The 229230-nt window shown below is 66.4% G+C and carries 211 protein-coding genes, 3 pseudogenes and 2 riboswitches (2 of these 216 only partly in view); of the genes and pseudogenes, 71 read left to right on the top strand and 143 right to left on the bottom strand.

All coding sequences use genetic code 11. From position 1 onward, the window contains the following. Positions 1–206, bottom strand: the 5' end (the start) of a protein-coding gene (locus OHZ10_RS21645) for an MFS transporter (protein WP_059237604.1). 1006 nt of this gene lie to the left of the window's left edge; the window shows 206 of its 1212 coding nt (coding positions 1–206); its start codon is at positions 204–206; its stop codon lies off the left edge, out of view. A 70-nt stretch (positions 207–276) separates the two neighbouring features. On the opposite strand from OHZ10_RS21645, the gene OHZ10_RS21640 reads away from it, so the two are divergent. Then, entirely contained in the window at positions 277–1326 is a 1050-nt protein-coding gene (locus tag OHZ10_RS21640; RefSeq protein WP_059237605.1) for an AraC family transcriptional regulator, read from the top strand. 70 nt (positions 1327–1396) lie between these two features. Here the strand turns inward: OHZ10_RS21640 and OHZ10_RS21635 are convergent, their stop codons facing one another. Together OHZ10_RS21635 and OHZ10_RS21630 are read right to left on the bottom strand one after the other, a co-directional pair. Further along, positions 1397–1564: a hypothetical protein gene (locus tag OHZ10_RS21635; RefSeq protein WP_342705752.1), complete on the bottom strand. Its 168-nt coding sequence runs from the start codon at positions 1562–1564 to the stop codon at positions 1397–1399. 56 nt (positions 1565–1620) lie between these two features. Next, a complete protein-coding gene (locus OHZ10_RS21630) occupies positions 1621–3510 on the bottom strand; it encodes a DUF3857 and transglutaminase domain-containing protein (RefSeq protein ID WP_342705979.1) in 1890 nt (629 codons plus the stop codon). Positions 3511–3876: 366 nt separating this feature from the next. On the opposite strand from OHZ10_RS21630, the gene OHZ10_RS21625 reads away from it, so the two are divergent. The 3 genes from OHZ10_RS21625 to OHZ10_RS21615 all read left to right on the top strand — a co-directional run bounded on the left by OHZ10_RS21625 (position 3877) and on the right by OHZ10_RS21615 (position 4618). Next, positions 3877–4062 (top strand): hypothetical protein, encoded by a 186-nt coding sequence (locus tag OHZ10_RS21625; RefSeq protein WP_059237607.1) that lies wholly within the window; start codon positions 3877–3879, stop codon positions 4060–4062. Between the two features lie 76 nt (positions 4063–4138). Next, a complete protein-coding gene (locus tag OHZ10_RS21620; protein ID WP_059237608.1) occupies positions 4139–4414 on the top strand; it encodes a hypothetical protein in 276 nt (91 codons plus the stop codon). 45 nt (positions 4415–4459) lie between these two features. Then, complete coding sequence (locus OHZ10_RS21615; protein WP_174992876.1) at positions 4460–4618, top strand: hypothetical protein; 159 nt, start codon at positions 4460–4462, stop codon at positions 4616–4618. A gap of 118 nt (positions 4619–4736) precedes the next feature. Here OHZ10_RS21615 and OHZ10_RS21610 read toward each other — a convergent pair whose 3' ends face one another. The 14 genes and pseudogenes from OHZ10_RS21610 to OHZ10_RS21545 all read right to left on the bottom strand — a co-directional run bounded on the left by OHZ10_RS21610 (position 4737) and on the right by OHZ10_RS21545 (position 21536). Next, the gene (locus OHZ10_RS21610; protein ID WP_174992914.1) at positions 4737–5057 is read right to left on the bottom strand and encodes a DUF1840 domain-containing protein; all 321 of its coding nucleotides are present in this window, start codon (positions 5055–5057) and stop codon (positions 4737–4739) included. A gap of 308 nt (positions 5058–5365) precedes the next feature. Continuing rightward, entirely contained in the window at positions 5366–5842 is a 477-nt protein-coding gene (locus OHZ10_RS21605; protein WP_342705751.1) for a DUF3617 domain-containing protein, read from the bottom strand. A gap of 158 nt (positions 5843–6000) precedes the next feature. Then, positions 6001–7971: an APC family permease gene (locus OHZ10_RS21600; protein WP_059237610.1), complete on the bottom strand. Its 1971-nt coding sequence runs from the start codon at positions 7969–7971 to the stop codon at positions 6001–6003. Between the two features lie 183 nt (positions 7972–8154). Further along, a pseudogene (locus tag OHZ10_RS21595) lies at positions 8155–9162 on the bottom strand (glucokinase); the annotation flags it as partial. Between the two features lie 39 nt (positions 9163–9201). Next, positions 9202–10125, bottom strand: a complete 924-nt coding sequence (locus OHZ10_RS21590) for an aldo/keto reductase (protein WP_342705750.1) — start codon at positions 10123–10125, stop codon at positions 9202–9204. Between the two features lie 5 nt (positions 10126–10130). Further along, positions 10131–11549, bottom strand: coding sequence for a maltoporin (locus OHZ10_RS21585; protein WP_226196981.1), 1419 nt, complete (start codon positions 11547–11549; stop codon positions 10131–10133). A gap of 148 nt (positions 11550–11697) precedes the next feature. After that, complete coding sequence (locus OHZ10_RS21580; RefSeq protein WP_174992880.1) at positions 11698–12846, bottom strand: Gfo/Idh/MocA family protein; 1149 nt, start codon at positions 12844–12846, stop codon at positions 11698–11700. Beyond that, positions 12843–13652: a ThuA domain-containing protein gene (locus OHZ10_RS21575; protein ID WP_059237614.1), complete on the bottom strand. Its 810-nt coding sequence runs from the start codon at positions 13650–13652 to the stop codon at positions 12843–12845. The genes OHZ10_RS21580 and OHZ10_RS21575 overlap by 4 nt, the downstream gene beginning before the upstream one ends. 98 nt (positions 13653–13750) lie before the next feature. Continuing rightward, a complete protein-coding gene (locus tag OHZ10_RS21570) occupies positions 13751–14887 on the bottom strand; it encodes an ABC transporter ATP-binding protein (RefSeq protein ID WP_059237615.1) in 1137 nt (378 codons plus the stop codon). Positions 14888–14922: 35 nt separating this feature from the next. Then, entirely contained in the window at positions 14923–15753 is an 831-nt protein-coding gene (locus OHZ10_RS21565; protein WP_059237616.1) for a carbohydrate ABC transporter permease, read from the bottom strand. 1 nt (position 15754) lies between these two features. After that, the gene (locus OHZ10_RS21560; RefSeq protein ID WP_342705749.1) at positions 15755–16690 is read right to left on the bottom strand and encodes a sugar ABC transporter permease; all 936 of its coding nucleotides are present in this window, start codon (positions 16688–16690) and stop codon (positions 15755–15757) included. 89 nt (positions 16691–16779) lie between these two features. Then, positions 16780–18048 (bottom strand): ABC transporter substrate-binding protein, encoded by a 1269-nt coding sequence (locus OHZ10_RS21555; RefSeq protein ID WP_342705748.1) that lies wholly within the window; start codon positions 18046–18048, stop codon positions 16780–16782. A 157-nt stretch (positions 18049–18205) separates the two neighbouring features. Further along, positions 18206–20791: an ATP-binding protein gene (locus OHZ10_RS21550; protein ID WP_226196979.1), complete on the bottom strand. Its 2586-nt coding sequence runs from the start codon at positions 20789–20791 to the stop codon at positions 18206–18208. Between the two features lie 22 nt (positions 20792–20813). Beyond that, a complete protein-coding gene (locus OHZ10_RS21545) occupies positions 20814–21536 on the bottom strand; it encodes a winged helix-turn-helix domain-containing protein (RefSeq protein WP_059237619.1) in 723 nt (240 codons plus the stop codon). Between the two features lie 907 nt (positions 21537–22443). Between OHZ10_RS21545 and OHZ10_RS21540 the strand changes: the two genes are divergently transcribed. Continuing rightward, complete coding sequence (locus tag OHZ10_RS21540) at positions 22444–23307, top strand: crotonase/enoyl-CoA hydratase family protein (RefSeq protein ID WP_059237620.1); 864 nt, start codon at positions 22444–22446, stop codon at positions 23305–23307. 63 nt (positions 23308–23370) lie between these two features. Here the strand turns inward: OHZ10_RS21540 and pdeR are convergent, their stop codons facing one another. From pdeR to OHZ10_RS21520, 4 genes are all read right to left on the bottom strand, one after another. After that, positions 23371–25374 (bottom strand): cyclic di-GMP phosphodiesterase, encoded by a 2004-nt coding sequence (gene pdeR, locus OHZ10_RS21535; protein ID WP_059237621.1) that lies wholly within the window; start codon positions 25372–25374, stop codon positions 23371–23373. 561 nt (positions 25375–25935) lie between these two features. Then, entirely contained in the window at positions 25936–29580 is a 3645-nt protein-coding gene (locus OHZ10_RS21530) for a hydantoinase B/oxoprolinase family protein (RefSeq protein WP_059237622.1), read from the bottom strand. Between the two features lie 120 nt (positions 29581–29700). Next, entirely contained in the window at positions 29701–30999 is a 1299-nt protein-coding gene (locus tag OHZ10_RS21525; RefSeq protein WP_059237623.1) for an MFS transporter, read from the bottom strand. Between the two features lie 82 nt (positions 31000–31081). Further along, positions 31082–31855, bottom strand: a complete 774-nt coding sequence (locus tag OHZ10_RS21520; RefSeq protein ID WP_059237624.1) for a putative hydro-lyase — start codon at positions 31853–31855, stop codon at positions 31082–31084. Positions 31856–32061: 206 nt separating this feature from the next. Here OHZ10_RS21520 and OHZ10_RS21515 point away from each other — a divergent pair, with 206 nt between their 5' ends. Then, positions 32062–32994, top strand: coding sequence for a LysR family transcriptional regulator (locus OHZ10_RS21515; protein ID WP_059237625.1), 933 nt, complete (start codon positions 32062–32064; stop codon positions 32992–32994). Between the two features lie 142 nt (positions 32995–33136). On the opposite strand, the gene OHZ10_RS21510 is transcribed toward OHZ10_RS21515, so the two are convergent. From OHZ10_RS21510 to OHZ10_RS21420, 19 genes are all read right to left on the bottom strand, one after another. After that, the gene (locus OHZ10_RS21510) at positions 33137–33637 is read right to left on the bottom strand and encodes a hypothetical protein (RefSeq protein ID WP_342705746.1); all 501 of its coding nucleotides are present in this window, start codon (positions 33635–33637) and stop codon (positions 33137–33139) included. 387 nt (positions 33638–34024) lie between these two features. Next, the gene (locus tag OHZ10_RS21505; protein ID WP_342705745.1) at positions 34025–34588 is read right to left on the bottom strand and encodes a hypothetical protein; all 564 of its coding nucleotides are present in this window, start codon (positions 34586–34588) and stop codon (positions 34025–34027) included. A gap of 233 nt (positions 34589–34821) precedes the next feature. Continuing rightward, positions 34822–35574 (bottom strand): hypothetical protein, encoded by a 753-nt coding sequence (locus tag OHZ10_RS21500; protein ID WP_342705744.1) that lies wholly within the window; start codon positions 35572–35574, stop codon positions 34822–34824. Beyond that, complete coding sequence (locus OHZ10_RS21495; RefSeq protein ID WP_342705743.1) at positions 35559–36005, bottom strand: bacteriophage T4 gp5 trimerisation domain-containing protein; 447 nt, start codon at positions 36003–36005, stop codon at positions 35559–35561. Before OHZ10_RS21495 ends, OHZ10_RS21500 begins: the two co-directional genes overlap by 16 nt. Positions 36006–36049: 44 nt before the next feature. Continuing rightward, positions 36050–36874 (bottom strand): hypothetical protein, encoded by an 825-nt coding sequence (locus OHZ10_RS21490; RefSeq protein WP_342705742.1) that lies wholly within the window; start codon positions 36872–36874, stop codon positions 36050–36052. A gap of 50 nt (positions 36875–36924) precedes the next feature. Next, positions 36925–39615, bottom strand: a complete 2691-nt coding sequence (locus OHZ10_RS21485; RefSeq protein ID WP_342705741.1) for a glycoside hydrolase family protein — start codon at positions 39613–39615, stop codon at positions 36925–36927. A gap of 14 nt (positions 39616–39629) precedes the next feature. Continuing rightward, a complete protein-coding gene (locus tag OHZ10_RS21480; protein WP_342705740.1) occupies positions 39630–41717 on the bottom strand; it encodes a type VI secretion system Vgr family protein in 2088 nt (695 codons plus the stop codon). Positions 41718–41809: 92 nt separating this feature from the next. Next, a complete protein-coding gene (locus OHZ10_RS21475) occupies positions 41810–42328 on the bottom strand; it encodes an Hcp family type VI secretion system effector (protein WP_342705739.1) in 519 nt (172 codons plus the stop codon). Between the two features lie 432 nt (positions 42329–42760). Continuing rightward, complete coding sequence (locus OHZ10_RS21470) at positions 42761–44446, bottom strand: hypothetical protein (RefSeq protein WP_342705738.1); 1686 nt, start codon at positions 44444–44446, stop codon at positions 42761–42763. 184 nt (positions 44447–44630) lie between these two features. Further along, the gene (locus OHZ10_RS21465; protein WP_059237630.1) at positions 44631–44969 is read right to left on the bottom strand and encodes an antibiotic biosynthesis monooxygenase family protein; all 339 of its coding nucleotides are present in this window, start codon (positions 44967–44969) and stop codon (positions 44631–44633) included. A gap of 76 nt (positions 44970–45045) precedes the next feature. Beyond that, complete coding sequence (locus tag OHZ10_RS21460; protein ID WP_342705737.1) at positions 45046–46032, bottom strand: flagellin N-methylase; 987 nt, start codon at positions 46030–46032, stop codon at positions 45046–45048. Beyond that, on the bottom strand, positions 46026–46838 hold the full coding sequence (locus OHZ10_RS21455) for a MetQ/NlpA family lipoprotein (RefSeq protein ID WP_342705736.1): 813 nt from the start codon (positions 46836–46838) through the stop codon (positions 46026–46028). Before OHZ10_RS21455 ends, OHZ10_RS21460 begins: the two co-directional genes overlap by 7 nt. Then, complete coding sequence (locus tag OHZ10_RS21450) at positions 46835–47884, bottom strand: formylglycine-generating enzyme family protein (RefSeq protein ID WP_342705735.1); 1050 nt, start codon at positions 47882–47884, stop codon at positions 46835–46837. Before OHZ10_RS21450 ends, OHZ10_RS21455 begins: the two co-directional genes overlap by 4 nt. Before the next feature lie 16 nt (positions 47885–47900). Further along, the gene (locus tag OHZ10_RS21445; protein WP_256086760.1) at positions 47901–49865 is read right to left on the bottom strand and encodes an arylsulfatase; all 1965 of its coding nucleotides are present in this window, start codon (positions 49863–49865) and stop codon (positions 47901–47903) included. A gap of 136 nt (positions 49866–50001) precedes the next feature. Then, positions 50002–50721 carry an SDR family oxidoreductase gene (locus OHZ10_RS21440; protein ID WP_059237635.1) on the bottom strand — a complete coding sequence of 240 codons (720 nt, stop codon included), beginning with the start codon at positions 50719–50721 and terminating at the stop codon, positions 50002–50004. A 148-nt stretch (positions 50722–50869) separates the two neighbouring features. Continuing rightward, positions 50870–52177, bottom strand: coding sequence for an MFS transporter (locus OHZ10_RS21435; RefSeq protein WP_342705733.1), 1308 nt, complete (start codon positions 52175–52177; stop codon positions 50870–50872). Between the two features lie 169 nt (positions 52178–52346). Then, positions 52347–53240: a DMT family transporter gene (locus OHZ10_RS21430; protein ID WP_174992901.1), complete on the bottom strand. Its 894-nt coding sequence runs from the start codon at positions 53238–53240 to the stop codon at positions 52347–52349. Positions 53241–53310: 70 nt separating this feature from the next. After that, positions 53311–53433, bottom strand: coding sequence for a hypothetical protein (locus OHZ10_RS21425; RefSeq protein ID WP_342705732.1), 123 nt, complete (start codon positions 53431–53433; stop codon positions 53311–53313). A gap of 29 nt (positions 53434–53462) precedes the next feature. Beyond that, a complete protein-coding gene (locus OHZ10_RS21420) occupies positions 53463–54416 on the bottom strand; it encodes a LysR substrate-binding domain-containing protein (protein ID WP_174992902.1) in 954 nt (317 codons plus the stop codon). Between the two features lie 126 nt (positions 54417–54542). Between OHZ10_RS21420 and OHZ10_RS21415 the strand changes: the two genes are divergently transcribed. Further along, positions 54543–55562 (top strand): NAD(P)-dependent alcohol dehydrogenase, encoded by a 1020-nt coding sequence (locus OHZ10_RS21415; protein WP_342705731.1) that lies wholly within the window; start codon positions 54543–54545, stop codon positions 55560–55562. 47 nt (positions 55563–55609) lie between these two features. Here OHZ10_RS21415 and OHZ10_RS21410 read toward each other — a convergent pair whose 3' ends face one another. The 3 genes from OHZ10_RS21410 to OHZ10_RS21400 are packed head-to-tail and all read right to left on the bottom strand — an operon-like array spanning position 55610 to position 58810. Beyond that, positions 55610–56794, bottom strand: coding sequence for a porin (locus OHZ10_RS21410; RefSeq protein WP_174992904.1), 1185 nt, complete (start codon positions 56792–56794; stop codon positions 55610–55612). A 52-nt stretch (positions 56795–56846) separates the two neighbouring features. Continuing rightward, positions 56847–57635 (bottom strand): ABC transporter substrate-binding protein, encoded by a 789-nt coding sequence (locus OHZ10_RS21405; protein ID WP_059237640.1) that lies wholly within the window; start codon positions 57633–57635, stop codon positions 56847–56849. A 53-nt stretch (positions 57636–57688) separates the two neighbouring features. After that, positions 57689–58810: a M20 aminoacylase family protein gene (locus tag OHZ10_RS21400; protein ID WP_407045106.1), complete on the bottom strand. Its 1122-nt coding sequence runs from the start codon at positions 58808–58810 to the stop codon at positions 57689–57691. Between the two features lie 184 nt (positions 58811–58994). Here OHZ10_RS21400 and OHZ10_RS21395 point away from each other — a divergent pair, with 184 nt between their 5' ends. Then, positions 58995–59954 carry a LysR family transcriptional regulator gene (locus tag OHZ10_RS21395; protein WP_174992906.1) on the top strand — a complete coding sequence of 320 codons (960 nt, stop codon included), beginning with the start codon at positions 58995–58997 and terminating at the stop codon, positions 59952–59954. An 80-nt stretch (positions 59955–60034) separates the two neighbouring features. Here the strand turns inward: OHZ10_RS21395 and OHZ10_RS21390 are convergent, their stop codons facing one another. The 7 genes from OHZ10_RS21390 to OHZ10_RS21360 all read right to left on the bottom strand — a co-directional run bounded on the left by OHZ10_RS21390 (position 60035) and on the right by OHZ10_RS21360 (position 69068). Then, complete coding sequence (locus OHZ10_RS21390; RefSeq protein WP_342705729.1) at positions 60035–62350, bottom strand: TonB-dependent receptor; 2316 nt, start codon at positions 62348–62350, stop codon at positions 60035–60037. 192 nt (positions 62351–62542) lie between these two features. Next, complete coding sequence (locus OHZ10_RS21385) at positions 62543–64753, bottom strand: MFS transporter (RefSeq protein ID WP_342705728.1); 2211 nt, start codon at positions 64751–64753, stop codon at positions 62543–62545. 34 nt (positions 64754–64787) lie between these two features. After that, positions 64788–65198 carry an ExbD/TolR family protein gene (locus tag OHZ10_RS21380; RefSeq protein WP_049036336.1) on the bottom strand — a complete coding sequence of 137 codons (411 nt, stop codon included), beginning with the start codon at positions 65196–65198 and terminating at the stop codon, positions 64788–64790. Next, complete coding sequence (locus tag OHZ10_RS21375) at positions 65198–65914, bottom strand: MotA/TolQ/ExbB proton channel family protein (RefSeq protein ID WP_059237646.1); 717 nt, start codon at positions 65912–65914, stop codon at positions 65198–65200. The genes OHZ10_RS21380 and OHZ10_RS21375 overlap by 1 nt, the downstream gene beginning before the upstream one ends. A 41-nt stretch (positions 65915–65955) precedes the next feature. Beyond that, a complete protein-coding gene (locus OHZ10_RS21370) occupies positions 65956–66765 on the bottom strand; it encodes an energy transducer TonB (protein WP_342705727.1) in 810 nt (269 codons plus the stop codon). 33 nt (positions 66766–66798) lie between these two features. Then, complete coding sequence (locus OHZ10_RS21365) at positions 66799–67845, bottom strand: ABC transporter substrate-binding protein (protein ID WP_342705726.1); 1047 nt, start codon at positions 67843–67845, stop codon at positions 66799–66801. A gap of 50 nt (positions 67846–67895) precedes the next feature. After that, positions 67896–69068, bottom strand: coding sequence for an LLM class flavin-dependent oxidoreductase (locus tag OHZ10_RS21360; protein ID WP_174994726.1), 1173 nt, complete (start codon positions 69066–69068; stop codon positions 67896–67898). Positions 69069–69508: 440 nt separating this feature from the next. Here OHZ10_RS21360 and OHZ10_RS21355 point away from each other — a divergent pair, with 440 nt between their 5' ends. From OHZ10_RS21355 to OHZ10_RS21340, 4 genes are read left to right on the top strand one after another with little or no spacing between them, the layout of a single operon-like run. Then, on the top strand, positions 69509–70585 hold the full coding sequence (locus OHZ10_RS21355; RefSeq protein WP_256086773.1) for an ABC transporter substrate-binding protein: 1077 nt from the start codon (positions 69509–69511) through the stop codon (positions 70583–70585). A 31-nt stretch (positions 70586–70616) separates the two neighbouring features. Then, positions 70617–71723, top strand: a complete 1107-nt coding sequence (locus OHZ10_RS21350) for a PhnD/SsuA/transferrin family substrate-binding protein (RefSeq protein ID WP_256086774.1) — start codon at positions 70617–70619, stop codon at positions 71721–71723. Beyond that, the gene (locus OHZ10_RS21345; protein WP_342705725.1) at positions 71723–72538 is read left to right on the top strand and encodes an ABC transporter permease; all 816 of its coding nucleotides are present in this window, start codon (positions 71723–71725) and stop codon (positions 72536–72538) included. The genes OHZ10_RS21350 and OHZ10_RS21345 overlap by 1 nt, the downstream gene beginning before the upstream one ends. 22 nt (positions 72539–72560) lie before the next feature. After that, positions 72561–73349, top strand: a complete 789-nt coding sequence (locus OHZ10_RS21340; RefSeq protein ID WP_256086776.1) for an ABC transporter permease — start codon at positions 72561–72563, stop codon at positions 73347–73349. Here the strand turns inward: OHZ10_RS21340 and OHZ10_RS21335 are convergent. Both OHZ10_RS21335 and OHZ10_RS21330 read right to left on the bottom strand, forming a co-directional pair. Then, positions 73340–74458, bottom strand: a complete 1119-nt coding sequence (locus OHZ10_RS21335) for a sigma-54 interaction domain-containing protein (RefSeq protein WP_174994721.1) — start codon at positions 74456–74458, stop codon at positions 73340–73342. The genes OHZ10_RS21340 and OHZ10_RS21335 overlap by 10 nt on opposite strands. A gap of 120 nt (positions 74459–74578) precedes the next feature. Beyond that, positions 74579–75259, bottom strand: a complete 681-nt coding sequence (locus OHZ10_RS21330) for a class II aldolase/adducin family protein (RefSeq protein WP_059240815.1) — start codon at positions 75257–75259, stop codon at positions 74579–74581. Positions 75260–75632: 373 nt separating this feature from the next. On the opposite strand from OHZ10_RS21330, the gene OHZ10_RS21325 reads away from it, so the two are divergent. The 8 genes from OHZ10_RS21325 to OHZ10_RS21290 all read left to right on the top strand — a co-directional run bounded on the left by OHZ10_RS21325 (position 75633) and on the right by OHZ10_RS21290 (position 82573). Further along, positions 75633–76916 (top strand): lipase family protein, encoded by a 1284-nt coding sequence (locus tag OHZ10_RS21325; protein ID WP_342705724.1) that lies wholly within the window; start codon positions 75633–75635, stop codon positions 76914–76916. Between the two features lie 142 nt (positions 76917–77058). Further along, positions 77059–77349, top strand: a complete 291-nt coding sequence (locus OHZ10_RS21320; RefSeq protein WP_059237655.1) for a co-chaperone GroES — start codon at positions 77059–77061, stop codon at positions 77347–77349. Positions 77350–77361: 12 nt separating this feature from the next. Next, a complete protein-coding gene (gene groL / locus OHZ10_RS21315) occupies positions 77362–79002 on the top strand; it encodes a chaperonin GroEL (RefSeq protein WP_059237656.1) in 1641 nt (546 codons plus the stop codon). Between the two features lie 168 nt (positions 79003–79170). After that, entirely contained in the window at positions 79171–79785 is a 615-nt protein-coding gene (locus OHZ10_RS21310) for a LysE family translocator (RefSeq protein ID WP_059237657.1), read from the top strand. A gap of 547 nt (positions 79786–80332) precedes the next feature. Beyond that, positions 80333–80704 (top strand): DUF6697 family protein, encoded by a 372-nt coding sequence (locus tag OHZ10_RS21305; protein WP_059237658.1) that lies wholly within the window; start codon positions 80333–80335, stop codon positions 80702–80704. 54 nt (positions 80705–80758) lie between these two features. Beyond that, positions 80759–80977: a hypothetical protein gene (locus OHZ10_RS21300; protein ID WP_233464387.1), complete on the top strand. Its 219-nt coding sequence runs from the start codon at positions 80759–80761 to the stop codon at positions 80975–80977. A gap of 132 nt (positions 80978–81109) precedes the next feature. Next, positions 81110–81631: a PTS sugar transporter subunit IIA gene (locus OHZ10_RS21295; RefSeq protein WP_342705722.1), complete on the top strand. Its 522-nt coding sequence runs from the start codon at positions 81110–81112 to the stop codon at positions 81629–81631. A 48-nt stretch (positions 81632–81679) separates the two neighbouring features. Further along, positions 81680–82573 (top strand): acetylglutamate kinase, encoded by an 894-nt coding sequence (locus OHZ10_RS21290; RefSeq protein WP_342705721.1) that lies wholly within the window; start codon positions 81680–81682, stop codon positions 82571–82573. 60 nt (positions 82574–82633) lie between these two features. On the opposite strand, the gene OHZ10_RS21285 is transcribed toward OHZ10_RS21290, so the two are convergent. The 13 genes from OHZ10_RS21285 to OHZ10_RS21225 all read right to left on the bottom strand — a co-directional run bounded on the left by OHZ10_RS21285 (position 82634) and on the right by OHZ10_RS21225 (position 95763). After that, entirely contained in the window at positions 82634–84634 is a 2001-nt protein-coding gene (locus tag OHZ10_RS21285; protein WP_342705720.1) for a family 2A encapsulin nanocompartment cargo protein cysteine desulfurase, read from the bottom strand. After that, positions 84609–85541 (bottom strand): family 2A encapsulin nanocompartment shell protein, encoded by a 933-nt coding sequence (locus OHZ10_RS21280; protein WP_021156739.1) that lies wholly within the window; start codon positions 85539–85541, stop codon positions 84609–84611. The genes OHZ10_RS21285 and OHZ10_RS21280 overlap by 26 nt, the downstream gene beginning before the upstream one ends. A 137-nt stretch (positions 85542–85678) precedes the next feature. Continuing rightward, positions 85679–85900 carry a helix-turn-helix domain-containing protein gene (locus tag OHZ10_RS21275; RefSeq protein ID WP_059237663.1) on the bottom strand — a complete coding sequence of 74 codons (222 nt, stop codon included), beginning with the start codon at positions 85898–85900 and terminating at the stop codon, positions 85679–85681. Positions 85901–85908: 8 nt separating this feature from the next. Further along, a complete protein-coding gene (gene epsC / locus OHZ10_RS21270; RefSeq protein ID WP_174993396.1) occupies positions 85909–86847 on the bottom strand; it encodes a serine O-acetyltransferase EpsC in 939 nt (312 codons plus the stop codon). A 32-nt stretch (positions 86848–86879) separates the two neighbouring features. Continuing rightward, positions 86880–87350 carry a rhodanese-like domain-containing protein gene (locus OHZ10_RS21265; RefSeq protein ID WP_342705717.1) on the bottom strand — a complete coding sequence of 157 codons (471 nt, stop codon included), beginning with the start codon at positions 87348–87350 and terminating at the stop codon, positions 86880–86882. A gap of 355 nt (positions 87351–87705) precedes the next feature. Continuing rightward, positions 87706–89106: an amidase family protein gene (locus OHZ10_RS21260; RefSeq protein WP_342705716.1), complete on the bottom strand. Its 1401-nt coding sequence runs from the start codon at positions 89104–89106 to the stop codon at positions 87706–87708. A gap of 76 nt (positions 89107–89182) precedes the next feature. Then, positions 89183–89974 carry an alpha/beta fold hydrolase gene (locus tag OHZ10_RS21255; protein ID WP_059240816.1) on the bottom strand — a complete coding sequence of 264 codons (792 nt, stop codon included), beginning with the start codon at positions 89972–89974 and terminating at the stop codon, positions 89183–89185. An 88-nt stretch (positions 89975–90062) separates the two neighbouring features. Next, positions 90063–90389, bottom strand: coding sequence for a DUF4148 domain-containing protein (locus OHZ10_RS21250; protein ID WP_342705715.1), 327 nt, complete (start codon positions 90387–90389; stop codon positions 90063–90065). 279 nt (positions 90390–90668) lie between these two features. After that, positions 90669–91211, bottom strand: a complete 543-nt coding sequence (locus OHZ10_RS21245; RefSeq protein ID WP_342705714.1) for a cytochrome P460 family protein — start codon at positions 91209–91211, stop codon at positions 90669–90671. Continuing rightward, positions 91211–92254: an alpha/beta fold hydrolase gene (locus OHZ10_RS21240; protein ID WP_059237669.1), complete on the bottom strand. Its 1044-nt coding sequence runs from the start codon at positions 92252–92254 to the stop codon at positions 91211–91213. The genes OHZ10_RS21245 and OHZ10_RS21240 overlap by 1 nt, the downstream gene beginning before the upstream one ends. A 258-nt stretch (positions 92255–92512) precedes the next feature. After that, positions 92513–93892, bottom strand: a complete 1380-nt coding sequence (locus tag OHZ10_RS21235; RefSeq protein ID WP_059237670.1) for a tripartite tricarboxylate transporter permease — start codon at positions 93890–93892, stop codon at positions 92513–92515. Beyond that, positions 93892–94389 carry a hypothetical protein gene (locus OHZ10_RS21230; RefSeq protein ID WP_059237671.1) on the bottom strand — a complete coding sequence of 166 codons (498 nt, stop codon included), beginning with the start codon at positions 94387–94389 and terminating at the stop codon, positions 93892–93894. Before OHZ10_RS21230 ends, OHZ10_RS21235 begins: the two co-directional genes overlap by 1 nt. Before the next feature lie 87 nt (positions 94390–94476). After that, positions 94477–95763: a hydroxymethylglutaryl-CoA reductase, degradative gene (locus OHZ10_RS21225; protein ID WP_342705713.1), complete on the bottom strand. Its 1287-nt coding sequence runs from the start codon at positions 95761–95763 to the stop codon at positions 94477–94479. A 163-nt stretch (positions 95764–95926) separates the two neighbouring features. Here OHZ10_RS21225 and OHZ10_RS21220 point away from each other — a divergent pair, with 163 nt between their 5' ends. The 3 genes from OHZ10_RS21220 (at position 95927) to OHZ10_RS21210 (ending at position 98998) form a co-directional block, all read left to right on the top strand. Then, complete coding sequence (locus tag OHZ10_RS21220; RefSeq protein WP_059237673.1) at positions 95927–97312, top strand: PLP-dependent aminotransferase family protein; 1386 nt, start codon at positions 95927–95929, stop codon at positions 97310–97312. Positions 97313–97560: 248 nt separating this feature from the next. Next, entirely contained in the window at positions 97561–98601 is a 1041-nt protein-coding gene (locus OHZ10_RS21215) for an alpha/beta hydrolase (RefSeq protein WP_342705712.1), read from the top strand. 55 nt (positions 98602–98656) lie between these two features. Next, a complete protein-coding gene (locus tag OHZ10_RS21210) occupies positions 98657–98998 on the top strand; it encodes an NIPSNAP family protein (protein ID WP_059237675.1) in 342 nt (113 codons plus the stop codon). Between the two features lie 75 nt (positions 98999–99073). Here OHZ10_RS21210 and OHZ10_RS21205 read toward each other — a convergent pair whose 3' ends face one another. Together OHZ10_RS21205 and OHZ10_RS21200 are read right to left on the bottom strand one after the other, a co-directional pair. Further along, positions 99074–100351 (bottom strand): epoxide hydrolase family protein, encoded by a 1278-nt coding sequence (locus tag OHZ10_RS21205; RefSeq protein WP_174993390.1) that lies wholly within the window; start codon positions 100349–100351, stop codon positions 99074–99076. 202 nt (positions 100352–100553) lie between these two features. Continuing rightward, positions 100554–101258, bottom strand: a complete 705-nt coding sequence (locus OHZ10_RS21200) for an SDR family oxidoreductase (protein ID WP_256086785.1) — start codon at positions 101256–101258, stop codon at positions 100554–100556. Positions 101259–101392: 134 nt separating this feature from the next. On the opposite strand from OHZ10_RS21200, the gene gcvA reads away from it, so the two are divergent. Continuing rightward, a complete protein-coding gene (gcvA, locus tag OHZ10_RS21195) occupies positions 101393–102286 on the top strand; it encodes a transcriptional regulator GcvA (protein ID WP_256086786.1) in 894 nt (297 codons plus the stop codon). 34 nt (positions 102287–102320) lie between these two features. Here the strand turns inward: gcvA and OHZ10_RS21190 are convergent, their stop codons facing one another. The 9 genes from OHZ10_RS21190 to OHZ10_RS21150 form a co-directional block, all read right to left on the bottom strand. Further along, positions 102321–102911, bottom strand: coding sequence for a pyridoxamine 5'-phosphate oxidase family protein (locus OHZ10_RS21190; protein ID WP_059237678.1), 591 nt, complete (start codon positions 102909–102911; stop codon positions 102321–102323). 99 nt (positions 102912–103010) lie between these two features. Beyond that, entirely contained in the window at positions 103011–103202 is a 192-nt protein-coding gene (locus tag OHZ10_RS21185) for a hypothetical protein (protein WP_059237679.1), read from the bottom strand. Between the two features lie 12 nt (positions 103203–103214). After that, positions 103215–104414, bottom strand: coding sequence for a PLP-dependent aminotransferase family protein (locus OHZ10_RS21180; RefSeq protein ID WP_059237680.1), 1200 nt, complete (start codon positions 104412–104414; stop codon positions 103215–103217). Between the two features lie 228 nt (positions 104415–104642). Then, complete coding sequence (locus OHZ10_RS21175) at positions 104643–106118, bottom strand: NAD(P)/FAD-dependent oxidoreductase (RefSeq protein ID WP_342705711.1); 1476 nt, start codon at positions 106116–106118, stop codon at positions 104643–104645. Beyond that, positions 106105–106662 carry a pyridoxamine 5'-phosphate oxidase family protein gene (locus OHZ10_RS21170; RefSeq protein WP_342705710.1) on the bottom strand — a complete coding sequence of 186 codons (558 nt, stop codon included), beginning with the start codon at positions 106660–106662 and terminating at the stop codon, positions 106105–106107. The genes OHZ10_RS21175 and OHZ10_RS21170 overlap by 14 nt, the downstream gene beginning before the upstream one ends. 47 nt (positions 106663–106709) lie before the next feature. Then, a complete protein-coding gene (locus OHZ10_RS21165; protein WP_059237683.1) occupies positions 106710–107117 on the bottom strand; it encodes a hypothetical protein in 408 nt (135 codons plus the stop codon). Positions 107118–107949: 832 nt separating this feature from the next. Then, entirely contained in the window at positions 107950–108315 is a 366-nt protein-coding gene (locus OHZ10_RS21160; protein ID WP_342705709.1) for a hypothetical protein, read from the bottom strand. Beyond that, positions 108312–108593 (bottom strand): hypothetical protein, encoded by a 282-nt coding sequence (locus OHZ10_RS21155; RefSeq protein WP_342705708.1) that lies wholly within the window; start codon positions 108591–108593, stop codon positions 108312–108314. Before OHZ10_RS21155 ends, OHZ10_RS21160 begins: the two co-directional genes overlap by 4 nt. Before the next feature lie 11 nt (positions 108594–108604). Further along, entirely contained in the window at positions 108605–108856 is a 252-nt protein-coding gene (locus OHZ10_RS21150) for a DUF6402 family protein (RefSeq protein ID WP_342705978.1), read from the bottom strand. Between the two features lie 542 nt (positions 108857–109398). Here OHZ10_RS21150 and OHZ10_RS21145 point away from each other — a divergent pair. Beyond that, entirely contained in the window at positions 109399–109809 is a 411-nt protein-coding gene (locus tag OHZ10_RS21145; protein WP_342705707.1) for a GNAT family N-acetyltransferase, read from the top strand. Positions 109810–109821: 12 nt separating this feature from the next. On the opposite strand, the gene OHZ10_RS21140 is transcribed toward OHZ10_RS21145, so the two are convergent. Beyond that, a complete protein-coding gene (locus tag OHZ10_RS21140; protein ID WP_059240818.1) occupies positions 109822–110205 on the bottom strand; it encodes a hypothetical protein in 384 nt (127 codons plus the stop codon). A gap of 92 nt (positions 110206–110297) precedes the next feature. Continuing rightward, entirely contained in the window at positions 110298–112598 is a 2301-nt protein-coding gene (locus OHZ10_RS21135; protein WP_023475384.1) for an NADP-dependent malic enzyme, read from the bottom strand. 135 nt (positions 112599–112733) lie between these two features. On the opposite strand from OHZ10_RS21135, the gene OHZ10_RS21130 reads away from it, so the two are divergent. Beyond that, entirely contained in the window at positions 112734–113705 is a 972-nt protein-coding gene (locus tag OHZ10_RS21130) for a LysR substrate-binding domain-containing protein (RefSeq protein WP_342705706.1), read from the top strand. Between the two features lie 112 nt (positions 113706–113817). Here the strand turns inward: OHZ10_RS21130 and OHZ10_RS21125 are convergent, their stop codons facing one another. Beyond that, complete coding sequence (locus OHZ10_RS21125; protein WP_342705705.1) at positions 113818–114735, bottom strand: AraC family transcriptional regulator; 918 nt, start codon at positions 114733–114735, stop codon at positions 113818–113820. A gap of 252 nt (positions 114736–114987) precedes the next feature. On the opposite strand from OHZ10_RS21125, the gene OHZ10_RS21120 reads away from it, so the two are divergent. Next, positions 114988–115683: an alpha/beta hydrolase gene (locus OHZ10_RS21120; RefSeq protein ID WP_342705704.1), complete on the top strand. Its 696-nt coding sequence runs from the start codon at positions 114988–114990 to the stop codon at positions 115681–115683. A gap of 59 nt (positions 115684–115742) precedes the next feature. Here the strand turns inward: OHZ10_RS21120 and OHZ10_RS21115 are convergent, their stop codons facing one another. Further along, on the bottom strand, positions 115743–116474 hold the full coding sequence (locus OHZ10_RS21115) for a hypothetical protein (RefSeq protein ID WP_425394793.1): 732 nt from the start codon (positions 116472–116474) through the stop codon (positions 115743–115745). Positions 116475–116668: 194 nt separating this feature from the next. Between OHZ10_RS21115 and OHZ10_RS21110 the strand changes: the two genes are divergently transcribed. Next, entirely contained in the window at positions 116669–117238 is a 570-nt protein-coding gene (locus OHZ10_RS21110) for a YdeI/OmpD-associated family protein (RefSeq protein ID WP_256087276.1), read from the top strand. Between the two features lie 160 nt (positions 117239–117398). Here the strand turns inward: OHZ10_RS21110 and OHZ10_RS21105 are convergent, their stop codons facing one another. The 4 genes from OHZ10_RS21105 to OHZ10_RS21090 form a co-directional block, all read right to left on the bottom strand. Then, positions 117399–117773: a VOC family protein gene (locus OHZ10_RS21105; RefSeq protein ID WP_342705703.1), complete on the bottom strand. Its 375-nt coding sequence runs from the start codon at positions 117771–117773 to the stop codon at positions 117399–117401. Between the two features lie 295 nt (positions 117774–118068). Further along, on the bottom strand, positions 118069–118461 hold the full coding sequence (locus tag OHZ10_RS21100; protein ID WP_342705702.1) for a hypothetical protein: 393 nt from the start codon (positions 118459–118461) through the stop codon (positions 118069–118071). A gap of 229 nt (positions 118462–118690) precedes the next feature. After that, entirely contained in the window at positions 118691–119605 is a 915-nt protein-coding gene (locus tag OHZ10_RS21095) for an alpha/beta hydrolase (protein WP_342705701.1), read from the bottom strand. An 87-nt stretch (positions 119606–119692) separates the two neighbouring features. Beyond that, positions 119693–120559 carry a helix-turn-helix transcriptional regulator gene (locus tag OHZ10_RS21090; protein WP_342705700.1) on the bottom strand — a complete coding sequence of 289 codons (867 nt, stop codon included), beginning with the start codon at positions 120557–120559 and terminating at the stop codon, positions 119693–119695. Between the two features lie 257 nt (positions 120560–120816). Between OHZ10_RS21090 and OHZ10_RS21085 the strand changes: the two genes are divergently transcribed. Next, positions 120817–121275 (top strand): GNAT family N-acetyltransferase, encoded by a 459-nt coding sequence (locus OHZ10_RS21085; RefSeq protein ID WP_174993375.1) that lies wholly within the window; start codon positions 120817–120819, stop codon positions 121273–121275. Positions 121276–121584: 309 nt separating this feature from the next. Here the strand turns inward: OHZ10_RS21085 and OHZ10_RS21080 are convergent, their stop codons facing one another. Further along, positions 121585–122712, bottom strand: coding sequence for an aminotransferase class V-fold PLP-dependent enzyme (locus OHZ10_RS21080; RefSeq protein ID WP_340625364.1), 1128 nt, complete (start codon positions 122710–122712; stop codon positions 121585–121587). Positions 122713–122989: 277 nt separating this feature from the next. Here OHZ10_RS21080 and OHZ10_RS21075 point away from each other — a divergent pair, with 277 nt between their 5' ends. Further along, positions 122990–124171 (top strand): serine hydrolase domain-containing protein, encoded by a 1182-nt coding sequence (locus tag OHZ10_RS21075; protein ID WP_059240821.1) that lies wholly within the window; start codon positions 122990–122992, stop codon positions 124169–124171. Positions 124172–124268: 97 nt separating this feature from the next. On the opposite strand, the gene OHZ10_RS21070 is transcribed toward OHZ10_RS21075, so the two are convergent. The 4 genes from OHZ10_RS21070 to OHZ10_RS21055 form a co-directional block, all read right to left on the bottom strand. Beyond that, the gene (locus OHZ10_RS21070) at positions 124269–125441 is read right to left on the bottom strand and encodes an NAD(P)/FAD-dependent oxidoreductase (protein ID WP_059237695.1); all 1173 of its coding nucleotides are present in this window, start codon (positions 125439–125441) and stop codon (positions 124269–124271) included. A 164-nt stretch (positions 125442–125605) separates the two neighbouring features. Beyond that, positions 125606–126757: a branched-chain amino acid ABC transporter substrate-binding protein gene (locus OHZ10_RS21065; RefSeq protein WP_059237696.1), complete on the bottom strand. Its 1152-nt coding sequence runs from the start codon at positions 126755–126757 to the stop codon at positions 125606–125608. Positions 126758–127176: 419 nt separating this feature from the next. Then, complete coding sequence (locus tag OHZ10_RS21060) at positions 127177–127368, bottom strand: CsbD family protein (RefSeq protein WP_059237697.1); 192 nt, start codon at positions 127366–127368, stop codon at positions 127177–127179. A gap of 153 nt (positions 127369–127521) precedes the next feature. After that, the gene (locus tag OHZ10_RS21055) at positions 127522–129042 is read right to left on the bottom strand and encodes a PAS domain S-box protein (RefSeq protein WP_340625366.1); all 1521 of its coding nucleotides are present in this window, start codon (positions 129040–129042) and stop codon (positions 127522–127524) included. 370 nt (positions 129043–129412) lie between these two features. Between OHZ10_RS21055 and OHZ10_RS21050 the strand changes: the two genes are divergently transcribed. The 3 genes from OHZ10_RS21050 to OHZ10_RS21040 all read left to right on the top strand — a co-directional run bounded on the left by OHZ10_RS21050 (position 129413) and on the right by OHZ10_RS21040 (position 130249). Continuing rightward, on the top strand, positions 129413–129577 hold the full coding sequence (locus tag OHZ10_RS21050; RefSeq protein ID WP_174993373.1) for a hypothetical protein: 165 nt from the start codon (positions 129413–129415) through the stop codon (positions 129575–129577). A 57-nt stretch (positions 129578–129634) separates the two neighbouring features. Further along, positions 129635–129985 (top strand): BON domain-containing protein, encoded by a 351-nt coding sequence (locus tag OHZ10_RS21045; RefSeq protein ID WP_059237699.1) that lies wholly within the window; start codon positions 129635–129637, stop codon positions 129983–129985. A 66-nt stretch (positions 129986–130051) separates the two neighbouring features. Then, complete coding sequence (locus OHZ10_RS21040) at positions 130052–130249, top strand: CsbD family protein (protein WP_048251752.1); 198 nt, start codon at positions 130052–130054, stop codon at positions 130247–130249. 343 nt (positions 130250–130592) lie between these two features. On the opposite strand, the gene OHZ10_RS21035 is transcribed toward OHZ10_RS21040, so the two are convergent. Beyond that, positions 130593–131621 carry a DUF1338 domain-containing protein gene (locus tag OHZ10_RS21035; RefSeq protein ID WP_059237700.1) on the bottom strand — a complete coding sequence of 343 codons (1029 nt, stop codon included), beginning with the start codon at positions 131619–131621 and terminating at the stop codon, positions 130593–130595. 225 nt (positions 131622–131846) lie between these two features. On the opposite strand from OHZ10_RS21035, the gene OHZ10_RS21030 reads away from it, so the two are divergent. Then, a complete protein-coding gene (locus tag OHZ10_RS21030; protein ID WP_059237701.1) occupies positions 131847–132794 on the top strand; it encodes a LysR family transcriptional regulator in 948 nt (315 codons plus the stop codon). A 19-nt stretch (positions 132795–132813) separates the two neighbouring features. Here OHZ10_RS21030 and OHZ10_RS21025 read toward each other — a convergent pair whose 3' ends face one another. Then, positions 132814–133296, bottom strand: coding sequence for a hypothetical protein (locus OHZ10_RS21025; RefSeq protein ID WP_342705699.1), 483 nt, complete (start codon positions 133294–133296; stop codon positions 132814–132816). Between the two features lie 89 nt (positions 133297–133385). After that, entirely contained in the window at positions 133386–135515 is a 2130-nt protein-coding gene (locus tag OHZ10_RS21020) for a TonB-dependent receptor (protein ID WP_059237702.1), read from the bottom strand. Between OHZ10_RS21020 and OHZ10_RS21015 the strand changes: the two genes are divergently transcribed. Together OHZ10_RS21015 and OHZ10_RS21010 are read left to right on the top strand one after the other, a co-directional pair. Beyond that, positions 135505–135666 (top strand): hypothetical protein, encoded by a 162-nt coding sequence (locus OHZ10_RS21015; RefSeq protein WP_155627227.1) that lies wholly within the window; start codon positions 135505–135507, stop codon positions 135664–135666. The genes OHZ10_RS21020 and OHZ10_RS21015 overlap by 11 nt on opposite strands. Positions 135667–136447: 781 nt before the next feature. Next, entirely contained in the window at positions 136448–138076 is a 1629-nt protein-coding gene (locus OHZ10_RS21010) for an NADP-dependent glyceraldehyde-3-phosphate dehydrogenase (protein WP_059237703.1), read from the top strand. Between the two features lie 69 nt (positions 138077–138145). On the opposite strand, the gene OHZ10_RS21005 is transcribed toward OHZ10_RS21010, so the two are convergent. From OHZ10_RS21005 to OHZ10_RS20995, 3 genes are read right to left on the bottom strand one after another with little or no spacing between them, the layout of a single operon-like run. Further along, complete coding sequence (locus OHZ10_RS21005; RefSeq protein WP_174993370.1) at positions 138146–138724, bottom strand: hypothetical protein; 579 nt, start codon at positions 138722–138724, stop codon at positions 138146–138148. Next, complete coding sequence (locus tag OHZ10_RS21000) at positions 138721–139200, bottom strand: hypothetical protein (protein ID WP_342705697.1); 480 nt, start codon at positions 139198–139200, stop codon at positions 138721–138723. The genes OHZ10_RS21005 and OHZ10_RS21000 overlap by 4 nt, the downstream gene beginning before the upstream one ends. Before the next feature lie 33 nt (positions 139201–139233). After that, entirely contained in the window at positions 139234–139878 is a 645-nt protein-coding gene (locus tag OHZ10_RS20995; protein WP_342705696.1) for a LysE family translocator, read from the bottom strand. Positions 139879–140471: 593 nt separating this feature from the next. Between OHZ10_RS20995 and OHZ10_RS20990 the strand changes: the two genes are divergently transcribed. From OHZ10_RS20990 to OHZ10_RS20970, 5 genes are all read left to right on the top strand, one after another. Further along, on the top strand, positions 140472–140795 hold the full coding sequence (locus OHZ10_RS20990; RefSeq protein ID WP_059237706.1) for a hypothetical protein: 324 nt from the start codon (positions 140472–140474) through the stop codon (positions 140793–140795). Between the two features lie 88 nt (positions 140796–140883). After that, complete coding sequence (locus OHZ10_RS20985; RefSeq protein WP_174993367.1) at positions 140884–141120, top strand: hypothetical protein; 237 nt, start codon at positions 140884–140886, stop codon at positions 141118–141120. Positions 141121–141204: 84 nt separating this feature from the next. Next, entirely contained in the window at positions 141205–141690 is a 486-nt protein-coding gene (locus OHZ10_RS20980) for a hypothetical protein (protein ID WP_342705695.1), read from the top strand. Between the two features lie 242 nt (positions 141691–141932). Beyond that, a complete protein-coding gene (locus tag OHZ10_RS20975) occupies positions 141933–143402 on the top strand; it encodes a PepSY domain-containing protein (RefSeq protein WP_342705694.1) in 1470 nt (489 codons plus the stop codon). 41 nt (positions 143403–143443) lie between these two features. Further along, entirely contained in the window at positions 143444–145561 is a 2118-nt protein-coding gene (locus OHZ10_RS20970; protein WP_059237710.1) for a TonB-dependent receptor, read from the top strand. Between the two features lie 94 nt (positions 145562–145655). On the opposite strand, the gene OHZ10_RS20965 is transcribed toward OHZ10_RS20970, so the two are convergent. Further along, on the bottom strand, positions 145656–146900 hold the full coding sequence (locus OHZ10_RS20965) for an NADH:flavin oxidoreductase/NADH oxidase family protein (protein ID WP_174993363.1): 1245 nt from the start codon (positions 146898–146900) through the stop codon (positions 145656–145658). Positions 146901–146977: 77 nt separating this feature from the next. Here OHZ10_RS20965 and OHZ10_RS20960 point away from each other — a divergent pair, with 77 nt between their 5' ends. The 3 genes from OHZ10_RS20960 to OHZ10_RS20950 all read left to right on the top strand — a co-directional run bounded on the left by OHZ10_RS20960 (position 146978) and on the right by OHZ10_RS20950 (position 148716). After that, complete coding sequence (locus tag OHZ10_RS20960; protein WP_059237712.1) at positions 146978–147436, top strand: MerR family transcriptional regulator; 459 nt, start codon at positions 146978–146980, stop codon at positions 147434–147436. A 107-nt stretch (positions 147437–147543) separates the two neighbouring features. Further along, a complete protein-coding gene (locus OHZ10_RS20955) occupies positions 147544–148239 on the top strand; it encodes a hypothetical protein (RefSeq protein ID WP_342705693.1) in 696 nt (231 codons plus the stop codon). A gap of 156 nt (positions 148240–148395) precedes the next feature. After that, positions 148396–148716: a DUF1330 domain-containing protein gene (locus tag OHZ10_RS20950; protein ID WP_059240824.1), complete on the top strand. Its 321-nt coding sequence runs from the start codon at positions 148396–148398 to the stop codon at positions 148714–148716. A 28-nt stretch (positions 148717–148744) separates the two neighbouring features. On the opposite strand, the gene OHZ10_RS20945 is transcribed toward OHZ10_RS20950, so the two are convergent. Next, positions 148745–149581, bottom strand: a complete 837-nt coding sequence (locus OHZ10_RS20945; RefSeq protein ID WP_059237714.1) for an NAD-dependent epimerase/dehydratase family protein — start codon at positions 149579–149581, stop codon at positions 148745–148747. Between the two features lie 71 nt (positions 149582–149652). On the opposite strand from OHZ10_RS20945, the pseudogene OHZ10_RS20940 reads away from it, so the two are divergent. Next, positions 149653–150756: pseudogene (locus OHZ10_RS20940) on the top strand (LacI family DNA-binding transcriptional regulator). Positions 150757–150828: 72 nt separating this feature from the next. Here the strand turns inward: OHZ10_RS20940 and OHZ10_RS20935 are convergent. Beyond that, complete coding sequence (locus OHZ10_RS20935) at positions 150829–152121, bottom strand: MFS transporter (protein ID WP_059237716.1); 1293 nt, start codon at positions 152119–152121, stop codon at positions 150829–150831. 317 nt (positions 152122–152438) lie between these two features. Between OHZ10_RS20935 and OHZ10_RS20930 the strand changes: the two genes are divergently transcribed. Next, positions 152439–153908, top strand: coding sequence for a DNA-3-methyladenine glycosylase 2 family protein (locus OHZ10_RS20930; RefSeq protein ID WP_342705692.1), 1470 nt, complete (start codon positions 152439–152441; stop codon positions 153906–153908). Next, positions 153905–154438, top strand: coding sequence for a methylated-DNA--[protein]-cysteine S-methyltransferase (locus OHZ10_RS20925; RefSeq protein WP_342705691.1), 534 nt, complete (start codon positions 153905–153907; stop codon positions 154436–154438). The genes OHZ10_RS20930 and OHZ10_RS20925 overlap by 4 nt, the downstream gene beginning before the upstream one ends. Positions 154439–154451: 13 nt before the next feature. Here OHZ10_RS20925 and OHZ10_RS20920 read toward each other — a convergent pair whose 3' ends face one another. Then, positions 154452–155270, bottom strand: coding sequence for a helix-turn-helix transcriptional regulator (locus OHZ10_RS20920; protein ID WP_342705690.1), 819 nt, complete (start codon positions 155268–155270; stop codon positions 154452–154454). Positions 155271–155347: 77 nt separating this feature from the next. On the opposite strand from OHZ10_RS20920, the gene panB reads away from it, so the two are divergent. Beyond that, on the top strand, positions 155348–156196 hold the full coding sequence (gene panB, locus OHZ10_RS20915; RefSeq protein WP_342705689.1) for a 3-methyl-2-oxobutanoate hydroxymethyltransferase: 849 nt from the start codon (positions 155348–155350) through the stop codon (positions 156194–156196). 24 nt (positions 156197–156220) lie between these two features. On the opposite strand, the gene OHZ10_RS20910 is transcribed toward panB, so the two are convergent. After that, positions 156221–156712 (bottom strand): Lrp/AsnC family transcriptional regulator, encoded by a 492-nt coding sequence (locus OHZ10_RS20910; protein ID WP_059237721.1) that lies wholly within the window; start codon positions 156710–156712, stop codon positions 156221–156223. 155 nt (positions 156713–156867) lie between these two features. Here OHZ10_RS20910 and glmS point away from each other — a divergent pair, with 155 nt between their 5' ends. Beyond that, complete coding sequence (gene glmS, locus OHZ10_RS20905; protein WP_174993356.1) at positions 156868–158697, top strand: glutamine--fructose-6-phosphate transaminase (isomerizing); 1830 nt, start codon at positions 156868–156870, stop codon at positions 158695–158697. 57 nt (positions 158698–158754) lie between these two features. On the opposite strand, the gene OHZ10_RS20900 is transcribed toward glmS, so the two are convergent. The 14 genes from OHZ10_RS20900 to OHZ10_RS20835 all read right to left on the bottom strand — a co-directional run bounded on the left by OHZ10_RS20900 (position 158755) and on the right by OHZ10_RS20835 (position 172546). Continuing rightward, entirely contained in the window at positions 158755–159111 is a 357-nt protein-coding gene (locus OHZ10_RS20900) for a hypothetical protein (protein WP_155627230.1), read from the bottom strand. Between the two features lie 42 nt (positions 159112–159153). Beyond that, a riboswitch (SAM-I-IV-variant riboswitch) is annotated at positions 159154–159257 on the bottom strand. A gap of 174 nt (positions 159258–159431) precedes the next feature. Then, entirely contained in the window at positions 159432–160784 is a 1353-nt protein-coding gene (locus OHZ10_RS20895; protein ID WP_059240828.1) for a sensor histidine kinase, read from the bottom strand. A 48-nt stretch (positions 160785–160832) separates the two neighbouring features. Then, positions 160833–161507, bottom strand: a complete 675-nt coding sequence (locus OHZ10_RS20890; RefSeq protein WP_059237729.1) for a response regulator transcription factor — start codon at positions 161505–161507, stop codon at positions 160833–160835. A gap of 8 nt (positions 161508–161515) precedes the next feature. Then, the gene (locus OHZ10_RS20885) at positions 161516–162337 is read right to left on the bottom strand and encodes a MipA/OmpV family protein (RefSeq protein ID WP_425394792.1); all 822 of its coding nucleotides are present in this window, start codon (positions 162335–162337) and stop codon (positions 161516–161518) included. Between the two features lie 179 nt (positions 162338–162516). Continuing rightward, positions 162517–163605 carry a porin gene (locus OHZ10_RS20880; protein WP_059237730.1) on the bottom strand — a complete coding sequence of 363 codons (1089 nt, stop codon included), beginning with the start codon at positions 163603–163605 and terminating at the stop codon, positions 162517–162519. A 197-nt stretch (positions 163606–163802) separates the two neighbouring features. After that, positions 163803–164138 (bottom strand): Rieske (2Fe-2S) protein, encoded by a 336-nt coding sequence (locus tag OHZ10_RS20875; protein WP_059237731.1) that lies wholly within the window; start codon positions 164136–164138, stop codon positions 163803–163805. Positions 164139–164141: 3 nt separating this feature from the next. Next, positions 164142–164453 carry a YciI family protein gene (locus tag OHZ10_RS20870; RefSeq protein ID WP_059237732.1) on the bottom strand — a complete coding sequence of 104 codons (312 nt, stop codon included), beginning with the start codon at positions 164451–164453 and terminating at the stop codon, positions 164142–164144. A gap of 63 nt (positions 164454–164516) precedes the next feature. Beyond that, positions 164517–165584, bottom strand: a complete 1068-nt coding sequence (locus OHZ10_RS20865; RefSeq protein WP_174993352.1) for a maleylacetate reductase — start codon at positions 165582–165584, stop codon at positions 164517–164519. A gap of 7 nt (positions 165585–165591) precedes the next feature. After that, positions 165592–167058 carry an aldehyde dehydrogenase family protein gene (locus OHZ10_RS20860; protein WP_342705687.1) on the bottom strand — a complete coding sequence of 489 codons (1467 nt, stop codon included), beginning with the start codon at positions 167056–167058 and terminating at the stop codon, positions 165592–165594. Between the two features lie 56 nt (positions 167059–167114). After that, positions 167115–168134: a hydroxyquinol 1,2-dioxygenase gene (locus tag OHZ10_RS20855; protein ID WP_342705686.1), complete on the bottom strand. Its 1020-nt coding sequence runs from the start codon at positions 168132–168134 to the stop codon at positions 167115–167117. A gap of 37 nt (positions 168135–168171) precedes the next feature. Further along, positions 168172–168666 carry a hydroxyquinol 1,2-dioxygenase gene (locus OHZ10_RS20850; RefSeq protein WP_342705685.1) on the bottom strand — a complete coding sequence of 165 codons (495 nt, stop codon included), beginning with the start codon at positions 168664–168666 and terminating at the stop codon, positions 168172–168174. 115 nt (positions 168667–168781) lie between these two features. Then, a complete protein-coding gene (locus OHZ10_RS20845; RefSeq protein ID WP_059237737.1) occupies positions 168782–169711 on the bottom strand; it encodes a LysR family transcriptional regulator in 930 nt (309 codons plus the stop codon). Positions 169712–169927: 216 nt separating this feature from the next. Then, entirely contained in the window at positions 169928–171181 is a 1254-nt protein-coding gene (locus OHZ10_RS20840) for an MFS transporter (protein ID WP_059237738.1), read from the bottom strand. A 399-nt stretch (positions 171182–171580) separates the two neighbouring features. Beyond that, positions 171581–172546, bottom strand: a complete 966-nt coding sequence (locus OHZ10_RS20835; RefSeq protein ID WP_342705684.1) for an AraC family transcriptional regulator — start codon at positions 172544–172546, stop codon at positions 171581–171583. Between the two features lie 102 nt (positions 172547–172648). Here OHZ10_RS20835 and OHZ10_RS20830 point away from each other — a divergent pair, with 102 nt between their 5' ends. Next, the gene (locus OHZ10_RS20830) at positions 172649–173887 is read left to right on the top strand and encodes an MFS transporter (RefSeq protein WP_340625378.1); all 1239 of its coding nucleotides are present in this window, start codon (positions 172649–172651) and stop codon (positions 173885–173887) included. 76 nt (positions 173888–173963) lie between these two features. Here the strand turns inward: OHZ10_RS20830 and OHZ10_RS20825 are convergent, their stop codons facing one another. Then, positions 173964–174299, bottom strand: a complete 336-nt coding sequence (locus OHZ10_RS20825) for a winged helix-turn-helix transcriptional regulator (protein ID WP_059237741.1) — start codon at positions 174297–174299, stop codon at positions 173964–173966. A gap of 143 nt (positions 174300–174442) precedes the next feature. Between OHZ10_RS20825 and OHZ10_RS20820 the strand changes: the two genes are divergently transcribed. After that, positions 174443–175426: an NADPH:quinone reductase gene (locus OHZ10_RS20820; protein ID WP_342705682.1), complete on the top strand. Its 984-nt coding sequence runs from the start codon at positions 174443–174445 to the stop codon at positions 175424–175426. 108 nt (positions 175427–175534) lie between these two features. Here OHZ10_RS20820 and OHZ10_RS20815 read toward each other — a convergent pair whose 3' ends face one another. Continuing rightward, positions 175535–176494: a LysR substrate-binding domain-containing protein gene (locus tag OHZ10_RS20815; RefSeq protein WP_059237743.1), complete on the bottom strand. Its 960-nt coding sequence runs from the start codon at positions 176492–176494 to the stop codon at positions 175535–175537. 108 nt (positions 176495–176602) lie between these two features. On the opposite strand from OHZ10_RS20815, the gene metC reads away from it, so the two are divergent. The 7 genes from metC to OHZ10_RS20780 all read left to right on the top strand — a co-directional run bounded on the left by metC (position 176603) and on the right by OHZ10_RS20780 (position 183536). Then, positions 176603–177766, top strand: a complete 1164-nt coding sequence (metC, locus tag OHZ10_RS20810; RefSeq protein WP_342705681.1) for a cystathionine beta-lyase — start codon at positions 176603–176605, stop codon at positions 177764–177766. 42 nt (positions 177767–177808) lie between these two features. Further along, entirely contained in the window at positions 177809–178648 is an 840-nt protein-coding gene (locus tag OHZ10_RS20805) for an ABC transporter substrate-binding protein (protein ID WP_174993344.1), read from the top strand. Positions 178649–178651: 3 nt separating this feature from the next. Then, complete coding sequence (locus tag OHZ10_RS20800) at positions 178652–179302, top strand: amino acid ABC transporter permease (RefSeq protein WP_059237746.1); 651 nt, start codon at positions 178652–178654, stop codon at positions 179300–179302. A gap of 8 nt (positions 179303–179310) precedes the next feature. Then, positions 179311–180069, top strand: coding sequence for an amino acid ABC transporter ATP-binding protein (locus OHZ10_RS20795; protein ID WP_059240829.1), 759 nt, complete (start codon positions 179311–179313; stop codon positions 180067–180069). 84 nt (positions 180070–180153) lie between these two features. Then, on the top strand, positions 180154–181317 hold the full coding sequence (locus OHZ10_RS20790; protein ID WP_174993342.1) for an NAD(P)/FAD-dependent oxidoreductase: 1164 nt from the start codon (positions 180154–180156) through the stop codon (positions 181315–181317). 199 nt (positions 181318–181516) lie between these two features. Further along, positions 181517–183007 (top strand): aminotransferase class V-fold PLP-dependent enzyme, encoded by a 1491-nt coding sequence (locus OHZ10_RS20785; protein WP_059237748.1) that lies wholly within the window; start codon positions 181517–181519, stop codon positions 183005–183007. Between the two features lie 109 nt (positions 183008–183116). Next, on the top strand, positions 183117–183536 hold the full coding sequence (locus OHZ10_RS20780; RefSeq protein ID WP_342705680.1) for a hypothetical protein: 420 nt from the start codon (positions 183117–183119) through the stop codon (positions 183534–183536). Between the two features lie 39 nt (positions 183537–183575). Here the strand turns inward: OHZ10_RS20780 and OHZ10_RS20775 are convergent, their stop codons facing one another. Further along, on the bottom strand, positions 183576–184676 hold the full coding sequence (locus OHZ10_RS20775) for a DJ-1/PfpI family protein (RefSeq protein ID WP_342705679.1): 1101 nt from the start codon (positions 184674–184676) through the stop codon (positions 183576–183578). 88 nt (positions 184677–184764) lie between these two features. Between OHZ10_RS20775 and OHZ10_RS20770 the strand changes: the two genes are divergently transcribed. Both OHZ10_RS20770 and OHZ10_RS20765 read left to right on the top strand, forming a co-directional pair. Further along, positions 184765–185775, top strand: a complete 1011-nt coding sequence (locus OHZ10_RS20770) for a GlxA family transcriptional regulator (RefSeq protein WP_059237751.1) — start codon at positions 184765–184767, stop codon at positions 185773–185775. Positions 185776–186039: 264 nt separating this feature from the next. Beyond that, complete coding sequence (locus OHZ10_RS20765) at positions 186040–187572, top strand: amino acid permease (protein WP_059237752.1); 1533 nt, start codon at positions 186040–186042, stop codon at positions 187570–187572. 118 nt (positions 187573–187690) lie between these two features. Here the strand turns inward: OHZ10_RS20765 and glyA are convergent, their stop codons facing one another. The 3 genes from glyA to OHZ10_RS20750 form a co-directional block, all read right to left on the bottom strand. Further along, positions 187691–188938 carry a serine hydroxymethyltransferase gene (glyA, locus tag OHZ10_RS20760; RefSeq protein WP_342705678.1) on the bottom strand — a complete coding sequence of 416 codons (1248 nt, stop codon included), beginning with the start codon at positions 188936–188938 and terminating at the stop codon, positions 187691–187693. Between the two features lie 246 nt (positions 188939–189184). After that, positions 189185–189964: an SDR family NAD(P)-dependent oxidoreductase gene (locus OHZ10_RS20755; protein ID WP_059237754.1), complete on the bottom strand. Its 780-nt coding sequence runs from the start codon at positions 189962–189964 to the stop codon at positions 189185–189187. 33 nt (positions 189965–189997) lie between these two features. Next, positions 189998–191245: a D-arabinono-1,4-lactone oxidase gene (locus OHZ10_RS20750; RefSeq protein WP_174993336.1), complete on the bottom strand. Its 1248-nt coding sequence runs from the start codon at positions 191243–191245 to the stop codon at positions 189998–190000. 170 nt (positions 191246–191415) lie between these two features. On the opposite strand from OHZ10_RS20750, the gene OHZ10_RS20745 reads away from it, so the two are divergent. Continuing rightward, on the top strand, positions 191416–192423 hold the full coding sequence (locus OHZ10_RS20745; protein ID WP_059237756.1) for a helix-turn-helix domain-containing protein: 1008 nt from the start codon (positions 191416–191418) through the stop codon (positions 192421–192423). A 65-nt stretch (positions 192424–192488) separates the two neighbouring features. Here the strand turns inward: OHZ10_RS20745 and OHZ10_RS20740 are convergent, their stop codons facing one another. From OHZ10_RS20740 to OHZ10_RS20700, 9 genes are all read right to left on the bottom strand, one after another. Further along, the gene (locus OHZ10_RS20740) at positions 192489–192920 is read right to left on the bottom strand and encodes a hypothetical protein (protein ID WP_059237757.1); all 432 of its coding nucleotides are present in this window, start codon (positions 192918–192920) and stop codon (positions 192489–192491) included. A 43-nt stretch (positions 192921–192963) separates the two neighbouring features. Next, complete coding sequence (locus OHZ10_RS20735; protein WP_174993335.1) at positions 192964–194811, bottom strand: S10 family serine carboxypeptidase-like protein; 1848 nt, start codon at positions 194809–194811, stop codon at positions 192964–192966. 711 nt (positions 194812–195522) lie between these two features. After that, positions 195523–197337: an ExeM/NucH family extracellular endonuclease gene (locus tag OHZ10_RS20730; RefSeq protein WP_342705677.1), complete on the bottom strand. Its 1815-nt coding sequence runs from the start codon at positions 197335–197337 to the stop codon at positions 195523–195525. Positions 197338–197552: 215 nt separating this feature from the next. Further along, entirely contained in the window at positions 197553–198494 is a 942-nt protein-coding gene (locus OHZ10_RS20725; RefSeq protein WP_342705676.1) for a copper resistance D family protein, read from the bottom strand. Beyond that, positions 198491–198871, bottom strand: a complete 381-nt coding sequence (gene copC / locus OHZ10_RS20720) for a copper homeostasis periplasmic binding protein CopC (RefSeq protein WP_256086836.1) — start codon at positions 198869–198871, stop codon at positions 198491–198493. The genes OHZ10_RS20725 and copC overlap by 4 nt, the downstream gene beginning before the upstream one ends. 14 nt (positions 198872–198885) lie before the next feature. Further along, on the bottom strand, positions 198886–199233 hold the full coding sequence (locus OHZ10_RS20715) for a copper-binding protein (protein WP_059240831.1): 348 nt from the start codon (positions 199231–199233) through the stop codon (positions 198886–198888). Between the two features lie 68 nt (positions 199234–199301). Further along, positions 199302–200597, bottom strand: coding sequence for a copper oxidase (locus OHZ10_RS20710; protein WP_342705675.1), 1296 nt, complete (start codon positions 200595–200597; stop codon positions 199302–199304). A 1-nt stretch (position 200598) separates the two neighbouring features. Next, a complete protein-coding gene (locus OHZ10_RS20705) occupies positions 200599–202101 on the bottom strand; it encodes a TolC family protein (RefSeq protein ID WP_342705674.1) in 1503 nt (500 codons plus the stop codon). Beyond that, a complete protein-coding gene (locus tag OHZ10_RS20700) occupies positions 202098–202370 on the bottom strand; it encodes a hypothetical protein (protein ID WP_342705673.1) in 273 nt (90 codons plus the stop codon). The genes OHZ10_RS20705 and OHZ10_RS20700 overlap by 4 nt, the downstream gene beginning before the upstream one ends. A 275-nt stretch (positions 202371–202645) precedes the next feature. On the opposite strand from OHZ10_RS20700, the gene OHZ10_RS20695 reads away from it, so the two are divergent. From OHZ10_RS20695 to OHZ10_RS20680, 4 genes are all read left to right on the top strand, one after another. Beyond that, positions 202646–203026: a hypothetical protein gene (locus OHZ10_RS20695; protein ID WP_342705672.1), complete on the top strand. Its 381-nt coding sequence runs from the start codon at positions 202646–202648 to the stop codon at positions 203024–203026. A gap of 97 nt (positions 203027–203123) precedes the next feature. Continuing rightward, complete coding sequence (locus OHZ10_RS20690) at positions 203124–203795, top strand: heavy metal response regulator transcription factor (RefSeq protein ID WP_059237765.1); 672 nt, start codon at positions 203124–203126, stop codon at positions 203793–203795. After that, positions 203792–205210 carry a heavy metal sensor histidine kinase gene (locus OHZ10_RS20685; protein WP_342705671.1) on the top strand — a complete coding sequence of 473 codons (1419 nt, stop codon included), beginning with the start codon at positions 203792–203794 and terminating at the stop codon, positions 205208–205210. The genes OHZ10_RS20690 and OHZ10_RS20685 overlap by 4 nt, the downstream gene beginning before the upstream one ends. Before the next feature lie 150 nt (positions 205211–205360). Continuing rightward, positions 205361–205537, top strand: a riboswitch (yybP-ykoY riboswitch). Between the two features lie 73 nt (positions 205538–205610). Next, positions 205611–206621: a sodium:calcium antiporter gene (locus OHZ10_RS20680; RefSeq protein ID WP_342705670.1), complete on the top strand. Its 1011-nt coding sequence runs from the start codon at positions 205611–205613 to the stop codon at positions 206619–206621. A gap of 106 nt (positions 206622–206727) precedes the next feature. Here OHZ10_RS20680 and OHZ10_RS20675 read toward each other — a convergent pair whose 3' ends face one another. From OHZ10_RS20675 to OHZ10_RS20650, 6 genes are all read right to left on the bottom strand, one after another. Beyond that, on the bottom strand, positions 206728–207102 hold the full coding sequence (locus OHZ10_RS20675; RefSeq protein ID WP_059237768.1) for a copper-binding protein: 375 nt from the start codon (positions 207100–207102) through the stop codon (positions 206728–206730). Continuing rightward, positions 207099–210305, bottom strand: coding sequence for an efflux RND transporter permease subunit (locus tag OHZ10_RS20670; protein WP_342705669.1), 3207 nt, complete (start codon positions 210303–210305; stop codon positions 207099–207101). Before OHZ10_RS20670 ends, OHZ10_RS20675 begins: the two co-directional genes overlap by 4 nt. Further along, entirely contained in the window at positions 210302–211816 is a 1515-nt protein-coding gene (locus OHZ10_RS20665) for an efflux RND transporter periplasmic adaptor subunit (RefSeq protein ID WP_174993324.1), read from the bottom strand. The genes OHZ10_RS20670 and OHZ10_RS20665 overlap by 4 nt, the downstream gene beginning before the upstream one ends. A gap of 11 nt (positions 211817–211827) precedes the next feature. Further along, complete coding sequence (locus OHZ10_RS20660) at positions 211828–213120, bottom strand: TolC family protein (RefSeq protein ID WP_342705668.1); 1293 nt, start codon at positions 213118–213120, stop codon at positions 211828–211830. 91 nt (positions 213121–213211) lie between these two features. After that, the gene (locus OHZ10_RS20655) at positions 213212–213598 is read right to left on the bottom strand and encodes a hypothetical protein (protein ID WP_059237771.1); all 387 of its coding nucleotides are present in this window, start codon (positions 213596–213598) and stop codon (positions 213212–213214) included. An 86-nt stretch (positions 213599–213684) separates the two neighbouring features. Then, positions 213685–214317: a glutathione S-transferase C-terminal domain-containing protein gene (locus OHZ10_RS20650; protein ID WP_059237772.1), complete on the bottom strand. Its 633-nt coding sequence runs from the start codon at positions 214315–214317 to the stop codon at positions 213685–213687. A gap of 136 nt (positions 214318–214453) precedes the next feature. On the opposite strand from OHZ10_RS20650, the gene OHZ10_RS20645 reads away from it, so the two are divergent. The 4 genes and pseudogenes from OHZ10_RS20645 to OHZ10_RS20625 all read left to right on the top strand — a co-directional run bounded on the left by OHZ10_RS20645 (position 214454) and on the right by OHZ10_RS20625 (position 217680). Beyond that, a complete protein-coding gene (locus OHZ10_RS20645) occupies positions 214454–214849 on the top strand; it encodes a helix-turn-helix domain-containing protein (RefSeq protein ID WP_342705667.1) in 396 nt (131 codons plus the stop codon). 23 nt (positions 214850–214872) lie between these two features. Next, positions 214873–215241, top strand: coding sequence for a hypothetical protein (locus OHZ10_RS20640; protein WP_059237774.1), 369 nt, complete (start codon positions 214873–214875; stop codon positions 215239–215241). A gap of 14 nt (positions 215242–215255) precedes the next feature. Beyond that, a pseudogene (locus OHZ10_RS38645) lies at positions 215256–216119 on the top strand (XAC2610-related protein). A gap of 181 nt (positions 216120–216300) precedes the next feature. Beyond that, on the top strand, positions 216301–217680 hold the full coding sequence (locus tag OHZ10_RS20625; protein WP_256086844.1) for an MFS transporter: 1380 nt from the start codon (positions 216301–216303) through the stop codon (positions 217678–217680). A 57-nt stretch (positions 217681–217737) separates the two neighbouring features. Here OHZ10_RS20625 and OHZ10_RS20620 read toward each other — a convergent pair whose 3' ends face one another. The 4 genes from OHZ10_RS20620 to OHZ10_RS20605 form a co-directional block, all read right to left on the bottom strand. Continuing rightward, positions 217738–218814, bottom strand: coding sequence for a C45 family peptidase (locus OHZ10_RS20620; RefSeq protein WP_342705664.1), 1077 nt, complete (start codon positions 218812–218814; stop codon positions 217738–217740). A gap of 85 nt (positions 218815–218899) precedes the next feature. Continuing rightward, the gene (locus OHZ10_RS20615) at positions 218900–220480 is read right to left on the bottom strand and encodes a DUF3138 family protein (RefSeq protein WP_342705663.1); all 1581 of its coding nucleotides are present in this window, start codon (positions 220478–220480) and stop codon (positions 218900–218902) included. Positions 220481–220577: 97 nt separating this feature from the next. After that, positions 220578–221693, bottom strand: coding sequence for a polyamine ABC transporter substrate-binding protein (locus OHZ10_RS20610; RefSeq protein ID WP_059237778.1), 1116 nt, complete (start codon positions 221691–221693; stop codon positions 220578–220580). A gap of 212 nt (positions 221694–221905) precedes the next feature. Further along, a complete protein-coding gene (locus OHZ10_RS20605; protein WP_059237779.1) occupies positions 221906–223630 on the bottom strand; it encodes an amidohydrolase in 1725 nt (574 codons plus the stop codon). Positions 223631–223868: 238 nt separating this feature from the next. On the opposite strand from OHZ10_RS20605, the gene OHZ10_RS20600 reads away from it, so the two are divergent. Beyond that, positions 223869–224699 carry a helix-turn-helix transcriptional regulator gene (locus OHZ10_RS20600; protein ID WP_059237780.1) on the top strand — a complete coding sequence of 277 codons (831 nt, stop codon included), beginning with the start codon at positions 223869–223871 and terminating at the stop codon, positions 224697–224699. Positions 224700–224716: 17 nt separating this feature from the next. On the opposite strand, the gene OHZ10_RS20595 is transcribed toward OHZ10_RS20600, so the two are convergent. The 4 genes from OHZ10_RS20595 to OHZ10_RS20580 form a co-directional block, all read right to left on the bottom strand. Continuing rightward, the gene (locus OHZ10_RS20595; RefSeq protein ID WP_059237781.1) at positions 224717–225637 is read right to left on the bottom strand and encodes a LysR family transcriptional regulator; all 921 of its coding nucleotides are present in this window, start codon (positions 225635–225637) and stop codon (positions 224717–224719) included. Positions 225638–225768: 131 nt separating this feature from the next. Then, entirely contained in the window at positions 225769–226959 is a 1191-nt protein-coding gene (locus OHZ10_RS20590) for an MFS transporter (protein ID WP_342705662.1), read from the bottom strand. Positions 226960–227046: 87 nt separating this feature from the next. Further along, positions 227047–228507, bottom strand: coding sequence for an NAD(P)/FAD-dependent oxidoreductase (locus tag OHZ10_RS20585; protein ID WP_059237783.1), 1461 nt, complete (start codon positions 228505–228507; stop codon positions 227047–227049). Between the two features lie 84 nt (positions 228508–228591). Then, positions 228592–228936, bottom strand: a complete 345-nt coding sequence (locus tag OHZ10_RS20580) for a cupin domain-containing protein (protein WP_048249140.1) — start codon at positions 228934–228936, stop codon at positions 228592–228594. A gap of 196 nt (positions 228937–229132) precedes the next feature. On the opposite strand from OHZ10_RS20580, the gene OHZ10_RS20575 reads away from it, so the two are divergent. Continuing rightward, positions 229133–229230, top strand: partial view of a helix-turn-helix transcriptional regulator gene (locus OHZ10_RS20575; protein WP_059237784.1) — the beginning only. It continues 787 nt past the right edge of the window; 98 of the gene's 885 nt are visible here — the first part of the coding sequence; its start codon is at positions 229133–229135; its stop codon lies off the right edge, out of view.

Raw genomic sequence — 229230 nt, 5'->3', positions numbered from 1 at the left:
AGCGCGACCGTCGCGGTGGCCGTGACGGCTTGCCCGGCCACGCCTTCGGTCACGCCGAGGCTGTCGGCCATCGGCGTCAGCAGGCTCGCCGGCAGGAATTCGGCCGTGACGAGCCCGAACACGCCGAGCGCCATCGCGAATACCGCGCCCCAGGCCGGTTCGCGGGGGGCCGCCGTCGAGGCGGCCGAGGAGATTCCGGGATTCATGCGTGGTTCCGTGTCGGTTAGGGAAAGTACTGATGAGGGCGTATCGTAAGGAACCACGTCAGGACGGTCTATGACATACAATCCGTGCTTATTGATCGAACGTCCGAATCTCGATATGTCCGAGCCTCTTCTGCCCCCGATTCCCGATGTGCACGACCTCGTCAGCGAGCTGCTGCTGGGGATGCGCCTGAGCGGCGTGCAGTACCGCCGCATCCAGGTCGCGCGGCCGTTCGGGCTGAATTTCGGCCATGTGACGGGCCGCGCGCAGTTCCATTTCGTCGTGCGCGGGCCCGTGCTGCTGCGCGATGCGTCGGGCGAGACGATGCGGCTCGAGGCCGGCGACGCGATCCTGCTGCCGCACGGCCGCGTGCACGCGCTGGTGTCGGACGCGGATGCGCCGTGCCACGAACTCAACGGCTTCGAGGTCGCGAAGATCTGCGATACGGTCGCGTCGGTGGCATCGGCCGGTGCGTCGCCGGCCCGTTGCGCGACGACCGAGCCGGGCGCCGGCGATGCGCTGATCTTCAGCGCGTGCATGGAACTCGATCTCGGCGGCATGCAGCCGCTGGTCGGCACGATGCCCGAGTTCATGCATGTGGGCACGCTGCTCGCGCGCTACCCGGAAATCCGCCCGATGCTCGACGCGATGGAGCGCGAAGCATGCACGGCGCGCGCGGGCTTCGCGGGCATTCTCGCGCGGCTCGCGGATGTGGTCGCGGCGTTCATCGTGCGCGGCTGGGTCGAGTGCGGATGCGGCGACGCGACGGGCTGGGTGCAGGCGCTGCGCGAGCCGAAGCTCGGCCGCGCGATCGTCGCGCTGCATCGCGACCCCGGTCGCAACTGGAGCGTCGCGGAACTCGCGACCGAAGCGGGCGTGTCGCGCTCGGTGTTCGCCGAACGGTTTCTCGCGGCGACCGGGATGACGCCCGTGCGCTACCTGACCGAGCTGCGGATGCGGCTCGCCGCGCAGTGGATCGCGCGCGACCGCGAGACGATCGAAGCCGTCGCGTACCGGCTCGGCTACGGCTCGCTGGCCGCGTTCAGCCGTGCGTTCAAGCGCGTGGTCGGCAAGCCGCCGGGTGCGGTGCGCGCGGACGGCGAGGTGCGCGTCGAAGCATGATGCGTCGCGCGTGAGGCTCGCGACGGCCGCCAGGCGTCGCTCAAGTCACCGCCACGCACGATGGCAGCGCTCAGCCGCTGCGCGCTTCCAGCCGGTCGACCAGCGCCGTCGCGCACTGCACGGCAAGCGCCGCGCAGTGCTCCGCATCGACGACCGCGCCGCTCGCCACGGTGCCTTGCACGATCCGGCCCAGCACTTCCTTCGAGAGATCGGCGATCTCGTGATCCCGTTCCGTCATGATGTCCCTCCTGCGCGTCGACCGATCGCATCGATGCGCTCACTTCCCCTGCCCGTTCAGCGCCCTTTCGCCCGCACGACGATCTGCGCCTGCGTGTCGCGTTCGATGCGCTCGAGCGACACGCGCAGCGCCGTGAATTCGTCCGGCGTACACACCTGGCGGCCGAAATTCGCCGTCATCCGCCGCGTGACCTGCACGACACGCGCGGCGTCGTCGAAAACGTAATGCGACGTGAAGTCGACGAAGCGGTCGTGCACGGCCGTATCGGCCGGCAGGTCGGTCACCGCGACGTCGGCCGGCAGCGCGATCTCGCCGGTTTCGTCGAACGTGCCGCCGATGCAGCCCCACGGCTGCGTGCGCACGGGTTCGGCCAGCCAGCCTTCAACCTGCGTCGCGATGCCGCCCGTCAGGCTCGACAGCGCGGGTAACGCGGTCGTGCCGTCGGGCCACACGAAATGGTCGAGCGTGCCCGACATCGTCACATCGAATGGCCCGTCGGTCACGTGCCGGTCGCTGGTCGACAGTTGCGCGCGGCCGCGCAAGCCGCTTTGCCGCAGACGGTTGTTCGCGAGCTGCGCGATGAGGTCGGGCGTCGCGCGGCGAAACAGGTTGCGTTCGAGTTCGGCCGTCCAGCCGTCGTCCTCGATGTACGCATGAAAACGCGTGGCCCCCGGCCCGGCGGCATCGATCTCGACCCGCGCGATGCGCCCGCGCGGCTGCGTGGCCGGCGTGCGCGACAGTACGCCCGTGTCGACGAGCAGCGCGGGACGGTCCATCACGATCGGCGGCAGATAACCGAACGCGATGCCGGCCGTCGTCGTGTCCGCGTAGAGCGCGAGATCGGGCAGCCACGTGATCGCGTGATTGATCGCACCGCCGCCGTAGCCGGGCACCGACGGCAGCGTGTAGACGGACCCGAGATTGAGCAGCACCGGCTCGCTGCGGATGCCGACCGCCGCGAGCAGCGCGCCGAACAACGCGACATGATCCTTGCAGTCGCCGTAGCGGTTGCGCAGGATGTCCGTCACGCGATGCGGCGCGGCGGCCGTTTCACCGAGAAACAACCCGACGTAGCGGATGTTCGCCTGCACCCAGTCGTACAGGATGCGCGCCTTGTCGCGCGGATCGGCAACGCCCGCGGTGAGTGCGCGCGCCAGCCGCTCGACGGCCGGATCGTCCGCGGCCGGATCGACGGCCGCGTTGCGGTAGCGCGCGGCGAACGCCGCGTAGTCGGGCAGCGTCGACACGACGAGCCGGTCGCCGTAGGTCGGGTAGCCGACCGCGCCGCTCTCGATGCGGTCGTACGGGCCGTGCCGGTAGTCGAACGCGTAGCGCGTGCGGCCGTTCGCGGTGACCGGCGGCAGCGCGACGTAGCCGCGCGCATCCGCGTACAGCGGCATGTCGGCCGGCACGTCGAAGATCAGCCGCTGGCTGTCGACCGGCTCGCGCGACGGCTCGACCGTGTAGCCGAAGTAGCCGCGGTTGACCGGCTTCGTGCGGGTCTTGCGGAACGCCACGCGCGTGCTCGACCCGGCTTCGACGCCGAGAAATACGACGGTGCGCAACAGCCCGTCCTGGAACGTCGGCGCGCCGGCCGAGCGCGGCTCCTGCACGTCGCGGATGCCGCCCGCGTCGACCGGATGCGCGACACCGTCGCGGTCGATCGTCTCGGCGGCGAGCAGGTCCACCTTCTCGAGGTTCTTGTCGAACCACACGTAGCGCTGCGCGATTGCATCGATACCGTTCGCGTTGTTCGCGCGCAGCGTCGAATCGTCGTGCTCGTCGAGCGAACCGTCGTGCTGGATCACGAATTCGTGGACATCGCTGACGACGGTGACGGGCGCGTCGCTGCCCGTGTCGAGCGTATCGGCCACAGCCGCTCCCGCGCCAAATGCAACCGCGCAGATCAGCAGGCAGCCAGTCCATCGGGAAGAAAAATGCACCACGTCGAAGCTCTCCGCGCGTTCGCGGCTGGACGCCTGGGCCGCGCACCGGTGCGGGGACATGCCACACGTGACGCGCACATGACAGGCCCCGCGCCGCCTGCCCGTCGTGCGACCCAGTGTGGGTGACGTGCCGCCGAGCGTCAAGCCGTCCGGCCGGAAGCCGTCACGCGCCGCATCCGGCCGGACACGGCGACACTCCACGCCGCTCGGCCCCCGAATATCGCCGCCCGACAACCGCTTCCGCGTACGAGCGGCATTTGTATCATGTCGTGATATATAATTGATTCAGGAACATCCGGCGTACGACGTCGGCTGCGCAGGCAAAGCACAGCCGAACGCGACCCGCCGACATGGGAAGGAGACATCATGCTGATCAACAACGATTTCGAAATCGGGTACCTCGTGATCGCGTTCGCGCTGCTGGGCGTGATCCTGTTCGGCGCGCTGCTGACGGCGCTGCATCTCGAACGGTGGCACCCGAAACTGGTCGGCGCCGCACTCGGCGCGCTGCTCGGCATCGTGCTGATCGAAGCGATGCCGATGCTCACGTGACCACGCCCCGGCGCCCATTCGTCCGATCACGCACCACGCGGGGTCGGAACGGCCGGCGCCCGGCGCGGAGACCGTCATGGCGTCGCCGCTCTGCCTGACCTATCGCCAGTGCGCGATCCGCGCGGTTGCGCTCGTCGACCCGATGGCCGGCGAAGGGCTCGAGCTCGGCGCGCTGTACCAGCCGCTCGCCGTTGTGTACTGGCGCGATGCGCGCGGCTGCCACGAAACGCATCTGCTCGATCCGAAGCATCACGTGTTTCGCAACGACTCGGACGCGCTCCGGATTTCGATCGCGCTGGCCAAGCGCTTCATCGACACGCAGCTCGCCGGCGCCTGCACGCCCGCCGGCTGACGCCCGGTTGCGCATCCCTCGTCCCCCATCCTGCCCGGAGGCGACATGGAAAACGGTATCGTCCAGACCCTCGTGCTGCTCGCGGTCCTCGTGTTCGCGGTGCTGTTCTTCGCGGCCCAACGCGGCCGCGACCGCACGCGCGACAGACTGCTGCACAGGTCCGCGCGGCGCTCGTCGCGCTCGCATACGCATCATCATTCGTAATCGCGCCGGCGATCCCGCCACGCAAAAAAATCGGCCGACGGCACACGCGTCTTTCGACACGAAGCCGCCGGCCTTCCAGCGGAGGTCCGGTACCGCAGGCGGCACGCGCGCTGCGCGCCTACACGCCCCACATCACGTGCCGGCCCTGTTCGCGGGCCGCACGCATCATGTCCAGCAGCGGCCACGCGCGCTGCGCGAGCCCGCCCGCATGCGGCGACACGTCGTCGCGCAGCGCCTGCGTCGAATGCTCGTGTGCGCGTTCGCGCGCCGCATCGTCCCTGATGGCCTGTTCGAGCCGTGCGATCGCCTCAGGCAGTTCGTCGGTGGAAATCACGCCACGGACGTCGAGCCCCTTGCCGACCAGCCCGAGCAGATACTGCGCCAGATCGCGCAACATCACGATGTCGGGTGCGGCGGAAGAGCGAAACGTGATCAGCATCGTCATTTCCCCTTGTCGTGGCCGCGAACCGTACGGCGCATCGTGCCGCCGGTCGCGGCGAGGCCCCGTGGCCATCCCGCTGCGCGTGAGCGCCGCCCGTTCTTCTGAACCGGACGTTCGCCCCGCACGATGCGCGTCGCGCGGCCGGATTCGTGTGTGGCGTGGAGGCTGGATGACGCGAAGGCCTGCCTTGATTTTATATCACATTGTGATGTATTCAAGCATGCGGACCCTGAATGCCTGCAATCTTGCGGCAGGTTCACCGATGGGTACGGCACGCGCCATGCGATGCGCGCCGCTTCGCTCCGTTACTTGCAGTCGCCCACGCGCTTGCCGCGCCACGTCCACGCGAGCGTGTACGCGCCAGCCTGCGCATGCTGCCCGTGCAATTGCCCATTCAGGTCGTAGCTCGTCGGCGTGACGGCGCCCGTCACCGTGCCGTTGCCGCGCCCCTGTTCGTTCGCGCAGGACAGTGCGACCTTCAGCGTCGTGCCCGCGTAGTCCCAGTTCGTGATCGTGCAGCGGACGTTATCGCGCTGCAGGCGGGCGGCCATCGTCTTGCGCAGGTTCTTCGCGTCCGCGTCGCTCAGGCACTGGTCCGGCATCGGATCGGTGCCTTGCGGCAACGGCTTGCCGTTCAGCGTGTACTCGGTGTCGTCGTGCCAGATGCCCGGCGATACGGTCTGCGCAAGGGACGAGATGGCGAAGCCGGCGAGCACGGCGGCGGACAACGCGTGCGGGCCGTGGCGCAGGAAACGGGTGGCAGTCGTGGCGACGATCGTCATGAAGTCTCCCGGAAAGGATTTGTTGTTGATTCGAAGCGCGCGAATCTTATCAAATCTTTCCGGCGAAACCGGAGCATTGTTTCCTATTGCTTACGATCTGACGCGACACGTCAGATCGAATCGTTTTCATCGACCGGAGGAGCCGTTTCACGCGCCCGCTACCCGACGTTCATCGGCAACAACACCATCTGCTTGCCCTCGACGTGCAGGCGTGCCTGCAGCTCGACGGGCGTCTGGTTGTGCAGCCAGGCCGTGAGGAAATTCACGCGCCGGAAGATCAGCTTGCTCGCGAAGCACACGGCGTTCGGGTACTCGTCGAGCGTCGACGACGCGAGGTTCATGAACTCGACGACGGGGTTCGTGCCGAACGCGATCCGGTAGTCGGCCGCGATGCCGCTGCGACGGCAGTGCGCGACGTAGTAGTCCAGCGCTTCGGTGATCGAGTGACGCAGCCGTTCGAGATGTTCGTGCCCGTCGTATGCCTTCGCATCGACCTCGCCGACCGCGAGGAAGATCACGTTGCGGAAGTGCCCGGGAAACAGCCGGTTGACCCACAGCAGCGCGTGCATGCTCGCGCCGCGATGCTTGCCGACCAGCAGCACGGCCGTCGGTTGCGAAGGATCGGGCTTGCCCGGCGCGGTCGCCTCGTCGATTTCGGGCGGCTTGCCGGAGAACAACGCATCTTCCTTCGCGAGCTGCGCACGCGTATACGCATAGTGGCGGTTGATCATGAAGCACAGCGCGATCACCGCGCTCGTCACGAGCACCGTGAGCCAGCCGCCCGCCGTGAACTTCTCGATCAGCGTGATGACGAGCACGGTGGCCGTCACGCTCAGCCCGAGCGCCGACAGGAAGAAGTGCTTGAACCAGCCCTGCTGGCTGCGATGATGCCACCAGTACGTGCACAGCCCGAGCAGCGACATGCTGAACGTGAGGAACACGTTGATGCTGTACAGCACGACGAGCACGTCGACGTTGCCGTGCGTCCACAAGAGGATCAGCAGGCTCGACAGCCCGACGACGATGATGCCGTTCTGCCGCACGAGGCGCCCCGACAGGTCGCGGAAATGGCGCGGCACCCACGAATCCGACGCCATGTTCGACAGCACGGCCGGGCCGTCGAGGAAGCCCGTCTGCGCGCCGACCAGCAGCAGCCCGGCCTCGAACGCGAGCACGGCCGCGAGCAATGCGTGGCGCGCGAACGCCGAGCCGAGCCCAAGATGGTCGATCACGCTGCCGAACACGACTGCGTTGAGCGTCTCGCCGTCGACGGGCTTCGCGTGCCACAGCATGTACAGCAGGATGATGCCGCCGGCCGTGAACGCGAGCGACGTCGACATGTACCACATCGTCACCTTGCCGTTCGGCACGCGCGGATCGGCCAGCATGTTGACGTTGTTCGACACGGCCTCGAGGCCGGTATACGTGCCGCCGCCGAGCGAGAACGCGCGCATCAGCAACGCGAGCAGCACGAACAGGCCGAGCGACTGCGACATGCCGTGCGCTTCGTGCACCGCATCGGGCACCACCATCGCGAGGCTGCCGCCGTGCACGGCGACGCCGTACACGATCAGCCCGAAGTGCAGGATCACGAAGCCGATGAAGATCGGCAGCAGCACCATGATCGATTCGCGCATCCCGCGGAAATTGAGCCCCGTCATCATCAGGATCAGCACGATCTCGGTCGTGAGCTTGAACGCCTGCGCGCTGACCGGCAGCAGGCTGAAGAACGCATCGACACCGCTCGCGAGCGACGTCGCGACGGTCAGCACGTAGTCGACCAGCAGCGCCGCGCCCGATACCAGCCCCGGCTTCGACCCGAGCAGCGACGTCGCGACCCGGTAGCCGCCGCCGCCGGTCGGGAACAGCTCGATCACCTGGTTGTAGCCGAGCGCGATGATGAACACGGTCGCCGCCGTCGCGAGGGCGAGGAACAGCGCGAGCGCGTGGTGCTGGCCGAGCGCGAGAAACGCCTCCTCCGGGCCGTAGCACGACGACGACAGCCCGTCGGCGCCGAGCCCGACCCAGGCGAGCAGCGGCGTGACGGCGATCGCATGCCTCGTGCGCGGATCGAGCGGGTCGAGCGGCTTTCCGACGAGCAACTGCCACACCTTCTGGAATGCGGTCACGATTCCTCCGGAACGCACGACGCCTCGGCGACACTCCTCTAAAACTAAATGAGTTCCGGGACAACTTCCAGTCGGCGTATTCCATAGGGCGCGTCGTGCGAGGGGTTGCTTTCAACATGCCGACGCGTTGCAGACAGTCGCAATACAACCCTGCGAGCCGGACTCGCGTCAGCCGGCCTCGCCCAACGCGCGGGCGAGCAGGCGCGACACGCCGACGAAGGCCGGATGCGGCGCGGTGATCACGAAGGTCGGAATCTTCGCAAGATAACCGGCAAAGCGGCCCTTCGCCTCGAAGCGGGCTCGAAATGGCGATGCATCGAACAATACCCCGAGGCGCGGCACGACGCCCCCGCCGATATGGATGCCGCCGGTCGCGCCGAGCGTCAGCGCCAGATTGCCCGCGAACGTGCCGAGCATCCCGCAGAAGCAATCCAGGGTCGCCATGCAGCGTGCGTCGCCGGCGAGCGCGCGATCGATGATCGCGGCCGTATCGGCTGCGTCGGCCCGTGGCGCGTCGCAGCCATCGCGCGCAGCGAGCGCCGCGTGAATCACCGCGATGCCGGGCCCCGCGACCAGCCGCTCGAACGACACGTGCGGCCAGCGCGCCCGCGCGTACTGCAGCACGTCGGCCTCGCGTGCATCGGCGGGCGCGAACGACACATGCCCGCCCTCGCCGGACAACGGCACCCATCCATCGCCCGCGCGCACGAGCGCCGAGACGCCCAGCCCCGTTCCCGCGCCGAGCACGCCGATCGTACCCGCGGGCGCCGCGTGCCCGCCGCCGACCTGCCGCCGTTGTCCCGCTGGCAGATGCGGCACGGCCATCGCCAGCGCCGCGAAGTCGTTGAAGACATGCAGCGTGTTGAATCCGAGCGCGCGGCGCGTCGCGTCGATCGAGAAGCGCCAGTCATGATTGGTCATGCTGACCATGTCGCCGTCCACGGGATTGGCGATCGCGATCGCCGCGTTCCGCACCCGTGCGCCGCCCATGTCGCGCAGGAACGCGCGCACCGCATCGTCCATGCCGGCATGGGCGCTGCATCGATAGACGCGCACGTCGCCGATTCCGCCGAGCGCGGTCTCCAGCGCGAAGCGCGCATGCGTGCCGCCGATGTCCGCCAGCAAGCGGGGTTCGCCGGCGCGCACGCCGCGCGGCGCGACCGGGTCCCCGTTGAGGGTTGCTACGCTCATCCCATCTCCCGAATTGTCATCGTGTGTCGATCGCAATGGTCATGGCACCTCCACGCCGCGCGCCGCGTCCAGCAGTTCGAACCAGTGCTCGCGCCCGAGCGCGATGCCGGTCGCCGCTACCGCTTCGCGCAGCGCCGCGATCCGGCTCGACCCGACGATCGGCAGCGGCCGGCACGGCAGCGCGAGCAGCCACGCGAACAGCACCGTCGTCGCGGGTACGCCGAGCGCATCGCCGATCCGCGCCGCGCGCTCGCGCACCCGCGTCGCGGCAGGCGACGCCTCCGTCAGCAGCCGTCCGCCCGCGAGCGGCGACCACAGCATCGGGGGACAGCGCCAGCGCTGCGCCTGGTCGAACGTGCCGTCGTCGAGCGGCGCGAGATGCAGTAGCGAGCATTCGACCTGGTTCGTCGCGAGCGACATGCCGTGCGCCGCCATGCGGTCCTGCAGCAACGCAGCCTGCGCCGGCGTAAAGTTCGATACCCCGAACGCCCTCACCTTGCCGTCCCGCCGAAGCGCGGCGAAGGTCGCGGCGACTTCGTCGGCATCCATCAGCGGATCGGGACGATGCAGCAGCAACAGATCGAGCCGGTCGGTACGCAGCGCGCGCAGCGACTGCTCGACCGACGCGACGACATGCGCGGCGCGCGTGTCGTAGTGCTTGATGCCGTGCGCGGGCCGACGCGTGGACACGAGCCGGATCCCGCACTTCGTGATGATCTGCATCCGTTCGCGCAAGTGCGGCGCATCGGCCAGCACGTCGCCGAACAGGCCCTCGGCCATGTAGTCGCCATAGATGTCCGCATGGTCGAAGCTCGTCACGCCGAGTTCCAGCGCCGCCTCGATCAGCTCACGTCGCGCGCGGACCGACAACGCCCAGTCACCGATCCGCCACATCCCGAACACGATGCGCGAGAACGGCACGGCATCGGCCCCCATCGATATCGTCGTACAGCGTTCCGTCATCGCGCTCACCACCACCATTCGACTTGCGCGCCGACGGTCGAGCCCGTGCGCGACGTGCCGAAGATGCCCGTCGTCGACAGCGGATCGCCGGGCGCCGCCGCATCCTGCGCGGCCTGGTTCCAGCGCGCATACGTGTAGAACACGCGGAATTCCGGCCGCGACCAGAACGAGCGGTCCATCGCAAGCGTCAGCGCGACGCTCGCCTTCAGCAGCGTGCGCGTCGGGCCGCCGGACGGCGTTACGCGATCGTGCCCGAGGTCGCCCTGCAGCTTGATGTGCTGCGTGAACGCGTATACCGGCCGCACGCCCATCGATATCCAGGTCTGCGACCCGCCCGACGGCGCGATGTCGCGCTGGTAGATGCCGACCACCTGTCCGCTGAAGTCGCGCGTGGCCTGCCAGTCGAACGCGTCGAGTACGCGGACACTCTTGTAGCGGTTGTCGTTGGTCAGCGTTCCCGTGTAGCCCAGGCCCGTGCCCGGACCGACGCCGTACTGGAACGCGAGCTTGTTCTTGCCGCCGAGCAGGTTGGTCTGTATGTGCTGAACCGTGAACGACCAGCCGCCGTGCGCGTCCTGCAGCACGCCGCTCGTGTTCAGCACCGGCGCGCGGGCCGGGATGTACGACAGCCCGAACTGCAGTTCGCCGCCGGGGTTCGGGCGTACGCCCGACAGCTGCAGGTCGTGGCGCGTCGCGTAGTTGGGCTGGTCGATGTAATCCTCGCGGAACAACGCATAGCTGAGCTTCAGGCCGCCGCCGATCGGCACGTTCTCGATGCCCGCGCCGAGGCCGCTCGGGTTCCAGTAATAGAAGTCGTTCATGTGGACGTCGTTGCGCCGGTAGTAGATGCGCCCGAACCAGATCCGCATGTCGTCGAGCCCCGGAAGGTTCGTGAGCTGCACGTACGACTGCGGCAGGCGCACGCGGCCGTGATCGCCATTGAAGGTCGGCGCGCGATCGAGATCGTTGACGAGGCTCGCCATCCCCACCGCCGACAGCTGCATGCCGTTCGAGAACTTGTACAGCGTCTGGTCGATCTCCAGCTCGCTGTAAACCTGGCATTCGTTGCCGAGCCGGTATTTGCTCTGCGCACCCGGCAACTGGAAGCAGGCCTGCGAATGGCTGTCGCTGGTCCCGACACCGGCCCGCAGGTAGCCGTGAAACTGCGTCCACGGCGTCAGCTGGTTCCAGGCCGACGACGGCGTCGGCGTCGCCACGTTGGCGGGGCTCGTGTCGGCCGGTACGACGCCGGTGGCCTGCGAGAGGCCGCCCGGTGCGCTGTCCGCGGCGAGGGTCGTCGCCGGATCCGGCGCCGCGTGCAGCGCGGCCGATGCGACCGCGAGCGAGAAAGCGGCGGCGAGCCGCGTGAGCCTGAACGGGGTGCGTGCCGGGCCGCGCGCGACGCGGCCTGCTTCGTCGATCATGAACGTGTCTCCAAACGTTGTCAGTGCGTCGCGTGCGATGCGCGGCGTCATCGAATAGGTGTATGTGCTGCGTCGTCCGTCATGCTGCCGACGGGCCGGCGTGGCGGACGCTCCGCGCGCCGGCCCGGTACGAATCCAACCCGCGACGTCAGCCCGCGACGTCGAGGTCCACTACCGGCGACGCGTCGACGGCCGCCGGTCCCGGCGCGTGAATGCGGATAGGCTCGCCCGCGGCCGCGCTCGCATAGATCGCGTCGAGAATTTCCATCACGATCAGACCTTCTTCACCGGGGGCGGGATGCGGGACGTCGCACAGGATCGCTTCCGCGTAGTCGTACATCGCGGAATGCGCGCCCTCCGCGGGCGGATTCAGCCGCATGTCGAACTGCGCGCCGTTCTGCTCGATGAACACGTGCGCGTCGAACGTGTAGCCCTCGTTCAGGTTCTTCTGCAGCAGCCCCGCACGCGTGCCGAGCAGACGCGTTTCCATCAGCTCCGCTTCCTGGATGTTGGTCGCCCACGATGCCTCGAGCGCGAGCGTCGCGCCGTTGTCGAAACGGATCAGCGCGGCGGCGAGATCCTCGACGTCGAACGTCTTGCCCGCACGCGCCGCCAGTTCGCGCGCGATCGGATCGTAGGTGCTGCCCATCACCCACACGGGTTTCGGATAGCCCATCAGCCACAGCGCGAGATCGAGACGATGCACGCCGAGATCGATCAGCGGCCCGCCGCCCGCCAGCGCCTTCGTGCCGAACCAGCCGCCGAATCCGGGCATCCCGCGCCGGCGATGCCAGACCGTGCGCCCGAAATAGAAATCGCCGAACAGGCCGCTGTCGACCTGCGCCTTCAGCGCGCGCGACTGCGCGCTGAAGCGGTACGAGAAATTGATCATCAGCCGCTTGCCGGCGCGATGCGCGGCGATCAGCATGTCACGCCCCTCGTCCGCGTTCATCGCCATCGGTTTCTCGCACAGCACGTGGCAGCCGGCGTCGAACGCGGCGAGCGTCAGCTCGCGATGGAACTTGTTCGGCGTGCACACGCTGACGACGTCCAGTTTCTCCGCCGCGAACATCGCGTCGGCCGACGCGTAGCGCGCATCGATGCCGAGCGCGTCGCCGACCTTCGCGAGCCGCTTCGCATCGGGGTCGGCAATCGCAACCACGTCGACATCGGGATGCTCGCGCCAGCCTTCGATATGCTTGCGGCCGATCCCGAGCCCGATCACGCCCACGCGCAGGCGACGGCCGCGCGCAATCGCCGCCGCTTCCGGCAGTTCCACCTTGTAGTCGTCGTTCATGCGAGGTCTCCGGCGGTCTGCTGGATACCGACGTGCGCGAATTGCCCGCTCTTCTCGCTGAGCGTCTCGAGCGGCGGCGAGTTCGGGCAGCGGTCGGCCAGGTTCACGCGCGGCGCGGCCCACTGCACCGCGTTCGCGATCACACGCTGCACGTTGCGGTCGTGATAGGTCGGGTAGGCTTCGTGCCCGGGGCGGAAATAGAAGATCCGGCCGTGACCGCGCTCCCAGCAGCAGCCCGAACGGAACACCTCGCCGCCCTCGAACCACGAGATGAACACGGTGCTGTCCGGCTGCGGGATGTCGAAACGCTCGCCGTACATTTCCTCGTGCTGCAGCTCGAAGTACTCGCCGAGCCCGGCCGCGATCGGATGCGACGGCTCGACGACCCACAGCCGTTCCTTCTCCGCTGCCTCGCGCCACTTCAGCGAGCAGTTCGTGCCGAGCAGGCGGCGGAAGATCTTCGAGAAGTGCCCGGAATGCAGCACGATCAGGCCCATCCCTTCGAGCACGCGGCGCTGCACGCGCTCGACGATCTCGTCGGAGACTTTCGCGTGCGCCTTGTGCCCCCACCAGATCAGCACGTCGCACGCGGCAAGCCGCGCTTCGCTGAGGCCGTGCTCGGGCTCGTCGAGCGTCGCGGTGCCGATCTCGAGCGGCAATGCACCGTGGCCGAGCGCCGGCGTCTCGGCAAGCGCGCTGGCGATCACCCGGTGCAGGCCGTCGGGATAGATCGCGCGCACACCCGCGTTCTCCCGTTCGTGCTCGAACTCGTTCCATACGATCACTGAAAGTTTTTTATTTAGCATGACTATCCTTTATCGATGATTTGGCGCCAATTCGACAGCGGCCATGCGCCCTGACCGCCTGAAACCTGTGGCCGGATGTTCCGGGTGCCGCGCGCCGCTCAGGCGATCGCGAGCGCCGGTGCGGCAGGCTCGCGCGGCGTGCGTACCGCCGCGCGTCCGTCCGGATGAAACAGATGCGACGCGGCGGCCGGCAGATCGACGCGCAGGCGCTCGCCGACCCGCGCGCCGGCGGCATCGGTCTTCGCGACGATCGGCTGGTCGCACAGCGGCGTGTCGAGATACAGATAGGTGTGTTCGCCCATCTGCTCGACGTGCGCGACCTGACCCGCCACGGCGCCGGTACCGACCCGTACGTGTTCGGGGCGGATGCCGAGGGTCACGCCGGCGCCCGTCTCGAGGCCGTCGCCGGACACGTCGGCGCCGAGCGGATGGCCGCGGACCAGCACGCGAACCTCGCCGCTGCCGGCCGCCGCGACGCTTGCCGGCAGGAAGTTCATCGCGGGCGAGCCGATGAATCCGGCGACGAACTGGCTCGCCGGACGGTGATACAGGTCGAGCGGCGTGCCGATCTGCGCGACGCTGGCGATCCCGCTGCGCCCTTCGAGCGGCCGCAGCAGCACGATCTTGTCGGCGAGCGTCATCGCCTCGACCTGGTCGTGCGTCACGTAGATCATGCTGGTGCTGTCGAGGCTGCGGTGCAGCTTCGCGATCTCGACACGCGTCTTCACGCGCAGCGCCGCATCGAGGTTCGACAGCGGCTCGTCAAACAGGAACACTTTCGGCTTGCGGACGATCGCCCGGCCGATCGCGACGCGCTGCCGCTGGCCGCCGGACAGTGCGCCGGGCTTGCGTTCGAGCAGCTCGCCGAGGCGCAGCGATTCGGAAGCGAGCCGCACCCGCCGGTCGATCTCGTCTTTCGGCAAGCGCAGGTGACGCAGGCCGAAGGCCATGTTTTCGTAGACGGACATGTGCGGATAGAGCGCATAGCTCTGGAACACCATCGCGATGTCGCGCTGCGCGGGCGCAAACGTGTTGACGCAGCGGCCGTCGATCCATACGTCGCCCGCGCTCTGTTCCTCGAGACCGGCGACGATCCGCAGCAACGTGGACTTGCCGCAGCCCGACGGGCCGATGAAGACGCAGAACTCGCCCGGCTCGACCGTGAGATTCACGTCGCTGAGGATGGGGGTCGTGCCGAACTGCTTGCGAAGACCGCTCAACTTGATCTGACTCATGTTTTCCCTCTTGATCCTGTTCGGGCCGAGACGCGTCAACCCTTGACCGCACCGGCAGTCAGGCCGGAGACGATTTGCCGCTGAAACACCAGCACCAGCAGCACGAGCGGCACGGTGACGATGACCGACGCGGCCATGATGGTTCCCCACGGCAACTCGTAGCTGCTCGCGCCCGAGATCATCGTGATCGCGACGGGCACCGTGCGCTGGCTCGACGAGATCATGAAGGTCAGCGCGAACAGGAACTCGTTCCAGGCCGACACGAACGCGAGCAGCGACGTCGCGGCCAGTGCCGGCCGCAGCAGCGGCATGAAGATCCGGAAGATCAGCGTGAACACGCCGACGCCGTCGACGAGCGCCGCCTCCTCCAGCTCGCGCGGCAACTCGCGCATGAACGTGACGAGAATCCAGATCGTGAACGGCAGCGTGAAGATCAGGTCGGACAGTACGAGCGCGCCGAGGTGGTCGTACAGGCCAAGCGAGCGGACCAGCTCGAACAGGCCCGACAGGATCGCGACCTGCGGAAACATCGACACGCCGAGAATGCACATCATCAGCACGCCGCGCCCGCGGAACGACACGCGGCCGAGCGCATACGCGGCGAGCACCGACACGGCGAGCGACAGCGCGACCGCCCCGCCCGCGACGAGCGCCGAATTCAGCAGGTACGCGCCGAACGGCTGGTCGCGAAACAACTGGCGATAGTTGTCGAGCGACGGGCTCGCCGGGAACAGCGACGTGTCGAACAGCGCATCGCCATGCTTGATCGACGTACCGATCATGTAGACGAACGGGAACAGCGCGATCACCAGCACGAGCGCCGACAGCAGCCCGTGAATCGCGATATCGAGCGGATGCTTCTTCACGTCAAGCCTCCTGTATCCGGCGGCGGCTGACCGCCATGTAGCCGATGGTGAACAGCACGATCGTGACGAACAGCAACATCGCCGACGCCGACCCGAACCCGACCTGCTGGAAATCGATCAGCTGTTCGCGCACATAGATCGACATGCTTTTCGTGATCCGGCTGTTCGACGTCATCACATAGATCAGGTCGAACACGCGCAACGCGTCGAGCGAGCGGAAAATCATCGCGACCAGCACGCCCGGCAGGATCAGCGGCAGCGTCACCGAGCGGAACACGCGCCAGCGCGGCACGCCGTCGACACGCGCGGCCTCGTAGCAATCGCGCGGCACGGTCTGCAGCGCGGCGAGCATCAGCAGCGCCATGAACGGCGTGGTCTTCCACACATCGACGAGCACGATGGTCGGGAAGACGAGGCGCGCATCGGCGGTAAAAGCGAGCGGCTCCTGGATCGCGCCGATCGACATCAGCATCGCATTGACGATCCCGAACTGGTCGTTGAGCATCCAGCTCCAGATCTTCGCCGACACGACGGTCGGGATCGCCCACGGCACGAGCACGGCCGCGCGCAGCAGCGTCCGCAGCCGCGACGGCACGTCCAGCAGCAGCGCGACGCCGAGGCCGGTGGCCGTCTCGAGCACGACCGACACGACGGCGAACAGCACGGTATTGCCGACGGCCTGCCACCACGCCGGGTCGCGCAGCACGCCCGCTGCGCCGAGATAGTTGTCGAGGCCGACGAAATGACGCTGCGACAGGTCGGACAGTTGCGCGTCGGTCAGGCTGAACCACGCCGTGCGCAGCAACGGCCAGCCGGCAATGGCCGCCAGCGTGAGCAACGCGGGCGCCACCAGCAGCCACGCCTGGCGCCGGCGTGCGCGGGCAAGCCCGGCCCGGGCCCGCACGGGTGCCTGCACGAATGCAGGAGTGCTACTCATTTCGATGCTTCCGGTTCTCATTCGATGTCTCCTGTCAGGCCGGCGCCCTGCGGAAGCCGGCCCGATCGATCAATCGCGCGCCGCGGCGCTCAGTGCCAGCTGCCGCCCGGCGCGAGCCGGTTGAGCGTGGCGGCGAGCCGCGCGAGCGCGCCCGCCGCGGTGTCGCTACCGGCGAGCACGTCGTGCGCGGCATTCCAGAACTGGTTGCTGACCTGGTTGTACTTCGCGCCGGTCACGGTCGACGGCCGCGCGACCGCCGTGCTGAAGGTCGGCAGCAGATCGGCCATGAACGGGTTGGCCTGCAGGATGTCCTTGTCCCGGTAGAGCGCCGGCATCGTCGGGTTGTACGACCCCTGGATCGCCCGCAGCTTCTGCACGTCCGCGCTCGCCATGTACATCACGAGATCGGCGGCCAGTTTCGGGTTCGGCGAGTAGCGCGACACGGCGAGCTGCCATCCGCCCAGCGCGGCGGCCGGGCGGCCGTCGGCGCCGCCCTTCGGCAGCGGCGCGATGCCGACCTTGCCCTTGATAGGGCTGCCCGCGCGATTCGCGATCGCCCATGCGTACGGCCAGTTGCGCATGAACACCGCGTTGCCGGCCTGGAACACGCCGCGGGCTTCCTCCTCGCCGTAGTTCAGCACGGCCTTCGGGCTGATCGTGCCGACCCATTTCGCCGACTGCTCGAGCGCCTTGATCGCACCCGGGTTGTCGATCGTCACGCGGCCCTTGTCGTCGACCACCGTGCCGCCGTTGTAGCTGCTGACCCATTCGAGCGCATCGCAGGTCAGCCCTTCGTATGCGCGCCCTTGCCACACGTAGCCCCAGACCTTCTCGTTGCCGGCGGCGCGCTCGCCCGACTGGATCTTGCGCGCGGTGGCATCGAGTTCCTCCCACGTGGCGGGCACTTTCACGCGGTACTTGTCGAGCAGGTCCTTGCGGTAGTAAAGCAGCCCCGTATCGATGAACCACGGCATCGCGACCAGCTTGCCGTTCACCGTATCGTTCGCGACGATGCTCGGGAACGACTGGCTTTCCAGCCCCTTGCTGTACGGCTTCAGGTCGATCAGGTGGTTCGCGAGGATGCCCGGCCAGACCGTGTCGATCTGCATCACGTCGATCTTGTCGGAGCCGCCGCCGAGCAGTTGCTGATAGAGCGCCAGCGTTTCGCTCGAGTTATTGGGCATGCTGATGAACTCGACCTCGTTGCCGGTCTTCTCGGCCCACCGCTTCGCCGAGACCTGGCAAATGTCCTGGTCGACGCCGGCTGCGCCGCATGCGATCCGCAGCGTCGCCGCACCGGCACTGGCGGCCGTCATCGCGAGCGCCATCGTCAGCAAACCTGCCTTGAGCTTCATCATTCGGTGTCTCCAGTTTTTTTCGAATCGTTCGAATCGTGCGCCGCGGTGTCGCAAGCGCGTCGCCGGGTGCCGTGGGTCTATGAGACTCCAGTCCGGTTAATCGAAAATTTCGGAAACGCGCCGCGCCATTAACAATCGAAACAATCGCCGTCGCGCGTCAGCCCAGCAGCGCGGCGAGCGCCGCCAGATCGAACGGCTTCGGCACGAACGGCAGGTCGGCGCGCCAGTCGGGATGGGTCTGATGAATCTCGGGCGGCAAGCCCGAGGTGAGCGCGACGCGCTGCGCCGGCCAGCGCTCGGCGAGCCGCGCCGCGAACGCGATGCCGCTGCCGCCCGCGCCGAGCGAGATGTCCGACAGCACGAGCGTGACGGGGCCGTGCTCGGCCAGCCAGCGCAATGCCGCGTCGCCGGTCGCCACTGCGTCGGCCCGCGCGCCGAGCGCCGCGAACTGGCTGAGCGCCGTGTCGCGCACCTCCGGATCGTCGTCGACCACGAGCACACGGGCACCGGCCTGCCCGGTAACGGGCGCGGCCACCGTGACGGCCGGCGCGGCGCGCCGTTCGGGCGGCGCGCTCTCGGGCAGCCACAGCTCCACGCGCGTGCCCTGGCCGACCTCGCTGTGGATGCGCAGATCGCCGCCGCTCTGGCGCACGAAGCCGTAGACGCTGCTGAGCCCGAGCCCACTCCCCTCGCCGGCCGCCTTGGTCGTGAAAAACGGCTCGATTACCTTGTCGAGCAGCACCGGGGCGATCCCGCAACCCGTGTCGGTGACGCTCAGCACGATCGCGTGCGGCGCGGACGCACCGTCGGACGCCGGCGCGCGGCGCGCGGCCAGTGCCAGCGTCCCGCCGTCCGGCATCGCGGCGGCGCTGTTGAGCGCCAGGTTGAGGACGGCGTTCTCGAGCTGGCCGCGGTCGACGTTCACCCACATCGCGTCGGTGGCCGGCTCCAGCACGACGGCCACCCGCTGGCCCGCCGAGTATTCGACGAGATCGAGCATCTCCGCGAGCATCGCCCTGACCGACACGCGTTCGGCCTGCAGCGGCTGGCGCCGCGCGAACGCGAGCAGCCGCCGCGTGAGCCGCGACGCGCGTTCGGCCGCGCGGCGCGCCCGCTCGGCCATCGTCTGCGCATCCTGCTGGCCGTCGAGCCGCGGCAGCAGCAGTTCGAGGTTGCCGAGTATCGCGACCAGGAAGTTGTTGAAATCGTGCGCGACGCCGCCCGTCAACTGGCCGAGCACGTCCATCTTCTGCGCCTGACGCAACTCGGCCTCGACCGCACGCCGGCTCGTCAGGTCGCGGCAGACCGCCACCCAGCCGCCGTCCGGAAGCGGCTGGCAGTGGAATTCGAGGGTCCGCTGGTCGCGCAGGTGCAGTTCGGCCGACGCGGCGATGCGCGCGCCGTCGGATGTGCGGGTCGCGGTCTCGCGCGACACCTGGCGCCAGCGCGCGGGCTGATGCATGGCCTGCCGCAGCATCGCGAGCGACAGGCCCGCGTACAGCGTGCCCGGGTCGATCCCGAGCAGCGTCGCGAAGGTCGGATTCCACGCGATCAGGCTGCCGTGCGTGTCGTGAACCGACACCCCGTCGTTCATCGAGTTGAGCACCGACTCCTGCAGGCGGCGCTGCGACTCGAGCCCGTGGGTCAGTTGCTCCTTCTCGATCAGGTTGGTGCGGAACACCTCGAACGCGCGCGCCAGCTCGCCGATCTCGTCCGGCCGGTGCGTCGACGGCATCCGGTCGGACGTGATCCCTTTCGCGAGTCGCGCCATCACGCGCGTCATCGCCTGCAGCTTGTGCAGGATGCGGCTCGCATACGCGACGCCGAGCAACGCCACCACGACGCCCGCGACGGCCAGCAGCAACAGGCCCGACTGGCTGGAGACCGCGACCTTGCGCACCTTGTCGCTGCGCTCGCTGGCGATCTGCCGCAAGCGCTCGACGTAGCGCGCCGACTTGCCGCTCAGGTGATCCGCGTGGCCGCGCAGGAGCGTGACGAGATAACCCGTCTGCGCTTCGCTCGACAGAAACTCGCGGCGCACCGCGAACACGCTGCGCGCGCCGCCGTCGAGTTGCTGCAGCGCCTCGGCAAGCACCGGCTGGCGGCGGTCTTCGGCGCGTTCGCGCACGCGCAGCCACAGTGCCTCGTTGTCGCTTTCCGCGCTGCCGAGCTCCGCCGCGTTGGCCGCCTGCAGCGCACCGGCCGTACGGGCCCAGATCTCGAGCAGCGTCGGCGCCTGCTGCGCGATCACGCTCTTGTCGCGCGCGATGCCGTCGCCGATGCGGTCGTTCGCGAGGCGCAGGGCGCTCAACTCCTCCTTGAGCTGTCGCTGCCGGCCCGACACGATCAGCAGCCGGGCGAGATCCTGGTCGATCGCGTCGAGATCGTCGATCACCGCGAGCTGCTCGCCCGCCTTCGCGGCGGGGCCCGGCTGTTTGCCGAAGCCCGGCGACAGCCGCCGGATATCGCCGAGCAGGCCTCGCATCAGCTCGGTGTCGTTGTGCAGCAGGTCCGGCGAATCGGTCAGCATCATGCTCGGCGCGACCGCGGCGAGTTGTGCGACCTTGTCCGACAGCTCGAGCGCGCGGGCGATCTCGGGCACGACGTTCGCCTCGTATTCGTCGAGCGCGTTCTGGTTCGCGCGCATGCCGAGCACGCCGACCACCACGACCGCGAGCGTGATGCCGAACAGCAGCAGAAACGTCGCGGTCAGCTTGGCCCGGACACTCCAGGGCGGCAACATCCTCACCGTCGTGCGCATCGCATCACACGCGCACGACGGGCACCGCGAACACGTAGCCGATGCCACGCTGCGTGCGGATATAGGTGGGCTGCTCGGGGTTCGGCTCGATCTTGCGGCGCAGGCGCAGGATCAGCACGTCGATCGTCCGGTCGTACACGTCGATGCCGAAGCCGCGCGTATGTTCGAGCAACTGGTCGCGCGACCAGACTCGCGACGGCTGCTGCACCATCGCCGCGAGCAGCTCGAATTCGCCCTGCGTCAGCGCGCACGGGCCGCCGTTGTGCGTCAGCGTGCGCGCGGCCAGGTCCAGCGTCCAGCCGTCGAAGCAGTAGCGCGGGCCGCCGCCGTTCGACGCGGGGCGCGGCATCGACAGCTCGATCGTGCGCCGCAGCTGGGCGCGCACCCGCGCGATCAGCTCGCGCCCGGAGAACGGTTTCGTGACGAAATCGTCGGCCGCGGTCTCGAGGCCGAGCACCCGATCCGTCTCGTCGCCCAGGCCGCTGATCATGATGATCGATACGTCGGACCGGCGCCGCAGCTCGCGGGCGACCGTCAGGCCGTCCTCGCCGCGCAGCTTCAGGTCGAGAATCACGAGCGCGTGCGGCGCGGCCGCGAGCTGCTGCTGCATCCGGGCCGCGCTGTCGACGGCCGACACGTCGAATCCGGCCTCTTCCAGCACGCTCTTCAGCCAGACGCGCACTTCCGGATCGTCGTCCAGCACCAGGATCCGATGTTTTTCTGACATGGGTGTTCTCCTCCAAGCCGGTCGCGCGCGCCGATTCGGTCGGCCGCGCGGTGCAAGCTGGCATTTCTGTCGGTATGTGGCCGGACCGCGGCGGGATGACGCAGTCGGGCCGGAAGCGAATGGTGGCCGATCCGGGCCGATCCTGGCAAGTTCCCGTGAACGCGCATCGACATGAGGATGGGCGGGGCGCCGCGCGCGCCTTCGCGCGGCACAATCAGGACGCGCGCGGGATTCTAACGTCGAAAAATTTCGATGCAACCGCGCCGCGATCGGTGAATACCCTGCCCGAATTGCGGCCCGGACGGACGAGCCGACGGTACGGAATGCCACGCCGTTGCACCGGGTGCGCTGGCCGTACTGCGACCCGTGCCCGAACCCGATCGGGCCACCGGCACGTCACGCACGCCCGACGCATGCATCGATCCACGACGATTTCGCCAATCGATCTGCATGACGAACGAATTCGACGTCTCGTTGCCGATGCCCCGATCACGATCGCCCGCGCCGTGTGCAACGTCACGGTGCCGCGCCCCGCGATCGCGGCCATCCGGTTTCCGTTGCAGCGACGATCGTTCTGCATCGCCGTCGCTGCCGGCCGCCCCGAAATAGATTCACACGCGAAATACCTTCGCAGCCCGCCAAGTCACGCCCGTCCCGCGCCAAATCCGCCCGAAACCGGCTTCCCGCCTTGCACGCAGGTCGTGCACCGATGCATTCGCGTGTAACCGGCTTTCCCGCCGCCGCGTGATCGCCGACGGCGCGATCGGGTGACCCACTCAACACATCCGTCGAGTTTGTGCGCGCAACAATGGCGATGCCTCGCCCCCGGCGCCCTGCGGGCACCCCGATTCCCCGCAGGGCACCGGGCGCGGCGGTCTTCAAAAACCACATCTCACGAGGACATACCATGCAACTCCAATCCCATCCGGCGTGCCGCCCGTTTTACGAAGCCGGCGAACTGTCGCAACTGACTGCCTTTTACGAAGAGGGCCGTAATGTCATGTGGATGATGCTGCGATCGGAGCCGCGGCCGTGCTTTAACCAACAACTCGTTACCGACATCATCCATCTCGCGCGCGTCGCACGCGACTCGGGCCTCACGTTCGACTTCTGGGTGACGGGCTCGCTCGTCCCCGAGCTGTTCAACGTCGGCGGCGACCTGAGCTTCTTCGTCGACGCGATCCGCAGCGGCCGGCGTGACCAGTTGATGGCCTACGCGCGCTCGTGCATCGACGGCGTGTACGAGATCTACACGGGCTTCGGCACCGGGGCGATCTCGATCGCGATGGTCGAGGGCAGCGCGCTCGGCGGTGGTTTCGAGGCCGCGCTCGCGCATCACTACATGCTCGCGCAGAAGGGCGTGAAGCTCGGGTTCCCCGAGATCGCGTTCAACCTGTTCCCCGGCATGGGCGGCTATTCGCTCGTCGCACGCAAGGCCGATCGGGGCATTGCGGAGCAACTGATCGCGACCGGTGAAGCGCACGCCGCCGAGTGGTACGAGGATCGCGGCCTGGTCGACCAGACGTTCGACGCGGGTGACGCGTATCTCGCGACGCGCACCTTCATCGACGTGATGAAGCCGAAGCTGAACGGCGTGCGCGCGATGCTGCGCGCGCGCGAGCGGGTGTTCCAGCTGACGCGCTCCGAGCTGATGGACATCACGGAAGCATGGGTGCATGCGGCGTTCACGATCGAGCCGAAGGATCTCGCGTACATGGAACGCCTCGTGATGCTGCAGAACCGGCGCGTGTCGAAGCTGCGCACGGTGTAACGCGACGGGCGCCGCCGCTTGCGGGCGGCGCCCCTTCATGAACGACGCTCAGGCGAACGATGCTCAGGCGATCAGCCTGAGCTTCCTCGTCTCCGCGAGCCATGCCTCGAATGCCTGCGCCGGCATCGGCCGCGCGAAGTAGTAGCCCTGCGCGTGATCGACGTCGAGCTGCTTGAGGAAATCGGCTTCCGCATGCGTTTCGACGCCTTCGGCGATCACCGCGAAATTCAGCGCCTTCGCAAGCGACACGACCGAGCGCACCAGCGCCTGCGAGCGCGGATTGCGGTCGATGCCGGTGATGAAGGTGCGGTCGAGCTTGATCGCATCGAGCGGCAGGCGCGACAGCTGCGACAGCGACGAATAGCCGGTGCCGAAATCGTCGAGATGGATCTCCGCGCCGAGCTGGCGAAACTGCCGCATCAGCCCGATCGCCGATTCCTCGTCCTCGATGAAGCAGCTCTCGGTCAGCTCGATGTCGAGCAGGCCGGGCTTGAGCCCCGCACCGTCGAGAATCGACGCGAACTGGTGCACGATGTTCATGTCCTGCAACTGCCGCGCAGACACGTTCACTGCGATCCGGATGCCGAGCCCCTTCGCCTTCCACGCTGCGGCCTGCGCGGCCGCGGTACGCATCACCCAGCGCCCGAGCGGCGCGATCAGCCCCGACTCCTCCGCAAAGCGGATGAACTCGATCGGCGCGACGAGCCCGCGATCGGGCGACTGCCAGCGGATCAGCGCCTCGACGCCGTGCACGTCGCCCGTCGCGATATCGACGACCGGCTGGTAGTGCAGCACGAACTGCTCTTCCTCGAGCGCCTTGCGCAGGTTCGTGTCGAGCCACATGTACTTCGCGACCTTCTGGTTCATCTCCAGCGAGAACACGCGGTACGTATGCTTGCCTTCTTCCTTCGCGACGTACATCGCGGTGTCGGCGCTGCGGATCAGCGTCTCGAGCGAATCGCCGTGCTGCGGATGCATCGCAATGCCGATCGAGCAGCTCGTGTACACCTCCATCAGCCCGAGGTGGATCGGCGTGCGCAGCCGCTCGAGGATGATCTGCGCGGTCGCTTCGAGCAGCGGACGCGTGCCGTGCTCGAACAGCACGAGGAACTCGTCGCCGCCGAGCCGCGCGAGCGTCGCGCCGGACGGCAGGCAGCCGCTGATGATCGACGACACATCCTGCAGCAGGCGGTCGCCGGTGATGTGCCCGTAGTGATCGTTCACGCGCTTGAAGTTGTCGAGGTCGAGGAACAGGATGCCGACCTGGCCGCGCGTGTCGGGGCTCTCCGCGTCGATCGCCGCGCGGATCTGCTCGCTGATCGCATGGCGGTTCGGCAGCCCGGTGAGCACGTCGGTGTTCGCCAGCTCGGTGAGCCGCTGCTGCGCGGTGCGCTCCTCGGTGATGTCGATGCCCGAGCAGATCAGGAACTGCTCTTCGATGCCGCTGCCGCTCTGCACGAACTTGTTGCGGAACTGGAACAGACGCGGCCCGTTGACCGTATTGATGTAGCGCTCGACCGCGTACGACTGGTTGCTCGCGAAAAAGCCCGTGATGTTGGTGCGCGACTGCGCGCCCTGCTCGGGGCTCATGAACAGCTCGAAGGCGCTGCGGCCGATCACGTCGACCTCGCGCTTGCCCGTCACTTCCTCGCACAGGCGGTTGAAGCGCTGGACCATCCCGTTGCGGTCGAGGATCACGACGAGCGAATTCACTTCGGACACGACCTGCTCGGCGAACGCGAGCCCGTGCGCGAGATCGCCCGCGACGGACACCGTATCGGAATAGGCCGACGCCGTGCCGGCCCAGTCGGTCGTGTTGAGCTTCTTGCCGACGAGATGGAGGCTGACCGGATTGCCGAACAGCGCGATCTCGAGCACGAGATGCGACGTGACGCCCGTCAGCGCACGGATGCGCGCGGCCTGCTCGCCCGTCAGCGCGACGGCGACGTTGGTCAGGCCGCGCACGGCGGCCAGCTCGAGCGCATTGCTGTCGCTGCCGAGGCGCCAGCAGGGGCTGCGCGTACCGACGTGCGCCTCGAGCACCGCGCTATCGTTTTCGTCATCCATGGAGCGCCCCGATCCAGAAAAAACGCACAGTGTAGACGGAGGCGAGTTGGCCGACCGCCTCCCCGGGCCGCGCAGTGCGCGTTCCCGGCAGGGCAGCCGCGATTGCCGTGACAGCGGTCCTCGTCTCGTACTTGTTTCCAGCTAATGCGACCCGGCGTTCGCGCGTGATGCGCGCAGGTTCTGCCTAACGAATGATGAGAGCCATCTTATCAAATGACGATGAGGATTGGCACTCACATTTAGAGCAGAGTGTCAAGGAATCGGGACTCGATTGGCAAGCCGGATTTTTCATGATTGGCGGCGTGCGAAACATCGGTTGCGGCAGTGCGGAACGGGGCCGGCGAGATTGACCGAAAGCCCCGCCGGGCGGGCGTTTCCGGTCGGATCCGATATATCGGGATTCGACCGCTTCCGCACCGTTCCGGCAGGGTCGGATCGCTTTCCGGCGATCCGGTTTTCGGCCATTTTTGATTCCGTTTGCGCGTGAATGCGTGGTTTTATTCCCCAGTCCGTTGCAATGTTTTCAGCCCCCGGCGCGGGCATCCGCGCCGGGGGCTCGAATCAGCCGGCCACGCCGTAGCCGCCGCCGCCCGGCGTTTCGACGACGAACACGTCGCCCGGCGCCATCTGCGCGCGGCCGATATGGTCGAGCGCCTCGACCGTGCCGTCCGCCCGCTCGATCGTGTTGCGGCCGAGCGCGCCGGCGCCGCCGCCCGCCGCGCCGAACGGCGCATGGATCCGGTTGTTCGACAGGATCGACGCGGTCATCGGCTCGAGGAAGCGGATCCGCCGCACCGCGCCGTCGCCGCCGCGCCAGCGGCCGCCGCCGCCCGACCCGGCACGGATCCGGTGCGAATCGAGCCGCACCGGGTAGCGCCATTCGAGCACCTCCGGATCCGTCAGCCGCGAGTTCGTCATGTGCGTCTGCACCGCGCCGACGCCCGCAAAACCGTCGCCCGCGCCGCTGCCGCCCGCGATCGTCTCGTAGTACTGGACCTTCTCGTTACCGAATGTGAAGTTATTCATCGTTCCCTGGCTCGATGCGACGCAGCCGAGCGCGCCGTACAGCGCGTTGGTGATGGCGGACGACGTCTCGACGTTGCCCGACACGACGGCCGCCGGATACTCGGGGTTCAGCATCGAGCGGGCCGGCACGATCACCGTCAGCGGCTTCAGGCAGCCGGCGTTCAGCGGGATGTCGTCGCCGACCAGCGTGCGGAACACGTACAGCACGGCGGCCATGCAGACGGCCTTCGGCGCGTTGAAATTGTTGTCGAGCTGCGCGGACGTGCCGGTGAAATCGATTTCCGCACACCGCGCCGCGCGGTCGACGCGGATCGCGACGCGAATCTCCGCGCCGTTGTCGAGCGGGTAGCGGTACGCGCCGTCCTGCAGCGCGCCGATCACGCGCCGCACGGCTTCTTCGGCGTTGTCCTGCACGTGCCCCATGAACGCGAGCACGACGTCGCGGCCGAACTGCGCGACCATCCGGCGCAGCTCGTCGACGCCCTTCTGGTTCGCGGCGACCTGCGCGCGCAGGTCGGCCATGTTCTGCTCGACGTTGCGCGCCGGGTAGCGGCCCGACGCGAGCAGCGCGCGCGTGTCGGCGTCGCGCAGCACGCCGGCCGACACGAGCTGCCAGTTGTCGATCAGCACGCCTTCCTCGTCGATATGCGTCGAATCGGGCGGCATCGAGCCCGGCGTCGTCCCGCCGATGTCCGCATGGTGGCCGCGCGAGCCGACGTAGAACAGCGGCGTGTCCGAGCCGTCGGCAAAGACCGGCGTGATGACCGTCACGTCCGGCAGGTGCGTGCCGCCGTGATACGGGTCGTTCAGCATGAACACGTCGCCGTCGCGCATCCGGTCGCGGTTGCGCTCGATCACCGTGCGGATGCTCTCGCCCATCGAGCCGAGGTGCACGGGCATGTGCGGCGCGTTCGCGATCAGGTTGCCGTCGCCGTCGAAGATCGCGCACGAGAAGTCGAGCCGCTCCTTGATGTTCACCGAGTACGCGGTGTTCTGCAGCCGCAGCCCCATCTGCTCGGCGATCGACATGAACAGGTTGTTGAAGATCTCGAGCCGCACCGGGTCGGCATCGGTGCCGAGCGAGCGGCGCGTCGGCAGCGGCGTCGTGCGCGTCAGCACGAGGTTGCCCTGCGCGGTCATTTCAGCACGCCAGCCGGGCTCGACGACGGTCGTGCCGTTCTTCTCCGCGACGATCGCCGGGCCGTCGATCGCGTCGCCGGCGAGCAGCGTGTCGCGCACGTACAGCGCCGCGTCGTGCCATTGGCCGCCGGAATAGAAGCGCACCGCGGAATCGGCGCGCGGCGTCGCGCCCTCACCCGCCCCGCGCGGCGCCAGCGGCGCAATGTCGACCGGTGCGTCCGAGCGCCCGATCGCCTCGACCGACGCAAGTTCGGCGACGAGCGGCGTGCCGGGCATCAGGAACGCGTAGCGCTGCCGGTAGGCGGCCTCGAACGCCTGCTGCATCGCGTCGACGCTGCCGGCCGGCACGTCGAGTGCCGAATCGGTGCCCTGGTAGCGCAGGTGTACGCGCCGCTCGGTCGCGATCCGCTCCGGCGGCACGCCCTGTTCGAGCAGCGCGCCGACGGCTTCGTCGGCCAGCCGGTCGAGCGCCGCGTTCAGCGCCGGCAACGATGCGCCGGACAGCACGGCCTCGACCGCGCGCTCGCGCATCGCGGTCTGGTCGGCCAGGCCCATCCCGTACGCGGACAGCACGCCCGCGAGCGGATGCGCGAACACCTGCGTCATCCCGAGCGCGTCCGCCACGCCACAGGCGTGCTGGCCGCCCGCGCCGCCAAACGTCGTCAACACGTAACGCGACACGTCGTGGCCGCGCTGCACGGAAATCTTCTTGATCGCGTTCGCCATGCTTCCGATCGCGATCTCCAGGAAACCTTCGGCCAGCGCCTCGGGCGTCTCGCGCCGCCCGGTCGCCGCATGGATCTCGTCGGCGAGCGCCGCGAACTTCGCGACCACGCCGTCGCGGTCGAGCGGTTCGTTCGCATGCGGGCCGAACACGCGCGGGAAATGATCGGGCTGGATCTTGCCGAGCATCACGTTGCAGTCGGTAACCGTTAGCGGGCCACCGCGCCGGTACGCAGCCGGCCCCGGGTTCGCGCCGGCCGATTCGGGCCCGACGCGCAGCCGCGCGCCGTCGAAGCCGAGCACCGAGCCGCCGCCCGCGGCGACCGTGTGGATGCTCATCATCGGCGCGCGCATCCGCACACCGGCCACCTGCGTCTCGAACTCGCGCTCGAACTCGCCGTTGTAGTGCGACACGTCGGTCGACGTGCCGCCCATGTCGAAGCCGATCACCTGGCCGAAGCCGGCCGCGCGCGCGGCGCGCACCATCCCGACGATGCCGCCGGCCGGGCCGGACAGGATCGCGTCCTTGCCCTGGAACGCATCGGCGCGCGTCAGCCCGCCGCTGCTCTGCATGAACTGCAGGTTCACGCCCGGCATCTCGTGCGCGACCTGCTCGACGTAGCGACGCAGGATCGGCGACAGGTACGCATCGACGACGGTCGTATCGCCGCGCGACACCATCTTCATCAACGGCGACACCTCGTGCGACACCGACACCTGCGTGAAGCCGATGCGGCGCGCCAGCTCCGCCAGCGCGCGTTCGTGCGCGGTGTAGCGGTAGCCGTGGATCAGCACGATCGCGAGCGCACGCACACCGCTGTCGAACACGCGGCGCAGCGACGCTTCGGCTCCCTGAACATCGAGCGGCACGACGACGTCGCCATGCGCGCCGACGCGCTCGTCGATCTCGACGACGGTTTCATACAGCGCGTCGGGCAGCACGATGTCGAGATCGAACAGGCGAGGCCGGTTCTGGTATGCGATGCGCAGCACGTCGCGAAAGCCATGTGTCGTCGCGAGCGCGGTGCGTTCGCCCTTGCGTTCGAGCAGCGCGTTGGTCGCGACCGTCGTGCCCATCTTCACCATGTCGACGTGCGCGGGCGTGATCGGCTCGCCTGCCGCGAGGCCGAGCAGGTGGCGGATGCCGGCCACGGCCGCATCGCGGTACTGCTCGGGGTTCTCCGACAGCAGCTTGTGCGTGACGAGCGTACCGTCGGGCCGGCGCGCGACGATGTCGGTGAAGGTGCCGCCGCGGTCGATCCAGAATTGCCAGCGCGCGGCGTCGGAGGGAACGGGGGAAAGGTGTCGGTCAGTCATGATGTCGGGTCGATGCGTCGTTGAATCGAGGGACGAACGCCGCCGCACGGCGCGCGTCGCGCGCCGTGTCACGGTGTCGATGAAAGGGGAAGGAAAACGAAGGGCGGGCCGCCCTGCCGCTTACGCGGCGTCGAGTTCGCGGCCGCGGGTCTCGGGCAGCGTCAGCGCGGCGACGATCACCACGCCGTATGCGGCGACCGCGAAGATGCCGATACTCGTGCCGAGCCCGTACTGCTTGGACAGCGCGCCGATCAGGAACGGGAACAGCGCACCGATCGCGCGGCCCACGTTGTAGCAGAAGCCCTGGCCGGAACCGCGCACGCGGGTCGGGAACAGTTCGGTGAGGAACGCGCCCATCCCCGAGAAGATGCCCGATGCGAAGAAGCCGAGCGGGAAGCCGAGCCACAGCATCGACGCGTTGGTCAGGTTCAGCGACGTGTACGCGAACGCAATCACCATCGAGCCGACCGCGAACAGGATGAAGTTCGGCTTGCGGCCCAGGCGGTCGGTCAGGTACGCGCTCGTCAGGTAGCCGACCCACGAGCCGAAGATGATCATCGCGAGATAGCCGCCGGTGCCCATCACCGTGAGGTGACGCTCGGTCTTCAGGAAGGTCGGCAGCCACGTCGTGATCGCGTAGTAGCCGCCTTGTGCGCCCGTCGTCAGCAGCGCCGCGCGCAGCGTCGTCGTGATCAGCTTCGGCGCGAAAATCTCGGTCAGGCGCGGCGCATCGGCCACCTTCGCCTGCGCGGCCTTCTCCTTCTCGTAGACGTCCGGCTCCTTCACGTAGCGGCGGATCGCGACGACCAGCAGCGCTGGCGCGAGCCCGACGAGGAACAGCGCGCGCCACGCCTGTTCGGCCGGCAGCACCGAGAACAGCAGCGCATACAGCAATGCGCACAGCCCCCAGCCGATCGCCCAGCCCGACTGCACGAGGCCGACCGCCTTGCCGCGATCGCGTGCGCGGATCACTTCGCCGATCAGCACGGCGCCGGCCGTCCATTCGCCGCCGAAGCCGAAGCCCATCAGCGCGCGTGCCGCGAGCAGCTGGTGATAGTTCTGCGCCAGCCCGCACAGCGCGGTGAACACCGCAAACCACAGCACCGTGAGCTGCAGCGTGCGCACGCGGCCGATCCGGTCGGACAGGATGCCGGCGATCCAGCCGCCGAGCGCCGACGCGAGCAGCGTGATCGTGCCGATGAAGCCGGCGTCCGCGAGCGAGATGCCCCAGGTCGCGACGAGCGTCGGGATCACGAACGACAGCATCTGCGTGTCCATCCCGTCGAGCATGTAGCCAACCTTGCAGCTCCAGAACGCGCGGCGCTCGCGCGGCTGCGCATCGGCGTACCACGAGAACAGGCCGCTGCGCTCGGGGCTCGCGGGCTCCGCGGCGGGCGCCGCGAGGGTCTTGCTTTCCATGGTGGTACTCCTGTCGTTATGCGCGTTCGAATGGCGATCGTGCGTGCGGTGTGTCATGCGTGTCTTTCTGCCGGCCCGGATTTCAGAATACGGCCAGCGACGCGTTCGTGATGTCGGTCATCAGCATGTGGCCGGGCGTATGCGCGATCGCGATCGGCAGCTTCGCGTCCATCAGCGCGGTTTGCGGCGTCACGCCGCACGCCCAGAACACCGGCAGCTCGCCGTCGCGGATCGTCACCGCGTCGCCGAATTCGGGTGCGTTCAGGTCCGCGATGCCGAGTTCCTGCGGGTGGCCGATATGGATCGGCGCGCCGTGCACGCCCGGGAACCGGCTCGTGATCTGCACCGCGCGGATCGCGTCGGCGCCGCGCATCGGCCGCATCGACACGACCAGCTGGCCGCCGAAGATCCCCGCGCGACGGTTCGGGATCGACGTGCGGTACATCGGCACGTTGCGGCCCTCCTCGACGTGGCGCAGGCCGATCCCCTCGCGGGCGAGCATGTCCTCGAACGAGAACGAGCAGCCGATCGCGAATACGACGAAGTCGTCGCGCCACAGCGCTTCCAGCGACTCGACGCGCTCGGTCAACCGGCCGTCACGGTAGACGTTGTAGCTCGGCACGTCGGTGCGGATGTCGAGATCCTCGCCGAGCGCGTCGATCCGGAACGCGCCCGGTTCGCCAACGCCCAGCAGCGGGCATGCCTTCGGGTTCGCCTGGCAAAAGCGCAGGAAATCGTGCGCGGCCGCGTCGGGCAGGATCGCGAGGTTCGCTTGCGCAAACGGGCCGCAGTGGCCGGCGGTCGGGCCGCGGAACGCGCCGTGGCGCACGGACTGGCGGAATTCGGAAGGCGTCATGATGTTCGGTCGCAGATCGGGGTGGCGTCGGGATGACGGTGGCGTGTCATCGGATACGGCGAAGAATAGAAAAGAAAAAAATTTGTCGCCAACGAGTTTTTTTGCGCCTCTTGTATAGAATTTCTTAACGGATCTTGGGGTTTTCCCCGGTCCCGTTCACTTTTCCTCACCGGCAAGCTGCGCATCGACCCTTTTGTCCGACCGCCATGAACACGCGTTTTCTCGAAACCTTCGTCACGCTCGCGAAGCTGCGCAACTTCCGCACGACCGCGGCGGCGCTGCACGCGACGCCGGCCGCGATCTCGCAGCGCCTGAAGGCGCTCGAGGACGAACTGCAGACGGTACTCGTCGATCGCGACAGCCGTGAATTCCGGCTCACGCCGAACGGCGAGTACCTGCTCGGCTACGCGAAAGCCGTGGTCGAGGCGACGCAGGAGCTGCAGGCTGCCGCGTCCGGCGAAAGCGCGCTGCGCGGCAAGCTGCGGCTCGGCGTGATCGAGACCGTCGTGCACAGCTGGCTGCCGCACTATATGCGGCGGCTGGCGGCCGACTATCCGCAACTGGAAATCGACCTGACCGTCGACGTCAGCGTCGTGCTGCAGCGCCGGCTGATGGCCGGTGAACTCGACCTGATCATCCGCGTGGAAGGCAGCGACGAGGCGTCGGTCGTGTGCGATGCGCTCGCGAACTACCCGGTGCGCTGGATCGCCCGGACCGGGCTGCTGCCGAACACGCGCACGGGCCTCGCGCGGCAGGTGCTGCGCCAGCCGATCCTCACCTACGGGCGCGGCACCGCGCCCCATCGCGCACTCGAAGACATCGTGCGCACGCTCGCGCACGCGCACGGCGTGCCGCTGTCGGAGACGCGCATCACCGGCTCGCCGTCGATCTCGGTGATCGTACAGCTGGTGCGCGACGGTTTCGGCGTCGCCGCGATTCCGGTGCTGTTCGTCGATGCGCTGATTGAAAGCGGTGAGGTTGTCGAGCTGCCGCTGCAGCCGTCGCCGCCGTCGATCGTCGTGTCGATGTCGCGGCGCGCGGATGCGCCAAGGTTCGTGCACGGCGCGTCGATCGCCGCGCGGGCGGCGTGTCATGAGTATTGCGAGAAGAGTACGCGGAGGTTGGTTGAAGCGCTTTGAGGCGTGGGTCGCACCGATCTACATTGTTCGGTTTCCTGACAGTATGTCTCGCTGGTGCCGCGGACGGGCGCAGCTTTATTTCCCGATCCGGTCGCCTGAACCTATCCGTCATTTTGTCGGCAAAGAGCACGATGCTTTTTTGTCAATCAACAACACCATCCGGTGCCCCCGCGCCTCGTCGTGAACCGACGGCTCTGTATCGCACACCATCAAAACGGTAGCTTTGGGTTGCTATAAACGCCGCATTGCCACTTTGAACTTCTATATTGAGCATCCCACGCGAGGACCCTGATTTACCTACAACAGAGTAGCCTCTGGCATCCAAAACCACCTTGCCAACATGATCATTTCCCACACGCACAATCCAAATAGGGCCAAGGGCGGAACCCCACCCACACGCATCTTCAGTGGTGAATAGAAATACCTTGCCCCTGCCATCCAAATCGATTCGCTCGCCTATTAAACGACAACCCAAGGATTTGTAGACAGAAAACGACCTATGACTAATGATTACCCGAGTCAGATCGGGGCTTCGACCAGTCAGTTCTTTATCCTCTACGGTGCGATAGACCTCCCCCGCAGTCGCTGTGGAGACCCAAAACAGTACAGCGATAAGCACGCTTCGTCGCACGAAGATAGTCACGATCCCTCCATGATGTCCTTGCAGATGTTGTCTGTTTAACCATCATCGGCGCTTTCCCCGTACGCCTTCGAACTGCTAGTTGCCCCCGAGGACTCTAGCCGGCACTCAGAGAGACTTGCGATGGCTCCTGGTAAAACTTACGTTGTTTCCCACAGTTGCCGTTGTCCGCCGCTACCAGCAGATCGCCGAGCAGGCGCGCAGTGACCATATCCGTTAGAGTCTTGTAGAGGTTGTAGGCCCCTTCAACTTCGTCCGTTCTGCCCCGCAGCGTACCGCTGGTGCCGTGCGTGGCAAGTGTGATAGCCCCGCACAATTCGCTCAGCGTGACGATGAGTGTTTCTTAGGTGTGGCCCACAGGCAGTACCGACCAAGGAAGATGAGCCATCCTTAATTTTCTTTATAAACGGAATCCTGGATTAATCTAAATCGAATGACTTGCCTCTTCCAGCAGTTCTTGTCAGGTCTACATGAACTTGCATCTCCAAGAAAACCCCCAATGACAACAACCTTCTCGCCGTTGTTAAGCACGGACTTATAGCATTGCCCGGCCAATCCATTAATCTTTCCACCCACCCCCGGATTTTGGCACAGAGGATAACTTTCATACAATGTCCAACCATTAGTTTTTGAAATATAAACCTCATCAGCGTATCCACCCAAAATAACTCGTCGCCCCAACTCCTCGATCACATATTGACCAGTTACCTCCGAGCACCTCACCAGCCCTAGAGAACACAGCTCTAGATTATCCACAGGGAACGGAGATTTAACCTTCCTCCTTATCTCAACTACATCATAATCATTTTTATTTATCAGCACCGGACTCCCAAAATAAAAATCCGACGGATAGGAAAACTTTACGCCTCGCAAAATAATCGCCCGGCCCTCCTCCGAAAAGGCATACTGAGTTGCGAGTAAAATTGAAATTACAGCCGCAAATAATTTTCTCATCACAGAGTGTCACCGAATATTTCATGGATTCGAAGCGTGTGATATACACGATTATTTATAGCCCCAGCCGCACCATTAATTTGAACAGTTATCGTCCGCACGGCCGCCGTGTCCATTACGTTATTATCCGCAAGAACATTTATAGTGCTCCCATTATGTGGCGCACCACGATCAGGCGTTGCCTCCCAATACCACCCTCCCGCATCGATTGTCGCAAAATCGTCACTGAGAATTTAATCAGGTGCAGGACCATCTATAACTGGCCTATTGGCATTTGGATGATGAGGAGCCCACCAGTTAGCAGTAAATGAACGTCGATCAATCCACCCTCTATATACCCAGTATTCGGAGTAGTTATATTTACCCGTTAGCTGTTTTAGGCCGCGACCTCTATACCTATAACCGTCTCCCGGGAGATCATTGCCAAGTTTTCCTCCGTATAATTGATTGCAACTCGCCTCTGTGCGTTGCTCGCTCATCCAAGTTAGAGTTTTCGACTCTTCCGCACCCTGACCAAAGAAATGAGACATTCTCTTCATGTTTTGGATGATCAAGTATTTTCGAATTACTCTATTAATGTGTTTTCTGTATTTTTCTCTTCGACTGTCAGATAGCGCTCCTGGCGCGACCTCATCAGACCCGCCATCAGTTATTCTTTCATATGTGCTTGGATATACATGCCTTAACTCATCCTCACTCAGCCATCCGCAGATCTTGAACGCCTCAACAAACTGCAGCGGATGAAAATGATAATGCTCCTTCTCGAGCGTCAGCCCTTTCTCCACCGCATCTTCCCAAAACGCTAAGGCCTGGTGATGGCGCTTAAGCCTTTCATACGCCGGATCGCCCAGGCACATCGGAAACACAATGTTTGCAACGGCGCTCTCTCCTTCGATGCCTTTTAGCCAGCTCCAGCGCTTGTCGAAATCGTCCCGTGCCCATTCGCTGGGCATCTTGACCACGCAGTAACTCAAGCGCTCGCGCATTTCGCCCGTCTGCGCTTTAGCGTATCAGCGGGCCCTTGAGCCGAATCACCACGGCGTCGAGAGTGACGCCGCCCGTCCAGCGTGATCGTGCCGCCGGGGCCGCGCAGGCGGATTACCTCGCCGGCGTGCAACTCGACAACCTTGGTGCGTTGGCGAATGGCTTGCCCCGCCTCCAGTTCGGCACGGCCCTGCACGCGCTGCGTTAGACGCCCACCGATATCCACCGTGTGATCGGCAGCCGTCTTGTCGCGGCGATGGTTGCCGACTTCCTCGGTTCGGTCCTTACCGGTGTGGATCGTGTGGTTGCGGCCGACGCTCAGGAAGTCGTCCTGCCCGATGTCGTGGCGTCGGTCCTGACCGCTGGTGACTTGCTCGTGTACGCAATTTGGTTCCGCCGCCTCTATCGCTCCGATTTGCAGGAAGCAAAGCATGCAGACTCTAATGGGAATGCAACTCGCGTCGTCATTCATGATCGTCAGCGACTCTCCATTAAATACGCGGCCCGATACCAGTCTAGTTGTTTCTTCATTGCCGCTTGAATGCAGTTTGAATTACTTCCACAACGGTTACGCTCTTTGAGCCAAGCGCGCTGCTGGCGCTGAATGTCGACAATACTTTCCGAAGACTGCTGCGCGTCCCGCAACGCCACGCGATAAGCGGAATCGACGCTCTTGTCGAATCCCGCCAATTCAAACGACCCGCAAATAGCCCACTCTGTAGGGAGCGTGGCCTTTGAGCAAGCAAAGGAGGGCGAGGGCTTGGCACCTGACGCGATCTTAGAGAGCACCAAGATCGTCTCGTCGTACCAGCTTAGCAACACCCGCTGTTTGCTCATCATAAGCAACCACGAACCGTTGTTGTCTCGATCGTCGTCGTAAATACCACCAAGCAAGCCATTCCAATGCTTTTGTCCGCAAAGCACATGCATCACTTGCACGTTCGTGTTTCCGGCCACGCCAAGTTCATAGTCTTTGGTCGGAGATCTTGACGAACTCTTTCCGTATCCGCCGAGATACACCCTTAGGAAATCGTCAAAATTCACGTCCTCCGGCGAAATCTCGGGAGTCACGCAATTCGTCTCATCTTCTGGTGTATTATTGGATATCTCGATACTACTGAAGTTAAACAATCTCCACTTAAGCCTCGGATCATCCCATCCGTAATTCACTCTCCCACCAAAGTTTTTGTCCACATGAATCTCAACAACCTCCCATTTCCCAATCAACCCTCCAGGCAACTCACCCGCACGCACCACTGGTAGCGATATAAAAAATAGAAAGACCACGAGCACCTTACTCACACTCCACCCTTGCTTTATAAATGCCTTGATTTTTCAAGATGCAATATTGATCAAAAATATGGAATCGAAATGGCCTCACCTTGAAATTCGTAACGACCATCGATCAGAAGATTAACTTCATCTTCCCGCCGCTTCACCAGACCACCTAGCACCACTCCACCCGACGACGCCCCTTCCCTTATCTTTCTCACGGCAGAGCTAAGATCCCCCGCATTAATCAGTGTCGCCAGACTACGCCACCGACCGGCAGGATTGTAAGCAAATGAAGTGAGCGCATCGAACTCGTTCTGAGTGAGAACCCGATCTATATCTCTTATCACTATTTTTTCATATGCGGGTACGACGACACGCAGCAACTCCGCTTCTTGCTGGCGATCAAGCCGAACCAGGCCTTTGTTTTCCGAGGCAAACTTCTTTGCCGCAGCACCTGTCAAACCTGCTGCACCTGAAATTCCGGTAGCCACGGCTTCGGAGAGTCCAATCTTTAGCATTTGCCCTCGAATGCTCGGGGCACTTCTTTCCCCCATGTCATATCCAGGTCCGAGAGTCACGCCACTGTCGCCACCTGGCCAATGCAGTACATTCGAAACGTTTTCGCGTGCCTCTTGCGAGTAGATGAACCAAAAACCTTTCCGCGACAAGCGACTTGCCGCATATCCAGAGAAACTGCAGGCCATGGCGACGGGATGGATGTGGAAGACAAACGGCTTAACCGGAAAGCCCTTTACTTTTCCTGCCACTTGATCCCACCACACTAACTGTGCGATACGCGCTTTCTCCGCCTCCCAAGCCGTCTTAGATGACGGGGGAATCAGCGCATCGTAGGCATCCCACGCCTTCTTGTCTGCCTTCCACTCACTCGGATAGCGCAGGATCACACGCGATAATTGGCGGATGGTGTCGTGATCGCGTTGAGCTGCCTTCACTTCGGCCAAGGTGAGCTGACCGTCGTGATCGGCATCGAGCAGCGCTCGCACTTCGCGCAGCGGCACGTCGAGATCGGCGTCCTTCATTCCCAATCGCCCGCGCTGAAACTCCTCCATCTGCTTGAAGTCGGCAAAATAGCTGCCGTAGGCGGCCGTGGTTGGCTTGGACTCAATCAGTTTGAAGTCCACCCACTCATGCGGCGAGTGCAGGGAAACACCAGCATGGCCCACTTCGCCTACCCAGCCGATGGCGGTGGTGCCACTGGTTTTCAGTTGCACCTGCCACCAGCCGTTACCCGCTTCATCCAGGGCAAACACCTTGGGTAGTTCCGTGGGGATTTGTCTGTCCGGTCTCGATTGCTGCATCATGAGCCGCGACACATGCTGCGGCTGCACACCGTTCTTGGGGCCGTTGGCTGCGAACGTCAGTGGAAAACTTCCCCACCCTTGCGGCAGATCGGCCGTCAGCAATTTACGTCCTTGGATACCGACCAGCGTGGCGTACGTGTCTTTGGTGATCCAAACGGGCGTCTGACTAATAGCCTCGACGAAAACCCCGCGGAAGCGCGTAGCTCCAGGTTGACCGACCGTCCCCTGCCGCGGCACGCGAACAATTTCCGCTGCCGCGTACACGGCCCCATCGTTGAGACGGAACAGATTGGCCTCCTTGGCACCCGTCGGCAACTTGGCTTTGCGGTCGATCCACTGCATCGCCCCCATAGGCTTGACCTTGACGTACAGCGCATCGTCAGGCGGCGTACCATCCAGCGCGACAATGGTATTCACCGGCAACAAACCAGCCTGCGGTGGTGCGAGTACCGGGTTATGCAACTGGGTATCTGGCGCCACCCGCAGCAGCGTTTTCTGCTGAGGCGTGGCCTTTGCCGCAGCAGCACGACTCTTTTCCAGAAAGGCGCGCAGTTCCGGGCCGACGATGATCTCGTGGTGCATCAGCTTGCGGCCCTGCCCCGGATCCTGTACTCGCCGGTACTCACCCATGTGGCCCAGCAGTTCCTCAGCTTTGACCGCCGGCGGGCTCGCTGGCGTAACCACGACATCAAAGTCCTCCGGCGCCTGGCCTAGTGCTTCCAGCCAGCTCATCGAGACCCATCCGCTATGCGCGGTGGCGGGCACCTCCGTCTGCGCGGTCGATGGCGGCACGATCGCTTTCTCGATCACGCGCTTAATCTTGACCCACTGTTTGTCGCGCTGGAGTACCGTGAAGCGAGCACCGTGTGGCAGGTAGCCAAGGACGGGCGAGTCTTTGGCGAACGAAGGTTTTGCACGCACGCTCAAACCGATGACCGGCTGATCGGTGGCCCCTTTCGGTACAGTTTGTTTCTCTTTGGCGGTTTCCTTGACGCGACAGATCTTGGCCGGCCAGTACGCGGGGCGCTTGACCACACTCCCCATGCGTTCGTATTCGCCAAACGAACGCAGGTGCATTGCCAAGCAGAAATACGTGAGCTTATTGCCGGTCGGGTATTCCAACGTATGCCGTGTCAGAACAAAGCCGGTACTAAAGGCGGCCGAGGTGGATTCGGCGGTCGTCGGCCCTTTGGCCGCCCCGGGGAAGGTCGGGTAGTCACGATTGATCCGGTAGGCGACCACTTCGCCTTTGGTCATGGCGCCGATGCCCTCGTCGAGGGACAGTAGGTTGGCCATCGCCGACTCATAGTGAATGCCGCTATGTGCGCCCGACGGTCCGAACACGTAATAGCCGCCGCTGGCCATGCCGAGTGCGCTGTAGTAGACATCGGCGTCGACCACGTCCTTTCCGGCCTTGTCCTTGAAGGGGTATTTGTAGTTAGCCATAAAATTCCGCGTGCTTAGGCATCGCCCGAGAAGGTCAGGTAGAAAGCGTCATCCGGCGGATCACCGAATACCGAATCGCCAGATAGCGAAAGCGCGTGCCCAGCACCCTTACGATCCTGGACCATTGGGCCCTTCACGCGGATGGCGATGGCCTCGATCTCCACGCCGCTGCCATCCAGCGTGATCGTGCCGCCGGGGCCACGCAGGCGGATTACCTCGCCGGCTTGCAACTCGACAACCTTGGTGCGATGCCGAATGGCTTGCCCCGCCTCCAGTTCGGCACGGCCCTGCACGCGCTGCGTTAGATGCCCACCGATATCCACCGTGTGATCGGCAACGGTCTTGTCGCGGCGATGGTTGCCGACTTCCTCGGTTCGATCCTTGCCGGTGTGGATCGTGTGGTTGCGGCCGATAGCCTGGAAGTCGTCCTGCCCGATGTCGTGGCGCCGGTCCTGACCGATGGTGACCTGCTCGTCGCGACCCACGGTTTCTTTGCGATCGTTGCCGATGGCGATCGTTTCGTCGTGCTCGACCTGCTCGCTGCGGTCGTTGCCCACGAAGGTGGTTTCGTCGTGGTTGACGTGGATGTTCTGATCCCTCTGAGCGTGGACATAGATTTCCTCCTGATCAGCCTCGTCCTCGAAGCGCAGTTCGTTGAAGCCCTCGCCCTTGTGCGTCTGGCTCTTGATCGTCATCCGCGTCTTGTGTCGCGGCAGCTCGTACGGCGGCAATTGCAGGCGGTTGTACGCCCGCCCGATGATGAGAGGCTGGTCCGGATCGCCATCCAGGTTGACCATGATCACTTCCTGCCCGATGCGCGGAATCGCCATATGTCCCCAGGTCGCACCGGCCCAGTTCTGCGCAACCTGGATCCAGCACGAGCTGTGCTCGTCGTGCTTGCCGTCGCGATCCCATGGGAACTGCACCTTCACCCGGCCGTACTCGTCGGTGTAGATCTCTTCGCCTTCGGGGCCCACCACCGTCGCCGGCTGCGGGCCGTCGATGCGCGGGCGCGGCAGCGGCTCGGCGCGCCACTCGGTATCGTCCGGCACCAGTACGGCGTCATAGCGGTAGTGCGTGCCTTGCCGCGCGTCAGCGCTCTCTTCCTCCTGGCTGGTGTACTGCTTGCCGTGATGGATGATGCTGACCGGACGCCAGCCGCGGTTCATGTCCTCACGCGGGTGGCCGGTCAGGTCGAACGCGATGCCCGGCTGCAGGCGCGCATCGTCGCCGCTAACCCGCGCGATACGCGTATCGCGACGATGGCCGCGCAGGCGGTCCTGCGTAAAGGCCTTGCCGCTGGGTTCGTGCTTGTAGCGGCCCGGGTAGTCGTAGCGCGCGTAGCCGCGGCCCTGGTGATCGAGGTCAGTGCCCTCACGCGGATATTCGTGCGGATAGCGTGGGCTCTTGAACGTGTAGTCACGCTGCACCTGGCGCGCGGTGCGCACGTTCTCGGTATAGGCAAACGTACACAGGCACGGATCAGACTGATCGCCGCCAGGCGTGGGGTTGTAGATCACCGGCTCGCCCTGCTGGCGACCGAAGATAAAGAGTCGATCGCAGTGGATCAGCCGGTGGCCGTCGGCCTTGTGCTGGAAGGCGTAGAAAAAGCCCTCCTCGCGCAGGATGCGTTCGATGAAATCGTAATCGGTGTCGCCGGCCTGCACGCAGTATTCGCGTGCCAGATGCTCGGCGGTGACGCGCTGCTCGTAATCCAGCGTCTGGTGATGCGCCTTGAGCACGGCCTGCGCAATCTCCGGAACGCTCAACGTCTGGAAGATGCGCCAGTCGGAGGACAGCTTCAGTCGCGCCAGGCGCGGCTCGATGACCGCGGAATACCGGGTACGTCGAAAGCCCGTGTCACCTTGCACGAAACTTGACACCGCGCCGTGCACGTAACGCACGGGTGCACCGCCCTGCCAGATCGTGAGCAGGCCATTGCAGTCGAGCACCTGACCGAAGTCGATGGCGGGATTCGCGCTAGCCAGTTCCACCTGCAACAAAAAGGTCTCGGACAACCCCTCATGCAGCGTGAACTCCACCACTTCGAACGATTCATCGCCAGCGGCGAAGGTAAAACGCAGGTCGGTTCGATCAACCATGAGCATTCCTTACCAGCCCGTTACCGGGCTGGCGATCTACATGCTGAAGTGAGCGACCAGCGCTCGCGCCAGTCGCACCGAGTGGACCAGGCTCAGGCTTCCTGGGGCTTGCGCCAGTCGTCCGAGGCTTCGGTGCCGGCGATGGCGTGGGTCCAGGTGATCTTGCGGTAAGCCATAGCGACCTTGACCAGTTGGGTGTACTCGGCCTTGGTCGCGTCCTGCGCATGCGGCAGCACGGTGTTGATGGTGACGATGGTGGCGTCTTCGAGCTTGGTGGTGAAGAAGTGCTCCTGCTTGCCCTCGGTCGAAGTGCGGTACCACTTCACTTCCACTTCGGGGAGCATTTCACCGGAGGCCAGCGCCTGATACAGCAGCGGCGTGGCCTTGTTGAGCGGCGAGGTAAAGGTGAACGGCTTGTGCACACGCTGGCCCGACGGCTGGCCGCTCTGCGGGTCGGTCGGGGTGGCGATCAGGTGTTCGACTTCCTGGACCAGGATCTGGTCTTCGTGACCTTCCTGATAGACGTTGCCTACGGAATCGGCCGTAAAAGCGCCTTGCGTGATGTTCCCCTGGGTCTTGCCCTGGATGCTGATATAAGCGGGAGTCGGCATGGATGCAGTCCTTGTTCTTGGAACCGACACGGCCCTCTGACCGTGTTGCCATCGGTGATGACGGACTAGGTAAGGCAATGCCCGTGCCAACTATCTCAAGTCGCGATTTAGTCCATTAATATCAGCACGTTAGCGGCAATGCCCGGTATTTCAGGCAAGCGACGAAGAAAGCGCAACCGCGAAAATCGTTTTTTTCGAGGGGAAATCGGGCCATTCGTGGCCCGCTCAAAACCAATCGTTTGAAAGTAAAAGAAATTTACCGGGCCACTTTTGGCCCGACCGGGCCACGAATGGCCCGATCATCAAAGCAATCGCGAACACATACGTCGCAGGAGTACAAAAAAATGCCCCGAAGACCATCCGGCCTTCGGGGCATTTTTGCGTGGGTTCGCTGGTGCGCACGCCGCGTGCGTCAGCCGGGCATCACCCGCGTCAGTGCGACCGGCCCGGTTCCGTGCCCGGCGCGAACGAGATGCCGCGCAGCACTTCCGCAAACTTCGCCGTCCGCAGCACCGCGAACTTCTCGGTGGCAGCCGTCGTCGCGCTCGTGTTGCGCAGCACGTCGCGCACCGCGACCAGCCGGTTCGGATCGGCGCCAACGTCGCCGTTGCCGCTGACCGTCGCCGTGATCGCCCAGATCGTGACCGTACCGTCACGCTCGACGCGCCCCGTCAGGTTGCGCAGGCCGGCCGTCGCCGGTGCCCACGGCAACCCCGTCGCCGCGTTGTTGCCGACCGGATAGCCGGCCACCGAATACGGCTTGCCGAGGTCCAGCCCGTTCTGCAGCGTGTACGCGAGCTTCCACTGCTTCGCGCCCGCGTCGTACACCCACTTCTGCAGGCCGGCGCCCGTCTGCGCGGCCGCATGCGTGTACAGGTCCGCGCCCCCCGTGTAGCCGTCGCCTTCATCCGCGACGTACAGCGTGTTCGCGTCGGCAAACCACATCCCGAACGGGTAGGACAGCGTCGTCGCGGTCTTGTTCGGCGTGGCCGGGAAGCCGGCCAGCACGCACATGTTGTTCGGCAGGCCGGTCGCCTGCAACGTCGCGGCGTTCACTGCGAGCGGCGCCGTCGGCAGCACGGCCTTCGGCGACGGCACGCCGACGCCAGACGGGCATGCCGCGCCGGTCGTATCGACGAAGTACACGGTGTTCACGCCGTTGCCGCCGCTGCCCTTCGTGTAGTACACGACGTTGTCGTGCACCGCGATGCCGCGGAAGTTGTCGTCCTTGCCGATCTTGTCGGCCTTCGCGCCGAGTTCCGTGACCGAGAAGCTCGCGAGCGGCGTCGGCACGCCCGGGTCCTGCTGCGCTTCGCGATGCTTCGCGCCGTCGATCAGCTGCGCGCCCGCGCCGAGGATCACGTTGTCCGGTTGCGGATTCGCACCGTTGCCGGCATTGCCCGACGTGTAGTAGATCTCGCGGCCGTCGCGGTTGTTCAGGATCGCCGCGCGGCCGTTGTTGCCGCTGTACGCATTCGTCTCGGTGAAACGGAAATGGCCGTGACGATCGACGCGTGCGATCGCGCGGTAGAAGGTCTGCCCGTCCGGGTTCGTCGTATCGACGGCGATCGGCGTGTTCGAGTTCGACACGTCGATCGTGTTGACCGGCGCGACGTAACCCATGAACGTCAGGTAATTGCCGTCGGCCGACAGGTGCAGGCCGAGTTCCGACTTCGAGCTGAAGCTCGTCACCATCTGGTCGTGCGCGAAGCCTTTCTGCAGGCTGTTCGGCACTTCGAGGGTGCCGACGGTGCCGCCTGCCGGCGTGATCTGGTCGAGGAAGATGCGCGACGTGATGCCGAAGCTGCCGTCGTAACGATCGTTGTTCCACACGTACGGATAGGTACCGTCGTTCGGCGCGCCGGACGCCGCGCCGCAACCGCCGGTGGTCTTTGCACAGTTCGGCGGCAGGATCGCGCCGGGCTGCACGTTGGCGGACACGTTGTCGTACACGCTGCGGCTGAGCACCAGGAAACCCGGTACGAAGCGGCTTTCGCCGCCGTCAGTCGGGGCAGCCTGCGCACCGAGGCTGGCGGCAATCAGCGTGAGTGCAACGGCGGGAACAGTTCGATCGCGCAACGTGCGGCGGCGCTTCGCGGACAAGGCGACATTCGGCATGGACAAGGCTCCGTACGACATCGAGTGGGGATGTTGTTGTGGACAGACTGACGACGTGAAGCCCCGCCACCTTAGCCATGCTTGATGAAAAATTGATTGCAGGCGATGCCGCCGAAACCCGCAGACGAATGCGGGCGCGTCGGATTCGCCGCTTGTTATTTATATGTAATGCGAAAGAAATGAATCAGACAGCCGGCGACGCGGATTGTCCTGCCTGCGGCTGCGTCAGCTTGCCGTCGCCATACTCGCGCAGTACTTTCGAAATCACGACGCGATAACCGTCCAGCCAGCGTGCCTGCTTTGCTTTCGCTTCGAGATGCGCCGGATGCTGCATCAACTGCTGAAGCGCAGCTTCGGATTCCCAGTAGTAAACGTTCTGGATCAGCCCCGCTTCGGCGTTCTCCCACGTTTCCTCGCCAAGATAGCCGGGCGTCGCACGCGCCATGTCGGCGATCTGCCGGTCGAGCCGGTGGAACTCGTCGTCGTACTGCCCGGCACGGAAAATGAAGGTCGACGCGTACATGCACGCTCCATGGGAGACGGTTGAAAGAGCGCCAAGTGTAAGGCACCCGCGGCATGCCGAGATCGTCGCGCAGCGGCTACGCGGCGAGCGGATCGGTGGCGAGACGGTCGTCGAGCCACGCGTCGATCCTTCGTGCATCGTCACACACGCCGGCGGCGGGCGACGGCATGGCCGCCAGCGCCAGTCGCGCCCGTTCGAGCGCCTGCGCGAAGCCGCGCAACTCATGCGTCGCTGGCCGGTCGTCGGCACGTCGGCGCGCGAGTGCCGCTTCGATGTTTGCGCCGATCAATGCACGCTGCGCGTCGATGAAGTCGATGCACAGCGCGCGGCAATGCGCGGAAACCGATGCAACCGTCAGCAGGACGGGCACGATCGACACGGTCAGGTAGCCGCCTGGCGCAAGCCGCGACAGCGCATGACGCCCATCCTGCCCGCCATCCGTCAACGAGGTGAACACGGCATCGCGCCATACCGCGCGCTCGAACACGAGTGCGTCGCGATGTGCGTCGAGCGCCGCGCGATCTGCGACCTGCCCGGCCGTTACCAGCGGAATCGGAAAGGAAGACTCGACGGAGGACTGTGCCGCGCCCGCATCGACGATGCAGTTCGCGCCCAGCCACGCCGCGTCGTCGCGCCGCGCGGCGAGCACACGCGACTGCAACCGGTCCGGCAGCAGCGGATCGAGCGGCACCGCGCCGCAGATCGACGGCTTGTTCGCATGCACGCTGCAGCGGCCGTCGTCGGCCAGCGCCGCGCAACGGCCGAGCGACGGATAGTCGTAGCCCTGCAGCGTCAGCGCGACCCATTCGCCATGCGCGCCGCCGATGCGATGGAACAGCCGGTCGGCCAGCGCATCGGACGCCGCGACGTCATCCGCATCGAGCCCATGCTCGCGGCCGCCCGCACGCCAGCGCTCGCCGATCCGCCGCCTCGGCACGCGGCGGATCGTCAGCGCGCCGACGAAGCGATGCCGATGCCGGAACAGCTCGCGCAACGACAGCGCCGGCGGGCTGTTGCAGCAGCGTCCGCATGCGTTGCACGCAAGCAGGTAGGTCTCTACCACGGCCGCCGCACCGAATCCTGGTAGCGCGTGAGGATGAAGCGCGCGACGTCGTCCGAGTGATACGCGGCGACGAGCTGCGCGACCCACGGCTTCGCGCGATCGGCGTCGCGCACCGTCAGCACGTTCGCATACGGCGAGCGCGCATCCTCGAGGCTGATGCTGTCGCGCGCGGGTTGCAGCCCGGCGCGCGCCGCGTCGTCGCTGTCGATCGCGACGAATGCAGCCGTGTCGAGCGCCGCGTACAGACGATCGCGGCGCAGCGCGACGAGTTTCAACCCGAGCCGGTTGCCGGTCACATCGCGCAGCGTCGCATGCAGACCGGCTTTTTCGCGCAGCGTCACCAGCGTGTCGTTCTGCAGCAGCACGAGCGCACGCGCCATCCCGCGCGGATCGGCGGGAAGCGCCACCGTCGCACCCGGTTGCAGTTCGTTCAGGCTTTTCAGCTTGCGCGAATAGAACGCCATCGGCAACGTGACGGTCGGCGCGACTTCGGTCAGCGCGTAGCGCTTCTGCGTGCGCGTCGCGGCCAGCTGCCGGGCATCCTCGAAGCTGGCCGCATCGATCCGGCCATCGGCCAGCGCCGTGTCGATGCGCGATGCATCGTCGAATTCGACGACATCGACACCCAATCCTCGCGCAGCGGCGACGCGTTTCACTTCGTCCAGGATCTGCGCATGCACGCCGCGCGTGACGCCGACGCGCACCGCCGGTGCAGCGGTTTCGGCCGCAACGGCCGCGCCCTGATGCACGACGCCGCACGCAGCCAGCAACCACGCGAAAGCGAATCGCACGAAGCCCTTCGTCATGACCCATCCCTCAGAATCGTGCGAAAACCGATATGCGACGCACCGAGATCGGCTTCCTGCTGTTCGCGCGACGACGCGCGATAGCGCACGCAGTAATCGCGCGAGCACAGGAACGAGCCGCCCTTGATGACCATCGGCGTATCGTGCCGGCGCGTCGGCGGCGCGACGGCCGCCGTGTCGCCGTTCGTGTGCGACTGATGCGGGCCCGTGTACGCGTCCTTCGTCCATTCCCATGCATTGCCGATCATGTCGTAGAGCCGGAAGCCGTTCGCCGCGTAGCAGCCGACAGGTGCGAGCCCCGCATGTCCGTCCTCGGCCGTGTCGAGCACCGGAAACGCACCCTGCCAGTAGTTCGCGGCCGGCTTGCCCTGCGCGTCGCGCGGCGCCGCATCGAGCGACGCATCGTCGCGGCCGGCCTTGCCCGCGTATTCCCATTCGGCTTCGGACGGCAGATCGCGGCCGAGCCAGCGCGCATAGGCGAGCGCATCGCGCTGCGTGACGAGCGTGACGGGCAGGTTGCCGCGCCCTTCCACGTCGCTGCCCGGCCCGCGCGGATGACGCCACGACGCGCCCTTCACCCACGACCACCACGCGAGGTCGCGCGCATTCATCTCGTCGCGCGTCGGCACATGGAACACCGCCGCGCCGCCCTGCCGCTCGGCCTCGGTCACGTAGCCGGTCGCCTGCACGAACGCGGCGAACTGCGCGATCGTCACGTCGGTCTGGTCGATCCAGAAGCCGCCGACGCGCGCGCGGCCGTCGCCGACCGGACGCTCGTCCGCATAACCGCGCGTGCTGCCGAACACGAACGCGCCGCCGCGCAGGTGCACCATCCCGGCCTGCGGGTCGTCGCGCCATTTCGCCGGCAGCCCCGAGTAACGCTCGCACTGCCGTTCCGACCCGAGCGGCGCAAGCGCGCGGCCGTGATTCAAGTCGTCGAACGCGCCGCCAGCCGGCGCCGCCGAATTCGCATAGCCCACCGCGAACGCGGCGGCGAACAGCGTGGCGGCCAGCGCCGCGCCGGTCGTCCAGAAGCGGAACCGCATCGTGTCGTCCCCGGTATCAGTAGTAGCCGCGCGGACGTAGCGGCTCGACGCCGCCGACGTTGCTCATGTAGGCCTTCCACTGGTTGACGAGCGTGCCGATCACCGACGGGTTCTGCGCGGACACGTCGGTCGTCTCGCCGCGATCCGACGCGAGGTCGTACAGTTGCCAGTGACCGTCGAGCGGCCCGAGCGGCGGCTCGGTCCACAACGCCTTCCAGCGGCCGTCGGCGCTGCGCAGGTATGCGCGGCCGTACGCTTCGTCGCCGAACGGCGCCGTATGCACCTCACCCGTTGCCGAGCCCGTAAGCACCGGCAGCAGCGACTGCCCCGTGACCGGATACACGTAGCGGTTGTTGTAGATCACCTTGCCCTTGTTCTGGTCGACGCCCGTCAGCGTGTTGACGAGCGGCGGTGCCGGCTGCGACGGCGGTGTGACGCCCGCGACCGCGAGGAACGTCGCCGTGTTGTCGGTCACGTGCGTGAACGCGCGCAGCGTCGGCAACTGCTGCGACTGGCCCGGCAGCCGCACGATCGTCGGCGTCGACACGCCGCCTTCGGCCGAATAGCCCTTCGTCAGCCGGAACGGCGATGCGCTCACTTCGGCCCAGCGCAGCCCGTACTGCAGGCGCTGTGCGTTCTGCTTGCCGTTGTCGGTGCCGAGCGCCGAATAGACCGGGTCCTGCGCGTTCGCGGTGTCGGTTGCTGTCGGGTCCGCGCCGCCGTCGATCGGCCAGCCTTCCGCGCCGTTGTCCGACTGGAACATGATGAACGTGTTGTCGTATTCGCCGATGTCCTTCAGGTGCTGGATCAGCAGGCCGATGTTGTAGTCGAGGTTCTCGACCATCCCCGCGTAGATCTCCATGTAACGCGCCTGCGCCTTGCGCTCGGCCGGCGACAGGCTCGCCCACAGCTTGTCGACCTTGCCAGTGCCATAGTCGCTGTAGCCGTCCGCGGCCGAATGCACGGCGCTGATGTACTTCGCGGCTGCGCTGCCGTTGTTCGCGGTCGCGGGCGATGCGGCCGTCGTCTCGGGCAGGCCGTCGAACGGCTTGAAGTCGGCGGGAATCAGGCCGAGCGCCTTCTGTCGCGCGATCCGCGCATTGCGGATCGCGTCATAGCCGGCGTCATAGACGCCCGCGTACTTGTGCAGCCAGGGGTCGGGCACCTGCAGCGGCCAGTGCGGCGACGTGTACGCCGCGTACGCGAAGAACGGCTTGCCGTCGCGCTGGTTCGCATCGATGTACGAGATCAGCTTCTGCGTATAGAAATCGGTCGAATAGAACACGGCCGGGCTGCCGCCCGCGCCACCCGGCTGCCCGGGCTGGCCAGGTTGAACGTAGCGGCCGTCTTCCGTGTAGTTCGACGAGCCGGCCGGCTCGTGCGCGTAGTGGTTCGACGCTGCGCCGCCGAGCAGCACGTAGCTGCGCTCGAAGCCCCACTGGTCCGGCGTCTGCCCGCTGCCCGTCGCGCTGCCGACGATCCCCGAGCCGATGTGCCACTTGCCCGCGATATACGTGTGGTAGCCCGCGTCCTTCAGCAGTTGCGCGAACGACAGCGCGCGATCGTTCAGGTAGCCCTCGTAGCCGGGCAGCCCGCGCCGTTCGTCGGTCGGCACGCCCATCGTGCCTTCGCCGACCAGATGGTGATCGGTGCCGGACACCAGCATCGCGCGCGTGATCGCGCAGACCGTGCCCGTGTGGTGGTTCGACAGGATGCGGCCCGATGCGACGAGCGCGTCGAGGTTCGGCGTGTTGATCTCGCCGCCGAATGCATGAATGTCGGAGTAGCCGAGATCGTCGGCCATGATGTACAGGATGTTCGGGCGCTTCGCGGCCTGGGTCGGGGTCGGCGTGGCGTCGGCCTGGGGCGGCGGTGCATCGCTGTCGACGCCGCCGCACGACGCCAGCGACACCGCGCCGGCGATCGCGGCGCAGACGACACGGAAACGGAAAGCATGCAACGGCGCAGCGGACTTTTTCATTATTGTTGACGCTCGATCTAAGGGATCGGCGATCTTAGCGTCGCCCGCGCGGCGCCCAAAGTCGGATTCGTCACATGCTAACGGGGTGCGGGAATATGCGATGCGCGGCGCCCGGCACGCCCCGCGCCGCCATGCGTCAGCTGCGCCCGCCGAGGCTGCCGCCGCCGTCCACCGACAGCACCTGCCCCGTGACGAAGCCGGCTTCGTCGGACAGGAAGAACGCGATCGCGGCTGCAACGTCGCCGGCTGTGCCGAGCCGGCGCGCGGGAATCGTCGCGAGCACCTTGCGCTCGGCTTCGCTGCCGACCGGCCGCGTCTGGCGGAACAGTTCCGTCTCGATCGGGCCCGGCGCAACCGCGTTGACGGTCACGCCATGCTCGGCCAGTTCGAGCGCCCACGTGCGCGTGCAACCGACGAGCGCGTTCTTCGCGGCCGAATACGCGGTGCGATCGAGGCTGCCGAAAATCGCTCGGCTGCAGATGTTGACGATGCGTCCGTAGCCACGCGCCTTCATCGCATCGGCAAAGTGCTGCGTGACCTGGATCGCGGCCCGCACGTTGAGATCGAACACGGTCTGCAGCGACTGGAAATCGATCTTCCCGAGCGGCTGCGGCAACACGATGCCCGCGTTGTTGACGATGCCGTCGACGTCGTGACGTTCGCCGATCTGCGCGAGTACCGCCGCCGTCTGTTCGATGTCGGCCAGATCGCATGCAAGCAATTCGCCGGGGAAGTCGATGCCCTGCGCATGCCGCGCAAGACCGATGACGCGATGGCCGCGTCGAGCGAGCGTGGCGCTGGTCGCGAGGCCGATGCCGCGCGATGCGCCGGTAACGAGGAAAGTGCGGGATGACATGGGCGTGCCTTTGACGAGGAGTCCGGAAACGGCGCGACGCACCGGTGGTCACCCGGCGCGCGCGTGCTCCGCCCGATTGTGCCGCAGCGTCGCAAAACGCGTACGGTCGCCGCCGGCTACCCGTCGACCTCACGCACACGCCAGTCGATCAGCCGGCCCGCCCCGCCGCGACCGGCATCGCGCGCCGCGACGCGATCCGCAACGCCAGCACGCCGCCGGCCAGCAACGCGACCGCGACGAGCAGCAGCGCGAGATCGTACGAATGCGTAACGTCCTTGATGCGCCCCATCACCGGCGGCAGCGCGAGCCCCGCGATGTTCGCGACCGCATTGATCAGCGCGATCGACGCGGCGGCCGTGAGGCCCGACACGTATTCGGTCGTCGCGGCCCAGAACACCGGTGTCGCGGCCCAGTTGAAGCCGACCGCGAGCACGAGCAGCGCATACGCGACCGGCAACACCGGCGCGTAGATCGCCGCGACCAGCAGCGCGCCGGCCAGCAGCATCGGCACGCCGAGATGGCGCGCGCGCTCGCCGCCGAGATCCGAATGCCGGCCGTTCAGATACATCGCGACGCACGCGAACAGGAACGGCAGCGCGGACAGGCTGCCGACCGCAAAGCTCGATTGCCCGGACAGGCTCTTCACGAGCAGCGGCAGGAACAGCGTGAGCCCGATCGTGCCGAACGCCTGCAGCAGCCAGAACGCGGCGAGCGCCCACACCTTGCCGTCGCCGAACGCACGCCGCAGCGCGACGCCGTGCGACAGGTGCTCGCGCGGTGCGCTGTCGCGCAGCGTCGCCTCGAGCCAAGCGCGCTCGTCGGCCGGCAGCCAGCGCGCATGCGCGGGCGTGTCCGGCAGGCGGCGCAGCACGACGAAGCCGAGCAGCAGCGCGGGCACGCCTTCGAGCAGGAACAGCCAGCGCCAGCCTTCGAGGCCGAGCACGCCGTTCAGGTTCAGCAGCGCACCGGACAGCGGCAGCCCGATCACCGACGCGAGCGTCGCGCCGATGTAGAAGAACGACATCGCGCGCGCCCGATCGCTCTGCGGATACCACGCGGACAGGTAGTAGATGATGCCCGGCGTGAAGCCCGCTTCCGCCGCGCCGAGCAGCAGCCGCATCGCGTACAGCTGCCCCGGCGTATGAACGGCGCTCATCGCGGCCGCGACGATGCCCCACGTGATCATGATCCGTGCGATCCAGCGGCGCGCACCGACGCGTGCGAGGAACAGGTTGCTCGGGACTTCGAACAGGATGTACGTCACGTAGAACAGCCCCGCGCCGAGCCCGTACATTTCGGCGCTGAGGCCGAGGTCGGCGTTCATCTGCAACGCCGCGACCGAGATGTTCGACCGGTCGATGTATGCGACGAGATACAGCAGCATCAGGAACGGAATCAGGCGCAGGTTCAGGCGCCGCATCGTCGCGGCATGCAACTGCGGGGCGGCAGCGGTCATCGGCATGTCTCCATCGTCTCGCGGGACGGTGCGGATGCGCGCACGGTGCGCGGCATCGTCGCGCCGCGTGAGGCGCGGCGTCATGCAGGCCAGTCTAGGAGCCGCGTGAAATTCGCGTCAATTATCGGGACGCCTTCTCGATATGTGAGACGCGAACGAGACCCGTCGCTCAGTAGCGCATCACGAGAAACAGCCCGGCCGCGGCAAGCGCCATGCCCGGCCAGGCGAGCGCACCGATCGTCTCGCCGAGCACCGCCAGCGCGATCAGCGCGGTCGCGGGCGGAATCAGGAAGAACAGCGCCGACACGCGCGACGCCTCGCCGTATCGCACCATCGCGAGCAGCAGCGAGATCGCGATCAGCGAATTGCAGATGACGAGGTAGGCAAGCGAACCGGCGAGGCCGGCCGTCCATTCCACGTGCATCGGTTCGAGCGCGAACGCGAGCGGCGCGGTAACGGCGAGGCCGACCGCGTACTGCACGAGGTTCGCGGTGACCGGATGCACGTCGGTGCCGAAGCGCTTCTCCCACAGCGTGCCGCCGGTGATGCAGGCGAGTGCAAGCAGTGCGAAGGCCAGCGCCCACGGCGAAGCGATATCGACCGACGAGCGCGCGAGGATCACCAGCACCGCGCCCGCGGCGCCGAGCGCGAGCCCGAGCCAGCGCAGCGCGCCGACGCGTTCGCCGGCGATCATCGGCGCGAGCAGACCGACGAGGATCGGCTGCTGCGACGTGACGAGCGCGACGGCGCCGGCCGACATGCCGAGCTTCAGGCTCAGGTACGTGAACGCGAAATAGCCGGCCTGCAGCAACAGGCCGACGACGACGAGGTTGCGCCATTCGCGCCGCGTACGCGGCAACGGCGGACGCAGCCACAGGAACGGGCCGGCGAGCAGCGCGACCACGCATGCATAGCGCAGCGCGAGGAACGTGAGCGGATCGGCATAGCGCAGGCCGAGCTTCAGGAACACGAAACCGCTGGCCCACAGCAGCAGGAACAGTGCAGGCGCGATGCGCAGCCAGCCGGGTTGGCGTGTGGCCATCGGGGTGCCGATCGCGGTCATGCGCGCTCGCCTCGCGGCGCCGCGTGAGCGTCCGCCGCTTTCGTGCCGGAATAGCGTGCGGGCCGGCGCATCATCGACGGATCAGGTGATACGCGACGTTGATCACGGTCGCGACGATGCCCATGACGATCGCGACCTGCAGCTTCCTGTTCATGACAGCCTGCCCCCGCCAGTGCGTTGTGCGGGTGATCATACGCCGCGTCAACCGAACGTGCCGCGTCGCTACGGAGCGTGAGCGCTGCGCTGCGGCACGCGCTCGCCATCGGCGTCATCGGACGCCAGTATGGACGGAATCTCGTCGACCAGCGCGTCGATGACCACGCGCACCTTCGATGGCACATGACGCGAGGCCGGCCGCACCGCGTACACCTCGGCGCCCGACACGCTGTCGCTGTCCATCACGAGCGCGAGACGGCCGTCACGGACGTAGGGCGCCATCAGCCAGCACGGCAACCACGCGAGGCCCGCACCGGCGGCGGCCGCATCGGCGATCGCCTGCAGGTCGTCGAACCGCAGGCGGCCGGCCGTGCGATGGTCGTGGACCGCGCCGTCCGTGCCGATGATCCGCCACGGCGTCGGCTGCCCGGCGCGCGAGTATGCAATGCCGACGTGGGACGCAAGCGCGTCGAGCCCCGACGGCCGCCCATGACGGTCCAGATACGCGGGCGATGCGCAGATGCCCATGCGCTGCACGCCCAGCTTCCGGCCGACGAGCGCGCTCGTATCGGCCAGCGCGCCGATGCGCACTGCAATGTCGAAACCGTCGTTCACGAGGTCGGCCACGCGATCGCTGAACGACACGTCGATTTCGAGCCGCGGATGCCGCTCGACGAGGCGCCGCACGACGGGCGCCACGCATTGCCGCCCGAACAGCACGGGTACGCTGATCCGCACGCGCCCGGCCGGCTCGCGGCGACCCGCGTCGAGCGCCGCCTCGGTCTCGCCGAGTTCGGCCAGCAGCCGCCGGCACTGCTCGTAATAGACGAGCCCTTCGTCGGTCAGGCCGAGCTGGCGCGTGGTGCGCTGCAGGAGGCGCGCGCCGAGACGCTGTTCGAGCCGTGCGACGATCTTCGCGACGGCCGAACGCGTGATGCCGAGGCGCAACGCCGCCGCCGCGAAGCTGCCCGATTCCACCACGTCGACAAATTCGGCGACGCCTCTCAGCCGTTCGTCCATGCAACTCCGCTCCGTTGGGATGACAGGTTTGTGTCCACACCGGCGACAATCGTTGGCCGAATTCTCGCCAATGCGTCCCCCTGCGCAACACTATGATAGTCCGGACTATCTCGAAAAGGAGCGGACATGCATGCATGGCAAGTTAAACCGGGCGACGGCATTGCCGGGCTTCGGCGCATCGACGCGACGCCGCGCCCGGTCGGGCCGACCGACGTCGTTGTGAAGATCCACTCGGCCGCCCTCAACTATCGCGACCTGATGTTCGCGCGCGGCGACTATCTCGGCATCGGTACGGAAGCGTTGATCCCGGTCGCCGACGGCGCCGGCGAAGTCGTCGAAACCGGCCGCGATGTCACGCGCTTCAAGCCCGGCGATCGCGTGATCAACACGTATTTCCCGCACTGGATCGACGGGCCGGCCACGCCGCACAAAGTCTCGGGGTCGGCCGGCTCGCATTTCGACGGTGTGCTGGCCGAACGCTTCGTGTCCGACGAAACCGCGCTGGTCGCGATTCCCGCGCATCTCGACTATGACGAAGCGGCGACGCTGTCGTGCGCGGGCATCACCGCATGGAACGCGCTGTTCGTCGACGGCGGGCTGGGGCCGGGCGCGACCGTCGTACTGCTCGGCACGGGCGGCGTCTCGATCATCGCGCTGCAACTCGCGCATGCGGCCGGGTTGCGCACGATCGTGACATCGTCGAGCGACGCGAAGCTCGAACGCGCCCGCGCACTCGGTGCGGACGCAACGATCAACTATCACGCCACGCCCGAGTGGCAACACGAAGTGCTGCGGCTCACCGACGGCGTGGGCGCGGACCTGGTCGTCGAAGTGGGCGGCCGCGACACGCTGCCACGCTCGGTCGCCGCGACGAAGATGGGCGGCATCGTGTCGGTGATCGGCGGCCTCAGCAGCTTCGGCGGGCCGGAACTCGGGCTGCTGTCGCTGATCGGCGGCGTCCGCCAGTTGCACGGGTTCATGGTCGGCAGCCGCGCGATGCTCGACGACGTCGTGCGGCTCGTCGATGCGAAGCGGCTCAAGCCGGTGATCGATCGCGTGTTCGGCTTCGACGATGCGCCGCAGGCGTATGCGTACCTGCAGTCGGGGCAGCATTTCGGGAAGGTCGTGATTCGCGTCGCGCAGTAATCGAAAGAGGCGGCGGGCCGCCTCCGCCGCCGTCCGGCCGGGGTCCGTCAGAAGCGGTGCCGGATCCCCGCATGCACCATCAGTTGCTTCGCGTTCGACGACAGATCGGCCGCGCCGGGGATATACGCCTGATCGAGCGACGAACCGGTCGCGTCGCCGGCAATCCGCTGGTACGCGCCCATCAGGTACACGTCCGTGCGTTTCGACAGGTTGTAGTCGGCCATCAACCCGATCGAATGGATCTTCGGCTTCGCGGCGCCCGTCGTCGCGTCGTAGCGCACCGTCGTGTACACGTATTGCGCGCCGACGAAGAATGCAGGCGTGAACTGGTACTTGCCGTTCACTTCGAAGTTCTGATACTTGATCGCCGTGACCGTGCCGCCCGCGAGCGGCCCCGTCACCGGTTCGATCGTCTCGTCGCCGAACAGGTAGCCGACGTTCGCGGTCGGCCGCGTGACGTTGCTGTTCGTGTACGCGAATCCGACCGTCGCGGGCCCCGCGGTGTAGTTGATGCCCGCCCCGAAGATCCGCAGCCGTGCCGACGCGAAATTCGCGTCGGCGCCGACCGACCCCGAACCGGCGATCGCCCCGCCCGACGTCGCACCCGGGTTGTTCGCGTTCAGGAACGCCGCGCCAACGAGCAGGCCGCCCTGCTCGTACTGCGCGCCGACGCTCCATACACGGTTGTTTGCGAAACCCGTGTCGTTGCTGAAGCTGTAGGTGCCGCCGAACGAGAAGCCGGAGAAGTCCGGGCTCGCGTACTTGACCGTGTTGTTCACGCGGAACGTATTGCCGGTGTTGTCGTTGTCGAGCGGGTGCGAGAACGGATAGACGCCCCAGCTCCCGTTCGCGGTCGTCGGCGCAAGATAGTCGACGACCGAATCGTATTGCCGGCCGAGCGTCAGCGTGCCGAAGCGCGTGCTGCCGAGCCCGACGTAGGCCTGACGCCCGAACATGCGGCCGCCCTGTGCGAGCGTGCCGTTGTTCACGTTGAAGCCGTTCTCGATCTGGAACAGCGCGCTGTAGCCGCCGCCCAGGTCCTCGGTACCCTTCAGCCCCCAGCGGCTGCCCTGAGCGAAGCCGCTTGCCATCTGCCACGCGCCATGGCCGCCGACGTTGCTCGTATAGTCGATGCCGGCATCGACGAGGCCGTAAAGCGTGACACTGCTTTGCGCGAACGCGGGCGCTGCGCACAGCGCCGGAATCGCGACAAGAATCGATCTCCAGTTCATCCGTATTCCTTATTTATTTATGGCCGATCGCGCACATCGCGTGCGCGGCCGCTTACTTCCCGCCGTAGATATCGAAGTCGAAATACTTGCGGTTGATTCGCTGGTACGTGCCGTTCGCGAGAATCGTTGCGAGCGCCTGGTTGAATGCGTCGCGCAGGTCGTTGTCCTGCTTGCGCAACCCGAGGCCGTCGCCCTGCCCGAAGTACTTCACGTCGTCGATCGGTGCGCCGGCGAACGTGAAGTCCTTGCCCTGCGGCTTCTTCAGGAACCCGTCGCTGGCCGCGATCGATGCCTGGAACGCCGCGTCGAGCCGCCCCGTCACGAGATCGGCGTACACCTGATCCTGGTTCTGGTACGACACGATCTGCACGCCGGCCGGCTGCCAGTTCGCGACCGCGTAGTCGGCCTGCGCGGAACCCTGCTCGACCCCCACGCGCTTGCCCTTCAGCGACTCGGCGCTCGGCAGCAGCGGCGACCCCTTGTGCACGACCAGTCGCGCCGGCGCGTTCGAGATCCGGTTCGTGAACGCGATCTGCTGCATCCGCTTCGGCGTGATCGTCATCGACGACGCGATCACGTCGAACTTGCGCGCGAGCAGCCCCGGAATCATCCCGTCGAAGCTCGACTCGACCCACACGCAGCGCGCGTGCAGTTCCGCGCACAACGCATTCGTGATGTCGATCCCGAAGCCCGTCAGCCTGCCGTCGGGCAGCTTGTATTCGAGCGGCGGGTAAGTCGGATCGACCGCGAGGCGGATCTCCCTGCCCGTCCAGTCGCCGGCATGCGCCGTCCCTGCCGCCAGCGCCACCGCGAGTGCCGCCATCAACTTCCACTGTTTCATTGCCTGTCTCCTTGTGTAAATCGTGAACCGTGGCCCCAAACCGGGCAACCGCATCACGCGAGGTATCGCTCCGCAAGCGCGATCCAGTAGCTCGCGCCGGTCGCCAGGCACGCATCGTTGAAGTCGTAACCCGGGTGATGCAGCCCGCATCCGGCTGCACCGTCGCCATTGCCAATCGACAGGTAGCTGCCCGGGCACGCCTCGAGCATGAATGCGAAGTCCTCGCTCGCCGCGATCGGCCGCAGATGCGGAATCAGCGCCGCGTCGCCGCCCCACTCGCGGGCCACGTCGCGCGCAAAGGCCGTTTCCGCCGCATGATTGACGAGCACCGGATAGCCGTACCGATAGTCGATCTCGACTGTCGCGCCGTAGCTCGCGGCCTGCCCCTGCACGATCGCGCGGATGCGCCGCTCGAGCAGCGCGCGCACGTCCGGCGACAACGCGCGCACGCTGAGTTCGAGCTCCGCATGCGGCGGGATCACGTTCGATGCGGTGCCCGCATGGATCGAGCCGGCCGAGACGATCGCCAGTTCCTGCGGATTCACGTTGCGCGACACGACCGTCTGCAACGCCATCACGATCGACGCACACACCACTACCGGATCGATCGTCGTGTGGGGCGCGGCGCCATGCCCGCCGCGTCCGATCACGCGCACGTGCACCTCGTCGGCCGATGCCATCGCCGGGCCGTCGCAGAAGCCGAGCACGCCGGCCGGCAAGCCCGGCACGTTGTGCATCGCGAACACGGCATCGCACGGGAACAGCGTGAACAGACCGTCGTCGATCATCCGCTTCGCGCCGCCGAGCCCTTCTTCGGCCGGCTGGAAAATCACGTTCAGCGTGCCCGAGAAACACGCGCGTTCCGCCAGGCAGCGGGCCGCCGCGAGCAGCATCGCCGTATGACCATCGTGGCCGCACGCGTGCATCACGCCGTCGCGCCGGCTCGCATGCGGCAGCCCGGTGGTCTCGCGAATCGGCAGCGCGTCCATGTCCGCGCGCAACCCGAGCCGCTTCCCGGTGCCGCGCGTCAGTGTGCCGACCACGCCCGTGCCGCCGAGCCCGCGCGTCACCCGATAACCCCACGTTGTCAGGCATTCGGCCACGAGCTCGCTCGTCGCATGTTCCTCGAAGCCGAGTTCGGGATGGGCGTGCAGCCGGTGGCGCAGCGCAATCATCTCCGTCTCGATGGCCGCCATTTCCGACGGAATGTTTTCATGGTCCAACCCCGATTCTCCTCGATGCGTTCCGCGGGTCGATCGCCCGGATGACCGATCGTGGCCGAATCGTATGCAGCGAAAATCCCGGCGAACAGCCGCGGTTTCGTTATGATGACAACCTTTCGTTGTCGGGTATCGCCCCATGAGTACGATGAAACTGCATCAGTTGCAGGCGCTCGTCGCGAGCGCGGAGGCTGGGAGCATCCGTGGCGCGGCGCGTACGCTGGGGCTGTCGCAGGCGGCCGTCACACGCGCGCTGCGCGAACTGGAAGCGAGCGAGCGGCTGCCGCTGCTCGTGCGCGCGCCGGAAGGCATCGGCTTCACCGAATACGGCAAGACGCTGCTCACGCACGCGAAACTCGTGCTGAAGCAGCTCGAACATGCGCAAAGCGATCTCGAACGCATGCGCGGCCGCGTCGAGGGCCGGCTGAGCATCGGCGTGACGCCGTGGCTCACGGTGACGTTCCTCGCGGAGGCGGTTCTGCTGTTTCGCGAGCGGATGCCCGACGTGCGCCTCGAACTCCACGAAGCGCTGATCGCCGTCGCGCAGCCGCTGCTGCGCGACGGCAGCATGGATTTCGCGCTCGGGCATGTGCCGCCGGGCGGCACGCAGGAATTTTCCTGCGAACCGATGCTGCGCTACGAGACGTCGGTCATGGTGCGCGCCGGCCACCCGCTTGAACGCGCACGGTCGATCCACGACCTGCTCGACAACGACTGGGTGCTGAATTTCGCGGCCGACGGGCAGGCCGCGCTCGTCGACTATCTGTTCACGCGCCACGGCGCACGGATCGACGAACGGCGCATCGTTCGTGCCCAGTCGGTCGCGATGTTGCAGACGATGCTCGAACAGGCCGACATGTGCACGTGGTGCCCGACGATTCTCGCGGCCGTGCCGCCGTTCGGCGAACGGATGCGCGCATTGTCGCTGAAGGAAACGTTCGAACCGCGCGACCTCGGAATCGTCACGCGCCGCAGCAGCACGCTGAGCGACGCGGCGCGCTGCTTTATCGACTGCCTGCTGCAGGTGATCCGCCGGCATGCACGATCCGCGCGCAAGGAGGATCTCGCGCTGTTCAGGACGGTGTCGCTGCTGATCTGACGGCCGCGGGACGCCGGCCGCTCACCTCCCCCGCCGCGGCACCGGCACACCCGCACCGGTGCCGCGGCAGGCACCACGCGTCAGATCTTCGCGGTCAGCGTGATCCCGACCGTGCGCGGATCGCCGTACAGCACCGGATACGCGCCATATGACGGCAGCAGTTCGAGCTTCTTGTAGACCTTGTTCGTCAGGTTCGTCACGTAGCCCGTCACGATGTACTTCTGGTCCGGCGTCGTGTACGACACATGCGCGTTCAGTACCGTATAGCCGCCCTGCCACAGCTGCGGCATCGTCTGCCGCGTCGCGCTGAAGTACTCGCGGCTGCGGTAGTTCACGTCGCCACCGGCCGTCAGCGTGCCGAACGAAACCGGCACGCGATAGTCGAAGCCCGCGTTCAGCGTCGTATGCGGCGAACGCGCGAACGAGTTGCCCACCGCCGTCGGCACGTAGCGGAACTCCGTGTAGCGCGTGTTCAGCATCCCGAGGTTCGCGAACAGGTACAGGCTGTTGACGGGCTGCGCCTTCAGCTCCAGTTCGAAGCCGTCCGCACGCCCCTGCCCCGCGTTCGACAGCGTCGACACCGGCGGACCGCCGAACGGCTTCGGCGCGAGCGCGAACACCTGGATGTCGCGATAGTCGTAGTGGAACACGCTCGCGTTGACGATCAGCCGCTTGTCGAACCACTCGCTCTTGATGCCGACTTCGTAATCGGTCAGGTACTCCGGCGATACCGTCGACACCGTGCTCTGCGTATACGCGTTGCCGTTGTAGCCGCCCGAACGGAAGCCGCGCGCATAGCGGAAATACGCACGCACGTTGTTGCTGAGCGCATATTCGGGCGTGAGATCCCAGGTCGGCGCGCGCCACGTGTTCGTCTGGTTCTGCTGCGCGCTGACCGCGAGCGGCGACGACACCGACGACGGCGACCACCAGCTGTTCGGATCGCTGAACGTCACGTTGCCGGTATCCTGCAGCCCGGTGAGGTTGATGGTCTTGCGCTCGATCGTGTAGCGCAGCCCGCCCGTCACGTTGAAGCGGTCGGTGAACCGGTACTTCACGCTGCCGAAGATCGCTGCGCTCTGCGTATGCTGCGTGAGGTCCGTCAGATGGTAGTACGCGGGCGACGGCGAGCCCGGCAGCCCGCCGCCGGCGCCCTGCTCGGCCAGTTGCTCGGTGAACAGGTGCGTGCCGACGAGCCAGCTCAGCCGGTCGCTTTGCGGCGATTCGAGCCGGAATTCCTGCGAGAACTGGCGGCTCGACAGGCGGTCGTGCGAACGCGCCGCATCGAACGGCGAGTAGTCCTCGTCGTCCTGGTACCAGCGGTGCAGCCCTTCGAACGCGGTGATCGACGTCAGCGACACCGCCGGGTTGATGCGCCAGTGCGCGGTCAGCGACGTGCCCCACGACGAGATGTGATCGCTCGACGGCGCATTGAGCGACACCGTATACGGATCGCTCGGCCCGACGAAGCCGAACTGGTTCGCGCCGCCGCGTCCCGCGCCTTCCGCATGCCACGCATTGCCGCCGCCCGTGTAGTTGCGGCCGTGGATGTTGAACAGGAAATCGGTGTCCGACGTCGGCACGGCCAGCACCTGGAAGCGCACCGCGTTGTCGTGGAAGCCGCCGAAGCGCCCCTGCTGCACGGTGTTCGTGTAGAAGCTGTCGGCATTCTCGTGATACACCGACACGCGCGCGGCCAGCACGTCGTTCTTGCCGATCGGTCCGCCGATCGCGGCCTCCGCGAGCCGGCTGTTGTACTGGCCGAGCCCGAGCTTGCCGTACCCGCTCACGTCGAAGGTCGGTTTCTGCGACGTGATGCTGAGCGCGCCGCCGACGGTATTCTTGCCCCACAGCGTGCCTTGCGGCCCGCGCAGCACCTCGATGCGATCGAGGTCGAACAGCGGAAAGCCCTGCCCGAACACGCTGTTGATGTACACGTCGTCGAAGTACACGCCGATCGGGCTCAGCGACAGGTCCGACGGATCGTTGCTGCCGACCCCGCGCATGAACCAGCGCGGCCGCTCGCGGCCTTCGGTCGATTGCCCGGTGAAGTTCGGCACGTACTTCGTCACGTCGTTGATGACGCGCAGCTCGTTGTTCTTGATCGCATCGCCGCTCAGCGCGCTCACCGCGACCGGCACGTCCTGGATGCTCTCCTTGCGCCGGCGCGCCGTCACGGTCACCGTGCCGAGGTTCGTTTCGCGCGCGGCCGCGCCGCGGTTCGCACGGGCTGCCTTCGGCGCGGCCGTGGCCGCCGCTTCCGGTGCCTGTTGCGCCGGCTTCGCGTCCGGCGCCCCCGCCGTCGCCGCGCCGTCCTCCGCCCACGCCGGCAACGATACGGTGCCGCCCGTCAGCAGTCCCCCCAGCGCGGTGACGATTAGTTTTTTCCTGAACATCGATGAGTCATCCTGTTTGATCGGTTGAACGCACGTGCGAGCTACGCACGGGTTCTCTATTGCAATTCGGATGCCAGCATCGAGAGGCCCGTCGTACGGGGCTTCCAGCACGCATGCAGTGCCGGTGTTGCTGCATGCGCATCTGTGGAGCGAAGCAAACTGCTTGTCACGCAACACCGGCACCGACAATCATCAGGACAGCTTTGCAGGCAGTGACGGGATCGCTCCGCGCCGCGCGTGAGCGAACCGCAGCGCGAACGCAACCAGCGCGACGACCGGCAGCCAGCACAGAAACACCGCCGGCAACCCGACCACCGGCACGAGCGCGCTGCCGGCCAGCGGTCCGCAGAACGCACCCGTCATCGACGCGAGGTTGTAGAGGCTCGACACCTGGCTCTTGTCGGCCGGATGACGGCCGAGATGCTGCATGTTGACGAGATGCAGCAGCGACGATCCGGCGCACAGCGCGGCGAGCCCTGCGCCGACGATCCACGCGTCGTGCGCGAGGCCGAGCGCGAGCAGCCCGGCCACGCCGCCCGCGAGGCTGAATGCATGGCAACGGTGCGCCGTCATCCGCTGCGCGACATGCCCGAGTCCGAACAGCGCGATCACCGCAACGACGCCCTGCAGGGTCAGCAGCGCGACGGCTCCCGACTGCGACAACCCCAGATACTGGATGGCGAGCACGACCGTAAAGGTGCCGGCGAGCGAGCGGGTCGCACTGTTCACCGCTTCCAGCGCAAGTTGCTCGCGCACGTCGCGGCTCCAGGCGAGCGCGAGCAACGCACGCAGGCCGCCGGTTTCGGTTTGCGTGCCGCGTGGCGGCGGTTCCGCGTCGCCGAGCAGCATCCGGCTGAACCACGCCATGCCCGCGAAGCTCGCCGACGCGGCGCAGAACGTCGCGACCGCGCCATGCGCGCCGATCAGCCAGCTCGCGAGCCACGGCCCGGCCATGCCCGTTCCGACCGACATGGCCGCGCGATACCAGCCCGCGCGGGCGAGGCCGATCTGCGCGAGCCGCGCGAGGAACACACCGTTGATCGATACGATCCGGAACGGGATGCACAGCCCGATCAGCGCCTGCGTGAGCGCGATCAGCGGCCATGCGCCGGTGAACGGCACGACGAGATTGAGCAGCATCGGCCCCATGCTCGCGGCGAAGTACACGCGCCGCGCGCCGTAGCGCGCGACCAGCAGCCCGGCCGGCAATGTCATCAGCGCGATGCCGAGCGGCTCCATCGCGGCGATGATGCCGAGCCGCGCGCTGTCGACGCCGAGCGCGAGCGCATACAGCGTCGTCGCGAGCTGCGCCATGCTGATCGTCGTGCCGCTCGCGAGCGCCAGCAGCATGAAGCCGCCGGTGAAGCGCTCGCGCCGGTCGATCCACGCGCGCACGTCGAAGTCGGCAGGCAGGAATCGCCAGTCGACCAGGAAGCGCTTGAAATCGTCGAGTGCGGCGATCGACGCTTCGTCGAGATCCGTGCGCAACCGGAGATGCACGTCGGCACCGTACGCAAGCCGCAGCCAGTCATGGCCCGACCCCGTCTCGCGGCCGAGATAGCCGAGCACTTCCTGCTCGTGCTCGCGCGCCCAGCCCTCGACGTCGGTCACGCGCGCGAGGAAGCGGCTGACGATGCCGGGGTGGCGTTCGAGCGTCGACGCATTGACGGTCAGCGGGCGCGGCGAACCGTTGTTGATGCGGATCTGCGGATCGGGATGAAAGCCGATGTCGACGACCGGCTGCGCGCCGATCAGGTGCGCGGTTTCCAGCCCGAGCGAGCCCTTCACGTAGATCGCGTCGACATCGCCGCGCACGAGCGCGGCCGCTTCCGCCGCATAGAGCCGCCGGCTCGACAGGCTCGCGGGATGGCTGAACGCCGCGTCGCGGGTCACGGGCGTCGCCACCGGCGCGCGCAGGTTGGACGCCGGGACGTCGATCCATTCGACATCGCCGGGGCCGAGCCCGTCGAGCGACAGCGCGCTGACGAAGCCGCGCAGCGCGGCCGCGCGGAAAATGTCGATGCGCTCGCCGTCGCGGCGCGGCAGGCCGATGCGGCGCCCGCGCAAGTCCTTCGGCCGCGTCAGGCCGGCTTCCGGCAGCGCGACGATCGCCTGTGCCTCGTCGACCCAGGTCAGCGCGACCACGCGCGTGTCGGCGCCGGCCGCGCGTGCCCACAGCGCGGGAATGCTGCCGCCCTGCCGGAACGCGTTGTCGAGCGAATGATCGACGTGCGCGTGATGCAGTGCCGCGTGCTGGCTTTCCTGCAGCGCGCGCACGGTGATGCCGTCGCCGGCGAATTCGCTGTCGAGCCAGCCGAGATGCGCGGCGATGCCGAGCGGCGTCGGCACCGGACAGCGCGTGTACCAGATCGACTGAACGTTGTGTGAAGCCGTGGTGCTCATGGATGCGTTCGCAAAGGAAGTCGTGAAAGGCGCGTCAGCCGCGCGGCGCGGTGAGCACCGACAGCCGCGTGATGCCCGCGTGCTCGATCGCGGCCATCAGCTTCGCGACGGTGCCGTACGGCACGTGCTCGTCGGCCTGCAGGTCGAGCGCGACGTCGGGCCGGCCCGCTTTCAGCGCGGCCAGCTCGGCCGGCACCGCGGCAAGCGCGACCGCGCGCTTGTCGAGATACACGACGCCTTTCGCGTCGACACTCACGGTCACGTTCGGCTTGCGGTCGGCCGGTGCGGTGGCGACGGTGTTCGGGAGAGTCACGTGCACCGCGTTGTTGAGCAGCGGCGCCGTGACGATGAAGGCGACGAGCAGCACGAGCATCACGTCGACGAGCGGCGTGATGTTGATTTCGCTGAGCACGTCGTCGTTGTCGGAGGAGGACGAGAAGGCCATTATGCGAACGCCTCCTGACGGGTGTCGCCGGCGCGACGTGCCGGTGCGGCAGCGGGCAGCGCGGCCGGCACGCGGAAGCCGGCCTTCTGCGCGAGCGTGACGAAGTCGGTCGCGAACGCATCGAGGTCGGCCGATGCGGCTTTCACGCGGCGCACGAAGAAGTTGTACGCGAGCACGGCCGGCACCGCGACCGCGATGCCAATCCCGGTCGCGACGAGCGCCTCGCCGATCGGCCCGGCGACGACGTCGATGCTCGCCGACGCGCTGTGCGTGATCGCGGTCAGCGCATGGATGATGCCGAACACGGTGCCGAACAGGCCGACGAACGGTGCGGTGCTGCCGATCGATGCGAGCACGGCCAGCCCCGCTTCCTCGCGCCTGCGCGCGTTGTGGATCTGCTGCCGCAGATGGCGCTCGAGCAGGTCGTGGCGGCTCCAGCTGTGTTCGAGATCGTGCGCGCTGCTCTCGTCGGCGCGCCGCAGCGCGTCGAAGCCCGTGGCGGCGAGTTCGCCCACCGGGCTGTTCGCGCCGTCGAGCGCGGCCGCGTCGTGGAAGCTGTTCGCGGCCCAGAACGCGCTGACGTAACGCCGGTTGCGCGCGCTCGACCGCAGGCTCTGGATCGCCTTCACGACGATCAGCGTCCACGTGACGACGGAGAAGACGACGAGCAGCCAGAGCGCGCCCTGGACGATGAAGGTGGTCGGAATACCGTTCATGATGTGAGTTCCTTGAGATATGTGGCGGGCCGCCCGGCGGGTCAGCCCAGCTTGAAATCGATCGGCACGTTGACCCAGCCGTCGACGGCTTCGTCGCCGCGCTTCGCGGGCACGAACGTCCAGCGCTTCACGGCGGCCATCGCTGCGTTGTCGAGCAAGCGGCGGCCGCTGCTCGTGCGGACGTCGACCGAATCGGGCGTGCCGTTCGCGAGCACGTGCACGCGCAGCACGACGCGCCCTTCCCAGCCCTGGTCCTGCGCGAACGCCGGATAGTCGGGCGCCGGGTTGCGCAGGTATGCCGCGTCGCCGATCGGTGCGGTTTCGCGCGCAGGTGCGGCGGGCGCAGGCGCCGGTGCCGGAGCCGCGATGGCGGGCGCCGTTGGCGCGGGCGCCGCTTCGCGCGACGCCTGCGGCACGGCGAACGGCGCGGGTGCCGGATGCGGAACGGCCATGCGCGGCGTCGGCGGTGTCAGTGGCGTCAGCGGCTTCGCCGGTGTCGGCGCCTGCTTCAACGGCTTCGGCGGCACGACCGGCGGCGGCGGGTGCGCGGCCTGCGGCAGCGGCTCGGGCGGCCGCGTCAGTTCCACCGTCATCGGCAGCGGCCGCGGTGGCTGCACGGGCGGTGCGGCGGGCGCGCGCGCGGCCAGCAGCGCGACGCCCGCATGCAGCGCCGCGACGGCCAGCGCAATCGCGCCCGCGCCGCGCCATCCGCTCGCCGGTGCCGGCCGCTTGTCCGCATGCGCAGACGGCGCCACCGGCGAAGGTCGCGCGCCTGCCGCCGCGCGCGGCGCCGCACGCGCCGCATGCCGGCGCGCCGGCGGCACGCCGTATTCGATCGTCAGCCCTGTCATGTTCGACTCCTTGCAATGACGCGCCGCGGCGCGCTACGCGACCCACGCATGGCGGTGCCGGTCGATCTGCGTGAACGGCGCCGGATCGATCCACGCGCGCGCGTCGAAATCACGTTCGAGAAAACCCCATTCGACGAGGAAATCCTTGAACGCGACCAGACCGTCGATCGACGTCGGCGCGAGCCCCGTCTCCAGATGGCGGTGCACGTCCGCGCCGTACGCGTAGCGCACCCATTCGTCGGACGCACGCGTTTCGCGGCCGATGTAGGCGACCGTCTCCGCCGGATGGCGCGCGGCCCAGTCGCCCGCGCCGACCACGACCGACAGGAAGCGGCTCACGAGATCGGGGCGCGCGTCGATCAGTGCGCGGTCGACGGTCAGCGTGCGCGGCGTGCCATTGCCGATCCGCACCAGCGGATCGGGATGCGCGCCGAGATCGATGACGACCTGCGCGTCGATCAGGTGCACGGTTTCCAGCCCGGCCACGCCCTTCACGAACACCGCGTCGACGTCGCCGCGCACGAGCGCCGCGATCTCGAGCCCGTACTCGTGCGGGCCGCGCGTGAATGACGCGGGCCCGGTGCGGCGCTCGCGGGTGTCGGGCAGGTCGACCCATTCGGCGTCGCCGTGGCCGAGCCCTTCCAGTTCGAGCGCGCTGAGGAAGCCCTTCAGCGCGGCGGCCCGCCAGAAGTCGATGCTGATCGGATGGCGCGGCAACCCGAGCCGCCGGCCGCGCAGATCGCGCGCACGACGAATGCCGCGTTCGGGTAGCGTGACGATCGCCTGGAATTCGTTGGTCCACGACAGCCCGATCACGCGCGTATCGGCGCCGCGTGCCCGCGCCCACAGCGCGGGAATATTGCCGCCCTGCCGGAACGAGTGCGGCAGGCTGTGATCGAAGTGCGATTCGCGCTTGTCGGCGTCGGCCGTCTCCTGCAGCGAGTTCAGCACGATGCCGTCCGGCTCGAACTCTTCGTCGAACCAGCCGCGATGCACGGCGATGCCGAGCGCGGTCGGCACCGGGCAGCGCGTGTACCAGAGTGCGTCGCAGGCCGTGGCCTGCGCAGCGAGTGTCGTCATGGCGAGTGTCCTTGTCGTTGTCGTTGACGTGTGGAGTAAGGCCGCCGCGCTCAGGCGCCGGCCACGCGCAGCGCTGCCTGCGTGCCGCGTGCGTTCAGCGCGCCGTCGACGAGCGGCAGCACCTCCTCGCCCACGCGGTACGCTTCTTCGAGATGCGGATTGCTCGCGAGAATGAACGTCGACACGCCGATCTCCACGTATTCCGCGAGCCGCTCGGCCACCTGCTCGTGGCTGCCGACGATCACGCAGCCGGGGCCGCCGCGGATCTGCGACATCCCGGCCCACAGATTCGGGCCGACGATCAGGTCGTCGAAGTGCTGCGTGTTGCCCTGGTGCAGCGCGAACTGACGTTTCGCGCCGACCGATTCCGACGATTCGCCGCGCCCGCCGAAACCGTTGCGCGTCGTGTCGCCCACCGTCGCGAACATCTGTCGCAACTCGGCCCACGCCTGCGCCTCGGTCTCGCGCGCGAGGATGTCGATGCGCATGCCGAAGCGCAGGTCGCGCTCGGCGTTCTGCCGGTCGAGCGCGCGGCGCGCCGCGTCGATCACCTCTTTCTGCTTCGCGAGCGGCTCGCCCCAGCTCAGGTGCACGTCGCCGTGCTTCGCGGCGACCGCGAGCGCCGCGTCGCTGGCGCCGGCCAGATAGAGCCGCGGCGGCTTCTGCCCGCTCAGCGGCGGCAACAGGCCACCGCCTTCGACGCGGTAGAAACGGCCATCGAACGTGAACGGCTCGCCTGCCGCGACGCCCTTCACGACGTCGAGGAATTCGTCGGTGCGCGCATAGCGGCTGTCGTGATCGATGAAGTCGCCGTACGCGCGCTGGTCGGGGCCGCCGCCGCCCGTGACGACGTTCCACTCGACGCGGCCGCGGCTGATCCGCTGCAGGCTCGCCGCCATCTGCGCCGCATAGACGGGATGCACGAAATGCGGCTGCAACGCGATCAGGAGCCGCAGCCGGCGCGTCTCGCGGGCCAGCGCGGCCGCGACGACCCACGGCTCCTCGGTGAAACGGAAGATCGGAATCAGCGCGCCGTGGAAGCCGGCGATGTCGGCCGCGCGGGCGACCTGCGACAGATAGTCGATGTAGCCGAAATCGTCGTCGTCGACTTTGGGCGCGACGCGCGATGCGCGCTGGCGGTTCCATTCGCCGCGCGTATGCAGATCGTGTGCGCGCCGGCCGTCGCCGTGCATCGGCAGGCGCCACAGAAATTCAACAGCCATCGGGATTCTCCTTGTCGGCCCGTTCGGATTGCATGCGGCACCGGCGTGCCGCGCGTATGCAGTGCTGTAAAGCACGCGGTGTGCCAACGCGCTCGCCGCCACCCGGGCCGGGCCGCCTGCCAGCACGCGCGACGCCTTGCGGGCCGGGCGTCGACGGCGATCGACGCCCCCCCGCCGGACGTTGCCGACATCACGAACGCGAACCGTTGCCGTGCTGCTGCACGTGCCGCACCGGTGCTGCGCGCGCAACAGCACCCGACGCGACTGTTGCTCACGCAACAAGCGATGCACCGGCCGTTGCGCCATGCCACGCACGCGATGCCCGCGCCGCGTGCCGCACGGCCGTTTCCGCTCACTGGCCCGGAACTTGCAACGTGGAACGGCCCGCGCGTGCGACACCGCGCATCGACCATGCTTACCCAGACAGGGGAATCTCACACATGACAGACAGGCCCGATTCGTCATCGGACAGGCAGCAGACGTTCTGGTACGCCCGATCGCCCGTGCCGACGCCGCTCGGCATCGCCGTGCATCTCGGCTGGCTCAACGGCGAGACGTCGGCCGACGGCGTCGCGATCCGCTCGCCGCGCGGCGCCACGCGGCACGACGTGTCGTCGATCAGCGATCACACGCTCGCGCAATCGTTCCGCCAGGGCGGCAGCATCCCGGCGATGTGGGCGCGCTCGAACGACGCGAACACGCGCGTGATCGGGCTGTCGTGGGTCGACGAATCGCAATTGATCCTCGCGCGGCCCGACTCCGGCATCCGCTCCGTGAAGGCGTTGCGCGGACGCCGGATCGCGATCCCGAGCCGCCCCGACGACCGCATCGACATCTTTCGCGCATCGGCGCTGCGCGGCTTCGTCAACGCACTGAGCCTCGACGGACTGACCACGCGCGACGTCGAGTGCGTCGACGTGCGCGCACGCACGCTGCAGGCCGTCGGCCCCGCGCGCGCGGCGGACCTGTTCGCGTCGCCGCACGGCTTCTCGAGCCGCGCGCTGTATGCGGCCGAAGCCGGTGCGCTGCTGCGCGGCGAAGTCGATGCGATCTACGTGAAGGGCTCGACGGGCCTCGAGATCGCGCAGCTGATCGGCGCGCACGTCGTGATCGACATCGGCTTCCATCCGGAGCGTTCGATCCGCAACAACAACGGCACGCCGCGCCCGCTGACCGTGAACGCGGACGTGCTCGCGAACCATCCGGACATCGTCGCCGGCTTCCTGAAGCTCGTGGTCGCCGCCGGCGAATGGGCGAGCACGCATCCCGACGAAACCGCGCACTACGTGGCCGGCGAAACCGCGTCGTCGATCGACTGGGTGCGCGCCGCGTACGGCAACCAGCTGCACCGCCACCTCGGCGTCAATCTCGACGACGCATCGGTCACCGCGCTCGACGAGTTCAAGACGTTCCTGCACGACCACGGCTTCCTGGAGGCCGACTTCGACGTCGCCGACTGGATCGACCCGCGGCCGCTCGCCGACGTGCTGCGGCTGTCGCTGCAGAAACGCGCGTGAGCCCCTTTATCGTTCACTGTCCGGGACCATCATGAAACACACGCTCTCACTCGCCTCGCTGGGCCGCCCGCTGCGCGCGCTGCTCGCCGCGCTGCCGCTGGCCGTCGCATCGCTCGCGGCACCGGCCGCGCATGCGGACGGTGCACCGAAGGTCGTACGTATCGCCGTCGTCGCATATTCGAGCGGCGGCAAGACGCAGTACGCGGGCGCGTCCGCACTGATCGACGCCGACAAGTCGCTCGAGAAAGCGCTCGCCGCGCGGCACGTGACGCTGCAATGGGTGCCCGTGTCGACCGCCGCGGTCGGCACGCTCGTCAACGAGGCATTCACGAACGGCAGCATCGATTTCGCGGGCTACGGCGACCTGCCGTCGGTCGTCGTCAACGCGTCGGGTACGCACACGCGCCTGATCGTGCCGGGCGGCGTCGGCAGCAATACGTATCTCGTCGTGCCGGCCGGCTCGACCGCGAAATCGATCGTCGACCTGAAGGGCAAGCGCATCGCGCTCAATCGCGGCCGGCCGTGGGAAGTCACGTTCAGCAAGCTGCTCGCGGAGAACGGGCTGAAGCTGTCCGACTTCAGGATCTACAACCTCGATCCGCAGGCCGGCGCGGCGGCCGTCGCGGCCGGCCGCGTCGACGGCTTCTTCACGCTGTCCGACGCGTATTCGCTGGTCGACAAGCAGGTCGGCAAGATCATCTGGTCGACCAAGACCGCGCCCGACGACTGGAAAATGCGCGCGGAACTGTGGGCGTCCGACGATTTCGTGCGGCGCTACCCCGACATCACGCAGCTCGTCGCGACCGCCTACGTGCGCGCCGCGCACTGGATCTCGCAACCGCAGAACCGCGACGCGTACGTGAAGATCCTGAGCGCATCGGGTCAGCCCGAAAGCGTCGTGCGACGCGAATACGCGGACGAATCGACGCCGTGGAAGGAGCAATGGACACCGCTCTTCACGCCGGCGTTGACCGGCCACTACCGCGACGTCGTCGCATACAGCCGCCAGGCCGGCCTGACGTCCACACCGGTCGACGTGAACGCACTGCTCGCGCCGGCTTTCGTGTCGACCGCGCTCAAGCAGCTCGGCCTCGACGGCTATTGGCGCGCCGACGCCGCGCGCGTCGCGAGCCGCTGATGCCGACGCGTGCCCTCGCACCGGACGGCTTGCGCGCGATCCGCCTGCCCGGCATCGCGCGGCTCGGCGAGCACGCGCTGTGGTGGATCACGCCCGTCGCATGCGCCGCGCTGTGGTGGCTCGCGAGCGCGCAGCGCTGGTTTCCGCCGCAGCTCGTCGTGCCGCCGGAGCGCCTCGCGGCGACGCTGCGCACGCTGCTCGACACCGGCGAGTTGCGCGACAACCTGCTGATCACGCTGCATCGCCTCGTGCTCGGTTTCGCGATCGGCGCAACCGGCGGCGCCGCGTTCGGCATCCTGCTCGCGCGCAGCCGGTTGTTCTCCGACTATCTGCGACCGACGTTCGACCTGCTGCGCCAGGTGCCGACGCTCACGCTGATTCCGCTGCTGATCCTGTTGATCGGCGTCGACGAGCCGCTGAAGCTCGTCGTCGTCGGCAAGGCCGTGTTCTTCCCGGTCGCGCTGGCCGCGTACACGGGCGTGCACGACGCGCCGCGCGATCTCGTCGAGATGGCGCGTCACTACGGGCTCGGCCGCTTCGCCCTGTTGCGCGACGTACTGCTGCCGGCCGCGTTGCCGCCGCTGCTGACGGGCGTGCGGATCGCGCTCGCGCGCGCGTGGCTCGCGCTCGTCGCGGTCGAGCTGCTCAGCGCCGACAGCGGGATCGGCCAGATGATGGAACTTGCGCGGCAGATGCTGCGGCTCGACGTCGTGCTCGTCGACGTCGCGGTGATCGGGCTGATCGGCTTCGCGCTCGACCGATCGATCGCGCTCGTGCAGCGCTACGCGTTGCGCTGGCAGACACCCTTGCGCTGACCCTGACTGGATACGCTTCGGCATGACCTTCGCTACTCGCGCTTTCTCGTTCGCCCCGCTGCGCCGTCGCGCCCGCGGCCTTGTCGTGCCGGCCTTGCTGGTTGCCGCATGGCAAGTCGCGTCGTCCGGCGACGCGGCCCATCAATACGCATTCGTGCCGCTGCAGCAGGCCGGCGCGGCGCTCGTCGAACTCGCCCGCAGCGGCGAACTCGCGACCGATCTCGGCGCGAGCCTGCGCCGCACGACGCTCGGGCTCGGGTTCGGCGTCGCATTCGGGCTCCTGTTCGGTGCGGCGATGGCGCGTTCGCCCCTTGTGCGCAAGCTCGCCGAGCCGGCGTTCCAGGCGCTGCGCTACGTGCCGCTGCTCGGGTTGATTCCGCTGCTGAGCCTGTGGGCCGGCACCGGCGAATTCGCGAAGGTGTTCATCATTGCGCTTGCCGCGTTCTACCCGATGACCACCGCCAGCTTCGACGGGCTGCGCCGCGTCGATCCGCGCTATGTCGAGCTTGCGCAATCGTACCGGCTGACGCGCATCGGCCTGTGGCGCGACGTGCTGATCCCGGGCGCGCTGCCCGACCTGTTCGCCGGCGTGCTGCAAGCCGTGCCGTTCGCGTGGATCACCGCGACCAGCAGCGAACTGCTGTTCAACACGGGAGCCGGGGTCGGCAGCCTGATGCAGAACGCGCAGGCCGGCGCGCGCGCCGACGTGCTGCTGGTTTGTGTCTTGGGTGTGACGGCGCTGGCCGTCGGGATGAGTGCGTTATGCGAGCGGATCGCGCAGCGCGCGCTGCGCTGGCGCGATCACGCCTGACGGCGCAGCCGTGCGTCGGCGTCGCCCGCGTCGCGCGGCTTCAGGATGCCGAGCTGCGCGAGCCGTGCGCGCACGATGTTGCGCGACTGGTCGAGCAGGCGCGACATGCGCAGCTGGTTATGATCGCTGTAGTCGAACACGCTGCGGTAGACGGTGTCCTCGATGTGCTGCCACAGCGACGGCGTGCCGAGATCCAGCAGCTCGATCACCGCGTGACGGAGCGCCTCGGTCGCTTCGGCGACGTCGCGTGCGCGGCGCGCCGGTGCGGCAGCCGCGCCCGGTGCGTCGGCCGTGTCGGGCGCGAGCGACAGCGCCGAGAACTGCAGGTCGCCGACGTCGATCGCGCCACCCGCGCAGATCAGCACCGCGTGGTGGATCACGTTCTCGAGTTCGCGAATGTTGCCGGGCCACGCGTGCGCGTGCAGCCGCGCGCGCGCGGCGTCGGTCAGCGTCGGCGCGGTCACGCGCAGCCGTTTCGCATAGGTGTCGATGAAATGCTCGATCAGCGGTGCGATGTCGCCGGGCCGCTCGCGCAGCGGCAGCAGGCTCAGTTTCACGACGTTGAGCCGGTAGTACAGGTCCTCGCGGAAATTGCCCGCGCGCACCGCGGCTTCGAGGTTCACGTTGGTCGCCGCGACGAGCCGCACGTCGATCTTCACGGTCTTGCGCGAGCCGACCGGCGTCACTTCGCGCTCCTGCAGCACGCGCAGCAGCTTGACCTGCGCGGACAGCGGCAGGTCGCCCACTTCATCGAGAAAAAGCGTGCCGCGATTCGCGGATTCGAACCAGCCGGGCTGGCTGTTGATCGCACCGGTAAACGCGCCGCGCTCGTGCCCGAACAGCTCGCTCTCGATCAGCGTCTCGGAGAACGCGCCGCAGTTGACCGCGACGAACGGGCCGTCATGGCGCTCGCTCAGCGAATGCACGAGACGCGCAATCAGCTCCTTGCCGGTGCCGCTTTCTCCAGTGACGAGCACCGTCGCATCGCTCGGCGCGACGAGCTGGATGCGTTCGAGCAGCACCCGCGATTTGGGATCGTCGAACGTCAGTGCCTTCGCGCGGATCGTGATCGCGTGCGAAGTCGGGTCCGGCAAGCTGAAGATGGCCATGGCACGACCGGCGTGTTGAACGGGGAAGGTTCGACGATAGCAAGACGCGCGCCGGCCACGAACCAATTCATCGAGCTATCGGTATGACGGCGGCCGGATTGCGCCGGCCGCCGCACGGCATCATGCGAGGCCGGTCATCTTCCATTGCTGTTCGAGCGCACCCGGCCCGAAGTCGAGCGAGCCGCCGAGCGGTTCCGCGAGCGCCTGGAAATACGCGGCTTCCTCGAGGATCAGGATGTACTTCGACACGTCGAGGATCGACTTGCCCCAGAACGTCGCGCCGCCGTTCGCCTCGATGATCGCCGGCACGTCGGGATCGCGCCGGATCGTGTCGACGATGAAGCGCGGCTCGCCGGGGCGGCGGTCGACATAGACCGGAATCTCGCGGGCCCGCGTGTAGCGGGCGGCCGGTGCATAGCGGATCGGCAGCGGACGATGCGCGCTCGCCCACGCGCCGAGGTACGGGCCATGCACGTGAATCACGACGTCGACTTCCGGCGCCTCGCGGAACACGCCCGCGTAGCGCGGGCCGTTGCCGCCCGCGCGCGCGTCGCCATGCAGCACGTCGCCGTCGAGCGTCACGACGACGGGCTGGATCTCCTGCGACGCGGCCCACGGGCTCGGCGCCGACAGCGCAACGACGAGCTCCGTGCCGGGCACGCGCTGGAACGCCTGGAACGTGTTGGTTGCGGATAGCGTGCGCGTTTCCTTCAGCACGCGCGCGGCCTGCGTGAATTCGCGCGTGGCGCGCTCGACGAATGCCACGAGTTCGCCGCTGTCGATGGCTTGGGTGACGGACATGAGGACGGGTTCCTTGATCGGTGGACGGATGAGCTTGCGTCGCGACACCGCAACGCACGGCACCGGATCAGCAGCAATCGTGCCAGCCGGGCAAACGCTCGCCGCAAACCGGCCGGTGCGGCGCGGGCACGCGATGCGCGACTCGCGCCGTGCAGTCTGTGTGCATGTGTCTGTTGCAAGAGCAACAACGTGGCGGCCGGGATTGCTGCTCGACGCGCAGCCGACACGCGTGCGCGCTCGTCCCGGTATGGATCGCGCGCCCGTGATACCGCGCGCAGTATGCGCAACGAGCCCGCTGGTTCAAAACTTGCATCGTGGTCGACCCGCGCCGGCCCTGCACGGTGCATCCGATCTCACCGACCTTCATCCGACCATGACGCTTCTTCCCCTGCGCGGCCTCGCCGCACGCACGCTGCTCGTATCGGCGCTCGCCTTGCCTTCCGTCGTTTCACTCGCAGCGTCTCCCGGCCATGTTCCCGTGCCCGATCCGTTGCAAGGCGACGGCCGCGTGTCCGCGTTCTACACATGGGATCGCGACATTCCGGCCACGCCCGGCGCGCTGCTGCGTTCCGAACCGCTGCCCGCGGCGCTCGGGCTCGCGAGCGCCGCCCGGCAACTGCGCATCCTGTATGCATCGACCGACGGCGTCGGCGGCCATACGCCGATTGCCGTGTCGGGCGCGCTGTTCGTGCCGCGCGGCACGCCGCCGGCCGGCGGCTGGCCGATTGTCGCGTGGGCGCACGGCACGTTCGGGATGGCCGACATCTGCGCGCCGTCGTGGTTCGGCCGCTCGTATCGCGACGTGCGCTACCTGAATGCGTGGCTTCAGCAAGGATTCGCGGTGGTCGCGACCGACTACCAGGGGCTCGGCACGCCCGGCCCGAATCCGCAGCTCAACAACCGTTCGAACAGCTACACGCTGCTCGACAGCGTGCGCGCGGTGCTCGGCGGCGTGCCGGGCCTCGCGAACGATGTCGTGCTCGTCGGCCAGTCGCAAGGCGGTTCGGCCGTGTTCGCAGCGGCTGGCTACGCGCCCGTCTATGCGCCCGAACTCGCGATCCGCGCGACCGTCGCGACCGGGACGATCTACAACGCATCGCGCGCCACGCTCGCGTCGCTGCCGAAGTTCGACACCGCATACCGGCGCGATCCCGAGCGGGTCGATCCGACGCTCGCGTACCAGTTCTATTCGGTGCTGTCCGCGCAGCAGATCGACCCGTCGCTGCGCGCCGATGAAGTACTGACCGAGCGCGCGCTGCCGATCCTCGAACAGGCGCGCATCGGCTGCCTCGCATCGCTCGAGGATGACGCGGCACTCGCACACCTCACGCACGCGAACACCGTGAAACCGGGCGGCGATGCACGGCTGCAGGCATGGTGGGACGACTACCTGACGTCCCCGACGCTGAAGATCTCCACGCCCGTTTTCATCGGCGCGGGCGCGGACGACGGGCTGGCGCCGCTCGAACTCGCGCTCGCGAAGGATGCGTGCGCGGCCGGTACGACCGTCGAGGCGCACCTGTATGCGGGCCGCGAGCACAACGGCACCGTCAACGCATCGCTCGCCGATTCGATTCCGTTCGTGAAGCGCGTGCTGGCCGGCGAGACGATTCACCCGGTCTGCTCGCCGGTCGCGCAGCAGGCCGTGTCGCAATAGCCGGTTCCCGGTGCTTTGCACGACGGCGCGAATGCTTGTGCAAATCCGTTATTGGATCGCGCCGCCGCGCATTTTTATACTCGTCAGCACTCTCTGTTAAAGAGTGCCAGCCAAATTCGACAGATCAGCACAGGACGAAAAGATGAGCCTACGCCCCTTGCACGACCGCGTGATCGTGAAGCGACTCGACCAGGAAACCACCACCGCATCGGGCATCGTGATCCCCGACAGCGCCGCCGAAAAGCCCGACCAGGGTGAAGTGATCGCCGTCGGCCCGGGCCGCAAGGATGCGGACGGCCAGCGCATCGTGCCCGACCTGCAGGTCGGCGAGCGCGTGCTGTTCGGCAAATACGCAGGCCAGGCCGTCAAAGTGGACGGCCACGAGTTTCTCGTGCTGCGCGAGGAAGACATCGTCGCGGTCGTCAATCAATAACGGAGCGCAATCATGGCAGCCAAGGAAATCATTTTCAGCGACATCGCACGGTCGAAGCTGACCGAAGGCGTGAACATCCTCGCGAACGCGGTGAAGGTCACGCTCGGGCCGAAAGGCCGTAACGTCGTGCTCGAACGCAGCTTCGGCGCACCCATCGTCACGAAGGACGGCGTGTCGGTCGCGAAGGAAATCGAACTCGCGGACAAACTGCAGAACATCGGCGCGCAGCTCGTGAAGGAAGTCGCGTCGCGCACCAGCGACGCCGCCGGCGACGGCACGACGACGGCCACCGTACTCGCACAGGCAATCGTCCGCGAAGGCCAGAAATACGTGGCGGCCGGGCTCAACCCGCTCGACCTGAAGCGCGGCATCGACAAGGCCGTTGCCGCGGCCGTCGACGAGCTGAAGAAGATCAGCAAGCCGACCACCACGAGCAAGGAGATCGCGCAGGTCGCCACGATCTCCGCGAACGGCGAGGAATCGATCGGCCAGCGTATCGCCGAAGCGATCGACCGCGTCGGCAAGGAAGGCGTGATCACCGTCGAGGACGGCAAGTCGCTCGCCGACGAGCTCGACGTCGTCGAGGGGCTGCAATTCGATCGCGGCTACCTGTCGCCGTACTTCATCAACAATCCCGACAAGCAGATCGCCGAGATCGAAAGCCCGTACATCCTGCTGCACGACAAGAAGATCTCGAACATCCGCGACCTGCTGCCGGTGCTCGAACAGGTCGCGAAGTCGGGCCGCCCGCTGCTGATCATCGCCGAAGACGTCGAAGGCGAAGCGCTCGCGACGCTCGTCGTGAACAACATCCGCGGGATCCTGAAGACCGTCGCGGTCAAGGCGCCGGGCTTCGGCGATCGCCGCAAGGCGTTGCTCGAAGACATCGCGATCCTCACCGGCGGGCAGGTGATCGCCGAGGAAACGGGCCTGACGCTCGAGAAGGCGACGCTCGCCGAACTTGGCCAGGCGAAGCGCATCGAGGTCGGCAAGGAAAACACGACCGTGATCGACGGCGCCGGCGATGCGAAGAACATCGAAGCGCGCGTGAAGCAGATCCGCGTGCAGATCGACGAAGCGACATCGGATTACGATCGTGAAAAGCTGCAGGAACGCGTCGCGAAACTCGCGGGCGGCGTCGCGGTGATCAAGGTCGGCGGTGCGACCGAGATCGAAGTGAAGGAGAAGAAGGATCGCGTCGACGACGCGCTGCACGCGACGCGCGCGGCCGTCGAGGAAGGCATCGTGCCGGGCGGCGGCGTCGCGCTGATCCGCGTGCGGCAGGCCATCCGCGAACTGAAAGGTGTGAACGCCGATCAGGACGCCGGCATCAAGATCGTGCTGCGCGCGCTGGAGGAACCGCTGCGCCAGATCGTCACGAATGCGGGCGAGGAAGCGAGCGTCGTCGTCGCGAAGGTCGCGGAAGGCGCGGGCAACTTCGGCTACAACGCGCAGACGGGCGAGTACGGCGACCTCGTCGAATCGGGCGTGCTCGATCCGACCAAGGTGACGCGCACGGCACTGCAGAACGCGGCGTCGGTCGCGGGGCTGCTGCTGACGACCGACGCGACCGTGTTCGAAGCGCCGAAGGATGCGGCGCCGGTTGCCGGGCCCGGCGGCCCGGGTGCGGGCGGGCCGGGGTTCGATTTCTGATGATGGACGGTGCGCGCCGGTTCGCCGGCGTGCGTGCGGTCCTGCTGGAACATGAAACGCGTGGCGACGGAAGTCGTCGCGCGTTTTTTCTTGGGATCGACCGTATGCGTGGCCGTTACCGCGCTCGGGTAAGATGAAAGTCCGTCCGCCCGCGCCGCCGCTCACGCCATGTCGACCACCCTCAACACCTTGCTTCCGCTCGCCGGCGTCCTGCTGCTGAGCGTCGCCAGCCCGGGCCCGAACTTCGTGATCGTCACGTCGACCGCCGTCGTGTCGCGCCGCGCGGGCGTGATGACGGGGCTCGGCCTCGCCGCCGCGTCCGGCACCTGGGCCGCGATCGCGATCGCCGGGTTGAGCCTGCTCGTGACGCACGTCGCATGGGTCCACACCGCGCTGCGGCTCGCCGGCGCCGCCTATCTGATCTGGCTCGGCCTGAAAATGATCGTGACGGCGCGCAAGCCGTTGCCCGATTCCGCGCCGGCAGCTGCGTCCGACTGGAAGGCGGCGAAAAAGGGCTACGCCGTCAGCATGACGAACCCGAAATCCGTCGCGTTCTACGGCAGTATCTTCGCGCTGATGGTGCCGGCCCGTGCGCCGGCGTGGCTCGATCTCACGGTCGTCGTCCTGTCGATCTCGATCTCGGCCGCGTGGTATTGCGCGATGGCGCTGCTCGCGTCGCATCCTTCGGTGCGTGGGTTGCTGGTCCGGCGCAAGGCAGTGCTCGATACGGCGGCCGGCCTGCTGCTGATCGGGGTGGGCGGACGGATGCTGGCCGGACGCTGATCCGCTGCGCCCCCTCCCCGTCGAACCCTCGCCGCTCATCGTCACGTCATCCATGCACGCCATCGTCGACGGCGGCGAATGGCCGTGGGGCAGCGGTGGCGCGAATGGCGCGTTCGGCCGCGCACCGCACCGCACCTGCGCACCTCTGTGGCCATGCGCGTAACGGGCGACCAAGCACATTTACGACCTTTTTACTTGCGCGCGCGAATACGTTCACTAGAATGGGTTCGCCATCCACCACCGAGACGCGACATGCGCATCCGAAGTCCTCGCCCTCCGAGTTGCTTCTCTGCCTGACAGGCAGGACGCCTGCGTCTCGCTTTCCCGAGCCTCCGTCCTGCCGCCTGGCGGACGGTGCGCGCCGTAGTCATTCCCGTGCAAGCCCGAACACGACGTCGATGCGATAACCGCGCATCGTGACGCGTGCGCTCGAGCGTGTGTGCGCAGCACATCCCGTGCGACGACGCATCATCGATCCGCCGATCCGACCCATTTACTTTGCATGCCTGATTTCATCCAGGAAAATTTCCGTTACCGGAGACCGGTCATGTTCGAGATCGACAAACAGTACACACGCGAATTCATTCACACCGCCTGCGGCGGCAGCAAGCAGGGATTCCTGCCGACGAAGAACGGCAAGGTGGTGGCCGCCTGCCTGCGCGCGGACCTCAACCCGCATGCACCCGACGTAATCCTCTGCGACGGCAGCGCGTCCGCTCGCTCGGCCGGCAGAACGCTCGCCGCGCAGCGCGATGCGATTCCGGTGTTCATCAAAACGGCAACGGACGCCTACCGCTTCGTCGGCCAGTACGTCGTCAACGAATCGCTCACGGCGCCGCTCGACTGCGCGCCTTACGTGCGCAACAGCGGCTTCACGGCCGCGCAGATTTCACGCGTGCTCAAGCTCAAACGCAGCTGACACGCACGGCGCATCCCGCGCCGTACCTCGGGCGTCTTTCATACAGGAGCAATCATGCTGGGCTTGACGTTCTGGAAACACGTACACGGCACGCGGACGGATGCCATCCGCGAAGACAGGACGATCGCACACGACCGGCACCGCCGCGTGTCGAGAACGCTCGTGCTGACCAGCGCCGCCGTGGCGTTCGCGGCGATCGCGTTCGGCGCGCCGGTGGTCGGCATTTCGGTCTTTCTGCTGACGACACTGCCGTTCGTGCTGTCAGGTACCTGACGATATCGGTGTCGGGCCCGGTTCCATCGACGATCGATACGACATTTTAATACCCGGCCCCCACGTCTCTGACACCGTCTTTACGCGGTTTTGTCTAGGATTTCCTTGTCATCCCGACACGGAGAGATCCGCATGCAAACGCAGCAGGCCGCCGTCGGCGGCCAACCCGACCCTCCCCACCGACACGGCGGCACGCCGCTCGCGACCCGGCTGGCCGACGCCTGTCCGCCGGAGCACATCCTGCTCGACGTGCCGGTGGAAAGCGCAATCCAGTTGTTCGACCTCGTCGCGCGATACATCGAGCGCAGCAGCGGGGTGTCCGCCGAACGGATCAGGACCGAACTCATCAAGCGCGAACAACTCGGCTCGACCGGCCTCGGCCAGGGCGTCGCGATTCCGCATGCACGGGTCGACGGGCTCGGCTCGGCCGTCGCGCTGTTCGTTCGCGCGCTGTACCCGTTCGCGTTCAACGCGCCGGACCGCAAGCCCGTGCGCGAATTCATCGTGCTGGTCCTGCCGCAAGCGGACGACCGCGCGCACCTCGAACTGCTCGCGGACGCGGCACGGTGTTTCAGCGAACGTCCGTTTCGGCAAGCGTCGCGCGATGCGCAAAGGCCCGACGAGATTCACCTGCTGATGCAACGCACGCACTGATGCCGCGCCGTGCGGCGGCAGGCACTCCCTTCATCCTTCTGGATTCCCATGTTCCCCGACCCTGAAAGTCCCACCCTTACGTCACGGCGCGTCGCCGGCCTGGCCCGCTCGCTGCCGTTCATGCATGCCCTGCACGGGCAGACCGTCGTCATCGTCGACGGCGGCGCCGCGAACGAGGCGCGCACCCGCGTGGCCTTCGCGCAAGATGTCGCGCTGCTCGCGCTCACCGGCGTTCGTCCGGTCATCGTCCAGGGCATACCGGCCGCGTCCGAAACGCAATCGGTTCACACCGCGCACGCCGCGATGGCCAGCGTCAATCACGAACTGGTACGCCTGATCGGCAGTCACGGTGCAAAGGCAATCGGCATCGACGGTCACGACGGTGGCCTGCTGGTCGCCAGCGCGGAACCCGACCGTACCGACACGAGCGCAGTCGCACGGTTCGACGGCGCCGCGCTGACCGCGTTTCTGGAACACGGACTGGTGCCCGTCGTGATGCCGGTCGCACCGGACGACGCGGGTCACGACCACCTGCTGCGCCCGGAACGCGTCGGCAGCCTGTTCGCGCAACGCACGGGTGCGGTCACGCTGGTGATGATGGTCGACACCGCCTTGCTGCATGAACTCGGCGAACTCGCCGGGCTGTACGGCATCACGGAACTCGAACAATGGCTCGCCGAACACCCGGCAGCCGGTGCGGCGCCGTGCGTGCGGGAAGCGCTCGATGCGCTCGCGCACGGCGTGCAGAGCGTCCACCTCGCCGATATCGGGCAACCCGAATCGCTGATCGACGAACTGCTGACGGAGGAAGGATCGGGCGTGGTGTTCTGCCGGCGCGGCAACACCGATCTGCTGTCGGAAACCCGCCGCTACTTCGCCGATTCCGCGTGCGTGCTGCGTGACGGGTTCAGCGTCGAGAAGAAGCCGGTCGTGCGGTTCTGACCCGGTAGCTGGAAAGCGCTTGCGGCGACCGGCAACGGCCGCCGCAAGCGGGCAACAACGTTAGCGTCGCGTCGCCAGCCGTCGCACGACACGTACCAGCGCATCGACCTCGTCGCACGTGTTGTAGAACGCAAGCGATGGCCGCACCGTGGCCTCGAGCCCGAAACGCCGCAGGATCGGCTGCGCGCAGTGATGCCCCGAGCGCACCGCGATGCCCTCTTCGTTCAGCGCCTGCCCGACTTCCCCGGTTTCATAGCCCTTCAGCACGAACGACAGCACGCTCGCCTTGTCGCGCGCGGTGCCGACGAGCCGTACGCCCGGTACCGGCGCGAGCACGCTCGTCGCATACGCAAGCAGGTCGTGCTCGTAGCGCGCGATGTTCTCGATGCCGACACGGCTCACGTAGTCGAGCGCCGCGCCGAGCCCCACCGCATCCGCGATATTGCCGGTGCCGGCTTCGAACCGGTTCGGCGGCGGCTGGAACACCGTGCGCTCGAACGTCACGTCCGCGATCATGTTGCCGCCGCCCTGCCAAGGCGGCATGTCGTCGAGGATCGCGCGCTTGCCGTACACCACGCCGATCCCGGTCGGCCCGTAGATCTTGTGCCCGGAGAACACGAAGAAATCCGCATCGAGCGCCTGCACGTCGACGCGCATGTGCGAGATCGACTGCGCACCGTCGACGAGCGCCTTCGCGCCCGCGCGATGCGCGAGATCGACGATCTCCTTCACCGGCACGACCGTGCCGAGCGCATTCGACACCTGCGTGACGGACACGATCTTCGTGCGGTCGTTCAGCAGCTTCCGGTATTCGTCGAGCAGCACCTGCCCCGAATCGTCGACCGGAATCACGCGCAGCTTCGCGCCCTTCTGCGCGGCGAGTTGCTGCCACGGCACGATGTTCGCGTGATGCTCGAGATGCGACACGACGATCTCGTCGCCTTCGCCGACGTTCTGCGCGCCCCACGTCTTCGCGATCAGGTTGATCGCCTCGGTCGTGCCGCGCACGAACACGATCTCGTCCGGCGACGATGCGCCGATGAAGCGCTGCACCGTTTCCCGTGCATGCTCGTACGCATCCGTCGCGCGGCCGGCCAACGCATGTGCCGCGCGGTGAATGTTCGAGTTCTCGTGTGCGTAGAAATACGCGAGGCGGTCGATCACGGCCTGCGGCTTGTGCGTCGTCGCCGCGTTGTCGAACCAGACGAGCTGCTTGCCGTTCACACGCTCCTGCAGGATCGGGAAGTCGCGGCGGATCGCGTTCACGTCGAACGGCGGATGCGCACCGCGATGCAACTGACCTTGCGGCTCGGCTGCGTGCGTCTCGTCGATGAAGTAGCGCGGCACGTCCCCGCCCGATGCGCGCGACACCGGCGCGTCGCGATGCACGGCGAGCAGGTCGCGCAGTGCATCATCGCCCGGCAACCCGAACGCTTCCGGCGACGCGAGGCCGTTCGACGGCACGACGATGTCCTGCGGCGTCGCCTGCCAGCCCTGCAGCGAACCGTCGGTGAAGTAGTACGGCGACGCCTTCGCCGCGCCTTCCGGTGCGGCCGCATTCACCGGCGGCACGCCGAGCGCCGCGCCGCCGACACGCGGTTCGAGCGCGGGCGCGATCGACACGGCGTTGTCGGGCAGCCCGTTCTGCGCGGCCGCATGCGGCGCGAGCGCGGGGGCGCGGTTGCCGAGCGACAGCACGTGCGTCGGCGCGGACGGCGCGAGGTTCGCGCCGGGCACCTTGCCCTGCGGCAGCGCGAGCCCCGGCACGCCGGTACCCGCCCCGCCCGGGCCCGCGAGCGGCGAGCCGCCCGGCACCGGGTTGCTGACCGACGCGAGGATCGGCGCGGCCGCGGGCAGCGCGGACGGCACGCCGCCGACCGCACCGCTGCCCGCCGACAGCCCGGGCGCGGTGGCCTGCCCGGGCGGCGTCGCGAAGAACTCGGACGCGAGCCGCGCGAGCGTCGCCGGGTCCGGCAACCCTGCCGGCAGCACCGCGTGCGGCAGCGCATGCGCGTGGCCGTCGGCCAGGCCGGGATTAACGGTAGGTGTCGGGATAGTCATGGAACTTGGCGATTTCGACGTCATCGAGGACAGCCAGCGCATCCGGCGAATGGACCGCGAGCGAGCAATACAGCGAGATCAGGTACGACGCGATCGCCTGGTTGTTGATCCCCATGAAGCGCACCGACAGGCCCGGCCCCTGCTCGCCCGCGACGCCTGGCTGATACAGGCCGACGACGCCCTGGCGCTTGTCGCCGACGCGCAGCAGCAGGATCTTGGTCTTGCCGTCCGCAACGGGCACCTTGTCCGACGGAATCAGCGGAATGCCGCGCCACGTGAGGAACTGCGAACCGAACAGGCTGACCGTCGGCGGCGGCACGCCGCGCCGCGTGCATTCGCGGCCGAACGCGGCGATCGCGAGCGGGTGCGTGAGGAAGAATGCCGGCTCCTTCCATACCTTCGTCAGCAGCTCGTCGAGATCGTCCGGCGTCGGCGCGCCCGTCAGCGGGAAGATCCGCTGGTCGTCGGTCACGTTCGCGAGCAGCCCGTAGTCGGGGTTGTTGATCAGCTGGCTTTCCTGCAGTTCCTTGATCGTCTCGATCGTCAGGCGCAGCTGTTCCTTGATCTGGTCATGAGGACTGCTGTAAAGATCGGAGATCCGCGTATGCACGTCGAGCACCGTGCTGACCGCATTCAGGAAGTATTCGCGCGGCTGTTCCTCGTACGGCACGAAAGTCTGCGGCAGTACGCTTTCGTCTTCGAGCTGCGTGCAGGCGGCGCGCACGGCTTCCGGATTCTTCACCTGGTTCAGGCGATAGATGCCGGCCTCGACCGGTACCCATTGCAGCAGATGGGTCAGCCAGCGCGGCGTGATCGTGGAAAGCTGGGGGACGGTCTTGGTAGCGTTCGCTAGTTGGCGGGCGGCGTGATCGCTCAGCGCGGCCGTGCCGCTTGCAACGGTCGACATGTGTGGCTCCGGGTTCTTAAGATGAAAAACGGGATTGCTTATGACGCTCGGTGATTATCGGAAGCACGCACCTGCCGGCTCAACATGCTATAGCCGTCAGGCGGTGCATCCGAAGGGGGAAACGGTGCGGCGCGACCTCAGGTGACGTACACGCCCGGCAGCAGCATCGAGATCGATACGTCGAACGCGCGTGCGATCTTGTCGGCCGTGACGATCGACGCGATCGCCTCGCCGCGCTCGATCTCGCCGACATACGAGCGGTTCAGCCCCGCGTGCTCGGCCAGCTGCTCCTGCGACCACGTGCGCGCTTCGCGCAGCTTGCGCACGTTGGCGCCGAAGTGATGGATGAGGTCGCTCATCGCGCCTCCTAGGCGACACGCGCCGCCGCGCGCGGCACGGCGTTCGCTTCGCTGCGCAGCACGGCCTGTGTGACGTTTTCGCCGGCGGCCACGTCCTGCGTGAGCCACACGTTGCCGCCGATCACCGCGCCGCGCCCGATCGTCACGCGGCCGAGAATCGTCGCGCCTGCATAGATCACGACGTCGTCTTCGACGATCGGATGGCGCGCGAGCCCTTTCTCCAGATGGCCGGCCGCATCGCGCGGGAAGCGCTTCGCGCCGAGCGTGACGGCCTGGTACACGCGCACGCGCTCGCCGATGATCGCCGTTTCGCCGATCACGACGCCCGTGCCGTGGTCGATGAAGAAGCCCGCGCCGATGCGCGCGCCCGGATGAATGTCGATGCCCGTTTCCGCATGCGCCTGCTCGGCGATGATCCGCGCGAGCAGCGGCAGGCCAAGCCCGTACAACTCGTGCGCGAGCCGGTGGTGGATCATCGCGAGGATGCCCGGGTAGCACAGCAGCACTTCGTCGACGCTGCCGGCCGCCGGATCGCCGTGGAATGCGGCCAGCACGTCGCTGTCGAGCAGCCGGCGAATTTCGGGCAGGCGCGCGGCAAACGCCTGCACGGCCGTCGACGCAACGTCATCGACGTGATCGACCTGCCCTTCGGCACCGCGCTGCCGCGCCGCGTAGCGCAACTCCAGCTTCACCTGCGCGAGCAGCGCGTTCAGCGCCGCATCGAGCGCATGGGCCACGTGAAAGTTCTCGCTCTCCTGGCGCAGGTCGGGCGGCCCGAGCCGCATCGGGAACAGCACGCCCTTCAGCGCGCCGACGATCTGCGCGAGCGCCTCGCGCGCCGGCAGGTCGCGCCCGCCCGGTTCGAGCGAGCGCCGCTGCTTCTCGCGCCATGCGCGGCGCACGCTTTGCAGCGATTGAACGATGTCGTCGATGTCGAATGCGGCCATGCTGCTTTCTCCCCGTAACGGCCGTGAATCAATCAGTCCTGCGCCCACGGCAGGCCGCGGAAGCGCCAACCGTTCCGGCTACCGCGGTGCTGCCGCTCGTCGAGGTCGCCCTCGAACCCTTCGAGCACGTTGAATACCTGCGTGAAGCCGCCCTTCGTCGCGGCCTCGGCCGCCTGTGCCGAGCGATTGCCGCTGCGACACAGCAACAGCACGACGGCCTCCTTGCCGGTTTTCGCTTCCAGTTCGCGCACGAAGCGCGGATTGCGCGTCAGGCTCGTGCCGGTCGCCCACGGTACGTGCATCGACTCCGGCACGTGGCCGACGAATTTCCGTTCTTCCGCAGTACGCACGTCCACCAGCAATACGTCTCCAGCGGAGAACAGCGCCCACGCGGCTTGCGGCGCGACGCCGCCCGCGTAGGGCGTGCCGGCCGCCGCTGCCGCCGCGCGCGCGTCTTCGAGCGCCTGCTGTGCAGCGGTTCGTTCTTCCAGTCCAACCGTCATGACACTTCCTTGTTTTCGTAGATTCGTATGAACAAAAACACCGGGAATCCGGCCGTCGCAGCTTGCGTGCTGTCTATAGCCGTCAGCGCCACTATGCGAGGGCGGTCGGGGAAGCAGAACCAATAAAATTTCATTTCCTAATCAGCGCCGCGGGGAATGCAATAGCAGACGCGCGCTATCGGCGCGCGGTCGCTGGCGGGCTGGAAATGCGGGACGGTGACCGTTCGATGTCTTGCATCGAAGGAGTTTGAAAGGATGGGAGGGAACGGATCAACGCGGCGCGGGCCGCGTTGCCATGGAATCCGAAATGAACCGGATGGCGCGCGCATCGCCGATGCACGCCCCCGTCAAATCATCAAGACTGCGGATCGACCGGCGCAATCGGCACGCCACGCGCTTCGATATCTCGCCCCGCGAGCAGACACAGATCCTCGCGATGATGCGTAGCCACTACCTGCACGCCCACTGGCACGCCGTTCACGAGTGACGTCGTGACGGCCAGCCCCGGCAGCCCCATCGCGGGTAGCGCACGCAACGTGAGTTGCGCTTCCCACACGCGCGCGAAGCCGTCCGGCCCCTGGCGGTCGAGATCGTCCGGGAACGGCAGTTCCGACGAAACAGGCAACAGCAACACCGGATACTCGTCGAGAAACAGCCGCCATTGCCGCGTCAACGTCGTACGCCGGACCAGTGCACGGCTGATCACGTCGGCCGGCAGGTCGCGCACCTTGCCGCGCACGGCCGCAATCACCGCCGCCGCGCCCGGATCGCCGTCCTGCTCGACCGAATTCGCCAACGCATCGAACCCGTCTCCGAGCCAAAGCTGTTCCTGCAACAACGCCGCCTCGCGCATCGGCGGCGTATCGTCGATCTCGTGGACGATCCAGCCCGCATCGACCAACCGGCGCGCGGCATCGCGCAACGCAGCCTCCACTTCAGGCACGACTTGCAAGCCCCCCGGACGCACACACAGCGCAGCACGCTTCGGCACCTCGCGCCCGTCGAACGGCACGGCCACGTTCCACGGGTCACGCGTATCCGGCGCGGCGAACGCACGCAGCGCGAGCGAGAGGTCGTCGATCGTGCGCGCGATCGGCCCCGCGGTCGACATCAGTTGCGCACCGATCGCACGCTCGGGCGACGATGCATTGAACGCCGGTACGCGGCCGAGCGACGGCCGGATCCCGTGCACGCCGCACGCATAAGCCGGGTAACGCACCGAGCCGCCGATATCGGTGCCGACCGCAAGCGGGCCGATCCCGGCCGCCACGGCGGCCGCCGCGCCGCCGCTCGATCCACCCGGCGTCAGCGACGCATTGCGCGGATTGCGCGTGTGGCCGTGCACGAGATTCGACGTGAACCAGCGAAGCGCGAACGTCGGCGAATTGGTGCGGCCCAGCAGAATCCCGCCGGCCTTCCGGATGTTGGCGACCACCGGGCTGTCGGCGTGCGCGATCAGGTTTTCCTGCAAGCGCGTACCGTTGGTCGTCGCAAAATCCGCCTGATCGATGTTGATCTTCACGGTCACGGGCACGCCCGCGAGCGGGCCCGGATCGTCGCCGCGCGCGATCGCGCGGTCGACTTCGTCGGCCTGCCGCCGCACGTCGTCGGGGCGGTGTTCGACCACCGCGTCGATCGCCGGATTCACGGCATCGAGACGATCGAGCACAGCGTCCGCCACGTCGCGCGCGGACACTTCACGATGCCGCACACGTTTCGCCAGTTCGGCGGCCGACAGTTGCCAGAGTTCGGTCATGACTTCTCCTGGTGGAAAGACATCACAATCCCACACGGCGCCGCGCTTCTTCACGAAGACGCGGCGCCCCGTTCGCTCACTGCGTATCCTGCTTCGCGCGCTCGGCCGCAGCGATGATCGCGTCGGCCACGGCCTTCGGCTGGCTCAGCATCGCGACATGGCTGCCGTTCACGCGTGCGACCGTCGCACCGATCCGTTTCGCCATCGTTTCCTGCAGCGTCGGATCGATCATCCTGTCCTGCGTCGCGACGACGAACGTCGACGGCTTCGCATGCCATGCGGCCTGCGCGACCTTCTCCGAGATGCAACCGCTATACCACGGCCCCTGGGTCGCCGCAACGATGCGCTGCTGCGCAGGCGGCAGGTCCGGCGCGAAGTCCTGCGCGATCGCCTTGTCCGACAACCGCGCGAAACCGCCCGCGTCCTTGCGCAGCTCGCCGGCCCACGACGGCGCCGGCAGCCCCTGCGTGACGTCGGCGATCGACTGGCCGCTATCGGGCGCGAACGCGGCGACGTACACGAGCGATTTCACCTTGTCGTCGTTGCCCGCATCGCTGATCACGACGCCGGCCCACGAATGGCCGACCAGCACGACCGGTCCCTTCTGCGCGTCGATCGTGCGCCTGGTCGCGGCCGCGTCGTCGGCGAGCGAGCTCAGCGGATTCTGCACCGACACCACGTGCAGCCCGCGCGCCTCGAGCAGCGGAATCACGCGGTTCCAGCTCGAACCGTCGGCGAATGCGCCGTGCACGAGCACGACGTTCGTGCCCTTCAGGTCGTCCTTCGGCGCGGCCTGCGCCGCGACCGCACCGAACAGTCCGCCGATCACCGCGGCGGATACCAGAACCCGTTTCATCAAACCGGCCATCGTCATGCTCCTTTCTCTGTCGTGTCTGTTGTTCAAATGAAGTGCTGCAGTGGCGGCCGCGTCTGCGTGCAGCAGGCGCGGCACCGGATTACGAATGCGCGTACAGGTCGTCGGCGGCATTCCGTGCAGCGCGCGATTGCGCCGCGTCGCGATTGCCGGCAGGCGTCGGCGCATCGGCCACGGTGTCGCCTTGCGACTTCGACGGGCCGTTCTGGTCGGAACGCGCCACCTGCAACGCGTGAGCGATGTCTTCCGGGTAGTGCGGTTCGCTACGCGCCGGGTTGTAGCCGGCCCGCTCGAGGCGGACGAGTTCGGCGCGCACGTCGGCACGCGTGAGGCTGTGGCCGGTATCGGCGAACGACAAGGCGGGAGCGACGGCGAGGACGGCAACGGCGAGGATTCGAGCGGCTTTCATCAGAGTTCTCCTGGAACGAAGTTGGGGTATCGATCACTTGGCATCCGGTGCGGACGTCTGGCACCGAACGTTTGCTGCATGTCGACAGTAGAACCCGCTCACGTATCCGGCATGTTTCCGAAACCGGTGCTTTCTGCATGCCAGTATTTCAGGAGCGGCCGCAGATACAGTGCGATACAAACCTGCTTGCCGATCCGCTTCGCCCCGCCCCGCGCACCATGAAAAAAGGCGTGCCTCGCAGGGCACGCCTCTCCATCCGCTTCGCACGGCCATGTCACGTCACGGCGCAAGCCGCGTGAACACGTAGTCGTGGTTCTTCACCCGCGCCTGGTGGCACGCAAAGCACGTCTGATGCTGGCCGATATCGGCCGGCACGCCGTTGATGAAGCGCCCGAAGCCCCAGCCGCCCGTCGATGCATAGCGACGCGAGTCCTTCACCATCACCTGCACGGTCGTCGCCTGGCCGGGCACCGTCGCCGGTGCGAACTCGTCGGACTGCTTGCGCTTGTACGCGAGCTTCACGAGGATCGTGCCGTCAGGAAACGGCAGCGTTGCCCGTTCAAGCGCGCGGATCGCAACGGGGTTGCCGAGCACCACGCGCAGCTCGTCGAGCGGTGCGGCCTCTTCGGCCGGCGCAACCATTTCCCACTTCCGGTAGCCGGGCGGGATCGTCACGCCGTAGATCGGCGATGCGGCCGCAGCCGGCTTCGGCTGCTCCGCGAATGCGGCCGGACCGCTCGCCGACAGCGCGCCGCCCAGCAGCACGCCCGCGACGAGCGCACGGCGCGCGCCGCGACGCCAGACACCCATGCCAGCCCGCATCACAGATGCTCCACTTGCAGGATCGCATCGGCAAACGCCTGCGGCGCTTCCTGCGGCAGGTTGTGGCCGATGCCGCCGGTGATCGTGCGGTGCTGGTACTTGCCCGTGAACCGCTTCGCATACGCGGCCGGCTCCGGATGCGGCGCGCCGTTCGCATCGCCTTCCATCGTGATCGTCGGCACCGTGATCGCGGGCCCGGCCGCCAGACGCCGCTCGATGTCGTCGTACTGCGCCTCGCCCTTCGCGAGCCCGAGGCGCCAGCGGTAGTTGTGGATCACGACGGCCACGTGGTCGGGATTCTGGAACGACGCGGCCGAGCGTGCATAGGTTTCGTCGGAGAACTGCCACTTCGGCGACGCGAGTTGCCAGATCAGCTTGTTGAACGCGTCGCGGTTCGCCGCGTAGCCGAGTTCGCCGCGCTCGGTCGTGAAATAGAACTGATACCACCACTGGAATTCGGCCTGCGGCGGCAGCGGCTTGCGGTTCGCCTCCTGGCTGCCGATCAGGTAGCCGCTCACCGACACCAGCGCCTTCACGCGCTGCGGCCACAGCGCCGCGATGATGTCGGCCGTGCGCGCGCCCCAGTCGTAGCCGCCGAACACCGCGCGGTCGATCTTCAGCGCATCCATCAGCGCGACGATGTCGACGGCCGTCACGGCCTGCTGGCCGTTGCGCACCGTGTCGGCCGAGCGGAACGTCGTCGAGCCGTAACCGCGCAGGTACGGCACGATCACGCGATAGCCGGCCTTGACGAGCAGCGGCGCGACGTCCGCGTAGCTGTAGATGTCGTACGGCCAGCCGTGCAGCAGGAACACGACGGGGCCTTGCTTCGGCCCGAGGTCCGCATACCCGACGTTGAGCACGCCCGCGTCGATCTGGTGGATCGTGCCCAGCGACGCGACGCCGGCCGGGCGCTTCCCGGCCGGTGCATCGGGCGCCGACTGCGCGTGCGCGAGCGCGCTGAAGCCGAGGTCGGCAAGGCTCAGGCTCGCCAGCGTCGAGCCCAGGATCAGGCGGCGGCGGGTGTTCACGGTATCAGGCATGACTCGTTCTCCAATGTCGATCGCTAAGGAAGGCGCCCGCGGCACGTGCGGGCATTCAGGTGTCGCCGTTCGCAGCGGCGGCGCAGGGCTCCGCGCCGCCGTGTGAATCGCTTCACCGGCTTTATATCCGAACCATCCGGAGGTTTTGTATCCCAACGTATCTGTGTGCGAACACGACACACAGCGATTCAAAAATCGCATGAAAAGCCCCGTTTCCGGGCAGCCGCGCGGCACACGCGGCTCCCGGATGCGGGTTCTTCAGAACAGCTTGGCGATCGCGGGTACGCTGAGCACCGCGACGTAGTAGCCCATGAACTGCACGCCCGTGTTGAACGCGAACAGGCGCGACAGCATTCCGCCGAACAGGCCGATCGTCACGATCACGGCGAGCCCCAGCAGTTGCCCCTCCCACACGCCGATCACGACGATCAGCCCCGCGAAGGTCGCGATGATCGCTTCGTGGCTCAGCTTGCGTGCGACGAACGACGCCGCGCGGTGCGCGTGGTGCATCGCGAGCGGATACGCGATCAGCGCGGCCAGCAGGATCGACAGCAGCCCGTAGCCGAGGAACTCGGGCCAGCTCATCAACGTATGCAGGTTGTGGATCTGCCCGCTCGCCGCGTCGACCGTGAAGCGCGGCGGCGCATTGAACAGCGGTGCGGCCGGGCCGGCCGCCACCGGGCTCAGCGGCAGCCCGAACGCGATCAGCGGAATCAGCGCCTCGGCGATGTAGGTCGCCTCCGTCACGCCGTTACGCGCGGCGATCACCGTCGTCAGGCGCTGGTACGCATGGCGCACGCGCGCGCCGACGATCTCGCCCATCAGCACCGTCATCGCGACCGGGCTGAACACGAACGTCGCGCTCGACACGGCGGCCGTGCCAACCGTCCACGCGACCTGCTCGCGGTCGAGCACCTTCAGCGGATTCGGGAAATAGCCGCGCCAGCTTTTCACGTCGGGCGCGAGCACGAACGTCGACGGCCCGTCGCGGCGCATGCGCCGCCGCTCGGCCGGCGACAGGATCGAGAACAGGTCGGCCACCAGCGGCCCGATCGCGATCCCGAGGAAGTAGCTGACACTCAGCTTCACGCCGTAATGGCCCGTCAGCGCCTGCAGCCCGACCACCAGCATCACGAACGGCACGAGCAGCAGCACCGATGCCCAGCGCCCCGCCGAGAAGTACGCGATGCCGATGGCCGCCGCGAGGAACACCCACGGCGCGGCCTTCGCGATCGCGGCGCCGAACGGCGCGAGCAGCGACGCGAACAGCACCGCGAGCGGCAGCGCGACGAACGCGGCGACGATCGCACCGGAGATCATCTTGCGCAGCGCGATGTGCGGCACGCCGAGCGCGCGCAGCAGCGTCGCCTGCTGCAGCAGCGGCGCGGCCATCGTGTCGCCGGGAATGCCGAGCAGCGCAGTCGGGATCGAATGCGTGATGTGCTTGGCCACCGCGCCCGCGAGGAAAAACGTGAAGACACCGGCCGGCGGCACGCCGAGCAGTGCGACGAGCAAGGTGAGCGGCGCGATCGTCGTCGTTTCGTCGGTGCCGGAGATCAGCCCGATGCCGGAGAACACGATCGCGCCAAGCAGCCCCATCGCGAACGCGGCCGGCAACGCATGCAGCAGCGCGTCCATCAGCGGCCTCCCGCGCGTGCGCGCTCGGACGATGCGTCGTACGACGCAAAGAGATCGAGCAGCCCGAGTTCCTCCATCTCGGCGCGTGCGCTGGCCGACAAGTCGCTCGTCGAGCCGAGCCCGCCCGATGCTTCGGCGAGCTGCCGCAGTGCCGCGTCACGCTCGGCGCCGCCCGCCGCGTGTTCGATCACCGTGCGTTTCGGCTTGAACAGCACCGCGCAGATCGTACCGGCCAGCAGGCAGCCGGCAAGGCCGATCAGCATCGCGTATGCGCGCGCGATCGCCACGTCGTGGACGAACGATGCGAGCACCACGCGGCCGATCTCGAACGCGCCAAGGCTGATCGCAATGCCCAGCAACACCGACCACGCGAGATGTTTCGTCGCCACGGTATCGCCCCACACCTCGACGAGCGTCGTGGCCGCCGCATCGGCGCCGGCCAACGACCGGGCGCGATGCGGCGCGGTTGCGACCGCGCTTGAACCGGTCTGTTCCATGTGTCTCCTCCTGGATTGATAGGTCGCCGGTCTGGCCGGCGTGGCGCGCTGCACGCCGCGTGGATTGCGCGGCGTGCAGTCTACGCGTCAGCCGCCGCTGCGGCCCGCGAGCAACTCGACCGCGAAGTCGGTGCGCACGTCTTTCGCCGCGACCATCTGCTGCGCGATCCGGTCGATGTCGGCACCGGTCGCACCCGCTGCGACGGCGATGTTGCGCGCATGCAGCGCCATGTGGCCGCGCTGGATGCCTTCGGTCGCGAGCGCGCGCAGCGCACCGAGATTCTGCGCAAGCCCGACCGCCACGGCAATTTCGCCGAGTTCCTGCGCGGACGTCACGTTCATGATCTTCAACGCGAGACGCGCGAGCGGATGCGTCTTCGTCGCGCCGCCGACGAGCCCGACCGGCATCGGCATTTCGATCGTGCCGACGAGGTCGCCGTTGGCGGCCTTCTCCCACGTCGTCAGCGACGTATAGCGGCCGCTGCGGCTCGCATACGCATGCGCGCCGGCTTCGACCGCGCGCCAGTCGTTGCCGGTCGCGACCACGACCGGATCGATGCCGTTCATGATGCCCTTGTTGTGGGTCGCCGCGCGATACGGGTCGGTGGCCGCGAACACGTACGCGTCGATCACGCGGTCGATCACGTCTTCGCCGGAATAGGCATCGGTCGCGAGCGTGGCGGCCGAGTACCGTACCTCTGCCCGGGCCAGCCGGAGATCCGCGAGGTTGGACAGTATCCGCAACCGTACCTGGCCCCCCGTAATGGCTTCGATGCGCGTCGCAACCGTTTCGGCCATCGTGTTGACCGTGTTCGCGCCCATCGCGTCGCGCACGTCGACGATCAGGTGCGCGACGACCATCGCGCCGCGCGGCGTGTCGGGGAATACATGGACCTCGATGTCGCGGCAGCCGCCACCGAGGCCGACGAGCACCTTGTCGCGGCTGTTCGCGAGGGCGATCAGTTCGGCCGCGTGCCGCAGGATCGCGAGCCGCGCGCCGTACGGATCGTCGACGCCGATCACCTGCACCTGCGCACGCATCAGCGGGCCGCTGCTCGACGTGCGGAAGCCGCCGGCCGCACGGGACAGCTTCGCCATATACGATGCGGCCGCAACGATCGACGGCTCTTCGACGGCCATCGGCACGATCACGTCACGGTCGTTGATCCGGAAGTAGCCGGCCACGGCCATCGGCAGTTCGAACGTGCCGATCACGTTCTCGATCATCCCGTTCGCGGTGTCGAGCGGCAGCGCGCCCGGTTTCGCGAGCAGCGCATGCTCGGCATCGTCGAGCCCGACGGCGCGGGACAGGTGGGACAGGCGTTGCTCGGGCGTGAGCGAGCGGAAGTTGGGCAAGGCGGAATCGATGGACATGATGGGTCTGCTGTTTCGGGGTGGCGGTGTGGCCCGTCGGCGCTTGCGGCGGGCAGCGGATAGCCGAATAATAGTCACGCTGTACCCATTGAAAAGGTACAGAAGGCGCAGACAGTCACCCAACCGTACCCATTACAGCGGGCCGGCCCGACGGAGCATTCCGATGAAACAGCGTGCAAGAGCCAGCCTGTCTGGCGCGATGGCGGACAATCTCGCCAGACAGATCGAGGAAGGTGTGTTGCCGGCCGGCGCGAAGCTGCCTTCGATCAGGGAATACGCTGAGGCGTCCGGCTGCTCGAAGAACACCGTGATCAGCGCGTTCGAGATGCTCGCGGCCGACGGCCTGATCGAGCCGCGCCGCGGCTCGGGCTTCTTCGTCACGCGGCGTGCGGCAGCCGCGCCCGAGATCGACGAGCCAAGCTCGCTCAACCGCGCGATGGACATCGTGTGGCTGATGCGCGAGCAGCTGCACGTGAAGCCCGACGTGCTCAATCTCGGCGAAGGCTTCCCGCCGATCGAGTGGCTCGAGGAAACGCGGCTGAACCAGTACCAGCAACGCATCATGCGCACGAGCGCGGCGTCGCTGTTCCGCTACGGCAGCCGCTTCGGCTACCTGCCGCTGCGCCAGTCGCTGCAGCAGAAGCTCGCCGGCTACGAGATCGAAGCGCCGCCCGCGCAGATCGTGCTCACGCACGGCGCGAACCAGGCGATGGACCTCGTGCTGCGCTACTTCGTGCGCCCCGGCGACACCGTGCTCGTCGACGATCCCGGCTACTACCCGCTGTTCGGCAAGCTGAAGCTGAGCGGCGCGAACATCGTCGGCGTGCCGCGCGAGATCGACGGCCCCGACGTCGCGAAGCTGGCCGAGCTTGTCGCCGCGTACCGGCCGAAGCTGTTCTTCACGCAATCGGTCGGGCACAACCCGACCGCGACCGATACGAGCGCGGCCAAGGCGCACCGCATCCTGCAGCTCGCCGATGCGCACGACCTGATCATCGTCGAGGACGATGCGCTCGCCGACCTGCGGCCGCGTTCGCTCACACGCATCGCGACGCTCGACCAGCTGCGCCGGACCATCTATATCGGCAGTTTCTCGAAATCGGTGTCGGCGGCGTTGCGTGTCGGGTTCCTTGCTTGCAATGCCGCGCTTGCCAGCGATCTCGCCGACGTGAAGATGCTGACGCACGTCAGCAGCTCGGAATACTGCGAGCGCACGCTCGATGCAATCGTCAGCGATGGCCACTTTCTCAGGCATACGAATCATCTTCAGGAGAAGCTGCGGCGTGCCACTGGCACTGCGCTCGATGCGCTCGGCCGTCTCGGCGCGGAGGTCTATCGGCCCTGTGACCAGAACCTGTATCTGTGGGCCGCGCTACCCGGCTGGCCCGATTCGATGCAGCTCGCGCAGGCGATGCTGGAGCGCGGAGTGATCCTCGCGCCGGGGGCGGTGTTTTCGCCGCAGGCCGAGCGGCCATCGAGGTTTTGCCGGTTCAATGTCGCGTATCTCGCGGACAAGCGGTTCGCGCAGGCGTTGCAAGCGATTGCGTAGCGCCGCGATGCACGGCCCGCCCATGCCGCGCGTGGACAGACGCGAATCACCAGACGCATCGGGGGGTCTTCTCCGACAGGAAATTCAACGACTCACGACGTAAAACACCCGCATCCAACGCCAATTACCCACCAACGCTCATCAATCGACTGCTTCGTTATTGTTCGGCCGATGTTCCTGATATGCTCGCCCGGGACGAACCGTCCTGCTCGTTTTCGCGCGAGCGGGACCGTCATGTCGCGATCATCGTGAAAACGCGCGACACGCATACGCTCGATCGCCTCTCCCCCGAAAACGTCAAACGGAGCCCCGACATGAGCCCATCGATAGATTGCCGGTACGAAGAATCGTCATTCACGTCGGACGTGGACGGCACCAGGATCTTTCTGCGGAAATGGATGCCGGTGGCCAGCGACGGACCGCGAGCGGCGGTGCAGATCACGCACGGAATCTGCGAACATGGCGGCCGCTACGACGGGCTCGCCCGCCATCTGGCCGCGCGAAACTGCGTCGTGTTCGCGCTCGATCTGCGCGGGCACGGTCACACCGCCGGGGTCGCGGCGCTCGGGCAGGCCGGGCTCACCGCCTGGTCCGACATGACGACCGACATTGCTCAGTTGTCCCGCTTGATCGGCACGCAGTATCCCGGCCTGCCGTTGATCGCGTTCGGCCACAGCATGGGCTCCGCACTCACGCAATCGCACATCCAGAACCACGGCAACCTGCTTGCGGGCGCGATGCTGTGCGGCACGATGGGCGCATTGCCCGGCGTCGACGGCGACACGCTGGACCAGCTCAAGGCCGTGGCCCATTCCGCCGAAGGCAACCATCCCGCGATGCTGTTCGGCTCGGTGCTGCAAGCATTCAACGCCCCGTTCGTCGCTCACGGGCAACCGTCGACGGGCTGCGAATGGATGACGGCGGACCCGGCAGAGATACAACGCTTTCTCGACGACGAACTCTGCGGCAAACCGTTTTCCAACAGCATGTTGTACTCGGTGCTCGAAGGCTTCCACAGCCTGTGGATCCCCGAACATGAATCGCGGATTCCGGTGGACCTGCCGATCCTGGTGATCGCCGGAACCCGCGACCCGGTCGGCGACAACACGCTGTCGATCCAGTCGCTGATTACCCGATACATGCGCCACGGGCACCTGGCGCTGGCCTACCGCTTTTATCCGGGCGACCGGCACGAGATATTGAACGATCACGACCGGAACCTCGTTCACCAGGATATCGATGCGTGGCTCGACGGCGTGCTGCGCCGGCATCGGCACGAATCTGCGTGATCCGGATCGTCCGGATCGGCGCGGCCGATCATGAGGAACGCGAAGGAGAGGAAACATGAACCGGTTGCTGGAAATTCGCACCTACCGCCTGAAGCCGGGAACGTTGCACGCATTTCATCAGGCCATGCACCAGCTCGCCGCTCCCATGATCCGTGCGCACGGAATGGACGTCGTGTATTACGGCCGTTCCGATCACGAAGAAGAGAGCTACTGTCTGGTGCGGGCCTATGCCGATCGCCAGTCGCTGGAGACGGAACAGGCGGCGTTCTACAACTCGACGGAATGGCGTGAAGGCCCACGCCAGGCGCTCGTCGTGCACATCGAGACGTACCTCAACACGTTGCTGTGGATGGGTGACGACGCCGTCGAAAGCCTGCGCATGCTCAATCCGTCGTGACGGTCGGCCGCGCGTGAGCGCATAACGGCGAACGCGGCCCGCACAACCACCGGCCCGCGTTCGCCATTCCCCCGCTTACCCGCGCCGCAGCGGCCGGAACCCGGCACGCACTTCACGCGCAAACAGCTCCGGCTCTTCCCACGCCGCGAAGTGCCCGCCCTTGTCGACTTCGTTGAAGTAGATCAGGTTGTGATAACTGCGCTCGGCCCAGCTACGCGGCGCTTGATAGATCTCCCCCGGAAACACCGTAATCGCCGCCGGCAGCGAGATGTCCACCGCGTTGAAGTTGTTCGAGTGATCCTCCCAGTAGATCTGCGCGGCCGACGTCGCGGTGTTCGTCAGCCAGTACAGCGAGATGTCGTCGAGAATCTCGTCGCGCGGAATCGAGCGCTCCGGCACGCCACCGCTGTACGTCCACTGCGAGATCTTGTCGTACATCCACGCCGCCTGCCCTGACGGCGAATCCGCCAGCGCGTAACCGACCGTCTGCGGCCGCGTGACCATCATCGCCGAGTAGCCGCAGTTGTCGCGATAGAACGTCGCGAGCTTCTCGTACGCGGCCTTCTCGTTCGGCGACAGCGAAGCCGGCGCGGGCGAATCGGTCGCGAGCAGCGTCGCGATATCCGGCGGCACCGTCGCCGGCATGTTCACGTGAATCCCGGCGAGACCCTGCACGCGCTGCATCGCCATCCGGTGCGAGATCACCGAGCCGCAGTCGCCGCCCTGCGACACGAAGCGCGCATAGCCGAGCCGCGCCATCAGCTCGCCCCATGCACGCGCGATGTGATCGGAGCCCCAGCCCGTCCTGGTCGGCCGGCCCGAGAAACCGAAGCCCGGCAGCGACGGCACGACAACATGGAACGCATCGTCCGCGCTCGCGCCGTGCGCGGTCGGGTCGGTCAGCGGGCCGATCGCCTTCAGCAGCTCGAAGATCGAACCGGGCCAGCCGTGCGTCATGATCATCGGCATCGCGTTCTCGTGCCGCGAGCGCACGTGGATGAAATGAATGTCGAGCCCGTCGATCTCGGTGACGAACATCGGGAACCCGTTCAGGCGCGCCTCGCCCTTGCGCCAGTCGTAGTCGGTGCCCCAGTAGCGCAGCAACGCCTGCATGCGCGCGAGCCGCACGCCCTGCGATTCGTCGGCGACGGTCTCGCGGCCCGGCCAGCGCGTCGCCGCAATGCGGCGGCGCAGGTCGGCCACGGCTTCATCGGGAATGTGCGCGGTGAACGGGCGTATGCCGCTCGCGCCGGTCGCGGCATGCAGCGCGGTAGGCAGCATCGCCGAGACCCCGGCGGCCACGGAAGTGGCCAGCAGGTGGCGACGCATCGGGGAAAACGGTGTGGAAGACATCGTTCGGCATCTCCTTTCGTGAAGTGGAAAGTGAACATGCCGCGCGCGGGATCGCGCCCAGGCTTTCAGTCCGGCGCGCCCTCGTCACGCGGCGTCGCCCATTTGAAAGGTCTGATGTATCCCGGATTTGTCTGATTTGTACGCGTTTGTAGCCTTGCACCGCGAGCGGCCCGCGCCGCCGCTCGCTCGTCGATTGCGACGCTCAGAGCGCCTTGACGATCGCGCCGTCGACGCGAATGTTCTGCCCGGTGATGTAGCCCGCGCCGTCCGACAACAGGAACGCGACCGTCTTCGCGATCTCGCCCGTCTTGCCGAAACGGCCGGCCGGAATGCGCGCGACGATCTCCGGCGTTTCCGGCCAGCTGTCGATGAAGCCCGGCAGCACCGCGTTCATCCGGATGTTCTCGGCCGCATAGCGTTCCGCGTACAGGCGCGTCCACGCGCTCAGCGCCGCACGCAGCGCCGACGACACCGGCATCGGCTGCTCGGGCGCGTCCGCCGCGAAGCTCGAGATGTTGACCACCGCGCCGCCGCCATGCTTCTGGAAGACCGGCGTCACGCGGCGCATCACGCGCACCACGTTCAGCAGGATCAGGTCGAGCCCCGCGTGCCAGTTGTCGTCGGTGATCGCCAGCAGGTCGCCCTTCGGCGGATGGCCGGTGTTGTTCACGACGGCGTCGATCCGGCCGTAGCGCGCAACCGTTTCCTGCACGAGCTTGTCGATATCGGCTTCTTCCGTCACCGAGCCCTGGATGCCGAAGCCGCCCAGTTCCTCGCCGAGCGCCACCGCGCTGCCCGACGGCGACATCAGCGCGACGCGATAGCCCGTCGCCGCCAGTTCGCGCGCGATCGCCGCGCCCATGCCCTTGCCCGCTGCCGTGATCAACGCCACTTTTTCTACAGTCACGATTTGCTCCTCGTTCCGATTCTGCCGCCGCGCAGCCGCCATTCGGCGCGCCATGGTGGTAATGTAGGCGCATCAATTCCAGCTGTCGAACCAGTATTTCTGCCGCCAGCCGATAGTTTTTCTACAGCCTGACGATGCCGCCACGCCCTTCCCGCCTGCCGCCGCTGAATGCGCTTCGTGCGTTTGAAGTCTCCGCACGGCACCTCAATTTCCGCGCCGCCGCCGACGAGATCGGCGTCACGCAGGGCGCCGTCGCGCAGCAGGTGCGCCACCTCGAGGACGTGCTCGGCCTGAAGCTGTTCGAGCGCCTGCCGCGCGGCCTGGCGCTTACGCACGACGGCGCCGCGTATTTCTCCGACGTGCAGCGCGCGCTGCACGCGATCGCCGACGCGACCGACAAGCTCGTGAAGCGGCGCGCGGCGCTGACGATCAGCACGACGCCGTCGTTCGCGTCGAAGTGGCTGATCCCGCGGCTCGCGCACTTCACCGACGCTCATCCCGACTACGACGTGCGCGTGATCGCCGATCCGCAGATCGCGACGTTCCGCCACGACGGCGTCGATCTCGCGATCCGCTACGGCAAGCCGCCGTTCGGCAAGCATCTCGTCACGCATGCGCTGTTCCCGCTCGATGTGTGTGCGGTGTGCAGCCCTGCCGTGCTGGCCGCTCCGGCTTCACCCCGTGCGCTCGCCGGTCAGGTGCTGCTGCATGATGCGCACGATTTGTGGCCGGAGTTCCTTGAAGCGATGCCCGAACCGGTCGACATCGATCCGCACAAGGGGCTGCGCTTCAACCAGACGTCGCTCGCGATCGATGCGGCCGTCGCCGGCCAGGGCATCGCGCTTGCAACCGATCCGCTCGTCGAGCGCGACCTCGCCGCCGGGCGGCTGTGCAAGCCGTTCGATTTCGCGTTTCCGCTGTCGATGGGGTTCTATCTCGTGTATCCGGCCGAGCGCCGTGACGACGATGCGATTGTGGTGATGCGCGAGTGGATGACCGGGCAGGCGGCGTCGGACGGGCGGCCTTGAGCGGCTTGAGCGCCTCGAACGTGCTGCGTCAGCGTCAGGGGGCGATCCAGCGCGCTGCGTAGCCGCTTTTGCCGTACAGGTCGAACACCGCCCGACGATGCCCTGCTCGCGCAAGTTCGAGCCAGTCGATGCGCGTGACCGTCATGCGGATCAGGCAGAAATTTTCGTAGCCGTCGCCGGTTGGCGCGGTGCTGTCGAGATGCGCTGCTTCCGGTGAGTCGATCACCGTGCCGGGCGGCAACGGCGCGCGATACAGCAGCAGCGTATGCGGACGGCTCGATTCCCAGATCGCACGCCGTTGCGCTTCGTCTTCGCAGATCGACGCAACGCCTTCCGCGCGAATCTGCACGAGCGCGTCCAGATCGTTCGCGACGATCGAGATGCGCGGATCGCGGCGTAACTCGGCGACTTTCTCCGAACGCGCATCGGTATGAAACGACAGCACGCGATCGGCACGGCTCACCTGACGCAATACGATCGTCCGCACCTTCGGCGCGCCATCGAGGCCGAGCGTGGCCGCCTGCAGCATCGTGAACGGCGAGCGGTTCATGCTCACGCCGGATTCGAGGCAGGACCAGACGCGGTCATACGCTTGCGCGAGCGATTCGGAAGTCGGGTCGGACATGAGGAGGCGGCGGCGATCGTCGGTGTTTCGATCGCGGAAGCTTACCCGTTTGTTCGAGCGACGGCTCGCGTGCGACGCGAGCCGCCGTGCTTGTGCCGCTCAGTTGTAGCCGAGCACGACCGGCGCGGCGTCGCCGGCATCGGTCACCGGCTCCGCGCCGAAGCGGCCGAGCACGTCGGCTACATACTGCGGCCCGGCGCTGATCTGCGACGAGCGATGCTTGGCCGGCCGCTTGTCGCCCGCGCCTGACGCTGCGCCCATCGATGCCGTTTCGTTGACGGTGATATTCACGTTGATGTCTCCTCACGCGGCCAGCGCCGCACCATACGCGCGCACGAGGCGCGCGACGCCTTCCCGGATCGCATCGACGTCCGGCGCGGCGAACGACAGGCGCAGCGACGCTGCGTCGACGTTGTCCGCGAAGAACGCCTTGCCGGGCACGAACACGATCTTGTTGGCGATCGCCTGTTGCAGCAGCACGTCCGACGACACCGCGCCGATCCGCGCCCACACGAACATCCCGCCTTCGGGACGATGGAATTCGATCGCATCGCCGAACCCGTCGCGCAGCGCGTCGCACATCGCGTCGCATTTGCGCTGGTACGCGGCCGTGATGCGCGGCAGATGGCGTTCGAGCGCGCCGTCGGCCAGGTATTCGGCGGCGGTGGCCTGCGCCCACGGTGTGCTGCACAGGTCGACCGTCTGCTTCGCGATCACGCAGCGCCGCGTGATCTCGGCCGGCGCGATCGTCCAGCCCACGCGCAGCCCCGGTGCGACGATCTTCGACAGGCTCGCGAAATGCACGATCCAGTCGCGCGCGCCGTCCACTTCCCCGGCCAGCGCGAGCATCGACGGCACGGCTTCGCCCGCGAAACGCAGGTCGCCGTACGGATCGTCCTCGATGATCAGGAAACGATATTGCACCGCGAGACGCAGCAGCTTCAGCCGGCGCTCGCGCGTGAGCGTCGCGCCGGTCGGGTTCGCGAAGGTCGGGACGGTGTAGAGCAGCTTCGGCTGCGCGATCGCGCCGGACGCGAGCCGGGCCGCGAGGCGATCGACGTCGAGGCCTTCGCCGTCGACGGGAATCGTCACGATGCGCGCCTGTTGCAGACGCATCGCCTGCAGCGTGGCCGGATAAGCCGGCTGTTCGGTCAGCACGACGTCGCCGGGCGACACCATCACGCGCAGCAGCAGGTCGAGGCCTTGCTGCGAGCCGGTCGTGACGAGCAGCTCGGCCGGTGTGCACGCGACGCCGCGACGCGCCATCAGCCCGATCAGTTGCTGCTTCAGTTCGGCGAGGCCGTCGGTCGGGCCGTATTGCAGGCAGCGCACGGGCTGCGCGTACGCACGTTCGGCCGCCGCGTTCAGGCCGTCGACGTCGAACAAGTCGCTGGCCGGATAGCCGCCCGCGAAGGAAATCATGCCCGGTTCGGACAGGTACTTGAACAACTCGCGGATCGGCGAGCCGGCGGGGTTTTGGAATGAGGGAGTGAACGCGTACATGTCGTCGTGAGCTGGAGGGCGCGGACGGCCGGGATAGCCGTCAAGTGCCGGCCACCGCGGCGCTTCTGGCGCCACGGCGGTGAATTCGAGCCACGATTGTCGATAGTCATTAAGGGCTCGGCAAACGATATCTATGCACTAGGTCTTGCGGTTTGGTCATTAAATGGGGGGCTGCGGGCGGCACGGAATGCGGATTTGATGCATGTTTCGGGCAAGCGCTTCCCAGGCTCACGCATTCCCGCGCATGTCCTGCACGGCCGCTTCCGCAGCCTGGATCCCGGAAAGCATGGCCGTGGGTACGCCATACCCCGGGAATGTCGTTTGTCCGCCCAGATAGAGGCCCCGCAGCCCTGTCCGATGCGGAAAGAACTTGTCAGGCGTCGTGCCCGGCGCAATCCCGTAGAGCGCCCCTTCGTACAAATGCCGTCCGCTCGCGAAATCCTGCGGATCCGCAACGCGGACACGTTCGATGCAGAGGCCGGGAAGATGGGCCCGTAGCGCATTGAGATAGTCGCCCACCGCAGCCTCTGTCATCGCGCTTGTCCATTCCGATGCGGCGTGGATGCCCGTCGCCGGCGCATACAACTCCAGCACGGTCTTGCCGTTCGGCGCCAGCTCCGGCAACACCAGCGACGGACAGGTATAGGCAAGCCAGTGAGGCACGCCAGGCGTCGATGCGTGCAAGGCCCCCTGTTGCCGCATCGCTGGAACGCGATTGGTGATGAAGGCGCGCGGCGGCACCGCGCCCGAGCCGCCCACCTGAATCGAGATCGCACGATGCGACAGCGGTGCCGCGCGAGCCTTGTGCGCCAGCCCCCGCGGCACCGCATGGTCGGGCAACAGGTGGCGCACCACGTCGAAACCCGAACACGTCGCGACGACGCAATCTGTCGAGATGCGCTCACCGTCGGCAAGCACGATGCCCCGGGCGGCCCCGTTCTCCACGATGATTTCGCGGACATGGGCACCGAACCGGATCGGCACCGACCGTCTGGACAGCTCGCGCGTCATGGCGGAACTGATCGCGCCCATGCCTGCACGAGGTAGATGGAACCCCTCTTCCAGCATCGCAATCAAGCCAATGATCTGCGTGGCCGGAAGGCGATCGGGGGCTTGCCCGGTATAGAGCAGCGTCGATGCGACAGCCGCCTGCAGGTCTGCATCGGCAAAGTGCGCTTCGATCAGGCGGCTGGCGTGCCCGCTCATGCGCGGCAGGTAGCGCCACAGTTTGCTCAACGTCCGCAGGAGCGAAGGCTCCTGCGGCAGCACTTCATCAACCAGCGTACGGTAGACGGGCCCCCATTGCCGCTGGAGCCTGCCAAGGCCGTCACGCAGTTGCCGTGTCCGCGAATCCGCCCGATCGCCTTCCACATAGGACGCATCGGCGCTGGACAGATGAACGGCCGTTTCATTCTCCAGATGCGTGACGTGAGGGCGCTCGATGGCCACCATCGGAACGTCGCGATCGAAGTCGAGACCGAGGCGCCGGAAAGACGCGCGAATCAGCGACGGCACCGCGACATACATCGCGCCGTTGTTGAACGTGAAGCCGTCGCTCGTCGCGGTGGAGCAGCAACCACCTGCTTCGTCCGATGCTTCCACGACGACGACCGATCTGTCGTTGCGTGCCAGCAGCAGTGCAGCGGACAGGCCGGCGAGGCCTGCACCGATCACGACGGCGGGCTGTTTGTCATTGCGCGTCATGCGATCCCTCATGCCATGATTCGCGAGTGGCGGGAAACGTATGACCGGCATGCCAGTTGCCATCCTTCTGAATCAGCCGGACCGAGTTGAGGCCGAGTGGATCGGGCGCAATCCCCCGCATGCGCGACCACAGTTCAACCCAGACGGGCGCGCAGGTGACGGCGATCACGTAAGGATCATCCGGCCCGTTCGGAAACCAGGTGAACAGCGACTCCTTCCAGATGCGTTGCTTCAACGCGGTATCGGCGGAGACGACCGGAACGGTTCCGATCGTCACGTATCCCCGGTCGGCCGTACTGAGAAAGGACAGGCTGATCGCACTCCCCCGGCAAATCTCCAACGCTTTACGCGTTCTCGAGTCGGTCATGAATCGAATCGTGAGGTCGTTCCCGATTTCCAGGATTTCGACGACTCTGGAGTTGATCTGACCGGACGCGTCGTTCGAAGACACAAAACAGAGCGTGCAGTTGCTGACGATTTCACGTGCTTGTTGAAAGAGCTGCTCGGCATTCATGGCGATGTTGGACAGCGTTTCGGAAGACACTCTAGAACCGGGAAGATCCGGCAAACGAAAGTACGCTGACGCCGCTTTCACGAAAGCGGTTTGGCGGACGACAACGCGTCGGCGCCCACCTTCGCGGAATCAACGTACGAGATGGCATGCAGACCCGCGCCAAGCGCGAACACTGCCGCGAGGATCCAGCTCAGGCGCGTTCTGGCAAACAGCACCGGTTGTGCAATCGCCCTCAGCAACCAGAATCCGCTGCCTGCCAGCGCGAGCGGCCCCTGGCTTGGCGTTGCAGCCAGGACAAGCGATGCCGCGTAGACAACGAACACGTAACTCAGCATCACGTTAAGTGTCTGGGTAATGCCCTGATTGAGTCGCCCGCTTCTCTCCAGAGACCGCGGCCACTTGAACCAGCGCCAGAAGGTCAAATGGAACAACGCGAAGCCGAGGTCGTACAGCGCGCTGAGTGAGGTCGATAGCGTTTGATGCACTGACGTCGCTCCAATGGCGGGTGTTGAACATCGAGGGTTTCGCGTGGCGTCGGCCTGGCACGGTATCGGTCGGCTCTGCAGGAAACGTCGTTTTATGCACTTTGTGCAACTGTATACGTCGTGCATTATTTTGGCAACATGCGTCGACGATGTTCGCTCGCGTTTCGATGCATGCCGTTTCATCGGACGTGGCGCAGCCTCACGGGCCTTGAGGTCGTGACAGTTGTTGGAGGTGGCAGTGCGTGTGAGTCGCGGCGTTCGCAGCGATGGCCAGGGTGGTATCGTCCCGGCGGTCAGTCGCGTTTGGGAAACGACTGCGTCGCAGTCGCTAGAGCCGCATCAGGCAGATCTTGAAAGGGGCATAGGGGCGACCGTCCCCGGTCAGGATCGGGGTCCGGCCACTCTCGCAGCGCCAACGGCTGTCGTTCGGCATGATCGTTCGGGTAACGTCGTTGACGTGAAGGTACCAGATGGCGCTCGAGTACGGCCTCGATCGCATCACCTTCTATGACAACACTGGGGAGGGCAAGGAACGCAAGATATCCTTCCCTTCCACGACTGTTGATTGGATGCGGGCACGCATGCCGCTCCTCAACTAAATCGCTAGTGCAAGTCGTCGACGATGCACGGACAGATAACGGCGGCAGCCAAGGAAAGCCGCGCATCGCACGTTCGGCAGCGTGTCGCCCGGTACGACGTCGATCTACGTGTTGCCGCAAGAGGCTCTGATGCGCCGCAACGCGGCGAAGTATCACTGGAGGCCCACGCGCGAATCCAGAATCGTGGGCCGCATCGCATCAACGCGACGAGCACCCGTGCAGCAGGACCATTCTCAGCGAAGCCAAATTGGAATTCTCGCCGCGACCCAATCGAGCGTGGTGGGCGGCATCGAGATCGACCTTTCACTGTCGTATTCATCCGATGCGTCGAAGTAGATCAACTTGCCATCACGGAACGTGATCGGCTCGTAGCCCGGCCGCCCGCCCCAGAAAACGAAAGACAGGCGAGTGGCCAACGTCGATCCGTGAGCATCCGCTACGACGATTTTGATCTGCTCATTTTGATCAGCGAAAAAGCCGCTTCCGTGGCGACCGCTTCCGCAGATATTCACGATGTAGGTCGTGCCGTCGACCTGTTTGATACCACCGTTCATCTTGACGTTGTAGTTGAAGCGCTGGCAATCGGTATCGTCAGTCATGATCCCGCGAAAGCCGACCAGGTAGATGAACGCAAAAAAACGAGCGTGACGATCGCCAGACCGACACGCTTCGATCGGCTGAACCGGTTGAAATTTCTGACAAGCCTGTACAGGTAGAACCCGAAGAGGATCGACGTGATGGCGAAGATCGCGTGCTTCGTATTCATGGCCGCGACAAGTATGATCCCGTTCCTCACGTTGAGCGGCAAGAACAGCCACCCGATATCGACAACCAGGTATATGGCGATCACAGACAAGGCCACTTTGAGGATGGTCATGGTCGCTTTCATTACTCGGCCGAAATGGTCCTGTATACGGTGTCAATTTTCAGAATGATCGGCTTGTCCAGCTTGATGAGTTTGGGCTTACTGTAGACCATGAAGTCACCGCCACGATTACGCACCGATCTCCAGTGCCGGTATGTCTTGTTATGCACTGGCCAGTAGACATCCTTCACCCGAAATTTCCGAAAGCGAACACACCCGACAACGCCCGAGTAACATCTCCAATGCTTTCCGAAATATAAAAGTCGCGGCTCCATCCGGTAATACGGGACTTTTTTTACAACTGGCATGAATGGATAGCACCTCTGAATGAACTGGCGCCAAAATAATCGATGCTCAAGTACGTCCGCAATAGTAATGAAAACAACTTTTAAAACAGTCCGATTAGACGAAAGACGTGGAGATTGGGACAACAAATAAGGGGCGATTGATATGGGTGGCCTTGTCTCTGGCCGCTCCAACTTCTCGATCTCGATCTCGATTGTCGTCTTGTCGAGCCATTGAGGCGACCGTCACTGTTTCCAGGCGTACCGGGCCGGCGCAGAGAGCACTTCCTCGCCTGCGGTTCAGCCGGAACCTTGACTGCCATTCCGTCGCAACAGAATCCGGGCGTTCACGCCAGCGTCGTCAAGGATGGAACCGGCAGCGAATTCGCCAGAACTTGATAAAGTGACCTGAGCGGCCCGCATGATCCAGTCCGCTTTTCTACGCCGGCGCGCGTACGCATCCAGACACGGCGGAAACATCGCGCACAAGCCGAATTCAACGATCGACGACACGACCAACCTGGAGAGGTCACATGGGGTACGTCATACATCAAGAAGTCCCATCAGTATCCACGTACATCGAGACTCGCGTTGCTGCAGGATTGAGCCGAAAATCCGGGCAGGCCGCAACGCTCGGTTTGAAGAATGGCCTCTTCAGCGTCGTGGCGTACTGGGGGAGCGTTCCGGTCGGAATCGGCAGGGTGATCGGCGACGGCGGCTGTTTCTTCGAGATCGTGGATATCGCAGTATTGCCGGCTCACCAGAAGAAAGGCGTGGGCGATCTGATCATGCGAGCGCTCATGCGCTACATCCACGAGAATGCGCCGCCGACCGCCTATGTCAGTCTGATGGCGGATCACGGGACGCCGAAGTTCTACGAGCGCTACGGCTTCCAGCCGTCGGTGCTTCCCGAGAAAGCGGGCATGTTTCTGCGCATTGAATGACACCGGCAATGCTCAGAGATCTCCGCGCACCTCACCGGTTCCCAGCGCGCTCCGCTGCCGGTTGACTTCCGCCCAAAGCGCATCGCTGTCGTCAGCGCGCAGCAGGACCATGCAGTCCAGCTGATTGTCGGTCACGCCGAAGTATTCCAGGATTTCCCGGCGAACCGCATCGACGAACTGCGCGTATTCCGGGCTTGCCTGTGCCTGCGCGTGCAAGGCGTCGTACGCTGCATCGTCCGCGTCGCTGTCATGCTCGTCGATGTAGCGCGAGATCCACTGGTCCAGTTCGCGGTCGTAATCGGCCTCGGCGCGCATCGCCTGTACAGCCGTGTAGAGATCCAATTGGGCAAACGCGGCGATCGCCGCCGTTGTCGCCTCGTCGAAGGTCGTCGTCATTCCATCTCTCATGTTGGTCATGGCACATCATCGCACACGCCGAATGCCGACAAACGCGGGGCGGCCGTTGCCGCCCCGCTCCCGCCAATCGATCAGCCCGCCACACCCCGATTAGCCTCGATCACCGTCAGCGCGGCCATATTCACAATCCGCCGCACGGTCGCGCTGGAAGTCAGGATGTTCACAGGCGCATTGACGCCCAGCAGGAACGGCCCCACCGCCACATTGCTCCCCGCCTCGGTCTTCAGCAGGTTGTACGCGATATTCCCCGCATCCACATTCGGACAAACCAGCAAATTCGCCGCCCCCTTCAACGGCGACATCGGCAGCAGCTTCGCACGCAGCCCTTCATCCAGCGCACAGTCGCCATGCATTTCGCCATCGGCCTCGATATCCGGCGCCTGCTCCCGCACGATCTCCAGCGCCCGGCGCATCTTCACGCCCGAAGCCGCGCTCCCTGACCCGAAATTCGACCGCGACAGCAGCGCAACCTTCGGCGTCAGGTTCAGCCATTCCATCTGCCGCGCCGCCGCGATCGTGAACTCCGCGATCTGCTCCGCATCGGGGTTGTCGTTGACGTGCGTATCCACCAGCGCGACCGTGCGCTGATCGAGCAGCAGGATGTTCATCGCCGCGTAGGTCGACGCGCCGGGCTTCTTGCCGATCACTTCGTCCACGAACCGCAGGTGATTGTGATACTCGCCCACCGTTCCGCAAATCATCCCGTCCGCATCGCCGAGCTGCACCATCATCGCGCCGATCAGCGTCAGGCGGCGGCGCATTTCCACCCGCGCCATTTCCTTCGAAATGCCGTCGCGGCACCGCAGTTCCCAATACTTCGTCCAGTACTGCGGGAAGCGCTCGTCATATTCCGGATTGGTCACTTCGACGTCCTGACCGAGTCGCAGACGCAGGCCGAATCGCTCGATGCGCGCCAGCAGCACCTCCGGACGCCCGACCAGAATCGGACGCGCGAGCTTCTCGTCGACGATCACCTGCACCGCACGCAACACGCGCTCGTCCTCACCTTCGGTGAACACGATCCGCGCCTTGCCGCCGTCACGCACCAGCTGACGCGCGGTCGCGAACAGCGGCTTCATGAACGCGCCCGAGTGGTAAACGAACTGCTGCAGCTGCTCGACATACGCGTCGAGATTCGCGAGCGGACGCGTCGCCACGCCGCCTTCCATCGCCGCCTTGGCCACGGCCGGCGCGATCCGCACGATCAGGCGCGGGTCGAACGGCTTCGGAATCAGGTATTGCGCGCCAAACGACACGTCGTACGCGCCATAGGCCGCCGCGACGACTTCGTTCTGCTCTTCCTCGGCCAGCCCCGCGATCGCGTGAACCGCGGCGATTTCCATTTCGCGCGTGATCGTCGTCGCCCCCACATCCAGCGCGCCCCGGAAAATGTACGGGAAGCACAGCACGTTGTTGACCTGGTTCGGGTAGTCCGAGCGGCCCGTCGCGATGACGACATCGTCGCGCGTCTCGTGCGCCAGTTCCGGGAAAATTTCCGGCGTCGGGTTGGCCAGCGCGAGAATCAGCGGACGCGCCGCCATCGCCTTCAGCATTTCCGCCGTGAGGATGCCGCCGACCGACAGCCCCAGGAACACATCCGCGCCGCCGATCACCTCGGCAAGCTTGCGCGCATCGGTTTCCTGCGCGAAGCGCGACTTGGCCGGGTCCATCAGCGTGGTGCGGCCGCGATAGACGACGCCTTCGATGTCGGTCACCCAGACGTTTTCCACCGGCAACCCGAGGTCGACCAGCAGGTCCAGGCACGCCAGCGCGGCTGCGCCGGCGCCCGAAGTCACGACCTTCACTTCCTTGATGGACTTCCCGACGACCTTCAGCCCGTTGATGAACGCGGCGGAAACGGTGATGGCCGTGCCGTGCTGATCGTCGTGGAAGACGGGAATCTTCATGCGTTCGCGCAGCTTCTGTTCGACCGTGAAGCATTCCGGCGCCTTGATGTCCTCGAGGTTGATGCCGCCGAACGTGGGTTCGAGGCCCGCGATGATGTCGACCAGCTTGTCCGGATCGGTCTCGTTGATCTCGATGTCGAACACGTCGATCCCGGCGAACTTCTTGAACAGGACAGCCTTGCCTTCCATGACCGGCTTCGATGCGAGCGGGCCGATGTTGCCCAGGCCGAGCACCGCCGTGCCGTTCGTGATCACGCCCACCAGGTTGCCGCGGCTCGTGAAACGGTGCGCCTGCAGCGGATCGGCGGCGATCGACTCGCACACGCTCGCCACGCCGGGCGTATAGGCCAGCGCCAGATCGCGCTGAGTCACCAGCGGCTTGCTCGCCACGACCGAGATTTTCCCGGGGGTCGGAAACTCGTGATAGTCGAACGCGGCCTGCTGCTGTGTCTCTGTCTGTTTCATGTTTTGGGTCCCGGCGTGGGCGCCAGGCCAGTCCCGGCGCGATCCATGAAGGTGATTCTAGGGATCCGCCATAACGTGATGATTCTGTTTTAATATCGGTCCATCACTTTTTCATGATGAATGCATGACTAGTCAATGACTTTTGACGCAAACGACGTGGTCAGGCGGCTGGGCGCTCGTCTGAAGATTCGGCATCTGGTGCTGTTGCTGCAGATCCAGCAGCACGGGTCGCTGACGCGCGTCGCCGAGCACATGGCCAGCAGCCAGCCCGCCGTGACGAACGCGCTGTCCGAGCTGGAGAGCATGTTCGGCACGCCGCTGTTCGAGCGCTCGTCGCGCGGCATGCGGCCCACCGCGCTCGGCGCGGTCGTGCTCGAGCGGGCGAAGGCGATGATCAAGGATCTCGATCACCTCGCCCGCGAGATGGAGGCCGTCGCCGCCGGGCATGCGGCCCATCTGCACATCGGCGTGATTCCGTTCATCTCCGGGCACATGCTGTCGGCCGCGCTGAAGCGGTTGCAGGCACGGATGGAGCGACGGCTGACCGTGACGATTCACGAAGGCACCAGCGATCAGCTGCTGCTGCAGCTCAGGGATCACAGCGTCGATATCGTGATCGGGCGCGCGTCGTCGGCGATCGATCTGGGGCCGGTTTCGTTCGAAGTGCTGTACCAGCAGCAGCCGCGCATGATCGCGAGCCGGCGTCTTGCGGCCAAGCTCGCGCGCACGCCGCTGGACTGGCACAAGCTGCACGCGCTCGACTGGATTCTCGGCGCGCCGCATACGCCGATGCGGGAACAGGTGGCCGACCTGTTCCTGTCGGCCGGCATCGCGCCGCCCGTGCCGATCGTCGAAAGCTACTCGTCGAAGCTGATCGGCGAAATGATCGCGTCGAGTGATGAGGCCGTGTCGATCGTGCCGGCCGATATCGCGGAAGAACTGGTGCGGATTGCAGGCGTGGCGATCGTGCCTTACTCGCTCGTGTGGACGCTTCCGCCGATTGCGCTGTTCACCCGCTCCGCCGATTCGCATTCACCCGCGCGGGATCTGCTCGTCGATGCGCTGCGCGGGGTGTGCAAGGAGACGTACGGGGAAGCGCAGCGATAAAGGCATCTTGCGCTGAAGGCCAATCAACGCGATCGACCGGAACAGCACGTTGTCATCCGCAAAACCGGCATTGGCCTGAACCATCGATTCCGGCTGAATAGCCGGACCGCGCTCACGGCCCGGCATGACCGGACTCCGTCGCGTACGTGTCACGATAGTCCGACGGCGACATGCCGTAACGCCGCCGAAACACGCGCCCGAACGCAGCCTGCGACGCGTATCCCGCTTGCTCGGCGATCTTCGAAATGCGCAGCGTCGACGAAGCAAGCAGGTGCGCGGCAAGGTCCATGCGCCAATTCACGAGATAGCGCATGGGTGTCTCGCCCATGACATCGACGAACTTCTGGGAAAACGCGGAACGCGACTGCCCCACCCGCCTGGCCAGCTCCGGAACACTCCATTCGTAGCCGGGATCGGCATGCAACAGCGACAGCGCCCGATTCACCGCGGGGTCGCCCAGCGCAGCGGCCCAGCCGCGCCTGGCCGGATCGCCGCTTGCCATGTGACGCCGGATCAGCCAGATGAACATCAGCTCCGCCGTCTTCGACAGCATGACTTCGCTGCCCACCGACGGCGCCTGAAGTTCGAGATCGATCGCGCCGATCGTCGTCGGGATCCATTGGGTTGACGGTCCGGAACCGGCTTCGGCTTGCTCGCATCCCCGCACGGTCATCACGTCCGGCAAACCACGGGCGAGAATATCGCCGCCGACGCCGTCGAACGTGAACGCGATGGTCACGATCCGCACGCCGGCCGGGCGCGGATCTCCAGGTGCCGCCGCATGTGGCTGCGCGTCGATACGATGCGGCTGCCCTTTCATCAGCGCGACCACATCGCCGGACGCCAGTACGACGACCTCCCCGTTTCCGTTCACCACCAGCCTGCATGTGCCCTGCTGGACAGCATGGATGAACACGTCACTGCCTTCGAACACACTCGGCGCCGCGACGCCCGGACACGTCAATACGCTCACTCGACCGCGCACGCGCGCACGGGCATAAATCTCCGAGAACACATCTGGCGAATGCATCGAACGTCCTTGCGGTATGGGATGAGACTTCTCGCGCTTCGTGGCGTCTCGGCATAATCTTCGGCGTTTTGGCCGTAGATCCGACGGATACGCCATTCGATAATTTCAGCCGGCGTCGCCCGTCGCCCGATTCATCGAACGATCGGTCCGGCTGATGGGCGCTTGCCGATTATCAGCAGTCCGAACGCACAGCATGTCACGAATCGTCGCAAGACATTCGAACATTCGATCTCTACACTGAGGAGCATCTCGATGAACACCACGCCGACAATCTTGCTCGTCCATGGCTTCTGGGGCGGTGCCGCGCATTGGGCCAGGGTCATTGTCGAACTGAGCCGAAAAGGTCATCGGTCGATTCGCGCAGTCGAACTTCCGTTGACGTCGCTGGCCGATGACGTCGATCGTACCCGGAAAATGATCGCGCAGATTCAAGGCCCCGTTCTGCTCGTCGGACATTCGTACGGCGGGGCCGTCATTACCGAGGCCGGCAACGCGGACAATGTCGCGGGGCTTGTCTACATCGCCGCCTTCGCACCGGACGCCGGCGAAAGCCCCGGCGCAATCACGCAGCAGCATCTGCCGGCCGCGGCAGCCAACCTCGCGCCGGACAGCGATGGCTATCTGTGGGTCAAGGCGGACACGTTCCACGAGAGCTTTTGCCAGGACCTCGGCGACGACGACGGGCTCGTGATGGCCGTCACGCAAAAGGCCCCGCTGGCGAGCACCTTCGGCGACGCGATCACGTCGCCGGCGTGGAAGGTCAAGCCGTCGTGGTATCAGGTCTCCAGCGACGACCGGATGATCGCGCCGGAGAATCAACGGCGCATGTCCGCGAGAATGAATCCACGCAAGGTGATTACACTGCCGGCCAGCCACGCGTCGCTCGCGTCGCATCCTGTGGAAGTGGCCGCGCTGATCGACGAAGCGGTGGCCAGCGCTACCCGCTGACATGCTGCATTGACCGTCGTGCGATGCCCCCGGGCGGATGGGCTGCGGGGGCGCGCAAGCTACTTGCTGGCCGCGAGGCGGCGCAGGATTTCCGCACGCTCGGCGGCGAGCACGCGATCCGAGCCGTCGCCCCGGCTGTAACGCTTGGTCGTGCGGTAGGAGAAGCGCTTCTTGTACTGACTGGTCGCGGGATCGAACGCCCACGCGTCAACGTCGAAGAAGTGCTTGCCGAAATGATCCTCGTCGTCGCCCCAGACAAAGTCCGCGCGGACAAACAGCGGATACGGCGAAACATCCGGCAGCTTCCACATCGCGCGATCGGCGGACTCCGTTTGAGTGACTTGCGGCATCAGGTTCTCGATCTTGCCGTTCGCGCCGATACGCAGGATCGCCACGCGCTCCAGCATTCCGCTGCCGCCACCCGAGAACATCCCCGAGAAGAACACCCACGAGCCACCCGATGCGATCGGCAGCCGTTCGGACCGTGGATCCAGACCGAACTGGTACAGCTCCTTCGAAGAATGGGGAAGCGGCACCGGCGGCATCTCGAAGCACGGCGCATGGTCGGGAAGCACGCAAAGCTTCACGCCGGACAGCGGGAGGCCATCGCTATCGACCTTGCCTTCCGCCTGCGTGAAGCGCGGGAACGCGGATTCGGCGGATGCCGCCCGAACGGAGGCGATACCGACGACAGCCATGCCCAAGCTCACCGCGAGCGTTTTACCGATCCAGCGCATACACCACCCTCTCTCATTTTTTTGAATGACGGAGATTGTCGATGATTCGACCATTCCTGTCGAACAGGCAGTGGCGGCGGACAACGCTACCCATCCGACTGGCTGATGCGGAACCCGACCCAGCCGACGGGCCAGTGACGATCGAGCGTGCGGTCATGGATCGCGCCACGGAGGTCGATGCCCGCATAAACGCTGTTAGACTGCGGACGCCCTCCCCGCACATGTACGCCACCATTCAGGACAGTGACATGACCGAATGCGTTCTAACATTGACCGGTCAGACCGAATGGGAAAGCTGGTTAGAGAAACACGGCAGCACGTCGACCGGAGCGTGGCTGCGTCTGGCCAAAAAAGGCGCCGGGCAGCAAACCGTCACCTACCAACAGGCGTTGGAATGCGCCCTCTGCCACGGCTGGATCGATGGTCGGAAGAAGGCCGAGAGCGAGCAATACTGGTTGCAACGCTTCACCCCACGCACCACAAAGAGCATCTGGTCCAAACTCAACAAGGAGAGGGCTGAAGCGCTGATCGCCGCGGGCAGAATGCGCCCGCCCGGCATGACCGAAATCGAGAAGGCCAGGAAGGACGGGCGCTGGCAGGCGGCGTATACGTCGGCCGGCAACTCGATAGTGCCGGACGACCTGCAAGCAGCCTTGGACGCGAATCCGGGAGCCAGGAAGTTCTTCGCAACACTAAACAGCCGTAACCGCTATGCCATTCTGTTTCGGATACAGAATGCCAAGAAGCCGGAAACAAGGGCGCGCAAGATCCGCGAATTCATCGACATGCTGAATCGAGGCGAAACCGTCCATCCATAGACAGGAAGCGCTCGACAGCGCTGGCGCACCTATTCCCGGCATCGACAGGTCCGCTCCGGTCGATCGCGGCGCCCCCCCCGTTCTGCATCGCCCACTGCGTGGCCCAACGCCTGCCGAAGCTCACGCCGACATTCGTCTACTGGTGCCGCGCATCGAAGGGTCACCCCTCCGCCTGATGACACACGACCTCGATATTGTGTCCATCCGGACCGATGACGAACGCCGCGTAGTAGTTCGCGTGATAATGCGGCCGCAGCCCGGGCGCGCCGTTGTCCTTCCCGCAGGCCTCCAGCGCCGCGCGATAGAACGCATCGACTTGCCGCCGATTGTCCGCTACGAACGCGATGTGGAGATGCGCCGGTTTCTCGGCCGTCTGGAACAGACACAACGAAGACTTGGCGGGCGTACTGATCTCGATCCCGTAAGACGGCTCGCCCTCGTCTACCGTCACGGCACCAATCGGTTCGAGCGCCTTGAGGAAGAACGCCTTGCTGGCGGCAAAGTCGCTGACTCCGAATTTGACGTGGTCAAACATGAGATCCCCTCGGATAGATGGGCTGGCCTGCACCCGGGTGTGATGTCGAGACCACCGCGATGTTGCCACACACAGCCGGCGACAGTACACCTCTCGGCTCACCAACAAAAAAAGCCCGACAGAGTCGGGCCAACGAGCGAGACACAAGGAGAATCCCGCTCACCCCTCACCGGGCGGTCACGCCGCACGACACGGCGTTGTCAAGATTCGGAGGAGGCCCGACGAACGCGCGCGGGACCGAGCGCCATCAATCGTCAGCTACTGCGTCCGTCGGGAAAAGTTCGAAGAAGCAGGCCTATTGCGAAACAGACGCATTCGATGCTTCAGCCGTCGGCATTTTCGGCAACGGCATCGCCGCCGTGTTGTTGCTCGCTCCGCCGCCCTGCGCACCCGCTGCATTCGTGCTGCCGGCTTGTCCGCGACGGCCCCGGTGCGCGCCATGCGAGACCGTCGGCTCGCTCACCGCGACCGGCCGTATCGGCGGATGCGCGATGTACTGGAAATTGTCGTCGATCGCGCTGTTGCCGGTGTCGTACGGCTGGTGTACGAAAACACTGCTGGTAACGGCCGCGCTGGCTTGCGCGAACGCAGCCGGCACGACGGACATCGCGGCTGTTGCCGCCGCGGCGCCGAATGCGACGAAGCGCACGAGCGAACCGGTATTTCGGGTGATCGGATGGGCTGTCACGCTACGTTTCCTCCAATGCGGATCGGGCCGGCAATCGCTCGACCGCCGGCGACACCCGCCCGAAAAAATTGGCCCACGCCGAAAAGCGCGGGCCGAGCGGAGGTCACACAACACCTTGGGGGGGACAAGGCGAAACCAGTCTAGCCCGAGTCACTGGAAAGAAGATTTCATGCCGTATTACAGCTATTACTTCATATGACGAAGCATCGGCTGGCGCCGTTGGCTCCGGTCAACGCGGGCCGCACAGATGCTGCGTGAACCACTCCGCAGCCGCCTGGCTGGTTGCGTCGAAGTGCTCGAGATACGGCGTGAAATGCCCGCCCTTGACCTGAAGCAAGCGCTTCGGCTCCAGCGCGTTTTCCCACGCCTTGAGGCAAAGGTCGGTGGGCGTCAGCACGTCCTGGTCGGCGACGATCATCAGGAGCGGTGTCGGCGAGATACGGTCGACGTACTGGCCCGGCTCGTTCTCGCGGGACATCTCGGCACTGCGCAACGTCACCTCATTTCGCCAGTTCGGCGCAAACTGCGCAGCGGACTCGGTGAAGAACCGGTACGCATCCGCGCCGGCCATCGCACAGGCGGCCAAGGGATCGACGCTGACGGCCGGCAGCATGGCCGGCGAACCACCCGCGAATCGCTGCCGGCGGTCCTCGTCGAAGCGAGCCAGCATCGCCGGCACCCGATCGGAACGCGTGCGGCGCAAGCCCGATTGATGCCCGCTGATCGTCGGCACCTGCGACACCACGCATTTGACGCGCCGGTCGATGGCGGCGACTTCGAGCACGTGGCCGCCGCTGTAGCTGGTGCCCCAGATGCCGATGCGTTCGGCGTCGACATCGGCACGCGTCAGCAGATAGCTGATCGCATCGCGATAGCCGCGCTTCTGTTGCACGGGGTCGATTTCCTGACGGGGCAGCCCGTCGCTTGCGCCGAAGTTCTTGTGATCGTAGAGCAGCACGGCAAAGCCACACGCGGCGAACGCCTCCGCATAGCGGTCCAGGTACTGTTCCTTCACGGCCGAGAAGCCGTGCGCCATCACGATGGCGGGATACGTGTTGCTATCGGCGGTGCGCTGCACCGGCGCGTAGAACCAGCCTCGCAGCGTCGTGGATTCGGACGGAAATTCGATGTCGGATCGCGTCATGTCGGCTTGCCTCGTTCGGTCGGTGGTAGCGATGACCGACACGATAAGCCTGCACGCCGCGCCCCGCGTGTTGCGGAGAGACGTTTGCTACGCGGAATCGGACAATTTCGCGTAAGCGCTCGGCGTCATGCCGGTGAACCGGCGAAACACGGTCGAGAATGCGCTCGTGGTTTCGTAGCCCAGTTCGGCCGCGACAGCGATCACGGAGCACCCTGATGCCAGCAACGGACGCGCAGCCGAGATTCGCGCCTGCTGCCGCCACTGGCTGAACGACAAGCCGGTTTCGGCGGTGAACAGCCGCGCCAAGGTCCGGCTCGACGCACCGACTTCATCGGCCCATTCCGTCAGCGTTCGTTGATCGGCCGGATTCGACAGGATTGCATCGCATATCCGGGCAAGGCGCCGGTCCCGACCGGACGGAAGCCGCAGCGGCTGCTCGGGGGACCACTCGATTTCCGCCAGCATGAGCTGGATGACGAGATCGTCGCGTCCGGCCGGATGAGCGTCGATCGGGAGCGACGACGCGCGCACGATCAACTCGCGCAGCAGCGGCGAAACCTCGACCAGCCGCGGTTGATTCGGGTAGGCCGACGGGTACGCGCGCGGGTCGACGTAGGCGGTTCGCATTTCGAGGAGGCCGTGTGCACGCATCGCATGCGGAAGGTCCGGCGGAATCCACAGTGCGCGATGCGGCGGGATCATCCACATCGACTGGCACGCGAAGACTTCGGCAATACCCGTCATCGTGTAGACGAGTTGCGCGCGCGGGTGTCGATGTTCGGCGACGACGAAACCGTCGGGAAACGCTTTCGGCATGACTGCCGCGATACCCGGCGCGTTCTGGTAGTCGCGCGGGTCGGTGCTCTTCGGGGCATGCGAGATGCCGGCACGCTTGGGGTTGGCTGTCGCGCTGGGCGTGATCGCTTTACCGTGGCCGTTCCCTTCGCCCTTCATCGCTCGTCCTTTCGTTTGTGCGGGACGGTCAGGTCAGGCGGTCCCGGCGAACCGGACAGATGATACGGGAATGCCGGGGTCCAGGAACCTCGGACCGAGGCAGCAAATCGACAACGAACGCGCATCGCCAGTTCTCCGTACCGCGAACCCGATACGTTGCACGCAGCGCCCGGTCTCGCGAGTTTCAGCGATCTTGGAAGTTCGATTCCGTGCTGCTATCGTGGTGCCTCTTTCGATGATCTCGGAGTGGCGGATACATGCCGTTGATCTTGCGTCGAGCAACGACAGCCGATGCCGTAGAGGTGGCCGAAGTCTTTCTACGGTCGCGCACTGCGCTGGCGTCCTATGCGCCGCTCGCGCATGCCGAAGCGGCGGTCCGGGACTGGATTGCCAACATGCTGATCCCGTCGGGAAACGTCACCGTTGCAGTGAACGATGACCGCATCGTCGGCATGGCCGCACACACCGTCACCGACGGCGTCGCATGGCTCGATCAGTTGTACGTGTGCCCCGAATTCAAACGGCAAGGGATTGGCACATCCCTCCTGGAAGCCGTGAAAGCGCAGACGGACGGCAAGCTCCAGCTCTATACGTTCCAGATGAACCGCGATGCTGCTGCGTTTTACGAGCAGCACGGGTTCGTTGCCATTGCATACAGCGACGGAAGCAGAAACGAGGAAGGCTGCCCGGATGTCTTGTATTGCCTGATGCGGTAGTGCGTCCATCCGTTGGCTCGCATTACCCGTCTGCCCGGAAGAAATGCGGATGGCTTGATCGCCGATCCCGTTCGACGGTCTGAGCTTCTGCTTGCATGCGGGAACTGCGGACGAACAATCCTGGTGAAGGAAACCAAAGACGCGTTCGGGATACGGTTCTTCAAGCCAGAACCGGACGCGCAACGAGCGGTTCGACACCGCTCGTTGAGTTGCTCAAGGGTGACGGAACGAAAGTGGTTGCAAAGACAACACATTACGCGCGCACCGTCCCGCCAGCGATCCGGTGCGCACCTACTCCGCAATCACGCCTTAAAGAATCCGGTTCAACGCATCCGAGAACCGCTTGACCGCGCCATCGACATCATGCAGCTTGTCGAGACCGAACAGCCCGAGCCTGAAAGTCTTGAAATCCTCCGGCTCGTCGCATTGCAGCGGCACGCCGGCCGCAATCTGCAACCCGACATCCGCAAACTTCTTCCCGGTTCGAATACCGTCATCGTCCGTATAGCTGACCACTACCCCCGGCGCCTCGAACCCCGCCGCCGCCACGCTCCGAAACCCCTTCTCCGCCAGCAGCGTCCGAATGCGTTCGCCAAGTTCGAGCTGCTCGGCCTTCACCTTGTCGAAGCCGTACGCCTCGGTTTCCTTCATCACGTCGCGCAGCGTCGTGAGGCTGTCGGTCGGCATCGTCGCGTGATACGCGAACCCGCCGCCCTCGTACGCTTCCATGATCTGCAACCACTTGCGCAGATCGCACGCGAAGCTGGTGCTGGTTGTCGCATCGATACGCTCGCGCGCGAGCGGGCTCAGCATGACCATCGCACAGCACGGCGACGCGCTCCACCCCTTCTGCGGCGCGCTGATCAGAATATCGACGCCGCTAGCCTGCATGTCGACCCAAACCGTCCCCGACGCGATGCAATCCAGCACGAACATCCCGCCGACCGCGTGCACGGCATCGGCCACCGCGCGCAGATACCCATCGGGCAGCATCATCCCGGACGCCGTCTCGACATGCGGCGCAAACACCAGATCGGGCTTGTTCTCCTTGATCGCGGCGACCACTGCGTCGATCGGCGCCGGCGCAAAGGCAGCCTGCCGGCCTGCTTCGACCGGGCGCGCCTTCAGCACCGTCGTTTCGGACGGAATGCTGCCCATGTCGAAAATCTGCGACCAGCGGAAGCTGAACCAGCCGTTGCGGATGACGAGACACTTCTTGTTCGTCGCGAACTGCCGCGCCACGGCTTCCATGCCGAACGTCCCGCTGCCCGGAACGATCACGACCGATTTCGCGTTGTAGACTTTCTTCAGCGTGGCGGAGATGTCGCGCATGACGCCCTGAAAGCGCTGCGACATGTGGTTGACCGAGCGATCGGTGTACACCACCGAATATTCGAGGAGTCCCTCGCGGTCAACATCGGGAAGTAAACCTGGCATGCTCGCCTCCGGTGAAAGATGAACGATGGAATCAGGGCGCGCAGCGCCTGCGACTCGATACTGCTCTGCACCCGTGCAAATGCGTCATTTCCTCGACGAAAGCAGATTCTAACGAACGCGGCAGGCCGATTGGGGCATATTTTGTCCGCAATCCGGTTCGATGCGCGTCAGTACCGGCCCGCGACGCGCACGTAGCCCTGTTTCGTGTAAGGGTTAACGACGCATGCGGCAGGCAGCCCATAACATGTCGATCAGACTCTTCACGACGGAATCTTCGATGACCGCCTCTTCCGCTTCGTCCCTGCAGTCGCCCGCCGATCCTGCGCTCGCCGAGCGCATCGATGCGGTCCTGTCCCGCCAGCTCGACACGCAGCGCCTCGTCGGCGCCGTGGTGCTGGTCGCACGCGACGGCGAACTCGTCTACCGCCGCGCGGCCGGGTTCGCGGACCGCGAATCGCGCACGCCGATGCGCGAGGACACGCTGTTCCGGCTTGCGTCGGTCACGAAGCCGATCGTCTCGGCGGCCGCGATGGCGCTCGTCGCGCAACACAAGCTGTCGCTCGACGACGACATCACGCGCTGGCTGCCCGAGTTCCGTCCGGCGCTGCCCGACGGCCGCGTGCCGGTGATCACGGTGCGTCAGCTGCTCGTGCATACCGCCGGCCTCGACTATCGCTTCAACGAAACCGACGCGAACGGCCCCTATGCGCGCGCAGGCGTGTCGGACGGGCTGGACGGCGCGGCGATCACGCTCGCTGAAAACCTGCGCCGGATCGCCAGCGTCCCGCTGCAGTTCGCGCCCGGCACCGGCTGGAACTACTCGCTGTCGATCGACGTCATCGGCGCGCTGATCGAGGCCGTCTGCGGCACGCCGCTCGCCGACGCGATCGACGCGCTCGTATTGCGTCCACTCGGTGCGCGCGACACGGCCTTCGTCGCACGCGATCCCGCGCGGCTGGCCACGCCATACGTCAACGACACGCCGCAGCCGCACCGCCTCGCCGAGAACGAGACGGTGCCCATCGACGAAGGGTTCGTCGGCGTCACGTACTCGCCGTCGCGCGCGCTCAATGCGCACGCGTTCGCATCGGGCGGTGCGGGGATGGTGGGTACCGCCGGCGACGTGCTGACGGTGCTGGATACGCTGCGCGCGGGCGGTGGCGCGATCCTGCCGGCCGACCTGGTCGCCGAGATGGGCCGCGTACAGACCGGCGACTTCGAATTGCCGGACCTGCCGGGTGCGGGCTTCGGGATCGGGTTTTCGGTATTGCACGACCCGCAGGCGGCCGCGTCGCCGGAGTCCGTCGGCACATGGCGCTGGGGCGGGGTCTACGGTCATTCGTGGTTCGTCGATCGCGCCCGCGGGCTGACCGTCGTGTCGCTGTCGAATACGCTCTACGAAGGGATGAACGGCCAGTACACGCTCGATCTGCGCGACGCCGTCTACGGCGCCGGCTGATCCGCGCAAACAAAAAAAGGCCCGACAAGCGTCGGGCCAATGGGTTTGAGACACAAGGAGAATCCCGCCCACCCCGCTACCGGGCGGTTACGTCGCGCTACACGACGTTCTTTTCGACGATCGGCCGGTTTTCCAGCACTCGCGCCCAGCCGAGCGACGACAGGTCGAGCGTGTCATAACGCCCGCCCAGAATGAGTTCACTGACGCCACGCCCCGTCGCCGGCCCCTGCTGCAGCCCGTGGCCGCTGTAGCCGTTCGCGAACACGACGTTGTCGAGGTCAGGGTGGTAGCCGATGATCGCGTTGTGGTCGAACACGTTGTACTCGTAGTACCCGGACCAGCAATTCTCGACACGCAGCGCCTCGAATTCCGGCACGCGGTTCGCGAGCGTCGGCCAGATCACCTCGTCGAACAGGTCATGATCGACTTCATCGAGCGGCAGATCGTCCGGATCGCGATCCGGGCTCGGCGACGTACCGCAAATATACGTGCGCCCCTCCGGCCGGAAGTACACGCCGGTCGGGTCGATCAGCAGCGGACAATCGGCGAGCTTCGCCGGCGACGATACGTTGAAGATGCTGCGGCGCCGTGCAAACACGGGGATGTCGATGCCCATCATCGCCGACAGCGTGCGCGTCCATGCACCCGCTGCGTTGACGAGCGTGTCGCACGCGTAACGCTCGCCGTCGCCCGTCACGACATGCGTGATCTTGCGGCCGTCGCGCACCACGTCCTTCACGTCGGCCGGCACATATCGCGCGCCAAGCGCCTGCGCCTTCTTGCGCAGTGCCTGCACGAGCCCATAGCCGTCGAACCAGCCTTCGCCGCTCACGCCGTACGCGCCCGACACGAGATCGTCGACGTTCAGCCACGGAAACTTCGCACGCAGCGCATCGCCATCCATCAGCCGGATGTCGGCGCCGAGGCTCGTCTGCAGCGCATGATTCTCGCGCAGCGTCGCATCGCCGGCCGGCGTGGCGAGGAACAGGTAACCGCCTTCGTGCAGATCGATCGACGGCCGGTTGCCGTCCACTTCGAGCCGCTCGCCGATCGAGCGCAGGAAGTCGATGCCGAACAGCGACATCTCGATCGACAGCGGTGTCGAGAACTGCTGGCGAATCGATGCGGCCGACAGCGCCGACGACGATCGCGCATAGGTGGGGTCGCGTTCGATGACGGTCACGGCGACCGTGGGATCGGTGGCGCGCAGGAAATAAGCGATCGAGCTGCCGATCACACCACCGCCGACGATGACGACTTGAGAACTCACGACTGACTCCAGTTGCACGTAAAGGGCGCAGCCAGCCGGCCGCGCCTGCAGGTTGTTCGTGCCGCGTCGCGCGCGGCGTCGCGCGGGCAGACTTCCCCGGCGATCGCTTCGGCTATTTCAGCACGTCCGGCATCGCCGCGAAAGTCCGCTCGCGCGGGTTGCGTTCAGTCCGCCGATTTCGTCGTGACGGGCTGCCACGCGGCGTTCTTCACTTCATACAGCGTCGAGCTCGGGTTCTTCAGGTCGCCCGTGTTCGTGAACGCGATCGTGCCCGTGATGCCGTCGTAGCGCGTGCCCTTCAGCGCGCCGTTGAAATCGGCCGGCTTCGTCGAGTTCGCCTTCTGCATCGCGTTGATCGCGATCCACGTCGCGTCGTACGCGAACGGCGCATACGCGAGCATGTCGATGCCGTACTTCTGCTTGAATTTCGTTTCGAACTGCTTGCCCTTCGCGAGGCGCGACAGCGGCTGCCCGTATTCCCACACGGAAGCGCCTTCCGCCGCATTGCCGGCCAGCTTGATGAAGTTCGCGTTCATCACGCCGCCGCCTGCGAGGAACTGCGCGCGGATGCCGAGCTGGCGCATGCGCTTCACGAGCATCGCCGCCTGCGCGTCGAGGCCGCCGAAGAACACGAGATCGGCGTTGGTGCTCTTGATCTTCGTGAGCTGCGCGCTGAAATCGACGGCCTTGTCGTTCGTGAATTCGCGCGCGACGATCGTGCCGCCGTTCGCCTTCACGGCCTTCTCGAATTCGTCGGCTTCGCCCTGGCCGAACGCGGTGCGGTCGTCGATGATCGCGATGCGCTTCGCCTTCGTCACGCTCGCTGCGTACGCACCGGCGTTGCCCGCGTTCTGCGTGTCGGTGGCGATCACGCGGTACACGGTGCCGAGCCCGGCGCGCGTGATGTCGGGATTGGTCGCCGACGGCGTGATCATCGGAATCCCGGCCTTCGCGTAGATCTTCGACGCGGGCAGCGTCGTGCCGGAATTGAAGTGGCCGATCACGACGGCCACCTGCGCGTCGGCAAGCTGCTGCGCAGCCTGCACGCCGGTGCGCGGATCGCTCTGGTCGTCCTGCGACGCAACGACGAATTTCACCGGCTTGCCGCCGACCGTCGTGTGCGCGGCATTCGCCTCGTCGACCGCCATGCGCACGCCGTTCTCGATGTCCTTGCCGTACGCGGCGCCGCCGCCCGTCAGCGGGCCGGCCACGCCGACCTTCACAACCGTTTCCTGCGCGTGGGCCGCGCCCGTCTGGAACGCGAGGAGCGCGGCGGTCAATGCGGCGCCGGAAAGCGAACGAATGCGGAACGTCATGGCAATCCTTCTTCTGTGGGTCGGGGTGCAACGCGCGCTTGCCGCGCGTCGGCGACCTCTGGCGCGCCGGTGATGTCGTTGCCTGCCGGGGCGCCGTTCAATGCGCCCAACCGGCCGGCCGATCACCGCGGTTCCGTCTCCGAAGAACCTTTCGTCGCGAAAGAGGTGAATGGATTGTGGGTAGCCAATACCGGTGCAGCAAACGAAATATCGGAACTATGTTGTGAGGATTTATCATCAAGTTCCGCGTTCGCGGCCGACCCGCGGCCCGTGCAACGGTGGCCGCGGGTGGAATCGTTCAGTGGGAAACGGCGGCGGCACGCTTGGGTAAAGGCCGGCCGTGGTCATGCCGATGGCGCATCATCGTTGCGACGATGGCCCGGCCGGCCTGCGCGGCGCCCGCAACGCCGCATCATCGGTCAGTGCCGATCGGCGCCGGTATGCTTGCGCACCGCATCGGCCGCCTCGCCGGCCTTCTCCTGGAGCTTGCCGGCCTGCTGTTCGGCCAGGCCTTCCGCTTCCGTCTTGCGGTCGCCCGTCACCTTGCCGAGCGCTTCCTTGACCGAACCCTTGACCTGCTTGAGCTTGCCTTCGATGCGATTCCTGTCCATGGTCGTCTCCTGCGATGGTTGGAGAGAGCCGGCGATGTGACGGCCTGCGCCGCACCGCCGAGTGGACAGGATCGCAAGCGAGCACCGCGGGCGGCAGATGCGGATGCACCAACGGGCATGGTGCATTCGTACCGACGGCCGCGGCCTCCGGTATCAGTCCTTGCCCTTCGTGCCGCGCGCGCCGCCCGCTTCGGCCGCGCCGACGATTCCGCGCTCGCGCGCCCAGACGATCGCCTCGCCGCGGCTGTGCACGTCGAGCTTCGCGTAGATCGTCGCGACGTGATTGCGCACGGTGTTCGGCGCGAGCCCGAGGCGGCCGGCAATCTCCTTGTCGGCCAGACCGTGGCACAGCAGGTCGAACACGTCGCGCTCGCGCGCGGTCAGGTCCGACAGCTGCGCGCCCGCGTCCGGCGCATTCGCGCGCCGCACGTTCGCGAGCTTCTCGATCAGCGTGCGGCTGAACCACGATGCATCCTGCATCGCGGTCTCGATCGCATAGACGAGCTCCATCTCGGTACGCTTGCGGTCGCTGATGTCGAGCAGCGCGACCAGCAGGCAGTCGCGCCCGTGAATCGCGACCGGGTCGGCCGACACGACGCAATCGCGCACGTCGCCGTCGCGCGTGCGGATCTGCACGTCCGCGTTGCGCACGCTGCCGTCGCGCGCAAGCCGGCCTTCGATGCGCAGCCACGCGCCACGCTCGGCCCACAGCCCGATCTCGTCCGCCGACTTGCCGAGCAGGTCGTCCTGCGCGTGCCCCGTCATCGCCGCGAATGCGCCGTTCACGTCGAGCAGCTCGAAGCGGTCGGCCGTGACGATCGCGGTCGCGACCGGCGCCATCCGGAATGCGGTCGCGAAGCGTTCCTCGCTCTGCTTCAGCGCGCGCTCGGCCTGCTTGCGCGGCTCGAGATCCATGAACGTGAACAGCATGCACGCCTCGTCGTTCATGTCGATCGGCTGCCCGGCAACGACCACCGCCTTCGTGCTGCCGTCCGCGAGTTTCAGCACGGCTTCCATCTGCGGGATCGTCGCGCCCTCGCCAAGCCGCTCGATCGCGAGTTCGCGGCGCTCGGCCTGTTCGAGCACGTCGACTTCGTACACCGAGCGGCCGAGCACGTCGTCGCGCGCGTGGCCCGTCATGTCGAGAAAGCCCTGGTTGACCTTCACGTAGCGCAAATCGTCGAGCCGGCAGATCACGGCCGGCGCCGGGTTCGCGTTGAAGGTGCGCTCGAAGCGCTCCTCGGCGCTCGCCCATTCGGTCGCGTCGTGCAGCACGAGCGCGAGGCAATCGGGTTCGCCGGCCGCGTTCGTCAGCACGAGGCTGCGGATGCGGTGCACCCAGCTCAACGTCTCGTCGGCGGCCGATTCGACTTCGACCGTCACGTCGCTGAATTCCTCGCCGGCGATCACGCGATCCATCGGATAGTGGCCGTCGCGCACCGGATGGTTGTTCCGGTAGCGCAGCCGGAAGCGCTCGCGGTATGCGGTGACGTCCGCGCCGAGCGCCTTCAGTTCGGTCACGCCATGCATCGCGAGCGCGGCCTCGTTCGCCCAGACGATCCGCTGGTCGGGCTCGACCAGGATCACGCCCTCGGTGAGCCCCGCGATGATCTGGTGCAGCTGGCGCCGGTCGGTATGCGACTTGAGCACCTGTTCGTTTACCTGTTCGTTCATCGAATGGTTTTCCGCGTGGTCAACTTGGCCGCCGGCCCGGTCGTATCGTCGTCGACACGCGCCGGCCGGCGCGTGTGGCGATGATCGCTTGCCGCCCGGGCGCATGACAGGCGCGAATGCACTATCCGCCATAGTACATTCGCACGCCGCACGCCATCGTGCGGCATCCCGCCGATCCCGGACGCATCCGCCTGGCCCGCTTTCCACTTGCGCCACTCGACTGACGCATCCCCCTGCCCCTCCCGCCCCCCGTGCAAACGCACTAGCCGATCAGGTGAATTTGCGCGATGTCCGCTCGCGTTCGCATCGGTACGCTGGTACTGCATCGGCGCTCATGCGCTGCCTTCCCAACCGCAGAGGAGAAGCCCGAATGAAGCTGCACCAGACACCCGATCCGACGCGGCCCGAACCGCATCCGGACAGTCCGCCCGAACCGCCGCCCGGCACCGATCCGCCGGTGCCGCTGCCGCCCGACATGCCGCGCCCGGATATCCCGCCGCGCGAGCCCGGCTACGACACGCCGATCGTCCGGTGACGGCTGACGCCGTTCGCCTTTACCCATTCGACTCGCCAACCGACGGAGAACCCATCCATGAAGAAGACCCCGCATCTTTCGACGCTGCTCGCCGTCAGCGCGGCGTTCCTGCTCGGCGCCGCACCGCTCACGAACGCGGTTGCGCAGGACGCCTCGGCCGACAACGGCACGCAGGTCCATTCGAACCAGCCCGTCACCGACACGTGGATCACGACCAAGGTGAAGGGTGAGCTTGCGACCACCGAAGGCGTGAAGAGCACCGACGTCAGCGTGAAGACGGTCGACGGCGTGGTCACGCTCACGGGCGTGCTGCCGTCCAAGATCGCCGTGAAGAAGGCGATCGCCGTGTCGCGCGCCGTGAAGGGCGTGAAGCACGTCGACGCATCCGGCCTGAAGGCGAAGGCCTGACTTACCGCGCGGCGGTTGCCGCGCGCCTACTCCCGCAGTTTTCCCGTTACGACACAGGAGCACACGATGAACGAGGACAAGATCAAGGGCCAGTGGAAGCAGCTCACCGGCAAGCTGAAGGCCAAGTGGGGCAAGCTGACCGACGACGATCTCGCGGTCGCGGAAGGCAATCGCGACTATCTGGCCGGGAAGATCCAGGAACGTTACGGGATCGCCCGCGACGCGGCCGAGAAGCAGTTGAAGGAATTCGATCGCGAACTGTAACGCCTCCGGCTACTTCACCCGCCGCGGCGCCGATGGCGTCGCGGCCATCAGGATGACGACATGGGCAAATACCTGATCGCCTGGCTGCTCGGCGTGCCGTTCGGGCTGCTGGTGCTGTTCTATCTGATCACGCACGTCTTCTGACGGCGCGGCGCCCGGCACGCGCCCGCCGCCTTCGCGGCACCCTCATCCTCCCGGCGACGCAATCGACCGCGGCACGGCGCTCCGCCGCTGCCGCTCGAACGCACGCGCGCTCCGCGGCATCGCGGCCGTCAAACGCAAATCGGGCAGGACGCCTGCACGCCCTGCCCGACCGGTTCGTCACGGCTATGGCGGTGCTTCGTTACTTCGCCGCGTTCGCCGTCATCTTGAAGATGCCCTGCGCGTTGCCTGCGTCGAAGCGCAGGTCGGTCACCCAGCGGCGCGCACCCTGGTCGAACGTGCGCTTGCGCGTGATGAACTCGTAGAACGAACCCGGCACGTTGCGCTTCACCGTGCCGCCGTCGCGCGTACGGAACTCGCGCTCGACGGTATCCGCGCGATACGCGGTCTGGAACACGCGGCCCGAACGCGAACGCTCGACTTCCGGCTTCATCGGCCGCCCCTTTGCCTTCTCGTCGTCCGACAGCTTGAACACGTCGGCGACGCGGTCGGTCGCGTGGTTGAACGCGTTGCCTTCGGTCGAGATCCACGCCATTTCCGCCGATTCCATCAGCAGCGTTTCGTAGTCGAGCTCGTTCGGCAGGTCGTGCTGGCGCGCGAACGCACCGACGATCTCGGGCAGCAGCGCGTGCGCGGCTTCCAGCGACAGCCAGCCCTCACGCTCGACTTCCCACAGCAGCGCGACGGCCGCCGGCGACAGCGGATCGCGCGACGAACTGACGACGTTCGTCACGGCCTGCTGGAATTCCTTCGAGAAACGTTCCGGATGCAGCTCGCTGACGAAGAACTGCGCGATTTCGTCCGGTGCATCTTCATGCGCATACGCACGGCCCGTCATGCCGAGCTTGTCGAGCGGGTAACGGCCGTTCAGGCGGAAGCCGAGCGGACGCAGGATGCGCGTGAACGCGGCTTCGCCCGGCGGCAGCGCGCCCGTGTTCGGCCAGCGCACCGTGCGCAGCGCGCCGTGGTCGAAATAGACCGAGCCGCCGCTTTCGATCGCTTCGGCCGTGTACACGCGGCCGTTCGCCGAACGCTCGAGCAGCCCTTCGAACAGCGCCATGTTCATCGCCTGCGCGATTTCCGCGCGCGTCACGACGCCGTCTTCCCATTCTTCGAGGATGGCCGGCATGTTCAGGGTCGAGAACAGGGCGTCGGTCTTCGCCTGTCCCAGCAGCTTCGTCAGCAAGCTCTCGATATTCGGATTGCGCATCAGGATTCTCGTCTCGGGGGACCGCCGGCAAACGTGCCGGCAACTCGTTGGCCGGCCGCCCCACGGGCGCCTGACCTTGCGTGGGGAGCATTATTCAAAGGGTTGCAGTGGGGCGTAAAGCGAGATTAAATTGACACGTGATGAGTTTTTGGAATTATTAGCCGTTCCTCGCCTGCCTTCCGCCCCCACTCGGCGCGGGCCCGTTCGTCAGACAAATCGAGCATCATGCGTAAATTCAAGATTCCCAACATGGGCGCGCTCGTGGCTTTCGAAGCCGCCGCGCGCCACGAAAGCTTCACGCACGCGGCCAAGGAGCTGTTCCTGACCGAAAGCGCGGTATCGCGCCAGATCGCGACGCTCGAGGCGAGCCTCGGCGTACGGCTGTTCGCCCGCGTGAAGCAGCGCGTCGTGCTGACGCGCGCCGGCAAGCTGTACGGCACGCAGGTGCGGCGCGCGCTGGAAACGCTCGACCGCGACACGCTGTCGATCATCGCGCACGGCAGCGGCGGCGGCTACCTGGAACTCGCGGTGTTGCCGACCTTCGCGTCGCACTGGCTGATCCCGCGCATCAAGAGCTTCTACGACCGCACGCCCGACGTGCGCGTGAACATGGGCAGCCGCACCGACCTGTTTTCGTTCGAGGACACCCACTTCGAAGCCGCGATCCACTACGGCAAGCCGACCTGGCCCGGCACGTCGTCCGACTACCTGTTCGGCGAGGAAGTCGTGCCGATCTGCTCGCCCGCGCTGCTCGACGGGCCCGTCGAGCGCGTCGAGGATCTGCTCGCGTATCCGCTGCTGCACTCGACGACGCGTCCCGGCGCGTGGGCGCAATGGTTCGAGGCACATGGCATCGAGGACATCCGCACGATGCAGGGCGTGCGCTACGAGCTGCACACGATGCTGATCAGCGCGGCCGCGGCCGGGCTCGGCGTCGCGCTCGTGCCGAAGTTCTTCGTCGAGGAACAGTTGCAGCAGCTCGGCCTCGTCGTGCCGTGCGATGCGGCCACCGTCGGCGATTCGGCGTACTACCTCGTGTATCCGACGGAATTCAGCCACAGCAAGCCGCTGGAATCGTTTCGCGGCTGGCTGCTCGAGCAGGCGAGCGCGTATGCGGCGCCGGAGGGCGCGGCGGCGGATGACGGCCTGGAGGATGACGAGGACGTCGAGTAACGGCGCTGTCGCGCCAACGTCATGGGGCGGTGGCGTTGCATGCATGCCGCGCCGGCGGGCCAGCCGTGACGACCTTCACCAGCCGCGCACTATCGGGCGTTTCCAGCCCCGGGCACGCCGTATCCAGATCGCAGATCACGACCGTCGCGCGCCCGTCGAGCCGGCACACGCCGCGCGGCTGCGCGGCGGGCAGCCGCAGTCCGCGTCGCGCATCCTCCTGGTTCGTGAAAACGATCACGCCCGCGCGTTGCGAGCGGTCGGGCAAGCGCTTCGCCGACGCAGCGTCTTCTTCGAACCACACGTCCGGCCCGATCGTATCGTCGTCGAAATCGACCGCGAAGCGGCCCGACAGCGTGATCGCCCGGTCGACATGCACCGCATGGCATTCCGGCTCGGCATCCGCCGGGATCGGCTGCTCGCCGGCCACGACCGAGCCGCACGCCAGCAACAATACGATACCCGGCACGCGGGCGCGGCCGGTCATGCTCAACACATCAATCATTTGGCGGATCATGGGCAACACGGTGCGGGTCATCGTGACGACGACCCGCATTGTCGCGCACGGCGCGTGCGTGACGGGCGTGACGGGCGTTACATATGCCACTTCACCGTGGCAGTCAGCGTACGCGGATCGCCGGGCATGTTGTACAGGTCCGCATTGCCGTGCGCGGCGATGAAGTAGCGGCGATCGAACAGGTTGTCGAGCGTGAGCGTCACGTCGACCTTCTTGCTGCGATAGCCGGCCCCCAGGTTGAACACGGTGAACGACGGCAGCGTGACGAGATCGCTCGCCGACGTATAGCGCGCCGACTGGAACTGCATGCCGGCCGCAGCATAAAAACCGTACGGCAGCTCGCGCTTGAGCCACAGGTTCGCGCTGTGGCGCGGCATCAGCCCCGGCGTGTTGCTCGACACCGCGAGGCCAGCCGCCGTCGATTGCGCGGAACCGTCAACCGTGCCGTTCATATACGCGTAACCCGCATACACCGACCACCTGGGCGCGATCTCGCCGGTGAAGCCGAGCTCCATCCCGCGCACGTGCTGCGTGCCGATCGGCAGCGCATAGCCGGGATTCGCCGGATCGCCGATCTGCTGGTTGGTCTGGCGCATGTCGAACAGCGCAACGCTGGCCGTCGCCTTGCCGCCGAGGTCGAAGCGCGAGCCGACTTCATACGCGGTGGTTTTCTGCGGCGCGAGCGCGGCGCCGTTCGAGAACGCGCCGGAACTGATCAGCGTGTCGGCGAGCGGCGAGAACGACTGGCTGAACGAACCGTACAGCGTCAGCCAGTCGAGCGGTTCGTAGATCAGGCCGACGCGCGGGCTCCACGCATGATCGGTGCGGTCGAGGTTGACGTTCGACGACGTGTAGTCGTGGCGGATCTGGTTCAGGTAGTCGAAGCGCAAACCGGCGAGCACCTTCCAGTGTTCGGTCAGCGAAATCAGGTCCTGTGCGTAGACGCCTGCGAGCCCGACCACCGTCGATGCGTTCGTCTTCGCCCGCGCGCCGGTCGGCACGCCGGGCAGGATCACCGGCTGCGGATTGAAGAGATCGTAGGTCGCGACCTTCGTCACGCTGTAGATCGTGTCGAACTTCTGCTGCTGCGACAGTTCGAGCCCGTACAGCAGCTCGTGGCGCATGCCGAACAACGACGTCTTCTGCGTCAGTTCGAACAGGCCGTCGATGCCGTGATCGGTGCGCTGGCGCGTCGACTGGTCGAGCGTGACAACCGGGTGCGCGGCGGTCTTGATCGGCTCGTACGTCACGTAGTTCTTGCGCTCGAGCGAGAAGTCGTACGCGCGGATCGCGCCGTGGAACGACAGCGAATCGTTGAAGCGGTGATCGAGCGACACCGTCGCGCTCTTCGCGGAAATGTCGTTGTACGAGCTGTTCGCCGCATCGGCCGAGCCGTAATACGTGTTGATCGGCACGTCGACCGGCCGGCCGAGATACGCGGGCAGGCCCTGGTCGGACGTGCGGCGGTCGTGCAGGTAGTCGAATTCGACGTTCAGCACCGTGTCGCTGTCGAGCTTGAACTGCGCGGACGGCGCGATCGCCTGGCGGTTGAGCTGGAACTGGTCGCGGAAGCTGTTCGAGTTCTCGGCCGCGCCGGTGACGCGAAAACGCGCCGCATCGTTCGCGTTCCAGCCGAGGTCGAATTCGCCGCGCCGCTCGCCGCGCGTGCCGAGCGTCACGCCCACGTCGTTCACCGGGGCCGCCAGCGGCCGCTTCAGCACGCGGTTCACGATGCCGCCCGCCGAACCGCGCCCGTACAGGACGGCCGCCGGCCCCTTCAGCACCTCGACGCGATCGACGTTCGACAGGTCGCGGTAGTACAGCGCATCGTCGCGAATGCCGTCGACGTACTGGTCCGTGATGCTGTTGAAACCGCGGATCGTGATCTGGTCGCGCTGGCCGTCGCCGACCGAGAAGCCGACGCCCGGCACGTTGCGCAGCGCGTCCTGCATCGACGTCGCGTTCTGGTCCTCGATCACCGCGTGCGGGACGACGTTCACCGTCTGCGGCACGTCCATCAGCGACATGTCGGTCTTGGTCGCTGCACGCGAGTGTCCGCCGTCGTACGACGCATGCTCGGCGGCCGCGTTGACGGAAATCGCGGGCAAGGTCGCGGCGGCTTCGCTCGCCTGTGCAAACGAAGTGCGTGCGCCAGCCAGCGACGTGGCGATCAGAAGCGCATGGCAGGCGCTCTTGTTGAGTTTCATCGTGAACGTAGAGGTGGTGAAGAAATGCGGCGAACGGAAGCACACCCGGCCAATGCGCGAATCACGCGACGAACCGGCGGGTGAAGCCCTTTCCGTGAAGGAGATGACGCGCGCGGAGGATCGCCCGTTGCGCATGCCGGCCGGCGAATGACCGGCACGGATGGATGCCGGCCGGCACGCCCGGCATGAACCAGCCGTGACATCCCGTCATGGCTCGTAATCGGGCGAAATAATAAACGAGAATGATTCGTATTTTTAGTTAATTTTTAACGTGTCGCCTGTCCGCAACGTGCGCGCACATGGCGATCTGCATTCCTGACGAATGCCTTTCCGTTCGACGGGATGAATGCGCCCGGAACGTAATGGAAATGAAAGAACAGGGTCGACCGGATCGCGTAGCGGCGATCACATCGAATACGGGAGCCGGGAAACGGAAGGGACGAGATTGGAGAGGATCACGAAGGATCGGGGCGGGCAGGCGGAACGGATTCAAAGGTCCGGTGCGCGCCGGACCGGGCAACCCCGACCCGGCGCTCCGGGCAGCCGACCTCGCATCGGCAACGCGGCGGACCTACTTCTATTCTTCACTACGTCTGCTCTCAGGCTCACTTCATTTTTTTCTTCGCCGCGCTGCGCCATTATCCGCCCAATCCGGCCAAAGTGAAACGTTTGCGGTTGCACCAGGCACGTTATACCGGCCATTCGTCAACAGTCTTTCCAAATACTTACGGTTCGTGCGATGCCATTCAGCCATCCTTGCATTCGAGACGGCGTTCCTTTTTAATGGAACTGGTTCCATTCGTTGAATCGGCCAGGGTTCCGCGTGACGCGCAGTCGCGTGCGCGTCATGATGCCGATTCAGGATCGAGGATCATTCAGCTCAGGATTCGCATCGCCCGTCCCTTCCGGACACCCCGTCAAACGAGACCGTCATGCCCGATTCCGCCTCCTTGCAGCAGCTGTTTCCCGCCTATCAGGACATCCCCGCCGAATTCCGGCTCACCGCCCCGATCCACCAGCGCGTGTCGCTCGTCGACGGCGCGTTGCGACCGTGGGACGGCGCGACCAAGACCGTCCTGTCGCCCGTGTGCGTGCGACAGGCGGACGGCAGCGTCGAGCAGGTCGAGATCGGCAGCTACCCGGTGATGGGCGAAACGGAAAGCGACGCGGCGCTCGACGCCGCGGTGCGCGCATACGATGCCGGCCGTGGCGAGTGGCCGACGATGAAGGTCGAGCAACGCATCGCGTGCATGCAGGACTTCATCAAGCGGATGGTCGCGCAACGCGAACTCGTCGTGAACCTGATCATGTGGGAAATCGGCAAGAGCCTCGCCGATTCGCAGAAGGAATTCGATCGCACCGTCACGTACATGACGCAGACGATCGACGCGCTGAAGGAACTGGACAACGCGAACTCGCGCTTCGTGATCGCCGAAGGCACGATCGGCCAGATCCGCCGCACGCCGCTCGGCGTCGTGCTGTGCATGGGCCCGTACAACTATCCGCTGAACGAGACGTTCGCAACGCTGATCCCCGCGCTGCTGATGGGCAACACCGTGGTGTTCAAGCCGCCCCAGTACGGCACGCTGCTGTTCGAGCCGCTGCTCGAAGCGTTCCGCGACGCGTTCCCGAAGGGCGTGATCAACACGATCTACGCGCCAGGCGCGGTGGTCGTGCCGCACATGCTCGCGTCGGGCAAGATCAACGTGCTCGCGTTGATCGGGTCGAGCAAGGTGGCCGATCACCTGAAGAAGCAGCACCCGAAGTCGCACCGCCTGCGCGCGATCCTCGGCCTCGACGCGAAGAACGCGGCGATCGTGCTGCCCGACGCCGATCTCGACCTGACCGTGAAGGAGTGCCTGCTCGGCGCGCTGTCGTTCAACGGCCAGCGCTGCACCGCGCTGAAGATGCTGCTCGTGCATCGCTCGATCGTCGACGAATTCCTGAAGCGCTTTACCGCTGCGCTCGAACAGCTGAAGATCGGCATGCCGTGGGAGAAAGGCGTCAGCATCACGCCGCTTCCGGGCATGCATCGCACGGCGTACATGACGGACGCGATCGACGATGCAAAGGCCAAGGGCGCGCAGGTCGTCAATCACTCGGGCGGCGAGTTCAGCAAGACGCTGTTCTACCCGGCCGTCGTGTATCCGGTATCCGAAGGGATGAAGCTGTACCGCGAGGAACAATTCGGGCCGATCATTCCGGTCGCGCCGTTCGATGACGTCGAGACCGCGCTCGACTACGTGACGACGTCGGATCACGGCCAGCAGGTCAGCATCTTCGGTTCCGATCCGGCGCAGATCGGCGCGCTCGTCGATCCGCTCGTGAACCAGGTGTGCCGCGTGAACCTCAACTGCCAGTGCCAGCGCGGGCCCGACGTGTTCCCGTTCGCGGGGCGCAAGGATTCGGCCGAAGGCACACTGTCGGTGAGCGACGCGCTGCGCGCGTTCTCGATCCGCTCGATGGTCGCCGCGAAGCAGACCGACGGCAGCAAGCAGCTGCTCGATTCGATCGTGTCGGATCACCACTCGAAGTTCATCAACACGGGCTTCATTTTCTGACGCACGCGGCGGGTGTCGCAGCGCCCGCCCGATCGCCAGGCCCTCGGCGAAGCCGCGGCGGTTGCCCGCCTACCGTGCGAGCGCCGCCAGTACATTCCGGCGGTAGCTCGGGTCCTTTTCAAGAATCTCGAGCACGCCGCGCGTTGCGTCGACGTTCGTGTACAGCTCGGCGTTGCTCGATTCGGCGCCATTCGCGAAGAGAAACACCTTCGCCTGCACCGGCGACGTACGAACGCGACGAAGATCCCCGCTCAGCACGATCATGTCGCCGGACACGCGCGCCGCAAAATGCGGCGACGACAGTGGCTGTCCGTAGCGTGTTGCCATCGCGTCCAGCAACGCGTCACTCTCGCCGCCGATCGACTGGTAGGCAATTCCCCGGCCGGTGCCGGCACGCACGCCGAACACGACCTTGAGACCGACCGTCCGGCCCTGGTAGACGCCTCGCGCCACGACCGAACATTGATTCAGGTCGTCGCAGTCGATCGATTCGACCGCGAGGCGAATGTCGGCGAGATCCCGCAGCACGGGGGCCTGCGCGGTGGATATGTCAGGCAACGCCGGCTCGCGAGCGGCACAGCCGAACGCCAGACAAACAGACAGCCCCGCGCCCAGCAGGCCCGGCACGATGGCGCGAAATCGACTCACGTCATGTTCCCGTGTTCAATTGCGCCGAGCGGCTCGGCCACGCGATTGACGCGCTCGAACACGTCAACGACGTCGTCGCCGTCGAATGAAAACACGGCAAACTCGTATGCCAGAAATCGCGCCAGAACGGCTTCCGGCAGTTCGTCGTATCGCATCCCTGCCACGACTTCGCCGTCGATCGGGTCGCACGAGCCTGATAGCGGCAACGTGCCATCTCCGAATTGCCAGATCGTCCTGAGACGCCGCATCCCGTCAACCACCCCGAAACGCGCAAACCCGTCGTCTCCCGATGTGCGCATCCACACTTGCGTGTCGACCCACCGGTCGCGGAGGATCGCATCGATATATTCCTGCTGCTGTTCCAGCGTCCAGTTGGCATTCCGCGACCGATCGCCTGGAAACGCATGGATTCGACTACGCAGGCTCGTCGGCGCCAGCACCATGGCGATACGCCAGATTTCGAGGTTGCGGCCCATCTTCCCCCCATCGGAAATCGCTTGTGAATCGACCTATCGTACGCCCTGGACGTTGGTCACCAGCAACCTGATCCCCGCCACGCCGAACACGACGGCCAGACACGCCTCCATCGCGCGGCGGCCGCGCACGTACAACCGGCGCGCACCGTCCATCGAGAACACGAGCGCATAGCCGCCGAACACCACGCAGCCGATCGCGAGGCAGCCCGGCACGACGGTGCCGTGCGACGCGCCCGCACCGTTCGACGACAGCGCGACGATCGACACCCATACGAGGATCGCCTTCGGATTGGTCAAATGCAGCATCGCGCCGCGCACGTAGAAGCGCGACAGCCGCGGCTCGCTCGCCGCGTTCGCCGATGCCGCCGCCGGCCCCGACAGCGCCGTGCGCCCCGACTTGAACGCGAGCCACAACAGGTACAGCCCGCCGAAGACCTTGATCGCGACCAGCAGCTTCGACCACGCGAGCAGCGCGGCCGACACGCCAAGCGCGGCCACCGTCGCCCAGAACATCGACCCGGAGATCACACCGAGCGCGAACGCGAGCGCCGCTTTGCGGCCCTGGTTCGCGGCGACCGACATGATTGCCAGATTGCTCGGCCCCGGGCTGGCCGTGCCGATGAAATACGCCGTGTACGCCAGCAGCAGGTTGGCCGAGAAGAAGGTGGGAACGCTCATGTCGAACCTCGCAGGGATGATCCGGAGATTGTTGGCAAACGCACGCCGTCTGCCCATGAACAGTTGGCCAGCAATTCGCTGGGCCAGTTCAGCGGCCGTGCAACCAGGTTGCCCCGCGCAAGCGTGTCTCTGTTTTGAAACAACCGGCGCATTCGCCGCCGGTTCCCGCGATGCAACGGCAGTCGTCCCGTGCCGCCGCCTTCCGCCGCCGAACGTACGGCAGACGTGGCCAGACCGCGCTGCACGCGTCGTTCCGGCCGTTCGTCGGCAGAAACGCACGACGCGTCCGATGCCGGCGTTACGTTACATCCGTGAAGCATTTCGCCTCGTCGGGCCGCGTCGGGCACCCGACGCCCCGGTCCTCCCGTCCGTAGACACCTTTCTCGACCGACTGCGCAATCCAGTCCCGGCGGGACTCGCCGACCCGCGCCGTATCACTGCTCAACATTACTCAACAATCGTCTGACGACGCTGGTACGGAATCTGCATTCCATTCGGGTAAAAGCCGCGCCGGTCATCGCGCGGACAGGAATCCCCCCTCGGGCGCGTCCAAGAATCCGCCCGAACGATCCGCACATGCAACGAGGCCCTTCATGAATGCGCTGCCCAACTCGTCCGATCCGTCGTTCCAGCTCTTTCTCGCGAAGGTGCTCGAACAGCCGCTGCCCGACTGGACCGAAAAACAGCAGATGGAACTCGAGATGGCCCGCACGCTGTCGACGCAAATGGTCAATCTCGCCGAAGACATGCGCGGCCACACGCCCGATCTCGCACGCTGCCTCGTGCTGCTCCGCTACGCGAAGGTGCTCGACTTCATGCTGACGTCGCTCGCCGCGCACCGCGACATTCATCCGCAGACGCTGCGCACGCTGTTCCGGCTCGCGAACCTGAAGGTCGACGATGCGTATCCGGTCTGAGCCGGCACGACGCATCGTCTGCGGCGAACGGCACGTGCGGCAAACCCGCTCATTCCCGATGTGCGCGGATGCCCGGTAATCTCGCCGCATGAGCATCGCGAACCGGACATCGCGACTGGCCGGCGAACTCTGCGTCTTCGCGAAGCGGTACGGGCGCAAGGCACAGAAACATCTCGACCCGAACGATCGCCGCTACGATCACGACGTCGAACGCACGATGCGGCGACTGTCGCCGGCCGATCTCTCCGGTCTGCTGGCCGGCGACGAAGCCGAAGGCGAACACGACATCGCGCCCGGTTCCGCCGATACGCCCCGCCGGCCCTGAACGTGGCCGGCTTCGGCCGGGCCTGACCGCCCACCCGTGCTGCCCGACGGCCCCTCCCCGCAAACGGAGGTACAATCGCGCGCCATGAACGCACTTCGCCGCTTCCTGCTCCGGCCAGGCGTCGCGCGACAACTGCTGTGGGGATTCCTCCTCGTGACGCTGCTGTCCCGCGCGCTGATGTCGGGCGCCGTGATGCTCGATCCGGATGGTCCGGAGGCGGGCTCGGTGGTGCTGTGTTCGGGCCGCGGCCCGCTGATCGTCACCGGCGCCGCACTGGCCGCCCGCTTCGATGCGAGCGCGCCGATCACGCCGGCCAACGACGCGTTGGCGCTCGTCGATGCGCTCAAGCATGATGCGCACGCCGACAAGACCGCGTCCTCCGGAAACGGCGAGAGCCTCTGCGCCTTCGGTGCAGCGCTATTCACCGCACTCGCGTCGTTCGTGCTGCTGGTGCTGCTGTTTCCCGCCGCGGCGCCGCGACGGTTCCGCATTCATTTCGACAGTATCCCTTTCGTGCGATCGATATTCGACGATCGCCCGCCCTCCCGCGCACCTCCTCTGTTCTGCTGAACGTTCCGCCTTGCGGCGCGTGCACGTCAATGTGCATGCGCCTTCACGCCGTTCGTTTCACACGACCTGATTCACGCGTTCATCCGCATGCCCGCATCGCGCGGGCGGCGCCGCGTTGCGCATCGCTTGCGCATGACGCCGCGCCGCCCGTTGCGCCCCTGCACGCATGCGGGTGCGACGCACGTTGACGGCAGCGGGCCCGCGCCGGCCCCGCCGCTCGACGCTCACGAGGAGCTGACACCATGTCGACGACCGTCGATCGGGCAATCTCGCCCACCCGTTCCGCAAGCGCCGGTTACCGGACGCTCTGGCGCTGGCACTTCTATGCCGGCCTGTTCGTGATGCCGTTCCTCGTGATCCTCGCGATCACGGGCACGCTCTATTGCTTCCAGCCGCAGATCGAGCCGCTGCTCTATCCGCACCGGCTGATCGTCGAACCGCGCGCGACGCCGCGGCTCGACGCCGACACGCTGCTCGCACGCGCACGCACCGCGATGCCGGCCGGTGCAACGCCGGTGTCCGTGCAAGTGTCCACCGCGCCGGACCGCAGCGCCGAGTATGGTTTCCGGCTGCGCGACGGCAGCCGCGAGAGCGTGTACGTGAACCCGTACGACGGCGGCGTGCTCGGCACGCTGAGCGTCGACAACCGTTTCATGCAGGTCGACCGGATGCTGCATCGCAAGCTGCTGCTCGGCAAGACGGGCGAGCTGCTGATGGAGCTTGCCGCCTGCTGGACCTTCGTCATGATCGGCACCGGCATCGCGCTGTGGTGGCCGCGCGGCGCCGAGCGCGTCGGGCGCGCACTGCGGCCCGACCTGTCGCTGCGCGGCCGGCCGCTGTGGAAAAGCCTCCACGCGACAGCCGGTATCTGGCTCGCGGCCGGCACGGTCGCGTTCATCCTGACGGGGCTGCCGTGGTCGGGCTCGTGGGGCAAGAACTTCAAGGCGCTCGCCGCGACCGTGAACCTCGGCGCGCCGGAAGGCGCATGGGGCGGCTCATCGGTGCGCTCGACGCGACCGGGCGCCGCCACGACGCCCGGGCAGGCGCCGGCGCACGCCGCCGCACCGTCCGGCCATCACCACGATTCGAGCGATTCGATGCCGGGGATGGTGATGGACGACCTGCCATTGCCGCAAACGCCGTGGGCGGTCGGCAACGTGCCCGTTCCGCAATCGCCGTCGGCGCCGACCCCCGCACCGTTGCCGCTGGCCCGCGCGATCGCGACCGTCGCCGGCCTGGGCGTGACGAGCGGCTACACGCTCGCGCTGCCGTCCGGCGCGGACGGCGTGTTCACCGCGTCGTACTTCCCGGCCGACCCGAAAGCGGAACGCACGATCTACGTCGACCAGTACAGCGGCGCGGTATTGAAAGACATCCGCTACGACGACTACGGCGCGGTATCGCAGGCCGTGTCGTACGGCACGTCGCTGCATATGGGCCGCTACTTCGGGCTCGCGAACCAGATCATTTGCGCAGTGTTGTCGCTCGGACTGGCCGCGATGGCCGTCACGGGCACCGTGATGTGGTGGAAGCGCCGCCCGGCCGGAAAGCTGGGCGCACCGTCGCGCGAACGCGGCACGCCGCCGATGCGCGGCTGGATCGCCGGGCTCGTGCTGCTCGGCATCGTCTTCCCGCTGATGGGAATCACGATCGTCGCGGTCTGGTTGCTCGACCGGCTGCTGTTCGGCCGCGCGACGCGCGCGGCAGCGTAATCGACGCAAGCGCTTCCACCCATTCGAAGGAAACCGAAACAATGAAGTTCAGATTGATGCTGCCCGCCGCCGTGCTCGCGGCCTTTTCTCCGGCCGGGCAGGCACAGGAAAGCGGCGTCGACCGCACCGGCGCCACGCTCGCCCCGATCCGCGTCGACGCGCAGAAGGCACCCGCGCTCACGCAGCCGCTCGACACCGGCAGCCATCTCGGGCTGTCGTCGCTCGAAACGCCCGCGAGCGTCGAGCAGATCAACCGCGCGACGCTCGATACGCGCGGCGACAGTTCGATCATCGACGCGGTGAGCCGCGCCGCCGGCATCAGTGCGTCGCCGCATCCCGGCAACGGCAATTCGGAGCTGAGTGCGCGCGGCTTCGTCGGCGCATCGTCGGTCACGCAGCTCTACGACGGCGTACGCCCGTACGGCGCGATCGGCGTCACGTTCCCGTTCGACACGTGGTCGGTCGACCATATCGACGTGCTGCGCGGCCCCGCTTCGGTGATCTACGGCGAAGGCGCGATCGGCGGCGTGGTCAACATCGTGCCGAAGAAGCCGACGCGCACGCCGATCCGCAACGAGCTGCAGGTCGGCGGCGGCACCGAGGGCACGGCGCGGGCGGCGTTCGGCAGCGGCGGCGCGCTCAACGACAAGCTGTCGTACCGCTTCGACATCAGCGGCAACCGCTCGTCGAACTGGGTCGACCGCGGCGACTCGCGCAACCTGTCGATCTCCGGCGCGCTGCGCTACGACGTGACGCCGGACCTGACCGTCACGGCGTCGTACGCGCAGGGCTTCATGCACCCAATGCAGTATTTCGGCGTGCCGCTCGTGAACGGCGCGCGCGATCGGGCACTCGACAAGAAGAACTACAACGTCGGCGACAGCGACATCGCGTTTCGCGACAGCTGGGCCACCGTATCGGCGAACTGGCAGCCGAGCGACAGCCTGAACGTGACGACCACGCTGTACCGGATGAAGAGCAACCGTCACTGGAAGGATGCCGAGTACTACACGTACCTGCCGTCGAGCGCGCAGGTCCGGCGCAGCAGCTACACGGAAATCTTCCACGACCAGGAACAGTACGGCAACGTGACGACGGCCACGGTCAGCAGCGCGTTGCTCGGCATGCGCAACACGTTCTCGACCGGCTTCGAGTTCAACCACACGACGTTCCAGCACGACAACAACTCGCCGTACTCGGGCACGTCGACGGTCGATCCGTTCAATTTCGACCCGGGCAGTTTCATCAACACGGCCGGCACCGTTCCGAAGTACCGCAGCCAGTCGAACCAGTACGCGCTGTTCGCGGAGAACCGGCTCGAGATCACGCCGCGCTGGTCGGTGATCGGCGGGTTGCGCTACGACCACGCGAGCGTGAACCGCGACGATCTCGTGAACGGCGGCGCGTTCACGAAGGTGTTCGCGAACACCGGCTGGCGCATCGGCACCGTGTACGACGTGCGGCCCGGTCTCGCCGTGTATGGCCAGTACTCGGTATCGGCCGATCCGGTCAGCTCGCTGCTGTCGCTGAATGCGTCGAAGGCGAACTTCACGCTCGCGACCGGCAAGCAAATCGAGATCGGCGTGAAGCAGTCGTTCCTCGACGGCAAGGCGGAATGGACGCTCGCCGCGTACCGGATCGTCAAGAGCAACCTGCTGACGGCCGACCCGGTGAACCCGAACCAGTCGATCCAGGTCGGCCAGCAATCGTCGCGCGGGCTCGAGGCGACGGTCGGTGCGGAGATCGCGAAGGACTGGCGCGTCGACGCGAACGTGTCGATCCTGCGCGCGAAGTACGACGACTTCCAGCAGTCGTCCGGCGGCACGACGGTGTCGCGCGCGGGCAACGTGCCGGTGTCGGTGCCGCAGCGGCTCGCGAACCTGTGGGTGAGCTGGCGCTTCGCGCCGGACTGGACGGGCATCGCGGGCGTCAAGTACGTCGGCAAGCGCTTCGCCGACACCGCGAACCAGCTCGTGATGCCGTCGTACACGACCGTCGACCTCGGCCTCGCGTGGAAGCCGCGCAAGGACACGACGATCACCGCACGCGCGTACAACGTGTTCAACCGCCGCTACGTGCAATCCGCGTACTACAACGAGACGCAGTACCTGCTCGGCAACGACCGGCGGTTCGAAGTGCTGGCGAACTACCGGTTCTGACGGCGCATGCCGCCGCACAACGTGCCGGCCGGCACGGGCGCGGCGGCGTGCCGGTCAGTCTCCGGCATCGCCGCTGCCACCCCGCCTTCGTGCCTCACGCCCCCGTGCCCGCCGCACGCCCCGCCATCCACTTCCGGTAGCGGCGCGTCTGGCACTGCGCGACCAGTTGCTGCCGCACCAGCGCACGCAGCGGCGACACCTGCGGGTGCGTACGCCGCCCTTCGCTGAGCCGCGTGAGCTGGAACTTGACGACGGCCATGTTGGCCAGCGCGCCCAGCGCCTTGTTCTTCCAGCGGATCGGCTGCAGCACCGGTGCGCTGTCCTTGCCCGCGCGCCAGTCGCGCGGCAGGTTCGGGTCGATCGACAGCGCGGTCGCGATGCCGACCATCGCCACGCCGCTGTTCACGACCTGCTCGGCGACCGCACGACGCCGGATCCCGCCCGTGACCATCAGCGGCATCCGCGCGACGGCCGTGATGTCGCGTGCGAATTCGAGGAAATAGGCTTCACGCGCCAGCGTGCGCCCGTCGCGGGCTTCGCCCTGCATCGCCGGCACTTCATAGCTGCCGCCCGACAGCTCGACGAGATCGACGCCGAGCGGATTCAGCAGCTCGACCACACGCTTCGCGTCGTCCGCGCTGAAGCCGCCGCGCTGGAAATCGGCCGAGTTCAGCTTCACCGCAACGACGAATTCCGGCGACACCGTTGCACGCACCGCCTTCACGATATCGAGCAGCAGGCGCGCGCGATTCTCGACGCTGCCGCCCCACCGGTCCTGCCGGCGGTTCGTCAGCGGCGACAGGAACTGGCTCAGCAGATAGCCGTGCGCCGCGTGCACCTGCACACCGGTGAAGCCGCTTTGCTCCGCGAGTTGCGCGGCGCGCACAAAGCGCTGCTGCACGTCGCGAATATCGGCTTCCGTCATCTCCTTCGGCACCGGGAACTGCTTCGACAGCGCGCCGAGCGCGAGCGGCACGGCCGACGGCGCGAGCGTCGTCTGGCCGAGCGCGGCCTGCATCTGGCGCCCCGGATGGTTGATCTGCATCCATACGTGCGCGCCGCCCGAGCGGGCGATTTGCGCCCAGCGGCGGAAGCGGTCGAGCTGCGCGTCGTTTTCGAGCACGACGCCGTTCGGCCCCGTCATCGCACGGCCGTCCACCATCACGTTGCCGGTCAGGATCAGGCCGACCTGGCCGTCGGCCCACGCCTGGTACAGGCGCAGCAACGCGTCGGACGGTGCGTGGTCCGCATCGGCCATGTTCTCTTCCATCGCGGCCTTGGCCAGACGGTTCGGAATCACCGCCCCGTTGGGCAGTGTCAGCGGCGCAAACAGATTCATGGTGGACTTCCTCGATTGACGATGCCCAACGATAACTTTAAAGTCAACTTTAAGGTCAAGCCCTTTTGGAGCACATCATGAAAATCGGCGAACTGGCTAAGGCGAGCGGCCTCGCGGCGTCCCGCATCCGCTTCTACGAAGCGAGCGGCCTGCTCGAACCGGCCCGCCGCCAGGCGAACGGCTACCGGGAATACGGGCCGGAAGCGTTGACGCGGCTCGCGATCATCGATCGTGCGCAGCGCGCGGGCTTCGCGCTCGACGAAATCCGCGCGGTGCTGCCGCCCGATCTCGGCGCGTGGCCGCGCGACGAACTGCTGGTCGCGCTGCGGCACAAGGTCGACGAAATCGCGCTGCTCGAGCGGCGTCTCGTACAGAACCGGCAGCATCTGGAAACACTGATCGACGAAATCGAGAACAAACCGGCGGGCGAGGATTGCGCGGGCGCCGCGCAACGGATGCTCGACCGGCTGTGCGAGCAGGCCAGCGAACCGCTTGAACCCGCGCCCGTCGTGCGGCCGGCGCGCAAGCGGGCGTGACTGACTGCACGGCGTTCCCCATCGATCGATCAACCCGCGCTGTGGCGAGACGCGTCGACGCAAGCGCGCCGGCTTCCGCTGCGCCCCCTCATGACCGCCCTATCCGCATGACGATTCCCCGTATCCGAGGATTTTCCATCGCCGCGCTACTGACGTTCGCCATCGGCAGCACCTTTGCAGCGACGTGCGACGACACGCATTCGTCGATCCGTTGCCCGGACACCCCCGATCTGCCGGCCGACATCGTCGCGCAGTTGCCCGCCGGCTACGAAGCGCTGGATGCCGCGTCGGGGCGACTGACCGACGGCACCCGCAACGGGTACGTCGTCGTCGCGCATCAGCCCGGCGATTCGATGAGTACGCCTTCGCCGCGGCCGCTGCTGATCTTCCTGCAGGGCAAGGACGGGCACTACCGGCTCGCGGCGCGCAACGACACCGTGATCATGAAAGCCGACGAAGGCGGCATGGGCGACCCGTATCTCGATGGCGTCGCCGACAATGCGCTCACGGTCGAGCCTCGCACGTTCACGGTCGAACAAGGCGTATTCGCAGGCCGTAACCACTGGCGCGACCGCGTGACGTTTCGCTACGAGGCGGCGCATCGCACGTGGATGTTCCATCGCGAAGTGTTCCGGAACTGGCGATTCAACGAGAACCCGGATGGCGATGCGCTGAAAGCCGACCCGGTGCGCGTCACGCGCGCCGATGCGGCGAAGGCCGTCGCGTTCGACGCGTGGCGGCCGAGCGACTGGTGCGATGCCGCCGAACGGCGCGACAGCGATCCGGCGTGCCGCAAGCATTGACGGCGCGCGGGCGGCGACGGTGCGTGCCGGTCGCTTGAAGTGCGCTGCGGCACGACTGTCCGGATTTGCCTACGTCGCAGGTAATCGACGCGCGCCGCCCACACCGCGATCATGGCGCCATCGATTCACGAACCGCAGCACGCCCAGGAGCCCGCCGTGACCGCCTATGCCATCGCCCACCTGCACGACGTCGACATGTGCGACGACATCGTTGAGTACCTCGAACGCATCGACGGCACGCTCGCGCCGTATGACGGTCATTTCGCGATTCACGGCGCGCGGCCGGAAGGTCGCGAAGGCGTGTGGCGCGGCGACCTGATCGCGATCGCGTTTCCCGATCTCGACACGGCGCGCGCATGGTACGACTCGGATGCGTACCGGCAGATCCAGCCGCTGCGCGCCCGGCACGCGAGCGGCCCGCTGATCCTGATCGACGGCGTCGACGAACGGCACAAGGCGACGGACGTCCTGCGCTGAATCGCGACGCCGGCGAGGCCGGCAACGCTTACGACGCGTTCCGCTCCATCGGCTCGCCGACCACGAAGCCGCCGCCCTGGAACCGCTGCGCGGGATCGTCGTACTCGGCGGTCGGCGCCGTCACCGGGAACAGCCCGGCAAACTGCTCGGAGCTGTCGCGCGGGCGGAAGCCGAGGAAGCCGGCCTTCGTGTTGTCCCACCACTTCACCGGGTTGTCCGACGCGCCGTAGACGATCGCGTGCCCGACACGGTTCGTCAGCAGCGAGCAGCGCACCAGCTCGATGAAGTCGCGATAGCTGAGGAACGTGACGAGCATGCGCGGATTCTTCGGCACTTCGAACGACGAGCCGATCCGCAGGCACACCGTCTCGATCCCGAAGCGGTCGAAGTAATAGCGCGACAGCGATTCGCCGAAGCACTTCGTCACGCCATACAGGCTGTCGGGGCGCAGCGGCGAATCGGCGTCGAGCACTTCGGTGACCGGATGGAAACCGATCGCATGGTTCGAGCTTGCGAACACGACACGCTTCACGCCGTGCTTGCGCGCGGCTTCGTACAGGTTGTACGTGCCGGTGATGTTCGCGCCGACCAGATCGTCGAACGGCGCATCGACCGAAATGCCGCCGAGGTGGACGATCGCGTCCACGCCATCGACGAGCGCCATCACGGCCGGGCGATCGGCCAGGTCGACCACGCGGATTTCTTCATGCGCGGCCGCGTCGTCCAGCGCCGCGATGTCGCTGACGCGTACGACGTCGGCCCAGTCGGCGAGCGCGCCGCGCAACTGGCGGCCCAGGTTGCCGGCCGCGCCCGTCAGCAGCAGGCGCCCGAACGGTTTGCGCGCGGCGGTGGATGAGGCGTTCATCGAATCTCCTTGAATCTGACCAAAATCGGAAAACGTTTTCCAACTATACGCGGTGGTGCGGCCGAACGTCAATGGTCGAACCCGTTCTCAGCCATCCGCACTTTCCCGATATCGACGGCTGGCCGCGCACCGGCTTTTTCTGACACAATCCGGCGTAATAGAACGAAAACGTTACCCTTCCGATGAAAAAAGTTTCCCCGACGATCCGCGACGTGGCTGCGGAAGCCGGCGTGTCGGTCGCGACGGTATCGAAGTACGTGAACGGCACGCAGCGCTTCTCGCCGACCGTCGAGGCGCGGCTCAAGGAATCGATCGAGCGTCTCGGTTACCGTTCGAACCCGCTCGCGCGTTCGATGATCACCGGCCGCACGCGCACGATCGGCCTCGTGATCCTCGACATCAGCAACCCGCACTTCACGAACGTGGTGAAAGGCGCGAACCGCGTCGCGCTGCAGCACGACTACACGCTGCTGCTCGTCGATACCGAAGAGAGCCAGGCGCGCGAACGCTCGCTGATCGAAGCGCTGGCGCAGCGCGTCGACGGCCTGATCGTCAGCACGCGGATGCCCGACGAGGAAGCCGGCTGGATGCTCGACCTCAACAAGCCGCTCGTGCTGCTGCGTCGCAGCCCCGGCCTGCCGATTCCGAGCGTCGGCATCGACAACCGGCTGTCGACCTACATGCTCGCGCGTCACCTGCTCAATCTCGGCCACACGCGCATTGCCTATCTCGGCTTCGGCACCGCGCGCGTGAACGACGAGCGGATCCAGGGCGCGCGCGACTGCCTCGCCGAAGCGGGGCTCACGCTCGACGTGCACGATGCGCATGCGCCGACCGCCGAAGCCGGCGAGCGCGCATGCTCGCGCGTGATGCTCGGGCCGCAGCGTCCGCAAGCGGTGATCTGCTACAACGACCTGATCGCGCTCGGCTTCATGAAGGAAGCGGCATCGCTCGGCTTCCGGCTGCCGCAGGACGTGTCGGTCGCGGGCATCGACAACGTGCCGTACGGCGAATACGCGGCGCCCGCGCTGACGACCGTCGACATCCAGAGCGAGAACATGGGCGAGCTCGCGATGCAGAAGCTGATCGACGCGCTCGCGGGACGCACCGATGCGAGCTATTCGACGTTCGAGCCGCGGCTGATCATGCGTGCATCGACGGCATCGGCCGGCTGATCGCGCGCCCGCCGCGCGCGCCGAAAGAAAACGCGCCGCCCGAGGGCGGCGCGTTCGTTTGCCGGGACGCCATCAGGCGTCGAGTTTCGCGGGCTTCATCTTCGGCGTGAGCACGTGCATCACGGCCAGCGCGATCAGGTAGGCCGACGCGCCGATCGCGAACAGCACCCAGTAGTGGCCCGTGCGCTGCAGCACCTGGCCGATCACTTCCGAGAACAGCACGCCGCCGATCGAGCCGGCCATCCCGCCGATGCCCACCACCGACGCCACCGCACGGCGCGGGAACAGGTCGGACGCCGTCGTGAACAGGTTCGCCGACCAGCCCTGGTGCGCGGCGGCGGCGAGGCCGACGATCAGCACCGCGGGCCACAGGCTCTGCACCTGCGACACGAACGCGATCGGCAGCACGCAGCATGCGCAGATCAGCATCGCCGTCTTGCGCGCGCCGTTCACGCTCCAGCCTGCGCGCAGCAGCATCGACGACAGCCAGCCGCCGCCGATGCTGCCGACCGTCGTCAGCGCGTAGATGCAGACGAGCGGCAGGCCGATGTGCTGCATGTCCATCCCGCGCGACTCGTTGAGCCACTTCGGCAGCCAGAACAGGTAGAACCACCACACCGGATCGGTCAGGAACTTGCCGATCAGGAATGCCCACGTCTCGCGCTTGCGGATCAGCTCGCCCCAGCGCGGCGCGCCGGCGTTCGCATTCGCGGCATCGAGCGCTTCGGCTTCGTCGCGCGGCTCGTCGTACTCCGCGGCGAGCGCACGCGTGTCGGCCTGGCGATAGAGCACGAGCCACACCGCGAGCCACACGAGGCCGATCGCGCCGATGATCACGAACGCCGCGCGCCAGCCGTAGGCCACCGCGATCGCCGGGATGATCGCCGGGGCGAACACCGCGCCGATGTTCGCGCCCGAGTTGAAGATGCCGGTCGCGAGCGCGCGTTCGCGGCGCGGAAACCATTCGGCCGTCGTCTTGATCGCGGCCGGGAAATTGCCGCCCTCGCCGATCCCGAGCAGCGCACGCACGAACGCGAAGCCCGTCACCGAGCCGACTGCCGCATGCAGCATCGCGGCGATGCTCCACACCAGCATCGCCACCGCGTACGACACGCGCGTGCCGAGCCAGTCGACGATGCGCCCGAAGCCAAGCAGGCCGAGCGCATAGAACGCGGAAAACGCCATCACGATGCGGCCGTACTGCACCTGGCTCCAGCCAATGTCGTGCTGGAGCATCGGCGCGAGCAGGCCGAGGATCTGCCGGTCCATGTAGTTGATGACGGTCGCGAAAAACAGCAGCGCACAGACGGTCCAGCGGTAGCGGCTGGCGGCTGCGCGCACGGCGCCGACGACGGCAGATTGCATGAATGTCTCCGATGCGCGGCCGCGCCCGTCGCGCCGCACGGTATTCGTTGACCGGCGACCGGCGCCGGGGTGGGCGGCCCGCGCTGACGCACGGGTCGGTTCACCCACCAATCTGGAAAACGTTTTTCAAAGGATAGGGCGTCTGCCGGCGCCCTGTCATTCGGGGATTTCGATGAGTCATCTCAAATGGGTCACCGCAAAAGAGACGACTGTTTCGCAGATTGGCATTAACCGTTTTTCCCGGATTTTCCCGACACGCGCGCGGGAGTGCGGTCGCCCATTCACATGTCCGATTCCAGCCAGAATCCGGCGCGGGGATGGTTTACAGTCGTCGCATGCGCCTCGATCCCGACACCTGCTACGACGCCCTGCTTTCGCGGAACCGCCGCTTCGACGGCTGGTTCTTCGTCGGCGTGGCGACGACCGGTGTGTATTGCCGCCCCGTTTGCCCGGTGAAGCCGCCGAAGGCGCAGAACTGCAGCTACTACCCGACCGCCGCAGCCGCCGAGAAAGCCGGGTTCCGGCCCTGCATGCGCTGCCGCCCCGAACTCGCGCCCGGCCACGGGCTGCTCGACCTGTCCGGCAATCTCGCCGACGCAGCCGCCTCGCTGATCGAGGACGGTTTCCTGAACGCACATTCCGTCGACGCGCTCGCGCAGCGCGTCGGCGTGACCGAGCGGCATCTGCGGCGGATCTTCGGCGCGCAATTCGGCGTGTCGCCGGTCGAGTTCGCGCAGACGCACCGGCTGCTGATGGCCAAGCGGCTGCTGACCGATACCGCGCTGCCGGTGGCCGTCGTCGCGTCGACGGCCGGATTCGGCAGCGTGCGGCGCTTCAACGACCTGTTCCGCCAGCGCTATGGCCTCAACCCGCTGCGGCTGCGCAAAGGCGCCGGTGCATCGGCCGACGGCGACATGACGTTCCCGCTGCCGTACCGGCCGCCATTCGCGTGGGACGACCTGATGCGCTTTCTGGCGCAGCGGCAGATCGACGGCGTCGAGCGGATCGATGCGCAGGGTTATGCGCGTGTCGTCGACATGCCGGACCGGAACGACGGTGGCCGCGTGACGGGCTGGCTATCCGTCGCACACGTGCCGCAGCGCTTCGCGCTGGCCGTCACCGTGTCGCGCGCGCTGACGCCGGTCGTCCCGGCCGTGCTTGCCCGCGTGCGGCGGCTGTTCGATCTCGACAGCCGGCCCGACGTGATCGACGCGCATCTCGGCGATCTCGCGAGCGGCTCGCCGGGCCTGCGGGTGCCCGGCGCGTTCGACGGCCTCGAGATCGCGATTCGCGCCCTCGCAGGCGAGCGGCTTGCGGCGGCGGATGCGGGTACGCCGGCGCCGGCACGCATTGCAGAACGCTTCGGCGCCCCGGTCGAAGGCGCGCCGCCGGGCCTCACGCACGCGTTGCCGTCCGCTGCAACGCTGGCCGCCCTGCCGCCTTCGGCCCTCGAAACCATCGGCATCAAGCGCGATACGGCACGGGCAATCGTGTCGCTCGCACGCGCAGTCGACGACGGCACGCTCGCACTCGAACCCATGGCGCCGCTCGATCCAACGCTCGCCGCGCTGCGCACGATGCCCGGCTTCGACGAACGCGCGGTGCAGTACGTCGCGATGCGTGCGATGGCCTGGCCGAATGCGTTCCCCGCCGACGATGCGTGGCTTCCCGCACGCGCCGAACGCGCGACCATGCCATCATCTGCGCCGCATGCGGCGCGCTGGGCGCCGTGGCGCGCGTATGCCGCACTGCATGTGTGGCGCCTTCATGGAGATGCAGCGCGATGACTCCCGCTCACCTGATTCCGAGCCCGCTGGGCGACATCGCCGTGCGCATCGAGGACGATGCGCTGACGGGCCTCTACTTCGTCGGCCAGAAATACTTTCCGCCGGTGGCGATCGTGACCGATGCCGAAGCGCTCGCGAGGTCGCCGGTCGCATGCAAGGTCGCGGAAGAAATCGCCGAATACTTCACCGGCACGCGCAACACGTTTTCGGTGCCGATCCACCTGCGCGGCACCGCGTTTCAGCGACGCGTGTGGAAGGAGCTGCTCGCGATTCCGTTCGGCGAACTCGTGTCGTACGGCGACATCACCGAACGCGTCGGGTTGCCGATGAGCGGCGCGCGCGCCGTCGGCGGTGCGGTCGGCCGCAATCCGGTATCGATCATCGTGCCGTGCCACCGCGTGGTTGGCGCGTCGGGCAGCCTGACCGGCTACGCAGGCGGCATCGACCGCAAGCGTGCGCTGCTGTCGCTCGAAGGCGCCGGGTTCTCACGCGGCGCCCATCATCCGGTTCAGCAGGCGCTCGCATTCTGATACGTGATGCGCATCACGCGCTCAACACGGGCCGGCGCGCTTCACGCTTCGCATATGCGCCGGGCGTCGTGCGGAATTTTGCCTGGAACAGCGCGATGAACGACGACGTCGAGTCGTAGCCCAGTTGCGCGGCCACCGTGCCGATCGGCTCGCCCGCATCGAGCAGCGGCAGCGACGCGATCAGCCGCACGGCCTGCCGCCATTCGGTGAACGACAGCCCCGTATCCTGCCGGAACAGCCGCGACAGCGTGCGCCGCGTCGCGCCGACCTGATGGCCCCATTCGTCGAGACTGCGCGTATCGCCCGGCGCGGCATGCAATGCCCGCGCGATTTTCAGCAGGCGCGGATCGCGCGGCAGCGGCACCGTCAGCGGCGCCGGCTGCATCCGTGCGATCCGGTCGGCGATCAGGCACACGAGTGCGCCCTCCGGCCCCGCCTCGTCGTAGTTCACCGGCAACTCGCCCGTCGCGATCACCAGCTCGCGCAACAGCGGCGTCATGCAGAGGATCGTGCAGTCGTCGTTCACGTCGTCGCGCGCGATCGCGGCGTCGAGATACAGGCTGTGGAACGCGACGCAATCGCGCGTCGACACCGCATGCGGCACGTGCGGCGGAATCCACATCGCATAGTGCGGCGGCAGCAGATGCCGGCCCGACGGCGTCGACACCTCGAGCACGCCGCTCGTCGCATACATCAGCTGGGCCCACGGATGGCTGTGCGCGTCGACGCTCACGTTGCCGGGGATCCCGAACGCGCGCACGTACAGCGGCCTCGGCAGGCGCGCCATCGGCGGCACCGCGTAAGGGTCACCCGATTGTCCCGCCAGCAACATAAGACGTCCTCCGAAGGTCATTGCACGAACGAACGCGATGCTACCGTGGCGGCTCTTCTTTTACACGGCTTCCGTTCATGAGCGCTCACACCCGCACCACCCGCAAGACCGTCACCGCGATCCGTTCGACCAAAGGCATCGGCAGCCTCGTGTCGCTGACCGCGTATTCCGCGCCGATGGCGAAGCTCGTCGATGAAGTGGCCGACGTGATCATCGTCGGCGACTCCGTCGGCATGGTGCTGTACGGGATGCACGATACGCTGCGCGTCACGCTCGACATGATGATTGCACACGGTGCGGCCGTCGTGCGCGGCGCCGCGCAGGCGTGCGTCGTCGTCGACCTGCCGTTCTCGACGTTCCAGGAATCGCCCGCGCAGGCCTATCGCTCCGCCGCGCGGCTGCTCGCCGAAACCGGCGCGCAGGCCGTGAAGCTCGAAGGCGGTACCGAGATGGCCGACACGATCCGCTTCCTGACCGATCGCGGCATTCCGGTGATGGCGCATGTCGGCCTCATGCCGCAGCAGGCCAACGCGACGGGCGGCTTCCGCGCGCAGGGGATGGATCCGCGTTCCGCTACGCAGGTGTTCGACGCCGCGTGCGCGGCCGAGCAGGCCGGCGCGTTCAGCGTGGTGATCGAAGGCACCGCCGAAGCGCTCGCGCGCCACCTGACCGACACGCTGACGATCCCGACGATCGGCATCGGTGCATCGCCGGCATGCGACGGGCAAGTGCTCGTGACCGAGGACATGATCGGCGCGTTCGATGCGTACACGCCGCGCTTCGTGAAGCGCTATGCCGATGCGAATGCGGTGATGCGCGACGCGATCCGGCAGTACGCGCACGACGTGCGGGAGCGCGTATTTCCGGAGCCCGCGCATTGCTTCGGGTACGGCAAGCCGCTGCAACTCGCAGACGCAGCCGCGTGATGCGCGACGAACGACGCGGTTACGTCACGTGCGCTTGCGCATCGCATGTGCGACCCGCGCGTTCGCTTCGAATTTCGCGCGATGCGTCGAGAAGAACGTCCGCACGTTGCGGACGTTCGATGCACCGGTGAACAGCCGCCGCGCGAATTCGTCGTATTCGGCGACGTCGGCCAGATCGGCCACCACGACGAAATCGGGCCCCGGCGACACGCGGTAGCACTGCGTGACGGCAGGCTCCGCACAGACGTACGTTTCGAACGCGTCGTAGTCTTCCGCCGTCTGCCGGTCGAGGCTGATCTCGATCAGCGCGGTGACAGCCGTGCCGATCGCGACCGGGTCGAGCACCGCGACCTGCCGGCGGATCACGCCGGCTTCCGTCAGCCGCCGCACGCGGCGCATGCAGGTAGGCGGCGACGACAGCGCGCGCTCGGCCAGTTGCAGGTTCGACACCGACGCGTCGTCCTGCAGGATCGCGAGGATGCGCAGGTCGAGATCGTCGAGGGTGATGCCGGCCATCGGCGGCTCCTTCCGGTCAGGGTGTGAAATTTAATTTCAACATGATAGATGATCATCCTTACGTTTCATTCATCGTTGAATTTTGAAATTTAATTCCATTTGACAGGTTCTACCATCGCTCTCACGGGTCCAGACGGACATTTACGGAGCGCGATATGTGTGGAATTGTCGGGGCGGTCGCCCAGCGGGACATCCTGCCGAACCTGGTCGACGGCCTGAAGCGGCTCGAATACCGCGGCTACGATTCGTGCGGCGTCGTGGTCTACCGCGACCGGGCGCTGGCGCGCGCCCGCAGCGTCGATCGGGTCGCCAACCTGCAGCGCGAGATCGCCGAGCATGCACTGTCGGGTTACACGGGGATCGCCCATACGCGCTGGGCCACGCATGGCGCGCCTGTCACGCTCAACGCGCATCCGCACTTCTCGCCGAGCGACGCGAACGCGCGCATCGCGCTGTCGCACAACGGCATCATCGAGAACTGCGATCAACTGCGCGCGGAGCTGCAGGCGCACGGTTATGTATTCGCGAGCCAGACCGACAGCGAGGCAATCGCGCATTTGATCGACCATCTGTACGACGGCGACCTGTTCGATGCGGTCCGGCATGCGGTGGCGCGACTGCGCGGCAGCTATGCGATCGCGGTGATGTGCCGCGACGAGCCGCACCGGATCGTCGGCGCGCGCGACGGGATGCCGCTCGTGGTGGGCGTCGGTGAAGGCGAAAATTTCCTGGCGTCCGATGCGATTGCGCTGTCGGGCATCACCGATCGCATCGCATATCTCGAGAACGGCGACGTCGCCGACATTCAACTGCATCGTTACTGGATCGTCGATGCGGCCGGCCAGCGCGTCGAGCGCGCGGTGCAACGTGTCGCCGCGCATAGCGGCGCGGCCGATCTCGGGTCGTACCGCTACTACATGCAAAAGGAGATCTTCGAACAGCCGCAGGCCGTGGCCGATACGCTGCTCGATGTTTCGTCGATCATGCCCGAGCTGTTCGGCGACGGTGCGTGGCGTGTGTTCAATGACGTCGATTCGGTGCTGCTGCTCGCGTGCGGCGGCAGTTATCACGCGGCACTGACCGCGAAGTACTGGATCGAGAGCATCGCGAAGCTGCCGGCGAGCGTCGAGATTGCCAGTGAGTATCGTTATCGCGACGGTGTGCCGAATCCGCGCACACTGGTTGTCGCGGTGTCGCAGAGCGGCGAGACGGCGGATGTGCTCGGGGCGGTGCATGTCGCGAAACGCAGCGGGATGACGCATACGCTCGCGATCTGCAACGTCGCGACGAGTGCGTTGATGCGCGAATGCGCACTGCAGTTCGTGACGCGTGCGGGGATCGAGATCGGGGTCGCTTCGACGAAGGCATTCACGACGCAGCTCGTTGCGTTGTTCCTGCTGACCTTGTCACTGGCGCAGGTGCGCGGGCGGTTGAGCGACGACGAGGAGAAAGCGCATCTGCGCGCGCTGCGGCATCTGCCCGATGCGATGTCGAAAGTGCTCGCGCTGGAGCCGCAGATCATGGCGTGGTCAGAGTTGCTCGCACGACGCGACAACATGCTGTTTCTCGGGCGCGGGATGCATTATCCGATCGCGCTGGAAGGCGCGCTGAAGATGAAGGAGATTTCCTATATTCATGCAGAGGCTTATCCGGCGGGCGAGTTGAAGCATGGGCCGCTGGCGCTCGTGAGTAACGAGATGCCGGTGATTGCGGTTGCGCCGAATGACATGCTGCTTGAAAAGCTACGGTCGAACATGCACGAGGTGAGTGCGCGGAATGGACGGCTGTTCGTGTTCGCGGATGTGGACTGCGGGTTGGTGCCGAGTGAGGGGATCGAGGTGATTCGGCTCAATGAATACTACGGGCCGTTGTCGCCCATTTTGCATACGGTGCCGATGCAGCTGCTCGCGTATCACGCTGCGCTGGCGCGGGGGACGGATATCGACAAGCCGAGGAATCTGGCGAAGTCGGTGACGGTGGAGTGAGGGGGGCGTTTCCTCTCCCCGCTTTCAGCCGATACACCGACAACGCAAACGCCTCGCCTAACGCCCGCTCGCCGATGCATGTTCGGACGCAACCGACCCCGCCCGCACGAAATGATGCTCCACCTTCGTGCGCAGCACGCCTTCAAGCGCAGCAAGCCGTTCACGCAATCGCACCGCCTGCCTTTCCGTCATTTCACCGAGAACGATCTTCTGCTCGAGAACATCGCCACAGCGCGTGATGGCCCAACGATCGACCGTCGCCGTTTCCCCTTCGAGTACGGCCGCCGCGGTCGAGACGATGCCCGGATTCCGTCTCGATACGAGATGGACGGTATGCGTCAACGTGAAACCGGGAAGGAATTGCGACCAGTCTTCACAGACTGCCGGGCGGGAAGCGGAGGAAACTTGGCTCATGGTTGCTCCGGATAAGTGATTACCGAACCGGTGCCAGCCATGCTGCTCCCGTTTCGTTGCCGTAAATCGGCCGCATCGCCTCAGAGGCGTCCACCTTGCCCGGGAGGGCAGGTTGGCGTCGGAGAATCCGACTCTGGATGCTTGACTTCTCACGTTCGACATTTCGAACGTTGATTCATTATATCGAAAAAACGACGTCGGGCAAGTGGTCTGTGAAAAGCAACCCTTCAGCGGGACAGGTCCACTCTTCCGGCCCTCGCACCAGGGGAGCCCACGGACCTTCGCGCCTTGCATGAGGGTCGGAATCCCTTCATCACGGCCTAAAACCACACACTGAACCGCGTCCCCGTCGCCAGCACATCGACCGTCAGTTTCCATTGATGGGCCACGGCAATCTCCTTGCAGATGGCCAGCCCGAGACCGGCACCGTCATACCGCGAATCAGGCGCCCGCCAATATCGGTCGAAGAGCCGCGGCAGATGCTCCCGCTGAATGCCCGGCCCTTCATCGTCGATATGGATCGCCTTGTCGAGAACGGTCAGCACGACAACGCCGTCCGACGGCGACGCATTAATCGCATTCTCGAGAATGTTCTTGAGCAGGATGAACAGCGCTCCGCCATCCGCCCGAATCGGTGACGCAGCGTCGCGTGCTTCGATATGGAGCTTCACCTGCTTCGCATCGGCCTTGCCGGCCAGCATGCTCACGACGTCGCGCGCGACTTCGGCGCCGTTCACGTCGCCAAAGCAGAAGTTCTGCGCTTCGCTGACTTCGGCCAGATGCAGCAGTTGCTTGACCTGCCGCGCCATCAGGTCGATCTCGCGAAGCAGAAGCGCCTTCTGCCGGATGTCGGGCTGCAACTCGATCTGGCCTCTGACCAGCGTGAGCGGTGTCTGCAGCTCATGCGCGGCGTCGGCCAGAAACTGCTGCTGAACCGCGAAACCGTTCTCGAGCCGCGTCAGCGCATCGTTGAACGCATCGATCAGCGGCTTGATCTCGCTGGGAATGCCGTCCGAAGACAAGCGCGTCTTCAGGTTGCGCGGCTCGATGCCCCTCGCGGCACGCGATACTTCCCGCAACGGCTTCAGCACGCGGCTGATCGTCAGCGGCAGCGTCAGCCCGAAGATGATGGTTGCAATGACGAGCACATATGCGACGGTCTTCGGTATCGGATCGATTCTCGACATGATGAGCGCATCGACGAGCTGCCTGCTTTGCGCCACCTGCACGTAATAAACGACGCGCCCGTTCGATCCGCGCTGCGTGGCGATCGCATACGCGTTGCCGTCGATCGTGGTGGGCAGCACCTTGCCGGCCGCCTTCGCGAGATCTTCCGTCAACCACGGTCGATCGCCGCTCGACGGCACCGAGGCCAGCAACAGCTTGCCCGTCGCGTCGAGCACGCGATACTTCACCTCGGTCGGCAAGAGCCGGAACATCAGCGCCGGACGCTCGCCCAATCGCACCGCTACCGGACGCCCATCGGCGTCGAAGCTCAACCCCGCCTCGATATGACGGATGCTCTCCATCTGCTGCCGCCGCCCGAAGAACTCCGGATATCGATCGAGGACATGCGCGGAAACTGCGGCCAGCAGCGCCAGGCTGATGGCGAACGCAACGACGTTGGTCACCCACAGACGCGTCGACAGGCGTCGAATCCAATGATGGAACATGGTCAGTTTCTTACCCTGAAGCAGCAACGAGCGAGACGCGGCGAATCGTCATGCATCCCGCAGCGCGAAGCCGGCACCGCGGATATTGGTCAGCCGCATCGTCGCACCGATTGAAGCCAGTTTCTTGCGCAAGCGGTGCACGGTCACCTCGAGCGCGTTCGGCGTGACCGCCTCCCCGAGCCCCCAGGCGGCATGCTCGAGTATCGAATGCCGGACGGTCCGGCCGGCGGCTTCGATCAGGCACAGCATGACCTGCAGCTCGGCCGGCGCAAGCAGCACCGTCCGGTCGCCGCAGCGCATCGCGCGCTGGGGCGGGTCCACGCTCACATCCGCGAACGACGCGACGAGCGTCGTCAGCAACGCCGGACGCCGCATCAGCGTGCGCACGCGGGCGACGAGCTCGCTCATTTCGAACGGCTTGGTCACATAGTCGTCGGCCCCGCTTTCGAGCCCGTCGATGCGGTCGTGCAGCGCGTCGCGCGCCGTCAGCATCAGGCAAGGCGTCATGCGCCCTGCCGCGCGCAGCGTCCGCAGGAACGCCAGCCCCTCTCCGTCGGGCAAGCCACGGTCGATGATCAGCAGCGCGTAGTCGGCCCGGTCGACACCGTAGGTGGCTTCCCCTACATTGCCGAACCGGTCGGATTCGATTCCCGCAGCGGCCAGCGCCTGGGACAACAGGTCGGCGAGGCGCTCATGATCCTCGACAATCGCCACTCTTGGCATACTCGCACTCACTTGAACCGATACATGTAGCCGACCCTGGCTTCGGGAACGAACCGTCTTCCGACGATCGGGCTGTCGGTGATGGCGTCGCCGAGACGCGACACGCCAACGTCCACAAAGATCGTCTGCTGTTTTGTCGGCCGGTAGTCGATACGCGTGCCGGCCGACACGTTCACGGTCGAACCCGCGCTGTAGGCTGCGCGCCCGGCGCGCGCCTCCGATGGTCGCACGCCGTAATAGTAGTCGACGTATTTGTCGCTCAGCCATTCCACGCCGACATGCGGCGCAACCGAGAATTGGCCGAAAGCAAACGCCTTCTCGAAGCCGATTTTCGCGCGCTCGCCCTTGTTTCCGCCGAACAGGAAGGTGCCCGACAACGTGCCGAACCCGGTGCCCCATGACAGAGCAGGCCCGTACCAGAACGCGCCCTTGCGATTTTCCATGCCGTTCAGGATCGGGGCGTCCGAGCCCTTGTAGCCGTCGAAGATCGAGAACTGGCCACGCAGCGCGACACTGACCCCGCTCCAGCTACCGATTTTCAGGTCGGCCGTGGTACCGATGGCCTGGACCCATTTGTTGTCGAAATAGACCAGCGGAAACGGCAGCACGCGGCTGCTATCGCCCTGGTAGACCGACGGCTCAATGCCGACTCCGGCACCCAATCCCCAATGCGTCACGTTGGTCGCGTTATTGAGTATGGTCAGCCCCGAATGATCGGCATCGGGCGGGATCATACTCTCGTCGGCCCAGGCGGAAGCGGACGACAATGCGAATGAGGCGGCAAGCAGCAACAACGGACGTTCGCGGTGGAAGGTGGTTTTCACAATCATTTTCCTGGAGTCGACGATCGAAACGGGGGCTACTGTAGGACCAGTCGACTTACCGCTCACTTACCAGGAAAAATATCGTTGCGTTGCGGACTGTGCGGAGAATTTCGGCGATGGGGAATATCGACGCAGGGCGAGCATGTGTCGCCCTGCGTGCTTGAAGAACGCGGCGCGACACGCCGTCAGAACACGGTATGCAACCCGACCCGCGCCACGGCCTGACTCGCCGAACTTGAAGCACCGTTCGGATCCAGCACGCCATTCACCTGCGCGTTCGCGCCGCTGTTCGCCCGCTGATAATCCGCCGACACGTACACCATGGTCCGCTTCGACAACAGGTATTGAAGCGCCATGCTGATCTGATGCGCGTGGTTGTTGCTCACCGCTTCATTGCCCTTCATGTACATGTATTTCGCGCCCAGAACGACATCCGGCCGGATCCGCCACAGACCGCCGGCTTCGGCCATCCACACGCCGGCATCGTTGAACGAGTTGTGCACGGTCGTCATCAAGGCCTTTGCGGCAACGACACCGAAGTCGTAGTGCATCCCGACGCCCCAGTTACGCACGCTGGTCGACGGCACGCCCGGCGCCGGGCCGTACTTCTCGTTCGTATAGGCCGCCCCCACGCCGAACGGCCCGAGTTCATAGTTCACCCCGGCACTGACGGCGTTGTCCGCGCCGACCGAACCGGCCACGCCGCCGAACGCATACATCACGCCGCCGGACAAGCCCGCGACCGTCGGCGAACTGTATTTGACGGCGTTCGCGATCGGCTTGCTGCCTGCGGTGCGGTCCCAGTCGAACGCGCCGGTCGGGTTGTCGGGAAGCGCGAGACGTTGGAACGGGCCGTTCCGGAATCCGTACAGCCCGGAAATGTCTCGCGAAATTGCATTGCCCTTCGAAAAGAGCGAATCCACCATGAAGTCGTATTGATTCCCCAGCGTGATGCTGCCGAACCGGTCGCTATCGATGCCCACGTAGGCGTTGCGCCCGAAAATTCCGGTCCCGACGATGCTGCCGTTCGCCATCGAGAACTGGTTCACGAGCGCGAATGTTGCGTGGTACCCGCCACCGAGATCTTCGGTACCGCGAAAGCCGAAGAGATTGGGCGCGTAGATGCCGTCGTCGAACTTGACGTTCTTTCCGCCGCCCTCGTTGCTGACATACGAGATGCCGGAGTCGATCAGACCGAACATCGTCACACTGCTCTGCGCCCACGCGCCTTGCGCGACGGCAAGAACTGCGAATACGCCAAACCTGAGTTTCATGTTGTCTCCGTCTTTTTTATGGAAATACGCGTCCGTCGCCACACTGGGTGGCGCTTGCCCGCTTGTTGCTTCGTGAAAAATCGCCTGGATTCAGGCAGCTACATCAACATCGGAAATATGATTAGTTTTACTTATTTATAAACACGACAATCCGCACAAGAACCGGCTTCAAACCCGCCTGGATCCAAACCCGTGAATCAAGCGCCTCGATAGATGACCCAAGCCGTGGAATCCACTTCGACCGCGACGGTTTCCAGTCCGGCCCCCGTGCAGGGCCCGTCGATACACACGCCGTCATCGAAGCGAAACAGCGCGCTGTGATGCGCACACATCAGCACCTGCGACCGATAGCAGGAAACATCGCCCGGCACGAAATCGAGCGGCACGGAGAAATGCGGGCACCGATTCACATACGCCCATACTTGCTCGCCACGCCGCACCACGATGACGGGACGTCCGATGCAGGCTTCGTCGACCACGCGCGCGCCGCCATCAGGCACCTCGGACACGCGGCAGAGTCGTTTCGCTTCCATCGCTCACACCCGTTGCTCGGGGTTGCCGAGGCTCCAGTCCCACGGACGCACTTCCACGTGCGAGAACAGCCCTTCCTTCACATACGGGTCGTTTCCGACGAACTGCATCACCGCATGAAGGTCGTCCGCCTCGACGACGAGCAGCGTTCCGTTCATCGCGTCGCCGTGCGGGTCGAGCGTCGGCCCGCCGAGCCGCACGTACACGCCGTGCTCGGCAGCCGAGCGCAGATACGTCCTGTGAATCGGACGCACGCGGTCGCGCACGTCGCGCATACCGGGCTGGTCCGTCGCAAACACCGCGAAAAATCGAGCCATGACGATCAGCTCCGGTCGATGAGGTCATTCATCACGTCTTTCTCCGTTGGCGCATCCGGCCGCTCAATGCGGCGCGCGCCCGTCCCATGCGTCCTGAAGCAACGCACGAATCGCCGCGCGTTCGATCGGCCGGGGATTGGCATAGGGGTTCTTGCACGCGAGGTCGGCCGCTTCGTCGAGCCCTTCCCGAGGCATTCCGATTCCGGCGAGCGCCGGCGCGATGCCAAGCTGCTCGTTCAGCCTGAACAGCAGCGGGCCGGCGTCGGCCGCATCGGTCCCGCCCAGCGCCCGCGCAACGCGGCGTAGTGCATCAGGCGCCGCGGCATGGTTGTAATGTGCGGTATGCGGCAACATCGCCGCGTGCGTCTGCGCGTGCGGCAGGTTGAACGTGCCGCCGAGCGTGTGACAAAGCTTGTGGTGCAACGCCATGCCGACCGCGCCGAGGCAGGTCCCGGCAAGCCACGCACCATACAGCGCGCGGCTGCGCATCGTCCGATCCTCCGGATCGCGCACCACCGCGGGCAACGCTTCGCCAAGCGCGCGAATCGACTCTTCGGCCATCAAGCTGATCACCGGGTTCGCGTCTTCCGCATAGAGTGCCTCGACCGCGTGCGCCATCGCATTGACGCCCGACGCCGCCGAGATGCCCGGCGGCAGCGACAACGTCAGCGACGGGTCGTAAATCACGGTACGCGGCAGCACGCGCACATCGCGCCCGGTGCGCTTCAGCCGGCCTTCGGTGATCCCGTAGATCGGCGTCATTTCCGAGCCCGCGTAAGTCGTCGGCACGGCCAGGATCGGCAGCGACGATTCGAGCGCAATGGCCTTGCCCAGCCCGATCGTCGAGCCACCGCCGATCGCGATGCAGCAGTCCGCGCCCAGCGCGGCCGCCATCTCGCGCGCGGCACGCGCGACTTCGACCGGCACGTGCATGACGGCCTGCGCGCATACGCCCGCCGCACGCTCGCCCAGCACGCTCTTCACGCGATCGGCGAGATGCCGCTGTTCGGGCGTGGACAGGATGAGCGCGCGACGGGCGCCGAGCGTCGACAGTTCGTCCGGCAACTTGTCGAGCGCCCCCCATTCGAATACCACGCGCGAAGGGGTGCCCTGATAGACAAAGCGCTCCATGAGAGCCTCAGCGCTTGAAATGCGGCGGCACGTTGCCGTCGACGTTGACCCACACCGAACGTGCTTCCGTGTAGTCGTGCATGGCCTCGAAACCCATCTCGCGGCCGTAGCCCGACTTGCCGACGCCACCGAACGGGCTGCCGGGATTGACGCGCTTGTAGCAGTTGATCCAGCACATGCCCGCGTTGATCTGCGACGCCATCTTGTGCGCACGCGAGAGATTCTGGGTCCAGAGGCCGCTGCCGAGCCCGTATTCCGTTGCGTTCGCAATCGCGAGCGCTTCTTCATCGCTGCCGAAACGCAGCACGGTGACGAACGGACCGAACACTTCCTCCTGCGCGACACGATCGGCTGCGCTCCTGGCCTCGATGATCGTCGGGCGCACGTAGTAACCATTGGCGAGCGCCGGATCCTGCGGCGCGCTGCCGCCCGTCAGCACGCGGCCACCCTGCTCGCGCGCGACGTCGACATACGACAGCACGCGGTCGAGGTGCTGCTTCGACGTGAGCGGCCCCATTTCCGTATTCGGATCGAGCGGATTGCCGATCCGGATCGACGACGCGAGCGCGACGAACCGCTCGAGGAACGCGTCCGCGATGCGTTCGTGCAGCACGAGCCGCGAACCCGCGATGCACGCCTGCCCCTGATTGTGAAAGATCGCCCACGCAGCGCAGTTGATCGCCGCGTCGAGATTCGCATCGTCGAACACGATATTGGCGCCCTTGCCGCCCAGCTCCAGCTGCACGCGCTTCAGGTTGCCCTGCGACGCTTCGACGATCCGGCGGCCGGTCGCCGTCGAACCGGTGAACGCGATCTTGCCGACGCCCGGATGTTCGGCGAGCCGCTGGCCCGCCGTATGCCCGTAGCCGGGCACGATATTGACGACGCCCGCAGGGAACCCGACTTCGGCCATCAGCTCGACGATGCGCAAGGTCGACAGCGGCGTGATTTCCGACGGCTTGAGCACCACCGTATTGCCAGCGGCGAGTGCCGGGCCCATCTTCCAGCTCGTGAACATCAGCGGGAAATTCCACGGCACGATCTGGCCGACGACGCCGATCGGCGCACGCTGCACGTAATTCAGGAAACCGGTCTCGACCGGAATCACCGAGCCTTGCAGCTTGTCGGCCATGCCGCCGAAATAGCGGAAGCAGGCGGCCGTACGCGGCACGTCGAGCGACCGCGAATCGCGAATCGGGTGGCCGGTGTCCAGCGATTCGAGCTGCGCCAGCGCCTCCGCGTTGGCTTCGATCGCGTCGGCCAGGCGCAGCAGCAGACGGCCGCGTTCGGCCGCCGGCATCGCCGACCATTTGGGAAAGGCGCGCGTCGCGGCTTCGACGGCCAGATCGACGTCCGCCGCGGTGGCCGCCGCGATCTTCGTGATGACGGAGCCGTCGTGCGGGTTCAGCACGTCGATCGTGCCGCGGTCGACGGCGTCAACGAAGCGCCCGTCGATGAAGAGTTGGGTTTGCATGAATCGTCCTCGGTGTATTGCGGAAGCGAAAGCTGAATCGGTAGCAAAAACGCGGCTCAGAACGCGATCGGGTACGGCGCGAGCTCGCCGCTTTCGTAGCGTTGCGGCAGGTTCGGCGTCGCGTTTTCCCAGACGAGCAGCATCGATCGCTTCGTCGAGTAGCCCTGGTGCCGGATGTCGGCCGGCATCGCGCAGATGTCGCCCGCGCGCATCGTGATGCGTGCGCGCGGCGCGCCGGTGTTCTTGTCGCCGATGTCCCACACGATTTCGTCGGACAGTTGCAGGAACCATTCGACGCGGTCGTTGCCATGGAACACCGGCAGGATGAATTCCTCGGTGGTCGGGCAGAACAGGCTGCGCCCGCACACCGACGTGACCGACGGATTCCACGTGACGTCCGAGCGCGACAGGTACTTGAACAGGTTGAACGCGTGCAGTTCGCCCTCGAAGCCCGGTTCGACGTGCACCTCCGGCTCGTCCTGCACGACGTCGAGGAACGCACGGTTGACCGGCAGCGCGTCGCGCAGCGGCGAGTCGCCTTCGAGGCCCGGCATGCGGCGCGTCGCGATACGCGTGCGCTCGATCGCCGAGCCGTTTTCGCCGTGCTTGCGCCCGAATGCGGTGCCCGTTTCCTCCGGCGCCGCGAACGGGTCGAAGCCTTCGTTGGTCCAGTCGTGCAGCATTGCCTTGAAGGTCGCCATGATCGTCGGCGTTTCGAAGGTCTCGGTGTAATCGACACCGGCGTCCTTCAGGATGCCGTTGAAGGTGCCTGCATACATGTCTACCTTGCCGTAGTGATTGCGCGTGCCGAACACGTGATCGAAATTCACCCAGCCGTAGAAGAAGCCCCACGCCACGTCGCGCATCATCGCGCGCAGGAATGCGTCCGCTGGCATCGCATGCGTACGCGTCTGGCCTTTCGCGGGCCAGCTGATCTTCACGAAGTATTCGTCGCGCTGGAACCCGAATTCGCCGAGCTGGAAGCGGCGGTAGCCGGTGACGGAATCGGCTTCGGTCGATCGCACCAGATCGGCGGCAAAGCCCGTGGACGGGTCGAGGGTTTCGAGGGTGGCCATTACGTGTCTCCTGGGATAGTCGAATGAGGTCGGAAGGTCAGTGCAGGCAGATCTCGGCCCACTTCTCGACCGACAGCTCGCCGAGGATGGTCTGCACGAGCGCGACGCCCGGCCGGCTCGCGGTAAAGCGATACGCACAGCCGGCCGGCAGCAGCGCCTGATGGCCCTGGCGCAATACGACGTACCCCATGTTCCGGCCGGCCGGTTGCGTGCCGGCGCTCACGGTGCCGCGACCCGATGCCGGCGGATTGTCGAGCTTGATGAATTCGATCCGGACTTCGCCGTCCATCTGGATCGCGAACTCGTCATGCGCGCAAGCGAACCACGGCGACTGGCCGTCGGTCCTCAACACTTCGATCACGTATTCGAGATTCTTGCCGGCGACGACCTTTTCGTAAGGGGCCGACTTCGACGCCACCTCGAAGACATTCGAGAAGGCGTAGTGCTGCGCGCTGCCGCTGGTGATTTCGATCTCGCCCTTCCGATAGCCATCGAGCGAACCGAAGACGGTGTGGAATGCCGTGCTGGTCATTGCTGTCTCCTGAGTTGAACCGCTTGTTGGATTCAACTCTAGGGGCAAGGGACAGCAGCAACAAGGCAACGGATGGCGATTACGGCATTTGCGTTTCGCGAATAATCCGCGCGGTTCAACGCACCCAGCCGCGCTCCAGCAGCGGGAGATCCCACGGGGATTCGTCGCCGATGTATTCGGCGAGGAATTCGACCAGGGCCTTCACCTTCAACGCCTGTCGCTGCGTTGCGGGATAGACGGCGGCAAAGCTCAGCGGCGCGAGCTGATAATCGGTGAGGATCGGCACCAGGCGGCCCGCGACGAGCGCTTCGCTCGCCACGAGCGTGGGCAAGCAGACGACACCGCCGCCCGTCAGCGCGTATTCGCGCAGCAGGTGAACGGAGTTCGAGCGAATCATGCCCGGCAGCTCCATTTCGACCACCTCGTCGCCGCGCGTCATCGTCCAGCGGTTGCGCGACGGGTAGCCCGAATACAGCGCTGTCGTGTGCTGCAGCAGATCGCGTGGATGTTGTGGCGCACCATGCGCGTCGACGTACGCGGGCGCCGCACAAAAGAGGCGCCGGACCGTGAACAGCCGTCGCTCGATCAGCGATTCGGAAATCGGCGGGAAGATCTGGAACGCGATGTCGAACCCTTCTTCGACAGGGTCCACGACACGGTCATTGACGATGATGTCGAGCTGGATGCCCGGGTAGCGCTGATTGAATGCGGCGAGCGGCGCGCCGAAGTGATCGAGCGCGAACCCGGGCAGTATCTGGATGCGCAGCCGCCCGGTCGGCGTCGCGCGAAGCTCGCGCATCTGGTCCGTCAGCTCGTTGACGCGCCCGACCACCTCCGCACACTCGCGATAGAACGCCTCGCCCACTTCGGACAGCCGCACGTGGCGCGTGCTGCGATGGAACAGCGGCGCGTTGACGAACTTCTCGAGTTGCTGGATGCGATTCGTCACGACTGAACTCGTCACCCCCAGTTGCCGCGCGGCCTCCGCGAAGCTGCTTGCCTCGGCCACTCTCACGAATGCTTCGATGCTCAGGAACCGGTCCATACCGCGCCCTTTTTCGACAGCGAAACAGGCAGTCTACCTGTGCGGGTATCGGGCTGTGTCATGCGAAAGGCGTCACAGTGTCGCCAAATCGATGTCAATTGCCGGGCGCACCGGTACCGGCGTTCGCCGGTACGCCCGCGCCGGTACGCCCGCGCCGGTACGCCCGCGCCGGTATGCCCGCGCCGGTATGCCCGCGCCGGTATGCCCGCGCCGGCATTACCGCGACTGCTCTCCGGCCACCAGTTCCGGCCGCACGACCGCGCGACGCTGCAGCACGGCCGGCGCGGTTTCCTTCAGCAACAGGCTGACCACGATTCCCAGCAGGACCGAGCCCATCGGCAGCCACAGAATGTTCTGGATGCCAAAGTGTGCGGCAACGTAGCCGCCCATCGCCGGCGCAATGCCGCCGCCGAAGATCTCGCCTACGCCGACCACCATGCCGATGGACGTCGACACGAGGCCGATGGGGGCGGCCTCGGTCGCCACCGGGCCGGACAGCAGCGACACCAGCCCGAGCGTGAAGAACGACGCGACGAACAGCACGCCGAACAGCGCGAGCGGCTGCGGGCCGAGGCCACGGAAGATGTAGAGCATCACGGCCGTGCCCACGAACCCGACGATGCTCGCGATGCGGCGGCCGACCAGGTCGGAAAGCCCCGGCAACCCGAACTGCCCGAGAAAACCGCCGAAGCCGATCGCCGAGACGACGAGGCCCATCTTCTGCGTGCCGAGCGACAGGTAATCGGTCAGGTACAGCGGCAGCAGCGCGCCGAGCACGAAGACGCCGGTCATCGCGCAGCACAGCGCGGCCATTGCCACGAGGATGTTGCGGCTCTTGAGCACATGCCCGAGCGACGCGGGCGCCGGTTCGGACGCGACCTCCTTCACGACCTTCGGCTCGCGGATCACGAAGAACATGATCGCGCCGAGAATCAGGCCGGGCACGGCCACGAGCGCAAAGACCCAGCGCCATGACACGAAGCCGAGCAACTGCGTGGCGATGATCGGCGACAGCGCAAGCCCGAACAGCGCAAAGCCGCTCTGCTGCAGGCCGAGGTTCAGCCCGCGCCGCCGCGGATGCGACGCATCGGCCGTCGCGGCGAAGCTCGTCGGGCAGAACGAACCCTCCGCGACGCCCATCAGCCCGCGAATCGCCATCAGGCCGAGCAGCCCGCCCGCGAGCCCCGAGAAACCGGACAACAGCGAGAACGCGACGATCGCCGGAATCAGCACCTTCCGGCGGCCGACCTTGTCGGAGATGCCGCCCATCAGCGCCGCAAAGATGCCCCACGACAGCCCGAGCACGCCGATGCAGTTGCCGACGTCCTGCGCGGTCAGGTTCAGGTCCTTCATGATCGACGGGAACAGCGGCGCGATGAGCCAGCGGTCGAGGCCGACCAGCCCGAAACCGAGCGCCAGCAGCGTCACCGCCTTCCACTCGTATGAGGTATCCCACTCGTTTGCTTTCATGTCCGTCTCCGTGGACGCCGGTTCGCCTGCGCGCGCCGGAGCGCCTGCGCATGGGTCAGGTCCGATGATTTTTGTGTGCGACGTGAATCGCGAGGAAGTGCCGGCCGCCTTTCGGATTCGACGAATCAAATTCACTCGACCGACGCCACCACGATAGGTGCACGGCCGCGAATCGGGTATGGAACAACCGGCGAACGCGCCATTCGCGAAACGCAAATAATCGGCAGGGGTAGGCTGGAACGGACGGCGGGACAGCGTGGAGCGGGTGCACGCAACGTGGACGTCGTGCCCACTCGCGTGTTACGGGGGAATCCCTCATAGACATCGACGCATCGGCGCTCTGCTTCGCGAGCAGGGACGATGCAGCCGGTTCGACCGGCGCAACGGCATCGACGGTTTCTACGTACCCCGAACAACCTGCCGGCTGGCCCCCGGCGGCACCCCCGTCACGCGCTTGAACGCGCGACTGAACGCAGCTTGCGACGCATAGCCGAGCTTCAGCGCCACCGTCTCGATCGGCAGCCGGTCGTGGTTCAACCACTGGCTGGCCACGCGCATTCGCAACTCCGTCGCATAACGCAACGGCGGCGTGCCGATCGTCGCCTGGAAACGCTCCGCGAACACGGAGCGCGAGATATGGCACTCGGCGGCCAGTTCGGACACGCTCCAGACCCGATCGGGCTGCCGATGCAGCGCCAGGATCGCCCGCGCCAGCCGGGGGTCGCGCAATGCAGCCACCAGGCCGGATGCGTTGTCGCAGCCGCATTCGACCCAGCCGCGCACAAGCATGGCCGCCACCACGTCGGCGAGGCGCGCGAGGACGCCGGCGAAGCCGATGCGCCCTGAGCAGATTTCGCGCTTCATCGACGCGAGGATCGGCATGAGCCCCGGATAGCGCTTCCCCTTCGCATCGACCACCATCACGCCCGGCATCAACCGGCCGAGCGCCTGCATGCCGCCGAGATCGAACGCCATGCAGCCGGTGAAGAGGATCGCACCGGGCGTCATGCTCTTGCTGGGACACGCGTTCACGGCGCTCACCGTGTCGCCCAGCGGAGCGGCGTCGAACGTGTCGATATCGCGGACCGGCTGATCGGTGCCGGACAGGAGCTGGTGCGCGTCGCCGCGCGGCAGGAACAGCGCGTTGCCGGCCGACAGTTCGTGCAGCGTGCCGTCTTCGGTGCGCAGTACCGCGGAGCCGACCGCGAGAAAGTGGAAGTACGCGTGCCCGGGCCGCGTATCGAAGCCCAGGCCAAACGCCGGCCCGGCCTCGATGCGGCGGTACTGGACGCCACGCAGGCGCATGCCGGTCAGCAGCTCGCTGATCAGGTCGGACGACAGCGCGAACGGGTCCGGCAAGGTCATCTTCGGGGTTTCAGGTAAAAATTCAAGGCTTTCTATCATAGATCATCCTGACCATCCCACCTAGACTCGCTCTGAAATCAACTTTCCGAGGAATGTCTTGTCATGAGCGAATGTGTTTCCAGCGCCGTACCCGGCGACGACGGTCGTCGCAGCGCGGCCGTGACCGAGCCCGCATGGACGGCTGTGTTCTCGCTGGCGATGGGCGTGTTCGGGCTGCTGACCGCGGAGTATCTGCCGGCCAGCCTGCTGACGCCGATGGCGACCGGATTGCACGTATCGGAAGCGCTGGCCGGCCAGGCGGTCACGGTCACGGCCGTGGTCGCGCTGTTCGCCGGCTTGCTGGTGCCGGGCCTGACGCGCAGGCTCGACCGGCGGACGGTGCTGCTCGGTTTCAGCACGCTGATGATCGCGTCCAACCTGCTGGTGGCGCTGTCTTCCAGCCTCGCGATGCTGCTGGCGATGCGGATCCTGCTGGGCATCGCGCTCGGCGGCTTCTGGAGCATGGCCGCGGCCGTCGCGATGCGCCTGGTGCCGCCGGCGCTGCTGCCGCGTGCGCTGTCGATCGTCTTCAGCGGCATTGCCGTCGGCACGGTCGTCGCCGTGCCGCTGGGCAGCTATCTCGGCGGGCTGTTCGGGTGGCGCAGCGCGTTCATCGCAGCGGCGGCGGTCGGCGCGACGACGCTGCTGTTCCAGTGGTTCACGCTGCCGCGGATGGCGCCGCGCGGCACCGTGCGGCTGAACACGGTGCTGCAGTTGCTGCTGCGCCCGGGCGTCGCGATTGGCATGTTCGGTTGCGTACTCGCGCACACGGGCCATTTCGCGTTGTTCACGTATATCCGGCCGTTCCTGGAAAGCACGGCGGGTGTCGGCCCGGACGGGCTCGCGCTGATGCTGCTCGGGTTCGGCATCGCGAATTTCGCCGGCACGCTGATCACCGGATTCCTGATGGAACGCAGCCTGCGCGGCACGCTGGCGCTGATGCCCTGCCTCGTCGGCATCGCGGCATTCGCGCTGGTGATGCTGCCGGCATCCGTCGCCGGACATGCACTGCTGGTCGCGTTCTGGGGGATGGCGTTCGGCGGCGTGCCGGTCGCGTGGTCGAACTGGGTGACGCGCGCGGTGCCCGATCAGGCGGAAAGCGCCGGCGGAATGGTCGTCGCATCGGTGCAATCGTCGATTGCGGCGGGCGCGGCCGCGGGCGGGGCGATGTTCAGCTTCAGCGGCATCACCGGCGTGTTCGTCGCAGGCGGGATCGTGATGCTGCTTGCGGCACTGTTGATCGTTCTGCGTGTCGGCGTGCCGGCCGCGCAATCCGGCGCAGTGCCGACACTGCATGTTTGACCGGCGGGCGGCCGCGCGTACCGATCCGGCGCGTGCCGCCCGTCACCGGAGCTGGCGCGCCCCGATCCGAATGCACTTACCGCGACTCGCCCCGCGCAACGTAGCTGTCGCCCCAGTCTTTCATCGCGTCGAGCACGGGCGCGAGGGTTCGCCCCACGTCCGTCAACGAATATTCCACTCGGGGCGGGACCTCCGCGAATACCGCCCGGGAAACGATGCCGTGCGCTTCAAGCTCCCGAAGCTGCAACGTCAGCGATCGTTGCGTGACGCCGCCGATGGCCGTGCGAAGCGCGCCGAATCGCTTCGTACCACTGAGCAGATAATAGATGATCAACGGCTTCCACTTTCCGCCGATGACGTCGACCGTTGCCGCTACCGTACAACGGTATGCGTTCGTATTGGGTTTCTCCATCGGCCAATAGTATAAAAATTTACCCTATATATCAAACTCGTACTTACTTGCCATCGATATCCCTGCAACGCAGAATTTTTCCGGGCGGCGGTCAAGACCGCACGGCATGCCCCAGTTGCAGGAAACCCATCGGAGCAAGACAGATGAAAGCAGTGTTCTACGAGCGTCAGGGTGCCGCCCGGGATGTCCTGATCGTCGGCGAATTGCCGACGCAGGCGCCCGGGCCGAACGAAGTACGCGTCCGCGTCCATGTCTCCGGACTGAATCCGACCGACATGAAAGCGCGTGCCGGGTTCTCCTCCGCGATGCCCTTCCCGCGCATCACGCCTCACCAGGACGGCGCAGGCATCGTCGATGCGGTCGGCCCCGGCGTATCGCCGGACCGGCTCGGCGAGCGGGTCTGGATCTACGAGGCGCAATTCGGCCGCGCCGCCGGCACGGCGGCCGAATACGTCGTCGTTCCGTCAAGCCATGCGGTTCGCCTGCCGGGCCATGTGTCGTTCGACGTGGGCGCGTCACTCGGCATTCCCGCATTGACGGCGCATCGTTGCCTGTTCGCCGACGGCAGCCTGGCTGGGCGACCGGTACTGGTTCACGGCGGCGCGGGCGTCGTCGGCACCGCCGCGATTCTGCTGGCGAAATGGGCGGGCGCGTGGGTTGCGACATCGGTCAGGAACGCCGAACAGGCTGCCGTCGCACGAGCGAACGGCGCGGATCTGGTCATCGACCGGCACGCCGCGGATGGCGCACGCGTCATTCTCGATGCAACCGGCGGGCACGGGGTCGACCGTATCGTCGACGTCGACCTGAAATCCAACCTCGACCTTGATCTTGCCTGCTTGTCGCAAGGCGGCGTGATCAGCGCCTATGCAACGGCCGGTGCAACGGACGCGCTGCCGGTTCCGCTGCTGAAGGCCATGATGCACGGCTGCGTACTGCGTTTCGTCTATATCTATCACGTGCCCGGCGAAGCCAAGCAGGCTGCCATCCGCGACATCGACGCATGCGTCGCAGCGGGCGCCTACTCGCCCCGAATCGGCATGAAGGTGCCACTGACCCAGGTGATCGATGCACACGAAGCGCTGGAATCGGGCCAGGTCATCGGCAAGGTGCTGGTGCACAACTGATTCGGCTTCGATCGGCCATCGCCGGCGCTCGTCGACACGTGCGTCAAGTCGTTCGCATGGCCTGCTCGACGAGCCCGCGCCGTCGCCGTCGGGCCCACCGGTGCCGGGTCATCTCCCACCGCCCGTCGCCGCTCGCGCATCCCGCCCCCGTCCCTTCCTGCCGGACAGCGCCACCAGCGCATTCCGGTCGGCCTCCAGCTGAATCCGCATGTGCTGGAGAAACACCCGCGCGTTCTCCGACATCGGCGTGCCCGGACGAAACACCAGCACGCCCGTAAACGCGACATCGACGTCGAACGGCCTGACGACCAGCCCGCGCGGCACGAAATCGAGCGCCACGAGCGGGTGCGCGAACCCCACGCCCACGCCGGCCAGCGCGAGTTCGCACACGGTATGCGAGTAAGGCGTTTCCACCAGCGGTTTCAACACGACGCCGAGCCCGCGCAACTGCGTTTCGAGCCGCAATCGCGTGCTGTCCTCCGGGTTCAGCGCGATGAAGGGCGCCTGCGACAGATCCTCGGCCTTGATCACGCTTTTGGCGGCGAGCGGGTGACGCGCACTCATCACGGCCACGCCCGGCATGCTGACGAACGACGAGTGCTCCAGCCCGGCCATCGACATCTCGTCGGACATCAACCCGAAATCCACCTGCCCGGCCGACACCTTCTCGTGAACCTCGCGCGAGCTCATCACCTGCAGCGAAATCTGCACGTCGCGCGCCGCCGCATCGAACGACGCGATCACGCGCGGCAGGAACCCGGTGCCGAGCGCGGGCAGCGACGCGATCGCGAGCCGCCCCAATCCGTACGAACGCAGGCTGCGGATCCGGTGTTCGATCACCTCGAAACCGAGAAAGTAGCGGTCCACGTCGCGCATCAGCGCGACGGCCTCCTGCGTCGGCACGAGACGGCTGCGCACGCGCTCGAACAGCCGGAACCCGGCCATGCTCTCCAGCCGCCGGATCGACTGGCTCACCGCCGGCTGCGAAATCTCCAGCACGCCGGCCGCCTTGCTGGTACTGCCGGCGTTCATCACGGCCCGGAACACCTCGATATCGCGCACGCCCACCTATAACCTCGGCTTATCAACCTAATTATTTCCGATGTTGCTGCAAACCGGCGCGAAAGTAAAACTTCACGTCATCCAGTTTCCAGTCACGGAGTACCGACCCGCATCATGACCACCACCCCGCCGCTCCCCCCGCAACCGTTCCGCAGCCTGTCGCCGGCGGTCATGCGCGCCTCGACCGTCGTGTTCGACTCGCTCGACGATTTCGCCCGCCGCAAGGAACGCCAGCCCGACGGCTACAGCTACGGCATCACCGGCACGCCGACGGCGCGCGAACTGGAGCGCCGCATCGCCGCGCTCGAAGGCGGCGCGCACTGCGTGCTCGCGCCGTCCGGGCAGGCCGCGCTGATGACGTCCGTCATGGGCTTCGTGCGCGGCGGCGATCACCTGCTCGTGTCGGCCGCGTGCTACGGCGCGCTCAAGACCTTCGCGCAGAAATGGCTCGCGCTGTTCGACGTGGAAGTCGAACTGTACGAACCGGCGATCGGCGCCGAGATCGAGCGGTACGTGAAACCGAACACGCGGATGATCTGCATGGAATCGCCGGGCACGGTGACGATGGAAGTGCCGGACCTTCCCGCGATCGTCGAAGTCGCGCGCCGCCATCGCGTCATGACGATGATGGACAACACGTGGGCCAGCCCGCTCGCGTTCCGTCCGCTCGAACACGGCGTGGACCTGAGCGTCGAAGCGGCCACGAAGCTGTTCGGCGGTCACTCCGACCTGCTGCTCGGCACGATCAGCATGAACGACTTCGGCCACTACGAGACGTTGCGCGAGACGCAGAGCATCCTGGGCCAGCAGGCCAGCCCGGACGACTGTTTCCTCGTGCTGCGCGGCCTCGAAACCCTCAAGGTGCGCTTCGATGCGCAAAGCGCGGCGGCACTGCGCGTCGCGCAAGCGCTCGAATCCCATCCGGCCGTTCGCAAGGTGCTGTTTCCGGCGTTGCCGTCCGACGCGGGCCATGCGATCTGGAAGCGCGATTTCTCCGGCAACGGCTGCCTGTTCTCGTTGATGCTCGAACCCGCACCGGAAGCCGCGTTCACCGCGTTCTTCGATGCGCTGCGCCACTTCGCGATCGGCGCGAGCTGGGGCGGCGTCCATAGCCTCGCCGCGTACTACCCGGCGCCGCTGCAGGCACAGCGCCCGTTCCCGCTGACCGACCAGCCGATCGTCCGCCTGTCGATCGGGCTCGAATCCCCCGATCTGCTGATCGACGATCTGTGCACCGGCCTCGCCGCGTTCACCGACGTCAGGAACGGCGACGCATAACGCGACGGTCATGCGCGACCAACCGACACCCAAGGAGACACCATGAAAAACCAGACCACACGCGCGTTGGCCAGATGCCTGGTCACGCTCGGCATCACGGGCGCGCTGGCGTTGTCCAGCGTCCAGGCCGGCGCTGCCGACCTGCTCGCGGCCGCGCGCACCAGCGGCACGCTGCGTGTCGCGAACACGCAGAGCAGCCCGCCGTGGAGCCTGCTGGACGATCGCAACCAGCCGGCCGGCTATGACGTCGAAGTCGCGCGCGAAGTCGGCAAGCGCATCGGCGTGAAGCAGGTCGTGTTCATCGCCGATGCGTACAAGAACTTCGTCGAGGGGCTCAAGGCCGGCAAGTACGATCTCGTGATGAACGACCTGACGCCCACTACCGAGCGCAGCAAGCAGGTCGATTTCGCGAAGCCGTACGGCGTCGAGGATTTCCGCATCTTCGTGCGCACCGACAACACGGACATCCACGGGCAGGCCGACCTCAAGGGCAAGCGCGTCGGCGTCACCACCGGCTCGTCGAACGAGGCATGGGCACGCGCGCACCTGAAGGATTCCGACATCCGCGCATACGACAACGGCGGGCTCGTGTTCAACGATCTCGGCAGCGGGCGGCTCGACGCCGTCATCATCTCCCACTTCGGCGGGATGAAATACGCGAACGTGAATCACCTGCCGGTCAAGGAAGTCGGCGAGCCGCTGATCTATCAGCTTTCCGCGCCGGCGCTCGTGAAGGGACAACCGGCGCTCCTCGCCGCCGTCGACAAGGCAATCGACGACATGGCCGCCGACGGCACGCTCGAACGGCTCGCGAAGCGCTGGGTCGGCCCGACTTACGACATGGTCGGCAACATCGCCAAGGCGAAAGCGCAGAAGGAGTAACGCATGTTCGATCTCTTCGTGCGGTCGCTGCCGCTGCTCGAAAGCGCGGTGACGATGACCGTGTTCCTCGGCCTCGCGTCGTTCGCGCTCGGGTCGGCGCTGGGGCTCGCCGTCGCACTCGCGCGGGTGTCGTCGATCCGGTTCCTGCGCGGCGTCGCGTTCGCGTACGTGTCGATCTTTCGCGGCACGCCGCTGCTGGTGCAGATCCTGCTGATCTACTTCGGCCTGCCGCGCTACGGCATCACGCTCGACCCGGTGCCCGCCGCCCTGCTGGCGCTCACGCTCTTTTCCGCGGCGTACCTCAGCGAGAACTTCCGCGCCGGGATCAATGCGGTCGATCGCGGCCAGTGGGAGGCCGCGCATTCGCTCGGCATGAACTACTGGAAGATGATGTGGCGCGTGATCCTGCCGCAAGGGCTGCGCATCGCGATTCCGCCCGTCGGCAGCCGGATGATCGCGCTGATCAAGGACACGTCGCTGGCGTCCACGATCACCGTCGTCGAACTCACGCGCGTGGCCGACCAGGTCGGCGCATCCACTTTCCGCTACCTCGAGATGTTCCTGATGGTCGGCCTGATCTACTGGGTCATCAACCAGGTGCTGACGATCGTCCAGACGATTTTCGAAGGCCGGGTGTCGCGGCGCTTTCAATGAAGACCACCATGCATACCATCGTCGTTCAGGGGCTGACCAAGTCGTTCGGGGACAACGCCGTGCTGCGGGGCGTCGACTTCCGCGTCGCGCGCGGGGAAGTCGTCGTGCTGATGGGGCCGTCCGGTTCCGGCAAGACCACGCTGTTGCGTTCGCTGAATTTTCTGGAACTGCCCGATGCGGGCACGGTGTCGGTGTGCGGCATCGAAATCGCGCGCACCGGCGGCGCCGCGCTGTCGCGCGACGAGCAGAAACGCATCAAGGCCATTCGCCAGCGCACGGCGATGGTGTTCCAGTCGTTCAACCTGTTTCCTCATCGCACCGCGCTGGAAAACGTCATCGAGGGGCTCGTGAGCGTCAAGGGCGTGAGGAAGGGCGAGGCGGCCGAGCGCGGCCTGCACCTGCTCGATCGCGTGGGCCTCGCACACAAGGCCGGCGAATATCCCGCGCGGCTGTCCGGTGGCCAGAAGCAGCGCGTGGCCATCGCACGCGGCCTCGCGATGGACCCGGAAGTCATCCTGTTCGACGAACCGACTTCCGCGCTCGATCCGGCCTTGCGGGAAGACGTGCTCGCGGTCATGCGGGAACTCGCGGGCAACGGGATGACGATGCTCGTCGTCACCCACGAAGTGCGCTTCGCGCAGGACGTCGCCGATCGCGTGGTGTTCATGGAGAACGGCGTGGTGGTCGAAGACACGACGCCCGATACGTTCTTCACGGCCAGCACCCACCCGCGCGTACGTCAGTTCCTCAATCTCATCGAGACCTGACGCGCACCCGACCGGCCACCGGCCGGTCGTTCCTTTCATTCACTTCATTAGTTTTGCGAAACATATCGAACCAAGGAGATGCTCATGAACCGCCGGCAGTTCTTCCCCGTGCTTGCCGTGCCGCTCGCCGGCGCTTTTCCCGAGATCGTGCAGGCGGCGAAGTCGAAAGACCGCGTGATCGTGATCGGCAGCGGCGTGATGGGCGCGTCGATCGCGTATCACCTCGCGGCGCGCGGCGCGGAGGTCGCGCTCATCGAGAAGGACGCGCCGGCGTCCGGCACGACGCGCAACTCGTTCGCGTGGATCAACGCGAACAACAAGACGCCCTACTCGTACTACGCGCTGAACTACGAAGGCATCCTCGGATGGCGCCGCCTTCAGCTTGAAATCGGCCCGTCGCTGCAGATTCAGTGGGGCGGCGGCATCGCGTGGTGCGGCCCCGACCCGCAGCAGATCGACACGCTCCACTACACGACCGCGCGGCATCAGCCGTGGGGCTATCCGATCCGCAACATCACGCGTGACGACCTCGAACGGCTGGTGCCCGGCGTGCGCGCCGGCGACTTCGGCGCGGGCTGGCATTCGACCCTCGACGGGACGCTCGACCCCGTCGCCGCCACGCTGGCGCTGGTCCAGGCCGGCATCCGGGCCGGTGTCACGCTGACGAAGGCCAACGTCGCGACGATCGATTTCAAGGGCGATCGCGCGATCGGTGTCACGACGGACAAGGGGCCGTTCTTCGCGGACCACGTCGTGATCGCGGCCGGCAACGACTCCACGCGGCTCGGCGCACAGGCGGGCATCCCCGTTCCGCTCCGCACGTCGAAAGGCATCCTGGCCCACAGCAAGCCGATGCCGCCGCTCGTGCATCAGGTGCTGATGCCGGCTGGCCTCGACATCAAGCAGAATCCCGACGGGCGCATCGTGGCGGGGTCGAACTTCGGCGACACCGGCGCGCTGGCGCCGACGCCCGAACTCGGCGCGCAGCTGCTCGAACGCGTGACCGGCGTGCTGCCGCAGACCCGCGGGATCGAACTCGACACCATGACGCTCGGCTATCGCGTCATGCCCCGCGACGAGTATCCGATCATGGGCCGCGGCCGCCAGTACCGGAATGTCCACGTTGCCGCGATGCACAGCGGGATGACGTCCGCGCCGGCCATCGGCCAGCTGTTCGCGATCGAAGTGCTCGACGGCATCGAAACGGCGCAGCTTCAGGACTTCCGCCCGCAACGCTTCTACGCGTGAGCCCGCCACCCGCCGGTTTGCCCGGCCGTGCCGGCACCCGCCCGTGCACGGCCCAGCCCATGGAGAAACAAATTCCTCCATTCCACATTCAAATAAAACGTTATTCCATATCAAGCTGAATCGCCAGCCAACTTTGGATCCTTTTTCCCGCCTGTCCCCCGTATCATTTCTCTCATTACGCAATGAGCAAGAGACGGACATGAGCGACACCACCACGCTGCACTACCTCGACTACGCCGCCACGACGCCCGCCGATCCGCGCGTGATCGAAGCGATGACGGCCTGCCTCGGCTTCGACGGCATCTTCGGCAACCCCGCATCGAGCTCGCACGCCGCCGGCCGGCTGGCGAAAGACAAGGTCGAGCACGCACGTGCGCAAGTCGCCGCGCTGATCGGCGCGGATGCCGACGAGATCGTCTGGACGTCGGGCGCCACCGAATCGAACAACCTCGCGTTGAAGGGCTATGCCGAGAACGCGACCGACAAGCGCCACCTGATCACGAGCCGCATCGAGCACAAGGCCATCCTCGACACGATGGCGAACCTGTCGAAGCACGGCACGCAAGTCACTTTCCTGACGCCCACGCGCGACGGCGAAATCACCGCCGACGCCGTGGCGGCCGCGATCGGCCCCGATACGGGCCTCGTGTCGCTGATGCTCGTGAACAACGAGATCGGCACGCTGACCGATATCGGCGCCATTTCCCGCATCGTGCACGCCGCCGGCGCCCTGCTCCACGTCGACGCCGCACAGGCACTCGGCAAGACCCCGATCGACGTGCGCGCGCTCGGCATCGACATGATGTCGATGTCGGCCCACAAGGTTTACGGCCCCAAGGGTATCGGCGCGCTGTTCGTCCGCCGCGAGATCGCCGATCGCATCGCACCGCAGATTCACGGCGGCGGTCATGAGCGCGGGTTGCGCTCGGGCACGCTCGCGACGCATCAGATCGTCGGCATGGGCGTCGCGTGCGAACTCGCCGCTGAAAAGCTCGACGCCGAAGCCGCGCGGATCGCCGCGCTCGGCGCACGCCTGACCGGCGCGCTGTTCGCGCTCGGCGACGTCACGCAGAACGCTGCCGCCGCGCGCCGCATCCCGCACACGCTGAGCCTGACGGTGAACGCACCGGGCTTCTTCCCGTTCATGCTTGGCGAAGCGCTCGCCGTGTCGTCGACTTCCGCGTGCAACTCGACCAGCGGCGCACCGTCGCACGTGCTGACCGCGATCGGCCTCGATACGGAAACGGCCGGCCGCACCGTGCGCATTAGCTTCGGCCGCTTCACGACGGAGCAGGACGTCGACTTCGCGATCGCGTGTTTCCGCCAGGCGATCGAGCAATGCCGCGCGACCGCCGCGAACGGGTTCTCCGCGTCGCGCCAGATCACGCCGGCCGACCTGAAGGCGATCCGCAATGCCGGCTTCCGCTCGGTCATCTGCAACCGGCCCGACGGCGAAGGCGTCGATCAGCCGGCCTTCGACGAGATTGCCGCCGCAGCCCGCGAACTGGGCCTCGAAGCACGCTACCTGCCGGTCGAGCGCGACCACATCGGCGACGCGGAAGTCGACGCGTTCGGCGCACTGGTCGACACGCTGCAGAAGCCGGTGCTCGCGTATTGCGGAAGCGGCAATCGGGCCGGCATGCTGTGGAATCGTTTGTGCGCCCGGCGCACGGCCCCGGTCTCGGCCTGAACCCGCACACCATCGCGTAACGCGAAGATGCCGCGCTCGGGCGGCGATCGGGCAAGGCCAACGGTGAGTTCCGGCACAATGGTTGTCCTGTCCGTCACCCCAGACACGAATGCCCTGCCCGTCACATTTCCGCGCGTGGAAGCGCGCCGACACTGACGCACCTTCCGCCGGCAGCCCGTGCAAGAAGCAGCGTGCCGGCCGGGCCACCGCGCTGCCGCTTGCAGCGAGCATCGCCGCGTGCGACGCCACGCCGGTACCTGACCGGCTCTCGGACGCCGACGCGACCTACGCGATGCAGGAGCGGTTCGGCCTCGGCGGCGTCATGGTATTTCTCGGGTCCTGCATCGGCGCCAAAAACCCGACTTACCCGGGCCAGGCGGCCTGCACCGTTGCAATCCGCTCGAACGGCCACGGGTCGGAGACGCAGGCCGATTTCCACTGGAACGGTAAGAAATGGGTGGCCGAGCCCACCGAGTCGCGGGACCTCCTGCCCTATCCCGATCCCCAGCTCGCCGGGTTAGTAAAGTAAGCGCGGCGTGCATGGTCAGCATTCCCCGCACGACAGCCGCTACTTCGGATACTCCAGTTGCAGCGCGACCCAACCTGATGTCGCGTCGCCGTAGCGTGCCGCGATGTCTCCGAGCACACCGGGAAGCACCGATTCGCCATGGCGGCCGGCCGGCATCGCCACGTGCTCGTGCCGGTCATTCGCCGGCTGCGCCAGCAAGCGCAGCCCGTGCCTCGACTCGATCACGCGCGCGTCTGCCGTCGCGACGACGTCACTGCGCCAGGTCCGCGCCCACGCATCGGCGGTCAACGCAACGGGAAGCTCGTCGAACCCGTTTTCGACCGGAAGTTCGAACGTCTCGTGCCGCCAGAACGCGAGGCGGTTCATCAACGCCATCGCCACCGCACGCGTGGTCAACGCGTATCGGCTACCGGCGTGAACGTCGCTCCATGCCTGCGCGCCGACGCTCTGCGCCGTCTCGCGTGCCGCTGCCGGCCCGACCAGCGCATTCACCAACGCCAGCGAAGCGGGAATCGACGCCGACACGCCGGTCGTCGTCATGACGTTACCGTCCATCACATAGCGGCGATCATCAACCCACGTCGTATCGGTAAAGCGGCGACGCAGTCGTTCGCGCGAATACCAGTGGGACGTCGCCGTGCGATGCCGCAGCAAGCCCGCGTTCGCGAGGACTTCGGCACCATCGCAGATCGCCACCATCGTCGCGCCGGCAGCCGCCTGCTTGCGCAGCCAGGCCAGCACCGCCGGCCGGTCGGCACGATGCATCGCAGGCACGATCACGACATCCGCCCCCGCGGGAACCGTGGCGTCAAACCGGTCGAACGCGGTGTCTGCCAGCATGCGCAGCGCGGGCATCAGCTCGACCTCGCCCTCGTCGGCCGACACGGCGACCACGTCGACCGCACCGGACGCCTTCAGAATCGCGTACGGAACGATGAAATCGGTTGTTTCAGTTCCGGCGTTGTCTGCAACGATTGCAACGAGCGGCCGCGTGCGGCCCGACTTTGGCACACTCATCGTCAACGCTTGCGCGACTGGAGGCGTGTCCTCTGCCAGTGCCTGCACCGGCCGCCCCGATCCCCAAGCGCCCAGCAGCCCGCACACGAACAACACTGCCCCGCCTGTCTTCCGTACCCGCATCGTCCCCTCGCATCAGTCGATTGCACGTCCGGAAAATTACAAGGATCATGCTTGCGATCACAAGGACAACTCCACCGCACTTTCCGCCATGTCCCAGTCAACCTGCCCGGCACGCGACATCGTTGTCGTCGGCTTCGAAGGCGTCCAGTCGCTCGATATCACGGGCCCGATGGAAGTGTTCGCGGTCGCGAACCGTTACCTGTCCGACCATGCCGTGCCGTACCGCCTCACACTCGCGACGCAACACGGAAATGACCTCGTCACGCACGCGGGCCTGCGCCTCGCCGGCACGGCCGCGCTCGCGGCACTGCCGGGGCGGATCGACACGATCATCGTTGCCGGCGGCAATGAAGCGGCGCTGCGACACGCCGCGTCGGAAGCCGGCGTGCTGCCGTGGTTGCGCACGCGGATCGCGGACACGCGCCGAATCGCGAGCATCTGCACGGGCGCGTTCGTGCTCGCCGCGGGCGGATGGCTGGACGGCAAGCGCGCGACCACGCACTGGAACCAGTGCGCGACGCTACAGGCGCGCTGCCCCGATGCGCGGATCGAACCGGACGCGATCTACGTGAGCGATCCGCCGTTCCATACATCGGCCGGCGTGACGGCCGGCATCGATCTGTGCCTCGCACTCGTCGAGGCAGACTGCGGTGCACCGACCGCACTTGCGGTCGCACGCGAACTCGTGCTGTTCATGCACCGTCCCGGCGGACAGGCGCAGTTCAGCGTCGGGCTCGACCTCCAGGCCGGTGCGACACCCCGCATGCGCGCGCTGCTCACCGACATCGCAGACAATCCGGCCGGCGACCTCGGCGTCACTGCACTGGCCGCCCGCATGCACATGAGCGAACGGACGTTTGCGCGCAATTTCCTCAGGGAGACCGGACTGTCGCCTGCGCAGTACGTGCTTGCAGCGCGCGTCGAGCGCGCGAAGGCACTGCTGGAGCGGGCCGACTGGCCGCTTGAACGGATCGCGGAACGTTCGGGATTCGGCAGCGTGGACGCGTTGCAGCGTGCCTTCGCGAAACGCGTCGGCGCCACGCCGCGCGACTATCGCGCGCGCTTCGGACCTCGAAGCGACAAGCGGAAGACGGAATAGGCCGCCCCGATTCATCCCGCGTTCAGGATGAAATGCGGGCGGACTTGCCCTGAAACAGGGCACGCCTCCGGATTTTCACTACGTTGCCGAAATCTGATAGAGCCGGGAGATTTGATTTCATACCGTTCACGCATCGGAATGGAAAGCGATGGCCGTTCGAGCACGGCATCGCGTGCCGCCGACGAATCCCAGGAGCGGGTCGCGGCATGAGGCCCGGGCGGCGATGACGGTCCTGCCACGCAGGACATTCGTGACGGAGCGACTATGGATGCAAAATTCCAGCCTGATTCAGGCACCGACAGTGACGTGAGCCTGCTGCACAAGATGGGCTATGCGCAGGAACTGTCGAGACGTATGAGCGGTTTCTCGAACTTCGCCGTGTCGTTTTCGGTGATCTGCATCCTGTCGGGCGGCATTACCGCGTTCCAGCTCGCGTTTTCCGCCGCCGGCGGCGCATCGATCGGCCTCGGCTGGCCGCTGGGCTCGCTGTTTGCGCTGATCGTCGCCGTGTCGATGTCGCAAATCGCGTCCGCGTTTCCGACGGCCGGCGGCCTCTATCACTGGGGCGCGATCCTCGGCGGGAAGAAATGGGGGTGGATGACCGCGTGGCTCAACCTGATCGGCCTGATCTTCGTGATCGCCGCGATCAATTTCGGCACCTACGATCCGTTCTTCAAGACGCTGATCGCACCGATGTTCGGCGTCAGTCCGGACAGCCTGACGTGGTGGCATCAAACCGCGTTCATCGCGGTCATCACGATCTCGCAGGCGATCCTGAACGCGCGCGGCATCAAGATCGCGAGCAAGATCACCGACCTGTCGGGCTACCTGATCTTCGTCGTGACGATCGCGCTGGTGGTGTCGCTGCTCTACTACTCGCCCGTCGCGTTCGACGCGCACCGGCTGGTCACCTTCACCAACTTCACCGGCGTCGACGGCGGCGCATGGCCGAAGCAGACGACCCCGCTCGCGTTCCTGTCCGGCCTGCTGCTGGTGACCTACACGATCACCGGCTTCGACGCGTCCGCGCATACGTCGGAAGAGACGCACGACGCCGCCAGGAACGTGCCGCGCGGCATCATCGGGTCGGTGTTCTGGTCCGCGGTGTTCGGCTACGTGATGGTGTGCGCGTTCGTACTGGTGATGCCCGACCTGACTGCCAGCATGAAGCAGGGCACCGGCTTCTTCGAAGCGATCCTCGCGCCGATTCCGAAGACGCTGCGGGTGACCCTCGAAATCGCGATGTTCTTCATCAACTACGTGTGCGGGCTCGCGGCGATCATGTCGACGTCGCGGATGATGTATGCATTCGCACGCGACGGCGGGCTGCCGGCGTCGAAGCTGCTGCGCAGCGTGAACCCGGCCCACCGGACACCCGGGCCCGCAATCTGGACGTGTGCGGTGCTCGCGATCGTCGTCACGCTGTATGGCGATGCGTTCTCGGTACTGAGCGCCGGCAGCGCGGTGTTCCTGTTCATCTCGTACGCGATGCCGATCGGCTCCGGGATGCTGGCCGAAGGCCGCTCGTGGACCGACAAGGGCCCGTTCCGGCTGGGGATCTGGTCGAAGCCGTGCGCGCTGCTCGCACTGGTCGGCGCCTGTGTGCTCGCGTATGTCGGCATCCAGCCGCCGAACGAAAAGGTGCTGTACGTGCTGGTCGGCTTCGTCGTGGTGCTGATGGTGATCTGGTACGGCTTCGGCGTGCGCAACACGTTCGCGGGGCCTCCGGTGCTGAAGGACACGCGCAATCTCGACCGCATCCGCGAACTCGAGGCGAACGTCGATCCGTCCGTCTGAAGCGTCTCCAGGCAAACTCAAAAACCGACTCGCCGGCACGATGCCGCGAGTCGGTTTTTTTATGTCGACGGGTAACGACGGGATTCAACCGCCCTGCGACGGTCGACCCTCGCGTCTGTCAGCCGTAGACCGGGAACCGCCTGGTCAGCTCGGCGACCTGCCCACGCACACGTTCGAGCGTCGCCGCATCTTCCGGGGCTTCGAGCACGTCCGCGATCAGGTTGCCGACGATCTCCGCCTCCTTCACCCCGAAGCCACGCGTCGTCATCGCCGGCGAACCGAGGCGCACGCCGCTCGTCACGAACGGCTTTTCCGGATCGTTCGGGATCGCGTTCTTGTTCACCGTGATGTGTGCCGCGCCCAGCGCCGCTTCCGCTGCCTTGCCCGTGATGTGCTTCGCACGCAGGTCCACCAGCATCACGTGGCTTTCCGTACGGCCCGACACGATCCGCAGGCCGCGCTTCACCAGCGTTTCAGCCAGCACGCGTGCGTTCTCGACCACCTTCTCCTGGTACGACTTGAACTCCGGCGACAGCGCTTCCTTGAACGCCACCGCCTTCGCCGCGATCACGTGCATCAGCGGGCCGCCCTGGATCCCCGGGAAGATCGCCGAGTTGATCGGCTTCTCGTACTCCGCCTTCATCAGGATCACGCCGCCGCGCGGGCCGCGCAGGCTCTTGTGCGTCGTCGTCGTCACGAAGTCCGCGTGCGGCACCGGGTTCGGGTACACGCCCGCTGCGATCAGGCCCGCGTAGTGCGCCATGTCCACCATCAGGTACGCGCCCACCGACTTCGCGATCTTCGCCAGACGCTCGAAATCGATCTTCAGCGAGAACGCCGACGCGCCCGCGACGATCAGCTTCGGCTTGTGTTCCTGCGCCATCTGCTCGGCGGCGTCGTAATCGATGTCTTCGTTCTCGTTCAGGCCGTAGCTCACCACGTTGAACCACTTGCCCGACATGTTCACCGGCGAGCCGTGCGTCAGGTGACCACCGTGCGCGAGGCTCATCCCCATGATCGTGTCGCCCGGCTTCAGCATCGCGAAGAACACGCCCTGGTTCGCCTGCGAACCCGAGTTCGGCTGCACGTTCGCCGCTTCCGCGCCGAACAGCTGCTTCACGCGGTCGATCGCCAGTTGCTCGACGACGTCGACGTACTCGCAGCCGCCGTAGTAGCGCTTGCCCGGATACCCTTCCGCGTACTTGTTCGTGAGCTGCGAGCCCTGTGCGGCCATCACGGCCGGGCTCGTGTAGTTTTCCGACGCGATCAGCTCGATGTGATCTTCCTGGCGGCGGTTTTCCTGCTCGATCGCTGCAAAGATTTCGGGATCGACGTTGGCAACGGTGCTGGTGGTGCGATTGAACATGATGATGGACCCAATGAGAGTGATTGACTGACCGCGGGATGCCGGCTGCAGGGTGATTCGGCCTTCGCATTCCAGCAGACGCGCCACCGTTCAGATAGAAGGATTGCGACAATCCGCTAGGACGCACCCCGCGCCGTGCGGACAAAAAAAATCGAAGGTTCGCATCGCTGCGGAACCTTCGACGAGACGGGCCGATCATGCGGCAAGCGTGACGCCCGCCGTTCGGCTTCTTGCGAACCGCCGCGTTCAGACGGCGGAAAAACAGTTGTCGACGAACAGGTGGGTGCCGTTGACGAAACTCGATTCGTCGGACGCGAGGAACAACGCGGCCGCCGCGACCTCCGACGGCTCGCACAACCGGCCCTGCTGAACCGCGATCGCCGCTTCGGTCGCATCGACGCCCATCGCCTGCAGGTCCTTCAGTTCGCGCATCCCGTGCGGGGTGCGGATGAACCCGGGGGCCAGCGCGTTGCACCGGATCCCGCGGTCGCGGTACTCGACCGCGATCGCCCGCGCGAACATGTGGCACGCGCCCTTGGTCGCGTCGTACAGCACTTCGCCCGGCGTCGCGCATACCGCCGAGATCGACGACGTACAGACGATGCTGCCGCGCCCTTTCTCCAGCATCTGCGGCAGCACGGCCTTCGTCATCAGGAACATGCTCTTGACGTTCACGCCCATCAACCAGTCCCATTCGGATTCCTCGATGTCGAGGAACGGTTTGACGATCAGCGTGCCTGCATGATTGAACAGGATGTCCGCGTTGCCGTACTGCTTGCGCGCTGCATCGACCGCCTTCTGGACCTCCGCCTGCTTCGACACGTCGGCGCCGAGGCCGATCGCCTGCAGGCCCGCATCGCGCAACCGCGCGGCGAGCGTTTCGGCCGCATCGCCGTCGCGGTCGACGATCGCCACCTTCGCGCCCTGCGCGGCGAACAGTTCGGACGCCGCGCCGCCGCATCCGCCGGCGCCGCCGCTGACGATGGCGACCTTGCCGGCCAGGCGGCCGTCAATCTTGACATTCATGTGTCGTTCTCCAGTCTGGTTCGTTCGGTATGCTCAGCTGAACAGGGATCGAAGGTGATCGTTGAGGAAGCAGCCTTCGGGGTCCACGCTGCGGCGCAGCGCGCGAAACGCTTCGGCTTTGGGGAACCAGCGATCGACGTCTTCGCGGTTCGTGAAATGCAGCTTGCCCCAGTGCGGACGCGCGTCGTAGTCGCGCAGGATGTCGTCGACGTCCTTCAGGAACGGCCAGTAGTCGACGCCGTTCGGGCCGCCCGAGCATGAAATGGTCACGCTGTCCTGCCGATGGAACGGGCTGATCCAGGCCGGATCGCCCTTCGTGAAGCGGTATTCGACCGGGAAGATGCAGTCGCGGTGTTTCGTGAGGATGAGGTCGCGCACGCGGCGCAGCGCTTCCTTGCCATGTTGCGCGGGCACCGCGTACTCGAGTTCGTGGAAGTTCGGCACGTAGTGGATCGCGTACACCTCCGAGCTGTAGGCGATCTTCTCGTGCTCGCCTTCATGGAACGTGCGTTCGTCGGTGACATCCATCACCTTGATCTCGCACACGTCGTAGTCCTTCTTCGAGTTCGACACCTTCGTGGTGTCGGGCAGACAGTACAGGTCGCGGCTTGCGGGCGTCGGGCACCAGAAGAAGCCGAAATGCCGGTGCGTCGCCGCCAGCGCGTCGTACTGCTCCATCAACGCTTCGAAGTCCTCGCGCCACACGCGGTCGTGCAGCCAGAACGCATCGGTCACCTGCAGCGTCATCTCCGACACCACGCCGAACATGCCGATATTCACCTGCGTCGCATGAAGCAGATCGAGGTCCTTCCCGTCGCTCACTTCCATGATCGAGCCGTCCGGGCGCACGATGCGCATCCCGACGACCTGCGACGACAGGTTGCTCAGCGTCGTCCCCGTGCCGTGCGTGCCGGTGGCGAGCGCACCGGCGATCGCCTGCGAATCGATGTCGCCCTGGTTGACGAGCGACAGGCCGGCCTCCTTGAGATGGCGCGTCACCGCATTCAGCTTGGTGCCGGCCTTCACCGTCACGCGCTTGCGCGCCTGATCGACATCGACGATGCCCTGGTAATCCTGCAGCGACAGCAGCAAGCCGCTCGTGGCCACGACAGGCGTGAACGAGTGGCCCGACCCCGAGCAGCGCACCTGCTTGCCCTGGCGCGTCGCGGTGCGCACCAGCTCCGCAATCTCGGCCTCGCTGGTCGGCGATGCCAGGTGCGCGGCCACGCACGACTGGTTGCCGACCCAGTTTCTCCAGAATCCGCCACGGGGAAGTTCCATCGACGTCGCTCCAGCGTTGGTTTTGTGCCAAAGGTAGGGCGTCGACAGGTTTTTCACTATCGGATTTCGGCAAGCAAGGGTATTTACGAGCATGTGCCGGTTGCGGCCTTTTTGACCGGCCGGGCGAGCGGCTACAATGAATCGATCCGGCCCGCCCCTTCCCGCCCCCGATGACGCCGCCTGCCCACCCGAGCGATTTCTCCGGCGACCCGCTGTTCGCGCGCACGGTCGCGTTCTGCGCGTTCACCGACGTGGAGGAACAGGCGCGGTCGTTCGACGGCTGGAACATGAACTACACGCAGATCTCCGGCGGGCTGTTTCATGGCTCGTCGTCGATCATGTCGCTGGGCGGCATCAAGCTGCTCGTCGAAGACCTCGACAAGGTCATCCTGCAGCAAGGCGCGGTGCCGTCGGAGCGGATCGCCGTGGCCGTGCCGCTGGAACTGGAAGGCCACGCGCGGCTGTGCGGCGAGAAGAGCGGGCGCGACAGCCTGCACGTGTTCTCGAGCCAGCCGCAATTCGAGTTCTATTCGCCCGACCGGCACGTGCTCGTGAATATCGAGATCGAGCCCGGGAAGCTGTCGACGGAAGCGATGCGCACGGTGGCCGCGTCGCTGCGCGCGCAAACCCATTCGCCGGTGATCCCGATGGCGACCGCGATGGCCGACCATCTGCGCGACCTGCTGCGCCAGACGCTGGCCGCCGCGGCGAAATGCCTGCGCATCGACGACGTGGCGACGCAGGAGAGGATCGAACTGCTCGAGCGCACCGTGCTATATGCGATCTCGGAAGCGATGACGGCCGCCACGCCGGAGGCTGGCGCGCAGGCCGCGCGCCCGACGAAATACTGGTCGCTGGTCAACGCGGTGCAGGAACGGCTCCAGGACGCGTCGACCTGCCCGCTGTCGATCGCCGAACTGTGCGTGCAGCTCGGCATCAGCCGGCGTACCGCGCAGTACGCGTTCCACGATACGTTGAACCTCAACCCGATTGCGTATCTGCGTGCCGTGCGGCTGAATCACGTGCGCCGCGAACTGCGGCTCGGCGATTCCGTGACGTCCGCCGCCACCAAGTGGGGCTTCTGGCACCTGAGCAGCTTCGCGCAGGACTATCGCGCGATGTTCGGCGAGTTGCCGTCGGCCACGGCGAAACGCTACGCCGCGCACCGGGCCGGCTAGGGCCCGCTCACGATCCGGTGGCCGATGCGACGGATATCGCACCGGCCACCGCGCTGCCTGCTACGTCACTCGTCCTGCTGTTCCTGCTGCGCCTGCACCTGCCGCTGCTGGATGAACTGCCGTACGTCGCTCATCGTCACGCGTCCGGTGTGCTTCGCATCGATCTCGTCGAAGTGCTTCGACACGAAACCGAGCCCGCTGCTCTGCGCCTGCGCCTTCGTCACGGCCGCGCCGTTGCTCAGCACGGTATTGCCGCCGAGCCGTGCGTCGACGCGCTGCTGCGCCTGCTGCTGCAGCGCCGCGCCGGTCGACGGCAACACCGGCGCCGCCCGCGTGGCCGGAAAGAACGGACCGTCGACACCGCGCCCGCCGTGCGGCAGCTTCACCGGCGCCACCGACTGCGGCGGCAACGCGTAGGCACTGCTCATCACGGCTCCGAGCACGATCAACGGGGACATACGCCGCATCAATTTGATTAGGGACATGATCACTCGCATTCAATGGATGAATAGAGGGTTCCTTTGACAAGGAGTCCGTCGCTTAAGGGGCCGCCGCCAGCGTCGTCGCGGCCGTCGCACCCGGGACGCTGCCGGTCGGCACGCTGGGCGGGTTTTCATCCGGCCACGGCGGCGGCAGCGTGTGCAGCGTCAGCGCCGTCGGAATCCGCGCGCCCTTGTAGAACGTCTTCAGGTCCCGCTTCATCTCCGGCCGGGCGACGTCGTCCAGGTAGATCATGTGGCCGCCCTGGAAGAAGTTCACCTGCAGCTTCGGATTCAGGCCCTTCACCGTCTGCAGCCGCGCGAGTTGCTTCTCGGTGTTGAAGAACGGCGTCGCGAGATCGTGATAGCCGTTCTCCGCGAGCACGCGAAGCTTCGGGTTCAGCTGCAGCGCACCGAGCAGATCGGGGATCGTGTCGGGCATCGGCTGGCCGTCGTGCGAGAAGTCCCAGACGCCGATGATGTTGTCGTTCAGCGGCAGGTACGTCGCGTTCGGGGCGGTATAGCCGAGGTAATCCGGCATCTGCGTCGCGAGCGCGTTCGTGAACGGCTGCGAAATCAGGATGTCGGACGGATCGCCGTCGTTCTGCAGCCGCGGATCGGAGTTCGGCAACGACACGCGTCCGTCATACCGGCCGATCGTCGTGCCGGGCAGCAGGCTCGTGCCGAACGGATTCGCGTTGAAGTAGCCGCGCAGCGCCTGTTGCGTCAGGCTCGACGGGATCGACCACAGCTTCAGCGTCGCATCGCTCGGGAACACCGGCGTGCCGAGCGCATCCGGAATGCCGAGCTGGCTCAACACCCACGACTGCGAGTACTTCTGCAGCTGGTTGTAGATCAGCGTCGTGAACAGTTCCGTCTGCAGTGCGTACAACCCCGGGTTCACCGGTGCCGGCGAGACCTGGTTGAAGTACGCCGCGACCGCCGCGTAGCCGGGCAGATAGCCGGCCACCGTATCGGTTTCGAGCAGCAGCCCTTCCGTCGACTGCGTGATCGCCACCGCCTCCACCGCATCCGCGAAGTAGTTCAGGATCGCCGACTGCAGCACGATGCCCGTCAGGTGCACGCCGGCCGATTCGAGCGCGAGCGCCAGCATGTCGGTACGCGGCGTGCCGTACGATTCGCCGTACAGGTAGATCGGCGACGTGCTGCGGCTGTTGACGTTCAGGTAGCGCTGGATGAAGTCGCGCATGATGTTCACGTCCGCATCCGAACCCCAGTACTTCTGGTTGGTGTTCGGCAACACGGCTTCCGACAGCCCCGTTCCGGGCGGGTCGATGAACACGAGGTCGGTGGTGTCGATCAGGCTGTCCGCGTTGTCGACGAGCGGATAGTTCGGCCAGTTGGTGCCGAACAGCGGATCGGGCGTAGCGACCCGCGTCGGCGCGAACGAGCCGAGCCGCAGCCAGATCGACGACGAGCCGGGGCCGCCGTTATAGACGAACGTGACAGGGCGCGGCTTGCCGTTCTTGCTCGGCGCGGTGTACGCGACATACGACATCGACGCTTCCGCATTGCCGTTCGCATCCTGCGCGGTCAGGTGGCCGGTGGTCGTCGTGTAGTTGACCGTCGTGCCGCCGCCCTTCCACTGGTAATGCATGACGGCCGCTTTTTCGGAGACCTGCGACGCGGCGAGGCCGTCGGTCGCATTCATCGAGTACGCGACCTGGTCGACGTAAGGCTGGTTGGCCGCCGGCGCCTGGTTGCCGGCCGCTTGCGCGCTGGCCTGCTGGCTGGCCGTGGCCTGCGCGAGGCTCGACGCGCCGACGGACGACGAATCGTCGCCGCCGCACGCCGCGAGCGCCAGTGTCATGACGGTCAATGCACCTAGCCCGGCCAGCCGGCCGTGACAAACACGGCGGCTGCCGGTACTGCTCCTGTCTGGTTTCATCTCTTTCCTTGTGGCTGGTTCAGATACCACTTCACAAAGGCCGCCAACGCCCGCGAAACGCGCAGGCCTACCCGCCACTCGCGTTGCACGGTCGGCAGTCGGCGGTTGGGGATGGGACTTCTCAGAGACTGAACTTGATACAGACACAGCAAACTGCTGGCGAGAATGGTGCTCGGACGCGCCCCCTGCAGTCTGGACAACTTTTATATGACCAAAATTTACGACATGACAAAAATAGGCGGTGCTGCGCCGCGTTGTCAAAGATCATTCCGATATTAAAAATCCCGCAATGATGCGAAGGGCCGCCAGTGTCTGGCATTTGAAAGAAAACGGGATTATTCGTGCAAGGTGTGCTTTATCCGCAATGCGGCGCCAAATATTTTACTTTTCTCGCACAACACGCAAGCCTTTGCCGTATTGGCACTGCGCATCGAAGGCCTTCAGATCGACAGGATTTTTCTTTCATTTTTATTATCCATAATCGATTAAGACTGGATAGCGACATTCACCCGTCACTTCAGGATTCGATTCACTTCGGCCTTTCTTCAATTGCGATGCCGATGCGCATCGCGTCATCCACAAAATACCGATTTCGTTAATTCAATCCGGTATCGGCGGCATTATTTACCCGATATCCGGCCGGCATTTCCAGGCGGGCCGACGACGTGCGGCGGGGCCGCACGTCGTCAGTGACGGCACGTCAGCCCGCGATTACTTCCCGCCGCCCGGCAGCGCGATATCGATCAGCACCGGATCGTGATCCGACGAACGATACGCATCCGGCGCGTAGAACGTCTTCTGCTGTTCGGCCGACTTGTACGCGAGCGTGTACTGCAGCGCGAGCGGCTCGTCCGCGTTGATGTGCCATTCGTGCACGGCCTTCACGTGCGACGCGAGCGGCAGCGTCGCGAGCGCGTGATCGAGATAGCCGGCTTCGCCGTTGTACACGTAGCTGTACGCATTTGCGCCGATCCAGCGCGCGACGAGGTTGCGGTAGCCGCGCGATTCGAGCGTGCGGATCGGGTCTTCGTACGTGTAGCTGTTGAAGTCGCCGATCAGCAGCACGCCCTGGCCCGCGACACCCGTCGGGTTGCCTGCGAGCCAGTCGGCCACCTTCGCCGCCGCACGCGTGCGCGTCGGGTTCCAGCAGCCCTGGCCGTCGCCCTGGTCGAGATCGTCGTTCGCGGCGTCCGGGCAGTTCTTCGACTTCAGGTGGTTCACGGCCACCGTCAGCGACTGCTTGTTGCCGTTGATCAGCCGGAACGACTGTGCGAGCGGCTGGCGGTTCTTGTCGTCGATCGCGAGCGTCGCCGTGCGGCCGACCGGTTCGACCTTGCGGCTGTCGTAGATCATCGCGACCGCGATCGCATCGCCACCGAGGCGCGACACGCCCGGATCGACCACGCGCCAGTTGTTGCCGAGTTTCGCCGCGAGCTGGCGCACCGCGCCCAGTTCGCCGTAGCCGTTGTTCTGGACTTCCATCAGGCCGATCACGTCGGCGTCGAGCGCCTTCAGCGCGCCGACGATCTTCGCTTCCTGACGCTGGAATTCCTGGTAGTTCTTCGCGCCGCGGTTGTTCGGATCGTCGAAGCCGCCGCCGAGACCGTTGCCGTTGAAGTAGTTCAGCACGTTGAACGACGCGACGCGCAGGTTCGACTTCGGATCGCGTGCCGGCGCGTTCGTGCGCGGGTTCGGACGCGTGTCGAACGCCGGTACGGCCGCGCCGGGCAGCGGCTGCACGCGCCATGCGCCGTAACGCACCTCGAGCACGCCTTCGACGTCGCGCACGGTGTAGCCCGCACGCAGCGTGTTCGCGGCCGACAGGCCCGGCGCCGGGTACGGCACGGTTGCCGGGTTCTGCTTGTTCGAGCCGTCGTCGAGGATCAGGCGGTTGCGTGCGTTCGCGTCGATCTGCGTCTGCGCCTGGGCGGGCGGCACGACGCTCGTCGGCGTGCGCAGGCGGCCATTGCTGAGCATCACGCTGCCGTAGCGGCCGAGCTCGTAGTTGTCGGTCACGTTCAGCGTCTGCGGCAGGCGCACGAGCATCCCTTCGTACGCGGCGAACGTGCTCGGGCTGTCGACCGGCAGCGTGAGCGTCGCGGGCGTGACCGTCTGGCCGTTCGCGCACACCGCGATCGCGCCCGACAGCGTCAGTTGCGTCTGCCCGTATTTCTCCTCGACCTTGCCCGTCACGTGCACGAGATCGCCGGCCTTCGCGCGCGCTTTCGGCGCATAGACGAACAGGCCTTCGGACACGCCCGGCTGGTTGCGGCGTTGCGCATCGGCCTGCTGGACGAAGAAGCCGCCGAAGCCGTCCGTGCCGCCGAAATCGGCGGTGACGACGGCTTCGATCGACACGTTCTGGCCGGCGAGCGGCGACGGCGCGCCAGGCCCCTGGATATCGGCGATCGGCGTCGTGCTGCCGCCGCAGTTCGGGCTGACGGGGGCGGCCGTGGCGGCGAAGACCGGCGCGGCGAGCGTCGGGAGCAGCAATAGCGGGGTAAACAGGCGGATTGGCGAGCGCATGACGGGGAATCCCGGTTGTGAGGGTGGCGAAAGCTTAGCGGCGCTCAATGACAGTTTTTGGTAATCGAAAGACAGGTCGATGTAATTGTCGTTATCACGCTGCGATCGCCACCGATCGCCCGTTCGGGCCTGAAAATGCGGGGAAATCGTCTGACGAAAAACGTCTTCGTGCCCGCGACGATTGCCCCGCGTGCCTGTGCGCATGGCCCGCCGCGCTACACCGTCCCCGGCAACGCACTCGACACGAGCACGGCCGCGACCATCAGCACGCCACCGAGCACGACCGCCTCGATCCGCAACACTGCGCCGAACCGTTTCAACGAACGGGCCGGCATCGCGGCGACCGGATCCTTCAGCGCGGCCAACAGCTTCGGCATCCCGAAGAAGCGGTTGTGCCCGCCGAGCGCCGCCGCGATCAGCACCAGCGCGAACTTCAGCAGCAGGATCTGCCCGTACGTCGACGCGACCAGGTTGGCGGGCGTGGCGACACCGCGCCAGCCGTTGTACGCGCCGGTCGCGAACAGCACGATCAGCGCATACGTCGATGCATCGGACAGCGACTGCACGAACGATGCGCCCGCCATGCGTTCGCTCGCGGGCATGCCGGCGAGCCGCGGCATCACGCCGAACGCCGTCACGAGCACGAGCCCGACCCACGCGCTGATCGCCAGCAGATGCAGCCAGTCGATCCACACCGGCACGCTGAACCAGCCTGCGTCCACCGGATGCCCGCCGTTGCTGCGCGCCAGCGCGACGCAGGCGAGCGCAGCCCACATCGCGAACGGAACCCGCGTGTCGTCCGCGCGCCTGACGCACGACAGCAGCACGACGACGAGCATGAACACGGCGCCGGCCAGCCAGGCATGACCGAATCCCGTGCCCGCGAGCATCGCGCAAACGGCCGGCCCCGCGTCGAGCAACGACACTTCGCTCATCAGTGCGCAGTGCGCCCAGAACGCGGTGATGCTGGCGAGCAGCGACACGACCGACGCGAGGCGCAGCGTCGCGACGAGCCGCCGCCCGACGGCGCGCTGCCATGCCGACGCGCCGCGCGCGAGCCAGTGGCTGCCGAGCAGCGCACCGACGACGACGGCGAACCCGGCGTTCTGGATCGCCACCGCCACGAGCCGCAGCAGGCCGACGATGCCGTCGTTCATCCCTTCACCCTGAAGGTATAGGTGCCCTTCGTGCGGTGCGCATCGGCCGTCATCGCAGCCCATTGCACCGTGTACGCACCGGGCGCGAGCTTCGGCATCGCGACCGTCATCACGCGCGGGTTCGATGCATCGACCTGCGCCTTGTCCTGCGTGACGGCGTTGCCGCTCGCGTCCGACACCTTCACCGAACTGAATGCCGGTTCGAGGTCTTCGTTGAAGGTGAGCCGCACGGCGTCGGGCGCCACGTCGACCGTGCTGCCCGTCGCCGGTGCGGCGCTTTCCAGCTTGCCGTGTGCCGACGCCGCGATCGGCACGGCCGCAACGAGTGCGGCCGCCGCAACGATCGCGGCCAACCGTCCGGGATTCGTGATCTTCATGTTCGCGCTCCGCGTCACGGCTTCTTCAGTTCGACGACCGTCAGCGCGCCATTCACGTCCTCGGCGACGAAGTCGATCTTGTCGCCGGCCTTGACCTGCGACAGCATCGCCGGGTCCTTCACCTTGAACGCCATCGTCATCCCGTCCATCCCGAGGTTCTCCAGCGGGCCGTGCTTGATCGTCAGCTTGCCGGCGGCCGTATCGACCTTGCGGATTTCACCGTGCGACATGCGCTGCGCCGCGTCGGCGCCCTGCTTCGCGGCGCCGCTCATGTCCATGCCGGCCATGTCGCCGGCTGCGTACGACGCGGCGGAAAACGCCAGCGCGCAACCCGTTGCCATCAAAACCAGTCCCTTCTTCATCGTGAAGACTCCCATGTGAGTGAATGAAACCCGGCGGCCGCATCGGTACGGCCACCGCGTGCTGCTGCTCAACCGTCCGGCAATTCGCCGGTGTATTCGTAGGCGACGGTGCCCTTCGGATGCCGGAACCAGCCCGGATCGCGATAGTCGTTGCGGCCGAGCCCCTGCCGCACCTTGCAGACCGTGAACATGCCGCCCATCTCCAGCGGCCCGAACGGGCCGGTGCCCGTCATCATCGGCAGCGTGTTGTCCGGCAGCGGCATCTCCATCCCGCCCATCGCGCCGCCCGTGCTGCCCATCGCCATGTAGTCGGGCACGAGCTTGCCGATGCGCTTCGCGAGATCCTTCTGCGGCACGCCGATCAGGTTCGGCACCTGGTGGCCCATCGCATTCATCGTGTGGTGCGACTTGTGGCAGTGGAACGCCCAGTCGCCCGGACGATCGGCGGTGAACTCGATCGCGCGCATCTGCCCCACCGCGACATCGGCCGTCACTTCCGGCCAGCGCGCCGCCGGCGGAATCCAGCCACCGTCGGTGCCCGCGACTTCGAAGCTGTAGCCGTGCAGGTGGATCGGATGGTTCGTCATCGTCAGGTTGCCGAAACGAATCCGCACGCGGTCGCCGGCGCGCACCGGCAGCGGATCGATGCCCGGGAACACGCGCGAGTTGAACGTCCACATGTTGAAGTCGGTCATCTCGTTCACGCGCGGCGTGTAGCTGCCCGGGTCGATGTCGTACGCGGCGAGCAGGAACACGAAGTCGCGATCGACCGGCATCGTGCCGCGATCCTTCGGGTGCACGATGAACATGCCCATCATCCCCATCGCCATCTGCACCATCTCGTCGGCGTGCGGGTGATACATGAACGTGCCGTGCGATTCGAGCTGGAACTCGTAGACGAAAGTCTTGCCGGGCGGAATGTGCGGCTGCGTGAGACCGCCCACGCCGTCCATCCCGTTCGGCAGCCGCAGCCCGTGCCAGTGGATCGTCGTGTGCTCGGGCAGCCGGTTGGTCACGAAGATGCGGACCTTGTCGCCTTCGACGGCCTCGATCGTCGGGCCCGGCGACTGGCCGTTGTAGCCCCACAGGTTCGCGTTCATGCCGGGCGCCATCTCGCGCACGACGGGTTCGGCCGTCAGGTGGAATTCCTTCCAGCCGTTCTTCATCCGCCACGGCAGCGACCAGCCGTTCAGCGTCGCGACGGGCGTGTACGGGCGGCCGTTCGGCGGCACGAGCGGCGGCTGCGTGCCGGTTTTCGCCATCGAGGGCGCTTCGGGCAGCGACGCGGCGCCGGCCTTGCTGACCATCGCCGCACCGAGCAGCGCGGCGCCCGAGCCGCTGAGAAATTGTCGACGGGACACCATGTCAATGACCTTCCGGATGCGTTTGCGTCGCGGGCGCCGGTTGCGCCGCGGGGGTGGAAGCCGGCTGCGGAGCAGCGTCGGCCCTGGATGGGGATTCGGGTGCCGAGGCGGTGTCATTCGTCGCGCGCGGCGCGGCGCCCGATGACGGCAGCCGGCCGCCGACGGCCATCTGCAGATCGGTTTCGGCGAGCCAGTAGTCCTTCAGCGCATCGATGTAGCCGTTGACCGCGCCGACCTGTTCGCGCGCATCGGTCAGCAGCTCGAACACGCTCGCCAGCATCCCGTTGTAGCGCAGCAGCAGTTCGTCGGAGATCGTCTTGCGCAGCGGCACGACTTCATCGCGATAGTGCGTCGCGACGTCGTAGCTCGTCACATACGCCGCGTACGATTCGCGCACTTCCGAGCGCGCGTCGATCGCCGTCTTCGCGAGCCGGTTCGCCGACTGCATGTAGATGGCCTCGGCGCGCGCGACCTTCGCGCCGCCCCAGTCGAACAGCGGAATCTCCACGCTGATCTCGTAGCCGTGCTCGTGGCCCTTGCCGGTCTCGTAGTTGTTCACGTAGCCGAGCTCGACCGCGTTGACGAAGCGTGTCGCCTTGCTCAGGCCGAGCGACGATGCGACGCCCTGCGTCTGCAGCTTCGCGGCCTGGATGTCGAAGCGGTTGCTCATCGCGAAGCGTTCGAGACCGGGCAGGTCCGGGCGCGCTTTTGGCAGGTCGGGCAAGCGCTCGGGCAGCGCGTACTGCGTGCGCTCGCCCCACAGCCCCAGCGCGCGCGTCAGCTTCTCGCGCGCGGCCACGGCCTGTTGGCGCGCCTTCGCGTGCTGTGCGACCGCGTCGGCATGGAACGCCTGTTCGCGTGCGTAATCGAGGCGGCTGAAGTTGCCGGCCTGCCGCATGCGCTGCGCGAGTTCGGCGGCCGCGCTCGCGGCGTCACGCACCTGTTGCGCGTAGTTCGCGGCCTGTTCGGCGGCGACGGCCTCGACATACGCGCGGCGCGCATCGGCCGCCACCTTCAGCATCGCGTCGGCCGTTTCCAGCTTGGTTTGCTCGAAGCGGCGGCGTTCGATATTCGTTGCGAGCGGCATCGTCAGCAGCGCGAACACGTTCGCCGAGAACGTGCGGCCAAGCGTCAGCTCGCCATCGCCGGCGCGCGTGCGGCTGAACGCGAAGCGCGGGTTCGGCAGCCGGCCGGCCTGCACGAGGTCGGCCTCCGACAACCCGAGTTCGGCATACGACGCCTGCAGCCCGCGGTTGTTCAGCAGCGCGACCTGCACCGCGTCGTCCATCGACAGCGGTTTCGCAAGCAGTTCCCTGGTTCGCTTGTCGACGGCTTCGCGATCAGCGTCGGTCCTGACGACCACCGCGTCTTTCCCGATGCGTTCCGATGCGGCGGACGACACGGCATCGAATCCGCCGTCCTTCGAAAACGTCGTGCAGCCCGCGAGGAACGCCAGCGCGACCGCGGCCGCGCCGATCCTCGGCGATATCGCCAGGTTCGTCATTGCGCGGCCCCTCCGTGTGTTGCATGGGCGCCGCCGTTGCGCGGCGGCGTGCCGGGCTTCGCGGGCCGCGCCGTCACGTCCCGGTTCAGTTGTTTCCAGCCCGGACCTTCGTCGTCGCGATACGGCCGGTAGCCATCGAATGCGGACGTCACGGTGACATCCGGCACCGCCGCGGCGGCGTCCGCCGGATCGGGCAGCGGGGTTTGCGCAGGCGCGAGCGACGGCACGAAGGCCGCCGCGCTCAACAGCGCCGCAGTGATCAGTCGCATGAAAAGGTCTCGTCGTGAGTCGTCCGGCGGATTCGATATCGCCGCCGGCGCGGATTGCAGATCGCGGCCGGTCGGGCCGCGGGCCGTGTCTAGACGAGAAGCCGGCGCGGTGGCCTGTCGATGCCGCCAGTCAGGAACGACACAACGACTGGCGTCGGAGCGAAAGAGGCGATCGCGATACCGATACCCGACGCAACGGACACCGCAGGGAGATCCGCCATGCCGGTGCCGAAGCAGCACGACCCGCACGCCGGGCACGGCTGTGCATGTCGCGCATGATCGTCGTGCTCATGCTGATGCCCATGCTGGCCACCGTGCGCACCCGGCATCGCATGCTGCGCGGCCGAATCATCGGCGCGTGCCGTGCCTTCCGCGTGCGGCGTAGCCACGACCGCGCCCGCGCATGCCATCGACACGGCCGCGAACGACTGGATCGGCAGGCTCAGCGCCAGCAGCACGACGAGGACGAATTTGCGCCAGTACGACATGGATGCGGAATCAGGCAGGCAATGACCGGATGGGCCGGCACGGCGCCGCAATGGCGCGCTCCGGAGACACGACGGCCGCAGCTTATCGCCGGCGCGGTGACGACGACATGGCCGAAACATGACCGGATTTTCATGAAACGCGGGCTACGCAGCGTGCGCGCTCCATGACAATCCCGTCATCCGGCGGTCATCCTTCGCGCACGCGCGGCGCCGTAAGCTCAGGCGTTACACTGACCGGCTGGAATCACGGACAGCCTGCCTTACCATGCGGATACTGATAGTCGAAGACGAACCCAAGATGGCCTCGTACCTCCGGAAGGGGCTGATGGAGGCGAGCTACACGGTCGACATCGCGGAAAACGGCAAGGACGGGCTGTTCCTCGCGCTGCACGAGGATTTCGACCTCGTCGTGCTCGACGTGATGCTGCCGGAGCTGGACGGTTTCGAGGTACTCAAGCGGCTGCGCGCGCAGAAGCAGACACCCGTGCTGCTGCTCACGGCGCGCGAGGCGATCGAGGACAAGGTCGCCGGGCTCGAACTCGGCGCCGACGATTACCTGCTCAAGCCGTTCGCGTATGCCGAATTCCTCGCGCGCATCCGCTCGCTGCTGCGGCGCGCGCCGCGCAACGTGCGCGAGCTCCTGCAGGTTGCCGATCTCGAGGTCGACCTGCTCAAGCGCCGCGTGCGGCGCGCCGACACCCGCATCGACCTGACCGCGCAGGAATTCTCACTGCTGCAGTTGCTCGCGGAACGCGAAGGCGAAGTGCTGACGCGCACGTTCATCACGTCGCAGATCTGGGACATGAATTTCGACAGCGACACGAATGTCGTCGATGCGGCGATCAAGCGCCTGCGCGCGAAGATCGACAACGCGTACGAGAAGAAGCTGATCCACACGATCCGCGGGATGGGCTACGTGCTCGAGGATCGCTCGTGACCGCGAGCCCGGCGTCGTATTCGCTGCTGCGGCGCCTGACGGTCGCGTTCGCCGTCGTCGCCGCGCTCGTGTTCGCGCTGACCGGCGCGTATCTGTACCGTTCGCTGTCCGCAGAACTCACGCGGCGCGACGACATCGAGATCTCCGGCAAGCTCAACCAGTTCCTGCAACTCTCGCATGCCAGCGGATCGACGGCCGCGCTGCGCGCCGATCCGGCCGTGTTTCATGAAGTGCTGCTGTCGCACCCGGGCGTCTATCTCGGCATCTACGACGCGCAGAACCACCCGCTCGTCGAGCATTCCGACGAGGCCGGCAACACGCTCGCTTCCGTCATCGCGGCATCGCATCCGGCCGGTGGCAGCGCCGGCCCGTTCACCTGCTCGCCATCCGGCATCGGCACGTCGCGCTGCGTGTACGCCCGCGAAACGCTGCCGTCCGGCGAAGCGATCCAGGTCGCGCTCGCGCGCACGGCGACCGACCGGCATTCGCTGCTCGAAAGCTATCGTGTCGACATCTGGCTCGCGGCGGCCGTCGGCGCGCTGCTGGTCGGCGCACTCGGCTATGCGGTCGCGTCGCGCGGCCTGCGCCCGGTCGAGAGCCTCGGCCGGCAGACGTCGCGCATCGAGGCGCACAACCTGAACGCGCGCCTCGACGCGCGCGGCGGCCCCGTCGAGCTGCGTGAACTCGCGACGTCGGTCAACCGCATGCTCGACCGCCTCGAACGCGCGTTCGTGCGGCTGTCGCAGTTCTCGTCCGATCTCGCCCATGACATGCGCACGCCGCTCGCGAACGTGATCAGCTCGTCGCAGATTACGCTGTCGCGTGCGCGCTCGACCGAGGAATACGAAGCGCTGATCGATTCGAACATCGAGGAATGCGAACGGCTGCAGCGGATGATCGAGAACATGCTGTTTCTCGCGCGCACCGACAATGCGCGGCAGCACCTGAAGGCCACCGCGCTCGACGCGGGCAGCGAACTGCGCCGGCTCGCGTCGTATTTCCAGGCGCTGGCCGACGAAGCGGGCGTGCGCATCGACGTGCAGGGCGAAGCGCCGGTCATCGCCGACGCAACGCTGTTCCGGCGCGCAGTGAGCAACCTCGCGTCGAATGCGCTCGAACACGCGGAAGCCGCGTCGACGATCGAGCTGGCCGTTTCGACGCAAGGGAATTTCGCAGTCGTCGAAGTGACGAATCGCGGCGGCGCGATTCCGCCCGAACAGGTCGAGCGGATCTTCGAACGCTTCTACCGCATCGATTCGTCGCGGCACGGCGCGGCCCGCAATGCGGGGCTGGGGCTCGCGATCGTGAAGTCGATCATGGAACTGCATCGCGGCAAGGTCGAAGTCGCGAGCCGCGACGGGCGCACGACGTTCGCGCTCTACTTTCCGCGCAGCGTGGAAGGGCAATCCGGTTAGCGATTCTCATTCACGACGTTCACGTGACGTCACCCCATGCCGATTGCTTTCCGATGCGGCAAGCGTGCCCGCCATGCACGCGCCTTTCCTCATCCGATGCAAGGATATGCACACGCAAGCTTGCCGAAAGCAATCGGCTCGGCTAGACTGCCCTTCGTCTTTGGGGAGTAGCCTGCTTTCCGTCCCCCGGAAAGCGAACGCGTCAACACACTCGGCCTGCGGCCGTGGCGCGTTCAGCCGGATCGGCTTGGCGAGACCATAGGCGCATCGCGTCGTTCCTGGTCGGACGTCGGCGGATGCGCCATGGTTCGTCAGCGTCCGACCACGGAGTCCCCATGTTCCCCGCAACCTTCTCCCCGCGCTCCCCCGCCCGTTACGCACGTGCCTGCGGAGGTGCCGCATGACCTACATGTTCCTCGAACTGGCGTTCATGCTGATCGTCATCCTCGTCGCGGCCGAGGTCTTTACCAATGCGCTCGAACATCTCGGCGAACGCCTGAAGATTTCCGAAGGCGTTACCGGTTCGCTGTTCGCGGCCGTCGGCACCGCGCTGCCCGAAACGATGGTGCCGCTGCTCGCACTGGCCGGCGGCACCGCGAACCAGGCCGTCAACGAGGAAATCGGCGTCGGCGCGATTCTCGGCGCGCCGCTGATGCTCGCGACGCTCACCACGTTCCTGATGACGCTCGCCGTGATCCGCTCGCGCGGGCTGCGCGGCACGATCGCACCGGAGCGCACGGGCTTCGTGCGTGACATGAACTACTTCCTCGCAGCCTTCTCGCTGGCCACCGCCGCGATGTTCGTCCCGCATCACAACTGGGCCGTGCGGGCACTGCTCGCCGCGATGCTGGTCGGCATCTACGTGATGTACGTCGTGATGACGTTCCGCGCATCGACCCAGCTCGTCGATGCCGGGCACGGCACCGAAGCGCCCCATGCGATGTTCCTGTCGCGTCTCGGCCTGCCGACCAACCTGGCGACGATCGCGCTGCAGTTGCTGATCGGCCTCGCGTTGCTGATCGCCGGTGCGAAGGGCTTCATTCACGGCGTGGAAGGCGTGTCGCACGTGCTCGGCATCTCGGCGCTGCTGCTGTCGCTGATCATCGTGCCGATCGCGACGGAGTTGCCGGAGAAGGTCAACAGCGTGCTGTGGATCCGGCGCAAGAAGGACACGCTCGCGTTAGGCAACATCACCGGCGCGATGGTGTTCCAGGGCACGCTGCTGCCGGCAATCGGCATCATGCTGACGCCGTGGGAGCCGCGCCCCGAAGTGCTGACCGGCGTGATCATCACGTTCGCGGCGGCCGCGTGGCTGCGCTTCAATGCGCGCACGCGCGGGCTCGCGATCTGGGCGCTGCTCGCGAACGGCGCGGGTTATGCGGGGTATCTGGTCCTGACGCTGACGCGTTGATGCTGATGCCCTGACGCCAGGAACGGGCGCGCCGGCCGACGGACACGTCGGCGCGGCGCGCTTCGCTGCGCGGGACGCAGGCGGCAACAACGCCCGCTCCGGACGATCAGGAACCCTTGACGAGCTTGACGATCGTCAGCGTGCCATCGACCTTCTCGATCCGCACCTTGACCTTGTCGCCCGCATGCGCATGCGCGAGCATCGCCGCATCCTTCGCCTTGAACGCCATCGTCATCGCCGGCATCCCGACGTTTTCAAGCGCGCCGTGCTTCAGCGTGATCTTGCCGCTCGCGGCATCGACCTTCTTCACTTCGGCATCGGTCAGCGCGGCATTCGACTCGGCCGCACCGTCCGACGACATCTTCATGCCCGACATGTCCATGCCCGACATCTCGCCGGCGGCAAACGCCGGTACGGCGACAGCGCCGAGCGCGACGACGGCGGTTGCGGTAGCGGTGGCGATCAATCGATTCATCTTCATCGTAATTCTCCAGTTGGGGTGGATGGCACGTTCGTGCCGGAAGGAACTGCATCGGAATGCCGCACCTGGCCCGCGCTTCGTGCACGACGGCGCTGAAACAGGAGCCACGCGGCGGGAATGACGAACATCGACAGCAGCGGTGCCGTGACCATGCCGCCGACCATCGGCGCGGCGATGCGCTGCATGACTTCGGAACCGGCGCCGTGGCCGACCATGATCGGCACGAGGCCGGCGAGCACGACGGCGACCGTCATCGCCTTCGGCCGCACGCGCAGCACCGCGCCCTCGCGGATCGCGTCGAGCAGCACCGCATCGGTCAGCGGTGCGCCGGCATCGAGCCGGCGCTGCAGCGCGCCCTTCAGGTACAACAGCATCACGACGCCGAACTCGGCGGCCACACCGGCCAGCGCGATGAAGCCAACCGACGTCGCGACGGACACCGCATGGCCCAGCACCCACACGAGCCAGAAGCCGCCGATCAGCGCGAACGGCACCGTCGACATCAGCAGCAGCGCATCGGCCGCCGAATCGAACGTGAGGAACAGCAGCACGAAGATGACGACGAGCGTGACGGGCACGACGGTGCGCAGTGTCGCCGCCGCGCGCTCGAGATACTCGAACTGCCCCGACCACGCGATCGAATAGCCGGGCGGCAATGCGACCTGTTGCGCGACGGCCTGCTGCATCGCACGGACCGCCGTGCTCAGGTCGACGCCGCGGAGATCGACGTACACATAGCCGGACAGCCGCGCGTTCTCGCTGCGGATCATCGGCGGCCCGTCGGCGATGTCGATGCGCGCGACGTCGCCGAGGCGGATCTGCGCGCCGCGCGCGGTGACGACCGGCAGTTGCCGCAGGTTCTCGAGCGAATCGCGGATCTCGCGCGGATAGCGGATGTTGATCGGGAAGCGCTCACGCCCCGCGATCACTTCGCCGACATCGTCGCCGCCGACCGCCGACGACACGACCGACTGGATATCGGCGACCGACAAGCCGTAGCGCGCGGCCGCGAGCCGGTCGATATCGACGTCGATGTAGCGCCCGCCGGTCAATCGTTCCGCAAGCGCGGACGTCACGCCCGGCACGTGCTTCACGGCCGCCTCGACCTGCGTCGCGATCGCATCGATGCCGGCGAGGTCCGGCCCGGAAATCTTCACGCCGACCGGCGTCTTGATCCCGGTGGACAGCATGTCGAGCCGGTTGCGGATCGGCGGCACCCACACGTTCGACAGGCCCGGCACCTTCACCGTCCGGTCGAGTTCGTCGACGAGCTTCTCGGGCGTCATGCCGGGCCGCCATGCGCTGCGCGGCTTGAACCGGATCGTCGTCTCGAACATCTCGAGCGGCGCGGGGTCGGTGGCCGAATCGGCGCGGCCCGACTTGCCGAACACCGTGTCGACCTCGGGCACGGTCTTGATCAGCCGGTCGGTCTGCTGCAGCAGCGCGCTCGCCTTGTCGGCAGAAATGCCCGGCAGCGCGGTCGGCATGTACAGCAGGTCGCCTTCGTCGAGCGGCGGCATGAATTCGCCGCCGAGCCGCGACAATGGCACGGCTGTCAGCGCGAGCGCGACGACCGCGACGCCGATCGCGAACCACGGGCGCCGCAGCGTCGCTTCGAGCAGCGGCCGGTACAGGCGAATCAGCACGCGGTTGATCGGATTCGCGTGCTCGTGCGGAATGCGGCCGCGCACGAGATAGCCCATCAGCACCGGCACCAGCGTCACCGACAATCCGGCGGCGGCCGCGATCGTGTAGGTCTTGGTGAACGCCAGCGGCGCGAACAGCTTGCCCTCCTGCCCTTCCAGCGAAAACACCGGGATGAACGACAGCGTGATGATCAGCAGCGAGAAGAACAGCGCGGGCCCGACTTCCGCGGCCGACGCCGCGACGAGCGCCCAGCGGCGCGCGGCCGTGAGCGGCTCGCCCGGATGCGCGTGGTCGTACGCTTCCAGATGCTTGTGCGCGTTCTCGATCATCACGATCGCCGCGTCGATCATCGCGCCGATCGCGATCGCGATCCCGCCGAGCGACATCAGGTTCGCGTTCACGCCCTGGTAGCGCATCACGATGAACGCGGCCAGCACGCCGAGCGGCAGCGACAGGATCGCGACGAACGCGCTGCGCAGATGGAACAGGAACACCGCGCAGACGATCCCGACGATGACGAATTCCTCGATCAGCTTGTCCTTCAGGTTGCCGACCGCGCGCTCGATCAGTTGCGAACGGTCGTAGGTCGTGACGATCTCGACGCCGGGCGGCAGCGAGCGCTTCAGGCCGGCGAGCTTCGCCTTCACCGCATCGATCGTCGTCAATGCGTTCTTGCCCGAGCGCATCACGACCACGCCGCCCGCCACCTCGCCCTGCCCGTTCAACTCGGCGATCCCGCGCCGCATCGCCGGGCCGACCTGGATGCGCGCGACGTCGCCGAGCAGCACCGGCGTGCCCGCGTCGTCGGTGCGCAGCACGACATGACGGAAATCATCGAGCGTGCGCAGGTAGCCGGACGAACGCACCATGTACTCCGACTCGGCCAGCTCGACGACCGACCCGCCGGATGCCTGATTGGCCTGACGCAGCGCATCCGCGACCGCCGCCTGCGTGATGCCGTAGGCGCGCAGCCTGTCGGGATCGAGCACGACCTGGTACTGGCGCACCATGCCGCCGATGCTCGCGACTTCCGAGACGTCCGGCACCGCCTTCAGCTCGAACTTCAAGAACCAGTCGTTGAGCGCGCGCAATTGGCCGAGATCGTGATGGCCGGTGCGATCGACGAGCGCGTACTCGTACACCCAGCCCACGCCGGTCGCATCGGGCCCGAGCGACACGGTCGCGCCGGCCGGCAGCCGGCTCTGCACCTGGCTCAGGTATTCGAGCACGCGCGAACGCGCCCAGTACGGATCGGTGTGGTCGTCGAACAGCACGTAGACGAACGCGTCGCCGAACGACGAGTACGCGCGCACGGTTTTCGCGCCCGGCACGCCGAGCAGCGTCGTCGTCAGCGGATAGGTGACCTGATCCTCGACGACCTGCGGCGCCTTGCCCGGATACGACGCCTTCACGATCACCTGCGTGTCCGACAGGTCGGGCAATGCATCGAGCGGCGTCTGTCGCAGCGAATGCACGCCCCATGCGGCGAGCAGCACGGTGGCCAGCAGCACGAGGAAGCGGTTCCGGACCGACCAAAGAATGATGCGCGCGATCATCGTTCGCCTCCCTGCGGCTCGATCTTCGTCAGCCGGTAGCCGTCGTCGGTCTGCGTGAACGCGAATCGTACGGTCTGGCCTGGCCTCACGTCCGGGAACGCGCGGGCCGACGGCTTGCCGAACGCCATCGTCATCGCGCCCCAGCCAAGCGCCGGTACAGGCTGATGCGAGAACGTGATGTCATCGGCCGTGACCTTCTCGACCTTGCCGGTGGTTTCATAGACCGGCGCGGTTGCCGCGACGGACGATGCGGCCGCGCTTGCCCCCGTCGCGCGCTCCAGCCGCGGCAGCACGCCTTTCAGGCTGGCTTCCGAATCGATCAGGAACTGCCCCGACGCGACGACCGTGTCGCCCTCGTTCAACCCGCCGAGCACTTCGGTGTCGCCGCCGACATCGCGGCCGGCCGTGACCGATACCGGTTGAAGCCGGCCGTCGCCGTTCTTCACGATGACGATCGTGCGCTTGCCGGTCGCGATCACGGCCTCGGACGGCACGAGCAGGCGCGACACCGTGTCCTTCGCGGCGACACGCACGCGCATCAGCATGCCGGGCGTGAGCTTCAGCGATGCGTTGTCGATCTCCACGCGTGCCTGCAGCGTGCGGCTGCCGGTGCTGATGCCGGGCAGCACTTCGCGAATGCGTCCGCTGAAGTGGCGCGCCGGATCGCCCGCGAACGTCGCATCGACCGACATCCCCGGCTGCACGTTCAGCGCGAGCGCTTCCGGCACCTCCACGATCAGCCACAGCGTCGACAGCCCGGCGATCTTCGCGAGCGTCTGACCGGGCGCGACCATCGCGCCGTCGCGCACGTTCAGCTCGCTGACGACACCCGTTTCCGGCGCGGCAAGCACGACATGCGTCTGCGCGCGGCCGGTGCGATCGAGGGCGGCGATCATGCCGTCCGGAATCGACAGCGCCCGCATCCGCGCGCGCGCCGCATCGAGCAGGCTGCCGTCCATCCCGCCGCGCTTCAGCGCGAGATATTCCTCCTGCGGCGCAAGCCAGTCGGGCACGAACAACGACGCGACCGGTGCGCCCTTCGCGATGCGCTGCATCGGTGCACGCGCGTACAGACGGTCGATATAGCCGGTCACGCGCGACTGCACGACGTCCGCGCGCGATTCGTCGAACTGCGTGGTGCCCACCGCGTCGAAGCCCGCCGCCGTCTGCTGGCGGCGGACGGTCGCATAGCGGATGCCGAGGTTCTGCTGCAGGCCCGGATCGATCCGGATGCCCGCTGCGTTGCCGCCTTCGTCCGCATAGACGGGCTGCAACTGCATGTCCATGAACGGCGATTTGCCCGGTTTGTCGAAGTGCTGGTTCGGCACCATCGGATCGTGCCAGTACAGCACCTTGCGGGTTGCCTGCCGGTCCGGCATGCGCGTCGGCGAAGCAGCGGCCATCTCGGCACCGCCCGCCGCATGGCGGGCGCCCGCGAAATAGCCGGCCCCGGCAAGCGCCGCGCCGGCGAACGCCATCAGCGCCGCGCGCGCCAGTGATTGCTTGGTCATGGTGTTCTCCTTCACTGCGCGGCGGCCATCGCCGACGGCACGACCTGATATTCGAGCTGTGCCCAGGTCTGCGATACGTCGCGCCTGAGATCGAGCACCTGCAACTGCGCGTCGAGTTGCGCGCGCCGCGCGGCGAACGTGTCAGCGAGCGCCCCCGTACCGGCGCGGTACGCAGCCGTCGCGAGCTGCACGCGCTGGTCGGCGGCCGGCAGCAGCGCGGCGCTCAGGTTCGCGATGCGTTCGCGGGCGCTCGCCAGCGTGTCGGATTGCGTGCGGATATCGGCCTGCACCTGACGCAGCGTGTCCTCGTACATCAGGCGCGCCTTCGTCTCGAGTGCGGCCTTCTCGGCGACGTCGCGGTTCTGGCGGTTCTTGCGATTGAGCGGCAGCGGGATCGAGACGCCGACCGACACCATGTTCGAATACGCGCCGCCGCGCTGCTGGTACGCGATCTCCCACGTCCAGTTCGGGCTGCGCTCGCTGTTCGCGACCGCCGTGTCGGCTTCGGCCACCGCGATGTCGTCCGCCGCCGCGACGAGCGCCGGCTGCGACAGGCGCAGTTCGTCCGGCGGCAGCGACGACACGAACGATTCGGGCGCGGGCGGCGCCCCCGTCACGTCGGCCACCGGAACGGCCGTCCAGCGGGCCAGCGCGATGAGCGCGGTGCGATACGCCTGCTGTGCCTTGAGCACCTGATCCTGCGTTTGCGCGAGCATCACGCGCGCCTGTACGACATCGCTCGCACTCGCCTTCGCGCCGCGATACGACGCCTGCGTCGCCTCGAGTTCGTGATTCATGTGACCGAGCAGCGCCTGCTGCAGCGCGAGCGCCTGCTTCGCGTAAACGGCGTCGAGCCATGCCGTCGCGGTCCGCTCACGCACGGTGGCGAGCTGCGCGAGATAGCCCGCGCGTTCGCGGCCGACCTGCTCGTTGGCGAGTGCCGTGCGCAGCCGCCGCTTGTCGCCGGACACCCATTCCTGTTCGATGCCGATACGGCGCATCGTCATGAAATCCTGGCCGACGGTGAAGCGCTGGCCGCCGTTGATCGGCAGGTTGTCGATGCCGGCCTTGAGCATCGGGTCCGGCAACTGGCCGGCCTTGAAGGCCGCTTCGGAACGCGCGAGCACGGAAGCCTGCGCGGCCTGCATCGAGGCGGAATGATCGGTCGCGGCCTGCAGCGCGGCGTCCAGCGTGAAAGGTGGCTGCTGCGCGTGAACGGCGCCCGCCACCAGCAGCGCTGCCCACAGCACGGGCGCGCGCCGACACGCACGCCGCGTGTGCGGCGTGCTGAAATCGAATGACATGGTGTAACCCCAAGTCGGAACCCAAAGGGATTCCACGTCCTGCGCACAGGACGAACCTCACCGCGTGGGCGGTGAACCGGTCAGATCGGGATCAGCTGATGCGTGGAGGGCGCCACAACCCGCTCGGGTCGCGGACCGGGACGGACTGCGTGTAGTGGAAGACGATCGTGCTGGCGAATGCAGCGGGACGGCTGACGTCGGCGCGGGCGGCCGGGTGATAGAGACTGCCGAACTGGCATTGGGCCGTCACCTTGCAGGCCATGCCCTTGGCTTTGGCCTTCGCGTGATCGGCGGATGACGGCTGCATCGAATCGCAGTCGCTCATGCCGGTGGACATGGCCAGGTTCATGCCGGTGTCCGAATCCATCGACATCGTGTGCTGCATCGGACATTCACCGGTCAAGCCGCTGGCTGCCAGCCCAGTGATGGGCAGCACCGCGCACAGCAGCAGCAGGATGAAAGTCCGAAGCCATTTCATGGCGCGATTATAGCGCGGCCCATTGCTGCGTGGCGGTGCGTCGATACGGCGAAATGACGCGCCGTCTCCATGACCGCCACCGCGGATTACCGCAGCAGATTGTCCGCCGCCAGCACGGCCTGCACGGCCGGCCGCACGCGCACCCGCTCGTACCACGCGCGCAGATGCGCATGCCGGCTCAGGTCGATATCCGCGTGGTACACCGAGCGCATCCAGTCGGCCTTGCCCCAGCCGGTGAGCGCAAACAGGTACGCATCGGCGACCGTGAACGTGTCGCCCGCCAGGAACGTCCGGCCGTCGAGCTGGCGGTCGATCCATGCAAAGCGGCTGTCGAGTTTCTGCCGGACGGGCTCGACGTACTTCCCCGCCTGCACGGCATACAGCAGCGGGATGAAACCCTTGTGGATCTCGGTGCCGAGGAAGTTGAGCCATTCCATCAGCCGGTAGCGCGCGAGCGTACCGTAGGCCGGTGCGAGCGCGGCTTCCGGGCGCTGGTCCGCGAGATACTGCGCGATCACCGGCCCTTCGCGCAGCATCGTGCCGTCGTCGAGTTCGAGCAGCGGCACGTAGCCGAGTTCGGTCACGTCGTAGAAGTTGCGGCCGTCTTCGACGACATGCTTGCGGGCGTCGACCTTGACGATCTCCGCGTCGATATCGCCTTCGCGCAGCACGATGCAGATCGCCTGTGAACAACTGCCGGGAGCGTGATAGAGCTTCATGCGTTTCCTTCGTGAATGGTCCATGTATCGATTCGCCGCGACGCGGGCGCTAATATCTCGCATCGGCACACGGCTGAGAAGACGGCAGTCGTTTGTGCCGTAGTCACAAAAAATTTACCGATCAGGGTTCAGCACGATGAAAACGAGTGCGACAGGATGTTCCGTTGAAGAAGCGATGCGCCTGCTCGGCGGCCGCTGGCGGCTGCTGCTGGTGTCGTACCTGCTCGACGGGCCGCGGCGCTTCAGCGACCTGCGCCGCGACGTGCCGGGCATCTCGCAGCGCATGCTGACGCTCGACCTGCGCGCGCTGGAGGACGCCGGGCTCGTGCGGCGGACCGTCTATCCGGAAGTGCCGGTGCGTGTCGAGTACGATCTGACCGCGGACGGCGACCGGCTGCGGCCGGTGGTCGACGTCATGCGCGAATTCGGGTTGTGGCTGAAGGCGCGCGATGTCGATGCGACCTGCGATACCGGCGCGACGCCTGAAGCGGCGATCGAAACGCAACCCGATTGCCCCGGTAACCCCAGATAACCCATACGCAGGAACCTACGTTCATGGAACTTCACGCTACCGTCGGCGCGGCAACGTCCGACCTCGACGACGACGAAAGCTTCGCCAACATCTACTGTCACGATGCGGAGCAGGACTATTGCTTCGCGCTGTCGCGCTTTCCGGACGACGCGCTGATCGAAGTGATGGTGCGCGACCAGATCAACTGGCGCGTCAAGGATCTGTCGGTGCGACTGACGGACGATACGATCGACGTCGAGATCGAACCGGGCATCGCCGCGCGTCTCGACGGTCAAACGCGTTACGTCATCCATCTCGCACCGGGCCAGTACGATCCGGTCACGCTGCGGGCCGCGCTGAAGGAGATTTTCGTCGGCAAGGACGGGTATCGCGACGACAGCACGCAACGCTGACCAGCCGCCCGCTCATGACACGCTCCCTGCGATTCCGCCCGCTTCTCCGCGTCGCCGCACTGCTGACGGCAGCCTGTGCATTGATCGCCCCCGCTGCCCATGCAGCCAAGCCGCTGCTCACGTTCAAGGTCGACGACACCGTCACGGCCCGCGTCGAGCACGCCGACAGCGCGCACATCACGGTCCGCTTCCTGCCGAGCGGGAAAACGCAGACGCTCGACGTCACCGCCACCGACGAGGAAGGCCACTATCACCTCGCCACCGACGACTACAACTTCGACGGCCACCGCGATCTCGCCGTGCACGCGCTGCTCGGCATGGTCAACGAAAACTACGGCATCTACCTGTACGACGCCGCGCGCCAGCAGTTCGAGCCGTTGCAATAGCCCGCGAAGAACATGCCGCACGGCAGTTGCGACGACCTGATCAACGTCGAAGCGAAGCCGAAGGAGCGCACGCTGTACAGCTCGTGCCGCGGCGGGCCGATCTGGTACACCGATGCGTACCGCTTCGACGCCGGCGGCAAGATGTACCTGTATCAATCCAGCGAAGCGATCCCCGACGATCTGCGCGACCTGCTCGACGGCGAATCGGGCCCGTCGTCGATGCTGCTCACCTACGACGAGCACGGCAAGCGCGTGGCGCGCCGCCCGCAGGGCTATGACGCCGGCAAGGTCACGTTCAAGGTGCGCCCGGCACGCCTGCCGCTGCACGACGCGATGACCGACGGGTCCACGCGCCGCTATGTCGTCGCGGGCGACACGGTGGAGGTGATCGACGCGAGCGACGATTTCCAGTGGCTGAAGGTGCGGTATCGCAATCCGCACGCGGGTGCCGTGCAGGGCTGGGTCAGCGCGAAGGAAGCGATGGCCAACTGATCCAAGATGCGGCTCGCACGCCGCCTGTCCCACATACTGAACGCCCAACATCCCATTAATAGGGATACCTGTTCAAATGTTGACGCGTTTCGCTCCACGGCTCTAACGTTCGCCCCAACGCCATTCGATTCGGCCGCCCCGCTCGCGGGCGCCGGCCGGGCATAGAACACAGGAGACAACCGTGGCCCAATCCGCGTCGCGCACCCATGCGAACCCGCCGGAGCCCTCGACCGCGCATGGCGGTACCGCACCCGATTCCGCCGCCCGCACAGCCGCAACCGCTCAGCCCAGCCGCAAGCGCCTGCTGATCCTCGCGCTGCTGTTCGTCACGGTCGTGATCAACTATCTCGACCGCAGCAACCTGTCGATCGCCGCGCCCGCGCTGTTCAAGGAACTGAACATCGATCCGGTGCGCGCGGGCCTCGTGTTCTCCGCGTTCGGCTGGACCTATGCACTGATGCAAATTCCGGGCGGCTGGCTCGTCGACAAGGTGTCGCCGCGCGTGCTGTATGCGGGCGCGCTCGCGCTGTGGTCGGCCGCGACGCTGCTGCTCGGTTTCGCGGGTTCGTTCGTCGGGCTGATCGTGTTGCGTCTCGCCGTCGGCGCGCTGGAAGCACCGGCCTACCCGATCAACAACCGCGTGGTCACGACGTGGTTCCCGACCCGCGAACGCGCGAGCGCGATCGGCGGCTACACGTCGGGCCAGTTCGTCGGCCTCGCGTTCCTCACGCCGGTGCTCGCGTGGCTGCAAGTCCATCTCGGCTGGCACATGGTGTTTGTCGCGACGGGCCTCGCCGGCATCGCGTGGGCTGCGATCTGGTATGCGGTGTATCGCGAGCCGCGCGCGTTTCGCGGCGTCAACGCGGCCGAGATCGCGCTGATCCGCGACGGCGGCGGCATCGTCGATCTCGAGGACCGCATCGCGGCGCGCAGCGAACGCGCACCGTCGACGTGGCGCGATCTCGGCGTCGTGCTCGGCCGGCGCAAGCTGTGGGGGATCTACCTGGGCCAGTTCGCGCTGAACTCGACGCTGTGGTTCTTCCTCACGTGGTTCCCGACCTACCTCGTCAAGTATCGCGGGATGGACTTCATCAAGTCGGGCTTCCTCGCATCGCTGCCGTTTCTCGCCGCGTTCGTCGGCGTACTGTGCTCGGGCGTGCTGTCGGACTGGCTGATGCGCCGCGGCGCCTCGCAAGGCTTCGCGCGCAAGCTGCCGATCATCTCGGGGTTGCTGATCTCGACGTGCATCATCGGCGCGAACTACGTGACGTCCACGGGCTGGGTGATCGCGTTCATGACGATCGCGTTCTTCGGCAACGGCTTCGCGTCGATCACGTGGTCGCTCGTGTCCGGCCTGGCGCCCGCGCGGCTGCTCGGCCTCACGGGCGGCGTGTTCAACCTGATCGGCAACCTGTCCGCGATCGCGACGCCGATCGTGATCGGGCTGCTGGTCGACGGCGCGGACTTCTCGCGCGCGATCACCTACATCGCCGCGATGGCGCTCGCGGGCAGCCTGTCGTACGGGTTGCTCGTCGGCAAGGTCGAGCGCATCGACGCATAAGCATCACGAGGGCGGCCCAGATGGGCCGCCCTCCTTTACCTCTTCCCGCGTGCCGCGTCAGAACCGCGTGAACCCGTCACGCGAAAGGTCGTGCGGATTGCCGGCCGCATAGTCGAGCGCACACGCATCGGTATCGATGCCGACGGTCAGCAGCGTTTCCCAGCGTTCGGTGTCGGGCATCGACAAATCCGGGTGGAAACACACGATGGCCGCGTCGCCGGCCGCACCGCACATCGCCGCCGCGCGTTCGCGCACATCGGCGCTCGTCATCCCCGTCACGACCGCGTTCAGGTGCGCGAAGCGCTCGCGCGTGGTCGAGCTGTCGGGCATGCACTCGCCGCCGCTCAACGCGCGATCGAGGAAGTGGTTCGTATGCAGCAGCCAGCCGTCCGGGCGCGGCACGACTACACCGACACCCGACGGGCTCAGCTCGATGCTCGCCGCGCGCGGGTTCGCGTCGTGCCGCGTGAACACCGTCAGCACCGTCGATGCGCTCACGCGCGCCGTGCGCGCGATGTCGATCGCCTCCTTCACCGTCGTCGCATCCTCGAGCAGGCGCCGCGCGATCGCGTGCACGGGCACGCCCGCGCTGTCGTTGTCGCTTGCGTGGTGCAGGATGTTGAAATGCAGCCCGAGCCCCGCGCTGTTCACGCCGAGCTTCGCGAGCATCCCGAATTCGGTGAACAGCTTGACCGTGCGGCCCTGCGGCGTCACGAACTGCATCAGCAACCCCCGCGGCGCGAGGCTGTCGTGCCAGTCCCACGTCTGCAGCGTGCGCGGCGCATCCGGGCCGGCCGGCGCGTAGACGGTCGTCGAGCATTCGCCTTCGGCCGACGCCGGTGCGGTCGCGAGAATCTCGGTGCGCGCATTCAGGCACGCGAGCTGCCAGCGCGGCAGGTCGACGCCATCGGCGATCGCCTCGACTTCGGCGGCGAGGCGCGGGCACCATGCGTCGAGCGCGGCCAGGCTCGCTTCGCCGATCTCCCGCGCCCGCTGCGGCTCGATGCCGAGCTTCGGAAAGAACGCGAGATACAGCGCGACCGTCTCGCGGATCTCCGGCGCGAAGCGCGCGCCGATCAGGCGGCCCCGCTCGCGCGGATCGGTGATGTCGGTCGCGAATGTGTGCAGCTTCAAGATCAAACCTCCTGTGTCGAATGCGCTCCGGGCCCGAGCGGCCCGGAGCATGTTTCGTGGTACGAAAAAATCGGCGCGCCCGCCGTCAGAACGAGTAGATGAACTGCATCCCGGCGAGGTCGTTGCTGCGCGAGTACGTGCCGTTGCTCTTCAGGAACACCGGATGGTTCGCCGCGTCGTGGCGGTATTCGACCTTCACGGTAATCTGTTGCGTCGGATAGAACAACAGGTCGGCCGTGATCGCATAGCGCTGCGCGCCCTTGCATTCGGCGCCATTCGTCGCCGAACCCTGGAAGCACGACGGATCGACGCCGAAGCCGCTCGTGCCGTTCACCGACGGGTTGCCGCCCGCGAGCCCGTACTGGATGTTCGTGCCGCCGCCGCCGTTCGACGTGTTGTTCAGGTAGTCGAAGCGCAGTGTCGCGCCCATGCGGCCGACCCACGACGTCGTCCACTTCGTATGGCCGAGCAGCGACATTCCGTACCAGCGCGCGGTGCCGCCGTTCCAGGCGCCCTTCTGCAGCTCGCCGTAGTCGACCTGCGCGTTGACCTGGGTCTTGTCGTGCGTATAGGTCATGTCGGCTTCCACATACTTGTAGAGGCCGGTCGGCGACGAACCGTTGCACTGGTAGCCGTAGCCGCCCGCCGCCGCACACGGCGAGAACAGCGACTGCCGGCCGAGCATCCCGGAGATGCCGAAGTCGAACGCCGTCGACGTCGCATTGTCGAAACGCGCGGTGATCGTCGGCGTCCAGTTGGTCTTGGTCGTGTTGTTTGCCGCGTTCGCGATCGCGCCGGCCGTGCGCAGCACCTCGTTGCCGATCACGACCTGCCAGAAGCGCGTCATCGCCGCGTTGGAGCCCTTCAGCCCGATGCCGATCAGGTTGCCCGGCTCGCTGAAGTCGTACAGCAGCCCGTGCGTCAGCGTGAGCATCTGGTTCGACGGCTGCACCTCGTAGCCCGCGAGGCTCGGCATCATGCCGATCTCGAACGTACGCGTCGTGCTGAGCGGCACGTTCACCTGCGCCTGCGTGACGATGTTGTTGCCGACGCCGCCGTGCGAATTGCTGAACACGTTGCCGAAGCCACGGTTCGGCTGGATCACGATCTCCGCGGACGGCGCCATCGGGCCGACGCCGAAGGTCTTCTTGATATCGAGGTAGACGTCGCCGATCGTGCTGTTGTAGTAGTCGTACGCGCCCGGATCGTGATTCAGGAACTGGAAGCCGGACGTGCGCTGCGCGCGGTTGAACAGGTACACGGGATCGACGTAGCCGGTGATGCTCAGGCCCGCGAGCGGGCCGGTCGTCGCGGCCTCCTGCAGCGAGTCGACCTTCAGCGATGCGTTCGCGATCTGCTCGCGCATCTGCTGCAGATCGTCGTTCGTGAACGCCGGCGCGGCATCGGCTGCCGGCGCGGCGGCCGCTGCCGTGTTGATCGTGCCGATCTTCGCGCTGCCCGATGCGGCATCGGCCGTCGTTACGGTGCCGGCCGGCTTCGCGGCCAGCATGCTCGCGCGAAGCTCGTTCACCTGCTGCTGCAGCGCGGTGACCTGCGCCTGCAGCGCCTTCATCCTGCTCGCATCGGTTGCCTGCGGCGTATGTGCGACTGCCGAAGCCGCTTCGAACGCGAGCAGGCACAGCATCGTCATGTGTTTGATTTTCATGTTCTGGGTGGTCGTCGGGACGAGCGCGCCCCCGCCCGCCGCGATCGGCGGCGGGGCGCGCGCAAGGTATGCGGGAGTGCGGGGAACGGCGGCCGGCTTACTCGGTCTTCAGCTTCGTCCAGAGACGGTTCTGCAGACGCATCAGCTCGGGCGGAACCGGCTTGCTGAGGCTGAGCTTGCGGATCACGTCGGCAGGCGGGAACACGGCCGGATCACTCGTCACTTCAGCGCGCACGAGGTGCCTCGACGACGGCACGGCCGACGGATACGACGTGTCGTTGGTCAGGTTCGCGCTCTCCTTCTCCGACAGCACGAAGTTCACGAACTTCAGCGCGGCGTCCGGATGCGGCGCATCCTTCGGGATCGCCATCATGTCGAACCACATCGCGCTGCCCTCGGTCGGGATCACGTACTTGATGTGATACGACTTCTTCGCGGCAGCGGCCGCGATCCGCGCGGAGTTCACGTCGCCCGACCAGCCAAGCGCGAGGCAGATGTCGCCGCCCGCGAGATCGTTGATGTAGCTGCTCGAGTTGAACTGCGTGATGTACGGCCGCACCGTCTTCAGCAGGTCATAGGCGGCCTGGTAGTCGGCCGGATTCGTCGTGTTCGGATCCTTCTTCAGGTACACGAACGCCATCCCGAACGCATCGACCGGCGAGTCGAGCACCGACACGCCGCAGCTCTTCAGCTTCTTCGCGTACTTCGGATCGAACAGCAGCGACCAGCTGTCGAGCGGTGCGTCGCTGCCGAGCGCAGCCTTCACCTTCTCGACGTTCATCCCGAGCCCGTCGGTGCCCCACGTCCACGGAATGCCGAACTGGTTGCCCGGGTCGTCCTTCGACAGCACCTTCATGATTTCCGGATCGAGCAGCCCGTAGTTCGGCACCTGGCTCCTGTCGATCTTGCGATAGATGCCGGCCTGCAGCTGCCGCGCCCAGAAGATGTCGGACGGCACGACGACGTCGTAGCCCGACGTGCCCGACAGCAGCTTCGCCTGCAGCGTCTCGTTCGAATCGAACTCCTGGTAGACGACCTTGATGCCGGTCGCCTTCTCGAAGTTCGCGATCGTCGCCTTGCCGATCGAGTTGCCCCAGTTGTACACGTTGACGACGTCTGCCGCGTGCGCGACCGGCGTGCCCGCGCAGGCGAACCCGCCCAGCGCGAGCGCCGCGCATGCCGTCCTCAGATGATGTTTCCAGTCCCCTGCCATGTCTTCCTCCGTCGATATCATGATCCGTTCGCGATGAACGGGGTGTGCTTCGGTCCGGAAAAATGTAGCCAGAGGAAATTGGCCGGTCTGCCCTGCCAATAGGGGGACACGCCGCACAATCGGCGCATCCGGTTCCGGCCGGATGCGCCGTGCCGCGAAAACGGAAGCAATCCGAAAGCATCCGTCACCGCTTCGTCAGCCGCGATGCCCGGTCAGGACGCCTGCATCCCCGTGCGCGCACCGAACGCGTCGCCCACGTGCGTGATGCGGCCGCCCATCATCGTCAACCCGACGTCGATGCGGCCGATGTCGTACTGGCCGACCTCGAACAGGTCGTGCTCGAGCACGACGAGATCCGCGCGCTTGCCCGGCGTCAGCGAGCCGACCTCGTGCTCCATCCCGAGCTGGTACGCGCCGTGAATCGTGTACGCGGCGATCAACTGCGGAATGCTCAGACGCTCGGCGATGTCCGGGAACACCGGCGCGTCGGGCTCGCCCGCGAGCTGGCGCGTGTGGCCCGACTCGATGTGTTCGAGCGGCTTGTGCTGGCAGCGGCACTGGCACGCGAGGCCGTCCATGCCGATCGACACCGTCACGCCTTCGTCGAGGAACGTGCGGAACTTGTACATGTTGCTCCAGCGCTCGTGGCCGTAGTGGTCGCGCAGCTGCTCGGTATACGCGTCGACCACGCCCCACTGCAGCTGCGTGTTCGCCATCACGCCCGCGCGACGGAAGCGCGGGATGTCGTCCGGATGCGTGAGGAACGCGTGCGTGATCACGTGGCGGCGGTCGCGCGGCGGGTTCGAGCGGTTGACCTCGTCGAAGCCGTCGAGCGCCATCCGCACCGCCGCGTCGCCGACGCAATGGACCATCACGTTCGCGTTCGCGCGATCGGCTTCGACCAGATAGCGGTTGAACGTGTCGGCCGGCATCGTCGGCGCACCGCAGGTGTCGGGGCGGTCCGCATACGGTTCGAGCAGGTAGGCGGTGTGGTTCGCCTCGGTGCCGTCGAGAAACAGCTTCAGCGCGCGCGCCTTCACGAGCGGCGAATCGTACTGCTCGCGATACCGGACGAGCGTGCCGACCGGGTCGTCGATCTCGCCGATCACCGCGACGCTGCCGACCACGCGCAGCTTCAGGTCGCCCGCGCGCTCCATCGTCTGCAGCGTCTCGTACAGCAGCGACTGATCGCCGCTCGGGTCGAAGAAACCGGCATCGAACACGGTCGTCACGCCGGCCGCGCACAGCTTCTTCTGCCACGGCGGAATCGATTTCAGGTACAGGTCGATGCCGGTCGGCAGCAGGCCGGCCGCGCTGATCCGCTGCATCAGCAGCGAATACGCGGCGCCGTCGACGATCAGGCCGGTCGGCTCGCCGGTCGCCGCGTCCTTCTCGAACCAGCTCGCGCCTTCCTGCACCGGCGGCGTCGACGCGTCGATACCCGCAATCTCGAGCGCCTTCGAGTTCACCCACATCGAATGGAAATCGGTCGACAGCAGGCACACCGGGCGATCCGCGCAGATCGCATCGAGCGTCTCCTTGCGCAGCATCGCAGGCGGAATCGTCGCCTGCACCCAGCCCATGCCGGTGATCGCCGGCTCGTCCGGATGCGATTCGACATAGGCGCGCAGCGCACCGAGCACCTTCTGCGGATCCTCGTAGTTCACGAACGCCTGGAACGCGAACGCGGTCGTCTCGAAGTGCCAGTGCGATTCGACGAAGCCCGGCAACACAAGCCGGCCGGCCGCATCGACCACCTTCGTCTGCGCGCCGACGTACGCCTGCACGGCTGCCGTATCGCCGACGTGGACGATCCGGCCGTCGCGCACGGCCACGGCCTGCGCCCACGGCTTGTGCGGATCGACGGTGTAGACCTTCGCGTTGGTCAGAACGAAATCCGCCGGCGTCGCGGCGGCCTGCGTCGGTTGAATCTGCATTGCCTGTCCTTTGTGGTCATCAGGTTTTCGAAGTGCTTTCACTATAGGCAGACGATTCGCACCGGTATGCCCCCCCGCCGAGGGGGCTTCGGCGATTTCTGGCCGCCGCATGCAGCGGCTTGTCATCGTTTTGGGGACAACGGCCGAAATCCGCGGGGTGGATCCGGTGAATTCCCGGCTGACGCATGCGCGGCGTTCGCGTAACGTCGCGCTGTCCCCAGACCGCCCCCGCCCGATCATGCGACTTCTCCAGCCCGACCCTGCCGCCCGCGGCCACTACCTGATCGGCGTGCGCCCCGACTCGCTCGGCGCGACGTTACGCGCGGTCGGCACGCCGGATTTCGTCGGCGCGGTCACGGAATTCGTCAACGACAGCATCGACGCCGACGCCGTGCACCTCGAACGCTGGCGCGCGGACACGGGCAGCACGTCGGGCTTCGTCGTCGAATGGCTCGGCAGCGGCAGCCTGCGCTTCGCGGCCGATACGCTGCGTGTGATGGATGTCTACTACCAGGACTACTGCCAGAGCGACCCGCTGGTCGCGCCGCTGCGCGGCAAGGCCGGCACGCTGCTCGTGCAGCGCCATGTCGACGGCATCGCGCAAGGCGAGTTCCGCCGGCGGATCTTCGACGAACCCGGCATCGGGCAGGAATGCCTGCTCGTGCACGGCAATGCGCACCTGCAGTACGCGCTCGGGCTCGCGCGCACCGTCGGGCGCGCCGCGTTCACGACCGACGAGCTGTTCCACTTCCGCCAGATGGTCGATCTGCTGTTCCCGATGTTCGAGCTGCATGCACGCACCTGTGCGGCGCGGCGCGTGGCGGCGGTGTCGGTGAATGTCGAATCGCAGGCGAGCTTCGACGCACGCCTCGAACGGCAGGACGTGCAGCTGTCGCGCCGCGAGCACGAGATCTGCCGGCTGATGCTGTGCGGGCGCTCGGTGCCCGAGGCCGCGCAGCAGCTCGACGTGAAGCTGTCGACGGCCGAGTCGTACGTGAAGCGCGCGTTCGCGAAGCTCGGCGTGCGCACGCGACGCGAACTGTTCGACTGGGTGCTCGTCGACTGCTGAGCGCGCCGCCTGCGTGCTTATGCGGCCAGCGCGGCCGCCTTGATGTTGAACGCGCGCAGCAAGTCCTCGCAGAACGCATCGACGATCGGCTTGTCGCTCGTGCTGCGCTTCATCGCGAGATGCAGCGGCACGTCGAAACTGAACGTCGTGCGGCCGACGGCCTTCACGAGCCCGCGCTGCTCGAACGCCTCCGCGTAATGCGCGGGCAGGTAGCCGAGATGGCCGCCTGACAGGATCAGGATCGTCGCGGCCTCGATGCTGTCCGCGCTCGCGGTCACGCGCCGCTCCGGCAGCGGATACTGTTCCTCCGGCACCGGGTAGGTGCGCCACACCCAGTCGTGAAGCTGCAGGTCGTCCGCCGTCACGGGCCGCGAGGCATGAAACAGCGGATGCCCGCGCCCGCAGTAGATCACCTGCTGTTCGGTGAACAGCGGCGTGTAGAGCAGGCCCGGCACGCGATGCCAGAAATAGCCGATCGCGAGATCGAGCTGGTGGTTGACGAGGCTTTCCTCGAGCTCCTGCGGCGACGCGACCTTCATCGAGAACGTGACGGCCTGGTCGCGCTTGCGGAACGCGCCGATCGCATCGGCCACGCGCGCGTTCTCGACGAGCGGCGCCTGGCCGATCAATCCGATCGACAGCGTGCCGACCAGCTTGCGATCGATGTCGCGCACGCGCGCGACGAATTCGGACGTCGCCGCGACGAGCGTGCGTGCGGTGGCCGCGAAGCGTTCGCCCTTCGACGTCAGGCGAAACCCGCCGCGCCCGCGATCGCACAGCTTGAAGCCGACGCGCGCTTCGAGCGCCGACAGCTGCGTGCTGATCGTCGATTGCCGCACGCCGAGCGATGCCTCGGCGGCCGTGATGCCGCGTGCGTCGACGACGGCCAGGAAGACCCGGATGAGCCGGAGATCGAGATCGGAGGTATTCGAAAACATGCGTCAAGCCGCTGCGCGTACGCGCGTTGCCCGGCCGGCACGACGCGCTTCGCGCGCCCCGCCCGCCGCCTTCGCCGATGAACCGAACCGGACACGCGCCGCCATCGGCAGCGGCGCGCGTCGCAACCCCTTCACTCCGATACCACCGCGAGCGTGCGCTCCATGCCGAACACGGCCGGCCGCAGCCGCCCGTAGCAAAGGAACGCCACCGCGCACAACACGATCGCCGCGATCAGCGCCGACTGCGTGCCCGCGCTTTCGATCAGCGAGCCGCCCGCGACCGACCCCACGCCATAGCCGAGCGCGACGCAGCCCGGCGACAGCGCGGCCGACTTGCCGATCAGGTCGTACTGCGGAATCGTCGCGTAGATCAGCAGCGCGCCGCCGGTCCAGCAGCCGATGAACACGATCGCGCCGAGCGTGAACGTCGCGACCGATGCCGGCATCGCGAGCAGCACCGCCGCAACGGCGCAGCCGCCGAGGTTCACGAGCGTCCAGCGGCGCAATCCCGCGCCCGCGCCGAGCTTCGGCATCGCCGCGCAAATCACGAGGCTCGCGATGTTCGCGATGCCGAGCACGAGCGACACCGACTTGCCGCTCAGGCCCGCATCGGTGCCGATCTTTTCGAGGAAGGTCCACACGACGCCGACGCCGCCGTACAGCGCGAGCTGCGCGCACAGCACGAGCATCGCGCCCTTGCGGTCGATCTTGCCCGCCACGCCGGCCGGCGTCGGCGCGGCCATCGTCTCGCCGCGGCGAAACAGCGGCATCGCGAGCACGAACATGCCGAGCACGCACGCGACGAAACCGAACACGCCGTGCGCGCCCCACGTGCCGCTCAGCATCGGGAAGATGTAGGCGAGCAGCACCATGCTCCACATCACCTGCCCCATCAGCATGATCCCGAGATTGCGTTCCGGCGCGCGCGAGTACGACAGGTAGCGCAGCGCGATGCCGTTGAGCCCGCCCGAGCCGACGCCCGCGATGAACTGCAACGTCGAATACGCGACGAGCCCGTGCGTCGCGAGCGTGCCGAGGTTCGCGCCGGCGGCTAGCGTCACCGCGCCCGCGAGCACGAGCCGCACCGGCTGGCGGCCGAGCACGAACGCGACGAGCAGCGTGCCCGTCGATTCGCCGAGCACCTCGATGAAGCTCGACAGCCCGAGCGCCGCTTCGCCGAAGCCCCAATGGCGTTCGACCTGCCCGACGATCGCGGGCAGGCCGAGAAAGACCGTCGGCCCGAGAATGCCGAGCAACAGCATCACGACGACGAATAGCGCGCTTTCCTGTCGCGCTTCATCCTGCAGATTCAAACCGTTCATTCGCTGTCTCTCTCCGTGTCCGCAACGCGGACCGTCTCCTCAGGGGAGCTTGGTATGGCGGCGGCCCGGCCCGGGCCGCCGTGTCGCTTACATCGGGAAGCCCATCGCCTTGAGGCCGCTGATCCACGCGCGTTTCCAGCCGCCTTCGGCATCCGCGCCGTCGAACGCATGGAACGTGATCTTCGCGGCGACCCAGCGCATCGGCTCCGGCGGGATGTAGCTCGGGCTCTGGTTCGCGATGTCGAGCTTGCGCTCGGGGCTGTCGCGATCGAACAGGATGTTCAGCCCCATGAACGCGCCGAACCGGCTCGCCGCGACGCCGAAGCCCGTATAGCCGGCGACGAATACGGCCTTGTCGCCGAGATAGCGCTTCGCGAACACCGAGCCGCGCGAGCAATAGTCGATCGGGCCGCCCCACGCATGCGAGAAGCGCACGTCGCTCAGTTGCGGGAACGTGCGGTAGAACGCTTCCGCGAGCCGGTAGTAGGTTTCGCGCCGGCCGTCCTGGTGCGGTTCCGGATCGCCGTCGAAGTGATAGCTGACGAGGCCGCCGAAGATGATGTTGTTGTTCTTCGTCAGCCGGAAATAGTTGAGCTGCGTACGCGTGTCGTACACGCCCTGGCGGTTCTGCCAGCCGATCCGCGCGAGCTGCTCGTCGGTCAGCGGCTCGGTGGCGAGCACGTGGTCGCGCACCTGCATCACGCGGCGGTTGATATCGGGAATCCCTACTTTAGCGGTGCCGCTGCCGAACACGACGCGCGGCGCGCGCACGCTGCCCTTCGGCGTCTTCACGAACACCGTGCTGCCTTCGTCGGTCACGGCCGTGAGCGGCGTGTGCTCGTACAGCGTCACGCCGAGCGACAGCGCCGCGCGCTTCAACCCCCACGCGAGCTTCGCCGGATGCACGATGCCGCTGCGGTTGCGCGACCACAGCGCGCCCGCGAACAGCGGCGAATTCAGTTGTTCGAGCGTTTCGTCGCGGTTCAGCAGCACGACGTCGTGGCCGTACTCGCGATGCAGGTCGTAGTCGCCCTTCAGGTGCGCGATGTGCTCGGGATCGACCGCGACCGTCATCTCGCCGTTCCATTCGATGTCGGCGTCGATGTCGTAACGCTTCAGCGTTTCCTCGAAGCCATCGAGGTTGTGATGGCCGAACGTCTCGAGCTCCGCGATGTCGTTCGGGAACACGCGTACCGCGTTCGGCAGCCCGTGCATCACCGACGTCGAGATGATCCCGCCCGCGCGGCCCGATGCGCCGTGCGCGACCTTGCCGGCCTCGATCAGCACCACGTTCAGGTGCGGCATCTGTTCCTTCGCCTGCACGGCCGACCACAGCCCCGTGAAGCCGCCGCCGACGATCAGCAGGTCGGCCGTCACGTCGCCGACGAGTTCCGGCTCGGTGGCCGGCGCGGCCGGGTTGTCGAGCCAGTACGGGAACAGCTTCGTATTCGCGAGCGCCGCCTCGACGCCCAGCGCGACCGGCGCGCCACGCAGCGCGTGCGCCTGCACCGGCGCGGTCTGTTTTGCTTCGTTGACTTCCATTTCCATGATCCCAGCCATCACACGCGGAAACGAAACCGCCGCCGGGTTCGCGTCACACGGACGACGACGCCACGGCGGCGGCTTCGGACATCACGACTTCTCGAGCAGCACGTAGAACTTCTTCGCGTCCTCGATCGTCTCCCAGCGGCCCGCGAATCCGGCCGGCAGCAGGTAGCCCTGGCCCGGCGTGAATTCCTTGCGGTTGCCTTCGACGTCGGTCAGCGCGATCCGGCCCTCGACGAGCCATACCGCTTCGTCGGCCGCCGTTTCCGGAAACTCCACCGAGCCGACCTTGCCTTCCCACCAGCCGATGATGTAGTTGCCGCTCTTGCCTTCGGCTGCGCGCCAGTCGCTTTCGTCCATCCCGAAGTCGAGCTTCGTGAATTCGCCCACGCCTGCGCCCAGCGGCAGGATGTCCTTGATCAGTTTGGTCATCAGAATCGTTCGTCTCTTGATTGAAAAAGCAGAGACAAAGTTACTCATTTACACTGCCCCGGTATGCCCCCCTCCAGGGGGGACAAGCGATGTTTTGCAGGGCAAACGGGTCGGCAGGACAACCGACGGTGTTTCCCCCTAATGACGTTTCCGGCCTCGAACGCTACAATCGCGCCGCTTTTCACCGGGGAACCGCATGCTGCTCAACGTGAACCCCTTCCATCGCGACAACGACCGCTTCAACGTGTCGTTCAAGGCGCTGGGCGAGCTGATCGAGACGGTCGGCACGCCGCA

The organism is Burkholderia arboris (genome assembly GCF_038723655.1).
Lineage (GTDB): Bacteria > Pseudomonadota > Gammaproteobacteria > Burkholderiales > Burkholderiaceae > Burkholderia > Burkholderia arboris.
This window is presented reverse-complemented; position numbering and strand designations above follow the sequence as displayed.

Excerpts from the sequence above, each read along its gene's own strand:
- OHZ10_RS21640 (WP_059237605.1), top strand. The coding sequence starts at position 277 with ATGACATACAATCCGTGCTTATTGATCGAACGTCCGAATCTCGATATG.
- OHZ10_RS21635 (WP_342705752.1), bottom strand. The coding sequence starts at position 1,564 with ATGACGGAACGGGATCACGAGATCGCCGATCTCTCGAAGGAAGTGCTG.
- OHZ10_RS21625 (WP_059237607.1), top strand. The coding sequence starts at position 3,877 with ATGCTGATCAACAACGATTTCGAAATCGGGTACCTCGTGATCGCGTTC.
- OHZ10_RS21620 (WP_059237608.1), top strand. The coding sequence starts at position 4,139 with ATGGCGTCGCCGCTCTGCCTGACCTATCGCCAGTGCGCGATCCGCGCG.
- OHZ10_RS21615 (WP_174992876.1), top strand. The coding sequence starts at position 4,460 with ATGGAAAACGGTATCGTCCAGACCCTCGTGCTGCTCGCGGTCCTCGTG.
- OHZ10_RS21610 (WP_174992914.1), bottom strand. The coding sequence starts at position 5,057 with ATGCTGATCACGTTTCGCTCTTCCGCCGCACCCGACATCGTGATGTTG.
- OHZ10_RS21605 (WP_342705751.1), bottom strand. The coding sequence starts at position 5,842 with ATGACGATCGTCGCCACGACTGCCACCCGTTTCCTGCGCCACGGCCCG.
- OHZ10_RS21590 (WP_342705750.1), bottom strand. The coding sequence starts at position 10,125 with ATGACGGAACGCTGTACGACGATATCGATGGGGGCCGATGCCGTGCCG.
- OHZ10_RS21585 (WP_226196981.1), bottom strand. The coding sequence starts at position 11,549 with ATGATCGACGAAGCAGGCCGCGTCGCGCGCGGCCCGGCACGCACCCCG.
- OHZ10_RS21580 (WP_174992880.1), bottom strand. The coding sequence starts at position 12,846 with ATGAACGACGACTACAAGGTGGAACTGCCGGAAGCGGCGGCGATTGCG.
- OHZ10_RS21575 (WP_059237614.1), bottom strand. The coding sequence starts at position 13,652 with ATGCTAAATAAAAAACTTTCAGTGATCGTATGGAACGAGTTCGAGCAC.
- OHZ10_RS21570 (WP_059237615.1), bottom strand. The coding sequence starts at position 14,887 with ATGAGTCAGATCAAGTTGAGCGGTCTTCGCAAGCAGTTCGGCACGACC.
- OHZ10_RS21560 (WP_342705749.1), bottom strand. The coding sequence starts at position 16,690 with ATGAGTAGCACTCCTGCATTCGTGCAGGCACCCGTGCGGGCCCGGGCC.
- OHZ10_RS21555 (WP_342705748.1), bottom strand. The coding sequence starts at position 18,048 with ATGATGAAGCTCAAGGCAGGTTTGCTGACGATGGCGCTCGCGATGACG.
- OHZ10_RS21550 (WP_226196979.1), bottom strand. The coding sequence starts at position 20,791 with ATGTTGCCGCCCTGGAGTGTCCGGGCCAAGCTGACCGCGACGTTTCTG.
- OHZ10_RS21545 (WP_059237619.1), bottom strand. The coding sequence starts at position 21,536 with ATGTCAGAAAAACATCGGATCCTGGTGCTGGACGACGATCCGGAAGTG.
- OHZ10_RS21540 (WP_059237620.1), top strand. The coding sequence starts at position 22,444 with ATGCAACTCCAATCCCATCCGGCGTGCCGCCCGTTTTACGAAGCCGGC.
- pdeR (WP_059237621.1), bottom strand. The coding sequence starts at position 25,374 with ATGGATGACGAAAACGATAGCGCGGTGCTCGAGGCGCACGTCGGTACG.
- OHZ10_RS21530 (WP_059237622.1), bottom strand. The coding sequence starts at position 29,580 with ATGACTGACCGACACCTTTCCCCCGTTCCCTCCGACGCCGCGCGCTGG.
- OHZ10_RS21525 (WP_059237623.1), bottom strand. The coding sequence starts at position 30,999 with ATGGAAAGCAAGACCCTCGCGGCGCCCGCCGCGGAGCCCGCGAGCCCC.
- OHZ10_RS21520 (WP_059237624.1), bottom strand. The coding sequence starts at position 31,855 with ATGACGCCTTCCGAATTCCGCCAGTCCGTGCGCCACGGCGCGTTCCGC.
- OHZ10_RS21515 (WP_059237625.1), top strand. The coding sequence starts at position 32,062 with ATGAACACGCGTTTTCTCGAAACCTTCGTCACGCTCGCGAAGCTGCGC.
- OHZ10_RS21505 (WP_342705745.1), bottom strand. The coding sequence starts at position 34,588 with ATGAGAAAATTATTTGCGGCTGTAATTTCAATTTTACTCGCAACTCAG.
- OHZ10_RS21500 (WP_342705744.1), bottom strand. The coding sequence starts at position 35,574 with ATGCGCGAGCGCTTGAGTTACTGCGTGGTCAAGATGCCCAGCGAATGG.
- OHZ10_RS21495 (WP_342705743.1), bottom strand. The coding sequence starts at position 36,005 with ATGCTTTGCTTCCTGCAAATCGGAGCGATAGAGGCGGCGGAACCAAAT.
- OHZ10_RS21485 (WP_342705741.1), bottom strand. The coding sequence starts at position 39,615 with ATGGCTAACTACAAATACCCCTTCAAGGACAAGGCCGGAAAGGACGTG.
- OHZ10_RS21480 (WP_342705740.1), bottom strand. The coding sequence starts at position 41,717 with ATGGTTGATCGAACCGACCTGCGTTTTACCTTCGCCGCTGGCGATGAA.
- OHZ10_RS21475 (WP_342705739.1), bottom strand. The coding sequence starts at position 42,328 with ATGCCGACTCCCGCTTATATCAGCATCCAGGGCAAGACCCAGGGGAAC.
- OHZ10_RS21470 (WP_342705738.1), bottom strand. The coding sequence starts at position 44,446 with ATGCCGAATGTCGCCTTGTCCGCGAAGCGCCGCCGCACGTTGCGCGAT.
- OHZ10_RS21465 (WP_059237630.1), bottom strand. The coding sequence starts at position 44,969 with ATGTACGCGTCGACCTTCATTTTCCGTGCCGGGCAGTACGACGACGAG.
- OHZ10_RS21455 (WP_342705736.1), bottom strand. The coding sequence starts at position 46,838 with ATGACGAAGGGCTTCGTGCGATTCGCTTTCGCGTGGTTGCTGGCTGCG.
- OHZ10_RS21450 (WP_342705735.1), bottom strand. The coding sequence starts at position 47,884 with ATGCGGTTCCGCTTCTGGACGACCGGCGCGGCGCTGGCCGCCACGCTG.
- OHZ10_RS21445 (WP_256086760.1), bottom strand. The coding sequence starts at position 49,865 with ATGAAAAAGTCCGCTGCGCCGTTGCATGCTTTCCGTTTCCGTGTCGTC.
- OHZ10_RS21440 (WP_059237635.1), bottom strand. The coding sequence starts at position 50,721 with ATGTCATCCCGCACTTTCCTCGTTACCGGCGCATCGCGCGGCATCGGC.
- OHZ10_RS21435 (WP_342705733.1), bottom strand. The coding sequence starts at position 52,177 with ATGACCGCTGCCGCCCCGCAGTTGCATGCCGCGACGATGCGGCGCCTG.
- OHZ10_RS21430 (WP_174992901.1), bottom strand. The coding sequence starts at position 53,240 with ATGACCGCGATCGGCACCCCGATGGCCACACGCCAACCCGGCTGGCTG.
- OHZ10_RS21425 (WP_342705732.1), bottom strand. The coding sequence starts at position 53,433 with ATGATCACCCGCACAACGCACTGGCGGGGGCAGGCTGTCATGAACAGG.
- OHZ10_RS21420 (WP_174992902.1), bottom strand. The coding sequence starts at position 54,416 with ATGGACGAACGGCTGAGAGGCGTCGCCGAATTTGTCGACGTGGTGGAA.
- OHZ10_RS21415 (WP_342705731.1), top strand. The coding sequence starts at position 54,543 with ATGCATGCATGGCAAGTTAAACCGGGCGACGGCATTGCCGGGCTTCGG.
- OHZ10_RS21410 (WP_174992904.1), bottom strand. The coding sequence starts at position 56,794 with ATGAACTGGAGATCGATTCTTGTCGCGATTCCGGCGCTGTGCGCAGCG.
- OHZ10_RS21405 (WP_059237640.1), bottom strand. The coding sequence starts at position 57,635 with ATGAAACAGTGGAAGTTGATGGCGGCACTCGCGGTGGCGCTGGCGGCA.
- OHZ10_RS21400 (WP_407045106.1), bottom strand. The coding sequence starts at position 58,810 with ATGATTGCGCTGCGCCACCGGCTGCACGCCCATCCCGAACTCGGCTTC.
- OHZ10_RS21395 (WP_174992906.1), top strand. The coding sequence starts at position 58,995 with ATGAGTACGATGAAACTGCATCAGTTGCAGGCGCTCGTCGCGAGCGCG.
- OHZ10_RS21390 (WP_342705729.1), bottom strand. The coding sequence starts at position 62,350 with ATGTTCAGGAAAAAACTAATCGTCACCGCGCTGGGGGGACTGCTGACG.
- OHZ10_RS21385 (WP_342705728.1), bottom strand. The coding sequence starts at position 64,753 with ATGAGCACCACGGCTTCACACAACGTTCAGTCGATCTGGTACACGCGC.
- OHZ10_RS21380 (WP_049036336.1), bottom strand. The coding sequence starts at position 65,198 with ATGGCCTTCTCGTCCTCCTCCGACAACGACGACGTGCTCAGCGAAATC.
- OHZ10_RS21375 (WP_059237646.1), bottom strand. The coding sequence starts at position 65,914 with ATGAACGGTATTCCGACCACCTTCATCGTCCAGGGCGCGCTCTGGCTG.
- OHZ10_RS21370 (WP_342705727.1), bottom strand. The coding sequence starts at position 66,765 with ATGACAGGGCTGACGATCGAATACGGCGTGCCGCCGGCGCGCCGGCAT.
- OHZ10_RS21365 (WP_342705726.1), bottom strand. The coding sequence starts at position 67,845 with ATGACGACACTCGCTGCGCAGGCCACGGCCTGCGACGCACTCTGGTAC.
- OHZ10_RS21360 (WP_174994726.1), bottom strand. The coding sequence starts at position 69,068 with ATGGCTGTTGAATTTCTGTGGCGCCTGCCGATGCACGGCGACGGCCGG.
- OHZ10_RS21355 (WP_256086773.1), top strand. The coding sequence starts at position 69,509 with ATGACAGACAGGCCCGATTCGTCATCGGACAGGCAGCAGACGTTCTGG.
- OHZ10_RS21350 (WP_256086774.1), top strand. The coding sequence starts at position 70,617 with ATGAAACACACGCTCTCACTCGCCTCGCTGGGCCGCCCGCTGCGCGCG.
- OHZ10_RS21345 (WP_342705725.1), top strand. The coding sequence starts at position 71,723 with ATGCCGACGCGTGCCCTCGCACCGGACGGCTTGCGCGCGATCCGCCTG.
- OHZ10_RS21340 (WP_256086776.1), top strand. The coding sequence starts at position 72,561 with ATGACCTTCGCTACTCGCGCTTTCTCGTTCGCCCCGCTGCGCCGTCGC.
- OHZ10_RS21335 (WP_174994721.1), bottom strand. The coding sequence starts at position 74,458 with ATGGCCATCTTCAGCTTGCCGGACCCGACTTCGCACGCGATCACGATC.
- OHZ10_RS21330 (WP_059240815.1), bottom strand. The coding sequence starts at position 75,259 with ATGTCCGTCACCCAAGCCATCGACAGCGGCGAACTCGTGGCATTCGTC.
- OHZ10_RS21325 (WP_342705724.1), top strand. The coding sequence starts at position 75,633 with ATGACGCTTCTTCCCCTGCGCGGCCTCGCCGCACGCACGCTGCTCGTA.
- OHZ10_RS21320 (WP_059237655.1), top strand. The coding sequence starts at position 77,059 with ATGAGCCTACGCCCCTTGCACGACCGCGTGATCGTGAAGCGACTCGAC.
- groL (WP_059237656.1), top strand. The coding sequence starts at position 77,362 with ATGGCAGCCAAGGAAATCATTTTCAGCGACATCGCACGGTCGAAGCTG.
- OHZ10_RS21310 (WP_059237657.1), top strand. The coding sequence starts at position 79,171 with ATGTCGACCACCCTCAACACCTTGCTTCCGCTCGCCGGCGTCCTGCTG.
- OHZ10_RS21305 (WP_059237658.1), top strand. The coding sequence starts at position 80,333 with ATGTTCGAGATCGACAAACAGTACACACGCGAATTCATTCACACCGCC.
- OHZ10_RS21300 (WP_233464387.1), top strand. The coding sequence starts at position 80,759 with ATGCTGGGCTTGACGTTCTGGAAACACGTACACGGCACGCGGACGGAT.
- OHZ10_RS21295 (WP_342705722.1), top strand. The coding sequence starts at position 81,110 with ATGCAAACGCAGCAGGCCGCCGTCGGCGGCCAACCCGACCCTCCCCAC.
- OHZ10_RS21290 (WP_342705721.1), top strand. The coding sequence starts at position 81,680 with ATGTTCCCCGACCCTGAAAGTCCCACCCTTACGTCACGGCGCGTCGCC.
- OHZ10_RS21285 (WP_342705720.1), bottom strand. The coding sequence starts at position 84,634 with ATGACTATCCCGACACCTACCGTTAATCCCGGCCTGGCCGACGGCCAC.
- OHZ10_RS21280 (WP_021156739.1), bottom strand. The coding sequence starts at position 85,541 with ATGTCGACCGTTGCAAGCGGCACGGCCGCGCTGAGCGATCACGCCGCC.
- OHZ10_RS21275 (WP_059237663.1), bottom strand. The coding sequence starts at position 85,900 with ATGAGCGACCTCATCCATCACTTCGGCGCCAACGTGCGCAAGCTGCGC.
- epsC (WP_174993396.1), bottom strand. The coding sequence starts at position 86,847 with ATGGCCGCATTCGACATCGACGACATCGTTCAATCGCTGCAAAGCGTG.
- OHZ10_RS21265 (WP_342705717.1), bottom strand. The coding sequence starts at position 87,350 with ATGACGGTTGGACTGGAAGAACGAACCGCTGCACAGCAGGCGCTCGAA.
- OHZ10_RS21260 (WP_342705716.1), bottom strand. The coding sequence starts at position 89,106 with ATGACCGAACTCTGGCAACTGTCGGCCGCCGAACTGGCGAAACGTGTG.
- OHZ10_RS21255 (WP_059240816.1), bottom strand. The coding sequence starts at position 89,974 with ATGGCCGGTTTGATGAAACGGGTTCTGGTATCCGCCGCGGTGATCGGC.
- OHZ10_RS21250 (WP_342705715.1), bottom strand. The coding sequence starts at position 90,389 with ATGAAAGCCGCTCGAATCCTCGCCGTTGCCGTCCTCGCCGTCGCTCCC.
- OHZ10_RS21245 (WP_342705714.1), bottom strand. The coding sequence starts at position 91,211 with ATGCGGGCTGGCATGGGTGTCTGGCGTCGCGGCGCGCGCCGTGCGCTC.
- OHZ10_RS21240 (WP_059237669.1), bottom strand. The coding sequence starts at position 92,254 with ATGCCTGATACCGTGAACACCCGCCGCCGCCTGATCCTGGGCTCGACG.
- OHZ10_RS21235 (WP_059237670.1), bottom strand. The coding sequence starts at position 93,892 with ATGGACGCGCTGCTGCATGCGTTGCCGGCCGCGTTCGCGATGGGGCTG.
- OHZ10_RS21230 (WP_059237671.1), bottom strand. The coding sequence starts at position 94,389 with ATGGAACAGACCGGTTCAAGCGCGGTCGCAACCGCGCCGCATCGCGCC.
- OHZ10_RS21225 (WP_342705713.1), bottom strand. The coding sequence starts at position 95,763 with ATGTCCATCGATTCCGCCTTGCCCAACTTCCGCTCGCTCACGCCCGAG.
- OHZ10_RS21220 (WP_059237673.1), top strand. The coding sequence starts at position 95,927 with ATGAAACAGCGTGCAAGAGCCAGCCTGTCTGGCGCGATGGCGGACAAT.
- OHZ10_RS21210 (WP_059237675.1), top strand. The coding sequence starts at position 98,657 with ATGAACCGGTTGCTGGAAATTCGCACCTACCGCCTGAAGCCGGGAACG.
- OHZ10_RS21205 (WP_174993390.1), bottom strand. The coding sequence starts at position 100,351 with ATGTCTTCCACACCGTTTTCCCCGATGCGTCGCCACCTGCTGGCCACT.
- gcvA (WP_256086786.1), top strand. The coding sequence starts at position 101,393 with ATGCCGCCACGCCCTTCCCGCCTGCCGCCGCTGAATGCGCTTCGTGCG.
- OHZ10_RS21190 (WP_059237678.1), bottom strand. The coding sequence starts at position 102,911 with ATGTCCGACCCGACTTCCGAATCGCTCGCGCAAGCGTATGACCGCGTC.
- OHZ10_RS21180 (WP_059237680.1), bottom strand. The coding sequence starts at position 104,414 with ATGTACGCGTTCACTCCCTCATTCCAAAACCCCGCCGGCTCGCCGATC.
- OHZ10_RS21175 (WP_342705711.1), bottom strand. The coding sequence starts at position 106,118 with ATGACGCGCAATGACAAACAGCCCGCCGTCGTGATCGGTGCAGGCCTC.
- OHZ10_RS21160 (WP_342705709.1), bottom strand. The coding sequence starts at position 108,315 with ATGACTGACGATACCGATTGCCAGCGCTTCAACTACAACGTCAAGATG.
- OHZ10_RS21155 (WP_342705708.1), bottom strand. The coding sequence starts at position 108,593 with ATGACCATCCTCAAAGTGGCCTTGTCTGTGATCGCCATATACCTGGTT.
- OHZ10_RS21150 (WP_342705978.1), bottom strand. The coding sequence starts at position 108,856 with ATGGAGCCGCGACTTTTATATTTCGGAAAGCATTGGAGATGTTACTCG.
- OHZ10_RS21145 (WP_342705707.1), top strand. The coding sequence starts at position 109,399 with ATGGGGTACGTCATACATCAAGAAGTCCCATCAGTATCCACGTACATC.
- OHZ10_RS21140 (WP_059240818.1), bottom strand. The coding sequence starts at position 110,205 with ATGACGACGACCTTCGACGAGGCGACAACGGCGGCGATCGCCGCGTTT.
- OHZ10_RS21135 (WP_023475384.1), bottom strand. The coding sequence starts at position 112,598 with ATGAAACAGACAGAGACACAGCAGCAGGCCGCGTTCGACTATCACGAG.
- OHZ10_RS21130 (WP_342705706.1), top strand. The coding sequence starts at position 112,734 with ATGACTTTTGACGCAAACGACGTGGTCAGGCGGCTGGGCGCTCGTCTG.
- OHZ10_RS21125 (WP_342705705.1), bottom strand. The coding sequence starts at position 114,735 with ATGCATTCGCCAGATGTGTTCTCGGAGATTTATGCCCGTGCGCGCGTG.
- OHZ10_RS21120 (WP_342705704.1), top strand. The coding sequence starts at position 114,988 with ATGAACACCACGCCGACAATCTTGCTCGTCCATGGCTTCTGGGGCGGT.
- OHZ10_RS21115 (WP_425394793.1), bottom strand. The coding sequence starts at position 116,474 with ATGGTCGAATCATCGACAATCTCCGTCATTCAAAAAAATGAGAGAGGG.
- OHZ10_RS21110 (WP_256087276.1), top strand. The coding sequence starts at position 116,669 with ATGACCGAATGCGTTCTAACATTGACCGGTCAGACCGAATGGGAAAGC.
- OHZ10_RS21105 (WP_342705703.1), bottom strand. The coding sequence starts at position 117,773 with ATGTTTGACCACGTCAAATTCGGAGTCAGCGACTTTGCCGCCAGCAAG.
- OHZ10_RS21095 (WP_342705701.1), bottom strand. The coding sequence starts at position 119,605 with ATGACGCGATCCGACATCGAATTTCCGTCCGAATCCACGACGCTGCGA.
- OHZ10_RS21090 (WP_342705700.1), bottom strand. The coding sequence starts at position 120,559 with ATGAAGGGCGAAGGGAACGGCCACGGTAAAGCGATCACGCCCAGCGCG.
- OHZ10_RS21085 (WP_174993375.1), top strand. The coding sequence starts at position 120,817 with ATGCCGTTGATCTTGCGTCGAGCAACGACAGCCGATGCCGTAGAGGTG.
- OHZ10_RS21080 (WP_340625364.1), bottom strand. The coding sequence starts at position 122,712 with ATGCCAGGTTTACTTCCCGATGTTGACCGCGAGGGACTCCTCGAATAT.
- OHZ10_RS21075 (WP_059240821.1), top strand. The coding sequence starts at position 122,990 with ATGACCGCCTCTTCCGCTTCGTCCCTGCAGTCGCCCGCCGATCCTGCG.
- OHZ10_RS21065 (WP_059237696.1), bottom strand. The coding sequence starts at position 126,757 with ATGACGTTCCGCATTCGTTCGCTTTCCGGCGCCGCATTGACCGCCGCG.
- OHZ10_RS21060 (WP_059237697.1), bottom strand. The coding sequence starts at position 127,368 with ATGGACAGGAATCGCATCGAAGGCAAGCTCAAGCAGGTCAAGGGTTCG.
- OHZ10_RS21055 (WP_340625366.1), bottom strand. The coding sequence starts at position 129,042 with ATGAACGAACAGGTAAACGAACAGGTGCTCAAGTCGCATACCGACCGG.
- OHZ10_RS21050 (WP_174993373.1), top strand. The coding sequence starts at position 129,413 with ATGAAGCTGCACCAGACACCCGATCCGACGCGGCCCGAACCGCATCCG.
- OHZ10_RS21045 (WP_059237699.1), top strand. The coding sequence starts at position 129,635 with ATGAAGAAGACCCCGCATCTTTCGACGCTGCTCGCCGTCAGCGCGGCG.
- OHZ10_RS21040 (WP_048251752.1), top strand. The coding sequence starts at position 130,052 with ATGAACGAGGACAAGATCAAGGGCCAGTGGAAGCAGCTCACCGGCAAG.
- OHZ10_RS21035 (WP_059237700.1), bottom strand. The coding sequence starts at position 131,621 with ATGCGCAATCCGAATATCGAGAGCTTGCTGACGAAGCTGCTGGGACAG.
- OHZ10_RS21030 (WP_059237701.1), top strand. The coding sequence starts at position 131,847 with ATGCGTAAATTCAAGATTCCCAACATGGGCGCGCTCGTGGCTTTCGAA.
- OHZ10_RS21025 (WP_342705699.1), bottom strand. The coding sequence starts at position 133,296 with ATGATTGATGTGTTGAGCATGACCGGCCGCGCCCGCGTGCCGGGTATC.
- OHZ10_RS21020 (WP_059237702.1), bottom strand. The coding sequence starts at position 135,515 with ATGAAACTCAACAAGAGCGCCTGCCATGCGCTTCTGATCGCCACGTCG.
- OHZ10_RS21010 (WP_059237703.1), top strand. The coding sequence starts at position 136,448 with ATGCCCGATTCCGCCTCCTTGCAGCAGCTGTTTCCCGCCTATCAGGAC.
- OHZ10_RS21000 (WP_342705697.1), bottom strand. The coding sequence starts at position 139,200 with ATGGGCCGCAACCTCGAAATCTGGCGTATCGCCATGGTGCTGGCGCCG.
- OHZ10_RS20995 (WP_342705696.1), bottom strand. The coding sequence starts at position 139,878 with ATGAGCGTTCCCACCTTCTTCTCGGCCAACCTGCTGCTGGCGTACACG.
- OHZ10_RS20990 (WP_059237706.1), top strand. The coding sequence starts at position 140,472 with ATGAATGCGCTGCCCAACTCGTCCGATCCGTCGTTCCAGCTCTTTCTC.
- OHZ10_RS20985 (WP_174993367.1), top strand. The coding sequence starts at position 140,884 with ATGAGCATCGCGAACCGGACATCGCGACTGGCCGGCGAACTCTGCGTC.
- OHZ10_RS20980 (WP_342705695.1), top strand. The coding sequence starts at position 141,205 with ATGAACGCACTTCGCCGCTTCCTGCTCCGGCCAGGCGTCGCGCGACAA.
- OHZ10_RS20975 (WP_342705694.1), top strand. The coding sequence starts at position 141,933 with ATGTCGACGACCGTCGATCGGGCAATCTCGCCCACCCGTTCCGCAAGC.
- OHZ10_RS20970 (WP_059237710.1), top strand. The coding sequence starts at position 143,444 with ATGAAGTTCAGATTGATGCTGCCCGCCGCCGTGCTCGCGGCCTTTTCT.
- OHZ10_RS20965 (WP_174993363.1), bottom strand. The coding sequence starts at position 146,900 with ATGAATCTGTTTGCGCCGCTGACACTGCCCAACGGGGCGGTGATTCCG.
- OHZ10_RS20960 (WP_059237712.1), top strand. The coding sequence starts at position 146,978 with ATGAAAATCGGCGAACTGGCTAAGGCGAGCGGCCTCGCGGCGTCCCGC.
- OHZ10_RS20955 (WP_342705693.1), top strand. The coding sequence starts at position 147,544 with ATGACGATTCCCCGTATCCGAGGATTTTCCATCGCCGCGCTACTGACG.
- OHZ10_RS20945 (WP_059237714.1), bottom strand. The coding sequence starts at position 149,581 with ATGAACGCCTCATCCACCGCCGCGCGCAAACCGTTCGGGCGCCTGCTG.
- OHZ10_RS20935 (WP_059237716.1), bottom strand. The coding sequence starts at position 152,121 with ATGCAATCTGCCGTCGTCGGCGCCGTGCGCGCAGCCGCCAGCCGCTAC.
- OHZ10_RS20930 (WP_342705692.1), top strand. The coding sequence starts at position 152,439 with ATGGTTTACAGTCGTCGCATGCGCCTCGATCCCGACACCTGCTACGAC.
- OHZ10_RS20925 (WP_342705691.1), top strand. The coding sequence starts at position 153,905 with ATGACTCCCGCTCACCTGATTCCGAGCCCGCTGGGCGACATCGCCGTG.
- OHZ10_RS20920 (WP_342705690.1), bottom strand. The coding sequence starts at position 155,270 with ATGTTGCTGGCGGGACAATCGGGTGACCCTTACGCGGTGCCGCCGATG.
- panB (WP_342705689.1), top strand. The coding sequence starts at position 155,348 with ATGAGCGCTCACACCCGCACCACCCGCAAGACCGTCACCGCGATCCGT.
- OHZ10_RS20910 (WP_059237721.1), bottom strand. The coding sequence starts at position 156,712 with ATGGCCGGCATCACCCTCGACGATCTCGACCTGCGCATCCTCGCGATC.
- glmS (WP_174993356.1), top strand. The coding sequence starts at position 156,868 with ATGTGTGGAATTGTCGGGGCGGTCGCCCAGCGGGACATCCTGCCGAAC.
- OHZ10_RS20900 (WP_155627230.1), bottom strand. The coding sequence starts at position 159,111 with ATGAGCCAAGTTTCCTCCGCTTCCCGCCCGGCAGTCTGTGAAGACTGG.
- OHZ10_RS20895 (WP_059240828.1), bottom strand. The coding sequence starts at position 160,784 with ATGTTCCATCATTGGATTCGACGCCTGTCGACGCGTCTGTGGGTGACC.
- OHZ10_RS20890 (WP_059237729.1), bottom strand. The coding sequence starts at position 161,507 with ATGCCAAGAGTGGCGATTGTCGAGGATCATGAGCGCCTCGCCGACCTG.
- OHZ10_RS20885 (WP_425394792.1), bottom strand. The coding sequence starts at position 162,337 with ATGATTGTGAAAACCACCTTCCACCGCGAACGTCCGTTGTTGCTGCTT.
- OHZ10_RS20880 (WP_059237730.1), bottom strand. The coding sequence starts at position 163,605 with ATGAAACTCAGGTTTGGCGTATTCGCAGTTCTTGCCGTCGCGCAAGGC.
- OHZ10_RS20875 (WP_059237731.1), bottom strand. The coding sequence starts at position 164,138 with ATGGAAGCGAAACGACTCTGCCGCGTGTCCGAGGTGCCTGATGGCGGC.
- OHZ10_RS20870 (WP_059237732.1), bottom strand. The coding sequence starts at position 164,453 with ATGGCTCGATTTTTCGCGGTGTTTGCGACGGACCAGCCCGGTATGCGC.
- OHZ10_RS20865 (WP_174993352.1), bottom strand. The coding sequence starts at position 165,584 with ATGGAGCGCTTTGTCTATCAGGGCACCCCTTCGCGCGTGGTATTCGAA.
- OHZ10_RS20860 (WP_342705687.1), bottom strand. The coding sequence starts at position 167,058 with ATGCAAACCCAACTCTTCATCGACGGGCGCTTCGTTGACGCCGTCGAC.
- OHZ10_RS20855 (WP_342705686.1), bottom strand. The coding sequence starts at position 168,134 with ATGGCCACCCTCGAAACCCTCGACCCGTCCACGGGCTTTGCCGCCGAT.
- OHZ10_RS20850 (WP_342705685.1), bottom strand. The coding sequence starts at position 168,666 with ATGACCAGCACGGCATTCCACACCGTCTTCGGTTCGCTCGATGGCTAT.
- OHZ10_RS20845 (WP_059237737.1), bottom strand. The coding sequence starts at position 169,711 with ATGGACCGGTTCCTGAGCATCGAAGCATTCGTGAGAGTGGCCGAGGCA.
- OHZ10_RS20840 (WP_059237738.1), bottom strand. The coding sequence starts at position 171,181 with ATGAAAGCAAACGAGTGGGATACCTCATACGAGTGGAAGGCGGTGACG.
- OHZ10_RS20835 (WP_342705684.1), bottom strand. The coding sequence starts at position 172,546 with ATGACCTTGCCGGACCCGTTCGCGCTGTCGTCCGACCTGATCAGCGAG.
- OHZ10_RS20830 (WP_340625378.1), top strand. The coding sequence starts at position 172,649 with ATGAGCGAATGTGTTTCCAGCGCCGTACCCGGCGACGACGGTCGTCGC.
- OHZ10_RS20825 (WP_059237741.1), bottom strand. The coding sequence starts at position 174,299 with ATGGAGAAACCCAATACGAACGCATACCGTTGTACGGTAGCGGCAACG.
- OHZ10_RS20820 (WP_342705682.1), top strand. The coding sequence starts at position 174,443 with ATGAAAGCAGTGTTCTACGAGCGTCAGGGTGCCGCCCGGGATGTCCTG.
- metC (WP_342705681.1), top strand. The coding sequence starts at position 176,603 with ATGACCACCACCCCGCCGCTCCCCCCGCAACCGTTCCGCAGCCTGTCG.
- OHZ10_RS20805 (WP_174993344.1), top strand. The coding sequence starts at position 177,809 with ATGAAAAACCAGACCACACGCGCGTTGGCCAGATGCCTGGTCACGCTC.
- OHZ10_RS20800 (WP_059237746.1), top strand. The coding sequence starts at position 178,652 with ATGTTCGATCTCTTCGTGCGGTCGCTGCCGCTGCTCGAAAGCGCGGTG.
- OHZ10_RS20795 (WP_059240829.1), top strand. The coding sequence starts at position 179,311 with ATGCATACCATCGTCGTTCAGGGGCTGACCAAGTCGTTCGGGGACAAC.
- OHZ10_RS20790 (WP_174993342.1), top strand. The coding sequence starts at position 180,154 with ATGAACCGCCGGCAGTTCTTCCCCGTGCTTGCCGTGCCGCTCGCCGGC.
- OHZ10_RS20785 (WP_059237748.1), top strand. The coding sequence starts at position 181,517 with ATGAGCGACACCACCACGCTGCACTACCTCGACTACGCCGCCACGACG.
- OHZ10_RS20780 (WP_342705680.1), top strand. The coding sequence starts at position 183,117 with ATGCCCTGCCCGTCACATTTCCGCGCGTGGAAGCGCGCCGACACTGAC.
- OHZ10_RS20775 (WP_342705679.1), bottom strand. The coding sequence starts at position 184,676 with ATGCGGGTACGGAAGACAGGCGGGGCAGTGTTGTTCGTGTGCGGGCTG.
- OHZ10_RS20770 (WP_059237751.1), top strand. The coding sequence starts at position 184,765 with ATGTCCCAGTCAACCTGCCCGGCACGCGACATCGTTGTCGTCGGCTTC.
- OHZ10_RS20765 (WP_059237752.1), top strand. The coding sequence starts at position 186,040 with ATGGATGCAAAATTCCAGCCTGATTCAGGCACCGACAGTGACGTGAGC.
- glyA (WP_342705678.1), bottom strand. The coding sequence starts at position 188,938 with ATGTTCAATCGCACCACCAGCACCGTTGCCAACGTCGATCCCGAAATC.
- OHZ10_RS20755 (WP_059237754.1), bottom strand. The coding sequence starts at position 189,964 with ATGAATGTCAAGATTGACGGCCGCCTGGCCGGCAAGGTCGCCATCGTC.
- OHZ10_RS20750 (WP_174993336.1), bottom strand. The coding sequence starts at position 191,245 with ATGGAACTTCCCCGTGGCGGATTCTGGAGAAACTGGGTCGGCAACCAG.
- OHZ10_RS20745 (WP_059237756.1), top strand. The coding sequence starts at position 191,416 with ATGACGCCGCCTGCCCACCCGAGCGATTTCTCCGGCGACCCGCTGTTC.
- OHZ10_RS20740 (WP_059237757.1), bottom strand. The coding sequence starts at position 192,920 with ATGCGAGTGATCATGTCCCTAATCAAATTGATGCGGCGTATGTCCCCG.
- OHZ10_RS20735 (WP_174993335.1), bottom strand. The coding sequence starts at position 194,811 with ATGAAACCAGACAGGAGCAGTACCGGCAGCCGCCGTGTTTGTCACGGC.
- OHZ10_RS20730 (WP_342705677.1), bottom strand. The coding sequence starts at position 197,337 with ATGCGCTCGCCAATCCGCCTGTTTACCCCGCTATTGCTGCTCCCGACG.
- OHZ10_RS20725 (WP_342705676.1), bottom strand. The coding sequence starts at position 198,494 with ATGAACGACGGCATCGTCGGCCTGCTGCGGCTCGTGGCGGTGGCGATC.
- copC (WP_256086836.1), bottom strand. The coding sequence starts at position 198,871 with ATGAAGATCACGAATCCCGGACGGTTGGCCGCGATCGTTGCGGCGGCC.
- OHZ10_RS20715 (WP_059240831.1), bottom strand. The coding sequence starts at position 199,233 with ATGAAGAAGGGACTGGTTTTGATGGCAACGGGTTGCGCGCTGGCGTTT.
- OHZ10_RS20710 (WP_342705675.1), bottom strand. The coding sequence starts at position 200,597 with ATGGTGTCCCGTCGACAATTTCTCAGCGGCTCGGGCGCCGCGCTGCTC.
- OHZ10_RS20705 (WP_342705674.1), bottom strand. The coding sequence starts at position 202,101 with ATGACGAACCTGGCGATATCGCCGAGGATCGGCGCGGCCGCGGTCGCG.
- OHZ10_RS20700 (WP_342705673.1), bottom strand. The coding sequence starts at position 202,370 with ATGCGACTGATCACTGCGGCGCTGTTGAGCGCGGCGGCCTTCGTGCCG.
- OHZ10_RS20695 (WP_342705672.1), top strand. The coding sequence starts at position 202,646 with ATGATCGTCGTGCTCATGCTGATGCCCATGCTGGCCACCGTGCGCACC.
- OHZ10_RS20690 (WP_059237765.1), top strand. The coding sequence starts at position 203,124 with ATGCGGATACTGATAGTCGAAGACGAACCCAAGATGGCCTCGTACCTC.
- OHZ10_RS20680 (WP_342705670.1), top strand. The coding sequence starts at position 205,611 with ATGACCTACATGTTCCTCGAACTGGCGTTCATGCTGATCGTCATCCTC.
- OHZ10_RS20675 (WP_059237768.1), bottom strand. The coding sequence starts at position 207,102 with ATGAAGATGAATCGATTGATCGCCACCGCTACCGCAACCGCCGTCGTC.
- OHZ10_RS20670 (WP_342705669.1), bottom strand. The coding sequence starts at position 210,305 with ATGATCGCGCGCATCATTCTTTGGTCGGTCCGGAACCGCTTCCTCGTG.
- OHZ10_RS20665 (WP_174993324.1), bottom strand. The coding sequence starts at position 211,816 with ATGACCAAGCAATCACTGGCGCGCGCGGCGCTGATGGCGTTCGCCGGC.
- OHZ10_RS20660 (WP_342705668.1), bottom strand. The coding sequence starts at position 213,120 with ATGTCATTCGATTTCAGCACGCCGCACACGCGGCGTGCGTGTCGGCGC.
- OHZ10_RS20655 (WP_059237771.1), bottom strand. The coding sequence starts at position 213,598 with ATGAAATGGCTTCGGACTTTCATCCTGCTGCTGCTGTGCGCGGTGCTG.
- OHZ10_RS20650 (WP_059237772.1), bottom strand. The coding sequence starts at position 214,317 with ATGAAGCTCTATCACGCTCCCGGCAGTTGTTCACAGGCGATCTGCATC.
- OHZ10_RS20645 (WP_342705667.1), top strand. The coding sequence starts at position 214,454 with ATGAAAACGAGTGCGACAGGATGTTCCGTTGAAGAAGCGATGCGCCTG.
- OHZ10_RS20640 (WP_059237774.1), top strand. The coding sequence starts at position 214,873 with ATGGAACTTCACGCTACCGTCGGCGCGGCAACGTCCGACCTCGACGAC.
- OHZ10_RS20615 (WP_342705663.1), bottom strand. The coding sequence starts at position 220,480 with ATGAAAATCAAACACATGACGATGCTGTGCCTGCTCGCGTTCGAAGCG.
- OHZ10_RS20610 (WP_059237778.1), bottom strand. The coding sequence starts at position 221,693 with ATGGCAGGGGACTGGAAACATCATCTGAGGACGGCATGCGCGGCGCTC.
- OHZ10_RS20605 (WP_059237779.1), bottom strand. The coding sequence starts at position 223,630 with ATGCAGATTCAACCGACGCAGGCCGCCGCGACGCCGGCGGATTTCGTT.
- OHZ10_RS20600 (WP_059237780.1), top strand. The coding sequence starts at position 223,869 with ATGCGACTTCTCCAGCCCGACCCTGCCGCCCGCGGCCACTACCTGATC.
- OHZ10_RS20595 (WP_059237781.1), bottom strand. The coding sequence starts at position 225,637 with ATGTTTTCGAATACCTCCGATCTCGATCTCCGGCTCATCCGGGTCTTC.
- OHZ10_RS20590 (WP_342705662.1), bottom strand. The coding sequence starts at position 226,959 with ATGAACGGTTTGAATCTGCAGGATGAAGCGCGACAGGAAAGCGCGCTA.
- OHZ10_RS20585 (WP_059237783.1), bottom strand. The coding sequence starts at position 228,507 with ATGGAAATGGAAGTCAACGAAGCAAAACAGACCGCGCCGGTGCAGGCG.
- OHZ10_RS20580 (WP_048249140.1), bottom strand. The coding sequence starts at position 228,936 with ATGACCAAACTGATCAAGGACATCCTGCCGCTGGGCGCAGGCGTGGGC.